Raw genomic sequence first — 229576 nt, forward strand, 5'->3', positions numbered from 1 at the left:
CGATCCCGTCGGGATGCGACTGCGCCTTCTCCTTCGCGGACGCCAGCGAATCCCACGGGAAGTCGGGCAGGGTCTTGGCTACAGCGATGCGCGGCACTGATCTTCCTCGAACTGCTCGTCTTTATTCTTCGCCCATGGGGGGCAGGGCCTTGATGAACGGCGCGTCGTAGTCGACCTTGCCGAGCTTCGCGGCGCCGCCCGGAGAACCGAGATCGTCGAAGAAGTCGACGTTGGCGCTCACATAACCGGTCCACTGGTCCGGCACGTCGTCCTCGTAGAAGATGGCCTCGACGGGACACACAGGCTCACACGCACCGCAGTCCACGCACTCGTCCGGATGGATGTAGAGCATGCGACCACCCTCGTAGATGCAGTCGACCGGGCACTCCTCGATACATGCCTTGTCCATCACATCGACGCACGGTTCGGCAATCGTGTAGGTCACTGCTGCTCGCCCTGCCTTTCTGAGCCGGCGCCGAGGCGCCTTCGACGGCCCGGTCCATCGGGACCCGGCCCCGACAACATCCGGAGTGTCCAGTATGAATCGCGCCCGCCGCGAAGCTTCGGTAAGGGTCACCTCAGCTAGGTGCGGCGGGAGGGACTCCCGTCACACCAGCGGCAGCACCGTCGCAGGCTCGCGCAGTGCATAGCTGGTGGTCCGTTCCCGCGCCGGTCGGCCGATGCCCTCGGCGATGGCCCGCAGTTCCGCGACCGTCTTCTCCGAGCCGTGCTGCGAGCCCGCCATCCGCGAGATCGTCTCCTCCATCAGCGTGCCACCGAGATCGTTCGCACCGCCCTGCAGCATCGCCTGCGTGCCGGCGGTGCCGAGCTTGACCCAGCTGGTCTGGATGTTGCGGATACGCCCGTGCAGCATGATCCGCGCCAGCGCGTGCGCGGCCCGGTTGTCGCGCTGAGTCGGCCCCGGGCGCGACGCGCCGGCCAGGTACAGCGGCGCGCTCTGGTGCACGAACGGCAGCAGCACGAACTCGGTGAACCCACCCGTCCGGTCCTGAATGCCGCGAATCACGTTGAGGTGCCCCACCCAGTGCTTGGGACTGTCGACGTGGCCGTACATCATCGTCGAACTCGAACGCAGGCCCACCTCGTGTGCGGTGGTGACGACGTCGATCCACGCCGACGTCGGCAGCTTGCCCTTCGTCAGCACCCAGCGGACCTCGTCGTCGAGAATCTCCGCGGCCGTCCCGGGGATGGTGTCGAGTCCCGCCTCACGCAGTTCGGTGAGCCAGTCCCGGATGCTCTGACCGCCGCGGGAGGCGCCGTTGACGATCTCCATGGGGCTGAACGCGTGCACGTGCATCGACGGCACCCGGCGCTTGACCGCGCGAACCAGGTCGGCGTACCCGGTGACCGGCAGTTCGGGGTCGATGCCGCCCTGCATGCACACCTCGGTGGCACCCGCGACGTGCGCCTCCCACGCCCGGTCGGCCACTTCCTCCGCGGACAGCGTGAACGCGTCGGCGTCGTTCTTGCGCTGCGCGAACGCGCAGAACCGGCAGCCGGTGTAGCAGATGTTGGTGAAATTGATGTTCCGGTTCACGACATACGTGACGTCGTCGCCGACGGCGTCCCTGCGCAGGGCGTCCGCGAGGGCGACAACCGCCTCGAGACCGTCCCCTTCCGCGGTCGCGAGCGCGAGGTACGCGTCGTCGGACAGACGCGCCGGATCCTGTTCGGCGCTGCGCAGCGCGGCGAGCACGTCGGTGTCCACGCGGGTGGGCGCCGCCCGCCCCAGCTCGAGCACCTGCTCGCGCACCGTCTCCCAGTCACCGAACGCGCTGCCGAGATCGGAGCGCGTCTCGGTGTTGCGGCCGTCGGTGTCGATCTCGGTGTTGAGGTCCACGCGGCCCGACGACACCCACTCCTCGTCCGGTTCCTGCCACGGCAGGCCCGCCGGCTTCACGTCCCGGGCCAACCCGGTGACCGGGTCGGCCAGTGCCCGGACATGCGCCCCGATCCGGGGGTCGATCCACGGATGCCCGGCCAGCACGTACTGCGGCTGCGCGGCCGTCCGCTCGACGAGCGAGTATCCGGCCTCCGCGGTGATCGCGGCGAGCGTGTCCAGGTTCGGCCACGGCCGTTCCGGATTCACGTGATCCGGCGTCAGCGGCGACACGCCACCCCAGTCGTCGACGCCCGCCCCGATCAGCGAGAGACACTCCGCCTCGGACACCAGGTTGGGCGGCGACTGGATCCGCATACCCGGACCCAGCAGCAGGCGCGTGACCGCGATGGTCGCGAGGAACTCCTCGAGGTTCGCGTCGGGCGCGTCACGCATCGCGGTGTCCGGCTTGGCCAGGAAGTTCTGCACGATCACTTCCTGGACGTGCCCGAAGGCCTTGTGCACCTTGCGGATCGCCATGATGGAATCGGCGCGCTCGGCGACAGTCTCGCCGATCCCGACCAGGATGCCGGTCGTGAACGGCACCGACAGCCGGCCCGCGTCGGTGAGCGTGCGCAGCCGCACCTCGGGATCCTTGTCAGGGCTGCCGTAGTGGCACTCCCCCTTGTCGGTGAACAGGCGCTTCGACGTCGTCTCGAGCATCATCCCCATCGACGGGGCGACGGGCTTGAGGCGCGAGATCTCCTCCCAGCTCATGACACCCGGGTTCAGATGCGGCAGCAGGCCGGTCTCCTCGAGCACCCGGATCGACATCGCCCGCACGTAGTCCAGAGTGGAGTCGTAGCCCCGCTCGTCGAGCCACTGCTTCGCCTCGGGCCAACGCTCCTCCGGCCGGTCACCGAGCGTGAACAGCGCCTCCTTGCAACCCAATTCGGCACCCTGTCGGGCGATGTCGAGAATCTCGTCCGGCTCCAGGTACATCCCCTGGCCCTCGGCGCGCAGCTTGCCGGGCACCGTCACGAAGGTGCAGTAGTGGCACTTGTCGCGGCACAGACGCGTGATGGGAACGAAAACCTTGCGCGAGTACGACACCGTCTTCGGCCGGCCCTCGGCGAGCAGACCCGCGTCGCGCACCTTCGCAGCCGACGCACACAGGTCCTCGAGGTCGGCGCCGCGCGCGTGCAGCAGCGTCGTGGCCTCGTCGACGTTCAACGTCGCGCCGTCCCGCGCTCGGCGCAGAACTCGCCGCATCGCACTCGCGGACGGAACTTCGGAGGGAACCGACGGCGTCGGCAGGACCTTGGACCGATCGGTGTCATCGCTCGAGTGACTCACCCGACGATCATGCGCCACGGACCGGCGTCCCTGCCACCGCGGGTCTCACCCGATCCGGCTATCCGCGCGGGTAGTCCTCGTCGTCGGGGACATTTCGCCGCTGCTCCGCCGCATCTGCCTCGTTCACCTCGAGCGGTGTCGCGGCCTCGTCCCGCTCCTCCCGCTCGTCGTCGCTCCGGGCCGGCGTCATCTGTTCCACCAGATCGGCCTCGGGCACATCGGCCGCATCGGACCCCCGGATCTCGCCGGCATCCTTACCGCTGTCGGTTCGCTCCATCACGCGACCACCTCCGTATAGGCAGACTCTCCAGTCACCTCCACCATAGGACGCCGGGCGCCGACTCGGGCAGGATGAGATCGTGAGCCTCCCCCCGGACCCGACGCGTTCCGTGCGAACGGTGACGATGGCCGACCCGCGGTGGCGGCCGAGCACCAAGGCGCCCGGACTGTGGGCCACGACGGCCGCGCTGGTGTGGCTCCCGGTCTTCGTCGCGCAGGTCGTGTGGGCGCTCGTGGACGGACGCGCGACGACGTGGCCACACGTGACGGTGTTCGCGGTGACGCTCGTCGTCGCGCTCGCCGACATCCTGATCGTGCCGCAGTGGCGGTACCGCGTGCACCGCTGGGAGATCAGCGCCGACGCGGTGTACACCCGGACGGGATGGTTCAACCAGGAGCGCCGCATCGCACCGATCACCCGGATCCAGACAGTCGACACCGAACGCGGACCGCTCGATCGACTGTTCGGCCTCGCGACAGTCACCGTGACGACGGCGTCGTCGGCGGGCGCCGTGAAGATCACCGCACTGGATCTCGACGTCGCGGACCGCACCGTCGAGCAACTCACCGCCATCGCCGCCCGTAACGCCGGGGACGCGACGTGAGTGTGCCCGTCGAGAAGGCCGGGGACGCCGCCCTCGCTGCCGAGGAGGAGCAGCCGTGGCTGCGTCTCGACAGGCGGATGCTGCTGGTCCACCCCGTCAACGAGGTCGTCAAGCTCCTCCCGGTGATCGCGGTGTCGTGGATTGTCGGCAGTTCCAGCGGCAATCACTACTGGGGACTGATCGCGGTCGCCGCGCTCGTCGCATACGGCGTGCTGCGCTGGTTCACCACGACGTACCGGATCGGTCCGGTGCACGTCCAGCTGCGTCGGGGCGTGTTCCAGAAGAAGGTGCTGTCGGTCCCCCGCAACCGGATCAGGTCCGTCGACGTCGAGGCGCGGGTGCTGCACCGACTGCTCGGGCTGGCCGTGCTGCGGATCGGCACCGGACGACAGACCGGACGCGGCGAGGAGAGGTTCGAGCTCGACGCGCTCGACGCCGCGCTCGTCCCGGGCCTGCGCGAGGCGCTGTTGTCGGGCCACCGGCCGAATCAGCTGACGGCGGACGTCGAGGCCCAGCCGAACGTCGATCCGGTCGGCATCGAGATCGGGCACTGGTCGCCGGCATGGGTGCGGTACGCGCCGTTCTCCGTCACCGGGCTGATCGCGATCGGCGCACTCGTCGGCATCGTGTTCCAGTACGGCCTCGCCGAACGGATCGCGCGCTCCCCGGCACTGGAGGAAGGCTTCGAATCGGCCGAACAGGCGGGCACGCTGGTCCTCGCGGTACTCGGCCTGATCGCGCTGGTGGTCCTGTTCGTCGTCGCCAGCGCCCTCGCCTGCGTGCGCTACCTCGTCGTCTACGGCCGGATGACCGTGAACGACAGCGGCCGCACGCTTCACGTCAGTCACGGTCTACTGCGCACCCGACAGACCACGCTGGACCGGCAGCGGCTGCGGGGCACCACGCTCAAGGAACCGCTACTGCTGCGACTGGCGGGCGGCGCGTCCCTCGACGCGATCATGACAGGTGTGTCCGCCGAGCACAGGGAGTCGTCGCTGCTGCTGCCGCAGGGCCCCCGGTCCGAGGCCACACGCGTGATGGCCACCGTGCTCGGGGACGGCCGCCAGGCAGCGACACCGCTCGTCGAGCACGGCCCTGCCGCACGGCGACGCCGCTACACGCGCGCACTGTGGCCGATGGTCCTCGCGGCGGGTGTCGCAGCGGGCCTGACCCTCGCGGGCAGGCACGTGCCGTGGCCCGTGTGGACGGGCGTCGTTCTACTGGCCGTCGCCGGCGCCGGTCTGGCGTGGGACCGCTACCGCGGCCTCGGGCACGCCGTCCTGCCCGGATGGCTGATCACCCGCAGCGGCTCACTCGACCGCCGCCGCGACAGCCTCGAATCCGCCGGCATCATCGGCTGGACCGTGCGTCAGACGTTCTTCCAGCGACGCGCCGGGGTCGCCACAGTGATCGCCGCGACGCCCGCGGGCACCGGTCGGTACGTGGTGCACGATCTCCCTGCCGACCGGGCATGGGCCCTCGTCGACGCCGTCACCCCCGGCGCCGGGGACATCTGGCTGCGCACTCAGCCCTGAGCGCGCGCCACCAGCGACGCGAGACGGACCTGGAACAGGTACAGGCCCGCCGGGAGCAGCGCAGCGACGAACAGCAGCAGCGTGCGCCAGTCCTCGAACACCAGCACGTCGCCGCCCGGACCACCGATCACACAGAGACCGAAACCGAACAGCCAACCGAACAACGGCAGCGCGGCCGGCAGCGCCCGATCGGTGAACTTGCGGGCCCCGAGCACGAGCAGCAGGTTCACCACCGCCGCGATCAGCGCGGTGACGGGGAACGGCGTCGTTCCGATGTAGGCCGGCAGGAACAACACCGACAGCACCGCACAGAGGAAGCCGTCGAAGGTGAGCAGGGCGAGTGTCGTGCGCGCCTCGGTGGGCGAGGCGGGCGGTTCGACGGCGATGCTCGGGGCGGTCATGACTTCGATGTTCCGTCATCGGCACCGTCGGTACGACGGCGGGGTCCGGTCACGGCACCGGTGGATACCCCATCGCCGTCAGCAGGTCGCTCATCTGATGCGCGAACGCGTGCAGCGAGCCTATGTAGAGGTCGTGGAAGTACGGCGCCATGGGCCGCAGACTTTCCACGAACGCCGTGATCGCATTCTGGAGTTCCCAGTTGTACATCTGCCGCGACCTCCCGTTCGTCAGGGGCGGGTGCCGACGCACGGACCCCCACGAACGTGGCGTGGATCACAGCATACGGGGGTCCGTCAGGAGATCCCGGCGAACAGATCCTTCTCACGTCCGTCCGGTCCGACCGGACCCGCGGCGCCCCGGACCAGCGCATAGTGCTCGACGGTGAGGATCGGCTGGACGACGTCGTTCGACAGCGCGAACTCGGTGCCCGACGGCGCGATGGTCACCTGCGTCGCGTGTGCCCGGAACGCGGCACGCTTGGCGTCGAGCACGGGCGCGACGTCCACCGCCGCGGTGACGGTCGCGTCGGACACGGTCGGAAGCTCACCCGGCTCGGGCATCCGCCATCCGGCAGGCACCTCGGCGATCGCGGCGACGCCCGCCTCGAGCGCGGACCGCTCGGTGACGGTCCAGTACAACTTCGCGACGTCCCAGGGCGCGCCGGCGTCGGGGAACGCGTCGGTGCCGGCCGCCTCGACGGCGTCCGTCGTGAACCGGTGCACCTGAACATGATCGGGGTGGCCGTAGCCACCGACCGGGTCGTACGTGACCACCACGTGCGGACGTAGTTCCCGGATCGCCGCGACGAGCGCGCCGACGGCCTCGTCCGGATCGGCGTTGACGAACGCGCGAGGGTTCCGCGCCGAGGGGGTCCCCGCCATGCCCGAATCCCGCCAGCGGCCGGCGCCACCGAGGAACCGCGGACCCGACGCGCCCAACGCCTGCAGCGCCCGGGTGAGCTCCAGGATCCGGAAGCCGCCCAGCTGATCGGCTTCGCCCGCGACGAGCCCGGCCCACCGCTCGCCGATGACCTCGCCTTCCTCGCCGAGGGTGCAGGTCAGCACCGTCACCTCGGCGCCGTCCGCCGTGCACCGGGCGATGGTGCCGCCCGTGGTGAGGGTTTCGTCGTCGGGGTGCGCATGCACGAACAGGATGCGTCGGCCGTTCATCTCACTCACTCACTTCGTCGTGCGGGTCCACACTCCGGCGTCACCGAAGATGCCGACCGGGACCGGCCCGGTCAGCGACACGCCGTCGACGCCCGGCCCGGCCACGACGATCGCGTTGTCCTGGAGGACCGGCAGCACCGCCGCCAGTTCCCACAGCTTGGGCTCCGCGTCCGCGATCACGTGGGCGGGATCGTCCAGACCGCGCAGCGCCGCGTCGATCGCAGGCTGCAGGCTCGGATCACACAGACCGGACAGATTGCTGGGCGACCGCGGGGACGGAGCCGACGTGGCCCCCGGTGTCGCGGTCGGAGCCGGGGTCGTAGTAGCCGACTCCTCGTCGGGGCCGGTGTCCGACGACGCGCTGAGCGGCAGGCAACCGAATCGGGATGCCAACGACGTCGCCGGATCCGATCCGGCACGCTCCCAGCCGACGACCGCGTCGACGGAGCCCGACGTGAGCGCCTCGCCGTACAGGTCTTCGGCCTTCATCGGACGCACCGACGCCGCGATACCCGCGCCGCGCCACTGGTCGGCCACGGTGTTGGCGACCGCGATCGCGATGTCGTCGTTCTCCGGTGCGCCGAGAACCAGGGTCAACTGCTCGTTGTCGCGCACCATCCGACCGATGGTCACCACCTCGGGATCGTCACCCTCGGTGAGATTCGGAACCGATTGGAAGCCGACGCTCGCGAGCAGTCCGGTCGCCTGTTCCCGGCTCGGGACCGGGGGCGCCGTCGGCGCGTACCCCGGATCGGACGGTGCCAGCACCTGCGCCCGCGCCGGCGTGGCCGACGATTCGCTGCCCGCCCCCACCGTCGCCAGCAGATTCGGATCGAGGAGCCCGAGCAAACCCTTCCGGACGCCCGCCTCGGCCAGCTCGGGAACCCGGCCGTTGAGGGTCACGGACAGCACGCGGGGCTGCAACTCTGTTCCGGTTCGCACGCCCGGAATCACCGACAGCTGTCCGAGGGTGGCGGCGCCGCCGTGCACCCGGGCCACCTGGGCGTCACCGGATCGGATCGAATCGGCCAGCTGGGCCGGCGAGCCGCCGCGGCGCATCAGGATCTGGTCCGCCTTGGCGGGCGTGCCCCAGAATCGGTCGTTGCGCTCGAGCACGATCTCGTCGCGACCGCGATCCACCGACTTGATGTGGAACTGCGCGCCCGAGACCGGGATGTTGTCGCCGAGCCCGCGGGCGAAGCCGCCCGGCGTGTCCTTGACGAGGTGCGAGGGAAGGAGATCCGTGAACAGTTCGCGCCACGCGGGGTATGCGGCAGCGAGTGTGACGGTGACGGTCTTGCCGCCCCCGGACGACTCGACATCGGCAACGAGTCCGTAGCCGGCCGGATCCACGACACCCGGCTGGGTGATCATCTGCTGCCACAGGTAGCGGAAGTCCTCCGCGGCAATCGGAGCGCCGTCCGACCACTGGGCCTCGTTGCGCAACTGGTACTTGATCGTGGTGGGCGCCTCCACCGGGAGGGCGGTCGCGGACACCAGCACGGAGGCGTCCGGCACCCACTGGGTCGCGCCGGGCCGCGCCGGATCCGAGACCGGACGGAACGGGCTGGGCAATACCAGGGCGCTGACCGCGGAATTCACGGGCGACTGGTCCGCCAGAAGATGCGGGTTGAATCCGATGCCCACGTCGTCGATCGCAACGGCGACAGTGTTCTTGGTGGGAACCGCGGTCGTCGGCTTGGGGCTGTCGGTGCTCTCGACCGGCGGCGGCGGGTTCGCGGTGCAGGCCGTGAGGGCCAGCAGCGAGGCCGCGGCGGCGGCCCCGAATACCTGTCGGCTCGACATCGATCGACCGAGTGCACGGAAAGATCCGCGCCGTACGTGCGCCACTACCGGTCCTCCCCTCCGCGAGCGGCTCCCCCGCCCGTGCGCGTTGCGCGAGTGTTCAGACTCGCACAACGCGCACGGAACGCGTCACGCACTTACAGTGCGGCCTTGTCACGCGACTTCGCACGCGAGCGCTCGCGCGCGCGGTCGGTCTGCGACAGGTGCAGCTTGCGCACGCGGATCGCCTCAGGAGTGACCTCGACGCACTCGTCGACGGCACAGAACTCCATCGCGGCCTCGAGCGTGAGCTCGATCGGCTTGGCGAGCGTCTCGGTGACGTCGGCGTTCGCCGAGCGCATGTTGGTGAGCTTCTTCTCCTTGGTGACATTGATGTCGAGGTCCTCGGCGCGCGGGTTGATACCCACGACCATGCCCTCGTACGTGTCGGCACCCGGGTCGACGAAGAACGTGCCACGATCCGACAGCTGGATCATCGCGAACGGAGTCACCGATCCGGTCCGGTCGGAGACGAGCGAGCCGGTGTGGCGGGCGCGGATCTCGCCGGCCCACGGCCCGTAGCCGTGCGAGACGGCGTTGGCGATGCCGGTGCCGCGGGTCTCGGTGAGGAAGTCGGTACGGAAACCGATCAGGCCACGCGACGGAACGATGAACTCCATACGGACCCAGCCGGTGCCGTGGTTCGTCATCTGGACCATCTTGCCCTTGCGGTTGGCCAGCAGCTGCGTGATCGCGCCGAGGTGCTCCTCGGGGGTGTCGATCGTCAGCTCTTCGAACGGCTCGTGCAGCTTGCCGTCGACGTGCTTGGTGACCACCTGCGGCTTGCCGACCGTGAGCTCGAAGCCCTCACGGCGCATCTGCTCGACGAGGATCGCCAAGGCCAGCTCACCACGACCCTGCACCTCCCACGCGTCGGGACGGCCGATGTCGAGCACGCGCAGCGACACGTTGCCGACCAGCTCGGAATCGAGGCGGGCCTTGACCATGCGGGAGGTCAGCTTGTGGCCCTTCACGCGACCCACGAGCGGGGACGTGTTGGTGCCGATGACGACGGAGATCGCGGGCTCGTCGACGGTGATCGTCGGCATGGCGACCGGGTTCTCGATGTCGGCGAGGGTGTCACCGATCATGATCTCGGGGATACCGGCGACGGCGACGATGTCACCGGCGACGGCGAACTCGCCGGGCTCGCGGCTGACGCCGACCGTCTTGAGCAGTTCGGTGATCTTGATGTTCTTGACACCGTCGGAGTGCATCCACGCGACGGTCTGGCCCTTGCGGAGCTCGCCGTTGTGAATACGAACCAGCGCGAGGCGGCCGAGGAAGTCGGACGCGTCGAGGTTGGTGACGTGCGCCTGCAGCGGTGCAGCCGAATCACCCTTCGGGGCCGGCACGTGCTCCATGAGGACGTCGAACAGGACGTCGAGGTTCTCGGTGTCGGGAGCGTGGCCGTCCTCCGGCTGGTTCATCGACGCCTTGCCCTCGCGGCCCGACGCGTACAGGACGGGCAGGTCGAGGAGCGCCTCGGCGGCCGCGGCGGCCTCGTCGTCCAGATCGGAGGCCAGGTCGAGGAGCAGGTCCTGCGACTCGGTGACGACCTCGTCGATGCGGGCGTCGGGGCGGTCCGTCTTGTTCACGACGATGATGACCGGAAGCGACGCGGACAGCGCCTTGCGCAGCACGAAGCGGGTCTGCGGCAGCGGGCCCTCGGAGGCGTCGACGAGCAGGACGACACCGTCGACCATCGACAGGCCGCGTTCGACCTCGCCACCGAAATCGGCGTGGCCGGGGGTGTCGATGACGTTGATGACGGTGACCGTGCCGTCGGCGTTGTGGCGATGAACAGCGGTGTTCTTCGCGAGGATGGTGATGCCCTTCTCGCGTTCGAGGTCACCGGAGTCCATGACGCGGTCGACCAGCTCGGCGCGCTCGGCGAAGGCGCCGGACTGGCGCAGCATGGCGTCGACGAGGGTGGTCTTGCCATGGTCGACGTGCGCGACGATGGCGACGTTACGGAAATTGGTGGTGCTCACGCGGGGCGTTCTCCTGGCTGCTGACGGGGCCACACGAATTTGGGGTCGCACGGCTTCTGGCTGCCGCTACGCGCATGCGTGAATCCCATTCGCGATCCCCCGAACAGCGGAACGCACTGAACGTCGTACGAAGTACTACGACACGTGCACCGAAGGAGGGACTGCGGCCAGCGAATACCCTACCCGCTCGCCATGGCGCAGTCCGCATCGCCCACCCCGATCAACGCCTGTGACCAGGCAATAGTGATATGCACCACTACCTGGCCGCCTGCATGAAAGCCGCATGAGGTTACGCTAACTCCGTGGGGTGGCGATCCGGGCGCCGCACGCGGGAGGAAGGCCGGGCACACGCATGGGCAAGGGGAAGGTGAAGGCCAGCAAGGTCTCTGGCCTCAAGCCCAAGAAGAAGTGCTGCCGAAAGAAGACCCGGTGCCTCAAGTGCCCGGTCGTGATCATGCGCATGAAGAAGCTCGAGAACGAGGGCGCGAGCAAGAAGGAACTGAAGAAGGGCCTCAAGAAGGCGCGCGCCGCCTGAGGGGCCGAGTCACTCGCCGAGCAGAACCGACAGCTCCGGCAACCAGCCGCGATCGTTGCCGACGAGCGCGATCTCGCGTAGCTCCCCCGCATCGACCCAGCGCAGCGCCGCGTGATCGAGCGCCTGCGGCGTCCCGCTGATCAGTTCGGCACGATAGGCGCGCAGCACCAGACCGTCGTGCAACGGAACGTCTGCGCCGATCCGCTCCCCCGCGACCACCTCGACGCCCAGCTCCTCACGGAGCTCGCGCCGCACCGCGTCGGCCGGTGATTCACCGGGCTCGACCTTGCCCCCGGGCAACTCCCACAGCCCGGCGAGCTCCACCGGCCTGGTCCGCTGCGCGAGGAGCAGCCGCCCGTCGCGAATCACCGCGGCCGCGACCACCTCGCGTGCGCCGCTCATTGCGGTCCCCCTGCCACGGCACCATCATGAGGTATGGCCGAGTTGCTGTCCGACACAGAGATCGACTCCGCGCTCGCGACGCTTTCCACCTGGCGGCGTGACGGGGACGCGCTGGTCCGCACCGTCGAATCCGCCACCTTTCCTGCCGCGATCACGTTGGTGGATCGCGTCGCGGAGGCCGCGGAATCGATGAACCACCATCCCGACATGGACATCCGCTGGCGGAAGGTGACGTTCACCCTGGCCACGCACTCCGCCGGCGGACTCACGTCGCTGGATCTGGAGCTGGCTCATCGGATCGACGAGCTGGCAGGCCCTGCGTGACGCGGTGCCGACGACCGGCGTAGGCGACCCACACGAAAACGATCAGGGCGCCGACGACGTTGACCGTCCCGGCCCACGCCAGGCCGCCCGGACGGGAGATGGCCTCGTCCTCGATCTGCTCGAGGACCCACGGCACACCGATGACCGTGACCACGAGCCACCCCGCCGCGACGATCCGTGTTCCGAGCAGACTCCGGTACGGGCCGTGCACCAGCCACACCAGCATCGGGAGCACCCACACCCAGTGGTGGACCCACGAGATCGGGGACACCAGTAGTCCGAAGAGTTGGACGAGCACCAGCGTGCCCAGCCGGTCGTCCCGCGCGAGTGCGCGCCACGCGACGAACGCGAGAGCGGCTGCGACGACGACAGCCGCGATCCACACCGCACCGGATTCGACGTCGTGGCCGGCGAGGCGGCTCAGTGCCCCGCGCAGCGACTGATTCCACGCCGACCCGACCGGTCCGATCCGGTCGGCGTCCCCGAACTTGGACGAGAAGTAGTCACGTGCCTGCTCGCCGATCACGAGGTAGCTGACGGCGACCGTGCCGAAGAAGGCGACAGCGGAGAACACCGCGGCGCGCCAGCGTCGTTGCGCGACGAAGTACAGGCCGGTCACCGCCGGGGTCAGCTTGATGCCCGCGAGGACGCCGACGATGCCGCCGGACACCCACCATCGGGTGCTGCGGACGGCGAGCATCGCCCCCAGCACCAGGAAGACGTTGACCTGCCCGTAGTCCAGCGTCGTCCGCACCGGTTCGGTCCAGACCCCGATCGCCGTCCACGCCGCGGCGACGTACTGCCAGTGGCGGTCGCGGGCGGCGTCGCCGAGCAGCAACTCCAGGCTGATCCGAATGACCCAGAACAGCGCCAGAACGGTGCCCAGTTGCCAGCAGAACCCCACGAGCCCGAAGGGCACGTAGTGCAGCGGCAGGAAGACGAGCGCCGCGAACGGCGGGTAGGTGAACGGGAGCGGGAACTCGGGCGTCTCCTCGGAGTACGTGAAGCCGTACAGGTCGCCGCGCAGCAGCGCCGCCGAGCCGTCGACGTAGACGTGCAGGTCGACGAAGTTCGCGCCGTTGGACGTCAGGTAGGTCCACAGCAGTCGGGCGAGAACCGACAGGGCGAGGAGCAACGGCGCCCACCGGAGAAGTCCGCGCTCGGCGGCAAACGCGCGCGGCCACCGGGCGGCGCGGGAAAGCTGGGACACTGGCTGGCGCTCTCCATCGTGAACTGGCAGGACGCACCCAGTGTGGCGCGGCAGCGGGAAGGACCAGGTGTGGCGTCAGCCTAACCCGCCACCCTGATGGGCCGAAAATACCTTGCTCATCCGTAACAGTTGCATCAAGGTTCACATTTTCCGCATTCGTCACAGATATTGTCACCAGGCGATGGCAGTTGCGTCACAGCTTGCATAGACTCCGCTGGGTCGCGGATCACGAATGCGACGTGCAGAACAGTCTGTACACATCGGGGGGTCGATCCATAGAGTGACCCGCGACGCACGACCCGCGACCACGAAGGACGTGGGTGCCCACGCGGCAGACCGACGCTGCACCGCATGCGTCTGAACGACAAGGATGGGGAAACGTGATTCGTAACCGAGGAATGCGACGAGCAATTACTGCCTGCGCAGTCGCGGCCGCCGCTGCGCTCGCTGTTCCGGCCAACGCGGCCGCACAGCCGACGCCTCCCGGGCTCCCCGAGGGCGTCTCCATCGACGCGTTGACGTCGCTCGCTCCGGCCATCCTGGGCGCCGCAGCGGCCCCCGCGGACATGCAGGACATCGACGCCAAGAACGACCTGCTGGCGCAGGCCCGCATCCTGCTCGAGGGCGCGAACCTGCCGCCCGAACTGAAGTCGACGCTCGAGCGCGTGATCACGTTCCTCGACGGCAGTGGCGGCGGCGGCCCGGAGATCCCCCAGGACGGACCGGTCATCGCGCAGTTCCTGTACCCGACCGTGGGCAAGGGCTGCATCGCTCCGTCGAGCGACTCGGTCGGCACCGCGCTCGCGGTTCCCGGTCCGGCTCACCTCCCCCCGCCGGGACCGGCCGCCGGCCAGGCAGGTTTCGTGTTCACCGCGCTCGGCACCGAGAAGGCCGCCCAGAACCAGGGCATGACGGTGTCGTGGATCAACGTCGACAACGGTCGCCGTGAGACGCAGAACCTCACCACCGAGGCGCGCATCAACCCGGACGGCCCCGCAACACTGTCGGTGATCGCGAACACCGGCCCGGGTCGCGTACTGGCGGTCATCTCGGGCGACCTCACCACCGAGCCCGAGGGCTCCGCACCGATCACGTGCAGCTTCCTGCCGACGGTCGGAATGTTCACCGTCGCGTAGTTCGCCCGTTCCACAGTGAAGGCCCCACCGATCCGGTGGGGCCTTCACTGTTCACGGACCAGGTTCGCGTGGTAGACCGAGGAATGGCCGACACGACGCAGTCGATTCGTTCGCGAAGCTCCCGGCGGTCGATCCTGTCGATCCGCTCGGAGGGTTCGATCCTCTCGATCGGCAGCGTGGGCTCGATCCTGTCGATCGGATCCGTCGGTTCGATCGGCTCGATCGGCTCGATCGGTTCCGCAGGCTCGTTGATGTCCTCGCTGTCGTTCGCGAGTGTCGGTTCCGCGCTGTCCGGACTGTCTCGCTGGTCGCTGCTGACCTGGCGCGGCATCGGGGATTCCCCCGACGAGCGTCCGATGCTGGTCGTCGTGCCGGACGAACCGGATCTGGCCGAGTCGCCGACGCGGCACGTCCAGTCCTAGCTCGGCTCCGGCCGGGGCCACTGCCTGCCCTCGATGGCCTCGACGCCTCGGTTGAAGCGGACGAGCAGGCTTTGGAGCAACTCGACCTCGTCCGGGGTCCACTCTTCGAGTACCCGGCCGACGCCGCTGCGGTTGAGGTCCCGGTCGGCGCGCATCTGCGCCATGCCCTTCTCCGTGGGCCGGACCTTGCGCGCAACCCCACCACCGGGATCGGCGACGCGTTCGACCAGTCCATTGCGTTCGAGCGCACCCACCTGCCGGTTGATCGTCGAAATGTCGAGTAGGAATGCCTCCGCGAGTTCCTTGAGACTCATCAGTCGGTCGAGTTCGAGGCGCGCAAGGATCAGATACGCGGACCTGTCGAGCGTCTGCCTGCCGCGCTGCCACGCCAGGGCGTGGTATCGGGACAGTAGCGTCAGTTCGTACTCGATGCCCGCCTGTACTCGGTCTTGGTCGGACAAGCCGCACCCCTTCCACTTTCCCACTGCCCGCAATGTCCGCATTGTGTGCCATGCACACGATGTGTACCGTACACATTTCTTCCAATTTGATCTTTGAGCAGTTTTTCCTAGGAGTTTCCTTGTCAACACCCGTCGCGTCCTCGACGGTGGAGACGACCAGATCCACATCCGGCAACGCCATCGTCGCAGTCCTCGGATTCTGCGGCATCGTCGTCTCGCTGATGCAGACCCTCGTCGTCCCGATCATTCCCCAACTGCCACACCTAATTTCGGCATCCCCGGCCGACGCGTCATGGGCTGTCACCGCCACCCTCCTCGCGGCCGCAGTGGTCACCCCCATCAGCGGTCGCCTCGGCGACATGTTCGGCAAGAAGAAGATCCTGATCGCCAGCCTCGGCCTCGTCGTGGCCGGATCCGTGGTGTGTGCGTTCGCGAACTCACTGATTCCACTCATCGTCGGCCGCGCCCTGCAGGGCGCTTCGGTGGGCGTCATCCCACTGGGCATCAGCATTCTGCGCGACGAATTGCCCCCCAAGAAGGTGGCCGGCGCGATGGCGATCGTCAGCGCCACTCTCGGCGTCGGCGGCGCGATCGGACTGCCGATCGCGGCGGCTGTCGCTCAGGTGGCCGACTGGCACGTGCTGTTCTGGATGTCCGCCGGACTGGGCCTGGCCTGCGCCGCACTCGCTGCCGTCATGATCCCCGAATCGACCGTCCGAAACCCCGGCCGGTTCGACTTCGTCGGCGCGGTCGGACTCAGCGCGGCACTGATCCTGTTCCTGCTCCCGATCACCAAGGGCGGCACCTGGGGTTGGGGCGATCCGCTCACGCTCGGCCTGCTCGCCGCGTCTCTCGCGGTGTTCCTGATGTGGGGATTCCTCCAACTGCGAACGGCGCGGCCGCTCGTGGATCTGCGGGTGTCCGCCCGCCCGCACGTCCTGTTCACCAACCTGGCGTCGATCGCCATCGGTTTCGCGATGTACGGCAACTCGCTCACACTGCCTCAGTTGCTCATGGCACCCGAGTCGACCGGATACGGACTCGGCCTCTCGATGATCACGGCCGGTATCGCACTGGCACCCGGCGGCCTGGTGATGATGGCGCTCTCGCCCGTCTCCGCCAAGATCTCGGCCCTGCGCGGCCCGCGGTTCACCCTCATGGTGGGTTCGGTCGTGGTCGGTCTGGGCTACACCTTCGTGTTGTTCCTGTCGTCGTCGGTGTGGATGATCGTCGTCGGCGGCATGATCATCGGAGCGGGTGTCGGCCTGTCGTATTCGTCGATGCCGGCCCTGATCATCGGCGCGGTCCCCGTGTCGGAGACGGCAGCAGCGAACGGCCTCAACTCGCTGATGCGCTCGGTCGGAACGTCGAGTGCGGCGGCCGTCGTCAGCGTCGTCCTCGCGAGCATGACGGTCACCCTGGGTGCCGTCGCAATTCCGTCGTTCGACGCGTTCCGCGCGACGTTCGTCATCGCGATCGTCGCCGCCCTGGTGTCGCTGGTGTTCGCCTTCCTCATCCCGAAGGCTCGGCCGGCGCCCGCGGGCCGGCACGCCTGACGGCGCCTCGGACGCAGAAGGCCCGCACCGACGATTCGGTGCGGGCCTTCGCGGTTCTGCCGCCGTTACTGCTGGCCGCCGCCCGAGGAGCCGTCCGAGGAACCCAGGTACAGGTTGGCCGCGAGGGCATAGAACAAGTTGATGAGGAATTCCACGAGAGCCTCCGAGTCGTAGCTGTTTTCGGACCGCTTAGGGTAGCCGAACGGTCCGATGCCCGGACCATTACGGGGCATATCGGAACATCCGTCCAACTTGTTTCACCTCGGCGCCGCGGTAGCGTTGAGGGCACATCGTGAAGCCACTCCAGACAGGAGCCACGACCATGAGCAGAGAGAAATGGTGGGTGGTCGCGGGCATGAACAGCGACTGGTCGCTCGAACAACGCGCCAACGGGGATCACGTGGTCGTCAATGCGTCCACCACCGAGGAACACGTCCTCAACGGCTACCAGTGGATGCACGTCAAGCACGCCGATGCCGCGACCGGCACACCCGAGCACGCCCTCACGGTGCTTGGGGAGGGTCCTCCGCCATTCGGTCGGTGGACCGAACTGCACGGCGCCTGACGCCCGCCGATTCCGACAAATAACTGAAACACGTTCCAGTCGTGCGTTAGGTTGCAGGTGAGTCCGCGGGCGACGCGGGCGACCGCAATCGACCGCGAGGAGCACAGCCATGGGGTGGACCCGGGAGGAGCTCGAAGGAGCCTTCGAGAACTACCAGAAGACCGTCGTGCAGGCGACACAGACCGGCGACTGGAACCTCTTCGCCGACCAGTTCACCGAGGACGCGACATACGACGAGCACGCGTTCGGCCGCTTCGACGGGCGCGAAGAGATCCGCCGATGGGTCACCCGCACCATGACGGCGTTCCCCGGCAAACGCATGCCCGAGTTCCCCGTCTCGTGGTACGTCATCGACGAGGACCGCGGCTGGGTCGTCTGCGAGGTTCAGAACCCGATGGAGGACCCCGGCGACGGCACCGAGCACGGCGCCGCGAACATCACGATCCTCCATTACGCAGGCGACAACCTGTGGTCGCACGAGGAGGACGCCTACAACCCGATGAACTTCCTCTCGATGGCGAAGAAGTGGTGCAAGCACGCCGAGGCGGCCGGGAATCTGCCCGAGGACGCACGCGTGTGGCTCGAGAAGATGTCCAGACTGCCCGGCTGATCGCCCCCCGAACGACGAATCGGGCGCCCTCCGTGCGGAGGGCGCCCGATTCGTGTGCACGAGGCGTAGGTCAGTAGCTCGTCCAGAGCACCGCGATGAGCGCGTTCACGATCGCCAGAATGCCGACGATGTGCGCGAAGTTCGGGTTGCCCTCGCCGCGCTTCTGGCGCGCGCGGCCGATCTCGGCAACGGCCACGATGACGAGGGCGATCACCATCTTGACGCCGATCTTCGCCATGTCGTAGTCCTTGCCGAGCGACTCGACAGCCTCGCCGAGGCCGACGATGACCAGACCCGACAGAAGCTGGATGCGCGCGCCCCAGACCATCACCTCGCTGACGCGGGGCGCCTTCAGGACCGAGAGGTAACCACCGACGATCGCGGCCATGCCCAGCAGGTGCACGGCGACGAGGATGTTGTAGACGACAGACATGCCATTACCTTAGCTTTACAGATCCGGTGGCTTCACAATTCCGCGCGTGAAATCAATCCTTGGATGGATTCCGGACGCCGCGGCCTCTTCCGACTATGACAGGAAGAATGGCCTCTGCGCCGCCCATTGGCCATACTGCGGCTTGAGGATCGAGTTGAGGTCGATGCCGACGCCCTCGATCTGCCGCTTGTCGATCTCGAACTGGTGCAGGTGCGCGGCCGGATGCACGTAGCCCGCCGGGGTACCCCAGTTGTGCTGCCAGAACAGCGCTCCCACTCCGGACCGCAGACACCGGTCGATCGTCGGCGAGTTCGCGTACACCCCGACGTTCTCCCGTCCGACCACCGCGTCCCAGCCGCGCAGGTAGGGCGCGATCTGGTTGTCGAACTCCCACGCCGACGGGTTGTCGTCGATGGACGCGTAGATCGGGCAGTTCTCGGGGCCGCCGGCGGCCCGGTGCAGTTCGAGTCCGCGCTGCGCGTGGCGAATGCCGGCGTCGTATCCCCCACGCCAGTCCGACGTCTGCCCCTTGCCGAGCTGGTAACACGAGACGATCTGCAGGCCGAAAGCCGCCATCGCCGCGGCCTCGCCGAACTGCATGGGCTTGCCGAGCATCCACTCGGCCCCCGGCCTCCGGTCCGACACGTAGCGGATCGCGCCCACGTGTCCTGCCGCGCGGATCCCCAGCGGGGAGGGCACACCGGCCGAGTAGTCGATCAGGGTCGCGGGTCCCGCGTTTGCGACCGACGGACCGGCCACCGCCGCGAACCCTGCCGCCGCCGTGCCCGCCGCCGCGAACTTGAACAGCTGTCGTCTCGAAACCTGCACTGCAAAACCTCGCATCGCCGGAGATTCCGGCATCGCCGGGATGTGGTGCCGCAACGGATTCACCGCTGGCACTGTTTGATTCGAGAGCTATTCCACCACAGTCACTCTGGTTCCGTCAGTCACATCGGTGACTTCGGCACCATCAGCTCGATTCGAGACCGGCGAAGAATCCGGCGTTGACGGTGACATCCTCGACGACGCGAGTCCGGGTCTGTACACCCAGCGCATGCTCCTTGAGCAGATCACACAGCCGATCTCCGTCGATCAGATCGACGGGCGGCGCTCCGTCACGTCGCGACTCCGCCCGCGCCTCGCTCGTGAACGTGCCCGTCGTGATCAGCAAGCCCTTCTCACCTCGGCCGGCCATCGCGCCACGCAGGTCCCGGACCGCGCCGGCCCCGACGCTGCCACTGACCCGCTTGCACTGGAAAGCGACAGGAAAGCTCAGCAGCGAGATCTGGCACATTCCGATGCCGTCAACCCCGCCGTCCGCAGTCCGTCCGGTGATCGTCGCCGTCGAGAATCCCGCTTCGCGGAGCAGTCTTTGCGTCAGGCGCTCGAACGCCGTGGACGACATGCCGAGCACCGACTCGAGCAACGTCGACTTCCACGCGGACACCTCGGCATCGCTGTATGCCGCGTCCGTCGCGGATTCCGCCTCGGCATCACTGAGCGGAAGAACCTGCGCATCAGGTGTATTGGCCTTGCGACTGAGCCGCTGACGGCGCTTGTCGGCGGTGAAGGACAGCAGTAGCGGCCGCAATTCCGGTTCGGTGACGGCCCGCCCCTGCTTGGTGACGGTCCAGACCGCGCGCCGACTGTTGGCGAGCAACCCCATCCCCTTGAGATAGGTTCGCGCCCAAGCCAATCGATACTCGACCTCGGTGCCGGGCCCGTCCCCGTGCAGGACGCCCTGCAGTTCGGGGGACCAGCCCTGGCGCTCCACCACGGCACCGTCGAGTTCGTTGTTCGACGCCGATCCGCCCAGCGCGATGAGCGCCCGGAGAGTGGGCCACAGCAGTTCGGTGTAGGGCGGCAGCTGGGCGATCAGCTCCTGCTGACCGGCGACGTCGTCACGCCGTGGCTCCTGCTCCTGCACAACCGCTCCCATCCGCGCCGTCCATCGGTGGCCGCTCGACACCGGATCGGCCAGCCGACCTGGATGTTATCCGGTGTCGCGTCCTGCCCCGAATCCGGTGGTTCCGCCGGAGCGGCGGGACCACCGGTGCGCGGTCAGGCGCGGGCCGCCGCGTCGCGGCCGGCCACGCGGCCGAACGCGAGGGCGTCGCCGATGTGGAATCCACCGTCCTTACACCAGCTGTAGGTCGAGCTCACCTCGCCGGCGGCGTACAGGCCTTCGATTACGTCTCCGCGCGTGTCGAGGACGCGGGCCCGCCCGTCACGACGAGGACCACCGTTGCTCCACCCCAGGAGCGGCGCAACCTCGAGGACATAGAACGGCGCCCGCGCCACCGAACCGAGAGTGCCGGGATCCCGGCCGAACTGGTCGTCGTGGCCGGCCGAGCACGCGGCGTTGTACTGCTCGACGGTCCGCTCGAGCGTCGCCGCGTCGACTCCGATGATCCCCGCGAGTTCGGCGATCGAGTCGGCGCGCGCAATCCAGCCCTTCGCGACCTCCTCGCTGTTGTCGAGACTCCACCGGGATCCCTTCATCAGCAGGTTCCACCCCACCGGCAGCACATCCGGTGTCGGACTCAGAGGGCCCGCGGTGCGCATCTGCTCGTCGAAGATCAGGTGGAACGGGCGCAGCGGAAACAGCTCGTAGGCTCCTCCGCGATTGATGTGGCCGTGCTTGGGTTCGGCGGCCTCGTCGACGAATCGCCGCCCGTCACCGGACACCCAGAGATAGTTGTTCGCGTTCCACAGCGCGAGATAGTGACCGAACTCGTCATCACCGCGGACACCGGTGATGGTCATCATGTTGTCCATGTGCCACAGGTCGGCACCCACCGCCTGGGCCATGCGGTGGCCGTCGCCGGTCGACGCGGGCGAGCCCCACAGGACGTGGTCCTCGACACGCAGATAGTCACGCACCATCTGAGAATCGGCCGCGAATCCGCCGGTGGCGAGAACAACGCCGCCCCGCGCGCCGATCCGGCGGCGTCCACCGGCGCCCTCGACCACGACACCCACAACCGCTGCGTCCTCGACGATCAGCTCGACGGCGGGCGTATCGAACCGCGTCTCGATCCCGCGCTCGGCCAGTGCCCGACAAAGGAAGCCGTGGAGCAGCCCGTTGCCCATTCGGCCCTCGACCGTGTCCATCCCGGCGTAACAGTCACTTCCCTCGAGCTCCAGATACTCCGGCGCCGTGTGGTAGTCGCCGCTCATCGCGACGTCGGCCCCCAATTCCTTGAGCCACGGCGAGATCTCGGCGGTCTCGGTGGCCCAGGCCTCGACGACGTCGTCTGCCACCGGATACGCGCCGTTGAGTGACCGCAGGAAGGTACGGGCTCGCTCCGGATCGCGATTGACCCACCAGCCACTGCCGGACACTCGCGTGTTGCCGCCCGCCGTGGCCTCGTCGCACTTCTCGACTACCAGCACCGCCGTGTCGGCCTGGTGCGCCGCGAGCGCGGCCGCCGAACCGGCGGCCCCCGCGCCCACCACCACCACGTCGAATTCCTCGTCGAAGCCCGCAACGCTCACGTTCGCCCCTCTCAGGTTATGTGATCCACATCGCCATTCGCAATCAATGTGATCCACGACATCTTTCAGCGAGGGAGGGGTCGGTCGCGCCAGTCTTCCCACCCAGCGGAACAGCCCTCCGCGTCAGCTGTCGACGAGGACCTGCAGCGCGGCGCCGTAACGTTCGACAATGTCGCCGATGGGCGCGGCGCGCAGCCACGGACTCTCCATCACGTACAGCGCCGCCATCAGCCCGGACAGCTGCGCCGCGAGCAGGTGAGCGCGCAATTCCACGTCTTCGCCCAGCAGTCGGGGCGCCAGGGGCGCGACGATCATCTGGTCGATCGCCTCTTGGAGGTGCTCACGCACGGCCGGGCGGTCCGACGCACGAATCAGGGCGGCATAGACGGCGGTGGGCTTGTCCGCCTGCCGGCGACGAGTCCGGCGGACGACGAAATCCACCAACGCCCCGCCCAGTCCGTCCAGCGGGCCCTCGACCACCTCGACGAACGCGTCGGACATGGTCATCGTCCGGACGAACAGCTTTTCCTTCGACCCGAAGTAACGGATGACGAGCGCCGGGTCCACTCCGGCGCGCCGGGCGATGTCGCGCACACCGGTGGCAGCGAATCCCTGTTCGGCGAACAACTCCGTGGCGGCGGCCTGCACCGCCTCACGGTTGTGTGCGCTGCCGGCGCGGGCGTGGGGTTCGGGTGTCTCGACGGTCATCGATCGTCCTTCGCTCGGAGGTGGCCGCACCAACCTTGCCGCACAGTCTACGTCAACAGTGTTGACAACCGGCCGTCAACACTGTTGACTGACGCCCCGTCAACACTGTTGACGATGATTCGACGATTCAGGAAGGCCGTTGCGTATGCCCAACGCTCACGACCAGCGCCACCAGGAGTGGACCGAGGCCATCGCGGCCGACACCGAAGCGGTCGCCCCCGCGCTGCACCTCGACCACGGCACACCCGACGGGACCACTCCCGGTGGGACGCCGTGGCGCACCGTCGTGGAGTCGATGGTTTTTCCGCTGTTCTTCGCGGTGATGTTCGCCCTCTGCTATGTCAGCGCCTTCCACGATCCGGCGCCGCGCGACGTCGAGGTCGTCGTGGTCGGGCCGGAGACGGCCAGCACCGCGCTCGTCGAGCGCCTCGCGCCCACCGTCGGTGACAAGTTCGCGCTCGAGACCGCTACCGACGCGTCCGGAGCGCTCGATCGTCTGCAGAACCGCGAGATCGCCGGCGTCATCGAGCTGGGTCCGACCATGAACCTCCATATCGCGTCGGCCGAGGGCACGATGCGTGTGCAGGCGGTGGAGGGGCTCGCCGAGCCGCTCGCTGCGGCCCAAGGCGTCGACCTGAATGTCGTCGACCATGCTCCGCTCGCGGCCGACGACCCCACCGGAACCGGACTGTTCTATCTCGTGATGGTCAGCACGATCGTCGGGTACCTCACGATCACCGTGCTCTCACAGGTGGCACCGCGGATGCGCTTGCGGCAGCAGCTCGGCGTGCTGGGTGCGATGTCGGTGATCGGTGTGCTGGCGGCGTACCTGGTCTCGGCGCTCTTCGTCGGCTTCTACGGGGCCTCGTTCGCGACCAGCTTGGCCATGCTGGCGGTGGTGATCGCCTACACGATCGTTGTGGGGCTGGTGAGCATCCTGGTCAACCGGGTGTTCGGCAAGGCCGCGATCATGGTGGTGATGGTCCTGATGATCTTCGTGAACTTCCCGAGCGCCGGCGGCGCCTTCCCGGCCGACTTCCTGCCGGGATTCTGGTCGGCGCTGAGCCACTTCTGGATCGGCGCGGGAGCCGTCGATGCGGTGCGTTCGATCATCTACTTCGGTGGCACCGGGGTGGGCCACGGTCTGCTCGTGATCGCCGGATGGTTCGTCGTCGCGGCGGCGCTGCTGGGCCTCACCCAGATGCGCAAGCCCAAGGCCGCGGAGCCCCAGCCCCAGCACCTGGCGAGCTGACACCACCTGCCGACAGCTCGGCCCGAAAACGAGAACGCCGCCCGGAGATCCCGGGCGGCGTTCTTGCGTTCTCGTCTGTCAGCCCAGGCTGCCGTGCACCGTCTCCCCCGCGAACACCGTCGCCTTCACCTCGATGTCCGCGAGCCGTTCGGGGTCCACGGCGAGCGGATTCGCCGACAGCACAACCATGTCCGCGTGCATCCCCGGCTTCAACGACCCGATGGAATCGTCACTGAACAGCTGCCATGCAGCATTGACCGTCTGCGCGCGCAACGCCGCTTCCACCGGGATCCGCTCGTCCGGCGCGAGCACCCGTCCGCCACGAGAGCGGCGATTGACGGCATCCGCGATGTTGCGCAGTGGATTCGTCGGGGTGACCGGACCGTCGTTGTGGAACGAGATGCGGTGGCCGGCGGCGAGGGCCGAACCGGCTGCGGCCCAGTGCCCCCCGTGCTCGGAGCCGAACAGATCGTCGACCAGGACATCGCCCCAGTAGTACAGGTGGTCGACGAACAGACTGCACGTGACACCCAGCGCGGCCGCACGACGGAACTGGTCGGGACGCATCGCACCGACATGTTCGAGCCGCAGGCGGTGATCCTTGCGGGGGTTGGCGGTGAGCATCTTCTCCCACGCGTCGAGAACCATCGTGATCGCCTCGTCGCCGTGGGCGTGGCACGCGATCTGCCAGCCCCGCTCGTAGTACGGCGCGCTGACGTCGTGGATCTGCTCGGTCGTGTAGTTCGCCTCACCGTGGCTGCAGGCCATGCCGAGCGCGCGCGTCGCAGGGGTGTCCAAGTAGGTGAAGGTGAGCGCGATGTTGCCGATCCACGGCGAGCCGTCGGACCAGATCTTGATCCCGACCTGCCGCACCAGATCGTCGCCCGTGCCCGGAACGACGTCGGACGCCCGCTTCGGCCCCGACATCTCGTAGAGACGCAGTCGTGTGGTGAGCGACCCGGCTTCGACGGCCGCGGCCAGCGGTGCCCGCATCGCCGGGTCGAACGCCATCTCGCTCACCGTGGTGACGCCCACGGCGTTCATGCGGGCAGATTCGGCCGCGATCAGCTCGGGGAACCGTTCCGCGGCCGACGCCAGGACCGGACCCGCGATCGCGATGACCGCCGCCGACTCGAATGCGACTCCGTCGAGTTCGCCGGTCTCGCTGTCACGCCCGAATCGAGCACCCTCCGGATCGGGAGTGTCGCGGGTGACCCCGGCGGCCGCCGCGGCGAGCGAGTTGAAGTAGGCCGCGTGGCCCGAGTTGTGCATGATGATCAACGGCTTGTCCGGAGACAGCTCGTTCATCCACTGCAACGTCGGATCTGCAAGCCCCTTCTGCAGCAGCGGATCCCATCCGTTGAGCACCGCCCCCTCGGGGCCGGCGAGGGCGACGGCCTTGTCGATCGCGGCGAGCACACCGTCGGCGTCGGGGACCGTGACGGGCCGGATGTCGACGACGGGCTCCCCCAGCAGGACGGCCTCGTTCAACGGATGACCGTGTGCCTCGATGAATCCCGGCATGATGCAAGCATTCCCGACGTCGTGCACGACGGTCCGGGGGCCGATGAGGGACGCGACGTCGGCGTCGGAGCCCACCGCGACGATGCGACCGTCCTCGATCGCGACCGCGGCTGCCCGCGGGTTGGCGTCGTCCATCGTCAGCACATCACCGAACAAGACCAGGTCAGCCATCGACTCTCTCCGCTCCATTCCGGCGACCGACGGCCGGTTCTCGCACGACAGGCTACAGACCGACCGCCCGTTCCGCGCGCTGTACAGACCAGGGACGACCTCGTCGTGTCGTCGTCGGGTAGGAAGGAACCATGCGTCCGAGCGTGGTCGGGCGTGCAGGCAAGGACCCACAGGTCAAGGATGCGAAAGGGATGCACTATGGCGAAGCGGAAGTGGGCAGAGCGGAGCCCGGTCCAGCGCGCGATCATCATCGCCCTGGGCTCGGTCCAGTTGAGTCTGGCGGCCAGCGCGTGGGCAGATCTCGCGACGCGGCGCCGTGAAGAGGTCAACGGCAGCAAGGGAAAGTGGGCCGCGATCATCGCCGTGAACTTCGTCGGTCCACTGTCGTACTTCCGGTGGGGCCGCCGCAAGTCGGCGTAGCTCGTTCTGCCGTTCGGCGTCTATTGCTCGACGAGCTCGGCGTAAACGACAGTGTTGTCGCGGTAACTGCGTGCGGCGGTGTCGAATTCACCGCCGCAGGTGATCAACCTGAGGCCGGGATAGTCGATGTCTCCATACACCGCCGCGGTCGGAAACGCGGCCTTGGCGTAGCGCTCGACCCGCGCGACGCGGAACCTGGCTGTGACCCCATCGGATCGGACGGCGTCGACCCGATCACCCGGGGACAGTTCGTGGAGGCGGAGGAACACGCCGGGTTCGCCGTCCCAGTCGACGTGTCCGGCGACGATGGCAGGTCCGATTTCCCCGGGGACGGGTGAGCCGGAATACCATCCGGCGGGAAAGGCTCCCGGAGGCACCTGCAGAGCTCCGTCAGGCTCCAGTCCGAGGTCCACGAGGTCGGAGTCGACCCCGATGGCAGGGATGACTATGCGGGCCGGACGAAGTGCGGTGGACATCGCGGGGCCCGGGGCGGCGGTGGCTACGAGATCCGAGGCGGGCGTCGGGGTGAGTGTCGTGGTCGGCGGGGTGCGACTTTCGGATGCTGTTGTGGCGCAACCGGCCAGGAGCATCACGGTGGCAGCGCAGGCGCCCAGGACCACCGACAGGCCGTTGCCGAATGGTCTCCGGCAACGGCCTGTCGATACTTCATTCACAGTTGGATGCGGTCCCTACTGCTTGCGGCGGTGTCGCCCGGTGGCCGCGGCGGCGCCGGCCGTGGCCGCCAGAAGCAGTGCGGTCCCGAGGAGCACTCCGCGTCCTGCCGTGTCATCCGATGCACCCTTGTCGCCGGCCTCGACACCGCCGACGGGCACCGCGGAGATCTGAGCGCCCGCCTGACCCGCGGTGGGTGAGGTGACGGGCGCACTGATGTTCTGCGCTGTGGCCGCTGCGATTGCGGTCGGCTTGGCGATGTTGCCTCCCACCTCGCCTTCGCCCTCCCCTTGGCCTTCTGCGACCGCGCCGCCGCCGGCGTTCCCGTCGGATGCGAGCGTGCTTCCGAGTGCGGCTCCGCCGGCGAGTGCACTGCCGAGGGCCGCGCTTCCGAGCGTTCCGCCTCCGACGAGTGTGCTGCCGAGCGCGATGCCACCGACCGCCGCGCTGCCAAGTGCGGCGCTGCCCAGCGCGGGAAGTGCCAGGCTGCCGAGGTCTGTTCCGCCGATGCTGCCGGTTTCGGAGCTGCCCGCGTCGGTTCCACCGGTGCTGCCGAGTCCGAGGCTGCCCAGCGCGAGGTCCGTGAGGCTGCCCAGATCCAGATCGCCACTGCCGGCCGTGAGGTCACCGCTGCCCGAGCTGCCCGCGTCGGTTCCGCCGGTGCTGCCCGCCTCACCCGTCGAACCGAGTGCAGCCGCACTGCCGAGCACCGGCAGGGCCAGGCTGCCCAGTGGAAGTGCGAGGCTACCCAACGCCACTTCGCCGAGGCTGCCCAGATCCAGATCGCCGCTTCCGGCGCTACCCGACTCGCCACCGCTACCGGAGTCACTGCCAGTGCCGAGATCGGCCAGGCTTCCCGGGGCCACTTCGGCGCCGCTTCCGGTGCCGGTGCTGCCCAGCCCGAGGCTACCCAGCGCGAGGTCCGTGAGGCTGCCCAGATCCAGATCGCCACTGCCGGCCGTGAGGTCACCGCTGCCCGAGCTGCCCGCGTCGGTTCCGCCGGTGCTGCCCGCCTCACCCGTCGAACCGAGTGCAGCCGCACTGCCGAGCACCGGCAGGGCCAAGCTACCGAACGGAAGCGCCAAGCTACCCAACACAGCCTCACCGACGCTGCCCAGATCCAGATCACCGCTACCGACGGTCAGATCACCGAGACTGCCGGAATCCGCACTGCCCGAATCACTACCCGTGCCGAGATCAGCCAGGCTACCCAGATCCAGATCCGCACCACTGCCCGTGCCAGTGCTGCCCAAACCGAGACTGCCCAACGCCAGATCCGCGAGGCTACCCAAATCCAGATCACCACTGCCAGCGGTCAGATCACCGAGACTGCCGGAATCCGCACTGCCCGAATCACTACCGGAATCACTACCGGAATCACTACCCGTGCCGAGATCGGCCAGGCTGCCCAAGTCCAGATCCGAGGAACCCACATCGGTACCACCGGTGCTGCCCGCCTCACCCGTCGAACCGAGTGCAGCCGCACTGCCGAGCACCGGCAGGGCCAAGCTACCGAACGGAAGCGCCAAGCTACCCAACACAGCCTCACCGACGCTGCCCAGATCCAGATCACCGCTACCGACGGTCAGATCACCGAGACTGCCGGAATCCGCACTGCCCGAATCACTACCGGAATCACTACCCGTGCCGAGATCGGCCAGGCTACCCAGATCCAGATCCGCACCACTGCCCGTGCCAGTGCTGCCCAAACCGAGACTGCCCAACGCCAGGTCCGCGAGGCTACCCAAATCCAGATCACCACTGCCGACGGTCAGATCACCGAGACTGCCGGAATCCGCACTGCCCGAATCACTACCGGAATCACTACCCGTGCCGAGATCGGCCAGGCTACCCAAGTCCAGATCCGAGGAACCGGCCGACGGCAACGCCAGGCTGCCCAACAAGGTCTCCCCCAGGCTGCCCAGATCCAGATCACCACTACCCGCAGTCAGATCGGTAAGACTGCCCAAGTCCAGATCCGCGGAACCCACATCGGTACCACCGGTGCTTCCCGCCTCACCCGTCGAACCGAGTGCAGCCGCACTGCCGAGCACCGGCAACGCCAAGCTACCGAACGGAAGCGCCAAGCTACCCAACACAGCCTCACCGACGCTGCCGAGATTCAGCTCGCCACTACCCGCACCCAAATCGGTAAGACTCCCGGCGGACTCGCTACCCGAATCACTACCCGTGCCGAGATCGGCCAGGCTACCCAGATCCAGATCACCGCTCCCGGCAGTCAGATCAGCGAGGCTTCCGGTGGGGAGATCGACGCTCCCCAGCGCCAATTCGGCCAGGCTGCCGAGATCGAGGGCCGGATTCGCGCTTCCCGCTGTCAGGTCGGTGCTGCCCGAGCTACCCGTGTCGCCAACGCTGCCCGCACCCAGATCGGCGAGGCTGCCGAGGTCGAGCGCGGCGCTGCCGACGGGCAATCCGAGGCTGCCGAGGGCCAGATCAGCCAGGCTCCCCAGGTCGATACCGCCACCGGCCGCGCTACCGAGCGCCAGCTGCGCCAGGGCGCCCAGGTCGAGTTCACCGCTGCCCGTACTGCCGGGCGCGGAGCCGCCCCCTGCGCTGCCCGCGCCGAGGTCGGTCAGGCTGCCGAGGCCGACGTCGCTGCTCCCTGACGCATCGCTGCCCGTGTCGGCGCTACCCGCATCCGCCTGGCCCGCACTACCCGTCGCCAACTGAACCAGGGCGCCGAGCCCGAGTTCGACACTGCCCGAATCACTTCCGGTTTCTCCCAGACTGCCGGCGCCGGCGTCCCCGAGGCTGCCCAGGCCAAGGTCGGGGGCGGCCTCCGCCAGGCTGCCGGCATCCACGCCACCTCCACCGAAACTGCCGGCCCCGAGGTTCGCGAGGCTGCCCAGTGCCATCTGTGCAAGGTTCGCCAGGTCGAGGTTGCCGGCGCTTCCGGCATCCACGCCACCGTTGGCGCCACCCGGTCCAGCGGCGCTTCCGAGGCCGGCCTCGCCGTTGCCTCCGACGCTGCTGCCGAGCCCGGATAGCCCGCCGTTGGCACCACCGTTCGCGCTGCTGCCCAGTCCGTTCTGCGGAGCGGGCTGAGCCTGACTCACCGCCGGCGTGGCAATGGTCAAGGCCCCGACTGCAGTAGCAGCGACCATGATTCGGCTCTTCATCCGCAGCGTTCTCAGATTTCTGGCCCTATGGGTAGACATCGTTCTTCGACCTCCTCGATCGGCATGCCAGCAACGCACAACAAACGCCCAAACCGCATGAAGGCAGAAAAAAACTGGCGAAGAACGCCCCCCGAAAAATCCGTCAGACCCCCGTCTGAGCGGATAGCAAAACCCCCGGCCACATGCATACAGGCATGATCAAGATAGCATCTCGAACCGATATCGATCACCGACTGCATTCGATGAAGATCCGCGAATTCCCTTCGCGCAGCTAATCAATCAGATCTCATACCTGCCCGATCTGCGGGTTTCAATCAGGAAGGGCGGGTCACCGATCCGGAATTCACCCCGGGAATCACCCTCGAGTCGGGGGCGTTCGCATAGCCGCAGCAAGACGGCCAAATTTACCGGTAACGAAGACGCCCCGAACAGCGATTGCCTGCGCGCATGAAAGCCCGAACGCCGCCGATGAATCCTGCGGCCATTCAGCCGGCATGGGAATGCAACATGCTCCTTCGATCGCCGAACGCGGTCTAGTCGATCCGGTGGGCAGGGCCGTTCGCGGCCGCGAGCGCCTTCGCCCACCCGTAGTCGGGTTTGCCGCTCGGGGTCCGAATAACCTCGTCGGCGACCCAGAAGGTGCGCGGGATCTTGTAGCCGGCGAGCTGGCTGCGGGCGTGCTTCTCGACGGACTCGAAGTCCGGCTCGACACCATCACGCACTCGGATCACCGTCGCCACCCTGTTGCCCCACCGGTCGTCGGGGACACCGATCACGATGGCGTCGTAGATGTCGGGGTGCGCCTTGACGACGGCCTCGACCTCCTCCGCGAAGACCTTCTCGCCGCCAGTATTGATGACCATGTTCCCGCGGCCCAGCAGCGTGATCGACCCGTCGTTCTCGATGCGTGCTCGGTCACCGGTGACGACCGCGCGCTGCCCGTCGACCACGCGGAAGATCTCCGCGGACTTGACGGGATCGTTGTAGTAGCCGACGGGCACGTTGCCGAGCTTCGCCAACCATCCCTCGGCCCCCGAACCCGGGGCGAGCAATCGGTTCTCGTCATCGACTACGACGGAGTACTTGTTGGCCCCCACCTTCGGACCACCGTGTTGCCCGAACCCTTTGGTGGCGAATCCGATTCCGCCGAAACCGGTTTCGGACGATCCGACCGAGTCGGAGATCATCAGGTTCGGCATGACATCGAAGAACGCGTCCTTGACCGTAGCGGAGAACAGCGCGGCACCGGACGCGAGGACGGCCAGGCTCGACGTGTCGCGGTCCTGCTCGCGATAGGCCTCGACCAGTGGCCGGCCCATGGCGTCGCCGGTGATGACCATGACCTGCGGCCGGTACTGCGCGACGACTGCCCACACCCGGTCGGCATCGAACTTCGGCTCCATGATGACGGTGTTTCCCGAGAAGAACGCAGTGAACGTCGGCATCATCGCCGAGGTGTGGATCAACGGCGGCAGCATCACCCAGCGCATCGCCTCGCCCGCGGCCACCCCGTTGCGGGACTGTTGGAGCTCGTCGGCGATCGGCTCGCCCGTATAGAAGTCCAGCCCGCCGCCCAGCACCCGCCAGATGTCCTCGTGCCGCCAAACCACCCCCTTCGGCCGCCCCGTGGTGCCACCGGTGTAGAAGATGTAGTGGTCGTCCGGGCTGCGCGCCTCGAAGTCGCGGCCCGGGGCACCGCTCCCGACGGCGTCCGCGTAGCCGACCGCGCCCGGCACGTCCATCTCGGATCCGGTTGCGAGCGCGTCCGGTACGGAGATCAGGTGCCGGATGCGCGGCACCTCGGGTAGGACCTGCGCGACCCGGTCGGCGAACCCCTGATGGAACACCAGCCCGTCCAGGTCTGCGTTGTCGTAGAGGTACCGCAACTCGTCGGAGGTGTAGCGATAGTTGACGGTCACCGGGACCGCGCGGAGTTTGAACGCCGCGATGATGACGACCATCGTCTCGATCGAGTTGTGCATGTGGACGCCGATGTGGTCACCCAGCCCGAAACCCGCGTCCCGCAAGTGGTGCGCGAAGCGGTTTGCGCGCTCGTCCAACTCGCGATAGGTGACCTCCTCGCCGGTGACGATCATGGCTAGCCTGTCGGGCATTGCGTCCACCGAATGCTCGAAGAGATCAGCGAAGGTATAGGCCATGCGGGTGGTCCCCTGTCTGGGTCGGCAGATCAGATCACATAGAGAGGCAACGGAATTCCACGGTCTTCGAATACGAATGCAGCGCCGGTACTCACCTTGGTGATCGCCACCTCGACGCATTCGGGGGCCGGTTCGTCGGTCGCGACGACCTCGACGATCAGCCCGGAGTCGTCGTCTCCGACGACACGCACAGTGAAATACGGGTCGACACCGCGCACCAGCGCCTGCAGTGCCTCGAGATGGTCGCCGTCGATCAGCGTCGGCCAGCCACCGTCGACGTCCACGAGACCCCTGCGTCCGATGCGAAGCTGCAGGCACTGTCCGTCGAAGCGGATCTCGTTGTCGACGTACTGCTTCGGATTCAACAGCGGATGCAGCGACAGCACCGTGGCCAGCGCTTCCAGATCGTGCGGCAGCCCGAGCGCATCACGGATCCTCTGCGCGGTGACGCCGGCGATGCCGGTCAACTGCTTACGGGTGATCTCCCGGGCCTTGTCTTCGTCCACCCGTTTGCGGACCGCGATCAGGAAGCCGAGAGCGAGCAGGTGTTGCTGGAGGCACACCTCCTCGGCGATCCGCACCAGCGCGGACCGCGAGAAGTCCTGGAACCGCAGATCCGACAGCAGCGGACCCGAGTAGTCGTGATTGCCGTCACCGGTGGTGTCGATCGCGCTGAGCTCGACTGTGTACGCGGCGGTTCGGCCGATCTGCTCGGTGTGTGGCTGCATCGTCGGAGGGACGTGAGCGTCGTCGATGATCACCGTCCATGCGCAATGCGGCTGACGATCGGCGGGCCGGCGCGGAGGACGATGTATCGGACGGACCTGTGCGTGCGGGTTGGTCGCCAACGCCGTCGCGTCGAACGTGGGGTCCTCGATGTCGTGGCACATCGCGGTCACGTACTCGTCGCCCAGCGGTTCGACGTCCATCAGCGCGCCACAGTGGTCGAGCCAGAACTCGCCGTGTGTCGGGTCGTCGACCCGGTAGCGGAAATCCATGAACTGCGGCGGTGCCCCGATATCGAGTTGCAGGCCCTTGAAGATCGTCACGACATCGTCGCCCTCGTACCGCAGCGCCTTCTGCATGCGCATCGTGTACCAGGGGCTCGAGGCCTGCCACTCCTCGATCGCGACCTGGGCCATCCCGTCGCGGCCGAACTCGACGATGAGATGGGCCATGCCGGACCGGTCGATGAGCTGACCGCACAGGAGCAGTTCCGGAACCAGGGTGGCGAGATCCGCGCGCGACAGTGCGCCGAACGACCGCGACAGGTGTGCGCTGGTGCTCACCACAGCGGTACCGGGGCCTGCCCGGCCGGGAACCAGCCCGGCAACTTCTCGCCCGAGATCGAGCGCTGGATGCGCGCCTGCATCCCCTGCGACAGCGCGTTGTTCTTGATCATCTCCATGAACAGTGCCGAGACGTTGCCGAAGTCGAAGAAGTCGCGCTGCCACGACCACTGGAAGTCACCGCCGTAGCGGAACCAGCTCCCACCGATGCCGTAGACCGAATAGTTGGTGCCGTCGGGGCGCTTGGCATCGGAGATCTGCTTCCACAGCCCGATCACGTTGCCGCTGACCGCATCGATCACGAACTCCTGGTAGGGGTACTCCCACCCCTCGAGCCCCTGCATCTCCAGCCCCAGCGCGACGTCGCGGATCTCGTCCCGGCCGACCGCCATGAAGTCCTGCTTGGGGCCGTAGTTCCAGCCGTAGGTCGCGTCCTCGGTGTAGAAGTCCGCCAACGGCTTCCAGTCACCGGCGGCCTCTGCCTTCTTGTTGCCGTCCACCCAGCGCTGGACCATCTCGTCCAGCTCGGCGCGATCGAATCCGGTCATGCTGTCGTCTCCTTCGAAAGTCTTCGTTGGGGTGCTGCTTTCGGAAACTTTTCAGTCCTCGACGATCCGTAGGGCCTGCGTCGGGCAGTAGTGGACCGCGTTCTCGACGTCGGCCCGCAGCGACGCCGGCGGGCTCGGATCGACGACGGTGACCTTGCCGCGCTTGGGTACCTCGAACACGTCGGGTGCCTCCATCTCGCACGCGGCGTGTCCCTGGCAGAGGTCGAGGTCGGCTTCGACGCGCATGGTCAGGCCTCGCTCGTGTGGGCGACGGGGCAGCCCGCCGGCGCCGCTGCCGCCGATCCGACCGATGCCGCGCGACTGGTCCGCCGCCGATAGCGCACCCGGCACGGCTGCTGCAGCTGCACGACCATCTTGCTGTGGTCGTTGCGATACGAGTCGGCCGGCTGCGACATCTCGAACTCGTAGTCGCGCAGCAGAATCGAGAAGATCGCCTTGAGCTGCATCTGCGCGAACGCCGCCCCGACGCAGCGATGACGTCCCGCCCCGAACGGGATCCACGTCCACCGGTTCGCGGTGTCCTCCTGATTCGGGTCGATGTAGCGCCCCGGATCGAAGGCGTCGGGGTTCGGGAAGTCCTCCGGGATCCGGTTGGAGATCGCCGGGGTCGCCGCCACCAGGTTTCCCTCGTGGATCGGGAACCCGCCCACCTCGAAGTCGCCGCGGGCGACGCGGAGCAGGATGATCAGCGGTGGATGCAGGCGCAGGGTTTCCTTGATCACCGCCTCGAGCACCGGGATCTGACGCAGCGCATGGAAGCTGATGTCGGCACCGTCTGCGTACAGCTCGTCCAGTTCGGCGGTGACCTTGGCCATCGACTCGGGGTGACGCAGCAACTCGATCAGCGACCAGGCCGCCGTTCCGGAGGTTGTGTGGTGTCCGGCGAACATCATCGAGATGAAGATCCCGGTGATCTCGTCGGCGCTGAACCGGAGGTTTCCCTCGTCGTCCCGGATCGATACCAGGACGTCGAGCATGTCCCGGTCCTCCTTGCCCTGTGGAGGATTCGCGATCCGGCCGTTCATGATGCCCTGCACGAGGTCGACGAGCGCGACGCGCGCCTCGTCACGACGACGGAAGCTGTCGATCGGCGCGTACGGGTCGACGAAGGCGATCGCATCGGTGCCCTGCTCGAGTTCGTGGTAGAGCCTGGCGAACCGGTCGTCGAGTTGGTCGCGGAACTTCTTGCCGATCAGGCACGCCGACGACGTGTAGATGGTCAGCTCGGCGAAGAACTCGAGCAGGTCGATCTCGCCCTCGTCGCCCCAGCGCGAGACCATGTCCTCGACCTCGATGCCGATGGTCGTCGCGTGACCACGCATCTGCTCGCCCCGCAGCGCGGAGTTGTGCAGCATCTCGGAACGGCGCTCGGGGCTCGCGTCGAACACCACGCCTTCGCCGAAGATCGGCTTCATGAACGGGTACGCGGCCTGCTGGTCGAGTTCCTCGTCGGAGGAGCGGAAGAAGAACTCGTTGGCCTCGGCGCCGGTCAGCAGCACGACATCGCGGTCCACCAACCGGAACACGCCGACGTCCCCGCACTCGTCACGGACCCGTCGCATCAGCGCGATCGGGTCGGTGCGCAGTTCCTCGAGGTGGCCGTGCTCGTGGAGGCCGCCGGATACGCGGGGCGGATCAAGCAAGGTCATTTCGTCTCCTCCGTGTTCGGAACGGGAGCGAGCGGTGCCTCGGGCTGGACCTCGACGAGCACCAGGTGGACTCCGCGGGGTGCGCCCACCACCGCGATGACGGCGTTCGCCATGTCGGACGCACGGAGCATGTAGCCGTGCCGGGCGAAGCCCCACTTGGACCACGACTCGGCGACAGGCGCGAGGATCTCGGGGGTGGAGTTCATGCCCATTCCGGTGGAGGTGGGGCCGGGCCGCACGATGGACGCGCGAATTCCGGTTCCCTCGAGTTCCATTCGCATCTGACGGCCCATCGCTTCGAGGCCGGCCTTGGCGGCGTCGTAGGCACCCATCATGGGTCGCTGACGGTCGGCGCAGTCCGAGCCGATCAGTACGAAGTCGCCTCGGCGGCGCTCACGCATCCCGGGCAGGACACGGTGCGCCAGTCGCTGTGCGCCGACGAGGTGGACGTCGATCTGCCTCGCGAAGCTGGCCGTGTCCATCTGGTCGGCGGCCCCGAACTCGAGGTCGCCTGCGCCGGAGACCACGATCTCCGTGGGGCCCAGCGCCTGCTCCGCGGCCGTGACGAAGGCATCCACGGACTCGTCGTCGGTGACATCGAGATAGTGGGCGAACGCTTCTCCCCCGTTGCTGCGGATCTTCTCCGCGATCGCCTCGGTCTCCGCCACCCGGCGGGCCCCGAGCGCGACCGGATGCCCCAGTTCAGCGAGCGCGTACGCGGCGGCCTCGCCGATTCCGGAGGACGCGCCGCTGATCAGCGTCGGTCTGCGGGTGGGGTTGGGCTCGAAACGGGGCATCAGCGCACCTGCACCTTCATCGGGAGGGCCGCGAAGCCCCGCACGTTCGTGGAATGGACTCGTTCGATACCGGACTCGTCGACCTCGTACTGCTCGACGCGCTTGGCGAATTCGGCGAGGGCGATGTTCGCTTCGAGGCGCGCGAGGTGCGCGCCGAGGCAGAAGTGCACGCCGCCACCGAAGCTGACGAGCTTGTTGGTGGAGTCCCGGCCGATCCGGTACTCGTCACCGTCCTCGAACACCGACTCGTCCCGGTTGGCGGACCCCATCAGCAGCAGCATCTTCTCGCCCGCGGGGACCGTTCGGCCGTGGTATTCGAGGTCGACCGCGGTGGTGCGGGCCACGATCTGGCTGGAGGTGTCGAATCGCAGGGTCTCCTCGACCCAGTCGGCCACCCGGCCCGGGTCGTCGAGCACCTGCGCCACCTGGTCGGGGTTGCGGGCACCCCAGTACGCGGCGTTCCCGAGCAGTTTGGTCGTGGTCTCGTTGCCGGCGACCACCATCAGGAACAGGAAGCCCAGGACCTCCTGGTCCGACAGCTTGTCGCCGTCGATCTCGGCATCGAGCAGTGCGGACGTGAGGTCCTCGGTGCGCGAGCGGCGGCGCTGCTCGATCATGTCCTTGTAGTAGGTCATCAGGCTGATCGACGCCTCCACCGACGGCTGCGGTACGTCGAGGACGCCGTCCTCGCGGTGCACCACGAGGTCCGCGAGCCGACGCAGTTCGGCGCGGTCGGCCTCCGGAACGCCGATCAATTCGGAGATCACGTCCATCGGCAGCTTGCCCGCCACCTCGGAGATCCAGTCGAACTCGCCGGCATCCAACGCGGGCTCGAGGTAACGCTGGGTGAGTTCGAGAATCCGTCCGTCGAGTTCGGCGACACGGCGCGGAGTGAAGCCGCGAGAGACCAACTGGCGCAGGCGCGCGTGCCGCGGATCGTCCATCGCGAGGAACGACATCACCAGGTGCGCGTGCGGCCCGTATGCAGCGGGATCGAGCGAGACACCGTTAGCGCTCGACAGCCGGTTGTGATCACGGAATGCCCGCAGGACGTCGGAGTGACGCGAGAGCGCCCAGAACCCGATGTCCGGATTGTGGTACAGCGGAGACTCATTACGCAGCCACGCATACGTCGGATACGGGTCGTCGTGGAAGTCGTAGTCGTACGGATTGAAGACCGCCGGGTCGATCGGCGTTTCGGCGCGGGTCGCGCCCACTGGATCCAGCATGTGTTCACTCCAGAATCATTGTGGCGGAACGCTCCAACTGACCGGCCAGGTCTTGGTAGGAGCCGTAGCCGATGCCGGCCCGGAGCAGCGCTCCGGCGTACAGGAGGTCGAGGGTCTCGAGAACTTCAGGATCGGCGGGCTGCCCCAGCGCCTCTTCGAGTCGCCCACGGATCTCGATACCGATCCGTACCCGCAGATGCTCGACATCGGGGTCGCTCCCGAGGAGGGCGTTCGTGACGGCACTCGACAGGCCCGGCTCGTCGGCGAGCAGGAGAGCGATGCCGCGGAGGACGGCGACGACGCGACCGGTCCGGTCGAGTCCGTCGGACTCGGGTCGTGGCGACTGCGACAGCCTGCGCCAGAAGACCTCGGCGACGAGGTGTTCCTTGGACGAGAAGTACGTGTAGGCGGTGGCCGGTCCGACACCGGCCTTCGAGGCGACCGCGCGGACGGTGAGGCCCGCGAAGTCTCCCTCGCGAAGCACCTGCACCGCAGACTCGCACAGTCGATCGACGGTATCGGCCTGCTTCGGCGTCAAGCGCCGACGCGTGGACTCGAAACTCATACTAGACACATGTCCGGACATTACATCAGATTTGTGTCCAGCGGGACCCATTCGACACCCCCTTCCGATTTAGCGAATCGAAAATCATTACGCCAGAACAGCATTGTCAGCGGCCGCTGTCCGTACTATATTCCAGACACCTGTCCAGCAGAAAGGTTCTGCGCAATGACGCTTCGACCTATCGACAGTTCTTCCCTCCTCGTCGACGGGAAGCTCGTTCCGGGCGCCGGCGGCGTGTTCGAGGTGATCGATCCCGCCACCGAGCAGGTCATCGGCCACGCGGCGGAGGGCACGGCGTCCGACATGGATGCGGCGATCGCCGCGGCCCGACGTGCATTCGACAACACCTCCTGGTCGCGCGACCACAGCTTCCGCGCGCACTGCCTGCGGCAACTGCGCGACGCCCTGCAGTCACACATCGAGGAACTGCGGGAGATCACGATCGCCGAGGTGGGCGCGCCCGCGATGCTCACGGCCGGCCCGCAACTCGAGGGGCCGATTGCCGACCTCGGCTACTTCGCCGACCTCGCCGAGTCGTACGCGTGGGAGACCGACCTGGGCGTCGCCGCACCGATGGGCATCAAGACCCGCCGCCGGGTCCTCCGGGAAGCCGTCGGCGTGGTCGGTGCGATCACGCCGTGGAACTTCCCCCACCAGATCAACTTCGCGAAGATCGGCCCCGCACTCGCCGCGGGCAGCACCGTCGTCCTCAAGCCGGCGCCGGACACCCCGTGGTGCGCGGCGCTGGTCGGCAAGGTCATCGCCGAGGAGACCGACATTCCGGCCGGCGTGATCAACATCGTCACCTCGACCGACCACCGACTCGGCGCTCAGCTCGCCCGCGATCCACGCGTCGACCTGATCTCGTTCACCGGATCCACCGCGACGGGGAAGGCCGTCATGGCCACCGCGTCGGAGTCACTCAAGAAGGTCTTCCTGGAACTGGGAGGCAAATCGGCCTTCATCGTCCTCGACGACGCCGATCTCGCCGCGGGGTGCGCGATCGCGGCCTTCACGGTGTGCACGCACGCCGGTCAGGGCTGCGCGATCACCACGCGCCTACTGGTGCCGCGCGAGCGCTACGACGAAGCGGTCGAGGCCACCGCCCGCACGATGGCCGGGATCCGCCCCGGGGATCCGAACCGGCGCGGAACCGTCTGCGGCCCCCTGATCTCCGCGCGGCAACGCGAGCGGGTCGAGGACTACCTGAAGCTCGCAGTCGAAGAGGGCGGAACGATCGTCGTGGGCGGCGGTCGTCCCGCCGAGCACGAGCGCGGATTCTTCGTCGAGCCCACTCTGATCTCCGGGCTCGACAACACTGCTCGCGTGGCGCAAGAGGAGATCTTCGGTCCGGTGCTGGTGATCCTCCCCCACGACGGCGACGACGACGCGATCCGCATCGCGAACGATTCGCCGTACGGCCTCTCCGGATCGGTATGGGGCAGTGACCCGGACCGCGTCCGGCACGTCGTGGAGGGCGTCCGCACCGGAACTCTCGCCGTCAACGGCGGCGTCTGGTACTCGGCCGATGCCCCGTTCGGCGGCTACAAGCAGTCCGGAATCGGACGCGAGATGGGCGTCGCCGGCTTCGAGGAATACCTGGAGACCAAGCTCGTCGCGGAACCCGCGACCGACTAGCCGAATTCGACGACAGGAGACAAGCAGATGGGACGTTTCGACGGACGCACCGCCATCGTCACGGGCGCCGCGCAGGGCATCGGTGAGGGGTATGCCCGGGCACTCGCCACCGAGGGCGCCGACGTGGTGGTGGCCGACCTCAACCGTGAACTCGGCGAGACCGTCGCCAAGCAGATCACTTCCGACGGCGGATCCGCCGTATTCAAGGAAGTCGATGTGGCCGAGCCGGACTCGGCGCTGGATCTGGCGGCATTCACGATCGAGAAGTTCGGCCGCATCGACCACCTCGTGAACAACGCGGCGATCTACGGCGGGATGAAGCTCGACTCGCTGCTGACGGTGCCGTGGGACTACTACAAGAAGTTCATGAGCGTGAACATGGACGGCGCGCTCAACGTGTGCCGGGCCGTGGTGCCGCACATGCGCGCGGGCGGCGGGTCGATCGTCAACCAGTCGTCCACCGCCGCATGGGTTTACTCCAACTTCTACGGTCTCGCCAAGGTCGGCATCAACGGTCTCACCCAGCAACTCGCGTTCGAGCTCGGCTGGTCCAACATCCGGATCAACGCGATAGCTCCCGGGCCGATCGACACCGAGGCCACCCGGACGGTGACACCCGGCAACATAGTCGCGGACATGGTCAAGCGGATTCCGCTACAGCGCATGGGTACTCCCGACGACTTGGTGGGCATGTGCCTGTTCCTGCTGTCCGACGAGGCCGGCTGGATCACGGGGCAGATCTTCAACGTCGACGGCGGTCAGGTGATCCGGTCGTGAGCGAACCCATCCGCGCGGGCGGCTACATCGGTCTCGGCAACATGGGCGCACCCATGGCCACGCGACTGCTGGAACGCCCGGGCACGCTGGTGGTCTGCGACGCGCGCGCCGAGGCTGTCGAGCCGTTCGCGAAGGCGGGTGCCACGGCGCTGTCGACACCGGCCGAAGTCGCGGACCGCACCTCGGTGATCTCGGTGACCGTGCTCGACGACGACCAGGTCCGCGACGTCGTTGCCGGTCCGGACGGCATCCTGTCGAGCGCCCGGCCCGGCACCGTGATCGCGGTCCACTCGACGATCAGCGACGTGACGGCAACCGAATTGGCCGCAACCTGCCGGGCCAAGGGTGTCGACCTGGTCGACGCGCCCGTCAGCGGCGGTGCGCCCGGAGCCCAGCAGGGCCGTCTGGCCGTCATGGTCGGCGGCAGCGACGACGCGTTCGAAGCCGTCCGAGAGCCCTTCGGGTACTTCGCCGAACTCGTGATCCACGCGGGCCCGGTGGGCGCCGGGACGCGGATGAAGCTGGCACGCAACCTGCTTCACTTCGTGTCGTTCACTGCGGCCTGCGAGGCACAGCGACTGGCCGAGGCCGCGGGACTCGACATTCGCAAGCTCGGCAAAGTGGTCCGGCACACCGATGCGATCACCGGAGGCGCCGGCGCGATCATGCTGCGCGAGACCACCGAGCCCGTCGCAGAGGAGGATCCGTGGTTCTCGATCCTCTCCCACGTCCGCAATCTCGGCGAGAAGGATCTCACGCTCGCACTCGATCTCGGCGGCAGGTTCGACGTCGACCTCCCGCTCGCAACCCGGGCACTCACCGGCCTCGGCCCCGGACTCGGTGTCGGCACGGGAACTCTCGCCGACCAGTCCACCCACCGGAAGGAAAACGTATGACGCACGAGAACGGCGACGCCGCCGCATCGGAGCGGCGCCAGCGGGGTGTCGCGATGATGAACCAGGTGTACGGCTGGGAGATGCCGTCGGACGTGCCCGGCGACTTCTTCGCCGTCACCGCCGACCATCTGTTCGCCGACATCTGGACCCGGCCCGGACTCAGCGTCCGTGACCGACGTCTGCTGCTCCTCGGTGCCATCGCCGCGCAGGGTCAGAGCGATGTCGCGAAGATCCAGATCAACGCCGCCCTGCACAACGAGGAGTTGACCGAACAACAGGTGGAGGAGGCTGCGATCTTCCTCTGCCACTACGTCGGCTGGCCGCTCGGCACCGGACTGAACAACGCTTTGATCTCCGTCAAGGCCGATCGGCGCAAGGCGGCGCGGGCCGCGGAGAAGCAACCGTCCGAGTAGTCCGGCGATTCGGGCACGCTACGCGTCCGCTACGCGAATACTGATTTATAGAACACGTTCTACCTGTTGCACGTCGAAAGGATCCACGTCCATGTCCGAGGCCACTCCCGTTCGCCCCCTGTCAGCCGAAGACATCGACACCTGGGATTACGAGGCCGACGTCGTCATTGCCGGTTACGGCATCGCGGGCGTGAGTGCCGCGGTCGAGGCGGCCCGCGCGGGTGCCGAGGTCCTCGTCCTCGAGCGTGCGGGCGGCTGGGGCGGCGCGGCATCCCTGGCCGGCGGGTTCATCTACATGGGCGGCGGCACGCCGCTGCAGAAGGCGCTCGGGTTCGACGACACCCCCGAGAACATGAAGACGTTCATGATGGCCGCGCTCGGGCCCGGCGCCGACGAAGCCAAGATCACCGAGTACTGCGAGGGCAGCGTCGACCACTACAACTGGCTGGTCGAGTGTGGTGTGCCGTTCAAGGAGAGCTTCTACGGTCAGCCCGGCTGGGAGACGCCGTTCGACGACGGCCTCATGTACTCGGGCGGCGAGAACGCGGCGCCCTTCAACGCGATCGCCACCCCCGCCCCGCGCGGCCACGTACCGCAGATGGCGGACAAGAAGGTGGGTGAGAAGGGCGGCGGCTACATGCTCATGAAGCCGCTGGTCGAGACCGCCGAGCAGCTGGGCGTGCAGGCCCAGTACGACATGCGCGTACAGACTCTCGTCACCGACGCCACCGGCCGTGTGGTCGGCGTGCAGGCCAAGCAGTACGGCAAGGACGTCGTCATCCGGGCCCGTAGGGGCGTCGTGCTGGCCACCGGCAGTTTCGCCTACAACAAGGACATGGTCGAGGCCTTCGCGCCGCGGCTCATCGGACGTCCGGGCGCGGCGATCGAGGAGCACGACGGCCGGTCGATCCGGATGGCGCAGGCGCTCGGTGCCGACCTGGCGCACATGGACGCCACGGAGGTCGCGTTCTTCGGGGATCCGCAGATGATGGTCCGCGGCATCCTGGTCAACGGTCGCGGCCAGCGCTACGTCAACGAGGACACCTACCCGGGCCGCATCGGCCAGCTCACGTTGCTGCAGAACGACAACCAGTCGTACCTGATCATCGACGAGGACGCGTACGAGGAGGCCAAGACCACCCCGAGTTCGACGCCGTTCTTCCGCTTCCAGCCCAAGTGGGTGGCCGAAACAGTCGAGGAACTCGAGTCCGAGATGGGGCTGCCGGAGGGGACGCTGCAAGCCACCGTCGAGGTCTACAACAAGCACGCAGCGAACGGACAGGATCCGGTCCTCGGCAAGAAGCCGGAGTGGGTCAAGCCCATCGGGTCGCCGATCGCCGCACTGGATCTGCGTAACTTCACCGCAGGCTTCACGCTCGGCGGCCTGCGCACCAACACCGCGTCGGAGGTCCTGCACGTGTCCGGCGACCCCATCCCCGGACTGTTCGCAGCGGGCCGCTGCACCGCCGGCGTGTGTGCGTGGGGCTACGCGTCGGGCACGTCTCTCGGTGACGGCAGCTTCTACGGCCGTCGAGCGGGCATCAGCGCCGCGAAAGGCTGACCGGAACCGACGCTGCGGACATGCCGGACGAACCGGTCCAGCGTGTCCGCGGCTGCTGACCCACAGCCCCCTCGAGGGGCATACTCGGAGGAGACCGTCGCCCCGCGCGGGGTGAAGTCCAACCGTCCGGGGATGAGTACATGACCGACGTCGAGACCGCCGACGGGAATGATCTCGTCGTCGATGCACTCCAAAACAACGGAATCACAACGATCTACGGCGTCGTCGGGATTCCGATCACCGATCTCGCGCGAACTGCGCAACGCCGGGGCATTCGCTATCTCGGGTTCCGCAACGAGCAGGCCGCCGGTCACGCGGCCGCCGCCGCCGGGTTTCTCACCGGACGGCCCGGGGTCTGCCTCACGGTTTCCGCGCCGGGCTACCTCAACGGACTGGTGGCGCTCGCGAACGCGACCACCGACTGCTTTCCGATGATCCAGATCAGTGGATCCAGCGAACGGTCGATCATCGATCTCCGGCAGGGCGACTACGAGGAACTCGACCAGCTCGCCGCCGCGCGCCCCTTCGCGAAAGCCGCATACCGCATCGACTCCCCCGATCTCATCGACGTCGGCGTCGCACGTGCTGTCCGCGCGGCCGTTTCGGGACGGCCCGGGGGCGTGTACCTGGATCTACCGGCACGAGTGCTCACCGGCGAGGGGCCGCGTGAGCGGCGCCCTGCGATCGTCGATCCCGCACCACGCCAGATCCCCGCGCCCGACGCGGTTCAGCGGGCGGCAGATCTGTTGACGCGGGCCGAGCGTCCGCTGATCGTGCTCGGCAAGGGTGCCGCCTACGCCCGCGCCGACAACGAGATCCGCGCGTTGGTCGAGACGACCGGCGCCCCCTTCCTCCCGATGTCGATGGCGAAGGGGCTGTTGCCCGACGACCACCCGCAGTCCGCCGCGGCAGCACGCTCACTCGTCCTCGGCAGCGCCGACGTCGTCGTGCTGATCGGAGCACGGCTCAATTGGATGCTCCGACACGGCTGCCCGCCACAATGGTCCGCCGATGCACAATTCGTCCAACTCGACATCTGCCCCACGGAGTTCGACAGCAACCGGCCGATCGCCGCCCCGGTGACCGGGGACATCACGTCCTCGGTATCGGCGCTGCGCGCGGCTCTCGAGTCGCGCGCGGTCACGCCGTCGCGAGAGTGGCTGTCCGAGATCGTGTCGAAGAAGCAGTCGAACGCCGCGAAGATGGAGTCGCGACTGCACGCCGACGTGCACCCGATGAACTTCGCGACCGCGCTTCGTGGTGTTTGTGACGCTCTCGCCGCGCACCCCGACACGATCATCGTGAGCGAGGGCGCCAACACACTGGACAACGCGCGCAACATCATTCCGATCCTCCGCCCGCGTCACCGGCTCGACACCGGAACGTGGGGCGTGATGGGCGTCGGGCTCGGTTACGCGATCGCGGCGGCCGTCGAGACCGGCCAACCGGTCGTTGCGATCGAGGGCGACAGCGCCTTCGGTTTCAGTGGCATGGAGATCGAGACGATCTGCAGATATCGGCTACCGATCGTCGTGGTCGTGTTCAACAACGGCGGAATCTACCGCGGCGACGAGGTCGACGCGAACTCGGCAGACCCTGCACCGACGGTGCTGCTGCACTCGAGCAGGTACGACACCCTGATCGAGGCGTTCGGTGGAGTCGGCTATCACGCCGAGACACCGGACGGGGTCGAGGCGGCGCTGCGCTCGGCGCTCTCGTCGGCCGAGCCGGCGCTGATCAATTGCGTCATCGATCCGGCCGTCGGAACCGAGAGCGGACATCTGCAGAAGCTCAATCGTCCTGCACACGAGGAGGAAACATGACCGCGCACGATCCCGGAGGACATCTCGATCCCACCAAACCGCAAGCGCTCGACGGCATCACGGTCGTCGACTTCACGCACGTCCTCGCGGGTCCGACGTGCACACGCATGCTCGCCGACGCGGGTGCACGGGTGATCAAGATCGAGCGGCCCGGGACCGGCGACGACACCCGGCAGATGGGGCCGTTCGCGGACGACGGCAGTTCCGAGTACTACCGTCTCGCGAACATCGGGAAGGAGAGCATCGCGCTCAACCTCAAGGACGCCGACGACTTGGCGCTGGTGCGGAACATGATCGCGCACGCGGACGTGGTGGTGGAGAACTTCCGGCCCGGAGTGATGGCGCATCTCGGGCTGGCGCTGGAAGACCTCGTCGCGCAGCATCCACGACTGGTCGCGTGTTCGGTGTCCGGGTTCGGCCAGTACGGTCCGATGCATCAGGAGTCGGCCTACGACACCGTGATTCAGGCGCTGTCGGGAATCATGGATGCCACCGGTTGGCCGGACGGACCGGCGACCCGGGTGGGAACGTCCATCTCGGATATCACTGCCGGGATCATGGGCTACTGCGGCATCGTCACCGCGCTCGTCGCCCGCGAGCGCACCGGACGCGGCACGACGGTGGACATCGCGATGCTCGACAGCACGTTCTCGCTCATGGAGCACGGCCTGATGGATGCCCTCGGCCCGCGGGTTCGCCCGACGCGCCTGGGCAACCGGCATCCGTTCATGTATCCGTTCGACACGTTCAACTGCAGCGACCGCCCCATCGCCATTGCCGTCGGCAACGATCACCTCTTCGAACTCATGTGTGGGGCAATGGGGCTCACCGATCTTCCGTCGGACAGCCGGTTCGCCACGAACGTCGATCGCTGCGCCAATCATGCCGACCTCAAGACCGCGATGGAGAACGTGCTGGGTACCGACACCGGGGAGGCGTGGCGCGGACGCTTGATCGAGGCCGGTGTGCCGGTCGGTATCGTGCTCAACGTCGACGACACCCGCAAACTCGACCAGATCGCAGTACGCGGAATGATCAAGAACGTCGGAGGTTTCGACGTGCCGGGCACACCGCTCAAATTCGGCACGTGGGATTCGCTCGGATCCACCATCCCTTCACCGGAACTCGACGACTGCGGCGACGCTATCCGCCGCGAGTTCGCAAACCGTCCCGATGCGTAATTGTCAACCGCGGGGTATCACGGTGACCGTGGCTTCCTGGCGGGCGTCCGGTGCACGCAACGTCAGGATGCGGGTGTCCGGGTTCCAGTCCGCGACACGCGCACCGTCGACGGTCGCGCCGTTCGGGAAGGTCCTTGCGGGGATGTAGATCTCGGTGGGCGCCGTGATCGACAGGTTCGGTACGTAGGAGAACTCGAGGCGGCCGGCGGTCGCAGCCCAGGACGTGAATTCGCCCGCGATTGCCCGCGGATACGGCTTGTCAAGCGTCGCAACGAGGTTGCGCTCCGCGCCGTCCTCAGCGTAGGGGCCCCACGGGCCCGGATCGCGCGACCAGTAAGAGACACCCGCACCCATCTCGCGGGCGGTGTCGTAGATCCGCTCGACGTAATCCAGGGCCCCGGGCAGCGTGGTGTCGAGTCCGAACTCCCCCAGAATGATCGGCGTGTTCCCCAGGTCTGCCGCAGTGCGCAGGACGTTGCCGCGCCAGGCGTCGATCGTCGCATCCACCTGAGTCCGGGAACTGCCGGTGTATCCGCCACCCAGGTCCATCGGCAGCGGATAGATGTGCGGGCAGTATGCGATCCGCTGCTCGCCGTCGCGGGCGTCGTCGATCGGGCGCAGTCCGCTGGGCGTACCCCAGTTGGTGCCCATCGCCTGGGGCGCGACGCACACCCACGTGTCCTGGTCGACGGTACGGATCGCGTCGGACGTCTTCTGGTACAGAGCCGTCAGGGGCCCCGCCTCGAACCCGGGGCCCTGCAGTGTGCCGCCGTACGGTTCGTTCATCAGATCGTAGGCCACCACCGCGGAATTGTCGGCGAATCGTTCGGCAACCGCGCGCCACGCGTTCGCGTAGTGGTCGGTGAGTTCGGGGTGTGCCCCGGTGGTGTTCCAGAAGTTGTCGAAGGCCCGCATCACGCCTGGCTCGAGGTAGTACATCTCCCACATGTCGTTGTCGCCCACGGGAAGACCGTCGAGATAGGTCGCCCATGCCGGCGCGCCGTTACCGTTCTGCCCGCTCGGTGTGATCGCGCCCGAGTACAGGTCCTGATGCATGTCGAGCATGACGCTGTAGCCGCGGTCTGCATACCAGCCGACACGTTCCGCGACCCGGTCCAAGTACTCCTGGCTGTAAACGCCCGGCGCCGGTTCCACCGACCGCCACGAAATGAGGAACCGCACGAAGTTGGTGCCCATGTCGGTGTGCTCACGGTCGAGGTCGGCCTCGGTGAACGTCGGCATTCCGTCCGGCGTGCTCTTGGCGCTCGACGCGGTGTTGAACCCGTTGAGGATCAGCGATCGTCCAGCGTCGTCGGTGAGATACGCAGTGGCCGGCGCCGGGTCCGCGCGCAGCGCCGCACCGATTCCGCCGGCGAGAACCAGTGCCCCGACGGCCGCCAACGACAGCACCCACACACGCCCCACCGCTTCACCATTCACTTTCGTACGCAAACCTGGACGATCGTCCTATTTCCTGGGCTAATGTTGCGCCATGTCTGTCCAGTCCGGGGCGTTTTCGGCAAGGCCATCGATTCAGCGGATCGGCGCGGGTCCGTGGCCCGCGACCGCAACCCTCGTCCTCGCGTCGATCGTCTTCGGCGTCTGGTCGATCACCGGCCGTATCCTGACGTTCAACCCGGAGTTACTGATTCCCAGCGCGATCGGCCTGCCGTTCGGTATCCCCCCGTTGCGCCTGTACCCGCTCGGTGACACGACGTGGTCGTTCTGGTTGGTGGATGTCGTGGCCGCACTCGTGATGGTCGCGGTGGCGTGGGCCCAGTTGATCGGCGGCCGGCGGCGGCCATTCCTCGTGGGCCTGCTCGCGGCGGTCCTCGGCGTCGTGGTCGGCAACCTGATTCGAGTCGTGTTCCTCAGCTTCGAGACCCATCAGGGCCTGGGCACGTATGCGCTCGCGGTGCTGCTGGGCACAATCGTGTCAGCGCTATGGGGTGCGGTTGTCGGCCTGCCGGTCGGGCTGGCGCATCTGCTCGACCGGCGTCTGCGGCGGCCCGCAGAGCCGGCTCCGCCGGCTCCGCCGGCCCGCCCCGCACGACGTCCAGCGAGGGCCGGAGCGCGCTGATCAGTTCAGCGGCCGTCCAGGACGTCGAGCAGTGCCCGAAGCACCTCGATCTCGTCCCGCAACTTGTCGATGCCGCTGTCGGTGATCCGGATCCACGATCGGGTACGCCGCCCCGTGTACTCCCGGTGCACCTCGATGCACCCCGCGCCGATCAGGACGTCGAGGTGGCGCCCGAGGTTGCCGTCGGTGAGACCCAGACCGTCTCGTATGAAGACGAAACTGACCTCCTCGGCGTCACCGAGCATCGACAGGATGGCGAGTCGCGTCTTCTGGTGAACGATTTCGTCGAGTCCGACGACACGACGTTGAGCGCTATCCAACCCGCGCCAACTCCTCCGACTCGGCGAGATAGCCGAGAACTCCGATCGCCGACACGATTGCCCCGAACGACGCCGTCACTACGCCCGTGACTACGGGATCTTCGATCATGTTGACGGACAACACCAAACGGATCGGCTCCGGAGCGACGACCAGCCCGAGCACCGATCCCGCCGCTGCCGTCACCCACAGGCGTTGGCGACGCTCCCGCCAGCCGAACACCCCGAATCCCGCAGCGAGCAGTGGCAGAGCGCCGACGACGGACGCGGCGACGAGGATCCACGGGATCGCGACGACCGACACAACGGCCGCGGCCGTGTGTACCCGATCCGCCTGCCCCGCAAACCGATCCGGTCAGCGCGCCGGGACATCACTACCGCCAGCAGCACGAAGGCGATCGGAATCGCAAGCCCGGACACGAGCACCGGCGGACTGCTACCGCCGAACATCTGCCCCAGCCCGATCACCGACGCCGCGGCACCCAGGATCAGCAGATTCGTCGAATCGACTCGGCGGCGCAGAGTTCCGGCGCGGGTGGCATCCGCCGTCGCGAGAACCGACGGGATCGGGCAGTAGTCCGCTCCTTGTCCGGTCATGGCATCACTCTGCAGTGCAGAGTGATGGTTGTCAATGATCGCGTCAGGCCACCCGAGCATGAGAGCCTCACGTGCATGGGGAGAAATATCAGTTGGCCGATACTCGATCGCGGCACACGCTTGTGGTGGCGCACCGTCGGCAGGCGGATCGATCTCGATGCCGAGCACGCGTGGCTGGCCGCGCCGGTCTCGGCTCGCGGCGCCGTCGGCGATCGTTGGCTTCCCGCCGAGGCGGAACGCATCGGCGGCGGGCTCATCCGCGACGGAGAATCTGAGAACGGTGGATCCGAGAACGGTGGATCCGAGAACGGTGGATCCGAGAACGGACTGTTGCCGAGCCTGGATGCCCTGGCCGGCCCGGGCTTCGATCCGACAGCCGTGCATCCAGCCATCCGCGGCTTCTACGAGCACACGTCGTCGTGGCGGATGGATGCCTGGACCAAGTGGTCGCGCGGTTTCGCCGGACCGGGCGCGCTGATCGAGTCGATGTACGGCAAACGGCTACAACAACTTGCGCTGCCGGTCGACTCGCTGGCGGTAGCCCACGGGGTGGACAGTGAGATCGTTGCGATCGTCGGCCCCGACGGCACACACGCCGGATCCGCCTGGCTTCGCACCCTCCGACGAACCGGCGACTTCATGTTCAGCGGCTACTACCGCGTCGGCAGGTTGCCCGGACACGAACAACCCAGCGTGCACGTCAGCTTCCCGCTCGAGCAGGGCAACGTGCAGGTGTACCTCCGCCCGACCAACGGGCCGGACGGTTCCATGACACTGTCGTCGCCGCCGGGCGATTTCGGCGACGACGGCGCATACGTGACCGTGATCGACGGAGGACGCACCTACGCCGCCCGCGTGCCGGTCCATGAGGAGTTCCACCTCTATGTCGACGACGAGGGGGTTGCCCGCACCGATCATGTCCTGAAGATGTGGGGTGCCACGGCCGTTCGATTGCACTACCGACTGGTGCCCGCCGATGCCGACCGACCCCGGACGCCGCGGACGCTCATCGCCGATTGACGACGAGCGTTCGCGTGCTGGTGCCGGGGAAGAGAGCCCCGGTGCCGCAGCCGACAGATCCGGCCATCGAATCAGATCAGATTGTGCGCGCGAGAGCCCTTTTCAAGCCGAGATGCATGTCCTCACGCGTGCGATCCGACACCGGCACCCCGGGAAATCCGTTGGATCCGTGGAAGGTTCCCGGACGGTGATGCAACTCGACGGGGACACCCGCTCGCATCAGACGCAGGGCGTACTCGATGGCCTCGTCGCGCAGCGGATCCAGTTCGTTGGCCGAGATCCACGCCGGCGGGAGTCCCGAGACGTCGACAGCGCGCGCTGCGGCCGCGTACGGGGGTGTCTCCGCCGATCGATCCCCGAGGTAGAAATCCCATCCGAGGACTGCCTGCCCGTGCGTCCACAGCGGCGTATCGACGAATTCGCGGACCGAATGCGTCTCCAAGCGGTCGTCGAGCATCGGGTTGTCCAGCAGCTGGTACGCGAGCCGCGGGCCGTCCTCGTCGCGCACCCGGAGCGCGAGGGCCGCCGCGAGTCCGGCGCCGGCGCTGATACCTCCGACGGCCAGCCGCGCGGGATCCACGCCCAGTTCGTCGCCGTGCGCCGCTACCCACGTCAGCGCGGCGAAGCAGTCGTCGAGTCCGGCCGGGTAGGGGTGCTCGGGCGCCAGCCGATACTCGACGCTGACGACGACGCAACCGACGACGTCCGCGATCTCGACGCAGGCGCGCTCGGACGCCTCGATCTCGCCGAAGACGTAGCCACCCCCGTGGAACCACACCAGCGCACCTGCCCCCGACTGCGCCGCGCCGGGGGTATAGATGCGGACGGGCACATTCGGTGCGCCCGCGGGACCCGCAACGAGCCGGTCGACAACGGCCATGTCGCGCGGCCGCACGACCGCCGCAGCGAGCTCGCGCGCGCGAATCCGCTGCCGCTCGCGGAAGGCGACCGGTTCGGCGATGTCCACCTGAGGGAGCGCCGGGATCAGCGTACGAAGCTCGGGGTGGATGCGATCGATCAACGCAGGCTCCTGGTGTCTCGGAACGGCACATACTGAGCGATGACGCTGCAGTTCGACATGATCCAGGGTAAGAACGGACATCGCGACGCGGAACCGGTGCGCCCACCGAGCGGGACGGCCGGGCGGCAGCGCTGGCGTGCGGAACCCACCCGGCTCACGGGGACTATCGAAGAACGAAGTGCTCCTCGATCGGCGTCCGGTGCTGCTGCCACACGTCGACCAGTCGCCACGGGCTGGCGACGATCACCCGTCCGCTGCCGTTGCGGTAGTAGGTGTGTGCGTTCGGGGTGTGCCGCCACACGGTGTCCTCCATCGCCCGGTCGATGTCGGCGATGTACGCGTCGTAGGCCTCCCGGGTCGGTTCGAGCGTGCGGGCGCCGCGTTCGGCGAGCAGGTGCAGGCACTCGACGATGTAGTGCACGGCCACCTCGATGCCGAAGTTGTTGCCGGCGCCGTGGCTCGGATTGGTGTTGGGCGCCGACGTGATGAACAGGTTCGGGAAGCCCGGGACGGTGCCACCGCGGTACGCCCTCGGGTTGCCGGACCACTCGTCGACCAGGGTGCGGCCGTCGCGTCCGCGAATGTCCATGGTGGACAGAAAGTCCAGATGGAACCCGGTGGCGTACACGATGACGTCCACCTCGACCAGATCGCCGTCCGGGGTGACGATGCCCTCCGGGACGATACGGGCGGGCTCCGCGACCAGGACGTCGACGTGCTCGCGCGCGAGCGCCGGGTAGTAGCCGCCGGGATCTCGGATGATGCGCTTACCGAACGGCGCGAAGTCCGGTGTTACCTTCGCGGCCAGTTCGGATCCGGCACCGAACGTCCGGTCGATGTAGGCGAGGCAGTCCTGCAGCAGCATGTCGTTGGCACGCGAGATCGACAGGTGCGTCGACGCCCACTCGGGGTCCACGATCACCACCGGGTAGGCGCTGTCCGCCGATCCCCAGAACGCCTTGAGACGCAGCCAGTTCGCGTAAAACGGCACGTGCCGCGAGAGCCACCGGTGGTACTCGGGAACGTCGTCACTGTCCCGCTTGCGTGGCGCCACCCAATGCGGCTGACGCTGGAACAGCGTCAGGTGCGCGACGTCGCCGGCTATCGAGTCGACGATCTGCGCCGAGGTGCATCCGGCGCCGATCACCGCGACCCGCTTGCCGGTGAGGTCGAGCGCCGGGTCCCACTCACCCGAGTGGACGCTGATCCCGGCGAAGGACTCTCGGCCCTCGACCCGGGGAAACTGCGGGCGGTTGAGGTAGCCCAGCGCGGTGATCACGGCCGCGGCATGCGTCACCGATCTAGTGCCGTCCGTAGACCGCGTGTGGACATTCCAGCGGTATGCCTTTTCGTCCCAGACGAGCGACTCGACCTCGGTGCCGAACCGGGTGTGCTCCCGGATCCCGTGTCTGTCGGCGACGTCACGCAGGTAGTCCTCGTACTCACCACCCTTGGGGTAGTAACTGGTCCAATCGGGGTTCAGCTCGGAGGAAAGCGAGTAGTACGACGACGGGGTGTCGACACCGACGCCCGGATAGTTCTGGATGAGCCAGGTGCCGCCGAGATCGTCGTTACGCTCGAGGAGCTCGTACGAAATCCCCTCGCGCGCAGCCGTGAGCGCGGCTGCGATGCCCGCAAGACCACCTCCGACGATGGCCAGATCGAGGGTGGCCGGGAGCGGCGTCGTACGGGGAAGGACGGGCTGCGCGGGGTGGAAGCCACCCTGCTCGGCCAGCATCGGCAGGAACTCGTCACCGAGCACTACGCCCAGCGCCAGCGGAACGAGTCGCGCGAACAGGTCCGAATCGTCCGGCGCGAGGCCTGCGACCTGCTCGTCCGCGGCGAGCGCCGCGGCGAGTTCGCCGACGATCGCGTCGACGGTGTCGGAATCGGCGACGCCCGCCATTTCGGGCGCGTCCGGGACGTGTGAGATCGCGTCGGCGTAGCGGTCGAGGACGCCGGTGTCCCCGGTGACCTGCGCGAGGACGGCCAGCAGGACGCCCGGATCGGCTCGTCGAAGATGGTTGACCAGCAGGTCGGGGTCCACCCGAGACCGATCGTCGCCATCGATCAGCGGGACAGCGGTACTGGAAGTCATAGGAATCTCCTTGCAGGCCCGGCATTCCGAGGCCGGGAGTCGGGAAAGTGCCGATGAAGCTCGCGCATCCGGTGCACGGCGATGTGTTCCGGGACAGTAGGCGACCAAACCGAGCCTGTCCATACCGATATCCCATTTAGCAGACTCTCAGTCTAGTTGTTTGCTCAAACGTCTACCGGAGACTGCTTCCGTGAGCTACCGTCCGACTCGTCCCCGCTGCACCGGACGCGCGACGCACACCTTTGCGCGCCACCCCGACGAAAGGCGTTGCCGGCCATGGATCCACTACGTTTCGACGGGCAAGTCGCCCTCATCACCGGGGTGTCCACATTCGGACTGGGCCTGACGTACGCCCGCCTGCTGGCCAGCCGCGGATGTTCGGTGGTGGTCAACGACCTCGGCCGAGACTGGGCAGGCGGAGCCACTGTTCCCGGAACCGACGAGGCTGTCCACCTGATCGAGGCCGACGGCGGCACCGCGGTCGGGGTGACCGGCGATGTGCTCACCGAGGCCGAGCGCATCGTGCAGAACGCGATCGACGCCTTCGGCCGCCTCGACGTCGTCATCAACAACGCCGGCGCCGGCGGCGACTTCGATACCCTCGTCGACGTGCACTTGCGCGGCGCCAACCGGATCACCGAGGCCGCGTGGCCGCATCTCTCCGCCACCGGGAGCGGCCGGATCCTCAACATCTCGTCGAACGGGAGTTTCGGCGCCCCAGCGATGCCGGGCTACGCCGCCGCCAAGGGTGCGATCCTCTCGCTCACCCGGACGCAGGCGATCCTCGGCAAGCGAATCGGCGTGCGTTCCAACGCGATCCTTCCAGCCGCGTGGACCCGCTCCACCGCCGGAATCGAACAGCCCGGATTCGGCGAATTCATGCAGGTGCACTTCCCGCCCGAGGCGGTCGCGGCGTTCGCCGCGTACCTCCTGCACGCCGACACCACCCTCACCGGCGAGGTGTTCACGGTGGGCGGCGGACTGGTCTCCCGCGTCGTGCAGGCCGAAACGCCGGGCGCACTGACCGACGACCACTCGCCCGAGACCTGGTCGGGCCTGATCGACCAGGTGATGGCACCCGGCGACATGACCGTGTCCAAATCGCTGTGGGCCCAGCTCGATTCGTTCGTATCCCGAATGAGCCCGCAGACCCGCGCGGACTGGGACGCCATCCGGGTCGCGCCCGACGTCGACGGCAAGGTCACGGCCTGAATCCCGAGAGGACACCGAACATGCTCGAACTCGACCCCGATGTCGCCGCCTACCTCGGCACCCGCGCGGACTGGGTCCCCATGCACGTGGCGGGAGTGCACGCCGCCCGCGCAGCCTTCGAGGCGGTTCCGCAACGCCCCGGACCGGATATGCACCACGTACAGGACCGCGTCGTCGACGGCCCGCACGGCCCGGTGCGCCTGCGGATCTACCGCCCCGTCGACGCGCGCGATCTCCCCGCGATCGTCTACTTCCACGGCGGCGGCCTGGTGATCGGCAGCATCGACACGTTCGACCGACTCGCCCGCCTCCTGGCCGAGGCGTCCGGTGCGGTGGTGGTGAGCGTCGACTATCGTCTCGCCCCCGAACATCCATACCCGGTGGCGACCGACGAGGCGTACTTCGCGACGCAGTGGGTGGACGCCAATTCCGCCGACCTCGGCATCGATCGCGAGCGGATCGCCGTCGCCGGGGACAGCGCCGGCGCGACCCTCGCGGCCGGCGTGACGCTGCAGACCCGCGACCAGGGCGGTGTGCCACTGGTGTTCCAGTTGCACATCTACGCGGGTATCGACCGCGACGACACCAAGCCGTCGGTGCTCGAGTTCGCGGACGGCCCGATCATCACGGCCGGCGACTTCGCGTGGACGAAGAACCTGTATCTCGGCGACGACCCGAGCCGGGACCACCCGTACGGCGTGCCGAGCCTGGCGGACGATCTGTCGGGGTTGCCGGCGGCGATCGTCGTCACGGCATCGCACGATCCGAGTCGGGACGGCGCCGAGGACTACGCGCATCGCCTGCGCGATGCCGGTGTCCAGACTGCAGTGCTGCGGTATCCCGGTGTGGCGCACGGCTTCCTGATGCACGCCGATCTGCACGCACGAGCGCGTATCGCGCTGGCCGAGATCGGAGGTCTCATGCGGGCCAAGTTCACGTACTGCTGAGGATTACTCCGACCGCAGTGCGGCGCACCAGACGTCGGTGATCGTGTCGATCGCGCCCGCGCGGTCGGCACGCCACCCGCGCACCATCCACGTGTTCAGGAACAGCTCGAGCCCGCTGATCAGCAGCAGCGCGCGCCGCTCGGCCTCCGCCGCGTCGAAACGCCCCCACAGTTCGTCGTTCGCGGTGAGCGCGTCGACGAAGCGATGGTGGTAGTCGAGATAGAACTCGTCGTAGCGAACCAGGCCCGCGGCCTGAACACGCAGCTTGTCGCGGCTGGCCTCCCACATCTCGACCACGCTCGTCACCCAGGCTCGGATCGTGGCACGCGACCAATCCGGGAGCCGACCGAAGTTCACGTACGTGACCTCGGCCCGATCCCACATCGTCACGACGACGGCCTGGACGATTGCATCCTTACTCGGAAAGTACGAGTACACGGTGGCCCTGCTCGCACCGGCCGCCTTGGCGATGTCGTCGATCGTCGTCTCGCGGAAGCCCCGCTCCCCGATCAGACGCGCCGCGGCGTCCATCAGGTGCTCCCGGCTCCTCTGCTTCTGCAACGCGCGCAGTGACAGCTTCTCGCCGGGTTCGGTTTCCATACTCGCAGTCTAGTATCCGCGCACGTTTGTCTGTGACCGCCCTTACACTCGCGTCATGACGGTGGATGTGACCCGCGCCCAGGTGCTCTCGTACCGCTGGCACGCCCAGCAACTCGATCGCGCCGCAGGCGCCGCGTCCGGCCCCACCGACTGCGATGTCCTCGATCTCGGCGTCCAGAACACCGGCCCCGACGGCGCAGCCTGGGCGCTTCGCCTCCGCGGCACGCCAGCCGACACGGGAGGCGATCTCGCACTCGCCTGGACCGTGCGCGGGGCGCCGCACAGCTACCGACGTGCCGATCTGCCGGCGATCGCGACCGCCACCGCCCCGCTGTCCGACGCGGATGCGGCCAAGCGAATCTACGATGCCAACCGGCCGCTGAAGGCCGCCGGGATTCCGACGCTGGACGCACTGCGGGCGGTGGCCACCGAGATGCGCGACATCGTCCGCGAACCCACCGTCAAGGGCGCGATGTCGGGGGCGCTCACCGCCCGCATGAGCGATCCCTATCTCCGGTTCTGCCGTCCCTGCAATGCGACGCACATGTACGAGATGCCGTTCCGGCTCGCGGCACTGCAGGCCGGGCTGGAACTGCGACCGAACACGTCACCGCCGGTGCTCGAGCGAATCCCGGGGTGGCGCGGCAAGCCCTACATGCGATCCGGCACCGACGCCGAGCGACGATTCGACGTGATTCGCGGCTATCTGAGGTTCTTCGGACCGTCCGATCCGAAAGCCGTCGCCGCGTACCTCGACGCACCGGTCAAAGACGTCAAGGCGCACTGGCCGACGGACGCAACCGAGGTCTCGGTCGACGGCACACCCGGGTGGATCCTGGCCGACGATCTGGACGCGCTGCTCGGCCCACCCACCGACGGCTCGGTCCGCCTCCTCGGCCCGTTCGATCCGTATCTGCAACTCAAGGATCGCGGACTGTTGGTCGCCGACGAGTCGCACCTCAAGGCGCAGTGGCCCACACTGGGCCGACCGGGCGCGGTCGCGGTCGGCGGCGAGATCGTCGGTCTGTGGCGGCCGCGGACGTCGGGGAAGAAGCTCAGCGTCGAGCTGACACCATGGACGCGTCTACCGAAACCGGTGCGGGCGGGCATCGATGCTCAGGCGAACCTGCTCGCCGACTTCCGCGGCGGGACGCTTGCCGGAGTGGTCGAGGCGTCCTGACGGACGCGTCACCGCCGCGCGACCCGCGCCGGTCCCGTTCTCATGACACCGGATTCGATGACGATGCCGGGATGCACTCCCGGCAGCATCCAGTCTCCCAGGGTGGGGCCCGTGGCGCCCACCCTCACACGTGCCACGCGGAACCTCCCCCGCAGCCATGCTCGGGCATTTCCGAGGCTCCCGTCGGGCAGGGGCTGTGCGAAGCCGAGCGCGCCCACGATCGGTAGCCGCGGGCCGAACGGGTGTGCTGTGGTCTCCACACGCCACCCGTCACCGGCCGCCGCGCCGGTCCCCGTCACGTCCCCCTCGAAGTCCGCGAGCACCTTCGGCAGGGACCAGTGCTCGCGCCCGCCGTGCACCGACGGAGCCGAATCGACCGCGATGAACGGGACCGCCATCGCGGGCAGCGCGCCGACGAGCCGGGACGGTGCCCGGAGAACGGGGCTGGCGAGGATTTCCCGGTACGGACCGACGGGTGAATCCAGGTAGTCGACCATCATCGCGAGTGTCACCGGGATAGTCCTCCCGCCCGGCCCGAATGCCGACGCTGCGGGTGCGGCGCGATGCCACCACAACGTTGCGCGGACCGTCGCCGGCCACGGCGGCGGCGGACTCGTCGGCCAGTCGTCCCGGACATGCTCGCTCTCACGCACGCTCCACACGGGCGTCCCCTTCTGTCGTGTCGGCCGGCGCGGCCGTCGATCGGCCCGTCGGAATGAGCGGCAGACGCAACGCTCCCGGCGCGTCGGCAGGAACGGTCGGACACGCCGGAGCGACCGCCCCCACCGCCGCATACGGGGACCCGAGCACGGGCCGAGGGTCCGCCTCTCCCCTGTTGGGCCACAACGCCATCGCACGCTCGGCCTGCGCAGTGATCGTCAGCGACGGATTGACCCCGAGGTTGGCGCTGACGACCGAACCGTCCACGACGTGAAGCCCGTCGTGCCCGTACGCCCGCAGGTACGGATCGACCACCCCGGTTGCAGGGCTGTCACCGATGGTGCAGCCGCCGAGGAAATGTGCGGTCATCGGGATGTTCACCAAATCGAGAACCGAACCACCGGCGTCGCCCCCGATACGCTCGGCGACCTTGCGAATCACTTTGTGTCCGATCGGTATCCATTCGGGTGGCGGCGTTCCCGGTCCCGGTCGGCTGGTCAGTCGACGGCGGCCGAACAGCGTCTTCCGGCTGGTGAGCTCGAGTGAGTTGTCGTCGGTCTGCATCACCAGCGCGATGACCGTGCGCTCGGACCAGTGCCGCACCGACAGCGTTCGCAGGAAGGCGCCCGGGTTCCGCAGCGCGACGCCGACCGCCTTCAGCGGGCGCGGGACGCGGCCGCCACCGTCGGTGAGGAGCGCCTGAAGCAGACCGATAGCGTTGCTGCCCTTGCCGTACCGGACCGGCTCGACATGGGTGTGGTCGTCCGGATGGAACGACGACGTGATCGCGACGCCGCGGGTGAAGTCGACCGACCGATCCCGCGCGGCCGCCGCCAGTACGGCTTCGGAGTTGGTCCGCACCACGGTGCCCAGCCGCGACGACAGGCGTGGCAACGCACCCGCCTCCCGCATCGACAGCAGGAGGCGTCCGGTCCCGTATGTCCCCGCCGCGACCACCACCTGGTCCGCGGTGAATATGGTTCGGCGCTTGCGTATCCGATCGGTGTTGCGTGCCGTGATCGTGTAGCCGCCGTTCGTCCGAGGCCGCACCTCTTCGACCGTCGTCATCGGATGGATCACCGCCCCGGCGTGTTCGGCGAGGTGTAGATAGTTCTTGACCAGGGTGTTCTTGGCGCCGACGCGGCATCCGGTCATACAGCTGCCACACTCGGTGCAGCCGGTGCGTTCGGGGCCGACCCCCCCGAAGTACGGATCCGGCACCCGCGCGCCCGGTTCGCCGAAGAACACCCCCACAGGCGTCGATGTGAACGTCTCGCCCACCCCCAGGTCGTCGGCCACCGCCCGCATGACGTCGTCGGCCGGCGTGACCGTCGGGTTCGTCCGCACGCCGAGCATCCGCTTCGCCTGTTCGTAGTACGGACCGAGTTCGGTCTCCCAGTCGGTGATGTGCCCCCACTGCGGGTCCCGGTAGAACGGGGAGGGCGGCTGGTAGAGCGTGTTGGCGTAGTTGAGTGATCCACCGCCCACGCCGGCGCCGGCCATCACCAGGACGTCCGGAAGCAGGTGCATGCGCTGGACGCCGTAACAACCGATCCACGGCGCCCACAGGTACTTTCGCAGCCGCCACGACGTCTTCGGCAGTTCGTCGTCCGCGAAGCGCCGACCCGCCTCGAGGACGCCGACTCGATAGCCCTTCTCCGTCAGACGCAACGCGGCGACACTGCCCCCGAAGCCCGATCCGATGACCACGACGTCGTAGTGCGTCATGCGCGAGCCTCCGCACCAGCGGTGTCTCGGCTGCCTTCGCCTGCCGCCGTGAGCCGATAGTTCTCCGGATCGAACCGCTTCGTCCGTCTGCGGAACCGCCACGTGAAGGTCGGCCACATCACCGAGTTGCGCCCGCTGCTGTCGAGGTACCAACTGTCGCACCCGCCGGCGTTCCAGACCGTGCGGGCGAGTTGCGGATCCAGTCCGTCGTTGTAGCGCTGTTGCGCGTCTTCGGTGACCTCGACGGTCGCCGCCCGCTCGGCTCGCATCACCCGCAAGGCGTCCGCGATGTACGCGGCCTGCGATTCGAGCATGTACACGATCGAACTGTGGCCGAGGTTGGTGTTCGGGCCGTACATGAGGAACAGATTCGGGAACCCGTGCACGGTGGTGCCGAGATGTGCCGACGGGCTTCCCGTCCAGTGCTCGGCCAGGGTGCGACCGTCCGCGCCGCGGATGTGTCGCGCGACCGGCGGCTCGGTCGGAGTGAACCCGGTGGCGAAAATGATTGCGTCGACCGGATACTCGTTGCCGGCGTCGTCGACCACGCCGGTCTCGGTGACCGCTGTGAGCCCCGACGCGACCACCGAGACGTCGGGTCGCGTCAGCGTCCGCAACCAGTCGTTGGAGAGCAGGATCCGCTTGCACGTGATGGTGAACGTCGGTGTCAGCGCGGCCCGCAACCCGTCGTCGGGCACCTGCGCGCGCAGGTAGGCCTCCGCCCGCCGCTGGAACAGCCGCAGCAACCAGAGTTGATGCGCCATACCGACGACGTAGCCCTCCTTCTGCGCGTACACCACACCCCGCACCAACTTCTGGGTGACCGGAAGCGTGCGGAACAGTGTGCGTTCGAACCGTGAGACGAGCCGATCGTGCTTCGGAAGCACCCACGACGCCGTTCGCTGGAACAGCGTCAGGTGCTCGACCTGATCGACGATCTCCGGAACGAACTGGATGGCCGACGCTCCAGTGCCGATCACCGCGACTCGTTTACCGGTCAGGTCGAACCCGTGGTCCCACGTCGCGGAGTGGAACGCGGCGCCGGTGAACGAATCCACCCCCGACACCTCCGGAAGCTTCGGCGCCGACAGCGCACCCGTGGCGGCGATCAGTACGGTCGCGGTGAGGCTTCCCAGTCCCGTGCGCACGCGCCATTGCCGGACTCCCGCGTCCCACTGCGCCTCGATCAGGTCGCATCCCGTCACTGTCCGGCTCGTCACGCCGGTCTCGTCCGCAACGCGACGCAGGTAGGAGTGGATCTCGCTCTGCTTGCCGTAGGCGTATCGCCAGTTCGGATCCGGAGCGAACGAGTAGGAATACAGGGCGCTGGGCACGTCGCAGGCACACCCGGGATAGGTGTTGTCCCGCCAGGTTCCGCCGACGTCGTCGGCGCGTTCGATGACCAGCAGATCCGCGGCCGGGTCCTCCCGCAGGAGCGTGGCCGCCAAGCCGATACCGCCGAAGCCCGCGCCCACGACCAGCGTGTGGACGTGAGGAGGTAGTGAAGTCGGTCCGGATTTCACTCGGTCACCATCGCCTTCCAGACGGGCAGCAGGCGGTCGCGCAGCTGCCGATCGGCTTCGGGAGTGCGGAACAGGGCGGAGACCGCCAGTCCCCGGGCGATCTCGATACTCAGGTCGACGGCATCGGCGCTCATGCGATCGCCTACGACCTCGGCGAAGCCCAGACGCAGGGCGTCACCCACCTTGCGTTCGAGCGGAATCATCGCGGCGTGCAGCGCCGGATCGGTGCGGGCGGCGACCCACAACTCGAGCGCTGCGTCGAAGAGGGGCCCGGTGAACGCATCGCAGAGTGTCTCGAGACCACGCTCGGGGTCGGGACGCGCGCGGAGAAGCTCGGCCATGCGCTTGTCCACCAGGTGGCCCACCGCTGCCACGACGAGCGACTCCTTCGTGGGGAACTGGTGCAGTTGCGCACCGCGCGATACCCCCGCCCGCTTGCTCACGGCCTGGCTGCTGGTACCGGCGTAGCCGACCTCGACCAACAGGTCGACGGTCGCGTCGAGGAGCTTTCCGCGCGTCGCCGCACTGCGCTCGGCCTGCGTACGCGAACTGGATGCTGTGCTCTGAGTCACATGTCGACCGTAGCGGGGAACTTACAAACAGTCCAGACTGTCGGCAAATTTCCTTCGAAACGACACCGGCCGCCCCGCGCAATGCGGAGCGGGCCGGTCGAGACGAGTCGGATCAGGCCAGCGAGGCGTGCCAGACGAGGGCCGCGGCCAGCGCGCCGATGCCGTTGAGGGACCAGTGCAGCGCGATGGGCGCCAGCAGGCTGCCACTGCGGCGACGCAGCCACGTGAAGACGAATCCGGCGGCCGCGGTGGCCGCAACTGCACCCGCGATGCCGAGGATCTGGCCCATCAGCCCGCCGCCGAGGATCCCGGTCAGGCCGCGATTGCCCGTCGTGAGCCCCAGCGACGACGCGATGTGCCACAGACCGAACAGCAACGATCCGGCCGCGAAGACACCGCGGGCTCCCGAGACCCGCGACAGCGTGCCCTGCAGGACGCCGCGGAACGCGAGCTCCTCGGGGATCACGGTCTGCAGCGGGATGACGATCATCGACGCGATGAGGGCACCGGAGATGGTGGCGTAGCGATCGGCCATGAAGAACTGTCGCGTGATGGGCAGCGCTATACCGATCGCGACCACCGCGAGCACGAGACCGACGGACGCCAGGGCGTACAGCGTCCCCTTCTTCCAGTGCCGCGGCGACAGACCCAACTCCGACCAGCCCAGACCGCGGCGACGAGTGAGTCCGACGAGAACTACTGCTGCGATCGGGACGGTCGCGATGCTCGCCCACACCGTGGTGAAATGCGCGACGAGATTGGTCGAGATCAGCACTGCGATGACGACGGCCACGTCGAGCCAGGCGTGCGCGGCACGTATGCGGTGAATGCCTGTCGACGAGCCGGCACCGGCGTTCGCGGTTGCGGTATTCATACGGTGAGGAGCCCCCGTCCGTCCGATCTACCCGATACCGGGAGACAGCAGTTCGTTATCTTCTTGTTATCCAATTGAGGGTACGCCTGTCGGCATCCGACGCCCGGTGAGCTTTCGCACACCCTGCGGCCACCCTCGATGCTACGGACTCCCCTACGCCCCGATTCGGACGGAGATTCCGCCGCCGTTAGCCTGAATGCGAACTCAACAGCCCGTGTTCAGGAGAAACGATGCCGGAATTCCTCTACGAGGACCTGCTGCCGATCGGTGAAGACCCCACCGAGTACCGGCTGCTCACCACCGAGGGGGTGTCCACCGTCGAGGGACCGGACGGCCGCACCTTCCTGAAGGTCGAGCCCGAGGCCATGCGGTTGCTCACCGAGACCGCACTGCACGACATCTCGCACTACCTGCGGACCGATCATCTGAAGCAGGTCGCGAGCATCCTCGACGACCCCGAGGCGTCGGGCAACGACAAGTTCGTCGCGCTCGATCTGCTGAAGAACGCGAACATCTCGGCGGCCGGCGTGCTGCCGATGTGCCAGGACACCGGCACCGCGATCGTCATGGGTAAGCGCGGCCAGCAAGTACTCACCCCCGGCGACGATGAAGTGTCGATCGCGCGCGGCGTGTACGACGCGTACACCAAGCTGAACCTGCGCTACTCGCAGAACGCTCCCATCACCATGTGGGACGAGAAGAACACGGGCAACAACCTGCCCGCGCAGATCGAGCTGTACGCGGACACCGCCAAGGGCCACGAGAACTCCTACAAGTTCCTCTTCATGGCCAAGGGCGGCGGATCGGCCAACAAGTCGTACCTGTACCAGGAGACCAAGGCCATCCTGAACCCGGACTCGATGATGCAGTTCCTCGAGGCCAAGATCCGCTCGCTCGGCACCGCGGCCTGCCCGCCCTACCACCTGGCGATCGTCGTCGGCGGCACGTCCGCCGAGTTCGCGCTCAAGACGGCCAAGTACGCGTCCGCGCACTACCTGGACGAGCTGCCCACCGAGGGTGCCATCACCGGCCGCGGCTTCCGTGACCACGAGCTCGAGAAGCAGGTCTTCGAGCTCACCCAGAAGATCGGCATCGGCGCGCAGTTCGGCGGCAAGTACTTCTGCCACGACGTCCGCGTCATCCGCCTGCCCCGCCACGGCGCCTCGCTGCCCGTCGCGATCGCCGTCTCCTGCTCGGCAGACCGCCAGGCGAAGGCGAAGATCACCCCCGAGGGCGTCTTCCTCGAGCAGCTCGAGTTCAACCCCGGCCAGTTCCTGCCCGAGGTCACCGACACCCAGCTCGACACCGACACCGACGGCGTCTCGGGCACCGGCAACGGCGCCGCGGTCAAGATCGACCTCACCAGGCCGATGCCGGAGATCCTGGCCGAGCTGTCCAAGCACCCGGTCAAGACGCGCCTGTCGCTGACCGGCCCGCTGGTCGTCGCGCGCGACATCGCGCACGCGAAGATCAAGGAACGCCTGGACGCCGGCGAGGAGATGCCGCAGTACCTCAAGGACCACCCGGTGTACTACGCCGGTCCGGCCAAGACCCCCGACGGCATGGCGTCCGGCTCGTTCGGCCCCACCACCGCCGGCCGCATGGACAGCTACGTCGAGCAGTTCCAGGCGGCGGGCGGCTCGATGATCATGCTGGCCAAGGGCAACCGGTCCAAGCAGGTCACCGACGCATGCGATACGCACGGCGGCTTCTACCTCGGTTCCATCGGCGGCCCCGCGGCCCGCCTGGCGCTGGACTGCATCAAGAACGTCGAAATCGTCGAGTACGAAGAGCTCGGCATGGAGGCGGTCTGGAAGATCGACGTCGTGGACTTCCCGGCGTTCATCGTCGTCGACGACAAGGGCAACGACTTCTTCGCCCACACCGGCGAGGTCACCCTGACGATCGGCAAGCGCCCCGGCCTGTGAGCTGACGGCCCGGACACTCCGGCCCCGAGGGCCCGGTGGAGCATTCGCTCCGCCGGGCCTTCACCGTTTCCATGTGCCCGCGACGACTCAACCAGCGGCGGTCCGGTGCTACCGGTGCTACCGGTGCTGCCGGTGCTGCGCGCGAATTGACGCCCCGCGCGCACGATTGCGCGCGCGGGAGACGAATCTGCGCGCGGCACCGCGCCGGGTTACAGCACGAACGGGATCAGCCGCCGGGTCCTGTGCATGTACTGCCGATACGGCTCGCCCAGACCCTCGACGAGGACGCGCTCCTCGTGGGGGATCCGCACGACGTATGCCGCCGCGAGACCCAGAACAGTCAGCGGTGCAAGCCAATTCGTGTAGGCGATGGTGAAGCCGAGCACACAGATCAGCGCTCCCGTGTACGACGGATGCCGCACCAACCGGTACAGGCCCGTGTCCACGACGCCCTGTCCCTCCACGGTCTGGACCTGGAACGTGAACGCCTCCCCCAGTTCGTGGACGGCCCGAAGGCGCAGCGCCTGCCCCGCCGCCGCCACGGCCAGTCCCACCCAGAAGAACCACCACGCACCGGACGTGATCACCGCGCCCGACGCGAGCACGGCGACCACCGCACCGCCGACGTACGCCGCCAGCAAACCGAGACCCACCAGCAGTCCTGTCCACCCGTCCCGATGCGAACCCTCGCCCGGGTGCGTTCGCCCGATCCGGAACTCGGCGAGCAGGACGGCGAGGAACGCGACGGCCAGGATCGCCGCCGCGACCGGGTCGGTCGCGAACAGCGGAAGAGCCTCACCGTTGGCAGCCACCCTTCGAGTGTGCCGCGATCACCCGGAGCGCACGACGGGAACGGGTGGCGCGCTCCCGAATCGGCGCACCATACCGGACAGTTGCGCAACGGACCCGGCGTGCGGTTATTCTGCACGAGCACAATGCCGGAAATCCGGACATTTGCCCAATGCTGCGCCCACGATCACCCCGGAGAATTGAACGGTTGTTCGACGATCAGTGTCGACGGCGTCACCCACCGCGTCACTGAGAACCGAAAGGCTCGACCGAAGATGACTCTGCCCGCCGTCGACCTCGACGACTACCGATCCAGGGTGGACGACATCGCGGAGACGATTGCTCGCACCGCCCCGTCGACGGCGCAGTCGGTCACGAGTTTGCTGCTGGACGACGGGATGATCCGCGAGGTTCTGTCGGGAAATCCGCGAGGGGCCGACCATGCCGCCACCGAACTGGGGGCGCAGGTCGTGGGATTCGTGCCGAGCGCACGCAGTTCCGCGGCGGATCTCCGCGCGCTGGTGCGGGTCGCATTGCTCCACCAGATCGACGTGCTGTGGTGGGGGCACCTGCCGGCGTTCGAGTCGTCCGCGGACGTCCTGTCCTCGCCCGCCCTCGTCGACCTCGACCCCCTGCGGGCGGCCGGCAAACTGCGATTCCGGTACCGCACCCAACCCACGTCGTTCGCCGGACGGGTCACTCGTGCCGTAGAACGTCGGGTGCGCCCGAATGCGGGACCTCCGAGCGCCGGACTGCGGTATGCGCGGGCAGCACCGGAATCGATCGCACTGCTGAACCAGATCGCCGACGAGTTCGGACAGCGCTGCGCCGCCGCGCATCCGGAGGCAGCGCGAGCGGGCATCTGGCTCAACAGCGCCGTCCGGAGCAAGGACCACCAGGCCCACCTCGCGAGCCTCGGCTACGCCGCCCTCGAACCCAGCACCCACTGCAGCGGACTTGCAGTCGACATCGCCTTCGCGTGGCTACGCAAGACCGGCGGGGACCGGATCCTCGAGGAGATCCTGGTCGCTCGACGCGACGCCGGAGAGGTCAACGTCATCGACGAGGGCCACGCCTGGCACGTGTGCCCCAGTCCCGCGAGCATGACGGGGCTGCAGCAGGCCTACAACCAACGGATCGGATTCTGAAACCATGTGCGGCATAGCTCTTGTCATCGGCGACCACGGCCGCAGCGACGAGCTCGACACGATGGTCACCGGAATCTCCACCCGCGGTGAGGTGACCGAGACCTTCGACGCCCCCGGCGTTTTCGCGGCCACCCGGCGGCTGCGAATCGTCGACCGCGAGAATGCCGTCCAGCCGTGGCGCTCGGACGACGGCCGGTGGGTCCTCTGCTACAACGGCGAGGTCTACAACCACGCCAAGCTGCGCGACGAACTGCGCACGCTCGGACACGAGTTCCGTTCGGAGTCGGACACCGAGGTGGTCCTCCACGCGTTCCTCGAGTGGAAGGACGCGGCGGCCGATCGGCTGCGCGGCGAGTTCGCCTTCGCGATCGTCGACCTCGAGTCGCTCGACACCTACGTCGCACGTGATCCCCTCGGTGTGCGTCCGCTGCACTATTCGTTCGTCGACGGCACCCTGTACGTCGCGTCGGAGGTCAAGGCCCTCGTCCCGATCGGTGCCGACATCCGGACCGTGACCCCCGGCCACCACGGCTGGGCCCGGCGCGGCCACGACATCGTTCAGCTGTCCTACTTCGATCCGTTCGCGGAACTGCACCGCCTCGGGCCGATCACCGACGGGGCGGACGCGGTCGCGCAGGTTCGCGCGATGCTGACCGAGTCGATCCGGATCCGCATCGACACCGATCTGCCTGTCGGCGTTGTGCTCTCGGGAGGTCTCGACAGTTCACTGGTCCTCACCCAGGTGGCGGCGCAGCACCCCGACGTCGTCGCGTTCACGATCGGCACCGACGACAGCCCGGATCTCGCATACGCCCGGCGGCTGACCCGCGAACTCGGCGTCCAGCACGAGGTCGTCGACGTCGACCCGCGCCGGATCGGGATGGCGGAGATTCGTGAGGCCGTCCGGGTCGGCGAACTCGACGAGTACGGCGACATCATCAACGCCGTCGTGTCGATCCCGCTGTTCCAGCGCGTCCACGAACTGGGCCTGAAAGTGATTCTCACCGGGGACGGTTCGGACGAACTGTTCGGCGGGTACGCGATGTATCACGACATCGGCACCGCGCAGGCCGAGCAACTGTTCACCCACAAGCTCCTCAACCTGGGACGGACCGAACTGCAGCGCGTGGATCGCAGTGCGATGGCGTTCGGCGTCGAGACCCGAGTTCCGTTCCTGGATCGCGAGCTGGTGCAGCTGGCTATGCGGATTCCGTTGAGCCTGAAGACGTCCGGCGATCAGGAGAAGTGGATCGTCAGGGCTGCCGCCGAGGGGCTTCTCCCCGAGTACATCCGGACTCGACCGAAGGCTGGGCTGTCGTACTCGTCGGGTCTGCACGATCGGGCCCGCCTGTTCAAGCCGTGGTTCCCGCGGATCCACCGCTCGTTCGGATACCACCTGCACGCGCCGATCCGACGCGACTTCGACTCGGTCCTGCGGCGCGCGGACCACGATCTCGATCGCGCCCTCGCCGACGGTCGGCACGAACTCGACCACACAGTGTGGGAGAAGAGCAAGGACATGCTGGGCGCCCTTCGGTGGAACGCCCAACCCGCAGTCCGTCGGATGATGGCGCGCAAGCCGCGCGAGATCGCCAGCTGATCGACCCTGTCCCCGAGATCAGGACGGCACGACACCGGCCTCGACCGCCGCAGCCCGATACGCCTGGGCAAGCGAATCAACGGTGTCGTGCGCGTTGAGGCCGCTGGGGTTGGGCACCACCCACAGTGGCGTTTCCGCGAATTCCTCGGGCTGACGCCCCGTCACTGCCGTCCGCATCCCGAACGCCTTCCGGTATGCGGTGATCCCGGCGACCGCGATCACATTCGGCCGTACTCGCGCGACCGTCTCGCGCAGGTCGGTGCCGCCCGACCGCAGTTCGTCCGCCGTGAGTTCGTCGGCGCGTGCCGTCGCCCGCCGGACGAGATTCGTGATCCCGACGCCACGGGAGACGAGCAGGTCACGGTCGGCGGTGGACATTCCCGCGGAGGGGTCGATCCGCCGGTCGACGATGCCGGCTCGCAGCAACGCCGGGTAGAAGCGGTTGCCGGGCCGCGCGAAGTGCGCCCCGGTGGCCGCAGTCCACAGGCCCGGGTTGATCCCCACGAACAGCAGGCGGCACTCCGGGCCGATCAGGTCCGGCACCTCCGCATTGCGAAAGGCCTCGAGTTCGGCACGACTGAATCCCATGGGCTACAGCGAACCGCACCGATCGGGCGCGACCAAACCGTCACGCGTTCTCGTACGCCTCGCGGATGACGTCGATGTCCAGTTTGCGCATCGCGAGCATCGCCTGCGTGGCGCGCTGCGCACCGGCCGGATCCGGTCCTCCGATGTACGAGCCGAGCGCCTCCGGGACGATCTGCCACGACACACCCCAGCGATCCTTCAGCCAGCCGCACTGGCTTTCCTGTCCACCGTCGGCCGTGAGCTGCGACCAGTACTCGTCGACCTCGGCCTGGTCGGCGCAACTCACCTGGAACGAGACGGCCTCGGTGAACGGGAACTCGGGCCCGCCGTTGAGGGCGGTGAACTTCTGCCCGTTCAGTTCGAATTCGACCGTCAGCGCCAGGCCCTCCGGGCGGTGCATGCCGGGCCCGTAGCGGGAGATGTTCAGGATCTTGGAGTCCTTGAAGAGCGCGACATAGAAATTCGCGGCTTCCTCGCCCTCGGTGTCGAACCACAGGCACGGGGTGATCTTCTGCATGGCGGGGCCCTTCCGATCGTCGTGTTCCTCTTCGGGACAGACCGTGGCGGCGACCGAAAATCATCGGCCACCGGTCGCGAGCGTACGGCGCCGCTACGTCAACCGGCCGGGCGTCGACCGCTCCGGCGGTAGATTGGGATGCGAACGAACCCGCGCATCATCGATCGCCGAGGTGGTTCCACCATGTATCAGGTTCCCGACATGACGGGCCGGTACGTCGTCGTCACCGGCGCCGACAGCGGCACCGGCAAGGAGGCCACCCGGCGGCTGGCGGCGGCAGGCGCACACGTCGTGATGGCCGTCCGAACTCCGGGCAAGGGCGAGGCCGCGTGCGCCGAGATCATGCACGAGAACCCGGACGCCCGACTGGAGATCCGGCGGATCGACCTCGCCGACCTCGGATCCGTGCGGGAGTTCGCGGCCGGATTCCTCGACGACGGCAGACCGATCGATCTGCTGGTCAACAATGCCGGCGTGATGTCGCCTCCGAGCAGGTTCGAGACCGTGGACGGATTCGAGTTGCAGTTCGGCAGCAACTTTCTGGGCCCGTTCGCCCTCACCAACCTGCTGCTGCCGCTGCTGTTGGACGCGCCCGTGCCACGGGTGGCGACGATGACCAGCGGCACAGCCCACTACGGGCGGATCAACTTTCGCGATCTGCAGTCCCGCCACCGATACAGTCCGGCGCTCAGCTACGCGCAGTCCAAACTCGCCGACATGCTCATGGCACAGCACCTTGCCCGCGAGGCCGACGAGCGCGGCTGGAACCTGGTCAGTACCTACGCACATCCCGGCTACACCCGCACCAACCTGCAGACCGCCGGCGCGAGTCTGGGGCGCGACCGACCTCGGCACGGCATGTTCTCCGGCAGCGACCGCACGATGTTGCCGTCGCAGGACGTGCGCGACGGCGTCGAACCGATCCTGTTCGCGGCCACCGGTCCGGGCGCCGTGCAGGGTGGGTACTACGGCCCGGGTGGCCGGATGGCGCTGGTCGGTCCGACGCGACGCTATGACCCGCCGCGAAGCTCGCGCGGAGTGGACCTTGCGCCCTCGCTGTGGGCGGTCGCCGAAAAGCTGACCGACACAACACTTCCCTCTTGAACGCCAGGAGGACCGATGACCAGTGAGACTTCCGCCGCAACCGTGACCGCGCCGGGCGACCGCGGCCTGCACATCGAACGCGCCGTTGCCGCACCCCTCGACCGTGTGTGGGCGGCCTACACGGAACCGGACCTCCTCGCGCAGTGGTGGGGACGAGGAAACCCCCTCGACGTCGAGAAGTGGGAACTCGAACGGGGCGGGCACTGGCGCTTCGTCGAGCACCACGAAGGTGGCACCGCCGGCTTCGAAGGGCGGTTCCGGGAAGTGACACCGATGGAGCGCATCGTCTGGTCGTTCGAGTGGGACGGCATGCCCACCCACACCTCCGTCGAGACGATCGAGTTCGTCGACCTCGGCGACGGACGGACGAAACTGGTGATGGACTCGATCTTCATGACTGCGGAGGACCGCGACGGCATGCTCGAGTCGGGTATGGAAGCGGGCATGAATGCCAGCTTCGCGGCCCTCGACGCACTGCTCACACGGACGGCCTGACCGCTCGCGTCGATACTGGACGATCGTCCACATCGGTTTCGGCAAAATGCCTCTCACCTGATACTCGTGGGCTATATTTCGGTCGCATAACGCCTCGAGCGCCGGTCTCGCCCTGGAAAGGTCCACGATGAACCTCAATCTCATCTCGTTGTTCCCGTCACTGATCGGAACGATCGGGAACCTCGTGAACTTCGGCAGCACAATCGAGTTCAGCTGAGCACGACGGTCTCGTCACGCAAGAGCGCCCCGGGATGCACCTTCCCGGGGCGCTCTTCGAATTTCAGGACCACTATGTGCCCTTGACGTTGAGAATCTGCCGCAACCGATGCCGGACCTCCACGAGATCGCGGGCATCGTCCATCACGACGTCGATGTCCTTGTAGGCATCCGGGATCTCGTCGACCCACTCGGCACCGTGCCGGTACTCGATCCCCTTCATGCGCTCGGCGAGGTCGTCGACCGTGAAGCGCTTGCGGGCCTGTGTACGGGAGAACCTTCGGCCGGCACCGTGCGGGGCGGAACACAACCCACGCGGATCGCCCTTGCCCCGCACCACATACGACGTGGTGCCCATCGACCCCGGAATGACGGCGTCGACGCCGGCGTGCGCATCCACCGCGCCCTTTCGTGTGAGCCACACCTTCTCGCCGTAGTGCTCCTCCTGCTCGGTGTAATTGTGGTGGCAGTTGATTCGCTCGGCCTCGGCCACCGGGGCGCCGATCCACTCGCCGCACACCGCGCTGAAGCGGTCCATCATCTCCGCCCGGTTCAGTAGCGCGAAGCGCTGCGCCCAGCGCAGTTCGCGGATGTAGTCCGAGAACTCGGGCGTGCCCTCCGCCAGGTAGGCGAGATCCCGGTTCGACAGATCGATATGCCATGTCCGACAAAGATTCTGGGCAATCGCGATGTGCTTCTGCGCGATCTTGTTGCCCACACCGCGGCTACCGGAGTGCAGGAACAACCACACCCGGTCCTGCTCGTCGAGGCACAGTTCGATGAAGTGGTTGCCGCCGCCGAGTGAACCCAACTGCTCACGCCACTTCGGGGAATGTGACAGGTCGACGCGGTCCCGAGCGGCCCGCTCCTCGAGTTCGGCGATCTTGGGCTCCGCGAACCACTGCCCGAGCGACGCCGTGAGGTTGTAGTTGCCCGGGGAGAGCGGGATCGCGTCCTCGATCCGCAACCGCAACAGGTGCAGTGTCCGCCCCCGCTGCTCCGCCTGTTCGATGTCCGCGAACGTGAACTGTGTTCGGGCGGCGATCATTCCGCAACCGATGTCGACGCCGACGGCGGCGGGGATCACCGCACCGCGGGTGGGGATCACCGTTCCCACCGCCGAACCCTTGCCGCTGTGCGCGTCGGGCATCAACGCCACGTGGGGAAACACGAACGGCATGGACGCCGTTTCGCGTGCCTGCGCGAGGGTTCCGTCGTCGAGGTGGCTGGCGAAGTTCACCAGGTTGTGGCCGTGCTCGGTGGGTGTCACTGTCCTGCTCCGGTCATGGGCGACCGCACGGGGATCGCCCATGACGTCGCCGAGATGATTGATACTCCCACCGTAGAGCGATTCCGGGATCGGGCAAGCGAATTACCGTCCGGCAGCGTTCAATGGATCGCGATGGACAGACCGCACTCGAGGACGGTGACGAGCATGACCGAACACGACGACTGGGCACGCTACAGCGGCGCCGCGGCACTGCGCCGCTTCGCTCCGGACGTGGCGTCGACGACCGATCGCCTCGTCGCGCTCGTCCCGACGGTCGGCGACGACTCCCTCGTCGCACGTACCCGGGATCTTTGTGCGCGGACGCTGTCGCTGCCGTCTCTGCCGTCCCCCGCCCCGAGCGGCGGTGCCACGATCGGCGTGCCTCTCGAGTTCGCCGAGCAGTTCACCGTCGACGTGTCGATGATCGACGACACCGCGCGCGGGGCTCTGTCGACGGCGCTCGGGCGTGAGACCGGTCGATTCGTCCAGTCGCTCTACGTTGCCGACTGGGTGCCGCGCATGCGCTCGGGTCTCGACGCGTTGTTCACGGCAAGCGAGCCGGGGTGGATCGTTCCGGACGAGTGGGACACCACCGGCGAGCCGTGGCCGCTGATCCAGCGCACGCTCGTCGAGGTCGCGCGGGTGCGCGAACTCGATCCGGTGACGACCGAGGTGGTGCGCCTGTACCAGGCGCGGCAACACAACTGCCGCCTGTGCAAGTCGCTGCGCAACCGCACCGCGATGCTGGCCGGCGGTGACGAGGCGATCTACGACGCGGTCGACGACTACGCCGCGAGCGACCTGTCACCCAGACACAAGGCGGCGCTCGCGCTGACCGACGCCCTCGTCTGGCAGCCGGGACACCTCGACCCAGTGGTCGTGGCGGACGTGCGCGCCCACTTCTCTCCCGCCGAGGCCGTCGAGATGGTGATCGACATGATGCGCAACGCCTGCAACAAGATCGCGGTATCGACGGGAACGGACGGGGCGAACGTCACCGACGGGATCGAGGTGTACGACGTGAACCCGGACGGTTCAGTGGATTTCGGCCTGGCCCTCCCCCACTGATCCGACTCGCGGTCAGGTGTACAGCCTGTCGACGAACGCCTTGATGTTGCCGCGAACCCGCTCGGTCTTCTCCTCCGGGCTGAGGTTCTCGCGGTACCGGCTGCCGAGCGCGGGCTTCTTCTTGCCGCGGGCGTAGAGCGAGCAGGCCAGGTCGATGCACATGTAGATGCCCACCGAGTTCCCGGCGCGGCCCGACTCGCCGACCTTGTTCGCGGTCATGAGCGCGACGCCACCGCGGGTGTGCGTGGTGAGGCAGATCGCGCACATCTGCGACTTGCCCGACCCGTTCGGCTCGAACCGCATAGCGATGCCGACCGGGCCGTCCTCCCGCGGGAGCACGACGTAGCCGCGGCCGGGGAACGCGAGATCGGTCCAGCCGAGGAAGTCGAGATCGTCCCAGGGCCGATCGTCGAGATCGCGCGGTGCGGGCAGGCGCTTCGCATCGCCTTTCGAGCAGTTGACGAACGACGCTCGGAGGTCGCGTTCGGTGATCGGGTCCATGGGGGCCGGTCCTTCGATCGTTCGGGCGGCTAATCACTGTCACGATACGACCGATCCCCGGGGACGGACAAGCGGTTTTCCGTCGACGCCGCGACGGCTCAGGCCGCGTGCAGCAGCCCCTGCCGCGACAGAATCGGCCGCACCCCCTCGGCGAACCAGTAGGCCTCCTCGATGTGCGGCTGACCGGACAGGACGAAATGCTCGACGCCCACCGCCGCGTATTCCCGGATCAGCGACGCCACCTCCTCGTGGCTGCCGACGAGTGCGGTGCCCGCGCCACCGCGGACGAGACCGAAGCCTGCCCACAGCCCCGGATACACCTCGAGATTGCGCAGGTCCGCGCTGAGCCCGAGCTGACGCCGCTGCCCCTCCGACTCGCTCTGCGCCAGGCGGGTGCGGGCCAGCTCGATCTGAGCGGGGCTGATCCGCGCGGCGAGCTTGTCGGCCTCGGCCCACGCCTCCTCGGACGTGTCCCGGGCGATCACGTGGGCGCGGATCCCGAAGCTCAGTGTCCGGCCGTGGGCCGCGGCGCGGCGGCGGACGTCGTCGATCAGCGCGCCCACCTTCGCCGGTGGCTCGGTCCAGGTGAGGTAGGTATCGACGTGCTTCGCCGCGACGTCGAGTGCCGGTTCGCTGGCGCCGCCGAAGAAGATCCCGGGTGCCGGGGACGGCGTCGGGTACGCTGCCGCGCCCTCGACTGTGTAGTACTTGCCGGCGAAGTCGTACGGTGCCGCACCCCACGCGCCGCGCACGATGTCGAGGAACTCCCCCGTCCGTTCGTACCGCTCCTCCTTGGTGTGGAAGTCGCCGAACCGTCGCTGCTCCTCGGCGTCGCCGCCGGTGACGATGTTGAGCAGCAGACGCCCGCCCGACAGCTCCTGGAACGCGGCGGCCTGCTGCGCCGCGAGGGTCGGGGTGATCAGTCCCGGCCGGAACGCGACGAGGAACTCGAGTGTACGGGTCTCCCGGATGAGCGCGGCTGTGGTGATCCAGGCGTCGGGGCACCAGGTTCCGGTCGGGGTGAGCACCGCCTCGTAGCCGAGCTGTTCCGCCGTCTTCGCCACGAGTGTGAGGTAGTCGAGCGACGCCGGGCGGAACTCCGATGCCCGTCCCGACGCCTCCCGCGGTTCGAGCGCGCCGATCACCTCGCGTCCGTCGCCGGACGTGGGCAGGTACCAGTGGAAGTGCAGGGTCATGCTGAAATCCCTTCGAGAACACCGAGATGAGCGAGAACGTGCTTGCGCAGCGCGACGACGTCCTCGTCGGCCCGCGAGCGTGGGCGCGACGCGGTGACCGCGACGTCGTGGGCGATCCGGCCGCCGTCGAGGACGAGGACACGGTCGGCGAGCAGCACCGCCTCCTCGACGTCGTGGGTGACGAGGAGGACTGCGAATCCGTGCCGCTTCCAGAGCCGGATCAGCAACTCGTACGCCGTGATTCGGGTGAGTGCGTCGAGCGCCCCGAACGGCTCGTCGAGCAGCAACAGGTCCGGCTCGCGCACCAGCGCTCGGGCGAGCGACACGCGTTGCGCCTCCCCACCCGACAGGGTCAGCGGCCAGGCGTCGACGCGGTGCGCGAGGTTCACCTCGGCCAGGGCATCGATCGCGCGCCGCTTGCCGTTCTCGCCCGGTAGCCCCAGGGAGACGTTGCGGTGCACCCGCTTCCACGGAAGCAGCCGCGGTTCCTGGAACGCGACGGCGACGGAGCCGTCGACGTCGATGTGGCCCTCGTGACCGTGATCGAGTCCGGCGATGGTCCGCAGCAGAGTCGACTTGCCGGATCCACTGCGGCCCACCAGCGCGACGATCTCGCCGCGGCGCAGCGTGAGATCGATGCCGTCGAGCACCACGTCGGCCCCGAAGGCGCGCCGCACCTCGCGGGCGGTGACGACAGCCTCGCTCACGCGCCCTGATACGTCGTGCGCCATGTCAGCAGCCTTCCTTCCAGGGCCCGCACCACCCCGTCGGTCGCGAGACCGAGGAACGCGTACACAAGCAGGCCGAAGATGACGATGTCGATGCGGAAATAGATGCGGGCGTTGTTGATCAAATAGCCGAGGCCGGCATCGGCGTTGATCTGTTCGGCGACGATCAGGGCGAGCCACGCGACGCCGAGGGACATCCGCAGTCCCGTCAACGCCTGCGGCAGCGCGCCGGGCAGGATCACGTGGACGGCAAGCTGGAACTTACCGAGCCCCAACGTCTCCGCCGCCTCGACCAGCTTGCCGTCGATGCTCCGGATGCCGGCGAACAGGTTGAGATACAGCGGGAACATCACGCCGAGCGCGACGAGGAACACCTTGGGCTGTTCCCCGATGCCGAACCAGATGATGAACAGCGGGATCAGGCCGAGGAACGGCACGGTCCGGAGCATCTGGATCGGCGGATCGATCGCGAGTTCCACGATCCGGGAGAACCCGGCCAGCACCCCGAGGAGCACCGCGAGCGCGACGCCGAGCACTACGCCCAGCAGCACTCGCTGCACCGACACGGCCAAGGCGTCCTGCAGGCTACCGTCGGACCACAGTTCCCTCGCGGCCGAGATGACCTGCGCGGGCGAGGCCAGTGTCTTGTCCGACACCAGGCCGGCGCTGCTCACCACCTGCCACAGCACCAGCAGGACCAGCGGAGAGATCAGCCGCAGCAACGGTTTCCAGGAGCGTCTCGGTCTCGCGCTCGCAGATGGGGCGACATCCTCCCGAACGTCGGACGGCGCGACGTCCTTGGTCAATACTAGGGTCATTTCGCACCCGCCTGGATCTGCGGGTTGAACCGTGCGTCGAACCAGTCGGCGGCCACCGGGGCCTGCTTCAGCAGCCCGGCTGCGGCGAACAGGTCGATCAGCTTCTGCTGCTTCGCGATGCGCTGATCGTCGATCGGTACATAGCGCCCCTTCGAGGTGTCGAAAGAGGCCGCGGCGACGTCCTCGGGCAGCTTGGTCAACTTCGCGAAGATCGGCACCCACGCCTCGGGATGCGCGTCCGCCCACACCTGCGCGCGGGACAATCGCTCGAAGAAGTCGGCCAACGCCGCCGTCTTCGCCGGATCGGCCAGTGCGTCGGACGCCGCCGAGAAGTAGGACTGCCCGGTGGTCACCTCGCTGCCGTCGGCGATCACCTTGGCGCCCGCGGTGTTCTTGCCGATGGTCGAGTAGGGGTTCCACACCGCCCAACCGTCGACCTGACCTGCGGTGAATGCGCTCAACGCGTCGGCGGGGCCGAGGAACTGGAACTGGAAGTCCGACACGGGCAGCTTCGCCTGTTCGAGCAGACCCAGCACCAGACCGTGCGAGCTCGAGCCCTGCGTCACCGCGATCTTCTTGCCCTTCAGGTCGGCGATCGACGTGGCGGTCGAGTTCGCGGGCACCAGCAGGAAGTCGTTGGCGCCGGTGCGCGCCTGCACGGCGACGATCCGGCCCGAATTGCCGTTCGCCTGTGCGAAGACCGGCGGCACATCGCCGGTGCCGCCGGCGTCGATCTTGTCGGCGCCCAGCGCCTCCAGCAGCGGCGGGCCGGCCTCGAACGTCGACCATTCGATCTTGTAGTCGAGGCCGTCGAGTGCGCCGGCGGCCTCGAGCAGCGACTGGGTGCTCTTGACCTGGTCGCCGATGCGCAGGGTGACGTCGGCCTGCGGGTTGCCCGCGGAGTCGGTTGCCTCCGACGCGCTGGAACTGCTGCAGGCTCCGATCGTCAGAGCGGAAACGGCCGTCAGAGCGGCGAGGACGAAACGTGTTCGCGTCGAACGACGCATGGAAACCTCCGGTACGTACGTGAGGAGTGCTCGAGAAACCCGGCGCGGGTCGAGTCGACCGGCGGGTGAGAGTGAAAGAGGGATCCGCTCAGATGGCGCGGACCTGCGACGTCAACAGGAACGCGGACAGGGGGCACACACGCAGCAGGCCGGCAAGGCGTGCCGGCGGGCCAGGGTGTCGACGCTGCCGAAGATCATGCGACGAATACTGGGTGCCACCCGGGGCGCGGTCAACGGGACCGACCGAGTTCCCGAGTCGACGCAGGCCCCCGTGCTGGGAGTTCAAGAGTTCGGATCACTCGAGTTCGATCACGACACGAATGCCGCCCGGAATGTGTCGTATTCGGCACAGAGTGGCACCTGAGCTGCCTATACTCCCGCCATGCTGATCATGGGGATCATCCTGTTCGGATTGCTCGTCGGCGCCGTCGCCCAGTTGATCGTGGGCAAGTCGAAGGCCGGAATCGACTGGGGACTGGCCTGTGCCGCCGGCGTCGGGGGATCGTTCGTCGGCGGACTGGTCATCAGTCTGATCGCCGGTGACGGTCTCGCACTGCGTCCGAGCGGCATCATCGGATCGCTCGCCGGGGCGATCATCGTGACGGCCGCCTGGTCGTGGTGGAAGGCACGAGACGCCGCGCCGGTCAACTGAGCTCGAGCCTCATTCCCGCCAGAGACGTCGATCGGGCGGTTACTGCGGAGGCTACTCGGCCGATGTCGCAGCAACCGCCCGACCAGCACTCACTGAGCGACACTCCGAATCTCACCGCTTCCCGCCCGTACGCCGATCCGTTTTGGTAGACATAGCGATTCGTGCCCAAATCGGTCATCGCTCGACGACCCCCACCCGAGTCGATGCGTGACGCCGACCCCCGCTCTGTCGAAGGAACAACCGTGCCCGCTCCCCTCGCCCTGGAATCATGTCGGCCGCTGCCGTTGATCCGCCGCATGCACTCGACGCTCCTTGCAGGTGCGATCGGTGTAGCTGTCGTGGCGTCATTGACCGCTTGCGGGAGCAGCGACTCCGCCGGGGACACCCTGACATTGCCGAGCGCTTCATCATCGACGACGACCCCCGCGGCAACCTCGACGACGCGCGCCGCCGCCCCGGTCGCGGTGCTGACCTCCGACGCGGCCACCACTGCCCTCGCCACGCTCGAGGCGCTGCCGGTGAAGGGCCGGGCGCCCAAGACCGGGTACGACCGGGCCCTGTTCGGTCAGGCCTGGTCCGACGATGTGACCGTTGCGGGTGGCCGCAACGGTTGCGACACCCGCAATGACATCCTCCGCCGCGACCTGACCGACATCACCGTCAAACCCGGATCGAACAACTGCACGGTTCTGACGGGCACCCTCGACGACACGTACACGGGCAGGACCATCGAATTCACCCGCGGCGAGGGAACCTCGAACGCGGTACAGATCGACCACGTCGTCGCGCTGTCGGACGCCTGGCAGAAGGGCGCGCAGCAACTCGACGAGTCGGCTCGCCGCAACCTGGCAAACGATCCGCGCAACCTCCAGGCCGTCGACGGCCCCACCAACGGGCAGAAGAGCGACGGGGACGCCGCGACGTGGCTGCCGCCCAACAAGGTCTACCGGTGCACCTATGTGTCCCGGCAGGTCGAGGTGAAGGCCGCCTACGGACTGTGGGTGACCCAGGCAGAGAAGGACGCAATTGTCAGAGTGCTCGGCGACTGCGGGGGCGTTCCCGCCCGCGTGAGCGCAGCGCCTGCACCCGCATCGGCGGCGCCGACGACCGTCGCGCCGCCGGCCACCGCGGCGATCCGACAACCGGTACCCGCACCCGCACCCGCACCCGCCCCGGCACCGCTGGTTGCGCCTGTCGCGCCGCAAGGCGTCGGCGTGCACTACGCCAACTGTGCTGCCGCCCGAGCCGCGGGTGCCGCCCCGATCTACGCCGGACAGCCCGGCTACAGCAGCAAACTCGACCGCGACAACGACGGAGTCGCCTGCGAGTAGCGCAGGCACGCGGTGCGGGCGAATAGAACCGAACGGTCATGTGTATGCGAGAATGGCCGCCGCTCGGGGGCTGACGTGACACGCACGTCGGCCTGCCGATCGGATTGAAGGAACACAATGAATCGCCGGCTCGGCCGTCCTGCCCGTCTGTTGCTCGGGACCTCGGCGGTGGTCGTGGCGCTCGCGCTGTCCGGTTGCTCGACACCGGAGGCGGAGGCGGAGGGACCGTCCGGCACCGCGGTCGAGACCGTCGCGGTGGGCGACTACCTGAACTCGCCGACTGCGCTGGCGGTCCGCCCCGACAGCACGGAACTGTGGGTCACCAACGCGGGCAACGACTCCATCACCGTGATCGACACGGCTGTCGCGGGCTCGGCCCGTGTGATGCAGGACAGCTACGGCGAGCACTTCACAGCGCAGCCGTCGGGAATCGCCTTCACCGACGACGGCGAGTTCTTCGCGGTCTCGAACAACTCGAACAACGAGGTGCGCGGGATCGACTTCAAGCTCAACCCCGAGCGCAACGCCCACTTCAAGGGCAACAACTTCATGGGCCCGACGCTGTTCTCCACCAACACCTTCGCACTCGCCGGCCAGAGCAAGCCGTACATGGCCGACTGGCCGCAGCCCGGCATCAGCCACGATCCGCCGGACGACACCCCGCAGAACCAGTGCCCGTCCGAATACTGGTCGGATGCGACGTCGCAATGTGCGTGGCCGCGCCAGGGCAGCCACCTCGACATGTTGCACGGCAACCCACTCGGCACCGGCATCCTGCACGACGACGTCAATGCGTTCTTCATCCTCGACGGCTGCGGAACGCACGACGCCGCCAACGTCTGCCAGGGGCCGGGCCATGTCGCGCGCGTCGACTTCAATCGGGATCACCAAGAGGGCAACGGCTTCCACGGTGACGGCACCACCAAACGTTTCATCGACCTGCCGTACCAGCGGGTGGACGCCGTGCCGAGTGGCATGTTCGAGCACGACGGCTGGGTGTACTACTCCGACACCGGCGCCGGTGTCGTCCGACGATTCCAGCCCCACAGCGGTACCACCGAGGTGATGGTCGAGAACTGGAACGACTCACCCGCGAGCCACGGTGAGCGCGGGCCCGGCGTCATCCATTGGAGCCACATCGAGAACGGTCCCGGCGACGGCGACGACCCCGCCACCGTCGACGAGTGGGTGGAGCGGCGCGGTAACCACGCGGCCATCGCCGCGGCCGGGGACAAGTGGATCCGCCCGATGGAGACGCTGTCCGAGTATTCCTACGTGTGGAACGCGATCCGCGAGGACGCCAGCCCGGCGGGTGCCGTCGAGCGTCCGGCCGGCCTGGCCGCGGGCATTGATTCATGGTTCGTCGCCGACAACGCGTCCGGTCGCATCGTCGAGTTCGCCTGGAGCGGAAAGCAGTTGCGGGTGTTCGAGACCGGCAAGAGCGGACTCACCGGTCTCGCCATCGGGCCGGACGGCACGTCCCTCTACTTCTCCGACGCCGCCACCAACGGGGTGTACCGACTTGCGGTGAGCTGACGTCCGTCCGACGTTCGTGACTATCACGCGCCACCGGGGCCATCCTCCGACACGTCTGACAACGGCCCGGTGGGATGATGGCGCGTATGCCGATGCCCTCACCGCTGCCTGTCAAGGACGGGGTCGGACCGACGCGACTGCGCGTGCCGACGTCCGGCCCGTGGGCGACGATCGCCGAGTACGTCGTCGCGAGATTCGACCACATGGAGGCCGACGACCTGCACCGAAGGTTCGACGCCGGTGAAATCGTGGGTATCGACGGCCGCCCGATCGGCCGCGGCACGGCGCTGGGCGAACACGTGTTCATCTGGTACTACCGCGACCTGCCGGTGGAGGTTCCGGTGCCGTTCCAGGAGGAGATCCTGCACGTCGACGACGACCTCGTGGTGATCGACAAGCCGCACTTCCTCCCGACCACCCCGGGCGGGCGCTACCTGCGCGAGTCGGCCCTCGTACGGTTGCGGACCCGCCTCGACAACGCGGACCTGACGCCGATCCATCGGCTCGACCGGGCGACCGCCGGCCTGGTGTTGTTCTCCGCCCGCCCCGAGACGCGTGGCGCGTACCAGTCGCTGTTCGAGAAGCGGCGGATCGTGAAGGTCTACGAGGCGGTGTCGGCGCTCCCGGCCGGCTGGGATGCGGACGCACCGGCGATCGGCGGGCACACCGTTCCCGTCCTGTATCGCAACCACATCGAGGCCCGTAGAGGCGAGCTACGGGTGGTCGTCGACGACGCCCGCGAGCCCAACTCCGAGACGCTGATCGAGGTGTCTGGCACCGGCATGAGCGCCTCGGGGCGTGCCGTGCTGCACACGATCCTGCGTCCGCACACCGGGCGCATGCACCAACTGCGAGTGCACCTGTCGGCACTCGGCGTCGGAATCCTCGGCGACAGTTGGTACCCCGATCTGCTGCCCGAGGCGCCGGACGATCATTCCCTTCCGCTCCAATTGCTCGCGCGGGAACTGGAATTCACCGATCCGCTGTCGGGTGTGCCGCGGCGGTTCGTCACCCAGCGGACGCTGGGCGAGGCGCCCGTGACGCCAGGCTGCCGCCAGGCAGGGCCAACCCCAGCTCGCAGCAGCCATACATGACGAGCTGGACAGAACTGGTTTTCCCGCTGACGGTACTGACGCTGCTGTTGACGGCCGCTTCCTCGTGCCTGGCGCGGCCGTCGAAGCTCTCGGCCGCTACGACACTTGTCGCGGCCGTGCTGTGGCTCCTCGTGAACAACCCGGTCGAGGGCCCCGTCTTGTTCGTCGTCACCCCGAGTCACGGGCTGACCGTCGCGGATCTGCTCTCAGCGGCTGCCCTGCCAGCGGTCGTTCGGGCTTGCCGTCGTGCCAGGTCCTGAGGACGTCGATACCGACGGAGCCGCAGGGCCGCGGAAAAGCATGATCGCAACCACATCGAGGCCCGCCGTGCCGAGCTACGGGGCGTCGACCACGGCTCCGGTGAGCCCGACTACGCGACGCTGAACGAGTTCGCGGGAACCGGAATTCACCGATCCGCTGTCGGGCGTGCCGCGGCGCTTCGTCAGGCGGCGGGCGTCGAGCGAGGCACCCATCTCGGATCGCTGAGCGGCCGCCGACCGCCGAGCCGGTGTCATGCTGGCTCTCGCATCACGCCGAAGTGGCGCACCTTCCCCGAAAGGCCCGGAATCTCCTGCACAGGCGACCAGGTGGCCATCTCGTCCGCGCTGTCGGAATAGAGGTACTTTCCTTCGGTGTAGGCGTCGAAATAGATCCGCCAGACCCCGTTCGGCAACTGGACAATCGCCGGGCCCTCCACCAGGGTGCCCCAGTTTCCGGGTGGGACGAAGGTGTAGGGACCGGTCGCCGACGGGGCGACCGCATGCTCGATGACCTTCGTCGTCTCGTTCTTCGTGAACGCATGGTAGGTCGATCCGACCCTGACCACGGTGGTGTCGATGTGGTCGGCCCCGATGCCGGCGAGCGGAACGGGCAGGCTCCACTGCCGGAGCGACGGATCCATCGCCGTCAACAGATACGGCACGAATCCCCCACCGGTCGACATCGACAGGATGACGTTGACGCGGTCGCCGTCCACGAACCATTCGGGCGCCCACGCCTTGGTGACGAACGGCGACAGCGAGGGCCCGTCAGCCGAGCCTGCTGACCCGGAGGAGCCGACCGACCCGACAAACCCGTCGGAACCGAGCGAACTCGCCGAACCCCTGCCGTCCCCTGTCCCCGGCATCAAGGCACAGCAGAACGGGACCGGAAGGTCCCCCATGTGTGTCCAGTTGACGCGGTCGCTGCTGCGCGCGAACCCGATACTCGCCCCGCCGCCGTTCGTGTACGTGATGTAGTACAACCCGTCCGTGTTCCGGAAGATGCTCGGGTCACGCACAAGCCCCGACGGGGGCCGATACGCCGACGGTTGAATCAGTTGAAACTGAGTGCCGTCCCCCGACTCGAACACGTCCATGTCGCTGTCGCTGGTGGTGCTGAACGCCACCATCGTGTATCGCCAACCCGGCGGCGGTGTGGCCCCACCGGTCCCCGATGCCGCGACCAACAGGCCTGCGACACAGAGCATCACTGCGGACAGGGCCGAAAAGCTTCGCTTGACGAGCGTCACCTCTGCAGCATTCATGACGGCAGGCGCACGACGCGCAGCTTCGGCCACAGGCCTTAGCAGATCGTTACCGGACGGACGCCGATCGAGGCGCCCGTGAGCGAAGGTCCGCGACGAGTTGTGTCACGGTCTCGGCCGCACAGATGCGGTTGTCGCCGACGCCGCCCGACGCGCCCCGTTTCGCCCAGCCGACGACGTACAGCCCCTGGAGCGGATCGCCGGTCTCGTGGGAGATCACCTGTCCGCGACGGTTCGGCACGACGCCGCGGGGGCCCCGCGGAACGCCGTCGATCGGTTTGGCGGTGAACCCGGTGGCGCAGATCGCGGAGTTGGCGTGGAAGGTCCGACCAGCGGTCGTGGTGACCGCGACGGCGCCGCGCTCGGACTTCGCGGCGTCGGCCACCTCCTGCCCGAACGACAGGACGATTCGCAGGGGACCTGCGCCGGCCGGAAGGGCGGGCACGCCGCCGACATCGGTGGAAGGCAGACGCGACAACGCGCGCAGCAGCGGGCTGTCCGCGTCGGCGCGCGGCACGCTGCCGGCGCGGTCGATCAGCACCTCGGTGTCGGCGAGGTCGAGGAGCTCGTAGAACGCCGACGGAGTGAACGCGGCGGCCTCCGGGGCCGACCGCGACAGGATCACCAGTTCGCGGAGCTGCTCACCCACGGGCGCGCGGTCGCGGACCCGCGCGGCCCACCGGACGACGTCGAAGGCGACGTTGCCCGCGCCGATCACGACGCATCCGGGTCCGGCAGGCGCGGACGGCGGGAGTGTGCCGCAGTTCTCTGCGACCAGGATGTCGATGGCCTGACGGATCTCGTCACCGGCACCGGTGGCGGCGATCTGGCGCGGCTGCGAGGCTCCGCTGGCAAGAATCACGGTGTCGAATCTCGCCCTGAGCTCGTCAATCGAGATATCCACGCCGACTTCGGTTTCGGGAACGATCGTGACGCGGTCGTCGCCGAAGGGCACGTCGAACAGTCGGATCATCTCGCGCACACCGACGTGATCGGGGGACACACCCCGACGCAACAGGCCCCCGATCGTGTCGTGCTGCTCGTAGACGGTGACACGGATCGACGACGATCGCTGCAGGAGTTCGCGAACGGTGTACATCGCGGCGGCACCCGACCCCACGATGGCAACCTCGAGTCGGTCGCCCGGGCCGGCCAGTGGCAGCTCGAAGGCCACGCGCGGGCGGGTGCGCGGCGCGGCGGGGACCTGCGCGAAGTACTCCCTGTTGCGGGCGGCATACGGGAGTTCGGTCAAGGTCAGCGAGTGCTCGGGTTTGATGGCCGATGCCGGGCATGCCTCGACGCAGGCGGTGCAGTCGATGCACGAGTCGGGGTCGATGTAGAGCGTCTCGGTGGACGCGTAGCCGTCCTCGCCGGGGGCGGGATGGATGCAGTTCTGTGGGCAGACCCGCACACAGGACGCGTCCTTGCAGCAATGTCCCAGGATGACGTGGGCCACGACAACTCCTAGTCAGAGAAGGTTTCCTAGTCAGAGAAGGTTCGACTTGCGGTAGATCCATCGGGCGCCGGAGTTCAGCAGCCCTTCTCTGCTCAGGAACTCGACAAACGGCTCCGCGGCCCTGCGGAACATCATCCGATGGTGTTCGTTCCCATCGATGTTCGCCTTCACGACATTCCAGTCGAGGCCGAGATCTTCGTACACCCGGCGATTGATCAAGCTCCGCGCGATCAGATGCATTCCTGCCGCGATGATGATGGTGCTGACGAATCGCCGGAAGCGGGAGCGTCCGACCAATCGATCGCGGATCTTCCGACGCGCGAACGCCATGTGCCGGGACTCTTCGACGACGTGAATGTAGGCGGACCGGCGGATGGGTGCCGCGACGTCGTCGCTGTTCATCCAGTCACGCTGCATGACGTCGAAGATCTCCTCGCCGGCGAGCACGATTCCGTACGCGACCTCGTCCCAGGCGATATGGCGGAAGAGCCAACCGAAGAAGTCCAGCATCCGGTCGCGCGGATAGAAGCGGGATCCGATGCTCTCGATGGCGTTGGCGAACATCAACGAGTGCAGGTTCTCGTCCGCGCATTCGTTGAAGAGGAACTTGATGTCCGAGCGTCCAGGATCTGCGCTGTGGCTCGCTCTCAGCAGAGCCACCTGCAAGCCCACCTCGAGCCAGATGCCGATACCCAGGAACTGCGCGACCTCGCTCCTGGTGAGCCGGACGCGTTCCTCCTCGGACATGCCCTCCCACAGCGGGGTTCCGAAGAGCGGTGACCACTCCGGGGTCATGCCGTGACGGCTGCCGTCGCCGGGTTCGGGCTGGTAGACCAGCGGACTCCTCGAGTCGAACGACAGTCGCTTGGCAGATTCCAAAAGGGTCTCGAAGATTGCGTCGCTTTCGGAAGCTGCCATTGTGTCCTACTCCTCCGATCTCCGTGCCGATGTGGACACAGTGGTCCCCGGCCTTCCACTCGTAAGAGCACGGAACCACACGTTCGGCGTGCTGTCGCGGCGAAGGTGCGCCTCGAACGCCGACGGGTCTTCACTGTCGATACCCGCCGGCCGAGCGTAACCCGAATCACACCGGACGTGAGCATGCGTGGCCGATGTGGACGCAATGTTCCGATTCCCTGCGGGCTCTGGCGCGTTCCGAGGCGTTGATCAAACCTCTGACCAGTGGATCTATACGTTGAAGCGGCGGGCTTCTTCGGGGCCTGCGGCGCGTCTCCTACGACTCCACGAGGAACGCGAGCTTGCGGATCTCGTCGTCCGCGTCGACGGTCTTGTCCCTGGCTGCGATCCGCTCGATCATCTGCTGCAGCGCCACATGGATCGTCTGCCGCAGGAACCGACTCAGGTCGGGCGCATCGAGGACGTCGGCGCGGTTGATCCGAATCTGCGCGGTCATCCGGCGCTGCGCCACCGATACGCGCGGCGCGTACAGTCCGGACGGGCCCTCGATCGAGGAGATGGCCCCGCCGACGTGCAGGAAGATGTCGAGTTCGTACGACAGGTCGACGTTACGCAACTCGCGCTTGATCACGGTCGCCGCCGTTACGGCAGCCGGATTCGGCCCGCCGTAGACGGTACGGAAGACAATCGCACTCAATCCCAGAACCCGCCCTTCGTGTACTCGGTGATGTCCGTGTAACTCATTCCGACCAGGTCGGCGTTCTCGCATTCGCGTTTGAACGCGTCGTCGCAGACGAGCTCATAGCCGAGGTCGAGGCACAGGAACGCCGAGGCGGACGGAACCTTCGCCTCGTCGACGACGAACGTGTCGACCGACGAGAGGACCGGCACGTCCCGAAAGTGTTTGTGGTACGCAGGTTCTCCGCTCGGATACACCTTGTCGATCTCGCATTCGGAGGCGTCCAGGTCGATCACCGATGCCCACTCCGACCACCTCAGGTAGGAGTACTGCTTCACCGTCGGCCGTCCGCCCGACTGCACGACCTGAACGGGAACGGGATGCACGCCGATCCCGAAGTCCCGGCAGATCCTCACAAATCTGTCCGACGCGAGCCAGTTGAGGGCCCAGTAGTCGAAATCGATCACCCGGTTCGTCGTCGTCAGCACATAGTCCGAGGGAGGCTCCCCCGTCGGCGGCTCGGGGTCGAACTGGTCCCATACCCAAGGGCGATCGAGCTGACCCTTCAGCACCAGCGGGCATCCGCGGGCGCCGGCGACGTAGTCGACGATCCAGAGCGTCACAAATCCTCCACGCGCTCGCGCCATGTTGATCAGCACCGAAGATAGTGCCATAGCGCCGCTCCTCCGGACCGCCGAAGTTGTCGGCGCCTCCCGGTACATTCGAACACATGAGCGAACAGGGGGTCGTGGTGGACACGGTGACTACCGCCGATGTCGAACGCTGGATCAGGTCCCTCGCCGCGGCGACCGGTCCCGACCACCAATCCGGCCGCATCGATCTGCTCCGCGTCCTCGAACGCCTCACCTGCGCTGCGGCGGGACTCCAAGCCCAGATCACCTCCGATTTTGCCGCCGATCACCGCCGTACGTCCACCGATGCGGGAGCGCCACGCGAACGCCGAGATCGGGGCATCGCCTCGCAGATCGCCCTCGCCCGGCGCGAGTCCCCGCACCGCGGCGGCATCCACCTCGGCCTGGCCACCACACTCACCTCCGAGCTCCCCCACACCCTCGCCGCGCTCCGTGCAGGATCGATCACCGAATGGCGCGCAACCCAGATCGCCCGTGAAACCGCCTGCCTCTCAACCGAAGATCGAGCCGACATCGACAGGAAGCTCGCCGCCGACCCCGAACAACTCGAGAAGATGAGCGACAAGGACACCGTCGCCACCGCACGGCAGATGGCGTACGAGGCGGACAAGGAGGTGTGGGTGCGACGGAAAGCCAGGGCGCACACAGAGCGACGCGTCTCGATCCGGCCGGCCCCGGACACCATGGCCTACGTGACAGCCCTGCTTCCCATGGCGGAGGGCGTCGCCTGCCACGCCGCCCTGACGGCGGCCAGTGCCTCCGCGACGGCCGCCGGCGACCAGCGGACCCGCGGGCAGATCATGGCCGACACCCTCGTCACCCGCGTCATCACCCCGCACACCGACAACGCCGCCGAACCGCCTGTCCCGGTACGGGTTCACCTGACGGTATCCGATCGCACGCTGTTCGCTGGTGGCCACGAGGCGGCACACGTCCGCGGCTACGGACCGATTCCCGCAGGCATGGCACGGGAACTCGTCCACGCCGCCGCGAGAGCCGGTATCGCCGAGCTTCGCCGCGTCTACGCGCGGCCGGACACCGGGGCCGTGGTCGCGATGGACTGCAACACCCGACTGTTCCCCGCTTCCCTGGCCGAGCTGATCCGGCTCCGCGACCCCGTCTGCCGCACCCCCTGGTGCGATGCGCCCGTGCGACACATCGACCACATCCAGCCCGCCGCCGACGGCGGCCCGACCACGTTCGAGAACGGCCAAGGGCTCTGCGAGGCGTGTAACTACGCCAAACAGGCGCCCGGGTGGAAGACCGAGCCACTCCACTCCCCCAACGGCAGGCATCACGTCCGGATCACCACCCCGACAGGGCACATCCACCACAACCTCGCCCCGCCTGCGCCGAGGCCGGCGGTCGCGTGACGGCCAGCGCCTAGCCTTGCCTCATGGCCCACTCGAACGCCGAACACCTGCATCCCGAATCCCTCGACGAATGGCACGGGTGGCTGCGTGACAATCACGACGAATCAGGCGGAGTCTGGCTTGTGTTCTGGCGCAGGGAGTCCGGGAACAGCCCGCTCGACTACGACCAGGTGGTGCGGGAGGCGCTCTGCTGGGGATGGGTCGACGGTCACACCCGAACCATCGACGAGCACCGGCGGGGCATGTGGTTCACCCGACGCGGCCGTAACAGCGCGTGGGCCGCGTCCAACAAGGCACGCGTGACCGACCTGCTCGCCGAGGGACGAATCCAGCCGGCCGGACAGGCCGTCATCGACGACGCCAAACAGCGTGGCCTGTGGACCCTGCTCGACGACGCCGAGGCACTCGTCGAGTCACCGGAACTCGCCGCAGCCCTCGACGCCGATCCACAGGCCCGTACCCACTGGGACGCTTGGCCGCCGAGTGTCCGCAAGTTTGCGCTCAGCCAGATCGCATTCGCCAAGCAACCCGCGACCAAGACCAAGCGAATCGCCGGCATCGTAGAGAAGGCCGCCCGCAACGAACGGCCGTGACCACACACTTTCGATTGTGACCATGCACGAAAACGGGAGCGTGGTCACAGCAACAGTGATCGGTGCCACCGCGGTCGATCCTCCGCTGCCGCGACGCCCGGCAGCCGAGGCGCGCACAGTCAGCGGCGAGACCGACTGCACGGTAAACGGACTCGCATTCGCGCCGTCCGTCAGTCCTGTTGCCCTCACTCGACACCGCCACGGCGTCCCGCATCTACCCCCCCCGGACTTCCCTGGCTGCGACACTTCAACGGCATCCACCTGGTCGACGTCGAGGCCGGACTGCATCTGCTGATGTCTTCCGGAGCCCCGCGTCGACGACGTAGCAGCGACCGTCGCCGCTGTGGGTCATGCCAGTGAACCGATTGAGGTAATCGGCCTGAAGTCACGTGCTGGCGTGACTCACAACGGGCGATTGCCCAGAAACCGCCAGGCGACCGATCGATACGCGTCCTACGAAAGCAGGAGATCGCCTCCTCCGAAAGTCGGAAACATGCCCTAGAGCAGCATTTTCTTCCCGACCGCCGCGCGCCCTGTGCTACATCTACCTACCGAGCCCGGAATCCAACGAGTTAATAAAGACCGACCAGTCGTATTGATAACTGTCGGTTGATTGTCTACTGTCGAGACGGTCGCTCGACTGTTCATCGACATGAGCAGAGGATGGCACCTGTGACCTTGGGGGGCCACAGGGGGGTTTGCGTCGGCTACTACGACAGTGCAGACGCTTGCAATGACTTGAAGACATCCAGGCGGGACTTCGCACATGCCCGCCCCGACGTCGAACCGTGTCCACGACTCCCAACGAGGTGAGTGAAGTATGTCCAAGAACGCATTCCGCATCGGCTCGGCCGCTGCGATCATCAGCGCCGCCGCACTCGTCGCGCCCGCGCTCGCCGGCGCAGCGCCCACCGGATCGCTCGGCTCGAGCGAGGCGTCAACCGGATCCACCGGATCGCTCGGCTCGAGCGAGGCTCCGGAAGAAGTTGCCTGCGAGCAGCTTTCGACCGAGAACACCCCCAACGGCTGGGGCATCCCGTTCGACGACGAGAAGCGACAGGTCGCCTACTACACCGCCGAGAACGTGCTCGACTCCGACGGCGCTCTGAAGCTCGAGGTCGAGAGCCCCGCCAACAGGTCAGTCAGCTACCACGAGGCCGGCGGCATCAAACTGTCCGATGCCATCAAGAAGGAGATCGGCTTCTCGGAGTTGGCCGCGAATCCGACCGCCGCCTTCCAGTTGCGGCTGACCGGCACGACCGAGAACCAGTCGTTCCAGAACGGCTTCACCACCCTGGTCTGGGTGCCGGACGGGGACGCGGTCGATACCTCCGAGGGCGGCGCTCATGCCAACCTGCAGAACGGAAAGTGGTGGAGCACGAAGAACATCGCGGGAGCGCAGGACCGCGCACTCGTGCCGCTCGCCGACATTGCGGCGGCCAACCCGAATGCGGTTGTCGACCACTACGGCGTGAGCATCGGACGCGGCCTCCCAGCCACCACGACGCTGGTCGACGCCGTGAAGTTCAACGGCTGCACCACCAACTTCGCCAAGAGCGATCCCGAGCCTCAGGCCGAGGAGTCGACGGGCTCGCTCGGGTCGCTCGGGTCGCTCGGGTCGCTCGACCTCTTCGGCTCGCTCAGCACCGGTTCGCTGAACACCGGTTCGCTCGGCTCCTGATCTGAAGCAGGCAGGACGTTAGGACCCTGGCCGATGATCGGCGGGATTCCCACGGTCGTCGCAGCATCCTCACGATGAGACTGCTGCGGCGACCGAGTCGTTCCACGAACTGGCGCCACGGCCCGAGCTCGATTGGACCGCTGACTACCCCGGCTCCTTCATCACACCGAAATGGCGACGAACCATTCGGGCGCCCACGCCTTGGTGACGAAGGGCGACAGCGACGGACCGTCGGACGACCCCGCCGACCCCGAGGAGCCCAAGAAGTCCGAGGAGCCCTGCAGACTCGCTGAACCCGTGCCGTCTCCCGTCCCCGGCATCAAGGCGCAGCAGAACGGGACGGGAAGGTCCCCCATGTGCGTCCAGTTGATGCGGTCACTGCTGCGCGCGAAGCCGATGCTCGTCCCGCCGCCCGTCGTGTACGTGATGTAGTACAAACCGTCGATGTTCCGGAAGATGCTCGGGTCACGCACAAGCCCCGACGGGCGTCGATACGCCGACGCTTGGATCAGTTGGAATTCGGTGCCATCCCGCGACTCGAACACGTCCATCTCGCTGTCGCTGGTGTTGCTGAACGCCACCATCGTGTAACGCCAACCCGGCGGCGGTGCGGCCCCACTGCTCCCAGATGCCGCGACCAACAAGCCTGCGACACAGAGCATCACCACAGACAGGGCGGAACAGCTTCGCTTGACGAGCGTCGCCTGTGCAGCATTCATGACCGCAGCCACGCCCCGCGCAGCTTCGGCCACAGGCCTTAGCAGATCGTTACCGTTGACGAGGCCTGCCACTCACGAGCGATGCGGCGAAAGGGTCCCATAGGTGTGAGGTGGCGCCGAAACGGGTATTCAGCCTCCAACAGCCCTTCTCGCCCACCTGGAGTTGCCATGATCGTCATCATCGGCCTGATCATCCTCATCGCCGCCGTCGTCGTCGGTGTTGCGGGCGTCCTCACCAACGGGGGAAGCGAGCACGCGTTGACCGATGACTTCTCGGTATTCGGCTACCACGTGACCGGATCCACCGGCGCCCTGCTGCTCTACGGAATCGTCATCGGGGCGGTCGGCGTCCTTGGACTCAGCCTCGTACTAGCGGGTGCCCGACGCACTTCCCGACGAGGGCGGGCCGCGCGCAACGAACTGGATCAATCGCGTCGAAACGAGGCCGCACTCACCCAACAGCGCGACCAACTCGCCGCTTCCGGGACGGCGCCGAGCACTACCCACCACACCGCGAGCGACACCGGCGGCAGCGTCGAATCCACCGATGAGCGCAGCTGGAAGCACCCGTTCGGAGGCCATCAGGACCCGCCCTCCGCTCGACCAGCGCACTGAACGCACAGACTTCCGCCGTCCGGCCAGTCCTCGCAGCTCCACCCGATACGACAGAACCCGCGGCCGCTTCGGACAGATTGTCCTGAAGCTCCGCGGGTTCTGCGAGTTCCACGCTGCTGGCGGGAGCCCGAGGGCTAGACGTTGAAGCGGAACTCCACGACATCGCCGTCCTGCATGACGTATTCCTTGCCCTCCATGCGCACCTTGCCGGCGGCCTTGGCGGCGTTCATGGAACCGGCGGCGACGAGGTCGTCGAAGGAGACGATCTCGGCCTTGATGAAGCCGCGCTCGAAGTCGGTGTGGATGACACCGGCGGCCTGCGGGGCGGTGTCGCCCTTGTGGATCGTCCAGGCGCGCGCTTCCTTGGGGCCGGCGGTCAGGTAGGTCTGCAGGCCGAGGGTGTGGAAGCCGGTGCGCGCGAGGGCGTGCAGACCGGGCTCGGACTGGCCGATGGAGTCGAGCATCTCCTGGCGGTCTTCCTCGTCCAGCTCGAGCAGCTCCTGCTCGACCTTGGCGTCGAGGAACACGGCGTCGGCGGGCGCGACGGAGGCCCGCAGCTCGGCGACCTTCGCGTCGTCGGTGAGGACGGCCTCGTCGGCGTTGAAGACGTAGAGGAACGGTTTGGTGGTGAGCAGGCTCAGCTCACGCAGCAGCGAGAAGTCGAGCTTGTCCTTGACGCTGAACAGCGTCTTGCCCTCGTCGAGGAACGCCTGAGCCTTGAGCGCCTCGTCGTGCTGCGCCTTGAGTTCCTTGTTCTTGCGCGCTTCCTTGTCCAGACGCGGGAGCGCCTTCTCCAAGGTCTGCATGTCGGCAATGACGAGCTCGGTCTCGATCACCTCGATGTCCGACGCCGGGTCGACGCGGCCGTCGACATGCACTACGTCATCGTCGGCGAAGACGCGGACGACCTGGCAGATGGCGTCGGCCTCACGGATGTTGGCCAGGAACTTGTTGCCCAGGCCCGCTCCCTCGGAGGCGCCCTTGACGATGCCGGCGATGTCGACGAACGACACGGTGGCAGGCAAGATGCGCTCGGAACCGAAGATCTCGGCCAGCTTCTTCAGCCGCTCGTCCGGCAGCTCGACCAGGCCGACGTTGGGCTCGATGGTGGCGAACGGGTAGTTCGCGGCCAGCACGTCGTTGTTGGTCAGCGCATTGAAAAGGGTCGACTTGCCGACGTTGGGGAGGCCGACGATTCCGAGGGTAAGGCTCACGGTATAGGGATTCTACGGCGTCCCGGCGGTGCCGCGGTGGTCGGCCGTGTTCCGACCGACCACCCGGCGGGTCGCTAGTTGTACGAGTAGCCGGAGCTGACGTCGTTGGCGGCAGCCGCGACCAGGATGATCATGAAGATCACATACAGCACGACGAGCCCGGCGGCGATCCCCAGCGCGATCTTGCCGAGCGTCTTGACCCGCTCCGAAGCGTACTGCGCGCCCTGGTAGTCGCCCATCGACCACTTCGGGAAGATCGAGTGCAGGTGGTTGAACGCGGCGAACGCCAGCGGCCAGAAGAAGATGATCGAGGCGACGGCCCACCCGGCGTTCGACGGCGGGGGCGGCGGGGGGCCGCCGTACTGAGACGGCGCCTGCTGCGCGGGGTACTGCGGCGCCGACGGGTACTGCGGGTAGGCGGGCGCGCCGTACGGCTGCTCGGCCGGGCCGGCGTTGTAGGTCGGTTCGGACATCGGGTCTCCCCCTGGGTTCTGACGACGGTCTGTCGGCACAGACCGTAGCCCAAACCGACGCGTCGGTTATGCCCCAGCTTTTCGGGCCACGGTGACGGCCCAACCGGCGCCGTCGTGCCACGGCCGCAGGTCCCACGTCGCGAAGCGATGCTCGCGCACCAGGCCGACGGCGGCGAGGTCGATGTCGAACTCGTCGACGGCGTACTCGTAGTCGGTGGCGAACCCGGTGACGAAGAGGCCGCCCGGCACCAGGTGTTCGGCGATGCGCCCCAGCACCTGACGTTCGGTGCCGCGGGCGACGAAGATCAGCACGTTGCCCGCGGCGACCACGGCGTCGAACCGCTCCCCCGGTAGATCGAGCGTCGACAGATCGGCCTCGTGCACCGTGAGGTCCGGGTTCTTGCGGGCCTCCGCGACGAGGACCGGATCGAGGTCGACGGCGGTCACTTGATGCCCGCGCCGAGCGAGCTCGCCACCGAGCCGCCCTGTGCCGCAACCGGCATCGAGCACACGGGCACGGCGCGGCAGCATGGCATCGACCGTCCTCGCCTCGCCGTGCAGGTCTGTTCCCTCCGCCTCGAGCTGATCGAACCGCGCGATGTACGCGCGGGAGTCGGATGCGGATCGTTCACGCTGCCAGCGGGTGTCGGCCATGCCGCCCAGCCTATTCCGTGTGATGCCGGCCCGATGACCGACCTCGACGGCGACTGGCGCGCCCGCGGGCTCACGATGTGCCCCGACGTCGAGGCGGGACGCTGGATCACCGAGAGTGTCCGCAACTTCGAGCACGACGTCGGCTCGCTGGTGCCCCCGGTGTTCGCGGCCTACGCACGCGTCTTCCATCCGGCCGAACTGGTCACCGGACCGGGGCCGACGGACCGTCGAATCGTCCGGTGGCGGGACGTCGCCGCCGCGAACGGCGCCGTCGCGCACCCGGCGATGGAGTGGGGTTCGATCGTCGGTTCGTGGGATGCGTCCGGGCAGCCCGAGTTGTGGGACAGCGCACCGGAGGTCGGGCTTCTGCCGGCCTCGGAGGCACGCGCGCTGGCGATGGTGCTGGCCGACTTCACTGCGACGCCCGACGCCTGTCGGCTCGCCCTGTGCGAGATCCTCAACGTGCTGGACGTCCCCCCGGGGATCGAGCGCCTCCACTTGCCGGCCCGGCCGATGGTCCTGTTCTGCGGGCCGCTGTCCGCGGCCGACGCCCGCTTCTCGTCGTTCGGTCACGGCCCGAGCCTGTGGTGGCCGGACGACCGCTCGTGGTGCGTGGCCACCGATGTGGACCTGATGACCACCTATGTGGGTGGCGGCGCCGGATGCGTCCGGGCGATCGTCGAGTGCCCCGACCTCGAGGCGCTCCCGGTCCCGGATACGCAAAAGGTGACGTGGGACAGCGATTCGGTGAATCCACTGCCCACGCCACCCTGAGCGTGAGAGAACTCGACTACCTGCGCGTCTTCTCCGACGACTCCACCGGCATCGGATCGACCAGCACCGGATCGCCCTGGACGATCTCGGCCAGTTCGGCGTCGATGTCCTCGCCGGACGCCTCGGCCCGACGCTGCTCGTCGGCGCTGAAGGTCCGGAGCGCAACCTCCTTGATGAAGAAGATCGCGGCCAGGCTCAGCAGCGAGACGATGCCCGAGATCAGGAAGATCCGCGCGGTCGCGTCGCCGTAGGCGCCGCGAACGATGTCCGCAATGGGACCGGGCAGTTCGTTGAGGTTGGACAGCCCGGCACCCGAACCGCCGGCCTGACTCATGTCGATGCCGACCGCCGACAGGCCCTTGACCGTGAGATCCGCGACGTGGCTGGACAGGACCGCGCCGAGGACGGAGACGCCGGCCGCGCCACCGAGCGAGCGGAAGAACGACACGACCGAACTCGCCGAACCCAGATCCTCGGGGCTCACGGTGTTCTGGACCGCCAGCACCAGGTTCTGCATCGTCAGACCCATGCCGACGCCGAGGATGAACAGGAACACCCCGAGCACACCCATGTTGGTCGCGTGATCCATCGTCGAAAGCAGGAAGAATCCCACCGTCATCATGATCGCGCCGCCGAGGATGAAGCCCTTCCAGCGACCGAACTTGGTGATCAGCGCGCCGGAAACCGCAGATGCCACCATCGAACCGATGACCATCGGCAGCGTCAGCAAGCCCGCGACCGTCGGCGAGTAGCCCCGCGCGATCTGGAAATACTGACCCAGGAACACCGCGCCACCGAAGAGGGCGATGCCGACCGCGACACTCGCGAGCGTCGCCAGCGCCGTCGTGCGGTCCTTGAACAGGCGCAGCGGGATGATCGGATCCTTGGCCTTGGTCTCCGTGAAGATGGCGAGCGCCAACAGCACCAGACCCAGCGCGACGAGACCGAAGGAGACGCCCGAAGCCCAGTCGAAGTTCTTGCCCGCCAGTGTGACCCAGATCAGCAGCGTGCTCACACCGGAGGCGATGAGCACCGCACCGAGGTAGTCGACCCGGATGTCCTTGCGCACGACCGGCAGATTGAGGGTGCGCTGAATGACGAACAACGCGATGACAGCGAGCGGGACGCCGACGAAGAACGTCCAGCGCCAGCCGAGCCAGCTCGTGTCGACGATGAGGCCGCCGATCAGCGGACCGGCGACGGTCGCGATCGACATGACACCGGCCATCGGGCCCTGGTAGCGACCGCGTTCACGCGGGCTGAACATCGTCGCGATGACGATGACGACGAGCGCCTGCAGGCCGCCGAGGCCGAGGCCCTGGACCGCGCGTGATGCGATGAGCATGCCAACCGACTGCGACAGTCCGGCGAGCACCGAGCCGACCGTGAAGATCACCAGCGCCAACTGGACCAGCAGTTTCTTGCTGACCAGGTCGGAGAACTTGCCCCAGATCGGGGTGGTCGCGGTCGAGGCCAACAGCGTCGCGGTGACGACCCACGTGTATTGGTCCTGTGTGCCGTGCAGATCGGTGATGATCGTCGGCAGCGCGTTGGAGACGATGGTCGACGACAGGAACGCGACGAACATGCCGAGGAGCAGACCCACCAGCGCCTGAATGCGCTGCGGATGGGTCATCGGCGCGTCCGCCGCCTGATCAGGCTTCCCGGTGTCCCGGGTAACGGATGTACTCATGCAGAAACCTCACGAACTCTTCGAGTGATCTCGAAAACGATTACTTGGTAAGTGAATTGACGGCTCGGCGTCAATGCGCCGAAGCTGCGCCCCGGAACGACGACTTCAGGTGCGTCAGCCCGTCCACGAGTTGGTGCACCTCCTCGTCCGTCCAGTCGGAGATCGAGGCGAGCAACCATTCGCGCTGACGCGACCGGTACGCCTCCAGGACCGCATTTCCCGTGTCGGTCAACGCGGGCAACGTGGCCCGACGATCGGCCGGATCGGGCACCCGCGCCAGGTAACCGAGTTCCTCGGCATGTGCGATGTGCCTACTCAACGTCGACGGGGTGATTCGCATCCTGTCGGCGAGCGCGTTGCAGCGACTGCCCTCGCTCGCTCCGACGAGCGACAGCAGGGCACCCAGAGGTTCGGTGAGGAGATCACCGTTGTGCTCCCGCGCGAGATTCGCGTTGAGCTCACGCCCACGACGAATGATGTCACGCAGGAGTCCGATCAGGATCTCCGCCGTGTTCGCCTCGGCCATCACACCTCCCCAATTAGTTGCGGTATGCAACCATACGCCTAATTGGTTGCATACCGCAACTAATATTGCGGGGTGGCGGTCAGTCCGTGCTCTCCCCCAGCCTGTGCAGCAACGTCGTGAGCTGCCGGACGTCGGCCGGATCCCACCTCGACAGCCGCTCGTGCCACTGGGCGATGACCGCTTGCCGCTGCGATGTCAGCTGCTCGCGACCCGATTCCGTGAGAACGACCAGGCGGGCGCGCGCGTCCTGCGGATCGGGCCGGCGCTCCACCAACTCCAGGCGCACCAGCGCGTCGATCTGCCGGGTCAGCGTCGACTTCTCGAGGCCGAGTTCACATACCAGCGCCGACATCGGCACCGCATCCGTGCGCGTGAGGATTGCCAGTAGCGGATAACAGGCAGGATCGAGCTTCGGGTGGATCTGGCGGGCCCGTTCACGCGATGAGATCCGTCCGCGCCGCCACATGTCGACCAGTTCGGCCTCCAGGTCGGTGATCGGATCCGACTCCATGCGCGCACGCACCCTTCTGTTCGAACAGCGCCGGGCAAACACCGACGCGCGATGCCCGTCAGGGTACGGCCCGGCGTTCCCGCCTACCATCGCCGCATGGTCCGTTGGTCGATTGTCGTGTCGGTGTGGGTGCTCGGTCTCGTCGCCGCGGCGGCGGCCGCGACAGCCTCGTGGGGGTGGCTCGTCGCCGCGGTTCCGATCCTCGCGCTGGCCGTCGTCGGCACGTGGGATCTGTTGCAGCGACGGCACAATATCCTCCGCAACTACCCGATTCTCGGGCACGCGCGTTTCCTCCTCGAAGGCATCCGTCCGGAGATTCAGCAGTACTTCATCGAATCCCCCACCGATGGAACGCCGTTCGACCGAGAGACGCGAGACCTGGTGTACGAGCGGGCTAAAGGCACGCTGGACGAGGAACCGTTCGGCACCGAACGCGACGTACACGCGATCGGCTACGAGTTCATGACGCACTCGCTGCGCACCCGCACCGCCCCCGCAGAGACGCCGTCGGTGCGACTGGGCGGACCGAACTGCGGCCGCCCCTACGACATCGCGCTGCTCAACGTCTCCGCGATGAGCTTCGGGTCGCTGTCGGGCAATGCGATCGAGGCGCTCAATGCCGGCGCCGCGCGGGGCGGCTTCGCGCACGACACCGGTGAGGGCAGCATCAGCCGCCACCACCGCAAGCACGGCGGTGACCTCATCTGGGAGATCGCGTCCGGCTACTTCGGCTGCCGCACGCCGGACGGCCGATTCGACCCCGATCAATTCGCCGCGAAGTCGGCCGACGACCAGGTCAAGGCAATCTCGATCAAGCTGTCACAGGGCGCCAAGCCCGGCCTCGGCGGCGTCCTTCCGGGTACCAAAGTGACGGCCGAGATCTCGGAGGCCCGCGGTGTGCCGATCGGGCAGACCGTGATCTCACCCCCGGCGCACACCGCGTTCGGCACCCCGTACGAGCTGGTCGACTTCGTGGCGCAATTACGCGTGCTGTCGGGCGGCAAGCCGGTCGGCTTCAAGCTGTGCGTCGGCTCACGCGTCGAATTCCTCGCGATCTGCAAAGCGATGCTCGAACGCGGCATCACCCCCGACTTCGTCATCGTCGACGGCTCCGAGGGCGGCACCGGGGCCGGACCCGTCGAGTTCGAAGACCACATGGGCATGCCGCTCACCGAGGGCCTCATGACGGTCCACAACGCGCTCGTCGGCACGGGCCTACGCGACCGCGTCAAGATCGGGGCGTCCGGCAAGGTCGCGAGCGGAGCCGACGTCGTCAAGCGCATCATTCAGGGCGCCGACTTCACTCTCGCCGCCCGCGCGATGATGTTCGCGATCGGCTGCATCCAGGCCCAGCAGTGCCACACCAACCGCTGCCCGGTCGGCGTCGCCACGCAGGACCCGCGTCGCGCGCGGGCGCTCGACGTGCCCGACAAGTCCGAGCGCGTGTACCGCTTCCAGAAGGCCACCGTGGCCAGCGCGAAGCAGATGGTCGCGTCGATGGGCCTCGACGGCTTCGACGACCTGCACCCGTCGATGCTGCACCGCCGCGTCGACGGCGTCACCACACGCACCTACGCCGAGCTGTACGACTGGCTCGAGCCCAAGGAACTGCTCGATCACGCGCGCGGGTCGTGGCGGCGCGACTGGGCTGCCGCCGACGCCGCCAGGTTCTGACCGTTCAGCCGCTACGGGCAGGCGGGCCGAACCATCTGCAGGATCCGATCGGCCTGGTCATCGGTCGGGACGGTCCCGCCGTTGGCCGCGGTCTCCTTGACCTTCGCAGTCACCTCGTCGTCGCTCGCACCCGAGTCGATGGCCGTGCACGTCTCCTTGACGACCGACTCGATCGACTCGTCGTCGCGGTCACTCGACAGGTTGGGATACGCGGTCCGGAACGTGGCGACGAACCCGGTGAGCTTGGCGTTGTCCCACGCGCCGCCGATCCCCGAGACCGCGCTCGACGCCGTCGCCTGGATACTCGACACCATTCCCGACGCGGTGGACTGGATGCTCGAACGCATCGCCTCCCCCGGTCCGGGCTCCGTGGTCGAGGTGACCGCCGAGCTGATCTTCTCCTTCGTCTCCTCCGAGGTGCCGTTGTCGTTGCTGCACGCCCCGAGCGTGAGTACGACGGCGGTTGCTGTGACGATCCCTACGGTGAATCTCCCCTTGATTCTCGTCATGAGCCGGATCCTACGGACGCCACGAACACCCAAGTCGGCTTTAACCGGGTCGTAACCGGATCGATTACTCGAGCCGTTCCGCAGAGAAATGCGTAGATTCGACGACGACCGACGCCAGCCCCCTCGGAAGGACCCTCGCCCAGTGAGCCCGAAGAAGACCGCCCTGCCCACCGACCGACCGCGGCTGCGTGACCGCGGCGAGGTCATCGGCGCCGGCGGATTGTGGTTGGCGAAGTGGTCGCTGTGTCTCGCCGCGATCGCGATCGGCGCGTTGGTCGTCGGCTGGATTCTCCAGAAGCTGTGGGTGATCGCGCTCCCGGTGCTCCTGGCCATCGTCGTGTGCACCGTGCTCTGGCCTCCGACCCGGGCACTCACCAAACGCGGTATGCCCCCGGCCGGCGCCGCATCCATCACGCTCCTCGTCTTCTTCGCCGTCGTCGGCGGGATCATCGCGCTCGTCGTGCCGTCCGTCGTCGACCAGGCCCCGGAACTGGCGAACAAGGCGACCCAGGGCATCCAGCAGGTTCAGGACTGGCTCAAGGGTCCGCCGGTCAATCTGCAAGACGACCAGATCGACACCGCGGTCCATGCACTCACCTCGAAGCTCCAGGAGAGTGGCACCGCGATCGCCTCGGGCGTCTTCAGCGGCGTCACCACCGCCGGATCGATGATCGTCACCCTCGGCCTGGTCCTGGTCCTGGCGTTCTTCTTCATCAAGGACGGACCGCGGTTCGTGCCCTGGCTGCACGGCGTCAGCGGAGGCCGCGCCGGACGGCACCTCGAAGAGGTTCTCAGCCGGATGTGGGACACCCTCGGCGGCTTCATCCGCACACAGGCACTCGTCAGCCTCATCGACGCGGTCTTCATCGGTGCGGGTCTGTTGATCCTCGGCGTGCCCCTCGCCCCGGTGCTCGCGATCCTGACATTCATCGGCGGCTTCGTGCCGATCGTCGGTGCGTTCGTCGCCGGTGCCCTCGCCGTGCTGGTCGCGCTGGTCGCCAACGGCCTGACGACCGCCCTCATCGTGCTCGCGATCATCATCGCAGTGCAGCAGATCGAAGGAAACGTCCTGCAGCCGGTGCTGCAGAGCAAAAGCATGAATCTGCACGCAGTGCTGGTGCTGCTCGCAGTGACCGCGGGCAGTTCGCTGTTCGGCATCGTAGGCGCGTTCCTCGCCGTCCCCGTCGCCGCCGTCGGCGCCGTGGTGATCCGCTACCTCGGGGAGCAGATCGACGAACGACTCGGAGAGGACGCGCTGCTCGACGCCGCCGACGCAACGGCGACCGGAACGGTGACCCCTCGCGTCGGCGAACCTGTGACCGACGAGCCCAGCCCGCTCGCCGAAATCGACCCCGACAGTCGCAGCAGCACGAATCCGCCGGAGGCCGCTCAGCCTTAGCCCGCGACCATCTCCAGCGACGACCCCGTCCGGCCGCGCACCACGTGCAGCCGGCTCGGGATCCGCTGACGCATCTCGTCCACGTGACTGACGATGCCCACGACGCGGCCACCCTCACGCAACTCGTCGAGCACCCCCATGACGAGATCGAGGGTGTCGGCGTCGAGGGTGCCGAAGCCCTCGTCGATGAACATCGTGTCGAGCACCACACCACCGGACTCGGCGGCCACGACGTCCGCGAGGCCCAGTGCGAGCGCCAGCGACGCGAGGAACGATTCGCCGCCCGACAGGGTCTTCGCCGACCGGACGACGCCGGTGTAGTCGTCGCGGATGTCGAGTCCGAGGCCGCCACGGCGGCCGTGGGAGCCCGCCTCGTCGGAGTGCACGAACTCGTAGCGGCCGGCCGACATACGGCGCAGCCGGACGGATGCCGACAGCGCGACCTCCTCGAGCCGGGACGCCAGGACGTACGAGCGCAGCGACATCTTGCGCGCGTTCTGCCCGCGGCCGGCGACGACATCTGCCAGCCCGGCGAGTTCCTCGTGCGCGGCGAGCACCGGCCCGAGGGCGGCCATCGTTTCCTCGAGGTGCGCGACGAGACGTTCGAGGTTGCCGCGACGCGTGTCCGCTTCGGCGGCTGCGGTCGCGGCGTGCTCCACCGCGGTGGCGGCCTCGCGAGCGAGAGACTCGGGACCCGACGGATCCACGGGCTCGAGAGACGCGATCGCCTCGACCTCCGGGTCGGACAGCACCGTCCGGACTCCGACGAGCCGGTCGCGGGCGGTCGACAGCACACTCTCGAGCTGAGCCACGCGCGCTTTCGGGCGCACCGCGGCGAGGGCGTCGGTGAGCGAGTCGAATCCCGCCTCCACCGCCGTGGCCTGCGCGCGGGCCGCCGATTCACGGGCCGCGGCCTCGAGCGTCGCGGCCCGGTCCCGGGCGTCGAGCAGTTCCGAGGCGCGCACCGCGAGCAAATCGAACCGATCTCGGCGGACCTGGATGCTGTGATCGTCTCCCGCTGCCGACCGTAGCCGCTCCCGCAGCAGTGCGGCCCGCTCGTCTGCCGCAGCGATCCGGGTATCGACCGCCGCGCGTTCGGCATCGACGTCCCGAGACTGCGCGTCCAACTGCGCACCGCGAGAGCGTAGTTCGTCGACAGCAGCGGCGGCACGCGCCAGGCGGCCGGCCCGCGCGCGCGCCTGTTCGACCGCCTCAGATGCTCCCGCGTGCGCCTGATGCAGCACGTCCCGGTCGCCGTCGCCGCCGCGCTGGATCAGAACGTCGACGGACCGTTCGAGCTGTGACAGCTGCCCGGACTCGGCTTCGAGAGCGGCCGCCGCACGCTGCTCCGCGGCGCGCGCGGCGTCCTCGTCGTTCTTGGTGACCGTCGCCTCGCCCGGACGTGCCGGTTCCGGGTGATCCACCGATCCGCACACCGCACATTTCTCGCCGTCGACGAGGCCTGCGGCGAGTTCGGCGGCCATGCCGGCGATCCGCCGCTCCCGCAGATCGAGAAGACTGTCTCTCGCATCCTGGTGCCGGGTGCGCGCAGCCGAGACCGATTGGGCACGCTCGCCGAGTGCTCTTCTCGCCGACAGCAGCTCGTCGGCCGCGGCGGCAGCGTCAGCAGCCCGGGCACGCGCCTCCTCCAACGACGGCAGCGCTTCACCGGCCTTCTCCGCCACCCGCAGCGCATCCTCCGCGGCAGCGAGTTCGTCGGGCCATCGTGTTCTCGCCATCGTCAACTGCTCGGCGCTGCGGGCCAGCTCGCCGCCCCGGCGACGGAATTGCTCCAGGTCGCGATCGAGCTGTTCCATCACACGGGTCTCGTCGAGCAGGGCATCCAACCGGACGACCTCTGCCGTCCAGTCCCGTGCCTGCGCTCGAATCGCCTCCCGGTCCGAATCGGTCTGCGGCCACGACAGTTTCGCGACCACACCGGCTCCGTCCGGGGACGCGCCGAGCCGCTCGGCCAGCACGCGCGCCACGGACACCGCCGCGGCGGCCTCGGCCGCCGCGGAATCCGCCTCCGCGGCAGCGGTCGCCGCGGGGACGGCGCGGGTCGCGCGATCCGCCTCCATCGCGAGAATCTCGCGCTCGGCCGCACCGGCCTCGAGCTCGGCCGACTCGGCCTGCGCCCGCCCGCGCCGAACCTGCAGGTCGCGCACGCGGCGCGCCTCGGTCGCCGCGGCACGGGCCTTCTCTTCAGCCCTGCGCGCGCCCGCGAGTTGCGCGGACGCGAGGTCGAGGGTCTCCACGGACTGCGCGAGCAGACGCCGTGACCAGTCCAGCGGGTCGGCCTCGGCGCCCACCTCGATGCCCGACGCCGTCGACACCCGCGCCGACAGCAGATCCACCTGTTTGCGCTGGTCCTCGACCCGCGCCGCGCTGAGCCTCTTGCGGTCGACGAACCACTCCTCGACAGTCTTGAAACGCGTGGTGTCGAACAGCTTCTCGAGCAGCTTGCCGCGTTCCTCGTTGTCGGCACGGAGGAACTTCGCGAACTCACCCTGTGGGAGCAGCACCACTTGGAAGAACTGGTCGGCCGTCATGCCCAGCAGACGCTCGACTTCGCGGGCGATGTCCGGGATGCGCGACAGGTTCTCGCCCGCGCCGTCGAGCCACGCGAGCGTCGCCTTGGCGTTCTCGGTGATCGTTCCCGAGCCGCGCTTCTTGGCGCGCTGATACTCGGGGCTGCGGGTGATGCGCAGACGTCGACCCCCGACTGTCGCCTCGAGCGCCACCGTCGGGACGGCCCCGGCAGGCGCGTGATCCGACAGCAGGCGCTTGCCGTCCTTGCGGGCGCCCGGCACGGTGCCGTAGAGCGCGAAGGCGACGGCGTCCAGGATGGTCGTCTTACCCGCGCCGGTCTGCCCGTGCAACAGGAAGAGCCCGTCTGCGCCGAGCTCGTCGAAGTCGACCGTGACGGTGTCGGCGAAGGGACCGAACGCCGTCACCTCGAGGTTGTGGAGCCTCACGCAGATACCTCCGCCGCATCGGCCAGATCGCCGATGCGCGTAACCGACTCGGCCGCGGACGCGCTGCGCAGCGCCTCCTCGATCAGCCGCACCTCCCCCGACGTCACGTCGCCGCGCACATCGGTCAGGAAGCCCTCGGCAACCTGGAGGTCGGAGCGTCCACGCACCCGGTCGCGATACCGTAGCTCCGGATTACCTTCGGGGCGTTGCCATTCCATGTGAATGGCGTACGGGAAGCGAGACTGCAACGCCCGCATGGCGTCGACCGGGCGGAGCGCGTCGGTGAGCACCGCCGAGACGTAATGGTCCTCCGCTGACGCGAACGCGGCGTCGTGCAGCAACTCGTCGAGTGTCCCGGTGAGCTGGCTGAGGCCGCGGACCATCGGCAGGTCGATCCGCTCCGCCGACGCGAGGCCGGCAGCGTCGACGTCCACCAGCCACACCGCCTTGCGATGCGATCGCTCACCGAAGGAGTACGGCAGCGGCGAACCGCTGTAGCGGACGTTCTCCGCAAGCGTCTGCGGCGAATGAAGATGCCCGAGAGCGACGTAGTCGATGCCGTCGAATGCCGACACCGACACCGTCTCGACACCGCCGACCGAGATCGATCGCTCCGAACCGGTGGCCTCGCCGCCCACGACGAAGGCGTGTGCCAGCAGGACCGAGCGCAGGCCGGGGGCGGAGGCGCGACGCTGGTCGAGGTCCGCCAGGATCCGCGTCATCGCGACGTCGAGGATCTCGGCGTGCGACCGCGCCTGCGGCACACCCAACTCGGCCCGTGTGATCTCGGGCTCCAGGTAGGGGATGCCGTAGAACGCGACCGGGCCGTGCTCGTCGTCGAGCAGTACCGGAACGTCCAGCGTCGACACCCGGGTCATCAGGTGCAGCCCACCGGCCGCCGCGAACGCCGCCCCGGCGCCGAGGCGCACCGGCGAATCGTGATTGCCCGACGTCGCGACGATCACCGCACCCGCCGCCCGGATGGCCTCGAACCCCCGGTTGCAGACCGCGACCGCGTCGGCGCTCGGAATGGACCGGTCGTATACATCCCCCGGAACGACGACGACGTCGACACCGCGCTCGGTCACCGTGGCGGCAATCGCGTCGAGCACCCGCGCCTGGTCTGCCAGCAGGTCGACACCGTGGAAGGTGCGCCCGATGTGCCAGTCGGAGGTGTGGAGGATCCTCATGCGGCCACACGGTAGAGCACCCGTCCGACAGCGTGCATCACGTGTGTCGACGATTTCCGGGCCGTGGACGGCGGCGCCAACGAAGCACATGGCAGGTGAACGACTACTGTCGAAGTGTGTCCGCAACCCAACGCGCTCGATCCGGGGTGCCCCTCGACCAACGATCCGCTCTGCCCACCCTTCCGGGGATACCCGCGTGGGGCGCGGTCGCCGTGGCTGCCGGATCGACTTTCCTCGGGTTCGCCTTCGATGCAATCTCGGGCAGCGAACTGACATCAGCGTTCTCCGCCATGTACTTCCTCGGGTGCGTCCTCGCGGTGCTCGCGGTCCGCAAGCGTGGCCTGTTCACGGCCGTCGTGCAGCCTCCGCTGCTGCTCTTCGTCGCGGTTCCGCTGGGCTCACAGCTCCTCACCGACGGCGCGGGCACCGGAATCAAGGACATGGCGATCAACGTCGCCTACCCGTTGGTCAACCGCTTTCCTCTGATGCTCGCGGCCACCGTGGTGGTGGGACTGATCGCCGCGGCGCGGGTCTTCCTCGTGCAGTCGCGCACCGCTGCGCCGACACGCACACGCGACCGGCGCGCCGAGGCTCGCCCGGCCCGCTCCGGCCGCAAGCGCACCGACGTCCGCGTTCCCGAACGTGGCAGGGACGAGCGCACCACCGTCTTCGAACCGGTCGGCGACGACCGTCGCGCACCGCTGCGAACCCCGCGGCCCTCACGCGCGGCCCAGGAACCGGCCACCGCGCATGTCCCCACCGCATCGCACGGCGGCACATACTCGGGGCGCGCGTACGACGACGCCGTTCATCGTCGGGACGTCGGCCGCCGCGAACCGGTGCGCCACGACCCGCAGTACCGGGAGGCCCCGCACCGCGAGCCCGTCCAGAGGGATCCGGTGCCGGTACGCCCGCGTCGAGCGGCCGAGGTGCCCGCGCATCCGATTCCCCAGGTACGTTATCGCGATCGCCAGGATCAGCCCCCGTTCGAGGGCTGATCCCGCAGTTCTACGCGCGTGCCGCGCGCAGATCTACGCGCGTGCCGCGCGCAGTTCGCGGGGCAGTGCGAAAACCAGCGTCTCGTTCGCCGTGGTCACCGACTGCACGTCCGCGAACCCCTGCTCGGCGAGCAGATCGATCACGCCGCGGACCAGAATCTCCGGCACCGACGCACCCGAGGTGATGCCGACGGTACGAACGCCGTCGAGCCACGCGAGGTCCACCTCGCGGGCGAAGTCGACCAGGTACGACGCGCGAGCGCCCGCGTTCAGCGCGACCTCGACCAGGCGCACCGAGTTCGACGAGTTCCTCGACCCCACGACGATCACCAGATCGCATTCGGGGGCCATCGCCTTGACCGCGACCTGACGGTTCTGCGTGGCGTAGCAGATGTCGTCGCTCGGCGGATCCTGCAGCTTCGGGAACTTCTCCCGCAGTCGCTTGACGGTCTCCATCGTCTCGTCGACGGACAGCGTCGTCTGCGACAGCCAGATCACCTTGTCCTCGTCGCGAACCTCGATCGCGTCCACCGAGTCCGGGCCGTCGACCAACTGCACGTGGTCGGGTGCCTCGCCGGCGGTGCCCTCGACCTCCTCGTGCCCCTCGTGACCGATCAACAGAATGTCGTAGTCGTCACGCGCGAACCGCTTGGCCTCCTGGTGCACCTTCGTCACCAGCGGGCACGTCGCGTCGATCGTGTGCAGGCTCCGCTCGGCGGCAGCGACGTGGACGGCCGGGGACACGCCGTGCGCGGAGAACACGAGCACCGATCCCTCGGGGACCTCGTCGGTCTCGTCGACGAAGACGACGCCGCGCTCGGCGAGCGTGTCGACCACGTGCCGGTTGTGCACGATCTCTTTGCGCACGTAAATCGGCGCGCCGTGCTTCTCGAGCGCCTTCTCGACGGTCTCCACGGCGCGGTCGACACCCGCGCAGTAGCCGCGAGGCTCCGCGAGGAGGACCCGCTTGCCGCTTCCGGTCGCATCCGCGCCGGCCGATCGTGCGATACCCAGATTGAGAGGAACTGCCGATGACATGGCCCCAGCCTACGGTGCACCCGGCGACGAACCGTCGAGCACGGGATCGTACGCCTACCATCGGTGCCGTCGGCTACCAAATACTGCGCTCGTGAGGCAGGCTGTGACCATGATTCGTCCCCCGTTCATGGCGCGCGTCGCCGCCGGTGTGGCCATCACGGCCTACGAAGAGGCACTCAAGCTGCCGTCGACGGCCATGACGCTGCCGATGACCGCGGTCAGTCAGGTTCTGCAGACCACGATGCGGGTGCAGCAGTCGATGACCTCGCTCGCCATCAAGGGTGACCGGGCCTTCTGCCTCCTCGACCGCACCGAGGAGGAACCGGAGTGGGCCGTGTTCGACGAGGACGGCGCCGACTTCGACACCAACGGCGAGGTTGACGTCGACGACTCCGAGGATGCCGACGATCGCCGCTCGGCTCCGGGCCGTTTCGCCCTGTACTCGATGACTCCCGGCGACGACGAGACGCCGGTCGCCGCGGAGAAGCCCGAGACGGACGTTCCGGCCACCGCGAATGTCGCCGCCCCCGAGATCGCCGAGGAACTCGACTACGCAGCCCTGACGCTTGCGCAGCTGCGGTCACGCCTGCGGTCGCTGTCGGTCGAGGACCTCACGGCGCTGCTCGAGTACGAGGAGCAGACGGCGGCCCGGGCACCGTTCCAGACGATGCTCGCCAACCGCATCACCTCTGCCAAAGCCAAGTGACCTCCGCTCGTCCGGAGTCCGGGGGCCCGGCGGCAAGTTCGGCCGAACAGCCGTGGCCGGTACGGACCGTCTCCACCAAGGTCGCGCAGTGGATCGATCGTCTCGGCAGCGTGTGGGTCGAGGGCCAGATCACCCAGATCAATGCCCGGCCGGGAACCCGGACCGCCTTTCTGGTGCTCCGTGATCCGTCGGTCGACATGTCGCTGTCGGTGACGTGCTCACCGCAACTCCTGCGGGACGCCCCGGTGCCGCTCACCGAGGGCAGCCGTGTCGTCATGTTCGGCAAGCTGTCGTTCTACACCGGCCGTGGTTCCGTCTCACTGCGCGTGACCGAGATCCGCGCGGTAGGGATCGGCGAACTGCTGGCACGGATCGAGCGTCTGCGCGCACTACTGGCCGCGGAGGGCCTGTTCGATCCGCGACTCAAGCGGCCTCTGCCGTTCCTGCCCGGCACCATCGGCCTGATCACGGGTCGGGCCAGCGCCGCCGAGCGGGACGTGCTCAGCGTCGCGCAGCGCCGGTGGCCGGCGGTCCGGTTCGAGGTTCGCAACACCGCGGTGCAGGGTCCGACGGCCGTGCCGCAGATCATCGAGGCGCTCGAGGAACTCGACGGGGATCCGCGCGTCGACGTCATCATCCTCGCCCGCGGCGGCGGCAGCGTCGAGGATCTGCTGCCCTTCTCGGACGAGACTCTGTGCCGCGCGATCGTCGCGTGCACGACGCCCGTGGTCAGCGCGATCGGACACGAACCCGACAGCCCGCTCAGCGATCACGTTGCCGACCTGCGGGCGGCCACGCCGACCGATGCCGCCAAGCGCGTCGTGCCGGACGCTGTCGCCGAGCAGGCACTGGTCTCCGAGCTGCGTGAGCGCAGCGCCGCGGCCCTGCGGAACTGGGTCGCGCGCGAGTCGCATCTCGTCGCGCAGCTACGCAGCCGCCCGGTGCTCGCCGACCCCCTGTCCGGGATCGACCGTCGCGCCGAGGAGATCGAACGCCTCCGCGACGCCGCCCGCCGAGACGTGACGCGCGCGATCGACGCCGAGTCCACCACCGTCGAGCACCTGCGGGCACGGCTCGCCACACTCGGCCCCGCCGCGACCCTCGCCCGCGGCTACGCCGTGGTGCAGCGGGTACACGGCGATACCGAACCCGAGGTGCTGCGGTCGGTGGACGACGCGCCCCCCGGCACACAGATCCGAGTCAGATTGGCCGACGGCGCCGTCCGCGCCGCCGTGATGGGAAGAGAGTCATGAGCAACGCAGATGTCGCCGAACTCGGATACGAGGCGGCCCGGGACGAGCTCGTCGTCGTCGTGAAGACCCTCGAGCTGGGTGGCCTGGACCTGGACGAATCGCTGGCACTCTGGGAGCGCGGCGAGGCCCTCGCCAAGCGCTGCGAGGAGCACCTGGCCGGGGCACGCAAGCGGGTCGAGAACGCGCTCGCCCACGCCGACGAGGTCGACACCGACGACGAGTGACCGTCGGCGCCGCCGACTACCGCTACCGCTGCAGCGGCGCGACGTCGATCGCCGACGCCAGCTTCTCGAAGTCGTGCTTGGGAGCCGGTCCGGTGATGAGCACCCGGGCGTCACCGAAGTCGGAGATCCAGATGGCCTCGGAATCGCCGTCGTCGAACACGTCCCACTGGCGGCCACCGACCTGCTCGGTACCGCTCTGGATCCGTCCGTCGCCCGCGACGAACGGGACGAGGGTCTCCACCGTCGCGTCGCTCTGTGTGAGCTGGATGTAGCGACCGACCTCGGTGATGAAACCGATGTTGCTGGAGTCGCCGCCGCCGTCACCCGAGACGATGCTCCGGCTTCCGGAGTTGGGCTGCCAGCCCTCGGGGATCACGGGCTTGCGGATCGGGAATCCGAGCTCACGCGAGTCGTACTTGAAGGCCGCGTCCGCGTCGAAGCTGGGGACCGGCCCGGGCTTGGGCCCGCCCGGGCTGAACTCGCACTTGCTCGCGATACCCGCGATCAGCAGACACGCCAGGACCAGCGGGATCAGTGACCACAGCATGTCGTGGCCGTTCTGCAGAATGCGGGGCTTCTTGTCGGGCACGTTGTCCAGTATTCCTGTTCCGCCGTGAGGGTGGCCCAGCAGCCCACTCTTCATGGGCGTTCTGAGAGAATCATCCTCGAGATTCGGTTACCGAATCAACGGCCCGACCGCACCGCGGTCGACCGCCCCTCAATGTCGGCCGCCATTGTGCGCCGACCGTGACACAGCAGGAGGCACTGCCCATGACGGCCAGCACTTCATCGAGTCGCCGCGAGGCCCCGGACCGCAACCTCGCTCTCGAGCTGGTACGCGTCACAGAAGCCGCCGCCATGGCCGCAGGCCGTTGGGTCGGGCGAGGCGACAAGGAAGGCGGCGACGGTGCCGCCGTCGACGCCATGCGCCACATGGTGAGCTCCGTCTCGATGCAGGGCATCGTCGTCATCGGTGAGGGCGAGAAGGACGAAGCCCCGATGCTGTACAACGGCGAAGAGGTCGGCAACGGCGACGGCCCGCTGTGCGACGTCGCGGTCGACCCGATCGACGGCACGACGCTGATGGCCAAGGGCGCACCGGGCTCGATCGCGGTCCTCGCGGTCGCCGAGCGCGGCGCGATGTTCGACCCGTCCGCGGTCTTCTACATGGACAAGATCGCCGTCGGCCCCGAGGCCGCCGACGTCATCGACCTGGCTGCCGGTGTCGCGGAGAACATTCGCCGCGTCGCGAAGGCCAAGAACCGCGCGGTCTCCGACACGACCGTCACCATCCTCGACCGGCCGCGGCACGCCGGCATCATCCGCGAGATCCGCGAGACCGGTGCACGCATCCGCCTGATCTCCGACGGCGACGTCGCCGGCGCGATCGCGACGGCTCGCCCCGATTCCGGCGTGGACATCCTGCTGGGCACTGGCGGCACCCCCGAGGGCATCATCGCCGCGGCCGCACTGCGCTGCATGGGTGGCGCGCTGCAGGGCCGCCTGGCCCCGACCGACGACGCCGAGCGCCAGAAGGCGCTCGACGCGGGCCACGACCTGGACCGCGTCCTGCGGACCGAGGAACTGGTCACGGGCGAGAACATCTTCTTCTGTGCGACGGGCGTCACCGACGGCGACCTGCTCAAGGGCGTCCGCTACTACGGTGGCGGCGCGACGACGCAGTCGATCGTCATGCGCAGCAAGTCCGGCACCGTCCGCATGATCGAGGCTTACCACAGCCTCGAGAAGCTGCACGAGTTCTCGTCGATCAACTTCGACGGCGTCGACGGCGCGCAGCCGCCGCTGCCCTGATCGTCCTGACCTAGTTCCCAGCCGAAGGGTTCCTTCGTGCGTCCAAGCGCACGAAGGAACCCTTCGGCTGTTGGAGCGGTGGCAAGCTGGGTCCATGACCGACAGCAGCGAGCCGCAGTTCCGAATCGAGCACGACACGATGGGCGAGGTCCGCGTCCCGGTCGACGCGCTGTGGCGGGCCCAGACACAGCGAGCGGTGGAGAACTTCCCGATCTCCGGTCGTGGCCTCGAACGCGCCCAGATCCGCGCGATGGGCCGCCTCAAGGCCGCCTGTGCACAGGTCAACAAGGACCTCGGATTGCTGGCGCCGGAGAAGGCCGACGCGATTGTCTCGGCCGCGACCGAGATCGCCGACGGCCGCCACGACGACCAGTTCCCGATCGACGTGTTCCAGACCGGTTCCGGCACCAGTTCGAACATGAACGCCAACGAGGTCATCGCGAGCCTCGCCGCGCAGGCCGGCGTCACCGTGCATCCCAACGACGACGTCAACATGTCGCAGTCGTCGAACGACACCTTCCCGACGGCCACGCACGTCGCCGCCACCGAGGCGGCCGTCAAGGATCTGGTTCCCGCGCTCGACCATCTGCGGCTGGCGCTATTCGACAAGGCCGCGCAATGGAAGACGGTGGTCAAGTCCGGGCGCACGCACCTCATGGACGCCGTCCCGGTGACGCTCGGTCAGGAGTTCGGCGGGTACGCCCACCAGATCGAGGCCGGCATCGAACGAGTGCTGGCGACACTCCCCCGACTCGGTGAACTCCCGATCGGTGGCACCGCGGTGGGGACCGGCCTCAATGCGCCGGACGGCTTCGGCCCGCGCGTAGTCGCAGAGTTGGTCCGCACCACCGGACTCGACGCGCTCTCCCCTGCCCGCAACAGCTTCGAGGCCCAGGCTGCCCGGGATGGGCTGGTGGAGGCGTCCGGCGCGCTGCGTACCGTCGCCGTCTCGCTCACGAAGATCGCCAACGACATCCGCTGGATGGGTTCCGGTCCACTGACCGGACTCGGCGAGATCCGACTCCCGGACCTGCAACCGGGCAGTTCGATCATGCCGGGCAAGGTCAACCCTGTTCTGCCGGAGGCGGTCACACAGGTTGCTGCGCAGGTGGTGGGCAACGACGCGACCGTCGCGTGGGGCGGCGCCGCCGGCGCATTCGAGTTGAACGTCTACATTCCGGTCATGGCCCGCAATCTGCTCGAGTCGTTCCGCTTGCTGACCAACGTCTCCCGACTGTTCGCCGACCGCTGCATCACCGGCCTCGAGGCGAACGAGGAGCACCTGCGCACGCTGGCAGAGTCGTCGCCGTCGATCGTCACCCCCCTCAATTCGGCCATCGGGTACGAGGAGGCGGCCGCCGTCGCGAAGCAGGCGTTGAAGGAGAAGAAGACGATTCGCCAGACGGTGATCGATCGCGGTCTGATCGGCGACGGTCTCAGCGAGGCCGAACTCGACCGCCGCCTGGACGTTCTCGCGATGACGAACGTCGAGGACGACGACTGAGGATCCATCCGACGAGAAAGGCCGGACATGCGCCCGTTCCATCGCCGCGTCCTCGCAGTCCCGCTCGCCGCGGTTGCCCTCGTCGCGGGATGCAGCCAGGCCACCGACACCACGGCGTCCACGCCGGCGGGACAGACCCCGCAGAACCCGGCCCGGGTCGCCGGCGTGCCCCTGCCGGAGGCGTCGGTGGCCGACGCGGTCGCGCAACTCGACGGTCTGGCGGAGAAGCTGATGGACTCCTCCGGGATTCCGGGCATGGCCGTCGCCGTCGTCCACGGCGGTCAGACGTTGTACGCCAAGGGGTTTGGGGTGCGCGCGGCCGGGTCGTCGGAGAAGGTGGATGCAGACACGGTCTTCCAGCTGGCGTCGATGTCCAAACCGATCGGCGCAACGGTCGTCGCACGTCAGGTCGCGAGTGGTGTCGTCGACTGGGACACGCCCGTGGCCTCGAAGCTGCCGGGGTTCGCGCTCGCCGACCCGTACGTGAGTCAGCACGTGACGATCGGCGACCTCTACGCGCACCGCTCGGGCCTGCCCGATCACGCGGGTGACGAACTCGAGGACCTGGGCTACGACCGGCGACAGATCCTCGAACGTTTGCGCCTCCTGCCGCTCGCGCCGTTCCGAGATTCATACGCCTACACCAATTTCGGGGTCACCGCCGCAGCCGAGGCGGTCGCCGCCGCGTCGGGCACCGACTGGGCCGGCCTGTCGGATCGGCTGCTCTACCAACCGCTGGGTATGTCCGACACCAGTTCTCGCTTCGCGGACTACGCGGCGCGCGAGAACAAGGCGGTGGGGCACGTGAAGATCGACGGGAACTACGTCGCACAGTACGTGCGCGAGCCGGACGCCCAGTCTCCCGCAGGCGGCGTCAGTTCGTCGGTGAACGACGTCGCCGCGTGGCTGACGATGCTGCTGGCGGACGGCCAGGTCGACGGGCAGCCCCTCGTCCCCGCGGAGGCGCTGCAACCCGCGATCTCCCCACAGTCCGTGTCGTCACCACCGACGAGCCCCGACACACGGGCCGGCTTCTACGGCTACGGCTTCAACGTGGGCACCAGCCCGGCCGGACGCGTCACGCTCAGCCATTCGGGGGCCTTCGCGCTCGGCGCGGCCACCAGTTTCCTCGCGATCCCGTCGGCCGACACCGCGATCGTCGTGCTCACCAACGCGGCCCCGGTGGGCGTCGCGGAGACACTGAGTTCGGGGTTCTCCGACCTGGTGCAGTTCGGAGAGATCCGCGAGGAGTGGACCGGCCTCTACGAACAGGCGTTCGCGAAGGCGGACCAACCCCAGGGCGCCCTCGTCGGACAGTCCCCGCCGACCGATCCGGCACCGGCCCGACCGCTGCCGGACTACGTGGGCAGCTACGCCAACGACTACTTCGGTGCGGCGCAGGTCTCCGAACGGGACGGCAGGCTGGTCCTCACGATGGGGCCGAAGGGTCTCGCGTTCCCACTCACGCACTGGGACGGCGATGTGTTCACCTTCACCCCCGACGGCGAGAACGCGCCCGCCGGGACCATCTCGTCGGCCACCTTCGCCGGCGACACCCTCACCCTCGAGTTCTTCGACTCCGACGGACTCGGCACCTTCACCAGGAGCGCACCGTGAGCACAGATTCGAACACTGCTATTCGCGTCGTCGAGGACTTCTTCGCGGCCCTCACCGACAGAGACGTCGACCGTGCCGTCGGATACCTCACTCCCGACATGGTGTGGCAGAACACGACGTTGCCCACACTGCGCGGGCGGTCCGCGGTCCGTCGCGCGCTGTCCTTCGCGAACCGTCCGGCGCTGCGATTCGAAGCGGAGATGCGGAACATCGCCGGCGACAGTGAGACTGTGCTGACCGAGCGCATCGACACGCTGTTCGTGGGTCCGCTGCGGTCGACGTTCTGGGTGTGCGGAACCTTCGAACTGCGCGACGGACGGATTGCCGTCTGGCGCGACCGCTTCAGCTGGGGCAACGTGGCCGTGGGCACCGTCACGGCTACCGCACGCTCACTCCTGCGGCGACAGCCGCCGGAGTAGGCTGCCCACGCGTGCGGTACCGGCGACACGTGCCGCGTTCACCCCACACAGAAAGTCGACGGCGATGACCGAACAGCACCAGAACACCTCCCACGCCTTCCAGGCCGGTCTCGCCGTCCGCACCGAGGTGATGGGCGCCGACTTCGTCGAGCGGGCGTTCGAACGCACCCGCGGCACCGACTCCGAGGACATCCAGGAGTTCATCACCGAGCACGTCTGGGGATCGGTGTGGACCCGGCCCGGACTGGACCGTCGCAGCCGCAGCCTCGTCAATCTCGGCATGCTCATCGCGCTGCGCGCCGAGAACGAACTGCGCGGACACGTGCGCGGCGCACTGCGCAACGGCCTCACCCGCACCGAGATCGTCGAGACGGTGATCCACGCGAGCGCCTACTGCGGCGCCCCCGCCGGTCTCGCCGCGATGCGCGTCGTCCAGGAGGTTCTCGAAGCGGAACTGGGGCCGCTCAGCGAGGGCTGAGCGGACGTCCCGCCTTGGCCGCAATATCCAGCGCCGCAAGGTAACCGAATACCAGCGCCGGACCGATCGTCGCTCCCGGCCCTGCATACGTGTGCCCCATGACCGGTGCGCTGGTGTTGCCGGCCGCGTACAGCCCCTCGATCACCGAGCCGTCCTCGCGCAACGCCCGACCGTCGATGTCGGTGACGATGCCGCCTTTGGTGCCGAGATCGCCGGGCACCATCTGCGCGGCGTAGAACGGCGGCTTGGCCACCTCCCCCAGGCTCGGGTTGGGTTTGTTGGTGATGTCGCCGTAGTAGTGGTCGTACTTGCTCTCGCCGCGATGGAAGTCGTCGTCGGTTCCGCTGCGCGCAAAGCTGTTGAACCGCTGCACCGTCGCCTCGAGTGTCGAGGCGGGCACCCCGATCTTGTCGGCGAGGGCGTCGATACTCGACGCTTTGACGATCGCGCCGCTCTCGAGCCACTTCCGGGGCAGTGGGCTGCGCGCAGTGACGCCTGCGAACAGGTAGCGGTTGCGGTAGGTCTGGTCGAAGATCAGCCAGGAGGGAAGGTTCTCACCGGGCCCCTCGCCCTGACCGAATTCGCCGCCGTACATGCGGTGCGTCGCCTCCACGTACGGCAGTGACTCGTTCATGAATCGCTCACCGCGGTCGTTGACCATGATGCTGCGCGGAAGGGACCGCTCGGCGAGCGCGAACCACGGCCCCTTGGGCAGCGGAATGGACGGCGCCCACCACGCGTCGTCCATGAAATCGATTGCGGCACCGACCTTGAGTCCGGCATTGATACCGTCGCCGGTGTTGGTGGGCGCGCCGATGGTCCAGTCTGCTCCGATCGGTGCGCGCTGGTACTTCTTGCGCATCTCGTCGTTGGCGTCGAACCCACCGCAGGCCAGAACCACGCCGTACCTGGCACGGAGAGTCCGCCTGTCGCCGTCCGATTCGACGACCGCCCCCGTCACCCGGCCGTTCTCGACGACGAGGTCGACCAGGCCGGTGTCCAGGCGCATCGGAACTCCCGCCGCGCGCACGCCGAGCATCAGTTCGGCCATGAGGGCTGCCCCCATGCCGATCAGCTTCTGCCCCCGCGCCTTCGCGACGAAGGTGCGCATCCCGACCCGGACCATCCGAACGGGGCCGCGCCAGTGCCGCAATCCCGTACTGAGCCAGCGATAGTCGGACTGCTTGACCACGACGTTGAGCGGGGCCTTGCTGTACTGCGGATGCAGGGTGTCGAGGTCGTCCCCGAGCGCCCTGGCGTCGAACGGTTTGGGCTCGCACGAGCGTCCGGTGGACAGGCCGCCGGGCGCCTCCGGGTAGTAGTCGGAGTAGTTCTTCACCCATTCCAGCTTCAGCGGCGAGTTGTCGATGAGGAACTGCAGAGCCTCGGGTCCACGGTCGAGGTACGTGTCGATCCGGGCGGGGTCGACGCCGGGACCGATGATGCTGTGCAGGTAGCGCCGCGCCGCTTCGATGTCGTCGGCGGGCGCGTCACGGACGAGGACCGAGTTGCCGGGAATCCATACGCCGCCACCGGACCGCGAGGTGGACCCGCCCCAATACCGGGACTTCTCGACGACGACGACCGTGAGCCCCTTCTGCGCGGCCGTGATCGCCGCAGCCATGCCCGCACCGCCCGCCCCCACCACGACCACGTCGAACTGCTCGTCCTGCTCCGCATTCTGTGCCATGTCAACCCCTCGGTACGCGTCGGCAACCGTCGAACCCAAATCTAGAACACGTTTCAGTATTGAACAACGATTTGAGGGTGAAACCGCCCGCACGCTGGATGGACCGCGGAGTTCGACTCCGATTGCAGGGGTGAAATGATGGATGAAATGTCCACCACGACCCATTTGGGGTTTCCCGATGACCGCAACGACCGCTAACGTCTGAACCGCTGCTTCTCCTCTGTCGAAGCAGTCGTAGCACTCGCTCACCCCCCGACGTGAGCGAGCGCTGCACCGCCGGGCGGTGGGTGCGGTCACGCCGGCCGCAGCCACCGCCCGGCACGCCTCCCCTCGGAAGCCGGCCGGTGGCCGCGCGCCTGCCCGCCCACCTCCGGCGGTGCCGACTCAGGCGGTGCCGACTCAGCCGGTGGGACCGAACTCCTCGAGCATCTCCGTCACCAAGGCCGCGATCGGCGAGCGTTCACTGCGGGTGAGCGTGACGTGCGCGAACAGCGGATGGCCCTTCAGCTTCTCGATGACGGCCGCGACACCGTCGTGCCGACCGACCCGCAGGTTGTCACGCTGTGCGACATCGTGGGTGAGCACGACCCGGGATCCCGTGCCGAGTCGCGACAGGACGGTGAGCAGCACATTGCGCTCGAGAGACTGCGCCTCGTCCACGATCACGAACGAATCGTGTAGCGACCGTCCGCGAATGTGCGTGAGCGGCAGCACTTCCAGCATTCCGCGGCTCAGCACCTCCTCCATCACCTCGGGGCTCGCGAGCCCGTCCAGCGTGTCGAAGACCGCCTGCGCCCACGGGCCCATCTTCTCGCTCTCACTGCCCGGAAGGTAGCCCAGCTCCTGGCCTCCCACCGCGTACAGCGGGCGAAACACCACGATCTTGCGGTGGCTGCGCCGTTCGAGGACGGCTTCGAGCCCCGCCATGAGAGCGAGCGCCGACTTTCCGGTTCCTGCCTTGCCACCGAGCGAGACGATCCCGATGCTCTCGTCGAGCAGCAGATCCAGCGCCACGCGCTGCTCTGCGGACCGGCCGTGCAGGCCGAAGGCCTCGCGCTCACCGCGCACCAACTGCACCCGCTTGTCCGGGGTCACCCGACCGAGCGCGCTCGATCTCCCGCCGAGTAGACGAATACCCGTGTGACACGGTAGCTCTCGCGCCTCATCGAGATCGACGACACCCTCCGCGAACATCTGGTCGATGTCACCGGAGTCGACATCGAGTTCCGTCATACCGGTCCACCCGGACGGGACGACGTCGTGCGCGCGGAATTCGTCGGCGGGCAGGCCCACCGCGCCGGCCTTCACGCGGAGTGGAATGTCCTTGCTGACCAGGACCACGTCCTTGCCCTCGGCCGCAAGGTTGAGCGCGCATGCCAGGATTCTGGAATCGTTGCTGTCCGTTCGGAATCCGACCGGGAGCACTGACGGATCGGTGTGGTTGAGTTCCACCTGGAGCGTGCCGTTCTCGGTACCGATCGGCACCGGGCGATCGAGTCGACCGAACTCGAGCCGGAGATCGTCGAGCATCCGCAGTGCTTCGCGGGCGAACCAACCCAGCTCGTGATGGTGACGCTTGTCCTCGAGCTCGCTGATCACGATCAGTGGCAGAACCACTTCGTGTTCTGCGAATCTACTGGCGGCCCACGGATCCGAGAGCAGGACCGAGGTGTCGAGGACGTAAGTGCGGACGGAGCTGATTGCGGTCACGTGAGGCTCCTCGTTCGGCTGCGTGGCACCCGCGCAAACCTGTTCGCTGGACCGGTCCGGGCCCGAGTGTCAGATGACACGAGGGCCGGGTGCCGGCCCCCTCGCACTGAATAGTTCAGCCACGATCAGGACCTCCCGTACAGTCAGCTACCCCTGCTGACTGTTAAGCGCGACGGTACGCCTGTAGACCGATCCGCCAGTGCACGCGTCCGGCGTGTCGAGTGAACGGAGCGTTACGCATCGCCCCGCTCACAGGTTGTCGCCGCCGTCGTCCGCGCGCTGCCACTGACGACATCCCTGGTCACGGTATCGATATTCTCCGCGGCAAATCTCGATCGCGAGTGGCGGGCTGACGCGTGCACCGGGCGCAGCGCCTACTCGTCGGCACCGATCGATCGTCCACACTGGAACAGTGATTCCCCCCAACGCCGACGACACCATCGCACTCGAACGCCCCGGCCCCGGTCAGCGCCGATGACATCCTTCCGTCCCGTCACACCCGACGCGCTGGTCGAACTGGTAGTCGACCGTGCCACCGCAGAACCCGGAGTCCGAGTGGTTGCGATATCCGGCGCAGATGCGGCGGATCCGGTGGGGTTCGCGGATCGGGTGAGCGCACGCCTGCGTCTCTCCGGTCGTCCCGCTGCGGTGGTGTCGCTACACGAGTACGTTCGGCCCGCCTCGCTCCGCTTCGAGCACGGCCACCGCGACGGATACAGCTACCGCACAGGCTGGTTCGACTTTCCGGCACTGCATCGCGAAGTCGTCGTGGCGCTGCGCGAGCGGCAGAAGTGGCTACCCCGGCTGTGGGACGAATCCACCGATCGCTCGGCACGGGCATCGATCCTCGACGCCGGCCCCAGACAGGTGCTGCTGCTCGCCGGACCGATGCTGCACGGACGCGAGCTCGGCACGGATGTCGTCGTGCAGCTGATGCTCTCCGCCAATGCCCTCCGGCGCCGCACTTCGTCCGACGACCTGTGGACGATCGATCCGCTGCTCGCGCACGATGCCGCGAACGACGCCGCAGCGGACATCGTGGTGCGCTACGACCATCCCGACCGCCCGGCGGTATCGGACGGACGGTGAACACGACGACGGCCCGTACCCCATGGGGTACGGGCCGTCGTGGACCGAGAATCAGGCCTTGGGCAGCAGACCCCAGCCCTCGAGACCCTCGTACAGCGGGAAGTCCTGCGCCAGCGTCGAGACCCGGGCACGCAGGGCCGGGACATCGGCGCCCGCACCAGCAGCGAGCGCCGTCGCGATGATGTCGGCGACCTCGGTGAACTCGGCGTCGCCGAAGCCGCGGGTGGCCAGCGCCGGAGTACCGATACGCAGACCCGACGGGTTCATCGGCGGACGCGGATCGAACGGCACCGCGTTGCGGTTGACGGTGATACCGATCTCGTGGAGCAGATCCTCACCCTGCTGGCCGTCGAGCTGCGAATGGCGCAGATCCACCAGAACCAGGTGGACGTCGGTGCCACCGGTGAGGACCGAGATGCCGTTGCCGGCGACGTCGGCGCCGCCGAGGCGCTCGGCGAGGATCTTCGAGCCGGCCAGGGTGCGCTCCTGGCGGGCCTTGAACTCGTCGGTGCCGGCGATCTTCATCGCCACAGCCTTCGCGGCGATCGCGTGCATCAGCGGGCCGCCCTGCTGACCCGGGAACACCGCGGAGTTGAGCTTCTTCGCCCACTCCTTCTTCGCCAGGATCATGCCCGAACGCGGGCCACCGAGGGTCTTGTGGACCGTGGTCGAGACGACATCGGCGTGCGGCACCGGCGACGGGTGCAGACCCGCAGCGACCAGACCGGCGAAGTGCGCCATGTCGACCCAGAGCTTGGCGCCGATCTCGTCGGCGATCGAACGGAACGCAGCGAAGTCGAGGTGACGCGGATACGCGGACCAGCCGGCGATCAGGACCTGCGGCTTCTCCCGCAGCGCCGTCTCGCGGACCTGGTCCATGTCGACGACGTGGGTGTCCTCACGGACACCGTAGGAAGCGACCTCGTACAGCTTGCCCGAGAAGTTGAGCTTCATGCCGTGGGTGAGGTGACCGCCGTGGGCCAGATCCATGCCCATGAGCTTCTCGCCCGGGTTCATCAGCGCCATCAACACCGCGGCGTTGGCCTGCGCGCCGGCGTGCGGCTGCACGTTCGCGAACTCGGCCCCGAAGACCTCCTTGGCGCGGCTGCGCGCCAGGTCCTCCACGACGTCGACGAACTCGCAGCCGCCGTAGTAGCGGCGACCCGGGTAGCCCTCGGCGTACTTGTTGGTCAGGACGCTGCCCTGGGCCTCGAGGACGGCGCGGGGAACGAAGTTCTCCGACGCGATCATCTCGAGGGTGTCACGCTGACGCGACAACTCACCCGCCATCGCGGTGGCGACCTCGGGGTCCAGTTCGGCGAGGGACGCGGTGTTCACGTCGGTGGCAGGCACAGCAGTCATCAGCGAATCTCCAGGCTGGATTGCGGAAGTATCCCCCTCAGTCTAAGGACGAGGCGGTTCAGTCCCCAAAGCGGCTCCGTCGGCGGCCACCAGGTCGTCGCGCAGCGCGCCCGGGGTGAGTGGTTCGTCGAGCAGTCGACGGAACCGATCGGACCGTTCCGGTCCGATCGGCGCACGGTCCAGCCAGGCCCCGAGCAGCCGGTAACCCTCGACGTAGGTGCTGATGTAGGCCCGCCACAGCGGCGACGACAAGAAGCGCAGGCTCTGCTTCGCCCGCTCCGGACTCGTCAGGCTCCACCGCTGCAGGTACGCCTCGACGTCCTCGACGCTCGCGTGTCGGTCGTGCAGCAGCAGGGCCGCGTCCTGGCGCACCGACAGCAGGCCGCTCGACGCCGCCGACAACTCCTCTGCGCGGTCGCCGTCGAACCGCAACCCCAGGTCGGCGTAGATCTCCTGCGCCCACCGTCCCCAGCCTTGACCGGCAGCTCCGCTCACACCCGCGCCCACGACGGATTCCAGGGCCAGGTCTGCGAGCCCCTCGGCCATGAGGCACTGCGGGGTATTGACGACGAACAGCGTCTGCTCGAGCTGTCCGGCTCCGACGAGGCCGGCCTCCTTGCGGCAGTGCTCGGTGTGGTGGCCCGGATACGACTCGTGCGCGATCAGCCGCGGGAGGTTCGACATGTGCTGGTCGAGGTCGGAGTTGATCGCGACGGTGGACCGGTAGCCGCCGAGGTAGTAGTTGAACCCGGACCACGGCTTGTCGCCGACCACCTCGTAGTCGACGCGCTCTGTGTCGGGCAACGCGTACGCGGCCCGCACCCGGTCGCGCAGTGCACTGTTGAATGCCTCGACGCACTCGCCGAGGCGATCCGGTGGGATGCGGTCCGCGGCACGGTGCGCCTCCATCCGCTCCGAGAGGGTGCCCGGCCCGGGCAGCACGGCGTCCATGCGTCGGTGGGCCTCGCGGTAGGTGTCCTCGTCAGCGGGCTCGATCCGCACGTCGAAGTAGGCGGCGACCTCGTCGACGAAACCGATGTCGTCGCCCGCGAACTTGCGGGCCGAACACTCCAGCGCGGTCAGGTGGGCGTCGAGGAAGCGGATTCGCTCCGCCGACAGGCCTGCCGAGGTCAGGTCCGCCCTCAGTGCGCGAGCGTCGCCGGCCAGTCGGCGCGGGTCCGGGCGCGGCTCGTTCTCCACCTGACGGCGCAACGCCGGATCGCCCGTGTAGGCATCGACGAAACCTTCCTCCAAGCGGTCGAAACGCAGACCCAGCAGGAGGTATTCACGCACCAATGTGTCGGGCTCCATGACGGCCGACACTAGTCGTTTTCGGTTCGAAGTGGACCCGACGTATCGGTGGACTGTGGCTGCGAGCACAATTTGCGTCATGCACCTGCCTCCCCCCAGCACGCGCATACACCGACCGCAGTCGGAGCCGCTCTCACGAGAGGTGCGCCGATGGCTCGGGTGAGCGAAACCAGCCCCTACGTCGAGTTCGACCGCAAGCAGTGGCGCAAGCTCCGCAAGGCGACACCGCTCGTGCTCACAGAGGAAGAACTCGTCGGGCTGCGCGGCCTCGGTGAACAGATCGATCTCGACGAGGTTGCCGAGGTCTACCTGCCACTCGCACGCCTGATCCACCTGCAGGTCGCGGCCCGCCAGCGACTGTTCGCGGCCACCGCAACGTTCCTCGGGGACAAGCACCCCGACCGTCAGGTGCCGTTCGTCATCGGCGTTGCGGGCAGCGTCGCGGTCGGCAAGTCGACAACGGCCCGCGTGCTGCAGGCCCTGCTCGCCCGGTGGGAGCACCATCCGCGCGTCGACCTGGTCACCACCGACGGCTTCCTCTACCCCACCGCGGAACTGACCCGGCGGGGCATGATGCACCGCAAGGGCTTTCCGGAGAGCTATGACCGCCGCAAGCTGCTGCGGTTCGTCACAGAGGTCAAGTCCGGCGCAGAAGAAGTTGCGGCGCCGGTTTATTCACACACCTCGTACGACGTGATCCCGGGCCAGTACCACCTCATCCGGCAGCCGGACATCCTCATCATCGAGGGCCTCAACGTGCTGCAGACCGGACCCCGCCTCATGGTGTCGGATCTGTTCGACTTCTCGATTTACGTCGATGCACGGATCGAGGACATCGAGGCGTGGTACATCAAACGCTTTCTGGCACTGCGCAAGACTTCGTTCGCCGATCCCAACGCGCACTTCCACCACTATTCCGCGCTGTCCGACGAGCATGCGACCCTCGCGGCCGAGGACATCTGGAACTCGATCAACCGCCCCAATCTCGTCGAGAACATCCTGCCGACCCGGCCGCGCGCGACGCTGGTGCTCCGCAAGGACGCCGATCACACCATCAACAGGCTGCGACTACGCAAACTCTGATCCCGGACCGGGTGTCCTTCACGCTCCCCTGGTGACGCGAAGGACACCCCGCGGTCAGAGCCCCTCGTAGGCCCTCGCGACGTACGCATCCGTCCGCGGGGCACCCAGCAGCTGCGGCGTCATCTTGTTCATCACATAGGCGAACGTCATCCGGCGGTCCAGGTCGTTGACGACGATCGATCCTCCGTAGCCGGTCCACCAGCACACCCGTCCGGTCGGGATCGACGGGTGGACCTTCGGCGCGGGCAGCGCGAAGCCCAGGCCGAAACGCAATGCCACGCCGAGGACCTGGTCGATGCCGTCGGCCTGCACGTCGAAGATGCGGTCGATCGTCTCGGGTCGCAACAAGCGCTCGCCCGAGAGCGTCCGTCCGCCGTGCGAGAGCACCGACTGCGCGACGGCGACCGATCGGGCGTTACCGTGCCCGTTCGCGCCACCGATCTCGGCGCCGCGCCACTGCCTGCTCGACGTCTCCGGGATCGGGATCACCGGATTCGTCATCGTCTTGACGAAGATGCCGTCGGGCGGGAGCGCCGCGTAGTCGAATCCGGTGGGCGGCGGCGGGATCAGGGGCGCGATGCGTGCGTCGACGTCGGAGGGGGTCCCGATGTAGTAGTCGGCGCCGCAGGTATCGGCGATCTCGGTTGCGAAGAACTCCCCGAGGCTGCGGCCCGTCACACGCCGGACGATCCCGCCGACCAGGTGCCCGTAGTTGGTGGCGTGGTAGCCCGATCCGCTCCCCGGCTCCCACCACGGTGCCTGCGCGGCAAGGAAGTCCTCCGCGCGGACGGCGTCACAGATGTCGGCGACGGTGAGCCGCCGTTCCCAGCCACTCACGCCGGACGTGTGCCCGAGGACGTGACGCACCAGGACACCCTCCTTGCCGTTCGCGGCGAACTCCGGCCAGTACCGCGCCACCGGGGCCTCGAGGTCGAGCTCGTCGCGGTCGACCAGGAGGAGTGCTGAGAGCACCGTCATGGTCTTCGTCAGCGAGTAGGTATTGACGACCGTGTCCTTGACCCAGCGCGCACCGGTGTCGACGTCGGCGACGCCGCCCCACAGGTCGACGACGATCTCCCCGTCCCGCACGACACACACCGATGCACCCGCATCGGATCCGTCGTCGAGGTTGCGCTGCAACAGGTCCCGCAGACCATCGAACCGGGGTGCCGCGAATCCCTCGACGGCCGTCACCGCGCGGCCACCGGGGTGTGCTGCGCCCGCTTCTCCCCCGCTGCGATTTCCTTCTTCAGATCGCGCACGTACCGCGCGAAGTCGACCTGAATGGTGTGCCGCGGAGTCTGGTAGTACTGCGCGAGGCTGGCGGCGTCGTCGACCGCGATGATGCCGTTCATCTCCTCCGCCGTCGGCGGCGTGTATGCGCCGGTGAGCACGCCCGCGACGAGCTTGCTCTGCTGCTCGGCCAGGTTGACGATCGTCGGCGATGCCTGCGCCAGGCCCATGAAGAACAGGTTGTCGACACCGGGCTGCATGATCCTCTTGAACAGCGGGAAACGGTGCTGGGCATCGGGTTGCAGCGACGGATCGTCGAAGAACGGGAAGCTCATGTTGTAGCCCGTCGCGCACACGATGACGTCAGCGGGGATCCGGCGTCCGTCGACCAACCGGACGTGGTCGCCGTCGAGCGACTCGATGGCTGGCACGCACGTCAGATCGCCCGAGCCGGCCTTGGCGAGGAAGTCGATGCTCACCGAAGGATGTGCCCCGAGCGGTTCGTGATCCGGTTCCGGCAGGCCGTAGTCCTGCATCCGCCCCAACGACTTCTTGATCTTGCGCCGAGCGATGGACAGGCCCAGCTTCTTCGGCATCCACGGCGGCATCATCATCTTGTCGGCCGGCTTGCCCTCGCGGTACTTGGTGAGCACCCAGACCCCGCGCCGCGCAGAAACCCACACGTGCTTGCCGATCGACCGGTGCGACAGTTCCGACGCGATGTCCAGGGCCGAGTTGCCCATGCCGACCACGACGATGTTCTTGCCACGCATGTCGATTGGATCGAAGGCACTGAGGTAGTCGTGGCTGTGGATGATCTGTCCGTCGAACGTGCCGGGATACTCGGGCATCCGCGGATCCCAGTGGTGACCGTTGGCGACGACAAGAGCGTCGTACGTGCGGGTTTCACCGGTATCGAGCGTGACGTCCCATCGCCCGTCCGCAGTCCGCTCGGCCTTCTCGACCATCGTCCCGAACGTGATGGTCTCGCGCAGGCCGAACTTCTCGATGTAGTCCCGGAAGTACCCGTGCATGAGCGAGTGGTGCGGGAAATGGGGCCAATCGTCGGGCACCGGGAAGTCCTCGAACTGCAACCGGGTCGACGACGTGTCGATGTGCAGGCTCTCGTAGCACGACGACATCCCCGTCGGATTCTTGTAGTACCAGTTGCCGCCGACGTCGTCGGAGGCCTCGAAGCAGTCGTATGGGATGCCGTGGTCCTTGAGGCGCTTGGCCGTCGTGAAACCTGAACATCCGGCACCGATGATGCACACCTTGGGTAGTTGTGCCATGGAAGCCTCTCTCCCGCACTCGAATCGCCTACGACCACTGAACCGAACATGTGATGTGCGTCATAGAACCCGATTCGCTGACATACTGTCAAGCGAAATCGGCGAGAAGCCACCCGGCATCCGCCGGGATGATGGGGGTGTGAGCATGAGCGAGATCGACATCGAACCCGGACGGAGGCCGACCCAGCGTGACGAGCAGAAGCGGCTGACGCGACTTCGGCTACTCGACTGCGCCCGTGAACTGTTCGCGGCCAACGGGTATGCCGCTGTGAAGGTCGACGACATCACCTCCGCCGCCGGGTGCAGTCGCGCCACCTTCTACCTGCACTTCACGGGAAAGACGGACGTCCTGCGCAGGATCGGGTCCGAGTCGATGGAACCGCGCGCCGCATCGGTCTACGCCGACCTGGACGAGGTCCTCGAGTGCGGGTCACGCGAGGAATTCGTGCGCTGGGTCGAGCGGGCCGTCGACTGGTTCGAGCGGAACCGGGCGATCCTTCCGGCGTGGGACGAGGCGCTGGTCCTCGAACCGGACTTCCGGGAACCTGCCCGCGACGCCATCTCCGCCTTACCGGACGCGATGCCGTCCTACCTGACCCGGTGGGGCACCGCCCGCGAGCAGGAAGCCCGACTCCGGATCGAACTGCTCGTCACCCAGCTCGAACGGTTCTTCACCCGCTGGGCGGTGCAGGGCACCATCGAGATTCCCCGCGAGCAGGCGGCGGAAGTCCTCACCGACATCTGGTTTCCGGCCTTGTCGCCACCGGCGTGAGTATCAGGTACCGAACCGACGATGCCGCGCCGCGTAGTCGCGCAACGCCCGCAGGAAGTCGACGCGCCGAAACTCGGGCCAGTACGCCTCGGTGAACCAAATCTCCGAATACGCGCTCTGCCACAGCAGGAAGCCCGACAGCCGCTGCTCGCCGGACGTGCGGATCACGAGGTCGGGATCGGGCTGCCCCGACGTGTAGAGGTGGCCGTCGATGCCCTCGACGCTCATTGCCTTGACGAGGTCGTCTCCGGACAGGCCGGCGGCCAACTTCTCGCGCAGCAGAGACTGGACGGCGTCGGCGATCTCCTGCCGACCGCCGTATCCGACCGCGACGTTGACATGGGTGCCCGTGCGCCCGCGCGTGCCCTCGGCGGCGTCGCGCAGTCGCCTCGCCTGATCCTCCGGCAGCAGGTCGAGCGTGCCGACGATCTTGACGCTCCAGTTCTTTCCCGGACCCGAGATCTCCTCGACCACCTCGGTGATGATCTCGAGCAGGGTGTCGAGTTCCTCGGGTTCGCGGCGCAGGTTCTCGGTCGACAGCAGATAGATCGTCGCCATCTCGATGCCGGCCGCGTCGCACCAGCGGAGGAGTTCGGCGATCTTGTGCGCACCCATCCGATGCCCGTGACTGACGTCGGTGAAGCCGTTCTCCCGCGCCCAGCGACGATTGCCGTCGCACATCACCGCCACATGGCGCGGATGCTGTAAACCGTCGAGGCGGCGCAGGAGCCGTCGCTCGTAGATGCTGTACAGCAGGCCGCGCAACTTCACCTGGACATCACCACGGAAAGCAAGACTACGCCGCGGACCCGGGCGGGCAGCGGCGAGCACCCGAGTGTCGCGCACGCCTCACCAGCGAACGCTTCCTAGGTTACGGAACCGTAGGTTACCGTTGCGTAGGTTACTGGCGAGAACTGTCCCACCAGGCGGAAAAAACAGACAGGGGCACGGCATGACGGCACTCGGACTCGACGACCTTCCGGTCAAGCCTCGGATGCGCGGATGGATCCACGCATGGTCGCTCGTGGTCGCGATCCTCGCGAGCGCGGTGCTGGTCTCGCTCGCATTCTCGGTCGAGTCGCCCCGGGCAGGCGTCGCCACACTCATCTACTGCATCACTGTCTGCGGACTGTTCGCAGTGAGCACGACGTATCACCGCATCCACTGGCACACCGTCCGGGCGCGCATCTGGATGAAGCGCGCCGATCACTCAATGATCTTTCTGTTCATCGCCGGTAGCTACACGCCGTTCGGCCTGTTGGCACTGCCACCGCACACCGGCAAGGTCCTCCTCATCGTCGTATGGTGCGGCGCCCTCGCAGGTGTCGCGTTGAAGATGCTGTGGCCCACCGCCCCCCGCTGGGTCGGCGTCCCCCTCTACCTTCTGCTCGGCTGGGCCATCGTCCCCGTCGCAGGCGAACTGGTCCACGAGGCCGGCGTCGCACCGATGGTGCTGCTCGCCGTCGGCGGAGTCCTCTACAGCGTCGGCGCCGTCCTCTATGCCACCAAGTGGCCCAACCCGTGGCCACGCACCTTCGGGCACCACGAGTTCTTCCATGCCGCAACCGCCGTCGCGGCGGTGTGCCACTTCGTCGCCGTCTGCCTGGTGGTGTTCGGGTAGCCGATATCGCGCGATCCCGGTCGCCGAGTTTGCGTGGAACGTCCGCAAAAGCACCCGCGATCACCGTTGACCTGCTTACCCTGGGCCGATCTGACCAGGGAGGCAACGTTGTGACGACGACCGAACGAGTAGTTGGCGGCATCACCCGACTGGCACCGCAAGATGCCGACTTCGTCTTCAACGAGGGCGAGAACCACATTGCGAACTCGACGGGCATCTACCTGTTCGACTGCACCGCCGAGGCCGCGCCGCTGACACAGGACGAGGCCGTCTCCTGGATGCGCGAGCGTCTCGGGTACAGCGGCGTGTTCACCCGCCGGCTACGCCACATCCCGCTGGCTCTCGACTATCCGTTCTGGGTGCCGGACCCCACCCTCGATCTGTCGTACCACGTTGTCGTCGAACCCGTGGAGGCCCCGGGCTGGGACGCCCTGCGGCACCACATCGCCCGGTTCTCGGGCAAATCCCTCGACCTCACCCGCCCACCGTGGCAGCTGCACTTCCTCACCGGAGTCACCGGCATCGACGGACTGCCCGCGCGGATGACGGTCGCAGTTTTGCGATGCCACCACAGTTCCGGGGACGGGCTCGCCGCACGCGACTTGGCGTTGCGAATCTTCGGTCGCGCGGAGACTCATCCGCCCCTTCCGGCGACATCCGAGCACTGGTCCACGACCGCGGAATTCGTCAAGGCCGTCGGCCGACTCCCCCAGCACTGGCGCAACTTTCGTCAGGGGCTCACCACGACAGGCGAGGCGGCGCGCCGGGTCACCGAACAGGTCGAAGCCGGCGCGATCGCCCCGGCACCCCCGCGGCGGCCGGCGACCCGCTTCAACACTGCGATCACTCCGGACCTCACCTTCGATGTGGTGAGCTTCCCGCCCGAGGGCATTCGGGCCGTCCAGGCAGCAGTCGAGAGCTCGACGTTCAACGACGTTCTCCTGGCCACCATCTCCGGCGCCATCGCCAAATATCTGGCGGAGAAGGACGAGACACCGCCCGGATCGCTCGCCGCACTGGTACCCATGTCGCTGCGCGGCACCCGCCCGGGTGTGGCGGACCATCCGGACGGAAACCGCGCGAACCATCTCGCACTGCTGGCGGTGGACCTCCACACCGATATCGACGACCCTATTCTGAGACTCCGCGCCATCAACGCCTCCGTCCGCGCCGAGAAGGGGCGGCACCGGGACCCCGACGTCCAGGTGGCGGCGTCGCGAATCGACACATCACCGGCCTGGCTGCTGAAACTGGTCACTCGCCTGATGGGCCTGCGCAAACAGCCCGAAGGAACCGTCGAAACCGTGAACACAATGGTCAGCAACATCCCGTGGACTGGTGACGACATGGTTTTTCGGGGTGCGCCTCTGGTGAAGAGTTTCGGCCTTCTCGGAATCATCGACAAGGTCGGCCTCAGACATCTGATCGTGTCGCACCACGGTGACGAGATCGAAATATCGTTCTGCACCGACACCGCGATGATGCCGGACACCGACCATTACAAGTCTCTCCTCCTCGAGTCATTCCGCTCGCTCGTGGAGGGGGCAGCGAAAGTGGGCACCGAGGGGACTTCCTCCGATTCCCGAAAACTTTCCCGAATCCGACCCGTCACCCCTTGACCCGTTGTTACCGTTCCGATTGATCACGGGCAGAGCAAGGAGCCTGTGACACAAAAGAACCGGTGTGCGGTCCAGGCTTGTGTGCAGGATTCGATGCCGGACACATGACGTCTTCAGGAGGAAGAATGGGTTCACTCGAAGGACTTATGGGCGCAATCTTGGGGAATGGCGGTCTCAATTCCCTCGCCGCCGACGGCCTACTCCCCGCGTTGCTCGGCTCGACTCAGACCAGCATCCAGGATGCCCTCGGCTCGCTGGGTGAGCTCGTCTCCATCGGCTTCGGCTCGATCGACAGCTTCTCGGCTCCTCCGGCCAAGGGCTAAGGGCTACCAACCCGCGATTTCGAGCTGCAGTGTGCGGTATCCAATTGCTGCAGCCCGCTTCGATGCAGTTTTGACAATCGCTCGAAACCGTCAGACCTAAGGAGAATCATGGCATCCGTCTACGAAGCAATCGGAGTTGTGACCGGGAGCGTGAGCGCTCAGGTCATGAAGGGGCTCATGTCCCTGTTCACCCTCAGCGGCTACCCCGAAGGGCTGCCCAAGCAGTAACGACACGGGTGCGTCGAGCACCTGAATCGGGGCCCGCGCAGACGCGCGGGCCCCGATTGCGTCTGCGGGACAAAAAGAATCCGCACCATCGGTGCCGGCCGAGCCGCGACCCCGCCCTGGTGCACTGACCAGCCGATCGATCAGCTTCCGATCTCCGCCGGCGGAGTACCGATCGGCGCGACACGTCGTCAGAGTCCTCCACGCCACCGAGCGCCCGTCGATCGCGCTCTGACACATATGTCGACGCGCATTCCATTCCGCCACTGCGCTCGCCCGCATCGGCCGCCTGCCTTCGTTGCACGAAAACGTCGAGCCCCGGCAACACGATCGGGCACAAAGCCTCTTGCGTCGACCAACCCAAGGGCCCAAAGGACGCTCAGTTTTACGATATCCGAACAAACGTCCATTCAATTTTATCTCGATTTTCGAAGTTGATCTTGATAGCATTTCCGCCTGTCAAGGCGCGATCACCCGCGTCCACTGACGGGCGCCCAATTCCAGTGTCGTGTTCGGTTTTTGGGGGCCGGTTCATGCAACACCACATCAGGAGGCGCACACATGTCATCGATCCTCGACTCGTACTTCACGCTGATCACCGGCTTCATCCTGGACCTCGGCGGAGTTGCCGCGGCCCCCTTCGGTTCCGTCGCGGGCGCGCTGACTGCCGGCTTCCAGGGCGTCCAGGCCATCCTCGGCGCCACCGGCTCACTGGGCTGATCAGCCCGCAGGGCACCCCGCACCGTTGCCGCGACAACGATCCGGCACTTGCCGGTGCGTACCTCCACATCACTCACCGAAAACCGAAGGAGCATCATGGGATCCATCGAAGCGCTCAACAACCTGTTCATCGGCAGCCTGTCCAACAACTTCCAGAACGTTCTCAACGTTCTGAGCGCTCTGAGCGGCGGCTACGTGGGCAGCTTCCCGACGGAGAACTGACCGCACACACGCGACACACGGCGCCGCGCCTTCTGGTGCGGCGCCGTGTGGCGTCTATGCGTTTCCGGGGCAACCTCTTACACTTCAGGCTCGGCGCACGGCGGAGATCGACGTACGCTCCCGACCTGAATCGCTGGCCCCGAAGGACATCGAGAATGACGAGTCGCGGCAGTTCCCCACGCAGCAGCACACCCACGCACCCGAAGCGAGCCGCGTGCGCACTCGTCTTCACGGCCGCACTGGCCGCGGTCTCGGTTGCCAGTGCGCCCATTGTTTTCGCCGCAGTGCCCGCCGGCGAACTGGTCGCGCAGGGCGCGCAGGCCTCGATCGTCAACGCCACCAACGCGACCGACCGCCTCGTGCTTTTGACCGTCGATTCCCCTGCGATGGGGCGCGAAGTGCCGGTGAACGTCATGATCCCGGCGGACCGTTCCGAATCCCGGGGCGTCTTCTATCTGCTCGACGGGAATTCAGGTCAGGACGCCAGTACCAACTGGCTCGATCCGCGCAGAGGGAACGCGGAGGAGTTCTTCGTGGACAAGAACGTCTACGCCGTGATGCCCGTCGGGGGAACCGGCAGCCTCTACTCGGACTGGGACAGCGACCACCCCAAGTTCGGCCAGACCAAGTGGGAGACCTTCCTGACCGAGGAGTTGCCCCCGCTGATCGATGCACAGTTCGACACCAACGGACGCAACGTCATCGGGGGGATCTCGTCCGGCGCCCAGGGCGCCCTGATGCTCGCGTCGAGGACGCCCGGCCTCTACACCGGCGTCGTCGGCTACAGCGGCTGCTACCTCACCGAAGGGCCCGTCGGGAAGGCGCTCACGGACCTCGTGGTTCTCAACGGTATGGCCAACTCCGAGATGATGTGGGGCCCGCAGGGCAACGACAACTGGCGCGCACACGATCTGTTCCGCAACGCATCCCAACTGGTCGGCAAGAAGATCTACTTGTCCTCCGGCAACGGACTTCCCGGCCCCCACGAATCCCTGGACCACCAGGGAATCGCACAGACCGTGGTGGTGGGCGGGCTTCTCGAGGCAGGCTCGAACCTGTGCACCGACCAACTGACACAGGCACTTCGGGACGCCGGTGCCGACGTGACGCGGAGCGCACAACCAGTGGGCGTCCATGCCTGGCCGTACTGGCGTGACGAACTGGTCCGCTCGTGGCCGACGGTCGACTCCGCTCTCCGCTAGTCGGCGACCGAACATTTGGTATCGATAGGACGAACCGACCGGTCGTTGGTACAGTCAGCGGGCACGCGCAATTGCGCGCGCAGAACTCGGCACACATATTCCTGTCGGGATCTCGACAGGAATACGTGGCCGCAACCTGTCGGGAGTAGAAATGGGTTCCTTAGCGAACATCTTCGATTCCGTCCAGTCGATCGAGCTGGCGGGAAGCACGGTCAAGGCCATCCTCGACTGGGTGGGTGGCATCGTCACGAGCAGTGGGGCCTGATCCAGCCCGCGCTCCATCGATCAACTGTGTGTGATCCCGACGCGATCACAACCCGATTCGCATCACTCGACTGGCAGCGCCTCGCCCGAGACCTGCAACGATACGGAGGTTGGACATGACTTCGCTCGCAGACCTGATCAAGATTCCCGTGATGAGCCTCGACGCCCTGGGCGTCGGTTTGCTCAATTCGTTCCGCAACTTGATCGATTACGCAGGCCTCGCACTCAGCTGAGGCCAGCGACGCAGCACCGCCTGCGTCCACCGAATCCCGAGGGCCCGTGCGTTCACGCACGGGCCCTCGGCGCATTCATCACCAGACAACTCGGCCAATTCAGACAATCGGTCGTTTGTCCAAAAGGAGCGCAATTGTTTGCGCATTCCGCCACAAAGAGACCAACCGATTGTTACCGTCTCAACTGTCACAAGCCGGTCCGGCTTGACGACGATCGTGCACCCGCTCACGCGGAGGCGCATTGACCGCACTGACACAAGGAGACTCACATGGGATCGCTCGAAGGCCTGTTCGCCAATTCCTCGGCCGCGCTGGATCAGCTGCTCGGCACCATCACCGGGTCGGTCGAGGGCATCCTCGGCATCTTCGGCAGCTGACGCCCGATCGCGTCTGCCGAGTCCTGAACTCGGCGACCAGGCTCTCCTAGGGAGCACCCCACATCTCGCAGGCCGAAGGCACGGCCCTGCACCAATTTCGGAGGTTCAACATGGGTTCCATCGGCACCGCTATCCAGATTCCGCTCGGCAGCGCCGACACCGTCCTCGCCGGCCTGATCAACTCGGTCACCGGTGTCATCGCCGGCTTCGGCACGCTCGTCGGCGAGGCTCTCGGCAGCCTCAACGGCATCAGCGGATAGGCACAACAGCTTTCAACGACGGCCCGCGCGGATCACCGCGCGGGCCCTCGTTCGTCATCGCTCCTGGAGCAGATCCTGCAGTCCGCCGGCCTCTGTGACCGGTCTCTCACACACGAATCCCCGGCACACATAGGCCGTGGGAGCCCCGTCGATCTGTGGCCGATCCGCCAGCAACGGCGCCGAATCGACACGCCCCGCAACGACGACGGCACCACCGGGCGCGAGGCGTCGCGCCTGCCTCGACAGCTCGGACGGCGCGTCCTCCGACACCGCGATCTGGATGGGACCGCGCACCCACGCCTCCGCGACGGCGAGCCAGTGCCCCGCCGATCTCGGTGCCCGCTGCAGAACGACGGCCGCGCGGGACAGCGAATCGGCTGCCGCCGTCGCGTATCTCGACGAGTCGGCGGCGTCGGACAGCGCTGCAGCGGTCATCAGTGCCTCGGTGACGCTCGACGCCCCGGACGGCGTCGCTCCGTCGAGCGGATCACGCGGACGGGTCACCAGAACCTCGGCATCGTCCGCGGTGTCGAACCAACTCCCCGGCTGGTCGGGATCGGCGAAGTGGTCGATCGCGGTGTCCAGCAGTGACATCGCGGAATCGAGCCAATCCGGATCGCCGGACACCTGGTGCAGAGCCAGCAGGCCCGTGGCCAGGGCCGCGTAGTCCTCGAGGATGCCCGCGGGCTCGCCCACCACCCCGCCGAGCGATGCCCGGCGCAATCGTCCGTCCACGAGGTGTATCGAGAGCACCATCCGCGCGCATTCCTCGGCGGCTTCGACCCAGTCACCGCGGCCGAGCGCACCACCCGCCTCGGCGAGGGCCGTGATCGCCAACCCGTTCCAGGCCGTGACGACCTTGTCGTCCCGTCCGGGTTGTGGCCGGCGGTCCCGCGCGGCAAGTAGGCGTGATCGGACGTCGGCCAGTCGGTCGATGTCCGTCGGATCCGCGAGCAGTTGCAGCACCGACGTGCCGTGTTCGAAGGTGCCCGCGTCCGTCACCGCGAGCGTCTCCGCAGCCCACGCCCCGTCGGTGTCGCCGAGGACGTCGACGATCTGCTGCGGCGTCCAGGCGTAGGTGAGGCCCTCTTCGCCATCGGTGTCGGCGTCGAGCGCCGAGGCGAACGAACCCGCCGGAGTCCGCAGGTCACGCAGAAGGAAGTCGACAGTCTCCTCGACAACGCGGTGCGCGAGCGCGGAACCGGTCCGCCGCGCGAGATGGGCGTAGAACCGCAGCAGCAGGGCGTTGTCGTAGAGCATCTTCTCGAAGTGCGGCACCACCCACTCGGCGTCCACCGAGTAGCGCGAGAAGCCGCCACCGAGCTGGTCGTAGAGGCCACCGCGGGCCATCGCGTCCGCGGTGCGCTCGATCGCCCGGAGCGTCGGTTCGGCCGACGTCCGCTCGTACGACCGCAGCAGGCCCTCGAGCAGCATCGACGGCGGGAACTTGGGGGCGCCGCCGAATCCACCGCGGTCGCGGTCCTCGTCGCGCAGCACGCTTGCGACCGCGCCCGACAGCAATGGGACGCCGATCTGCGTCCCACCGGCAGGCAGCGCACCGCTGCTGCGGCGCAACTCCGCCACCACCGAGGCGGCGGCATCGTCGACGTCGCCGCGACGGTTGCGCCACGTGTCGGTGACGGCGTGGAGCAGCTCGGTGAACGACGGCATCCCGCCGCGTGGCTGTTTCGGGTAATAGGTGCCGCAGTAGAACGGGGCGCCGTCGGACGTGAGGAAACACGTCATCGGCCAGCCGCCCTGGCCCGTCATCGCCACCGTCGCGTTCATGTAGACGGCGTCGAGGTCGGGACGTTCCTCGCGGTCGACCTTGATGCACACGAAGTGCTCGTTCATCACGGCCGCCGTCGCGTCGTCCTCGAACGACTCGTGCGCCATGACGTGACACCAGTGGCAGGCCGCGTAGCCGATCGACAAGAGGATCGGCACATTGCGTTCCCGCGCCCACGACAGCGCGTCGGGGCCCCACTGGTGCCAGTGCACCGGGTTGTCGGCGTGCTGACGCAGATAGGGACTGGTCGCATCGCCGAGCGTGTTGCGGTCGCGAGCCCCCGGCGCTGTCACGAGTGTCCTAGCTCGCAGGCTTAGCGGGCGGGTCCTGCTCTGTCTTGTGCTCCGGCTCTGTCACCTCGGTGATCGAGGCGCCTCGCTCGGTGCCCTCGTCCGCCGCCTGATCGGCCTCGGGGTGTTCTGGCTCGAACGTGTCCGGCAGCTTCCGCAGCTGCTTGTTCATCGAACGGATCAGCAGGACGGTGCCGACCAGCAACGCCACGACGAGCACCAGTCCGAGCGGCGATGCCTTGCCGAATTCGGGTCCCTGCGGGCTACTCGGCGTACTGGTCCCCTGTGCCAGGAGCTCCCACGCCAACGTCGTCATCACTACTGCTCATCCTCCACAATGCCCGCGAAAAGGTCGTTCTCCGGGATCGCCGTGTGCACCCGGGTCTTGGCCAACTCGAACTCCTCGGTCGGCCAGATCTTCTGCTGAATGTCGAGCGGCACCGCGAAGAAGGACCCGTTGGGATCGATCTGGGTCGCGTGGGCCCGCAACGCATCGTCGCGCTGCGGGAAATAGTCGCCGCACTCGATCTGCGTGGTCACGCGCGCCATCAGGTCGCCCTGCTCGGTCTTCCACTTCTTCAACCACTCGGCCATGGGGAAATCCTCCCCGCGACGCTCGTACTCCTCCTGGAACTGGACCAGGCGCTTACGGATGAACCCGTGCGAGTAGTAGACCTTCTGCACCTCCCACGGCTCACCGGCGTCGGGGAACTGTTCCGGGTCTCCTGCCGCGTCGTACGCGGCCATCGACACCTCGTGGCACTTGATGTGGTCCGGGTGCGGGTAGCCACCGTTCTCGTCGTACGTGGTCATCACGTGCGGACGGAACTCGCGGATCACCTTCACCAGCGCCTCGGTGGGTACCTCGAGGGGTTCGAGCGCGAAGCATCCCTCCGGCAGCGGGGGCTTCGGATCGCCCTCGGGAAGGCCGGAGTCGACGAACCCGAGCCACGTCTGCTGCACCCCGAGGATGCGGGCGGCCTCGGCCATCTCCTCCTGACGCACCTCGGTCATCCGGTCGCGGATACCGGGGACATCCATCGCGGGGTTGAGAATGTCACCACGCTCGCCACCCGTCAGGGTCACCACGAGCACCTCGTTGCCCTCGGCGGCGTAACGGGCCATCGTGGCCGCGCCCTTGCTCGACTCGTCGTCGGGATGGGCATGAACGGCCATGAGTCGGAATCCGCTCACGTGTGTCTTCACCTCAGCTTCGCGTGTCACTGTCGTGGCGTGTCACCTGCAGTGTCCGACAGCCACCACTCGCGGGGCGCCGTCGTCCTTCCCCTATAGTTCCACCTGACACATACGACCGTCTGTCGTACCCCCGCTACCCGCGGCAAACGACGACTCCGACGGCCCCGCAACAGGCCCCTGACCGACGGCGCGAGAGCAGAGTGATGAGCAGTACCCCCTCCCCGGACCGCTACGGAACCGAGCGCCGGAAGTCCGGCCCGCGCCCGTGGGGCAAGTGGCTACTGACCGGTCTCGTCATTCTCGCCGGCATCGGAATCGCCTACATCGGTTACACCAAGTTCTCGGTCAAGGATGTCGAGGGCAAACAGGTGGCGTTCGACATCGTCGACGACCGGACGATGAAGATCCAGTTCACCGTCACGCGCGAGAACCCTTCCGAGCCTGCGGTCTGCATCATCCGAACCCGCTCCAAGGACGGCTCGGAGACCGGTCGCCGCGAGGTGTACGTCGCACCGTCGGATTCGCAGACCGTCGAGATCACCGCGCCCGTCTACGCTTCGCAACAGCCCGCGATGGGCGATTTGTACGGCTGCAGTTCCACCGTTCCGGACTACCTTCGCGCGGGTTGATCGGGGTACCGATCGGTCTTCGTTCCGATCGGTCGAAAACCCTCATCGTGCTAAAATGAGTCGATACACGGTTCCATGGGAGCCGTGTATTGCTGCATTGACGGCAGGACGAGTCTGCTCACGCGGTGGGCGTACCCCGGGGGATCTTCGCCACGGACTAGAGCCGGCCTGCCCGTTGATCGTTGCTGTTCGCAGCGATCTGCCGAGGGAGTCCATCCGGACTTCGAATACAAGGGAGTGATCGAGAATGACCGAGACCCAGGTGACCTGGCTTACTCAGGAGTCTCACGACAGGCTCAAGAATGAGCTCGACCAGCTCATCGCCAATCGTCCGGTCATTGCCGCCGAGATCAACGAGCGTCGCGAGGAGGGTGACCTCAAGGAGAACGGCGGTTACCACGCCGCGCGCGAGGAGCAGGGCCAGCAGGAGGCGCGCATCCGCCAGCTGCAGGAACTGCTGAACAACGCGAAGGTCGGCGAGGCGCCCACGCAGTCCGGCGTCGCCCTCCCCGGCTCCGTCGTCAAGGTCTACTACGAGGGCGACGAGTCCGACACCGAGACCTTCCTCATCGCGACCCGTGAAGAGGGCTCCCGCGACAACAAGCTCGAGGTCTACTCGCCCAACTCCCCGCTGGGCGCAGCGCTGCTCGAGGCCAAGGTCGGCGAGACCCGCGAATACACCCTGCCCAACGGCAGCCGCATGAAGGTCACCCTCCTGAGCGCGGAGCCGTACCACGCCTGATCGCGCCTCCATGACGTGAAGAAAACCCCGGTTCGGGCCTCCGCCCGAACCGGGGTTTTCTCATCTCTCCGCGAGACTCACATCACCCGGCGCGCCTTCATGCCGTCGAAGATGGGGCCGACCTTGACCACGTCGCCGAACGTGGGCGCATGGACCATCATGCCGTTGCCCATGTAGATGCCGACGTGTCCGGGACCGCCGGCCTTCCAGTTGCCGAACACCAGATCGCCGGGCTGCGCTGCGGCCATCGGGATCTCGGTGCCCACCGCCCACTGAGTCTCCGACGTTCGCGGCAGCGACACCTTGCCCCCGGAGGCGGCGAACATGGCGTACGACGTCAGACCCGAGCAGTCGAAGCCGCCCATCGTGGGACCGGTGATGTTGCCGCCGCCCCACACATAGGGCAGGCCCAGGTACCGCATCGCGAGTTGGACGATGGCGCCGCCGATGCCACTGGTAGGCAGGCTGATGTCGAGATTGAAGTTCGCGAACGGCGAGAGCAGTTGCTCGAACTGCGCCTCCGACGCACGGATCTTCTGAATGTACGGCCCGCTCTGGTCCGCCGCATCGTCCGCACCCGACGGCACTCCGCCGGCCTTGCGGACCGCGCGGGTGCCCGCGTTGAACGCGGCCAGCGCGAGGTCGAGGGTGTCGCCTTGGACCAGTCCCTCGGTCTTCCACGCCTCGACCTGGGCGTAGTTGTCGCACAGCATGTGTCCGGCGGCCATCACGGAGTCGGCCACCCCGAGGATGTCGGCGTTGCCGTCGCCGTCGGCGTCCTTGCCGTATTTGGCCCACTCGCTCGGCATGAACTTCGCGGGGCCTCGGCCGCCTGAGAGGGACACCGGCGCCGTGGGTCCGTACCGGAAATCGTTCTCTACCGAGAACAGCGCCGCGAGCGTGGGCGCCTTGACGCCGCCGCAGATTTCACCGGCCTGGCGCAGCCACGGGGCGAACACCGCGATGGAACCGACCTGCCCCAGAACGTTGCCGGGCGGAAGGATCGCCGGCAGTGTCGGCAGCGTCAGGCCACCGATCCCGGGCAGCGTGACCGTGGGAGCCGCGTCGGCGATGGCAACCGGAGCCGACACGACCGGCGCAGGTGCCGCCGGGGCAGCGACCACGGGCGGGGCAGGTTCGGGCGCAGGAGGTTCCACAGCCGGAGCCGAAGCGGTCACGGGCGGCTTCGGAGCTTCGAGTGCGGGGATGACACGAACGAGATCCGACGCCGCCTGCTGCCGCATCTCAGGCGGGAGCAGTGCGACGATGCTGTTGACCGGCTCGACCAACTGCGGCGCGGACTGCACTACGGCGGGTACTTGCGGCGCTTGGGGAGCCGGATCGGGTGTTGCCTTCGCGACCGCCGGGAAGGCGACACCTGTTACTGCTGCGACAGCCACGATGGCGGCTGCGGGCTCCCATGTCATACACCGCTCCTGGGGTCGTGCATCGCTTCCGAGGACTCACGGTAACGGGCAAACCGACTGTCGCGGGCGGGATTCGGGAAACCCTCCGCGTTTCGCGCACTTGTCGTCGACGGGTGTCGATCAGAAGCGACGACAAGTGCGCGAATCGCGAGTTCAGAGGCGTGTCAGCCGAGCGCCTGCTCGACGTCGGCCAGGAGGTCGACGGCATCCTCGATACCGACCGACAGCCGGACCAGATCCTCCGGCACCTCGAGCGCGGAACCGGCGGTGGACGCGTGCGTCATCGCGCCGGGATGCTCGATGAGCGACTCGACACCGCCGAGCGACTCGGCGAGCGTGAAGATCTGCGTGCGCGAGCAGAAGTCGAGCGCCGCCTGCTTGCCGCCCTTCAAACGCACCGAGATCATTCCGCCGAACCGGCGCATCTGCTTGGACGCCACCGCGTGGCCGGGATGCGACTCGAGACCCGGGTAGATGACGTGGGAGATCGCCGAGTGACCGGTGAGCAGGTCGACGATCTTCTCGGCGTTGTCGCTGTGCCGCTCCATCCGCAGCGCGAGCGTCTTGATGCCGCGCATCGTGAGGAAGGCGTCGAACGGGCCGGGGACCGCACCGGCGCCGTTCTGCAGGAACGCGAACTTGGTGTCGAGTTCCTCGTCGTTCGTCACCAGCGCGCCGCCGACGACATCGGAGTGCCCACCGATGTACTTCGTGGTGGAGTGCAACGCGATGTCGGCACCCAACTGCAACGGCTGCTGCAGGTACGGCGATGCGAACGTGTTGTCCACCACCAGCTTCGCGCCCGCGGCCTGCGCCACCTCGGAGATCGCAGCGATGTCGCCGATGTTGAGCAGCGGGTTGGTGGGTGTCTCGACCCACACCAACTTCGTGTTCGGACGGATCGCAGCACGGACGGCGTCGACGTCGGACACCGCGGCCGGCGTGTACTCGATTCCCCACTGCGTGAAGACCTTGTCGATGAGCCGGAACGTTCCGCCGTAGGCGTCGTTCGGGATGACGAGGTGGTCACCGGGGCGCAGCAGCGACCGCAGGACGCAGTCCGTCGCCGCCATGCCCGAGCCGAAAGCCCGACCGAACGTGCCCGATTCGAGCGCTGCGAGGTTGGCCTCGAGCGGACGACGAGTCGGGTTGCCGGTGCGCGCGTACTCGAAGCCGCCACGCATTCCGCCGACACCGTCCTGCGCGAACGTGGAGCTGGCGTAGATCGGCACGTTGACGGCGCCCGTCTGCGGGTCCGGCTCGTATCCGGCGTGGATGGCCCTGGTGGAGAAACCGCTGGAGAATCCCTGCTCACTCATAGCGACCAGCCTAGCGACTCGAAGATCAGGCTCCCGCGCTGAGGAACCCGAGCAGGTCGTGCCGGGTGATGACACCGACGGGCTTACCGTCGTCGACCACCATGAGCGCGTCGGTGTCACCGAGTGCCTTGGTGGCCGCCGACACCGGCTCCTGCGCACCGATCATCGGGAACGGCTTGCTCATGTGCTTCTCGACGGGATCGGCCAGCGCGGCGCGTCCCTCGAAGACCGCGCTGAGCAGATCCCGCTCGGACACGCTGCCCGCGACCTCGCCGGCCATGACCGGCGGTTCCGCACCGACGACGGGCATCTGGGAGACGCCGTACTCGCGCAGGATCTCGATCGCGTCGCGCAGCGTCTCGGACGGATGGGTGTGCACCAGGTCCGGCAGTTCGCCGGACTTGCCGCGCAGCACATCGCCCACGGTCCGCTCGCTGGTGTCGCCGTCGAGCGGGGTGCGCAGGAAGCCGTACGACGCCATCCACTCGTCGTTGAAGATCTTCGACAGGTAGCCGCGGCCACCGTCGGGCAGCAGCACGACGACGACGGCGTCCGGATCGCGCTCGGCGACCCGCAGCGCCGCGACGACGGCCATGCCGCACGAACCGCCGACCAGCAGGCCCTCCTCGCGGGCGAGACGACGGGTCATCTCGAACGAGTCGGCGTCGGAGACCGCGATGATCTCGTCCGGCACGGTCGGGTCGTACGCGGAGGGCCAGAAGTCCTCACCGACGCCCTCCACGAGGTACGGCCGGCCGGTGCCTCCCGAGTAGACCGAGCCCTCGGGGTCGGCGCCGATGACCTTGACCTTGCCGCCCGAGATCTCCTTGAGATAGCGGCCGGTTCCTGTGATGGTGCCGCCCGTGCCGACACCGGCGACGAAGTGCGTCACCTTGCCCTCGGTGTCACGCCAGATCTCGGGACCGGTGGTCTCGTAGTGGCTGTCCGGGCCGCCCGGGTTCGCGTACTGGTTGGGCTTCCAGGCGCCTGAGATCTCCTTCACCAGACGGTCGGAGACGTTGTAGTAGCTGTCGGGGTGTTCGGGCGCGACCGCGGTGGGGCACACCACGACCTCGGCGCCGTACGCCCGCAGGACGTTGCGCTTGTCCTCGCTGACCTTGTCGGGGCAGACGAACACGCACTTGTAGCCGCGCTTCTGTGCGACCAGGGCCAGGCCGACGCCGGTGTTGCCGGATGTCGGCTCGACGATGGTGCCGCCCGGCTTCAGCTCGCCCGACGCCTCGGCGGCGTCGATCATCTTGACCGCGATGCGGTCCTTCGAGCTACCCCCCGGGTTGAGGTATTCGACCTTCGCCGCGACGAGGCCCGAATTCGCGCCGACGACCGAGGACAGCTTGACCAGAGGTGTGTTGCCGATGAGATCGACGACGTGATCCGCGATGCGCATGCCCCCATGCTTCCAGATCCGATTCGGACAGGTGTCGCGAAGGGGCATCACCAGCGTCGACGGTTCCCCGGACCGGCCCACCCGGGCCACGCACGGCGACTAGATTCGGGGGTCCTACGCACTCTCGGAGGATGAGTCCGATGGACCGGTGGCGGACGGCCGCGAAGGCAGGGACGGCGGCCCTGCTGGCGGGCTCGGGTGCGGGCACCGCCTCCTGGGCCGCCTACACGTATCTGGTGTGGCAGGCCGGCGTCGCGCGCGGTCAGATCGTCCGGACCGGGCGGTGGCCCCCGGAGGCCGACGGCGTCTACACGGCCGGGTGCGCGCAATCCGAACGATGGCGCCGCGGCGTCGACGTCGACCTGCACCTGATGCTCTTCGGCGACTCGACGGCAGCCGGGATGGGCTGCACCGTCGCCGACGAGGTTCCCGGGGTGCTGCTGGCGCGCAGCCTTGCCGAACGCACCGGTGGTCGGATCCGACTGAGCACCAAGGCGATCCCGGGGGCCACATCACGCGGGCTCACCGGCCAGGTCGACGCGACGCTCGTCGCGGGCCCCGCGCCCGATGCGGCCGTGATCATGGTCGGCGCCAACGACGTCACCTCCGGGATGTCGCTGCACGGATCAGCCCGTCGGCTCGGCAGTGCAGTGGCGCGACTCCGGGACGCAGGCTCCGTCGTGGTGGTCGGCACGTGCCCCGATCTGGGCGTCATCACCGCGATCCCGCAACCCCTGCGCGCGATCGCGCACGGCTGGGGAGTCCAGTTGGCCCGGTTGCAGACGGCAGCCGCACGGACCGCCGGTGGCCACCCTGTTCCCCTCGGCCGGATCCTCGCGTCGTGCTTCCTCGAGGACCCCGCGACAATGCTGTCCGACGACCGATACCACCCGTCCGCGGCGGGCTATCGTCTCGTCGCCGATCGCCTCGGTCCGGCCCTGATGCGGGCTCTCGCTGAGTGGGACGGACATTCGTCACCGGGGCGCCCCGAACCCGTTCCAGAAATCGCCCCGTCGTACCAGGTGGCGGGCACAACATCCCTGGAAAACATGCTTCGAGTCCACCTGCACGTGCCCTTCGGGAGACGGCGAGGTGGTGATACAGCCCCGGCAACGTAAGTTCAAGGGCGAAGAGACCACCGTACGAAGGAGTTTCCATGCCCGAGGCAGTCATTGTCTCCGTTGCCCGCTCGCCCATCGGCCGCGCCGTGAAGGGCTCGCTGGCCAGCATGCGCCCGGACGATCTGGCAGCTCAGATGGTTGCCGCGGCGATCGCCAAGGTCCCCGAGCTCGATCCCGCCGAGATCGACGACCTGATGCTGGGCTGCGGTCTGCCCGGCGGCAAGGCCGGTTTCAACATGGGTCGCATCGTCGCCATCAAGCTCGGCTACGACACCCTCCCCGGCACCACCATCACCCGGTACTGCTCGTCGTCGCTGCAGACCACCCGTATGGCGCTGCACGCGATCAAGGCCGGCGAGGGTGACGTGTTCATCTCCGCCGGTGTCGAGTCGGTGTCCAGCTTCGCGGCCGGAAACTCGGATTCGCTGCCCGACACGAAGAACCCGTTCTTCGCCGAGGCCATGGAGCGTTCCGCTGTCGCCGCGCAGGGTGGCGTCCAGTGGAGCGACCCGCGCGAGAACGGCATCGTCCCGGACGCGTACATCTCCATGGGCCAGACCGCCGAGAACGTCGCTCAGCTGACCGGCATCACCCGCGAGGACCAGGACCACTGGGGCGTCCGCTCGCAGAACCGCGCGGAGGAGGCCATCAAGGCCGGCTTCTTCGAGCGCGAGATCACCCCCGTCACCCTGGCCGACGGCACCGTCGTCAGCACCGACGACGGCCCGCGCGCCGGCGTCACCTACGAGGCAGTCAGCCAGCTCAAGCCGGTCTTCCGCCCGGACGGCACCATCAATGCCGGCAACTGCTGCCCGCTGAACGACGGTGCTGCTGCTCTGGTCATCATGAGCGACACGAAGGCCAAGGAGCTGGGCCTGACCCCGCTGGCCCGCGTCGTCTCGACCGCTGTCACCGGCCTGTCCCCCGAGATCATGGGCCTGGGCCCGATCGAGGCCACCAAGAAGGCTCTCGCGCTCGCCGGCAAGTCGATCAGCGACATCGACCTGTTCGAGATCAACGAGGCCTTCGCGGTGCAGGTGCTGGGCTCGGCCCGCGCCCTGAACATCGACGAGGACAAGCTGAACGTCTCCGGTGGCTCCATCGCCATCGGCCACCCGTTCGGTATGACCGGCGCCCGCATCACCGCGACGCTGCTCAACAACCTGCAGACGCAGGACAAGCAGTTCGGCGTCGAGACCATGTGTGTCGGCGGCGGCCAGGGCATGGCAATGGTGCTCGAGCGCCTGAGCTAGTCCTTCGCTGAAACCGCGAACGGGCGGTTACTGCGCACGGCCCTCGGCCGTTGCCGCAGTAACCGCCCGTTCTGCGCTTCCAGGGTGTCCGCGGTGTCCGTGGGGTACGCAAACGGGCGGCCGCCGCTTTCGCGACGACCGCCCGTTCGTGTGGCGTGGTGAGACTAGTCGTTGTTGAAGTAGCTCAGCAGGCGCAGGATCTCGACGTACAGCCACACCAGGGTGACGGTGAGACCCAGAGCAACGCCCCACGCGGCCTTCTCCGGTGCCTGCGCGCGGATCAGCTGGTCGGCGGCGTCGAAGTCCAACAGGAAGCTGAACGCGGCGAGCGCGATGCAGACCAGGCTGAAGATGATCGCGACCGTGCCGCCGTCGCGCAGGCCGAAGCCGCCGTCGGTGAAGAAGCTGGCGATCAGATTGCCGACCATCAGCACCAGGACGCCGATGAGGCCGCCGATGATCATGCGGGTCAGGCGCGGGGTGACGCGGATGGCGCCGGTCTTGTAGACGACCAGCATGCCGAAGAACACGCCGAACGTGCCGAGGACGGCCTGGCCGATCAGGGCCGAGCCCCCGACGCCACCGAACTCGACGTTGGTGAACATGAACGACAGCGCGCCGAGGAACACACCCTCACACGCCGCGTACGCGAGCACGATCGCCGGGTTGTCCATCTTGCGACCGAACGAGGCCACCATCACCAGCACGAAGCCGATGAGGCCGCCGCCGATGACGAACGGGGCCGCGAGGTCGTTGTTCCCGTCGACGAGGAAGTAGGAGATGATCGCGGCCACGGAGAGCACACCGAGCGTGATCGCGGTCTTGGTGACGACGTCGTCGATCGTCATCGCGCGCTGAGTGGTCTGCTGGTACTGCTCGGGGGCGCCGTACTGCTGGCCGTACTCCTGCGCGACCTGCGCGCCGCCGGCCTGCGCGGATCCGAACGTGGCGTAGCCCGTGCCCTCCTGCTTGGGCAGGTTCTTGAACACCGGGTTGCTGGTGGTGCGCACCGTGAACATCCCTTCTCGTGGTCGTGTCTCGAGCCCGTCGGGCCCGAGTCGGCCGGGGTCGACCGGCGTCGTTGTCCGTAGAACGCACCGCAGGGGCAGGAAAGTTCCCACACCACGAAGATGACTTGGACAATTCGGACTCTACCGGGCGCCCGCAAGCGCCTGCCATTCGAGCGCCTGCCCAACGGTATCGCTGTCGGCCGCAATCCAGCGCGAAATGACGATCCGGAACACAATGAAGTCATGGGCATCGAAGAAGGACCAGACGACACATTGGACGTCAGCGAGAGCCTCGATTCCGACGAGGTCCGCAACGCAGACGGCGACGACGTGGTGGATCCGCCGGACCACTGGAGCGAGGCCAATCGATTCGGGACCACCCTCCGTGAGGCCGAAGAGGGTGAGAGCCTCGACCAGCGCCTGGCCGAGGAGGAACCGGATGTGCCGCCGTCGGGCGAGCAACGCGAGAACAGCGAGGACGACGACGAACTCCAGGGCGCCGAGATCATCGACGGCGTGATCGTGGAGGACGTCGGCCTGCACCGCGGCCAGGTCGACGGCGACGCGGCCGGCGGCGGGCCGATCGAGTAGCGGCTACGCCGAGCGCACCGACCGTGTGACGCTGAATTTCGGATTGCGTCCGACCACCTCGGTGCGCCCCACCGTGCGGGCCAGCACACTCTTGTATTCGAGGTGCGAGTTGAACACTGTCCACATCTCGCCGCCGGGACGCAGGACGCGCCCGGCCTCGGCGAACATCTTGTCGGCCACGCCGGTGTGAACCGCGGCGCCCACATGGAAGGGCGGATTGCAGACGATCAGGTCGACGCTCGCGTCCGGAATAGATGCCATCGCGTCGTCGCGCAGTCCCCGAATCCGATCGCCGACGCCTGCAGCACGGGCGGTTGCCTCCGCGGAGGCAACCGCCGCCGCCGACTGGTCGGTGGCGACAACCTCGATTCCGGGACGCGCTGATGCGAGGGCGACGGCCAGGATGCCGGTGCCGCATCCGAGGTCGACCGCGGATCGCGCCTCGGGCAGCGCGCGGGGCAGGAACTCGAGCAGGTACCGGGTGCCGATGTCGAGGCGGGTGCCGGCGAAGACGGCACCGTGCGCGAAGACATCGACGCCCAGCTCGTCGAGGTGGTCCGAAACCGGGAAGCGCGCAGCCGTCGAGATCTCTCGTGGTGTGTCGGCAATCAGCACCCGCGACTTCTGACGGCCGCGGCTGGCGCGCACGTCGACGAAGGACCGCCCCAGGACCTCGTTCATCGTCGGGGTGATGTGCTTGTCGCGTCCACCGGCGAACACGACCACGCCGGGATCGGCGAACCGGGCGATCGCGTCGGCGATCTCGTCGAGTTCGTCGAGGCTGCGCGGTAGCTGCAGTAGGACGACGCGGGCGCCGGTCAGCAGTTCCTTCCCCAGCCCACACGACCGGTAGCTGGCCGCCAGCTCGAACGTCGCCGCGTTGTTCGCGAGCGCGCGCTCGCCGGTGAGCGGGTCCTGGTAGACCCGGATCCCGGTCACGCCGAACCGAACGGCAGTGCCCAGGGTGAGCGCCCCGTAGTGGTCGCCGATCACGACGATCGAATCGCCCGGAGTCGAGCCCAGGGCGTCCGCCGCCTCGTCGAGGATCAGCCGGTCCGCCGCGTCGACGGCGAACAGGTTGGGAGCCTCGATGTCGGGGAATCGACGCATGAGGGTGAACAGGTTTTCGGCGGAGAGCATGACCACAAGTGTCCTCGACCCTCCGCGACCGGACGCGTTCGGCCTCAGTGTCCACTCCTGGTCCGCTTCTTGCCGAGTTGTGCGGGATTCCGCGTATGCCGGACGAAAGTGGGCATCGCCGACATCGGGTGGAGTGAGGAGTCGGTCGGGCGGACACTGGATTCCGGGTGACACAACTCCGGATCGAAGGGACCACCATGAACCGACTGGTCGACAAGAAGATCGTGATCACCGGCGCCGCGAGCGGGATCGGGCGGGCCGCGGCGGGCTTGATGGCAGCGGAGGGGGCCCGGGTATTGATCGCCGACCTCGACGCGGACGCCGCTGGTGAGGCGGCCGAGCAGATCGGCCTCGAGGGCGGTCGGGCGGTGGGTATCGCGGTCGACGTGATGGACGAGAAATCGATGGCCGCGATGATCGACCGCGCGGTCGCAGAGTTCGGTGGCCTCGATGTGCTGTGCAACCACGTGGGCGGAAGCAATCCGCGCACCGACCTGGACCTGCTGCGCATGGATCTGGCCGAGTGGGACCGCGCGATGGCACTCAATGCGCGCAGCACGGTCGTCGCGTCACGTCTGGCGCTGCCGCACATGATCGAGGCCGGCGGCGGATCGATCATCAACACGGTGTCGGTCGCCGGACTCACCGGCGATGTCCTCCAGTGCGCCTACGGGGCGTCCAAGGCTGCGGTGATCCGCCTGACCCAGTACATCGCCACCCAGTACGGCCGACGCAACGTCCGCTGCAACGCGATAGCACCGGGCGCGATCATGACGCCCGCCCTGCGCGACAACCTGCCGTCGGACGTGATTGCCGACATCCGCGATCACAACGCCCTGGACCTGATCGGCGATCCCGACGACATCGGCTGGGCGATGGTGTATCTCGCGTCCGACGAGTCCCGCTACATGAGTGGGCAGACGCTCGTGCTCGACGGCGGTCTCACCGCTCAGAGTCCGATCGCAGCGAGCCGACGCGTCCTGCTCGACGACTGAGGCTCACACGGGACTGGGCCTCAGACGGTGACGCGTTCACCGAGGAATGCGTCGATGTGCTGCCACGTGGTGTCCTTCGCGCCGGGACCGGCGAGCAGGCCGAGATGGCTGCCGGGCGCCGTCTCGAACCGCACCGACGGCGATCCGGTCAGGACGTCGACTATCGCGCCGACCGAGTCGGCGGTAGCGATGACGTCGCCGGTGCCACCGACCGCGAGCACCGGCACGGCGAGTTCGGCGAGCTTGATAGTGTTGACACCCAGCGTGATCCGGCCCTCGAACATCCCGTTACCGAGAACCAACTCCTCCGCCATCTGATAGAAGAGTCGACCCGGATAGCCGGGCATCTCGGCCATGAACCGGTCGATGGCCTCCATCCGGGCGAGGGTTTCGGTGTCGTGCAGGTTGTTCGCGACGAACCACGGCTTGAGCAGTTCGCGCTGCGGTGCGGTGGCGCGGTACGCGATCTGGACCAGCGGCGCGGGCAACCCGCCCATGAGCCGCGTCAGTTCGGTGACCGGGCGGTGGCCCGTGACGTTCCCGACCGCCCGCGCGACAGCCATCGTCGGGATCTTGGAGTAGTCGATCGGGGTACCGAGCGCCGTGACCGACGCAATCGGCAGGTCGGGGTGCGCCGACGCCGTGAGGAGCGAGATCGTCCCGCCGAGGCTCCAGCCGACGACGTCGACCGGGACACCGCCGTGCAGGTCACTGACCCGCCGCAGCGCGCCCGGGACGATGTCGTCGATCCACTCCTCGAATCCGAGGTTCCGGTCGGCGTAGCCGATGGTCCCGTAGTCGACGACGTACGGCGTGCGACCAGCCTCGGCCAGGTGCGCGACGAGGGACTGCCCGGGGCGCAGGTCGTAGCAGTGCATCGGCACCGCGAGCGGCGGCACCAGCAGCACCGGGGCACCTGCGGACCCCGGCCCGTAGCGGTGCAGATCCCGGTGCTGCTCACGATGGATCAGCACGGACGGCGTCCGCTCCACAGGCGCGACACCACCACCGAACGTCAGCCCCCACGCGTTGCGCAACGACGTGTTCAGCCGCGATCCCCAGTTCGATTCCCGCACGACTCTCCCCTGCCCTGTCGACCTTCGTTGCGAGCATCTTACCGGCGAGTCAGTTAGGGCCGCTGCTGCGCCAGCAACTCCTCGAAGGGCACCACGTCGGCGAAGTGGTCCACAGGACGAACCCGCTCACGTAACGCCATCGCCGCGGCCAGTTCGTCGCCGGCGCGGGCGATCCGCCGCGCGAGCGCCTGGTCGCCGGATCCCGCCCAGTCCTCGGAGGCCGCGTAGACCGCCGTCGGGACGACGCCCGCACGCAGGTAGGCGAACATCGGGCGGATGGCGTGGTCGAGCGCGAGCGAGTGCCGCGCGGTGCCACCGGTCGCGCCGAGCAGGGTCGGCATGCCGTCGAGCATCCCCTGCTCGAGAACGTCGAAGAACGACTTGTACAGGCCGCTGTACGACGCGTTGAAGATCGGGGTCACCGCGACGATGCCGTCGGACGACGCGACCCGCTCGACGACGGATCGCAGTGCGCCACCGGGGAATCCGGTGAGCATGTTGTCGACGAGCGCGTGCGCGTGATCGCGGAGCTCGACCACTTCGACATCCGCCCCGATGCCGCGCTCGCCGAGCGCGGCGACCGTAGCGGCGGTGAGCCGGTCGGCGAGCAACCGGCTCGACGACGGCTGCGTCAGCCCCGCGGAGACCACCGTCAGGGTTCTGGTCTGTGCGTCGGTCACGACAGCACCCCCGCTTCCCTGCCCGCTAGCAGGCTCGCGTGCGTGGGGGCGTCGGGCACGTGCGCGGGCCGCATCGCATCCATCTCGCGCCGCAGCACGGGTACGACTTCCTCGCCGAGGAGGTCCAACTGCTCGAGAACCGTCTTCAGCGGCAGCCCGGCATGGTCCATCAGGAACAGCTGACGCTGGTAGTCGCCGAAGCTCTCCCGGAACGTGAGGGTCTTGTCGATGACCTCCTGCGGGCTACCGACGGTGAGCGGAGTCTGGTCGGTGAACTCCTCGAGCGACGGTCCGTGGCCGTAGACCGGGGCGTTGTCGAAGTAGGGCCGGAACTCGCGGACCGCGTCCTGCGAGTTCTTGCGCATGAACACCTGACCACCGAGTCCGACGATCGCCTGGTCGGCCGACCCGTGACCGTAGTGCTCGTAGCGGCGGCGGTAGAGGTCGATGAGCTGAACGAAGTGCTCCTTGGGCCAGAAGATGTTGTTGGCGAAGAAGCCGTCGCCGTAATACGCAGCCTGCTCGGCGATCTCGGGACTGCGGATCGACCCGTGCCACACGAACGGCGCGACGCCGTCGAGCGGACGCGGCGTCGACGTGAAGCCCTGCAACGGCGTCCGGAACCGGCCTTGCCAGTTCACGACGTCCTCACGCCACAGTTTGTGCAGGAGCGCGTAGTTCTCGATCGCGAGCGGAATGCCCTCACGGATGTCCTTGCCGAACCACGGGTACACGGGTCCGGTGTTGCCGCGTCCGAGCATGAGGTCGACACGCCCGTCGGCCAGGTGCTGGAGCATCGCATAGTCCTCGGCGATCTTCACCGGATCGTTGGTGGTGATGAGCGTCGTGGACGTCGAGAGCATGATCCGCTCGGTGCGGGCCGCGATGTAGCCGAGCAGGGTCGTCGGCGACGACGGCACGAACGGCGGATTGTGATGCTCGCCGGTGGCGAAGACGTCGAGGCCGACCTCTTCCGCCTTCTCCGCGATCGCGACCATCGCCTTGATGCGCTCGGCCTCGGTCGGTACGCGACCGGTGGTGGGATCCGCGGTCACGTCGCCGACGGTGAAGATTCCGAACTGCATGCCTGCCTCCAAACTATTTTAAAGTTCAACCATATGCCACGAACCGCGCCGCCACGCGGATTATTCCGCCCGCATCCTTGACGTTCCCGCCGAACCGTCATTGACTGCAGTCGAGGGTCACCGTCACCACCACTTCAGGGGGTCGCATGCGGGTCACGCACGAGGTCACCAACCAGGTTCCGCCGTTGATCGACTACGACGCGGCCGACTATCCGCCGCTCCTCGAGGCCCTGCAGCGCGAGGGCGCACATCACGCGCTCGACGAAGTGCATCGCGTCGGACGACTCGCGGGCGGCTCCGAGGCTCAGGCACTGGGCGACCTGGCGGAGGCTCATCCCCCGGTCCTGCGCACCCACGATCGCTACGGGAACCGGGTCGACGAGGTCGACTACGACCCCGCGTACCACCAGTTGATGGACACCGCGGTGGAACTGGGCCTGCACGGCGCCCCCTGGGCGGATCCCCGACCGCAGGCGCACCTTATCCGCGCCGCCAAGAACGCCGTGTGGGGGCAGGTCGATGCCGGTCACGGGTGCCCGATCTCGATGACGTACGCCGTCGTCCCCGCGCTGCGCCACAACCCCGAACTGGCCATGCAGTACGAACCGCTGCTCACCGCCAAGGTGTACGACCCCGAACTGCGCGCCCCCCTCACCAAGCCAGGCCTCATCGCCGGCATGTCCATGACCGAGAAGCAGGGCGGCTCCGACGTCCGCGCCGGCACCACCCGCGCGGTCCCCCAACCCGACGGCTCCTACCTGCTCACTGGCCACAAGTGGTTCACGTCCGCGCCGATGTCGGACGTCTTCCTTGTGTTGGCGCAGGCGCCGGACGGTCTGACGTGCTTCCTGCTCCCCAGGATCCTGCCCGACGGGTCCCGCAACGCTATGTACCTACAGCGACTCAAGGACAAGCTCGGCAACCACTCCAACGCGAGCAGCGAGGTGGAGTACGACGAGGCCGTCGCTTGGCGCGTGGGCGACGAGGGTCGCGGCGTGCGCACCATCATCGAGATGGTCAACATGACGCGCCTCGACTGCACGATCGGCACCTCGACGGGCATGCGCGTCGGCATCGCGCAGGCCGCGCACCACGCGGCGCACCGCAGCGCCTTCGGCGCACACCTGATCGACCAACCACTGATGCGGAACGTGCTCGCGGACCTCGCTGTCGAATCGGAGGCGTCCACCACCGTCGCGATGTGGCTCGCGGCACTCACCGACCGCGCCGACAACGGCGACCCGCAGGCGTCGATTCTGCGCCGCGTCGCCCTCGCCGTGAGCAAGTACTACGTGTGCAAGCGCGGCCCCGCACACGCGGCGGAGGCCCTGGAGTGTCTGGGCGGCAACGGCTACGTCGAAGAGTCCCGGATGCCGCGGCTGTACCGGGAGGCGCCACTGCTGTCGGTGTGGGAGGGGTCGGGCAACGTCGCTGCCCTCGACGTCCTGCGCGCAATGGCCCGTCAGCCCGAATCCGTCGAGGCGTTCTTCGACGAACTCGACGACAGCGCCGGCGGCGACCACCGTCTCGACTCCTCGGTGGAGAAACTCAAGGCATCGTTCGCGGACGTCGCGACGTTGGAACACCGCGCCCGCAGTGTCGTCGGCGAGATGGCCCTCGCGCTGCAGGGCGCGCTGCTCGTCCGGCACGGACATCCGTCTGTCGCGGACGCCTTCTGCGCGAGTCGACTGTCCGGCGAGTGGGGCACCGTGTTCGGCACCCTGCCGACCGGCCTCGATCTGACCTCGATCATCGACCGGGCGACCCCGAAGGTCGGTTCCTGAAGAACTCGCACCACCACGTTCGCCACGTCATAGTGGAGGTATGAGCGACGAACTCGATGCGCAGCCCGAAGTGACTCCGGATCACGATCTCCGCCGCTACGAGATCAGGGTCGGTGACGCGACCGCCGGATTCACCCAGTTCATCGACAGCGGCGACCAGCGGATCTTCTTTCACACCGAGATAGAGGAACGCTACGCCGGGCGCGGCCTGGCCGGAACTCTGATCCGTGCGGCGCTCGACGACACAGTCGCGCACGGTAAGCGGATCGTGCCGATCTGCCCGTTCGTCGCCGGATTCCTCGACAAGCACGACGACTTCAAGGGGTTCGTCGATGCCGTCACACCGGCCGCCCAGCAAGTGGTCATCGAATCCCAACGCTGATCGCGGCCCACCGAACTCCCTCGAACACGAACAGGCCCCACTCCGCACAAGGGAGTGGGGCCTGTCGTCCTGACATCGCCCTATTCAGGCGAGATCGGGATCAGATCGCGTTGATGTTCGTGGCCTGGGGGCCCTTGGCGCCCTGGCCCAGATCGTAGGAAACGCGCTGGTTCTCTTCCAGGCTGCGGAAGCCGCCGCCCTGGATCTCCGAGTAGTGCGCGAACACGTCAGCGCTGCCATCCTCGGGAGCGATGAAGCCGAAGCCCTTTTCAGCGTTGAACCACTTGACGGTGCCGTTTGCCATTCCATACTCCTCTTGCTTGCCGATCACGAACCGCCGATCTTTGAGCGATCCGGGCCGATACTGCTGAAAGCGTTATCCGAAGAGGAGATCGATCCCCGCAACTAAGCGAATTGTGCGCGCAGACGCGCGGGCACAAGTCACTTTGACCGCACTCAGTGAATCACACTCGAGACGGGAAGTCGACGCGTTTGGGATCACTTTGTTGGACAAAGAATCCTCCGGACCCTCCTCGCGCGCCGCTGACGCAGCCCGCGGACGCGGTGACGTGGCGAACCCGGCGGTCGGTCCGACGGGGGGTGTGACCAAGTCGACGGATCTCACGCAGCCAGAAATGAGCCGCGAGAGTCGTCTGGGAGTTCGCACCCGCGTCATACGACGGACCATCGACGGTGGCAACGAGCCCTTCCGCGAGCGCAGCGATCCTGAGATTGTTCTCCTGCGAGTGCCGCATCAATTGCTGCGCGGCGAGGTCGCTGTCGCATCGATAGAGGATGCCGACTATCTCCAGCGCACGGGCACGGACCGCAGCGGACCCACCGCCCGACATCCCCCGACGTGCCCCCGCTGGCGTCGGACGGTCGGCGTCCGACGACGGGATGAAGTTGTGGTGCATGGAAGTTCCTTCGTGGTCATCGCGAGTTCATCTCGGCGACAACACGTATCGGCGCGCAATGACGCCTGTGACTGAGATCGTTCGGTCGAAGATCGACTCGACTCGCGAGCACTCGACCGGTGAGTTCGTGAGGAGATCAGGGGTTCGTCGCTTCGGCCGCTCAGGATCGATATCCGAGCTGACACACCGACTCAATGGCGCACCTGACATTCCCACTGTACCCGATCTACCTCCCGAAAGCCCCTCCACCACCTGGGGAACGCCCGGTTCACGAAGCCTCGTCGCCGCACCCCGCAGCCGCGCAGACGTCCCGACACAACCTCCCCCTTCCGCCCACAGCTGAGCGAATCCATCTCCCCTGCAGAAGGTTCGGACGCACGGGCAGCGGGCGCGACGGGGCGACAAAAAGCCGACGACGAACGGTCCGACGGATCTATCGCGACCTGAGCGATGCGGCTCTTTCGGTCCGCTACGCGACGCACCTTCTCCACTCGCCCCGCGATCGATACGATGAGGGTGGAGAGCGGTGCTGGGCAGCATTCACGCGAACGGCAGCATCGCAGCGGCCTCAGGCCAACACAATCGCCCTTGCGGCCGCGGGCCGAAAGGATCGACCGATGGCACAGGAGCACGCCCACCCGCACCGCCCTGGTGCCGGACGACGCACCCTCGCAAGGACTCTCGTCGCCGGAGCACTCATGGCCATGCCGCTCGGAGTCCCAGCCGCGGCGGCGGCATCCGAACCCGCGCAGACATCGGGCGGCCCGCCCGCCGTGACGGCGGCCTCGGCAGGTCTCGACCACGCGGCCGCCTGCCGACGCTGGCAGAATCCCAACGCCTACGGGCATTGGCACTGCCGGTGACGTCGGCGAATATGTGAAACTGCCCCGGCATGCAAACGGGACAGCTGGAGTGAAGAGTCGACCGATCGGTCAAAATTGCACGTGGCCGAAGGTCCCGCCCACCGAAACTCCGGTGGACGGGATCCCCGATGCCATGTGCCGTCGGACGGCGGGACGGAGGTGCCCCCAGTGGGACTCGAACCCACACTCGGCGGATTTTAAGTCCGCTGCCTCTGCCAATTGGGCTATGGGGGCCCACCACCGGCCCGACTCCGGTGGCCACGACAGTGGAAACCAAGGAACAGTGTAAGCGGCACAAACAGTGAGCTAATTCACGACCCACCCAGTAGGACTGACATTGCAATTCCGTCCAGAATGTCGTGCTCGCTGACGATCAGCTCGTCGATGCCCGCGCGCCGCGAGAGTTCGTCGGCGAGGACGGTGGTGACGATGGCGCCTCCGCCGATAACGTCCACCCGCCCCGGGTGCATGGGCCCGAGAGCTGCGCGCTCGTCGTGTGTCATGGACACCAGGCGGTTCGCGACGTCGTGCACCTGTCCGAGGCTCAGCCGTGACAAGTGGACGCGCTCGGGGTCGTACTCCGGCAGATCCTGCGCGACGGCCGACAGCGTCGTCATGGTGCCGGCGACTCCGACCCACGTGCGGGCCTGCTCGACGGGCACCCGCGCGAAGGCCTGGGCCAGACGCTCGGACGCAAACGCGCGGGCATCGTCGACCTGCTCGGCGGTGGGCGGGTCGTCGTGCAGGCACCGCTCGGTGACCCGCACACACCCGACATCGGTGGAGTACGCGGCATGGACACCCGTGTCGTCGCCGAGCACCACCTCGGTGGATCCGCCACCGAGATCGACCACCACGAACGGGCCGTCGGACGCGTCGAGCTCGCCGACGGCACCCGAGAACGACAGTCGCGCTTCCTCGTCGCCGGTGATGACCTCCGCCTCGGCACCGGGGATCACGGCGCCGAGGATCTCACGGGTCATCGCGAAGAAGTCCTCACGGTTCGATGCGTCGCGGGTGGCCGATGTCGCGACCATACGGACTGCGGTGGCACCGGTGTCACGGATGATCTCGGCGTACTCGCTCAACGCGATCCGCGTGCGCTCGATCGCCTCCGGCGCGAAGGCCCCCGTCGCGTCGACGCCCTGGCCGAGGCGCACGATCCGCATCAGTCGGGTGACGTCGGTGAGCCGGCCGTTCTCGTCGGCATCGGCGACGAGCAGACGGATCGAGTTGGTGCCGCAGTCGATCGCGGCAACCCTGGTCATTCGCCGTCTCCGGCGTCGGCCGGCCCCTGGTACTCGGGCCAGTCGGCGGGAATCGCGGTGCCTCGCAACTTACCTCGCGCGGCGAGAGAGACGGACTCGTCACCGAACGGGTTGACGCCCGGGCCCTTGGCAAGCGAGTGCGCCATGAGCACGTGCAGGCACTTCACCCGGTCCGGCATTCCGCCACCGGTGAAATCGGTTCCCAGGGAATCGATCTCGTTACGCTCCGCGAGATAGGACTCGTGAGCGGCGCGGTACGCGGCGGCGAGTTCCGGATCGGTGCCCAGACGCTCGGTCATCTCGCGCATCACGCCGGCCGACTCCTGACGGCTCGCCTCGGCCGTCAGTCGCGGGTCGGTCAAGTAGTAGAGGGTGGGAAACGGCGTGCCGTCGGGCAGCCGAGGGGCGGTCTTCACGACGCCGGGCTGACCGTCCGGGCAGCGGTACGCGATGGCGAGCACGCCCCGCGGAACACGACCCAGCTGGGCTTCCACGGCGTCGAGGTCTTCCTGGGGGACGGACGATTCGCTCACCCGGTGGGTACTCCTGGTTCTTCTGATGCGGGGGCCGGCACCACGGGGGCGACCGGCGGTGTCTCTGTTTCGACCTCGATGACGGGCACCGGCTCGGTGAGTCGCTGCCACAGATCGCTGTGCCAGGCGCCGGTCGAGGGCGGCGGCGGTGGTGCGTCCTTCTTCGGCGGCTTCCAGTCGCCGGGCAACTGCACCTTGTACGGCGTCTCGCCGGGGCGGACCAGGCCGAGCCGCTCGCGGCCCTGCGCCGCGATCCACGCCGGATCCTCGATCTGCTCCTTCTGGCGGCGCAGTTCGTCGAGTTGCTGCTCGAGCGCCACCTGCTCGGAGGCAAGGCGATCGGCCTCGGAGCGCTGCGTGAGGTACGTGCGCAGCGGCATCGCCAACGTGAGCGCGAGCGCGCAGATCACGACGCCGAGGATGACCGCCCGTCCGGTCGACAGCCCGAAGAATGTGCGCTCGGGCCGGGCCGGTGCCGACCGACGTCCCGCACCCGCTCGTGACGAGCGGGTGCGGGACGCGGCGGCGGGTTGCGTATCGGCGCCACCGGTTGTGCCACCGTCGGCGTCGAGAGGACTCGACGCCGACGGGTCGACATGTCCGGTGGAGGCGGTAGGCGTGCCGGCACGGTTGCGGCGGGGCCTGCGATAGCCCTGCCCGGCCCCGGCACCGTGGCGCTCGGGACGCCCACCCGGAGAGGGGCGACCCGACCGCGACCTACCGCGCTGACTCATCTGCTTGCTTAAGCCTCGAACGCGAAGCGCGGGAACGCCAGCTCGCCGGCGTAGCGCGCAGCGTCGCCGAGGCTCTCCTCGATGCGCAGCAACTGGTTGTACTTCGCGACGCGCTCGCTGCGGGCGGGGGCGCCGGTCTTGATCTGACCGCTGCCCACGGCGACCGCGAGGTCGGCGATGGTGGTGTCCTCGGTCTCGCCGGACCGGTGGCTCATCATCGTCTTGTAGCCGCTGCGGTGGGCCAGGTCGACGGCGTCGAGCGTCTCGGTCAGGGTGCCGATCTGGTTGACCTTCACCAGCAGTGCGTTGGCCGCACCCTTGGCGATGCCCTCCTCGAGGCGCTCCGGGTTGGTGACGAACAGGTCGTCGCCGACGAGCTGGACCTTGTTGCCGATCTGGTCGGTCAGGGAAACCCAGCCATCCCAGTCGTCCTCGTCCAGCGGATCCTCGATGGAGACCAGCGGGTAGGCGTCGATCAGCTCGGCGTAGAACGCGGCCATTTCGGCGGCGGTGCGGTTCTTGCCCTCGAACTTGTAGCCGGTGCCGTCGGTGTAGAACTCGGTGGCCGCGACGTCGAGCGCGAGCGCGACGTCCGTGCCGAGCTTGAGACCGGTCTTGGCGACCGCGATGGCGATCAGGTCGAGCGCTTCCTTGGTGCCCGCGACGTCGGGAGCGAAGCCGCCCTCGTCACCGAGACCGGTGGACAGGCCCTTCTCCTTGAGCACGGACTTGAGCGAGTGGTACACCTCGGCACCCCAGCGCAGCGATTCCTTGAAGCTCGGGGCGCCGATCGGCGCGACCATGAACTCCTGGACATCGACACCGGTGTCGGCGTGAGCGCCGCCGTTGAGGATGTTCATCATCGGGACGGGCAGCACGTGGGCGTTGGGGCCGCCGACGTAGCGGAACAGCTCCAGTCCGGAGGACTCGGCACCGGCGCGGGCCACGGCGAGCGACGCGCCGAGCAGTGCGTTCGCACCGAGGCGGGACTTGTCGCGGGTGCCGTCGGCGTCCAGCAGGGCCTGGTCGACGGTGCGCTGCTCGGTGGCGTCCAGGCCGATGATGGCCGGCGCGATCTCACCGAGAACGGCCTCGACAGCCTTCTGGACACCCTTGCCCAGGTAGCGGTCGCCGCCGTCGCGCAGCTCGACGGCCTCGTGCTCACCGGTGGAGGCACCGGAGGGAACGGCGGCGCGCGCGAAGCTGCCGTCCTCGAGCAGCACCTCGACCTCAACCGTGGGGTTGCCACGGGAATCGAGGATCTCGCGAGCTCCGACCTGCTCAATGATGGCCACGAATGGTTCTCCTTCGGCGGCTTCGTACGGCTGCTGCGGACCGCGAACGAGCCGGTCCGGGCAGTCAGCGTCTGGGTTGTCTACGGGCAGGCGACCACGCTCAGCCGCCGGATGAATAGTGCCAGGTCTGAGCCTAACGGGAGTAACCGACTCCCGTCGCGAAGCACGCCCGTCGCGCAGGTCACCTCCGCACGCCCACCGAGTACGCCGCCGCCCGGTCGCGAACGTCACGCAGATACTCGCCGGACAGGTTGTAGGCCATGAGCGCCGCGGTCCACCCCTCGGCGGTGGTGAGGTCGCCACCACGCGCGCACAGGTATCGCGCGGCGGTGAGGGCCGCGTCGTCGATGCTGTCCGGATCGACGACGCCGTCGCCGTTGGCGTCCACGCCCCAGCGCTGCCACGTCTCGGGGATGAACTGGAGCGGGCCCATCGCCCGGTCGTGGGTGGCATCGCCGTCCATCGCGCCGCCGTCGGTGTCGGGAATCTCGGCGACCCCGGGCGACCCGTCGAGCGGAATCCCGCGGATCGACGGGCTCACCTTCCCGTCGTCGCCGACGCTCGATCCGCCATGCGTGCCGTGCTTGCTCTCGACGGCCGCGATCCCGGCGAGGGTCGTCCACCCGATTCCGCACTCGGGCCGGGTTGCCGTCATCACCGCGGCCGCGTAGCCATACGCCTCGAGCGCGGTGGGCGAGATGGCCAGCGTCTCGGACAGCGGCGTGGCCCAGCCGTCCAGCCGTCCAGCCGTCCGGCCGGGCGCGTTGATGTCGATCGGCGGCGTCGGCGCGCCCGGGCCGGGCGGGATGCCCTCGGGGATCTCGATGCGCGGCTTGCCCTGGTCCAGCTGGTCCAACCCGACCGCAAGCGTCACCACCGCGACACCGACGAGGACGGACGACGTCACGACCAAGAAAGTGCGCAGCGGTCGCCGACGCTTCGGGGGCGGGGACGCCTCGTAGGACCGATCTGCGCCCGATCTCGTCGCGGCTGCACGCGTCGCGGCTTCTCTCGTCACGCCGTCCATCATCCAGACCGCACGGTTGTGACGTTGACCGGATTGGGACCAAATGCCCATTTCAGACAAAAAGCACCAGGTCAGGGCCGGTTTCCGGGCAAACTTAGGGAATGCTACTTTCTGCGTGACTGTTCGAGGTTCGGCTTGCCTTCCTCTCCAGCGCCGACCCGACTCGCATCAGGAGCAGACAGTGTCAGTCCTCGCCGCCGGCGCCGACGCGCCGTCCATCGCGACGCAACTGTTCGGCAGCGGCCTGATCGGCGTTCGCGAGGGACTCGAGACCGGCATCGTCGTGATGATCCTGGTCGCGTTCCTGGTCAAGTCCGAACGCCGCGACGCCCTCAAATGGGTGTGGACCGGCGTCGCTGCGGCCATTGCCATGGTGATCGCGATCTTCGCCGGTATCCACTTCGGCACCTCCACCGTCACCGGCCTTGCCGCCGAGTTGATCAGTGGTCTGGCCTCCCTCGTCGCGGCCGCGATCGTCACCGCGATGGTCCTGTGGATGCGGACGGCGGCCGCATCGATCTCGGGGCATCTGCGCGCCGGACTGGATCGGGCCCTGGCTGTCGGACCTGTGGCAGTCGCAGCGATGGCCTTCTTCGCCGTCGGCCGCGAGGGCGTCGAGACCGCTCTGCTCCTGGTCGGCTATGCCGAAAATGCCGCCGGCAGCACGTGGCCGCTCGTCGGCTTGCTGCTCGGCATCGCCGTCGCAGCCGTCCTCACCGTGCTGCTGTACGTCGGGGCCGTCCGGATCGATTTCGCTCGCTTCTTCCGCTACACCGGCGCCTTCCTCGTCGTCGTCGCGGCAGGCATCCTCGCCTACGGCGTGCGGGCACTGCAGATCGCGGGCTGGCTGCCCGGCGGGTCGACGCTCGCCTTCGACATCTCGTCCGTCTTCGACACCTCCACCTGGTACGGCACCGTTCTGCAGGGCATCTTCAACTTCCGCCCGGACCCGACCCTGCTGCAAGCAGTCGCCTGGGTCGCCTACCTCGTCATCGTCATGCCGCTCTTCCTCCGCCCGGTCAAGGCGAAGACCGCGGCACCGCAGCCCGATCCGGCAGACAGCGACGATCCCGAACTCGAGACTTCCCGATGACCGTCCCCCGAAAGGCTCCGCCCGTGCGTCGTACCACCTCCGCGCTCGCCCTCCTCGCGATCGCTCCCCTCGCCCTCGCGGCGTGCACGTCCAAGTCGGCCGCGGACGACGAGGCGATCACGGTGACCGCTACCGACACCACGTGCGACATCTCGGGCAGCTCTGCGGAGACCGGAAACACGACCTTCTCCATCACCAACAACGGGTCCAAGGTCACCGAGTTCTACGTATTCGGCACCGGCGACCGGGTGATGGGTGAGGTCGAGAACGTCGGGCCCGGCCTGACCCGCCAGCTCATCGTCAACCTCGCCGAGGCCGGGACCTACCACACCGCCTGCAAGCCGGGCATGGTCGGCGACGGCCTCCGCGCCGAGTTCGTCGTCACCGGCGACTCGGTCGCCGCAACCGATCAGGACGGCCGGCTCACCGAGGCCGCGGCCAACTACAAGCGCTACGTCGACAGCCAGCTCATCGCACTGCAGGAGACCACAGCCGCGTTCGTGGCATCCGTCAAGGCCGGCGACGTCGCCGGGGCCAAGGCCCAATACCCGCTCACGCGCACCTACTACGAGCGCATCGAGCCCATTGCCGAGAGCTTCCCGGACGATCTCGATCCGCGCATCGACCTGCGCGAGGTCGACGTCGAGCCGGGCTGGAACTGGACCGGCTTCCACCGCCTCGAGAAGGACCTGTGGGTCCAGGGCCTGCAGCCCGACACCAACGCGATCGCCGACCAGCTCGTCGCCGACATCCAGGAACTCGCCGACGGCGTCGCGGCACCGGACTTCGTCATCGACCCGATCCAGGTGGCCGGCGGCGCGCAGACGCTGCTCGACGAGATCGCGCGCACCAAGATCACCGGCGAGGAGGACATCTTCTCGCACACCGATCTCTACGACTTCCAGGCCAACGCGGACGGCTCGCAGGCCGCGATCGCGTCGCTGCGTCCGATCCTCGACGACCGCAACCCCGACCTCGCGGCGCGGATCGATGCACGTTTCGCCGACCTCGACGCAGCACTGTCGCAGTACCGCCAGGGCGACGGATTCGTCTCCTACGACACCGTCACCGAACCGCAGCGTCAGGCGCTGTCGCAGAAGATCGACGCGCTGTCCGCCGAAGTGAGCCAGGTGCAGGGTGTCATTGCAGGATAAGGGCGGGCAGGATAAGGCCGGACAGGATAAGGACGGGCAGGACGGCAGGCCGCAGGGCGGGGACTCCACCCCGGCACCACGTCCGGGCCTGTCCCGGCGGCGCCTGTTCGGCGCCGTCGGAGCGGGCGCGGTGCTCGCGGGCGCGGGTGTCGCGGTCGGTCGACTGACCGCACCCGAGGCGGCCGAAACATCCTCGTCGACAGTGACCTTCCACGGCAGCCATCAGGCCGGAATCGTCACGCCCGCACAGGATCGCATGCACTTCGTGGCGTTCGACGTCATCACGGACTCGCGCGACGAACTCGTGGCGATGCTGAAGAAGTGGACCGAGATGGCCGCGCGGATGACCGCCGGCGAGGAGGCCGCAGCCGACGGGGCGATCGGCGCCGGCGAGTACAACCCGCCCACCGACACCGGCGAGGCACTGGACCTGCACGCGTCCAAGCTCACCCTCACGATCGGATTCGGGCCGTCGTTGTTCGAGGCGAACGGCAAGGACCGATTCGGCCTCGCAGACAAGCGACCTGCCGCGCTGGCCGACCTGCCCAAGTTCACCGGGGACGCCCTCGAACCGGCCCGCTCCGGCGGCGACATCGCGATCCAGGCATGCTCCGACGACCCCCAGGTTGCGGTCCACGCGGTTCGCAACCTCGCCCGCGTCGGCTTCGGCGTGGTGGCGGTGCGCTGGTCCCAGCTCGGGTTCGGCCGCACGTCGTCGACGTCGACAAGTCAGACAACTCCACGAAACCTGTTCGGATTCAAGGACGGAACACGCAACATCAAGGCCGAGGATCCGTCAGCGGTGTCGGAGTTCGTGTGGGTGGACCCGCAGGACGACCAGTCGTGGATGGCCGGCGGCTCGTACCTGGTCACGCGACGCATCCGCATGCTGATCGAACCGTGGGACCGGACGACTCTCCACGAGCAGGAGCGGGTGTTCGGGCGCAGCAAGGGCAGCGGCGCCCCGCTCGGACAGAAGACCGAGTTCGACGACCTGCAACTCGAGGCCAAGGGCGCTGGCGGCAAGCCCGTCATCGACAAGAACGCCCACGTGCGCCTGGCGTCGGCCGAAGAGTTGGGCGGCATCCAGATCCTGCGCCGCGGCTACAACTTCACCGACGGCACAGACGGTTTCGGCCACCTCGACGCGGGGCTGTTCTTCATCGCCTACTGCCGCGACCCGCAGAAGCAGTTCGTGCCGATGCAGCAGAGCCTGGCTCGCAACGATGCGCTGGGCGAGTACATCAAGCACGTCGGTTCCGCCGTCTTCGCGGTGCCTCCAGGTGTCCGCGAGGGCGATTACTGGGGGTCGACGCTGTTCGAGACGTGACCCGGTTCGAGGCTGATACAGTGCCGTCCATGGACATCGAGGTCGACAGAATCTAGCCACCGGACTGCCGGTGGCGTTGCCGATCCGGCGCGGACCGCGCCTCGGCTGACGACCCATGCCCTCTTCCTGGGGCTCATTTCCCGGCACGCCCGCCTCGCGCCGATCACGTTTCTCGCGTGCACAGCGATGTCGCCCTTGCCGGGCCACACCCCCGGAGACTTCTCGTGATCGGTCGTTCCCTCAGCCCTGCTGATCAGCAACCTTTCACGAAAGGGACGGCAACGCATGAGTGCCTCCGCAATCACCTCGAGAGACCTCACCTTCGAATGGCCCGACGGCACCGTCGCGCTCGACCGCGTGAGCGGCACCTTCACCACCGGCCGCACCGGTCTCGTCGGCCGGAACGGAGCCGGCAAATCCACACTGCTCCGACTGATCGCCGGGCTGCTGCGGCCCACATCAGGACGGATCGACACGGCCGGCGAGGTGGGCTATCTGCCTCAGACGCTGACGGCGCGCAAGGACTCGACCGTCGCCATGCTCCTCGGCATCGACCCGATCGTCGCAGCGCTCCGCGCGATCGAGTCCGGCGACGTGGATCCGCGTCACTTCGACACCGTCGGCGACGACTGGGACATCGAGGCGCGCGCCGACGAGGCACTACACGAAATCGGCTTCACCGCAGCAGATCTCGATCGCCGAGTCGACACCGTCTCGGGTGGCGAGGCCATGCTCATCGCCATCACCGGACTGCGGATCCGCCGCACCCCGATCACACTGCTGGACGAGCCGACGAACAATCTCGACCGGCCGACGCGCGCGCGTCTCGCGGAGATGGTGGACAACTGGACGGGCACGCTCGTCGTCGTCAGCCACGATCTGGAACTGCTCGAGCACATGGATGCCACCGCCGAATTGCACGACAGCCGGATCGAGGTGTTCGGCGGCCGGTACAGCGCCTGGAAGGAGTATCGCGAGCAGGAGCAGGCCGCGGCGGTGCAGGCTGCGCGATCGGCCGAGCAGGCACTCAAGGTCGAGAGGCGTCAACGGATCGAAGCCGACACGAAACTGGCCCGGCGGGAACGCACCGCGAAGAAGACCCAGAAGGACGGCGGGATCCCCAAGATCCTGGCGGGGAATCGAGCCGGCAAGGCACAGGCTTCCGCCGGATCGATGCGTTCGACGCTCGACTCCAAGGTCGAGGCAGCGCAAGCCGCCGTCGACGCTGCGGACCTGCGCGTACGCGAGGACGAACACATCCGGCTCGTCCTCCCCGACCCGGACGTCCCGCGGGGGCGGCGCCTGGCCGAATTCCAGGACGGCGACCGCTCGATCGTCGTCCAGGGCCCGGAGCGTGTCGCGCTCGTCGGCCCCAACGGCGCGGGCAAGTCGACGCTGCTCGAACACCTCGTCCACGGCACGGCCGGGGACCCCGGTCGCGTACACGCGGTGTCGTCGACGGACCGCGTCGGCTACCTCCCGCAGCGACTCGACAACCTCGACGACGGCCTGAGCGCGCTCGAGAACGTGCAGGAGGTCGCACCGGGCACGGCCGCGGGGACGATCCGCAATCAACTCGCCCGCCTACTGATCCGTGGCAGCGCCGCCGATCGGCCCGCCGCGACGCTGTCCGGCGGCGAACGCTTCCGAGTGTCACTCGCCAAGCTGCTACTGGCAGATCCGCCAGCGCAACTACTGGTCCTCGACGAGCCGACGAACAACCTCGATGTCACCAGCGTCGAACAACTGGCCGAGGCTCTCGACTCTTACCGCGGCGCGATGGTGATCGTCAGCCACGACTACGAGTTCCTGCGCAAGGTCGGCATCGACGTGACGCTGGAACTCGACGGGGAGGGTCGAATCGCGAAGCACAGCAACGGCTCCCCCAGCTGATTGGCGGTCAGCGGCTCCAGTAGGCCCGCCAGTCGTCCGCCCCGAGTCCGCCCCACGCGACACCGCTCGCGTGCGCGGCGGACTCGGCGGCGCGAATCCGGTCGACGAAACGCAGTGTCGCCTTGCGTAGTTCGTCCTCGGCACTGCCGGGTCCACCGAGACGAATGACACGCAGTTCGTCGGGAACCAATTCCTCCGGCAACCCGGACTTGCGGGCCCGCGAGATCACCTTCTCCGCGAGTGCCAGCGCGGGCTGCTGGAGCGCGATGCCGTCGATGCAGGATTCGCGCGCCTTCTCGGCCGCCTTCCGCTCCTCCCAGGCTCGCTCCTGGTCGGCGATGTCCACCGGCCCGGTGAGACCGTCGGCCAGGTGCGGGCTGCGGTGGGCCAGCTTGGCCACGAGCGTGGCGGCCACATCGTCGACCGTGAACTCCCCTGCCGCCTCCGCGATCCGCGAATGAAACAGCACCTGCAACAACAGGTCCCCGAGTTCTTCACGAATCGACACCGGGTCACCGGTCTGGATCGCGTCGAGCAGTTCGTAGGTCTCCTCGAGCAGGTAGGGCCGCAGCGAGTCGTGAGTCTGCGTCACCTCCCAGCCGCCGAAACCCCACAGCTTGTCCATGACCACGGCGGCCTCGATCACGGCGTCACCGGCACGCCACTGGTCGTCGCGTTCGCTGCCTGCACTCATGCGGGTCAGACCCCGGCCTGGTCAGCGGTGGGAGTGCTCACGTCGACCGATCCCGCCGCCTTGCCGTCCATCGCGAGGAGGAAGTCCGCGATGTACTGCAACAGTTCCACGTCACGCACCCGCTCGGCGCCGACCCCGCCTGCCCCGGCCCGCGGCAGCGGCATCTGCACCATTCCGGTGGTCGCCCGATACTGCGCGCTCGCGTACATCCGCTTGAGCCGCAACTGCTTCGAGTCCGGGAGCTGCATCGGCGAGATCTTGAGCTGGGTGCCGGTGACGGCCACCTCCTCGATCCCGTACTCGCGGCACAGCAGGCGGAGCTTGGCGACCGATATCAACCGGCCGACCTCCTCCGGGAGCGGGCCGTACCGGTCGACGAGTTCCTCGACGACCGCGGCGATCGCGTCGGCGTCGGCCGCCGCAGCGAGCTTGCGATAGCCCTCGAGCCGCAACCGGTCGCTGGTGACGTAGTCGGGCGGGATGTGCGCGTCGACCGGTAGATCGATTCGCACCTCCTTGGTCTCGGGCTCGGTCGTCACGGGACGGCCGTCGGCGACGGCACGGTACGCCTCGACGGCCTCGCCGACGAGCCGCACGTACAGGTCGAAGCCGACGCCCGCGACGTGACCGGACTGCTCGGCGCCCAACACGTTTCCGGCACCGCGGATCTCGAGGTCCTTCATCGCGACGGCCATGCCGGCGCCCAGATCCGAGTTCTGCGAGATGGTGGCGAGACGGTCGTATGCGGTCTCGGTGAGCGGCTTCTCCGGCGGGTACAGGAAGTATGCGTACCCGCGCTCGCGGCTGCGGCCGACGCGACCACGCAACTGGTGCAGCTGCGACAGGCCGAGCGAGTCGGCGCGTTCGACGATGAGCGTATTGGCGTTCGAGATGTCGAGTCCCGTCTCGATGATCGTGGTGCAGACCAGGACGTCGAACTCACGCTCCCAGAAGCCCTGCACCGTCTTCTCCAGGGTGTCCTCGTTCATCTGGCCGTGCGCGACGACGACCCGAGCCTCCGGGACGAGTTCCCGGATCCGCTTGGCGGCCTTGTCGATCGAGCTGACCCGGTTGTGGACGTAGAAGACCTGACCGTCGCGTAGCAGCTCACGCCGGATTGCGGCTGCCACCTGCTTGTCTGCGTACCCGCCCACGTACGTGAGGATCGGATGCCGTTCCTCGGGCGGGGTGAGGATCGTCGACATCTCACGGATGCCGGCCATGCTCATCTCGAGCGTGCGGGGGATCGGTGTGGCCGACATGGTGAGCACATCGACGTGCGTGCGCAGCGCCTTGATGTGTTCCTTATGCTCGACGCCGAAGCGCTGTTCCTCGTCGACGACGACCAGGCCGAGATCCTTCCAGCGGACACCGGTCTGCAGGAGACGGTGGGTGCCGACGACGATGTCGATCTCGCCTTCCGCCAACTGCGCGATGACTTCCTTGGACTCGGCCGCATCGGTGAAGCGGGACAGCCCGCGAACCTTCACCGGGAAGTTCGCCATCCGTTCGGCGAACGTCTGCAGATGCTGCTGCGCGAGCAGCGTCGTCGGCACCAGCACCGCGACCTGCTTGCCGTCCTGCACGGCCTTGAAAGCGGCACGGACCGCGACCTCGGTCTTGCCGTAGCCGACGTCGCCGATGACGACGCGGTCCATCGGGACCGCCTTCTCCATGTCGGCCTTGACCTCGTCGATGACGGTCAACTGATCGTGGGTCTCGGTGAACGCGAACGCGTCCTCCATCTCCTTCTGCCACGGAGTGTCCGGACCGAAGGCGTGCCCGGGTGCCGCCTGGCGGGCCGCATACAGCTGCACCAACTCGCCCGCGATCTCCCGAACCGCCTTGCGGGCCTTGCGTTTCGTGTTCTGCCAATCGGAACCGCCGAGCTTCGACAGGGCCGGCATCTCGCCGCCCACGTAGCGCGAGAGCTGATCGAGCGATTCCATCGGCACGAACAACCGGTCCCCCGGATGCCCGCGCTTGCTCGCCGCGTACTCGATGACGAGGTACTCACGCCGGGCTCCGCCGATGGTCCGCTCGACCATCTCCACGAAACGGCCGATGCCGTGCTGGTCGTGCACCACCATGTCGCCGGCAGTGAGGGCCAGCGGATCGACCTGGTTGCGCCGCTTGGCCGGCAGCTTCTTGCCGTCACCTGCGGCGGCGACCCGATTGCCGGTGAGGTCGGACTCGGTGACGATCACCAGTCCCGGTACCCCGGCCGCGTCGTCGCCCGGGAGCACGAGGCCCTCGTGTAGCGATCCGCGCAGGACCTGCACGAGCCCGCGGGCCGGCTCGGCGCCCGGCGCGAGTTCGCCAGCCGGGACGTCGGCCTCCTTCAGCCGCTCGAGGACGCGGTGCGCGGTGCCCGAACCGGCGACGACGACCACCGCACGTCCCCCGGTCGTCACGTGCGCCCGCAGGTTCTCGAACAGCATCGACAGCATCTCTTCGGAGCCACGCACCTCGGGGGCCGACTGCACCGGCAGGACGAGCTCGTCGTCGCTGCCCGACGCCAGCGGGCTGATGGTCCACAGCGGACGCCCCTGCGCCTCCGCACTCTCCCGCACCTGCCGCAGCGACCGGTACGCGGACGCGCCGAGATCGATGCCGCCGCCGAGGACCGACGTGTCGATGGGTGCCGCGCCGCCGATCGACGCCGCCGTCCACGACGCCTCCAGGAACTCCTGCCCGGTACGTACGAGATCGGTGGCCCGGGTGCGGATCTTCTCCGGGTCGCACAGCAGCACATGGGTCTCGCGCGGCAGCACCTCGGTCAGCAGTTGCAGCTCACCAGGCTGCAGCAGCGGCAGCAGTGCCTCCATGCCCTCCACGGAGATGCCGGCCGAGAGCTTGTCGAGCATCTCCACCAGTGCCGCGTCGGCGGGGTTCTCGGTGGCGAGTTGCGCGGCGCGGTCCCGCACCGCCGCGGTCAGCAGGAGCTCACGACACGGCGGCGCGACGACGGTCGTGAGTTCGAGTTCGGGTAGCGAGCGCTGGTCGGCAACCGAGAAGGCACGTAGTTCGGTGACCTCGTCGCCCCAGAACTCGACGCGCACCGGGTGATCGGATGTGGGCGGGAAGACGTCGAGAATGCCGCCGCGCACCGCGAACTCGCCGCGCTTACCGACCATGTCGACGCGCGTGTAAGCGAGTTCGGCGAGCCGAGAGACCAGCTCGCCGAAATCGTGTTCCGATCCGATCCGCAGGATCACCGGCTCGATCTCCCCGAGACCGGGCGCCATCGGCTGCACGAGCGAGCGCACGGTCGTGACGATCACTTGCAGCGGCGGCCCGTAGACGGCCTCGTCGGGCCGCGCGAGGCGCCGCAGCACCTGCAGTCGGCGCCCGACGGTGTCGGCGCTCGGCGACAGTCGCTCGTGGGGCAACGTCTCCCACGACGGGAACTGGGCGACACCGTCGCCGATGATCTCGCTGAGCTCTGCGGTGAGGTCGTCCGCTTCACGTCCGGTCGCGGTGACCAGCAACAGCTGAGTTCTGCCCGCGAGGGCCGCGGCCACGAACGGGCGCGCCGCCACCGGGGCGACGATGTCGACACCGGTCCGCCCGATGCTGTCGAGGACCCGGCCGATCGCGCCGTCCGCCAGAGCCGTCGATGCGAGACCGGCGAGCGGAGTGGCTGCGGCACCGGGGGCCGAGGAAGTATCTGAAGGGGACACGGAAGACAACGACGGCGCTCCTGATGTCGTGAAATGCAGACCGTACGATTCTAGGCGCGCCGACCGACAACAGGCCCCGGCGCGGTCACTGACCGAGCTGCGGATCCGCCTCGAGATTGGTCAGGCCGTTCCAACACAGGTTCACCAGGTGGGCCGCGACCACCTCCTTCTGCGGAGTGCGTTCGTCGAGCCACCACGTCGCGGTGGTCGCGACCATCCCGACCAGCGCCTGCGCGTACAGCGGAGCGAGTTCGGGGTCGAGGCCGCGGCGGGCGAAGTCGCCGGCGAGGATGTACCCCACCTGCCGGACGGCCTCGTTGAGCAGACTCGAATAGGTGCCCTCGTCGGCAGCGACGGGCGAGTCACGCACCAGGATCCGGAAGCCATCGGTGCGTTCTTCGACGTAGGTGAGCAGCGCCAACGCGACCCGTTCGACCCGGATGCGGGACCGATTCTGGGCGAGCGACGACGTGATCATCTCGAGCAGTTTCGACATCTCGCGATCGACGACGACGGCGTACAGCCCCTCCTTGCCGCCGAAATGTTCGTAGACGACGGGCTTGGAGACCTGGGCGCGCGCCGCGATCTCCTCGATGGAGGCGGCCTCGTAGCCGCGTTCGGCGAACAGCGCGCGACCGATTTCGATCAACTGCTCCCGGCGCTGTGTGCCGGTCATTCGTGTCCGGGGCGCGCGCTCGGCGGCCTGGGATTCGCGTGCTGGTCGCGACACTCGCGGTAACCGTCCTTTCCGACACGCCGTATCGAACACGTTCGGCGCTGGTAGAGGCCAGCCTATAGACCGGTCGTTCAGAATTTTCTGCGGCAGTTCGACGCACAGCGCGTCGGCATGCGAGGATCGTTCCCGCGCAGGCGGGCCACGGTCCGGCGCGCGGTAATCCGCCGTAGTGTAATGGCAGCACCTCTGATTTTGGTTCAGATAGTTCAGGTTCGAGTCCTGGCGGCGGAGCCCTTTCGGATGCATTCGTTCACAGCCGCTCCGCACCTCCGGACGCTGTGATTCTCCACACAACTTACGAACCGGTCAGTTCGGAGTTGTTACTTGCCCGTTAATCTCCGGCCCGTTGGGGTGCAACTCCGGGGTTCGCCCGACGCACCCTCCGCGGAACGGAATAATCTCGGCCACGTTGCCGTCATCGGCGCGACGCGCGATATTCTTTTCCGGAACGTGCGCGACCGTCGGGCCGCGCGAGCGGCAAAGCGTAGATCGACCTCGAGGGAGCTTCATGCCACCGCAGACCGCCGTCATCGTCCTCGCTGCCGGTGCCGGGACGCGAATGCGGTCGAAGACCCCCAAGGTGCTGCACGCACTGGCCGGGCGTTCGATGCTCTCGCACTCACTGCATGCCGCATCCGGAATCGAACCCACCGAACTCGTCACCGTGATCGGACACGATCGCGACGCCGTCGGCGCCGCCGTGGACGAGGTCGCGAAGGATCTCGGGCGCGCGGTCGCCACCGCCGTCCAGCACGAACAGAACGGAACCGGGCACGCCGTCGGCTGTGGTCTGACCGGACTTCCGGACGATTTCGACGGAACCGTGCTCGTCACCGCCGCCGACGTCCCGCTCCTCGACAGCGAGACCCTGCACGCGCTGATCGCGACGCATACCGCCGAGCCCGCGGCCGCGGTGACCGTCCTCACTTCCACGGCAGCGGATCCCACCGGGTACGGCCGGATCCTGCGGACCACCGACGGCGAGGTCGCCGCGATCGTCGAGCAGGCCGACGCCACCGAGTCGCAGCGCGCGATCTGTGAGGTCAACTCCGGCGTGTACGCGTTCGACGCCGCCACCTTGCGCGGCGCCCTGTCCTCACTGAGTGCCGACAACGCCCAGGGCGAGCTGTATCTCACCGATGTGATCGCGATCGCCCGGACCGCCGGGAAAATCGTTCGTGCACAGCACATCGACGACGACCTACTCGTCGCGGGCGCCAACGACCGCGTCCAACTCGCCACCCTCGCAGGTGAACTCAACCGGCGCATCCTCGAGCGTCACATGCGCGCCGGCGTCACCGTCGAGGACCCGTCGAGCACGTGGATCGACGTCGACGTGACGATGGACCGCGACGTCACCCTGCGCCCCGGCGTCCAGCTGCGCGGGTCGACGCACATCGGCGAGGACGCCGTGATCGGACCCGACACCACGCTCACCGACGTCGCCGTCGGCACGGGTGCGTCGGTGATCCGGACGCACGGCGAGTCCGCCGAGATCGGTCCGGACGCCACCGTCGGCCCCTACACGTACTTGCGCCCGGGCACCGTGCTGGGCGAGTCCGGCAAGCTCGGAGCCTTCGTCGAGACCAAGAACGCCGACATCGGGGCACACTCGAAGGTGCCGCACCTGACGTATGTCGGCGACGCGACCGTCGGCGAACACAGCAACATCGGAGCATCCAGCGTTTTCGTCAACTACGACGGAGTGAACAAAAGCCGCACGATCGTCGGTTCGCATGTGCGTACCGGATCCGACACGATGTTCGTCGCCCCGGTCCGCGTGGGCGACGGCGCTTACACGGGCGCGGGCACCGTCCTGCGCAACGATGTGCCACCCGGGGCGCTCGCCGTCTCTGGTGGTAAACAACGAAACATCGAGGGTTGGGTGCAACGCAACAGGCCCGATACTCCCGCTGCCGAGGCAGCGGCTCGAGCAGTCCTGCAAGATACCGATCCGCAAGAACCAAAGGATGGCGAAGACCAGTGAGCGCGATATCCAGCGACGTGCAGAAGAACTTGATGCTCTTCTCGGGCCGCGCACACCCCGAGTTGGCCGAGCAGGTGGCCAAGGAATTGGACATCGAGATCACGCCGCAGACGGCTCGTGACTTCGCGAACGGCGAGATCTTCGTGCGCTTCGAGGAGTCCGTCCGCGGATCCGACGCGTTCGTGCTCCAGAGCCATCCGGCTCCGCTGAACCAGTGGATCATGGAGCAGCTGATCATGATCGACGCTCTCAAGCGTGGATCCGCGAAGCGCATCACGGCAGTCCTGCCCTTCTACCCGTACGCCCGTCAGGACAAGAAGCACCGCGGCCGTGAGCCCATTTCCGCCCGCCTGATCGCCGATCTGCTCAAGACGGCCGGCGCCGACCGCATCATCACGGTCGACCTGCACACCGATCAGATCCAGGGCTTCTTCGACGGCCCGGTCGACCACATGCACGCCCTCGGACAGCTCGCGCAGTACGTCCGCGACAACTACGGGACCGAGAACATCTGCGTCGTCTCGCCCGACGCCGGTCGCGTGAAGGTGGCCGAGAAGTGGGCCGATGCGCTCGACGGCGCACCGCTCGCGTTCGTCCACAAGACTCGCGACCCGCTGGTCCCGAACCAGGTCAAGTCCAACCGCGTCGTCGGTGACGTGAGTGGCCGCACCTGCGTGCTGATCGACGACATGATCGACACCGGCGGCACGATTGCCGGTGCGGTCGAGGTGCTCAAGAACGCCGGCGCCGGCGACGTCATCATCGCGACCACGCACGGCGTGTTCTCCGATCCGGCCGCCGAGCGGCTCGCGAACTGCGGCGCCAAGGAGGTCATCGCGACCAACACGCTGCCGATCCCGGACGAGAAGCGCTTCCCGACGTTGACGGTGCTGTCGATCGCACCGCTGCTGGCGCGGACCATCCAGGAGGTCTTCGAGAACGGTTCGGTGACCTCGCTGTTCAACGGCATCGCGTAGACGCCTCGTCGACGCCCGTGCCCGGTTCGCTCCTCGCGGACCGGGCACGGGCGTAGTCTTTCTCAGTGTGTTCTCCGGATTCCCGACGACCGCACTGGACTTCTACGAGGACCTCGAGGCCGACAACAGCAAGGCCTGGTGGACGTCGCACAAGTCCGTCTACGACACGGACGTCCGCGTCCCCATGGTCGACCTGCTGTCTGCACTCGAACCCGAATTCGGGCCGGGCAAGGTCTTTCGGCCCTATCGCGACGTCCGATTCGCGAAAGACAAGTCCCCGTACAAGACCCATCAGGGCGGGTTCGTCGAGTCGTGTCCCGGCGTCGGCTTCTACGTCCAGATCGACGCGTCTGGGCTCTTCGTCGCCGGCGGGTACTACTCGCACACCCCCGAGCAACTGGCGCGCTATCGCGAGGCGGTCGACGACGACCGTCGGGGACGCGCACTCGAGCGGGTCGTGAGGAAGGCAGAGAAGGCCGGATTCGAGATCGGTGGCGACCGGTTGGCCACGCGCCCGCGCGGGGTCTCCGCGGAGCACCCGCGAATCGAACTGATGCGGCACCGCTCCCTCACCGCAGGCCTGAGCTACGGCTGCCCGGACTGGCTCGGCACCCCGGAGTCGGTCGACGAGATCCGCTCCGCGTGGCGTTCGATGCGACCGCTCGTCGCATGGTTCACGGACGTGTTCGGCGCTCACGACTGACGTGTCGGGCGTCGCACACCGGAGCGGAGAACGCGTGTGGCACAAGACTTTGCCCTCGATTGCGCAGCCTGAACATGAGTTTGGTCACGCGCAGCGGGAAAACTGGACCTCGGTGTAGCCGAGCGCGAACGGGTGCCCTACTCTGGCTCGTCGTGATCGACGCGCAGACCCTGGTTAACCCCGCCGCCCCTGTTGTTCCGAATCCGCAGGCGGTTCGCCGCTGGACTCCCGGGTCGTGCGTGTGGTGCGGCAGCAACGACTCGATCGAGGAGTTCCGCAACGAACCCCGATGCGGCGTCTGCCGCGAACACGAGACCGTGATCGACGAGGCCCGCAAGTTCATGGGCATGTACGGCCTGCGCCCGATCGGCGGCACGCTGCAGTCCGACGACGACGAAGAGCGCGAGTGGCGCGTGGGCGCCCGTGACGCCCGCGCGGCTCTCAACGGGATCCGCCTGCCCGAGCCTCCGGACCCGGCCCTCGTCCGCAAGTCGATGCGCCCCAAGGCTGCTCGCATCGTGAAGGCGTTCGAGGAGGAGTCCGCCCCGGCCCGCAAGGCGTCCACCGCCCGTCCGCGCACCACGTCGTCGACCGCGCCGGCGCCCACCGCTGCGGTTGCCCCCGCGAAGAAGCTCGACGTCGCTGCGCTCGAGGGGCGCGTCACCGGGCTGCTCGACCAGCTCACCAAGGTCGATTCGCAGATCACGCTGGCCGAGGCCGCTCAGGGTCTCGCGGCCCGCGCCCGCCTCAACGACCTCAACGGACAGAAGGCGACCATCCTGCGCACGCTCGCCGCGCTGGAGAAGGCCCGCCGCAGCGCCGGGGAGTAGCGAGACTCATCGTGTTGATCCGCGACGCCGTCGAGAGCGACCTGCCCGGGATTCTCGAGATCCACAACGACGCGATCGCCAACTCGACGGCGATCTGGGACGAAACGCTCGCCGATCTCGACGAGCGTCGCCGTTGGCTCGACAGCCGTCGAGCCGACGGGTTCCCGGTACTCGTCGCCGACATCGACGGCGAGGTCGCGGGATACGCGTCGTACGGGGTGTGGCGGGCCAAGAGCGGCTACCGGCACACCGTCGAGAACTCCGTCTACGTCCACAACGACTTCCACCGCCGAGGCATCGCGACGGCGCTCATGACGGCGTTGATCGAGCGGGCCCGCGCCGGCGGAATCCATGTGATCGTCGCGAGCGTCGAATCGACCAACACGACATCGATCGCCCTGCACCAACGGTTCGGTTTCCGGATCGTCGCGCAGATGCCCGAGGTGGGCCGAAAGTTCGACCGCTGGCTCGACATGACGTACCTGCAACTGAACCTCTAGTCAGCTGCGCCTCGCGCACACGAGTGCGAACCGCTGATCATCGTCGGTCCACGTCTGGATGCCCTCGAAGCCCGCGGCGACCAGTTCCCCGCTGATACCGCTCAACCTGAACTTGGCCGAGATCTCGGTTCGCATCTGTTCGCCGGCCTCGAACGTCACCGTCAGCCCGAGATCGGCCACCCGTACGGTCATGTCCGCCGTGGCCTCGAGACGCATCTCGATCCACTCGTCGACGGGATCCCACACGGCGACGTGACGGAAGCCGTCGAGGTCGAAATCGGCCCCCAATTGTTTGTTCAACACCGACAGCACGTTGAGGTCGAACTGGGCGGTGACGCCCGCGGCATCCGCGTACGCGGGAACGAGCACCCGCGGGTCGGTCACCAGCGCGACGCCCAGCAGCAGGTGTTCGCCGGGCTCGAGAACGTTCGCGATCTCCGTGAGGAAGGCCCGTCGTTCGCCGGGAGCCAGGTTGCCGAGCGTGCCGCCCAGGAACGCGATCATCCGACTGCCGCCGCCGGGCAGGTGCTGCAGCGACTCGGTGAAATCCCCGACCACCCCGTGCACGTCGATCTCGGGGAACTCCGACGCGATCCGCCGCGCCGCGTCCCGGAGCGCGCTCTCCGACACATCCTGCGGCACATACTTCTCCAACGTCCCCCGCGCGCCGAGTTCGTGCAGCAGCAGGCGTGACTTCTCCGACGAACCGGACCCGAGTTCGACGAGAATCTGAGGCATCGCGACGGCGGCGATCTCGCGGGCGTGCTCTTCCAACAGCGCACGTTCGGTCCGCGTCGGGTAATACTCCGGAAGCCGCGTGATCCGCTCGAACAGTTCGCTGCCGCGCGCGTCGTAGAACCACTTCGGTGGCAGCCACTTGGGCGTCGCGGTGAGTCCGCGTTCGGCGTCGGCCCGCAGTGCTGCGTTCAACTGTTCGGGGGTGATGTGGACTTCCAGGGTCGGTGCTCTCATACCTCTCCCATCTCCGTGGTCGGTTTCGAGTGACGCTCACAGCGGCGTGGTGATCAGATGTCCCGGGCGGGCGGTGACGATGTGCCCGTCGGGTATCTCCTTCCAGTCGTGGTTCCGGTCGAACGGTTCGGAACTGAGTACGGCCCGGTCGTCGTCCACCAGTGCCGACAACGAGTGGTCCCACGTGGTCGCCCACAACTGGTGGCCATCGCCGAGCAGCATGTTCAACCGTGACCCCGGGGCCGCCTCCGCGACGGCGGCCGTCACCTGCATCAGGGCCACCTCCGGACCGTTGTCGCGGAGTGCGTGCCGAACCAGCAACCACAGAAACGCCGAGTCGGTGGGCGCCTCGAGACCGAGCAGGTCGACCGTCGGCAGGCCCGCTGCCAGACCCGTGACCGAGTCGGGCCAGTTCTCGATCCGCCCGTTGAGACTGAACGCCCAGTGGCCCGACACGAACGGCGCACACGCGCTGCGCTCGACGGGCATCCCGACGGTCGCAGATCGGACGGCCGCGATCACCGAATGCGAGCGGATCTTCGAGAGCATCTCGGGCAGAGCAGGATCCGACCAGATCGGCATCGCACATCGATAGCGCGAGAGGGTGGAACCCCACCAGGCGGCGCCGTAACCGTCGGCGTTGACGGTGCCGCCACCACGCATGTCCCGCGGCGACCACGACTGCCGGAGCAGCGAGAACTCCCCCGCCGTGATCACCTCCCGCACCGACCGTGCGGGGCCGATGTAACCCAGGTGCCTGCACATCACAGGTCCCGGGCACAGCGGAAACCCGCAAAGATCTGCCGACGAATCGGGTGGTCCCAGTTCCGGAACGTGCCACGACAGGCCACCGGGTCGGTGCCGAACGATCCGCCGCGCAGCACTCTGTAGTCGCCGCCGAAAAATGCCTCCGAGTACTCGCGATAGGGGAACGCCGCGAACCCCGGGTATCCGGTGAACCGCGACGACGTCCACTCCCACACGTCCCCGATCAGTTGGTAGACCCCGAGCGGGGATCGACCGGCCGGGTACGAGCCCACCGGGGCCGGCGCAAGATGTCGCTGCCCCAGGTTCGCCCTCGTGTGATCGGGTTCCTCGTCTCCCCAGGGGAATCGGCGGGATCGGCCGCTCGCGGGATGCCAGCGCGCCGCCTTCTCCCACTCCGATTCGGTGGGCAACCTCTTGCCTGCCCACCTCGCGTACGCGTCGGCTTCGAACCAGCACACGTGCATCACGGGTTCGTCCGGCGGAACGGGTTCGAGCACCCCGAACCGGTGACGCCACCACCGACCGCCACCGTCCCCGGTCCAGAACTGGGGCGCCTCGAGCCCGGATTCGCGACGGTGCACCCAGCCGCGATCACTCCACAGCTCGCGCCGCCGATAACCGCCGTCGTCGATGAACGCCGCGTAGTCCCCGTTGCTCACCGGGACTGTGTCGATCGCGAACTCCGCGACGTGAACCCGATGTGCGGGCCGTTCGTTGTCGAGCGCCCACGGATCATCCGACGTCCCCATCGTGAATCCGCCTGCCGGTATGACGGTCTCGCGCTCGGACACCGGGGCCGCGGGCCTCGGGACGTCCGGCGCGGTGAGGACCGACTGCCCCTTGCGTAGCTGGTGAGTGGCCAGCATCGTCTCGTCGTGCTGCTGCTCGTGCTGGGCGATCATCGCGAACGCGAACCCGTCGTGTTCGAGGGGCCGCCCACGGAATCGACTCGTATCCAGCACATCCCACATCTTGTCGCGCACCTGCCCGACGTATCGCCGGGCCTCCGCGGGCCCCAGGAGCGGCAGCGTCGGACGGGTGGACCGGGCGTGTTTGAAGGCGTCGTACAGGTCGTCGATGTCGCGACGGACAGGCTCGCGGCCACCGACATCGCGGATCAGCCACAGTTCTTCCTGGCTACCGATGTGCGCGAGATCCCAGACCAACGGGCTCATCAGCGGCGAATGCTGCGCGACCAGATCCGAGTCGTCGACACAGTCCGTCAGGGCGTGGCTGCGGTGCCGCGCGCGCAGCAACGCGGATTCCAACTGCTCGCGCAGACCGCTCACGACATCTCCCCGATCGGATTGCCGCCGCGGCGGCACCGGACCGATGCTCCGCCCAACGCTGCCGCCAACTCTCGATCCGGTGCGACCTCGGCGGCCAGTTCCAGCAGCTCCACTGCCGCGCACCGTAGCTCGCTGTCGGCGAGCCCGTTCCGGGCCGCATCCGACCACCGGCCTCGAGTGCCCGCAGCAATCGCCGACGCCGTATCCACCGTCTTTCCCGAGGACAGGAGTGCCTCGAGAGCCGCGACCGGCTGCCGCCACCCGTCGCCCGGCTGCGTGTCGAAGTACCGCACCTCGAGGTGCCCCACCGCCCGCACCGAGGGGAAGACCGTCGTCAGGTGGTAGTCCAGGTCCGCAGGCGTCGGACGTCGGCCGATGTCCTCGTCGAGCGCGCCGTCGATCCAGTCGGCGAACGTCGCCCCGGGCGGCGCCGTCCAGGACGGCCCGTCCCGCTGCACGCACAGCAATGGGACGTCGAGCACCCATCGCGCGTAGTCGCCGACCGGGTCGGCCGAGACCGTCGCCGATTCCGGCGGCCCGACCGTGCGGGACCGATCGAGTTCGAGCCACGTCCGCATCCGTTGCGACGCCCAGTCTCCCGACGGAATGCCGCGCAGCCGCGGCGAGCACGCGAATGCCGCGATCATGGCGGGCCCGACGGCGTGCAGCAGGTTCCAGCGCCGGGCGACGTCCGCGGCGTCGGCGCCGGCGTCGACGCTCACCTGGACGGCGGCGGTGTTGCACATCATCAGCCTGCCGAACGGGCCGATCTGGTCGAAGTGTTCCTCCATCGCCCGATAGCGCGGCAGTTGCAGCAGCCGCCGGGCGGTGCGGCGGGAGTCGGCCGCCTGCGCGTGCGTGGTGATCGAACGGGTCGCGAGGAGTGCCCGGAGCGTGCGCTCGTCGGAGGCGAGGGCGTCGCACAGCAGGGCTGCACTGTCGTGGGGAGAGCTGGAGAGCTCGATCTGACCGCCAGGTTCGACGGTGACGAGGCTGCCGGCCGGGAGGGGGCGGGCGGGCGAATCGGGATCGAGAGAATGCGGGGCGTGAGGCCCGAGAGCTGCGCCGATGGAGGCGAGGTCGGGGCGGCCGGAGAAGGATCCGCCGTAGTCGGTGAGCCATTCGAGTTCGGCACCGATGAGCCTCGGTGGCCCCAGCTTGAAGCAGACTCCACCGACGTACGACTCGGCCGCGGGACGCGAGGTGAAACCGGTGGACTCGACTGCGACAACCATGCCATCCTCCCCTCGGGAGCGGTCGAGCGTCCTTCTCGACAGTAGAGGTCGCTCCCAGTCGTGGCTACCGATCGGGAGGAATAACCGATGCTCGACCTCGACCGTCTCCGACGCGACACACCTGGTTGCCTGGAAAGGGTATTTCTCGACAGCGCCGGGTCCTCATTGCCGCCGCAACCGGTGCTGTCGACGGTGATCGGGCACCTCCGTCGCGAAGCCGAGGTCGGCGGGTATGTCGCCGCGGCGGAACGGGCCGAGGACCTGGCCGCCGTGCGTCGATCCCTGGGCCGGCTGATCGGCACCGAACCGGTGAACATCGCGCTGATGGACAGCGCCACCCGCGCATGGTGCGACTTCTTCACCTCGATTCCGCTGCAACCCGGCGACCGAATTCTGCTGTCGCAGGTGGAGTACGCGAGCAACGCGATCACCGCGCTGCATCGGGCCCAGGCGACCGGCGCAATCGTGGAGACGGTGCCCAGCGACGCCACCGGACGGATCGACCTCGACGCCCTCTCACGGATGCTCGACGAGCGTGTCCGACTGGTGTCACTCGTCCACGTCCCCACCAACGGCGGCCTGATCAATCCGGTGCGCGAGGTTGTCGACCTCGCACACCGCCACGGGGCTATGGTCCTGCTCGACGCGTGCCAGTCGATCGGTCAGATCCCGATCGACGTCGGAGAACTGGGCGTGGACGCACTGTCGGCGACCGGACGCAAGTGGCTGCGCGGCCCCCGCGGCACGGGCTTTCTCTACCTCCGGGACGCCCTCGCCCGCGACCTGAAGCCGATGGCGATGGATCTCCATGGGGCACAGTGGTTGTCACCCACAGAGTACCTCCCGGCCGCCGACGCGACCCGGTTCGAACTGTGGGAGTGCGACGTCGCCGCCAGACTCGGGCTGGGCGTGGCCGTCGAGTACCTACTCGGCATCGGAATCGACTATGCGGCAACCGCTGTCGCGGAGCTGGCCGATTCGATGCGCGCCGGGCTCGCGGAGATTCCCGGCGTCGTCGTTCACGACCAGGGAGTCGACCGGTGCGGGATCGTCACCTTCACCGTGGACGGCATCGAACCGTCCGGCGTCCGAGAACGTCTGGCAGACAATCGGATCACGGTCACCGTCAGCGGCCGGTCCTCTACCCTGCTGGACATGAGCGCCCGCGGACTCGGGTCCGTGGTCCGCGCTTCCCCGCACTACTTCGTCTCCGACAGCGACATCGACCATTTCCTGTCCACCGTCGCCGCTCTCGCGTGAGCCCTCGATCGGCACGCAAGTAACAATTCGGACAACTATTTCGCAATGCTTACTTCCACCCCTCATCGACATTGGTAATCATTTGACTTGCATTTACCAATACTGGGGAGGAATTGAATTATGCGACGTACCAAGGCTGCGGTTCTGGGAGCGGGGATCCTGGCAACCGGGCTTCTGCTGGCGGGCTGCAACGACGCGGACGGCACGCCGGCGTCCGAGACGACGACCAGCAGTTCGACGACCACCACACCGACGACCACCAGCGCGCCGCCGGCCACGCCCGCTGCGGATTCCGCCGGGGGCGCAGCCGTCCAGTCCGGCGGAACCGGAGGGAACGGCGGCGGGGCTTCCGGTGGCGGAGCGCCCGCACCTGCACCCGCGCCAGGCCCGGCACCCGCGCCCGCGCCCGCACCCGGCGCGGACGGCGTACAGAACGCGCCGCAGCAGGAAGACCCGAACGCCGAGAAGCCTGCCGAGAAGGCGCCCGACGAAAAGAAGGAAGAAGGGACCCCGGAGGGCGGCACGCCCCCGGCCGGCGAAGGCGGCACGACCGAGGGCGGCGACAAGACGCCTGGAGGCGAGGGCAGCGGAACCGGCGAGGACCCGGAGAAGGAAGAGACACCGCAGAACTGACTCGTCGATCGCGGCGTGCCCCCTCAGAAAGGGGGTACGCCGCCCCGTCTGTCAAACGCACCGGACCTCTTCGACACGAGCTTCCCGCTGGGCGGGATCTGTGTGCCACCAGACCATTCACCCGAGTAAATGATCTGTGTCACACCTTTGATTTCGTGTTTCAGTGAGAGGACGACCCTATGGCCGACGCCACCCCAATTCGACCGATTCCCGCAGATCAGATCACTGAATGGGCCTACGAGGCCGACGTCGTCGTCGCCGGATTCGGTGTCGCCGGCGCCTCCGCCGCAGTCGGCGCCGCCCAGGCCGGTGCCGATGTCCTGGTGCTCGAGCGCACCGGAGGCTGGGGCGGCGCCGCCGCCATGGCCGGCGGCTTCATCTACATGGGCGGCGGCACCCCGGTGCAGAAGGCGTGCGGCTTCGAGGACACCGTCGACAACATGAAGGCCTTCATGAAGGCCGCGCTCGGGCCGGGCGTCGACGAGGCCAAGATCGACATCTACTGCGAGGGCAGCGTCGACCACTACCACTGGCTGGTCGACGAGTGCGGTGTCCCGTTCAAGATGAGCTTCTGGGGCGAGCCCGGCTGGGAGCCGCCGGGCGACGACGGCCTGCAGTACACCGGCGGCGAGAACGCGGCGCCGTTCAACGCGACCATCCCGCCCGCGCCGCGCGGCCACGTCCCGCAGATGCAGGACAAGCACGTCAGCTCGGAGAAGGGCGGCGGCTTCATGCTGATGAAGCCGCTCACCGACAAGGCCGCCGAACTTGGTGTCCGCTCGGCATACGACATGCGCGTGCAGGCCCTGATCGTCGACGCCGACGGCCGCGTGGTCGGCGTCCAGGCCAAGCAGTACGGCAAGGACGTGGCCGTCCGCGCCCGCAAGGGCGTGGTCCTCGCGACCGGCAGCTTCGCCTACAACAACCAGATGCTCGAGTCGTACGCGCCGAAGATGGTCAACCGGCCGGCCGCCTCGATCGAGGAGCACGACGGCCGCGCCATCCGCATGGCCCAGGCACTCGGCGCCGACCTCGCCCACATGGACGCCGCCGAGGTCGCGTTCTTCTGCGATCCGCAGCTGTTCATCCGCGGCATCCTCGTCAACGGCCGCGGCCAGCGCTACATCAACGAGGACACCTACCCGGGCCGCGTCGGCCAGGCCACGCTGTACGAGAACCACAACCAGTCGTTCCTCGTCATCGACGAAGAGTCCTACGAGGAGGGCATGACGAAGCCGACGTCGAGCCCGCAGCTGCGCCACCAGCCCAAGTGGGTCGCCGAGACCGTCGAGGAGCTCGAGGCCGAGATGGGCCTGCCCGCCGGCACCCTGCAGGCCACCGTCGACGTCTACAACCAGCACGCCGAGAACGGTGAGGATCCGCTGTTCGGCAAGAAGGCCGAATGGGTGAAGCCGATCGGCTCCCCCATCGCAGCGATCGACCTGCGCGGCATGACCGGCGGCTTCACCCTCGGCGGCCTGCGCACCAACACCGACTCCGAGGTACTGCACGTCTCCGGCGAGCCCATCCCCGGCCTGTTCGCCGCGGGACGCTGCACCTCCGGTGTCTGCGCCGGCGGCTACGCCTCCGGCACCTCACTCGGCGACGGCAGCTTCTTCGGCCGCCGCGCCGGCATCACCGCGGCAAAGGCCTGACGCTCACGCTCACTCGAATCGGCCCGGTCGACGCCTCCGCGTCGGCCGGGCCGATTCACGTTGCACGCCGAGGTTCCGGTAGACTGCTTCGAGTTGTCTCGGCGAGGGCGATTCGCGATGTGTTTGACGCGCTGAATCACCGTGATCGACGCGGCCACGGTTCTGCTCGAGCACTCTGCTCCGCGCGGCCGTCCGTGTTCGTCCCCCTCCCCCGGGACGATCGACCGCCAGCGAAATCTCACGTGAGTTGTAGGAGCCGTTCCACATGTCTGACGACAATCGCCTCGTAGCCTCCACCCGTTCCGAGTTCGGCAAGGGCGCCGCCCGCCGTGCTCGCCGCGACGGCCAGGTCCCCGCCGTTCTGTACGGCCACGGCACCGACCCGCAGCACCTGAACCTCCCGGCTCGCGACTTCGCGTCGATCCTGCGTGCGCACGGCACCAACGTCGTCATCAACCTCGACATCGACGGCAAGGATCAGCTGGCGCTGACCAAGTCGATCGTCGTCCACCCGATCCGTCGCCACATCGAGCACGCCGACCTTCTGATCGTCAAGAAGGGCGAGAAGGTTTCGGTCGAGGTTCGGATCGTCGTCACCGGCAACGCCGCTCCGGGCGCACTGGTCACCGAAGAGACCAACACGATCAAGCTCGAGGTCGATGCACTGGACATCCCCGAGTCCGTCGAGGTCTCGGTCGAGGGCGCCGAGGTCGGCACCCAGTTCCTGGCCGGCGCGGTTGCGCTGCCCAAGGGTGCCACCCTGGCCGACGACGCCGAGCTGCTGCTCGTGAACGTCGTTGCCGCTCAGGCTGCCGAGCCGGCCGCCGGCGAGGAGACCGAGGCAGCTGCCGGGGCCGAGGCCTGATCAGCTCCGCGCTGAACTGAACGTCGTGCGGCGCGCCGATCCCTTGTGGGTTCGGCGCGCCGTTCTCGTATGAGCACAGCCGTATGAGCACAGCCGTTTCGAAAGGACACCCGAGCAGTGAGTGACGAGACCGGCACCGCAGTGGTGGTCGGCCTGGGCAACCCGGGTCCGCAGTACGAGAAGACTCGCCACAACATCGGTTTCATGGTGGCCGACGTGCTTGCCGGGCGCGTGGGCGGAAAGTTCAGCGCCCACAAGCGCAGCGGCGCCGAGATCGTCCAGACCCGGCTCGTGGGCCGCCAGGTGATCCTCGCCAAGCCGCGCTCCTACATGAACCTGTCGGGTGGTGCGGTGTCCGGGCTGGCCCGCTTCTTCTCGGTGAAGCCGGAGAGCATCGTCGTCATCCACGACGAGCTCGACCTGGACTTCGGCACCATCCGTCTCAAGCAGGGCGGCGGCGAGGGCGGTCACAACGGCCTGCGCTCGATCTCGCAGTCGCTCGGCACCAAGGACTACCTGCGTACCCGCGTCGGCATCGGCCGCCCCCCGGGCCGTCAGGATCCCGCCGACTACGTGCTCAAGCCGTTCTCGTCCGTCGAACGCAAGGAACTCGATCTCGTGTGCGAGGAGGCCGCCGACGCCGTCGAGCTCGTGCTGCAGCTCGGACTCGAGGCGGCGCAGAACCGCCTGCACTGATCGGCCGGGCGACGGCTGCAGCCGACAGAACCCGTGCGATTCCGCGGCGTTCACAGCAGTCCGATCGAACTCGACCGCCGGAGCTTGCCCGACGACGTCTTGGGCAGCGAACCCGGTCCCAGAACAGCGACGGTGCGCGGCCGCACCCCGACCTCGGCGACAACGGCGTGTGCGACCTCGCGTTCGATCCGCTTGACCTCTTCGGCGTCGTCGATGGCGTTGGTCTCCACGGCAACTGCGAAGCTCTCGCGCTTGTCACCGGCGTCGAGACGGATCGCGGCGGCATTGCCGGGCCGCACACCGGCGACCGATCCGGCAGCACGCTCGATGTCGGTGGGATAGATGTTGCGGCCGCCCATGATGATGACGTCCTTGACGCGCCCACACACGACGACGAGACCGTCCTCGGTGAAGTAGCCGATGTCGCCGGTGTTGATCCAGCCGTCCGCGTCCTGCGTCGGGACGGGGCCGTCGACGGTGAGATACCCGGGGGTGACGGATTTTCCGCGCAGCTCGATCACCCCGACCGCGCGGCGCGGTAACTCCAACCCGTCGCGGGCGACGACGCGTCCCTCGAGGCCCGGGACGAGCGGTCCGAGCGTCGCCATGGCGCGCGCATTGCTCCGGGTGGAGCGGACCGCAAGGCCGCCGGCCTCGAGTAGATCCGGATCGACGTGATCGAGCACGAGGCCCTGCCGGGGTTCGGGCACCGACACCGCGAGGGTCACCTCGGCCATGCCGTAGGTCGGAGCCAGTGCCAACGGGTCGAGTCCGAATCGGGCGCCGGCGTCGGCGAGCGCGATCATCGTGTCGGGGTCGACCGGTTCGGCGCCGTTGAGCAGGCACCGCATCGACGACAGGTCGTACTCCCCCACCGGGGCCTGCGCCAGCTTGCGCGCGAGCAGCGAGTACGCGAAGTTCGGTGCGGCAGTAACAGTTCCGCGATACTTGCCCATCAATTCGGCCCACAGGAGTGGCGTGCGGAGGAAGTCGAGCGGCGTGATGTGGACGGTGGTGGCGCCGATCTGCATCGGAACGGTGAGGAAGCCGATCATGCCCATGTCGTGGAACAGCGGCAGCCAACTGATCATCACGTCTTCGTCGGGATCGACCTTGACCCGGTCGATCATCGCGTACGCATTGGCGTAGAAGTTGCCGTGCGTGAGCTGGACGGCCTTGGGTGAGCCGGTGGACCCGGAGGTCAACTGCTGCAGCGCAATATCGGATTCGGCGGTCTCGACGGGGTCGATCGGTTCACCGGCGCGCATCGCCTCGATCGTCACGACCTTGATGCCCCGTTCCGCGAGGAGCGGGGCGGCCGCCTCGAACGGTGCGCCGACGATGACCGCGTCCGCCGAGATCATGCGGATGATCGCCTCGGTGTCCTGCGCCCACACCTGCAGATCGGTCCGCTGGGTCGGCTGGTGCAGCATCGTGACCGACGCGCCCCGCATCCACGTCGCCTGACAGGCGGGCGCGATGTCGACGGGCATCCCGGCGAGGACACCGATCGCGTCGCCGGGACCGATCCCGGCATCCGCGAGCGTGCCGGCCATACGACGCGCGATCGCGTGGACGTCGCCCCAGGATTGGCGGAGCGGTGTGTCCGGTTCACCCGTGATCAGGGCCTGCGAACTGGTCGCCGCCGTGGCATACATCTCGTCGGTGAACATACTCATGGAAGCTCCTGCAGGCTCCTGCCGATCCTGTGCGGACACTACGACTGCGCAGCCGATCCCGACACGTATAACCGCAAGCGGTGCCGACCTGTTACTCGGGCGAACACCCCGAGTACCCTGGTAGCGGCCCCGATTCCGATCTGAGAGGTTCACCGTTGACCAGCGCGCCCGACTCGGCCGATATCACCACCGCCGAGAAGGCGTCGATCACCGCACCCAAGAACCTCGCATCAGAGGTGGGTCGACGGCGGACGTTCGCCGTCATCTCACACCCCGACGCCGGTAAGTCGACGCTCACCGAGGCCCTCGCGCTGCACGCGAAGATGATCTCGGAGGCCGGCGCCGTCCACGGCAAGGCCGGCCGCAAGTCGACGGTCTCCGACTGGATGGAGATGGAAAAGGCCCGCGGCATCTCGGTGTCGTCGACGGCGCTCCAGTTCAACTACCACTCCGACGAGACTCCCGACGACCAGATCAACGTCGTCAACCTCGTCGACACCCCCGGTCACTCCGACTTCTCGGAGGACACCTACCGCGTCCTCACCGCCGTCGACGCCGCCGTCATGCTCATCGACGCCGCCAAGGGCCTCGAGCCGCAGACCCTCAAGCTGTTCCAGGTGTGCCGCCACCGCGGCATCCCGGTCATCACCGTGATCAACAAGTGGGACCGTCCGGGCCGCACGCCGCTGGAACTGCTCGACGAGATCAACGATCGCATCGGTCTGATCCCCACACCGCTGTATTGGCCGGTCGGCATCGCGGGCGATTTCCGCGGACTGCTGCGCCGCGGCCTGGGAGACGCCGCCGGGGAGCCCGTCGAATACATCCGCTTCACCCGCACCGCCGGCGGCGCCAAGATCGCACCCGAGGAGATCCTGGACGCCGAGGCCGCCCTCGAACGTGACGGCGACGAGTGGGTTACCGCGGCCGAGGAGAGCGAACTGCTCTCGGCGAGTGGTCAGGACCACGACCAGGAGATGTTCCTGGCCGGTCAGACGTCGCCGGTGATCTTCGCGTCCGCGATGCTCAACTTCGGTGTCCGCCAGATCCTCGACACTCTCGTCGCGCTCGCGCCTGCGCCCGGGAGCCGACCGGACGTCAACGACAAGCCGCGCGAGGTCACCGACCCGTTCAGCGCGGTCGTGTTCAAGGTGCAGGCCGGCATGGACACCGCGCACCGCGACCGTCTGGCGTTCATGCGCGTCGTGTCGGGCGTGTTCGAGCGCGGCATGGTCGTCACGCATGCGCAGACCGGCAAGCCGTTCGCGACCAAGTACGCGCTGACGGTGTTCGGCCGCGACCGCACCACCGTCGAGAACGCGTACCCGGGCGACATCGTCGGCCTGGTCAACGCCAACGCGCTCGCGCCGGGCCACACCCTCTTCAGCGACAAGAAGGTGGAGTTCCCGCCGATCCCGTCGTTCGCCCCGGAGCACTTCTCGGTGCTGCGCGCCGAGAGCGCCAGCAAGTACAAGCAGTTCCGCCGAGCCGTCGACCAGCTCGAGTCCGAGGGCGTCGTGCAGATCCTGCGCAACGACATCCGCGGCGACGCCTCCCCGGTCATGGCGGCCGTCGGTCCCATGCAGTTCGAGGTGGTCGCGGCCCGCATGAAGGCCGAGTTCAACGTCGAGGCCCGCATGGAGCCGCTGGGCTACGCACTGTGCCGCCGCACCGACGCCGAGTCGGCTGTCGAGCTGGGCCGTCAGCGCGGCGTCGAGGTCTTCACCCGCACCGACGGCGTCCTGCTGGCCCTGTTCAGCGACAAGTGGCGCCTGCAGTACATCCAGAAGGAGATGCCGGAGCTGACGCTCGAACCGCTGGTCGCCGCAGGCGATCAGTGAGCCTGCTGCAGACCCTGTTCGACGCCGAACTTCACATCGGCGGCGCCACGATCCTGTGGCGCGAAATCATCGGCAACGCGTTCGGCATCGCGTCGGCGATCGGCGGGATGAAGCGGGTCGTGTGGGCGTGGCCGGTGGGCATCATCGGCAACGCCCTGCTGTTCACGGTGTTCATGGGCGCGCTGTTCCACACCCCGCAGGACCTCAACCTGTACGGACAGGCCGGACGGCAACTCCTGTTCATCGCAGTCAGTGTCTACGGCTGGACGCGCTGGCTGCAGTCGCGGCACGACTCCGGCAAGGCCGTGCTCCCACATTGGGCGTCGAAACGAGCGCGGATCGGAATGATCGCGACGATGGCTATCGGCACCGTCGTGTTCGCGAAGGTCTTCGAGATGCTCGGCTCGTGGGGCCCCTGGCCCGACGCGTGGATCTTCACCGGCTCGATCCTCGCCACCTACGGCATGGCCCGCGGTTGGACCGAGTTCTGGCTGATCTGGATCGGCGTGGACGCCGTCGGCGTGCCGCTGCTCTTCAGCGGCGGCTACTACCCGTCCGCGCTGCTGTACCTGGTCTACGCGGGCTTCGTGCTGTGGGGCTTCGCGGTGTGGCTGCGGATCCAGAAGCAGTCCGCAACCCAGGCGTCGGCGCTCGCCTCGGAATGATCCACCGACCGGTCCGGTTGGACCCGGTATGGCAGAAGTGACGCACGACACGGACAGCACTCCCTCGTACGGCAGGTTCGGCGTCTGGCGCCACGCCTTCGGGCTGCAACCCGAGGTGGGCGCCGAGATCGAACGGCTCGGCTACGGCGCGATCTGGGCGGGCGGATCGCCGCCCGCCGACCTGCAGGTGGTCGAAGACCTGATCGCCGGCACCGAGAAGATCACCGTCGCGACCGGCATCGTCAACATCTTCTCCGCACCGGCCGACGAGATCGCGAAGTCGTACCACCGGATCGAGTCGCGGCATCCGGGACGCTTCGTCCTCGGCATCGGCGTCGGCCACCCCGAGGTGCCCGGCATGGGCGCCGAGAAGCCGTACGACGCTCTCGTCCGCTACCTCGACGTCCTCGACGGCGCGGGAGTCCCGAAGAACCGGCGGGTCCTCGCCGCGCTCGGCCCCAAGGTCCTGAGGCTCGCCGCCGACCGGTCCGCGGGCGCCCACCCGTACCTGACGCCGGCGGAACACACCCGGCAGGCGCGGGAGATCCTCGGCCCGGACGCGCTGCTCGCTCCCGAACAGAAGGTGGTGCTGAGCACCGACGCGGACGCTGCTCGCACGATCGGCCGCGAGGCGGTGGAGAACCCGTATCTGCACCTGCGCAACTACCGCCGCAACCTCGAGCGGCTCGGCTTCCCGACGGCAGAACTCGACAACGGTGGCAGTGATCGCGTCATCGATGCACTCGTCGCACACGGGGACGCGGCCACCATCGCCCCGCGACTGACCGCACACCTCGATGCCGGGGCCGACCACGTCGCGATCCAGGTGCTGCCGATGGCCGACGACCCCCTGTCCGCGCTGCGGGAGCTGGCGGCGGAGTTGAAGATCGGCGAGTAGGCGCCGCACCCTACGACGCGGCGTGCAGCAGCGGCAGCGCTTCGACGAGGGGTGGGTGGGGCGCCCTCGACGTCCCTCACCAACCCCTAAGAATTCGCTAACGGGGATCAAGTTCTGCGCCCATAGCTTGGCAAGTGTCGGCGCCACCGGGGCGCCGACACCGAGCCAGGAGTCCGCACATGAACAAGTTCTTCGTCACCCGCCGTCGCGTTGCCGTCGCCGCCGCGAGCATCGCAGCGGCCGGAGCCATTGCAGTGCCCGGCGTCGCGTGGGCACAGAACGCCATCCCGGGTGGTTCCCCGGTGGCCGTCGCTGCACCGGACGCGGTCGCAGTCCCGGCCACGACTGTCGTTCCCGCCGCCTCGGGCACTCCCGACGGAGACGCCTGCGGTCTGGCGATGACGCCGCTGACGGACGAGGAGCTGCAGACTGCGCTCCGCGACGGCAACGTCATCGCCGAGGAACTGGACGCCACCGCGGCGACCGGCGAGTTGTCGACCGTCTCGTTCTCGGTGGCCGCCGCCACCACTGCGGCCACCGTCACCGACGCCGTGCCCGCGGACGGCGAGGCCGCGGTCTCCGATTCCGTCGCTGCGGCCACGATCACGGTGCAGGCCTGCTGAGCACCCTGGGCACACGGGCACTATGGATGCGGTGACCGATAGCGCCCGCATCCTGCTCGTCGACGACGACCCCAAGGTCCTGGCCTCCCTCACGCGGGGGCTCCGGCTGTCCGGTTTCGAACTCGAGACCGCCGACGACGGGGCCTCCGCGCTGCGTGCAGTCGCGGCAGCGCGGCCGGATGCGATCGTGCTCGACGTGAACATGCCCGTCCTCGACGGGGTGAGTGTGGTCACCGCACTGCGGGCGATGGGCAACGACGTGCCGATCTGCGTGCTGAGCGCGCGCAGCACGGTCGGTGACAGGATCGCGGGACTCGAGGCGGGCGCCGACGACTACCTCACCAAGCCGTTCGAACTCGGCGAACTGGTCGCACGGCTGCGGGCGCTGCTGCGCAGGGCCCCGCGCAGCCCTGCCCCGTCGGGCACCGTGACGGTCGGCGCGCTCGAGGTTGACCTGCCGGGACACCGCGTCCACGTGGGCGGTGACCGAGTCGACCTCACCAAACGGGAGTTCGATCTGCTGAGCGTCCTCGCCGAGAACACGGGCATCGTGCTCAGCCGGGTGCGGCTCCTGGAACTGGTGTGGGGCTACGACTTCGACGCAGACACCAACGTCGTCGACGTCTTCGTGACGTACCTGCGCAGAAAACTGGAGGCCGGCGGAATGCCACGAGTACTGCACACCGTGCGGGGAGTCGGATTCGTGCTGCGGGAGAGGCCGTGACTGCACGCCGACGCTCGCTGTCCCTGCGCGCCCGCGTCGCCGTCGTGTCCGCGCTGGCGGCGACCATCGTCATCGCCGCGATCGGCGTGGCCTTCGCACTGTTTTTGCGCATCAACGGTTCCGAGCAGCTCGACCGCACGCTCGACTCCGTGTCGTTGAGCATGCCCACCCAGATCACCACCCAGTACAGCCTGTCGCCGATGGACCTGCCGTCAGTTCCCGCCCAGATTCTCACCGACAGCACGGTCGCAACGGAAGCGGTGCGCACCGAGACCCCCGACGGCATCGCGGTGCGCGCCCGCGACGTACCGATCACGGGCGTGGCCGACACGTTCGTGGGGATCTCGGTGCCCGAGGACGCCCTCGCCCGCGCGATCCGGGAACAGCAGTGGCAGGTCGCCGGTGTTGCGCTCGTCGCGATCGCCGCCGCCGCCGGCCTCGGCTGGCTCCTCGCCGCCCGAGCCGTACGCCCGCTCCAGCGGCTCGCGGCCGCCACGCACACGGTCGGTGACGAACTGCCCGTGGCGCTTCCCGACGTCCGCGGTGCACTCGAGGCGGAGGAACTCGGCGACGCGATCCGGCACATGCTCGATCGGATAGGCAAGGCCCAGAGCCGAACCCGCGAGGCACTCGGCGCGGCACGCGATTTCGCCGCCGTCTCGGCCCACGAACTGCGCACACCGCTCACGTCGATGCGTACCGACCTCGAGGTGCTCGCGACGATGCCCCTCACCGAACCTCAACGCACCGAGATCCTGCGCGAACTGCGTGCAACCGAACGGCAGATCGAGTCGACGCTCACCGACCTCGAGAGCCTCGCGGTGGGTGAACTGTCCGACGTCGCCGATCACGAGGACATCGATCTCGTGGAACTCGCCGATCGCTTCGTCCAGGAGTGGTCCCGACGCCGGCCCGACGTGTCCATCAGGCTGACGGCAGCGGTGTCGCTGCCGATGCGTGGGCTTCCGTCCGGACTGCGACTGGTCTTCGAGAATGCGGTCACCAATGCCGTTCGACACGGCCGCGCCGACTACATCGAGATCGCCGTCACCGGGGGCTCCCACGGGGCCACGATCACAGTCGACGACAACGGCATCGGCGTTCCCGAGCACGAGCGGACGACCGTGTTCGATCGGTTCACACGGGGCTCGTCGGCACACCCCGACGGCTCGGGTCTGGGGCTCGCGCTCATCGCGCAGCAGGCATCCCTGCACGGAGGCACCGCCGAACTGACCGACAGTCCGCTCGGCGGTGCCCGACTCCGACTCCGGTTGCCCGGAGCCGGCTGAGACCGGCTACTCCGCCAGTTCGGCGGTGATCTCGGTGAAGAGTGCCTCGATCGCCTCGGCGTCGATGTCGTCGAGCGACGGCGGGTTCCAGGACGGGTTGCGGTCCTTGTCGACCAGCACCGCCCGCACACCCTCGATGAAGTCCGCGTTGCGGGTCACCTCGGCGCCGAGAACCAGTTCGAGGTCCAGACACTGTTCGAGCGTCAGGTCCGCGCCCCGGCGCACCAACTCCGCCGTGATCCAGAGGCTGCTGGGGGCCAGCGTGGTGAGCGCCTCGCGGGTCTTCTTCGACCACTCGTCGTCCCCGGTCAGCTTCGCGACCATGTCGGTGACGCTGCCCGACCCGAAGACACGGTCGACCTCGCCGAGCTGATCCGCCAACTCCGATGCCGGTGCGTCGATCGTGTAGCGAGCGAGCACGCCGTCGACATCGGTGCCGTTCATGGACCGGATTTCACCGGCGAGCGCCTCGAGCTTGTCGCTGGGCACGAAATGTGTGGCCAGGCCGGCGACAACGGCGTCGGCGGCGGAGGCGGAGGCCCCGGTCAGGCCCAGGTACATCCCCGTTGCACCGGTCAGGCGCGGCAGGAAGTAGCTGGCACCGATGTCGGGGAAGAACCCGATCGCGGTCTCGGGCATCGCGAGCGCGGCCTTCTCGGTCACGACGCGCACCGACCCGTGTACCGAGATACCGAGGCCGCCGCCCATCGCGTGGCCGTCGATCAGCGCGATGTACGGCTTGGGGTAGCTCGCTATGAGCGCGTTGAGCTTGTACTCGTTCGCGAAGAACGCGTGGACCGCGTTGTGGTCGCGGTCGAGGGCTGACTGGCGGACCGACTTGATGTCACCACCAGCGCAGAAGGCCCGATCCGACGAGCTGGTCACCAGCACCGCGGTGATCGCGTCGTCGTCGCGCCACTGCTCCAACGCGGCGTACATGTCGCGAATCATGCTGTTGTCCAAGGCATTGAGTGCCCTCGGTCGATCGAGCACGATCTCTGCGACGTTTCCGTGCACATGGGTCTGGATGAACGAGGCCATCGCGACTCCTTTTCCTGTCGAACTGTTCACGGCCACAACGCGTCCGTGTGCCACCCGGCACCCTCCGCGGGAAGGATGCGCCGGTAGCGGACACGCAGGTGCCGTCGGCCCGGATCTGCGTGCCAGAACTCGACTGTCGCCGGAACCAGACACCAAGCCTGCCAGGTTGCCGAAACGAACGCTCGGTCGCCCTCCAACTCGGACATCGCGGCCCGGACGGCGGAGTCGTACTCCGCGCCGTCGGTGAGGATCTCGCTCTGCCGACTGGCCGCGGCGACCGCACGCGCGGTGACCGACCGATCCCGGAAGTCCCGGGCGCTCACACCGGCGTCGCCTCGTTCGACCGCGCCGCGGACCCGGACCTGCCGACCCTGCTCGCGCCAGTAGAACGTCAGGGCCGCGTCCGGACAGGCGTCGAGTTGGTGCGCCTTGGGCGATCGGAGATCGGACGAGAACCACCACCCGTTGTCGGTGACATCCTTGAGCAGCAGGGTGCGCGCGTCGGGCGCGCCGGCCTCGTCGACCGTCGACAGCGTGGCGACGTGGGGTTCGACGACGTCCGCCGCGAGTGCCTCGTCGAGCCACCTCAGGAACAGCCCGACCGGGTCGTCCGGCAGGAGGGAATCGCCCGGCATCGGTAGGCCACTGCTCGGCGGCGACGCCTGCGCGCCGGGGATCGACCGGATCCAGCTGCGAGCGTCGGTGAACTCGGCGCGGGGTGGAACGGTCATCGACCGACCCTATCGAGCGGCGCTGCCCTTCGCCGGACCCGACAGCATCCAGCGATGCCCGAACGGGTCGATGAGCGTCGCATTGCGCCTGCCGTAGTTCTCCGAGATCCAGCGTTCGACGGTTCCACCGGCGTCGTGGGCGCGCTCGAGCACCGCATCCGTATCGTCGACCGGAAGCATCAGGCTCACCGACGTCGCGCCCGATTCGGGTGCCGTGAGGCCCATCTCCGGGAACTCCTCGGCCAGATAGATCATCCCGGTTCGCAGGCGCAGTTCGGCGTGCCCGATCCGTCCGTCGTCCATCACGATCGGTTCGCCGACCAGTTCCGCTCCGAAGGCCTTGCGATACCACTCGAGCGCCTCGCGCGCCCCGCGGACCGTCAGGTACGGCAGGGCGCCCGAGTCGGGAAACTCGGTCACGGGGCGACCCCGGGCACGCCGTACTGGGGCGACCCGATCAGCGCCCACCTGTTGGAGGTGAGGCGGAAGCTGGGCATGTCGGCGAGCGAATACACCGACTCGTAGGTGCGCTCGTAGGTGGTGTGCGCGATCTTCCACCGTCCGGCGGCGTCCTTCGCGTAGCGGTCCTGGTAGAACGCTGCTCCGCGCATCATCATCTGATCGCCCGGCACCACGACCGTGTCGGACAGGTACCAGATGCCCGTCGCGGTGTCGCCGTGCACATCGATCTCGGGGTGGCCACAGTGGTGCTCGGTGATCACGTGCGGCCCGAGCGTGTCCTGCAAGAAGGACACGAAGGCGTCCCTCGAGTCGAAACGCAGATGCTCCGCGTAGGTGGCTGTCGCCTCCGGCAGCAGGGTGTCGGCGAACTCCGGCCACGACTTCGTGTCGAGGGCGCGCGCGTACCGGTACTTGAGCCGACTGATCTCGGCTATCGCCTCCAGATCCACGACGCCCGCCCTCCACCGAAGCCCGTACGGTACAAGTGCAGGCTATCCGCCGCCGCGACGCTCTGGGGCCGGTAGCGGCATTATCGTTGCACGCGAAGACGAACCGGGCGACCCGCGGACACGACGCCCGATCTCAGCCGAGTTCGGCCGCGAGTTCCATCCACTGCTCCTCCGCGGCCTCCTTCTCGGCCACCACCTGCTTGAGCTCGGCGCCGAGAGCAACCAGCTTCTCCGGATCGGTTGCCGCCTCGGCGAGCTGGGCGTGCAGCTTGGCCTCACGCTGGTCGAGCTTGGCGACCGCACGCTCGAGTCGTGACAGCTCCTTGCGGGCCGCACGATCGGCGGCGCCGTCGCGGGCCACATTCGGCGCGGACGATCCCGCGGTCGACGCGACCGACTGCGCCACGTTCTCCGGATTCTGGGCCAGCACCGCGCGCCGGCGCAGGTACTCCTCGATGCCGCCGGGCAGGTTGGTCAGCTTGCCGTCCCCGAACAGCGCCCACGTGGTGTCGCAGATGCGCTCGATGAGATAGCGGTCGTGGGAGATGACGACCATGGTGCCCGCCCAGCCGTCGAGCAGATCCTCGAGCTGCTGCAGGGTGTCGATGTCGAGATCGTTGGTGGGCTCGTCGAGCAGCAGCACGTTGGGTTCGGCCATCAGCACACGAGTGAGCTGCAGGCGGCGACGCTCGCCACCGGACAGGTCGCCGACGGGCGTGCGCTGGCGCGCCGGCGCGAAGCCGAGCCGTTCGGCGAGCTGGCCTGCCGAGACCTCCTTGTCGCCGAGCGTGATCCGCTCCGCGACGTCCTTCACGGCGTCGAGCACGCGCATGTCGGTGGGAAGGTCGTCGAGTTCCTGGCGCAGCCAGCCGATCTTCACGGTCTGGCCCTGGATCCGCTTGCCCGACGCCGGTTCCAGCTCGCCTGCGAGGGTGCGCAGCAGCGTCGTCTTGCCGGAACCGTTGACGCCGACCAGACCGACGCGCTCGCCCGGAGCCAGGCGCCACGTCAGGTCGTGGACAAGTTCGCGGCCGTCGGGGGTGGTGAGCTTGGCGTCCTCGAGTTCGATGACGACCCGGCCCAGGCGGCGCTTCGCGAAGGACGCCAGCGCGATGCTGTCACGTGGGGCGGGGACGTCGGCGATGAGCGCCTCGGCCGCCTCGACACGGTACTTCGGCTTGGACGTGCGAGCCTGCGGACCGCGGCGCAACCAGGCGAGTTCCTTACGGGCCAGGTTCTGCCGCCGCTCCTCGGCCGCGTCGGCCTGACGGGAACGCTCGGCGCGCGCGAAGATCCAGTCGTTGTAGCCGCCCTCGTAGCTCTCGACCTTGCCGCCCACCACTTCCCACGTGCGGGTCGCGACGGTGTCGAGGAACCAGCGGTCGTGGGTGACGACGACCAGAGCCGAGCGCCTCGACACCAGATGCTCGGCCAGCCATTGCACACCCTCGACGTCGAGGTGGTTGGTGGGCTCGTCGAGCACCAGCAGATCGAGGTCCTGGACGAGCGCCGCAGCGAGCGCGACGCGACGCCGCTCGCCGCCGGAAAGCCCGTCGACCTTGGCGTCCAGGCCGAGGTTGTCGATGCCGATGCCCGCGAGGATGCCGCGGATGCGCGCGTCGCCCGCCCACTCGTGGTCCGCGACTCCGAGCGGACCCAGAACGACGTCGCCGACGGTCGATCCCTCGGGGAGAACACCTCGCTGGGTGACGACCGCCATTCGCATGCCACCGACGCGGCTGACCCGACCGGAGTCGGGCTCCTCGACGCCGGCGAGCACCTCGAGCATCGTCGTCTTGCCCCCACCGTTGAGGCCGACGACGCCGATGCGTTCGCCCTCTTGCACACCGAGTGAAACGGATTCGAGCAACGGCTTGACGCCGAACGACTTCGAAACCTGCTCGAGATTGATCAAATTCGCCATCAGAGGCTGCCTTCCGGCTCGGGGTCGATCACGCGCGCGCCGGGCACGGGCCCGCTCGCGACACGGACGGTGCGGCAGACTCCCGCACCTGAGAGTTCTGCCCCCACGGCGACGGCCGCATCCGCGTCCGTGCACAGGAACGCGCACGTCGGGCCCGAACCGGAGACGATGCCGGCGAGCGCGCCGGCGGTGACTCCCGCTCGCAGAGTGCGGCGCAGGTCGGGCGCCAGGGACAGGGCCGCCGCCTGCAGATCGTTGCCGAGCAGTGGCGCGAGCGCCTCGGCATCGCCCGTCGCGAGGGCGTGCATGAGGTCGTCGACGTCACCGACGCGCGGCGGATCCCCCTCCGAGCGCAGCCGGTCGAGTTCGCGGAACACCGTCGGCGTCGACAGCCCGCCCTTGGAGAGGGCGAGCACCCAGTGGAACGAATTGCGGGACAGCACGGGCAGCAGTTTCTCGCCGCGCCCGGTGCCGACAGCAGTGCCGCCGTGCAGTGAGAACGGCACGTCGCTGCCCAGTCGGGCGGCGAACTCGACGAGAGCGTCCCGGCCGAGATCGAGGTGCCACAGTTCGTTGAGGGCCACCAGTGCGGCGGCCGCGTCGGCGCTGCCGCCGGCCATGCCACCGGCGACGGGGATGCCCTTGACGATCGAAATCTCCACGTCCGGGGCCACGCCGGCCTCGGCGGCCAGCATCTCGGCGGCCTTCCAGACCAGGTTGGTGTGATCGGTCGGCACCGACTCGGCGCCCTCACCGCGGACCCGAACCGACAGGGTGTCCGACGGGATCACGGACACGTCGTCTGCCAGCGAGAGCGCCTGGAACACGGTGCTCAGTTCGTGGTAGCCGTCCTCCCGGAGGTCACCGACCGACAGGTGCAGGTTGACCTTGGACGGGGCCCGAACCGTGACGGGGCGTGGAACGACGGAAAGCACAATTTCCAACAATAGGCGGTGCGCCCGAGGTGACGAAAACGCACCTCAGGCGGCACTTCCCCCTATCGCACGGACCGGACGCCGACACCGAGTCCCACGACCGCCACCGTAACGGCCGCGACCACTCCCGAGAGCACCGTTCCCGACGCCAGATCACCCGCGAACAGCGCGCGCTCCGCGTCCACCACATAGCCGAGCGGGTTGATCGCAACGAGCGCCCGCATCCAGCCCGGGGCGTCGTCGAGCGGCAGCATCGTGCCCGACAGGATCAGCATCGGGAACATCAGCGTCTGCTGCACCACCCAGAACATCCAGTCCTGATTGCGCACCGCCAGCGCCAGCGCATACGACAGCGCTCCCAGACCCACACCGAACACGCCGAGCAAGACGATGCCGACGACGGCGCCGAGCGGATCGACGTCGAGGCCCAGCGGGAGCGCCACCAGAATGATCAGGACCGCCTGGGCGGCAAGGGGAACCATCTCCTTGGCGGCCCGCCCGATGAGCAGCGACGAGCGGTGCAGCGGCGTCACGAGCATCCGCTCGTGTGAACCCTGCTGCATCTCCATCAGCAGATTCGAGCCCGTCATCGACGTGCCGAAGATCGCGATCATCACCAGCACACCGGGGATGAACCAGTTCCACACGCCCTCCCCCATGCCGGGCACGCTCTTCAGCAGCGGGCCGAAGAGTGCAAGCAGAATCAGCGGCTGGGCGAGGCTGAACACGACGCTCACGGGGTCACGGAGGGTGGGGCGCAGTTCACGGGCCATGACGATGCCGCTGTCGCGGACGATGCCGGTCATGAGAGGTCTCCTCGGGTCTGGAAGTCGAGTGGGGCGGACGTGGTCGGGCTCACGCAGCAGCCGTCTCGCGGAGGCTGCGGCCGGTGAGTCCGAGGAAGACGTCGTCGAGGGTCGGCCGGGCGATCTCGGCGGTCGCGACGCGCAGCCCCGACATCTCGGCTCTGCGCAGCATCTCGGGCAGCGTCGCGTCACCTTCGCTCGTGCGGATTCGCGCCGACGCGCCGACGACCGTCACGTCGCGGACAGTGACGATCTCCACGGCCAGCCGGGCGGCCTCCGCTGCGGCGTCCGCATCATCGAAGCCCACCGTCAACAGGTCGCCCGCGAGGTCGGACTTGAGTGCGGACGCGGTGTCGTCGGCGATCACCGTGCCCCGGTCGATGACGATCACCCGCTCGGCCATCGCGTCGGCCTCCTCCAGGTAGTGCGTCGTGAGCACGATCGTGGTGCCCATGCGCTCACGCAGCCGCAGGATGTGCTCCCAGAGGTTGGCGCGGCTCTGCGGGTCCATGCCGGTGGTCGGCTCGTCGAGGAACAGCAGCGGCGGCCGGTGGACCAGTCCCAGCGCGATGTCGAGGCGTCGACGCTGGCCGCCCGACAGCGTGCTCACCTTGCGCGAGCCGAGTTCGTTCAGATCGAGCGCGTCGAGCAGTTCGTCCGCGCGCACGCCCGACGCCGCCCTGGCCATGCCGTAGCACTGGCCCTGAGTGACCAGTTCGTCCCGCACCCTCTGGTTGTGCCCCGCCCCGCTGCCCTGCCCGACGTACCCGATCCGGCGCCGCACCTCGTTCCGGTCGGCGGCGACGTCGAACCCGGCGACGCTCGCCCGCCCCGACGTGGGCGCCAGCAGCGTCGTCAGCATCCGCAGCGTCGTGGACTTGCCGGCACCGTTGGGCCCGAGCAGCGCCACCAGTTCCCCCTCGGCGACCTCCAGATCGACGTCCACGACCGCGTCGACCGTGTTCTTGCCCTGCTTGAAGCGTTTGGTCAACGCCTCGGTGTGGATCATCGCGTGCATCGTCGTGTCTCCCCGCTTCGTGTTCGTTCGTCAGTCACCACGAAAGCTAGAAGCAATTGCGGACACCTGACGTCCTAGTTGGATGCGATGCTTCGAGACATGAGGGAGACATCGGCACGACTGCTGCGATTGCTGTCCCTGCTCCAGACCCGGCGGGACTGGTCGGGGGTGGAGCTGGCCGAACGGCTGACCATCACGCCGCGCACCGTCCGACGCGACGTCGACAAGCTGCGCGGCCTCGGCTACCCCGTCGACGCGACGGTGGGCGTCGGAGGCGGCTACCGCCTCGGTGCGGGCGCCGAGATGCCGCCGCTGCTGCTCGACGACGACGAGGTGCTCGCCGTCGCGCTCGGCCTGCAGTCCGGAGCGTCGGGTGCCGTCGTCGGGATCGGCGAGTCGTCCGTGCGGGCGCTGACCAAGCTGCGGCAGGTGATGCCGTCGCGGCTGCGGCACCGCCTCGAGTCACTGCAGGTGGACGTCGTGCCGCGGGAGCCTGCGCCGAGCGCAGTCGACGCGTCGGTGCTGTCCGCCATCGCGTCGGTGTGCCACAACCACGAACGCCTCCGGTTCGACTACCGCACCCACGACGGCAGCGAGAGCCGCCGCGAGGTGGAGCCGCACCGACTGGTCCGTTCCGGGTTCCGCTGGTACCTCGTCGCCTGGGACCTGATGCGCGACGACTGGCGCTCGTTCCGCGTCGACCGCATGGACCCGAAGATCCCGACCGGACCACGGTTCACCCCCCGCGAGCTGCCGCCGGGCGGTGCCGCCGAGTTCGTCGCGCGCGGCGTCGATCGTGCGGTTACCCAGGTTCGGGCGCGCGTGCTGCTGCACTCTCCCATCCACGTCATCGCACCGATGGTCGACGCGGCATGGGGCGCGCTCGAGGATGCACCCGACAACCGCTGCATCGTCGCGCTCGGCGGCGACTCACTGCCGTCGATCGCGCGCTGGCTCAGCGCGTTCGACGTCGACTTCACGGTGCTCGATCCGCCGGAATTGCGCGACGAGTGCCGACGCCGCGCCGAGCATCACGCCTTGGCCGCCGAGCGCTACCGCGGTGCCTGACCGGGCACGTCCATCCAGCCGCCGCCCGTGTCGTTACGGATCCAGTCGACCTCGATCCGGCGGTCTGCGATGGCCCACCGCCCGTCGCGACGCTCGAAGCGGTCGAGGTAGCGCAGCCAGACGATCAGAAAGTTGCGGGTCGGGTTGCCCGCGTCGGCGGCGCTGGTGTGCTGGGCCACCGCATAGGTCTCGGTCTTCGCGGTGTCGCCGTCGAGCTCGATCAGCTGGTTGCCCGCGAAGTGGAAGGTGCGGTCGAACAGACCGAAGCCCGCCGGGTCGGCGAGGAACTGCATGAACTCGTCCACCCCGCCCTGATAGAACGGCGCGTAATCGTTGTGCGCGTCGGCGAAGAAGCAGTCGCGTACCAGATCCCAGTCACGGCGATCCACACCACGGAAGTAGCGGTGCAGGACATCGCCGATGTCGGCCCGGTCCGAGAGTGCGCGCAGTTCGTCGGCAGCCACCGTCGTCCCTTCGGTCACGTGAGCGGTTGCCGAACCCTACTTCCGAATCGGCGGCCGATGCCGCGAATCCGGCCGCGAAACGCCGAAACGGGGTCCCATCCTTGCGGATGGAACCCCGTGCACGTCAGATCCCGGTCAGACCGGGAGCGAAATCAGATCGCGGCGACGTCGGTGGCCTGCGGCCCCTTGTTGCCCTGACCGATCTCGAAGCTCACGCGCTGGTTCTCTTCGAGAGTGCGGAAGCCGTTGGTCTGGATGGCCGAGTAGTGGACGAAGACGTCGGCGGAGCCGTCGTCGGGCGCGATGAAGCCGAAGCCCTTTTCAGCGTTGAACCACTTCACGGTGCCTTCTGCCATGTTTCTTTCTCTCCTCTTACGAACTGCAAACTCGGGAAACTCCAGGTCAGGGGTTCCCGGGCCGGTGTCACACGGCGGCTTCGCGATTCCCAGGAGAGAATCCATCCGCCCGCAACTTCAGGATTTGCGAGCGTGGACTAACACAAACACAAAAACTACGACCGACATCAGTCAACCACAGCCGGGCCGATCGCGCCCGTCCACCCGCGAACTAATCCTCGAGAGTGTCGCATCTCTCGAGACCGCCCTTGCGGCCTAGTACCCCCCGGGGGTACCTTCGGATTGTTGCCGATACCCGCACGGGGTAGTGGTACCTAGGAGGAGATCGACATGAGCACCGCCGAATACACCGTCACCGGAATGACCTGCGGCCACTGCGTCGCGTCCGTCGAGGAAGAGGTCGGCACGATCGCGGGCGTCTCGGACGTCGCGGTCGATCTGAAGTCGGGCCGCCTCACCGTCTCCTCCACCGCCCCGCTCCCCGTCGACGCGGTCACCGCCGCGGTCGCGGAAGCGGGCTACACCGCCCAACCGATCTGAGGAATCCGATGCGTACGTCCACCACGCTCATCGCATACGCCGGGGGGCTCGCGGTCGTCTTTGCCGCGGCCCTCGGCGTGGGCGTCGTCACGGGGAGCCCGATCGACATGACGAGCACACACACCGACAGCCACGCGGCCGCCGACATCGAGCCGGCCTCGGGTGTCCCCGCGGGTCTACAGGTCTCGCAGGACGGCTACACCCTCGGTGACATCACCTCGCCCACCCGCTCCGGCGAGCCCGGCACCCTGCGTTTCCGCATCCTGGACGCCGACGGCGCTCCGGTGCGCGGGTACGACGACCTGCACGAGAAGCAACTACATCTCATCGTCGTCCGCTCGGACACCAGCCAGTTCCGGCACGTCCACCCCACGCTGGGTCCCGACGGCACGTGGTCGATCGACTGGACGTGGCCCACCGGAGGCACCTACCGGGTGTTCGCCGACTTCCAGGCGAGCGGTGCTCCCGGCCAGCTGACGCTGGGACGGAACGTCGACGTCGTCGGCGATCTGCAACCGGCGGCGCTACCGGCCGCGTCGCGCACCGCGACCGTCGACGGCTACACCGTCACCCTCGCCGGTGACCTCACGACGGCCGGCGGGCCGCTGACGCTCTCGGTCACCCGCGACGGCGCCCCGGTCACCGATCTCGATCCCTACCTCGGCGCCTACGGCCACCTGGTGGCCCTGCGCACCGGAGACCTCGCGTACCTGCACGTCCACCCCGAGGGCGAACCCGGCGACGGCGTGACCGCACCGGGCCCCGACGCGACGTTCCACGCACAGGCCCCGAGCAGCGGCACCTACCGACTGTTCCTCGATTTCCAACACCAGGGCACGGTCCGCACCGCCGAGTTCACCGTTCCGGTGGGCCCCGCGTCCGGACCCACACACGTACCCGCTCGCGACGGTCACGAAGGAGGACACTGATGACTTCCGCCGATCTCGCAACCACCCGTGACGGCACCGTCGAACTCGCGATCGGCGGCATGACGTGCGCCTCGTGCGCCGCCCGCATCGAGAAGAAACTCAACAAGATCGACGGCGTCACTGCCACCGTCAACTACGCCACCGAGAAGGCGAAGGTCACCTTCGCCGGTTCGGTCAGTACCGACGACCTCGTCACCGCAGTGGAGAACGCCGGGTACACCGCCGCCCTGCCCGCTCCCCCGGCCACCGACGAGTCCGGCGCCACCGAGGACCCCAGGGATCGCGACCTCGCGGAGCTGCGCACCAGGCTGATCGTGTCCGCCCTGCTGTCGATTCCGGTGATCGCGATGGCGATGGTTCCGGCGCTGCAGTTCGACAACTGGCAGTGGCTCTCACTCACCCTCGCCGCGCCGGTGATCGTGTGGGCGGGTCTGCCGTTCCACCGCGCCGCGTGGACCAATCTGCGGCACGGCGCCGCGACGATGGACACGCTCATCTCACTGGGCACCACCGCCGCGTTCGCGTGGTCGCTGTACGCGCTGTTCTTCGGCACCGCCGGTGCCCCCGGTATGAAGCATGCGTTCGAGTTCACGATCAACCGGATGGACGGCGCCGCCAACATCTACCTCGAGGTCGCGGCCGGCGTCATCACGTTCGTGCTCGCGGGCCGGTACTTCGAGGCCAAGTCGAAGCGGACCGCCGGCGCCGCACTGCGGGCCCTGCTCGAGCTGGGCGCCAAGGAAGTCTCGGTGCTCCGCGACGGGGTCGAATCCCGGATCCCGGCAGACCAATTGAGTATCGACGACCTGTTCATGGTCCGCCCCGGCGAGAAGATCGCCACCGACGGTGTCGTGGTCGAGGGCAGCTCCGCCGTCGACATGAGCATGCTCACCGGCGAATCGGTGCCCGTCGAGGTCTCGGTCGGCGACGACGTCGTCGGCGCCACCGTCAACGCGGGTGGACGCCTCGTGGTGCGCGCCCGCCGGGTCGGCGTCGACACCCAACTCTCGCAGATGGCCGCTCTCGTCGAGGACGCCCAGAACGGCAAGGCCGAGGTGCAGCGCCTCGCGGACCGCATCGCCGGTGTCTTCGTCCCGATCGCCATCGCGATCTCCGTTGCCGCCTTGGGCTACTGGATCGGGACCGGCAACCCGCTGCAGGTGGCCTTCACGGCCGCCGTCGCGGTGCTCATCATCGCGTGCCCGTGTGCGCTGGGCCTGGCGACGCCGACCGCGCTACTCGTCGGCACCGGCCGCGGCGCACAACTCGGCGTCCTCATCAAGGGGCCCGAGGTTCTGGAATCGACCCGTGGCGTCGACACCATCGTGCTCGACAAGACCGGCACCGTCACCACCGGCAAGATGACCCTGCTCGACGTGGTCACCGCCGACGGCGTCGATCGCGACGAGGCGCTCCGACTGGTGGGTGCACTCGAGAACGCGTCCGAGCACCCGATCGCCCAGGCCGTCGCGGCCGGCGCGGCCGGCAGCGTCGGCACCCTTCCCGGTGTCGAGGACTTCGTGAACGTCGAGGGCAAGGGTGTGCAGGGCATCGTCGACGGCCACGCCGTGGTCGCCGGACGCGAGAGTCTGCTCGCGGACTGGTCGCAGCACCTGCCGCAGGACCTGGCCGACGCCAAGCGCGCCGCGGAGCAGTTGGGCCGCACCGCGATCGCCGCCGGCTGGGACGGACAGGCCCGCGCCGTGTTCGTGGTCGCCGACGCGATCAAGGACACCAGCGCCGACGCCGTCCGACGGTTCAAGCAACTGGGGCTGACTCCGGTCCTGCTCACCGGCGACAACGAGACCGTCGCACGCACCGTCGCGGAGCAGGTCGGCATCGACACCGTCATCGCCGAGGTGCTGCCCGGCGACAAGGTCGACGCGATCAAGGAACTGCAGGCGAGCGGCAAGGTCGTCGCGATGGTCGGCGACGGCGTCAACGACGCTGCCGCGCTCGCCCAGGCCGACCTCGGACTCGCCATGGGCACCGGCACCGACGTCGCAATCGAGGCCGCCGACATCACCCTGGTGCGCGGTGACCTTCGCTCGGCCGCCGACGCGATCGAGTTGTCCCGCAGGACTCTCCGCACCATCAAGGGCAACCTGTTCTGGGCATTCGCCTACAACGCGGCGGCGATCCCGCTGGCCGCGGCGGGCCTGCTGAACCCGATGCTCGCCGGCGCGGCGATGGCCTTCTCGAGCGTGTTCGTCGTCAGCAACAGCCTGCGGCTGCGACGGTTCAGCCCGTCCAGCTAGACGCGATCGACGAGGCCCCGGCGACAGTTGTCGCCGGGGCCTCGTCGTCTCGCTGTGCCCGTTGTGGTCAGTTACGACCGGCCTTGTCGAGCAGCATGATTCCCGTCGCGGTGGGAACCACACCGCCGACGTTCTTCTGCCACGCGACGTAGATCATCACGGAGCTCACCGGAACGCTCGGAACGGTCTCGTTCCACAGCGTCTGGATCTCGGCCAGCACGCCGCGGATCTGGTCGTCACCGTCGGCCGCCTGCAGCTTGCCGAGCAGCGCATCCATCTGCGGGTTCGAGTAGCCGGAGAAGTTGGCCGTGGACGTCGCCGACAGCGTGGTCTCCAGCCCCAGGTACGGAATGGCCTCGTACAGGCCGATTCCGGCGTGCGCCATGTCGTAGTCGCGCTGGACGTACACCTGCTTGACGATGTCGCCGGCGTTGTTGGCGTTGGTGATGTTCACCGTGAAGCCGACCGCCTGCAGCAGCGACTGCACCGCCAGGCCGATGGCCTGCTCGCTCGGCTCCTGCAGCACGATGTAGTTGAGCTGGCCGTCGTAGCCGTCGGCCTTCGCCTCGTCGAGCAGCTTGCGCGCGGCATCGGGGTCGAAGGGCACACCCTCGACGTCGGTGGCCCACCGGGAAAGATCGTTGAACATTGCCTTGCCCGGCAGTCCGAGGCCGTTGTCGCCGCGCTGGCCGACCAGCTCCGGATCGATCGCCAGCGCAATTGCCCTGCGCACCCGGACGTCCGCGCCCGGCCGCCCCTCACGGTTGTTGACCAGTTCGGCACCACCGCTGTTGAGGATGCTGAAGGAGCCGGGGTAGCCGGCGTCGATGGTGTCGTAGATGGCCTGCGGGTTGCCACGCAGGAAACCGATGTCGATGCCGTTGGTGCGCATCGATTCCAGGTTCTCGCGCGAGCCGCTGAGCGCGATGAACTTGAGCTTGTCGGACTTGGGCTTGCCGTTCCAGTAGTCGGCACGCGCGGAGAGCAGCCGCTCCTCGTTGGGCGCGTAGCGATCGAGGACGAAGGGACCCGCACCGATCGGCTTGAAGGCCTCGCCCTCACCGGCGCCGGGGGCGACGATCATGCCGTGGCCCAGGGCCAGCATCGACGGGAAGGTCGGCCACTGCTTGCGCAGGCGGAACTCCACCGTCTGAGCATCGGTGGCCGTGGTGGACTCGACGGCGTCCATCCACACCGCGGCGCCGTTGCCCTTGTTGGTGTTGTAGCGGTTGATGCTGGCCACCACCGCGTTGGCGTCGAGCGGGGTGCCGTCGCTGAACGTCACTCCGGGGCGCAGCTTCAGCGTCCATACGTTCCCCGCCTGGTCCGACGTCAGCGACTGCGCCAGACGCGGCACGAACTCGCCCGTCTTCTCGTCGTACCGGAGCAAGACGTCGTACACGGCCGCCAGTTCGTCACCGCCGCTGCCGCCGCGGGCGGTGGTCTTGGCCGGATCGAGCACCGCCGCCAGCGCCTGGACGCTGAACGTGAGCTGCGGCGTCGAGCCCGTCGGTTCCGCGGCCTGATCTCCCACCAGGCCCACCGCCGGCGGGGTGCGAGTGTCGCTGGTCTCATCGTTGCTGTCCGAATTGGCACAGCCCGCGAGCGCCAGCGCACCCGCCACCAACACCGCCGTCAGGCTCTTGCCGAACCTCACCCTGCTACCCACGCACCCTCCAGCCACTTAGGTGTGACTCACGCCACACGTCCGCGGTGACGTTATCCCGCGGCGGAACGTACGGAATGCCCGGTCCCATTGAGCGGGAAAGAATGCGCAGGAAGGCCGTTGTCGGCTAAGAAAACACGCTGCCGAACAGGCTTCCGAGGCTGCCCAGAGAACCCGCTCCGCCACCCTGCTCGGGGTCGTTCTTGGCGAAATCGGTGGTGCAGCCGTTGAACTGCACTGCGTCCACCAGCGTCGACGTCGCGGCCGAGCCCGAGCCGACGCTCACACCGTAGTGCTCGACGGTCGCGTTCGGGTTGGCCGCAGCAATGGTGGCGAGAGACGTCGGCACGCGGTCCTCGGCGCCGGCGATGTTCTGGGTGCTCCACCACAGACCCTTCTGGATCTGCTCGTGCGTGGCGCCCTCGGCGACGGTCGTGCCGGGCTCGGCAACCCACACCAGCGTCGTGAAGCCGTTCTCGAACTTGCCGCCGGTGGTGCCCAGCAGACGGATCTGGAACGACGCCGACGACGTGGCGGCCTTCTCGTCGAAGCCGATGTCCTTCGAGATGACATCAGCGAGCGCGACGCCGCCCGCCTCGTGGTACCAGGCAGTGCGGTCCGACGGTCCCGTCACAGCGAGCTCGAGCGATCCGTTCTCGTCGAGGACACCCTCCTCGGAGTAGGCGGCCTCCTGCCCCTTCTCGTCGTCGAACGGGACGCCCCAACCGGCGGGCGTCGCCTCGGTCGACAGTGCGTCACACGTGACTCCGCCGGCGGGCTCGTCGGACGAGCTACCGAGGGAACCACCGAGCGATCCGGTGGAGGCGGCGTGCGACAGCGCCGGCGAGATCAGGGCCGCTGAACCGGCGATTGCGACGACCGCGGCGACGCGGCGGAGCGAACTACTCGACATGGGAAGGCCTTTCGGATACGGAAATGGGCTGTGCTCCAACAAAGTTAGAGACACACAGCCCACTTGCGCTGCCCCGGACATACCCTCCGGTACGAAAGTAGGAGAAGTTGGGTACGAAAGTAGGAGAAACCCGTCCCGCTCCGGTTACCTACAGCGGGCGCACCGTCTCCGTGCATACCGTGAACTCGCGCTCGTCGTGGACGAATCCGCCGTCCGAGCACCGCTTGGCATCGGTTGCGCCGTCGATGATCTCGACAGCACGTTCGATTCCGGGGGCGTGCGGGTCGTTGCAGTCGACACGCCGCGGTTCGTCGTCCTCACCGTCCGGGATGCTCATGCACCCGCCGATCACCCAGTCGACGTCCAGGCACAGCGCGCCGCGCTCGTCGCCCCATTTCGTCTCGTAGTACACCTGGTCGACGTCCGACGGGCACTGCGCGTTGCGCGCGGTCTTCTCGACGACCTTGTAGTTGGAATCGGCACTCCCACAGACGGCTTCGTCGACGGTCGCGTCGTCCGCGGTTCCACCCAGACGCACGCAGTCACCGATCTCGACGTCGAGATCGAGATCGACGCGGCCGCGATCGGTGTCACGGTACGGCGCCGTCGTATCGGCGAGGGCCGAACCGGCAGCGGTCGCGGTGCCCTCCACCGATGTGGCGCATCCCGCCACCGACAGTGCCGCCACCGCAACCGCTGTGATGCCGACGCGCCGCGCCGTCGACCGAATTCTCTTGTTCACAATCACATTCCTCGAACCGGGGATCCCACCTCGGCGGCCGCAGTGACCGACCGCCCGGTGCGGACCCTAGCTGACGCCGGCGAGACGCACGAACGCCGCAGCATCGAGCCTCTCACCGCGCGTGGACGGTTCGATCCCCGCCGCGACGAGGCGCCGCTCGGCCTCGGCGGGCGATCCCGCCCAGGTGGCGAGCGCGGCCCGAAGTGTCTTGCGGCGCTGCGCGAAAGCCGCGTCGATGACGGCGAACACCTTGCGCCGGTGATCGGCGTCGATCGGCCACGGTGCTTCCTCGTAACGGTCGATTCGCACCAGCCCCGACTCGACCTTCGGTACCGGCCAGAACACCGAGCGTCCGACATGGCCGACGCGCTTGACGGCGCCGAAGAAGTTGGCCTTGACGCTGGGTACGCCGTACACCTTGTTGCCCGGTGCGGCCGCCAGCCGGTCCGCCACCTCGGCCTGCACCATCACCAGCGCGGTGCGCAGGCTGGGAAACTCCGCGAACATGTGCAGCAGCACCGGGACGGCCACGTTGTAGGGCAGGTTCGCGACGAGCGCGGTCGGTTCACCGGGAACGTCCTCCGGCATCACCCGCATCGCGTCGGCACCGACCACGCTGAGCCGATCCACCAGTTCCGGCGCGCGGTCTGCGACAGTCGCGGGCAGCCGGGCGGCGAGGTTGGGATCGATCTCGACGGCGATCACCCGGTCGACGACGTCGAGCAGGGCCAGTGTCAGCGACCCGAGCCCGGGACCGACCTCGAGGACGGTGTCCTGCGGGCCGACGCCGGCGACCGCGACGATCCGGCGGACGGTATTGGCGTCGTGCACGAAGTTCTGGCCGAGTTGCTTGGTGGGGCGTACCCCGAACTCTTCGGCGAGGCTGCGGACCTCGACCGGCCCCAGGAGGGCGGCCTGTCCTCGCGGATGGACGGGGGGCGGCACGGCGTCTGACACCTGAAGAACCTAACGCACGAAGGGAACGGTCAGCGCAGGCCCAGCTTGCTGGTGCACGACGGCCATGCACCCCAACCCTGCGTCTGCTGCGTGCGTGAGGCGATGGCGATCTGCTCCTCGCGGGTCGCGAGGTCGGCGCGGGCCGCGTACTTGAGTCCGCCCTGACGCTCCCACGTGTTCTGGTCGAACTGCACGCCGCCGTAGAAGCCGTTGCCGGTGTTGATCGCCCAGTTGCCCGTCGCCTCGCACTGCGCCAGCGCGTCCCACGTGGCGCCGTTCTGCACGGGGGGCACCTCGGTGCCCGGCTTGGCGCCGACGCGGACGACCTTCGGCTGGGCGGGGCCCGTGACGGTGGACGCGACCGGCTTGCGTCCGGTCTCGACGCCGTTGACGGTGGTGACCTCGTACGTGACGTCGGCGACGCCGGCGCTGCCCGGGTTCTCGACGACCGTCCGGCTCATGTTCATCGCCGGGTCCTCGATCCGCTGCTCCGGCGGTGCGACCGGCTCGGTCACCACCCGGGTCTCGACCCGTCCACGGGTCACGGTGACCTCCATGCCGTCGGCGAGGAGGGTGTCGGCGGCCGGCACGACGGTGTCGGCCTGCTCGAGAGGCGTGCCGTGCGCTTCGAGGAAATCGGCGACGGTCGGCGCCGCGAGGCGGACGTCCGACGGGGCGGCACCGCCGTCCACCAACGTCACGGTGCGGGGATTGAGCACATCGAGATCCGAGCCCTCGAGGGGCAGACGCTGCGAGCGGGACGCCGAGACGTGCACATCACCGGCGACGCGGAACTGGTTCAGTGCCTCGTCCACCGTGAGCGCCGTGGTCCACAGCGTGCGCTCTTGACCGTCCACCGTGAGGGCGACCTCGCGGCCGCGGCGCAGCACGACGGTGTCGCCGTCATGCACGTCCGAATCCGCTGCGGGAGCGACCACATCGTGCTCACCGAGGGAGTAGCCGGCCGCCGAGAGCGCCCCGCTGACGTCCGACGACATCGTGCCGACGGAGACCAGCTCGCCGTCGACGTCGACGGTCACCGTCTTGTGCTGTGCGACGGCGACGCCGCCACCGACCGTGAGGGTCACGAGCGTCGCGGCGACCACGCCGTACATCAGCGGTGAGCGGCTCGTGTTGATCTTCGACAGCGGCGACATGCGATTCCTTTACCGGAGACCCAACTTGCTCGTACATGACGGCCACGCACCCCAGCCCTGCGCGGCCTGCACCTTCTCGGCGACCGCGATCTGCTGCTCGCGGGTCGCGCGGTCGGCCGTCGCCGCGTACTGCGTGCCGCCGTACGCGGCCCACGTGCTCTGCGAGAACTGGAGCCCGCCGTAGTAGCCGTTGCCCGTGTTGATCGCCCAGTTGCCGGTCGCCTCGCACTGTGCGATCGAGTCCCACACCGAACCGTTCGCGACCGCGGGGGCCGACGGCTTGGGCTTGGTGCCGACCCGCACGACAGTCGGTGCGGCTTCGCGGACGACCACCGACGACAGTTCCTGCCGATGTGTCTCGACACCGTTGACGGTGGTCACGGTCGCCGTCACCGTTCGCTCGCCCGGTGCACCCGGGTGCTCGACGGTGGTCTTGCCCTGCTCGAGTCCCGCATCCTCGATGCGGTTCTCGGGCGCCGAGATTGCCAGATTCTCGGTGCGGTTCTCGGTGCGGTTGCGGGTCACGACGATCTCGAGACCGTCGACGAGCGGTGTCTCGGGCGCCGGGACGACCGTGTCGGCCTGCTCGAGCGGCACATTCGTCGCAACCAGCAGGTCGCCGACCGTGGGCGCCGCAGCCCGGACGTCCGCGTGCGGGGCGCCACCGTCGGCGATCCGCACCGACTTCGCGTTCACGACGTCGAACTCCATGCCGTCGAGCGGGATCCGTTGCCCACGCGACGCGGATACGTAGGCGTCCCCGGCGAGGCTCATCTGACGCATCGCGTCGTCCACGGTGAGTGCCGTCGACCACACGGTGCGACGCTCGCCGTCGACCGTGAGCACGATCTCCCGGGCACGGCGCAGGACGACGGTGTCGCCGTCCGACAGCTTGGCGTCGACGTTCGGCGCGACGACGTCGTGCTCACCGATCGGATAACCGGCGTTGTCGAGGACGGAACCGACCTCGGAGCGCAGTGTGCTGAGCGAGATCGTCTCGCCGTCGACGTCCAGGGTGACCGTCTTGTGCTGCGCGACGACCAGGCCTCCGCCGACGAGAAGGGTCACGAAGAGCGCGGCCACCACGACGTACAGGAGCGGCGATCTGGCGGTGTTGATCCGAGCAAAAGGCGACACGACAAATCCTGGGGCAGACGACAGGTTCGATCACAGCACGGTAACGGTGGGGCTGTGATCTGGCAACCGCATGGTGTCGATCAGCACAAATGCGGTTACAAAGGTCTCAGGGAAAGCGCTGGTCGATCACGAATCGATTACGGCAGATTCCGACCAGTTGCTTGCGTCACTCCTCCCGGGGCGGCGCGGAAGGGCGGCGCAGGGGGTCGTGGAAGGGGGTCGTGGAAGGGGGTCGTGGAAGGGTGAGGACATGAGCAACGTGGAGGCCGACCCGGTCGAGATCGAGTGCGAGAACGGACCACCCGCAGGCACATCGGGGCGCCCGCTGATCGAGGTCATCACGTCGCGCGAGGTCCCTCTGGGCGGCCCGCGGGCGATGCCGGTGCGCCGCACGCTGCCACAGCGGCAGCGATCGCTGATCGGGGCGTGGTGCTTCGCCGACCACTACGGCCCCGACGACGTCGCGCTGACCGGCGGCATGGATGTGGCACCCCACCCGCACACCGGACTGCAGACCGTCAGTTGGCTGTTCACCGGCGAGATCGAGCACCGGGACAGCAAAGGCGTGCACGCGACGGTGCGGCCCGGCGAGGTCAACCTCATGACCGGCGGCCACGGCATCTGCCACTCGGAGGTCTCGACGCCGACGACGACGATCCTCCATGGCGTCCAGCTGTGGGTGGCGCTGCCCGACGAGGCTCGCGACGCGCCGCGGAACTTCGAGCACTACGTGCCGTCGATCGCGAACCTGGACGGCGGGTGTGCTCGCGTCTTTCTGGGCTCGCTGGCGGGTTCCGAATCCCCCGTCCACACGTTCACTCCCCTGCTCGGCGCGGAACTCACGCTCGACCCGCGCGCCGAGATGCGCCTCGACGTGGACCCGACTTTCGAGCACGGTGTTCTCGTCGACACCGGCGCGGTGCGCCTCGAGCACGTCGACCTCGCCCGCGCCGACCTCGGCTACGCCGGGACCGGGGCATCGACGCTGATCCTGACGAATCTCACCGACGAGCCGGCACGGGTGGTGTTGCTGGGCGGCGCACCGTTCGGCGAGGAGATCGTGATGTGGTGGAACTTCGTCGGACGCAGCCACGCCGACATCGAGGCGTACCGCGACGCGTGGCAGGCCGAGTCCGATCGCTTCGGGCGCGTCGACGGCTACACGGGCACCGTGCAACGACTGCCCGCGCCGCCGTTGCCGAACGCGAGGATCCGGCCCCGGAGGAATCCGCCGTCGGCCTGAGCACCCATTCCTTGTCTACCGGGGCGGGATTCCGCGCATCCCGACGCGGAATGGGCCGCGAGGCTCAGGATCGCGCAGGCAGTCGGTAGGTGCGCTCGGCCGTCGCGGTCGATGCCTTCGCCAGTTCGACGGGGTCCTCGCCGCGCACCTCCGCGAGCGCCCGCAGCGTGTACGGCAGGCAATACGACTGATTGGGCGCGCCGCGGAACGGGTGCGGAGTGAGGTAGGGCGCGTCGGTCTCGACGAGCAACTGGTCCGCCGGGACCATCAGAGCGGCTTCGCGCAACGCCTTCGCGTTCTTGAAGCTGACGGTGCCCGAGAAGCTCAGCACGTAGCCGGCGTCGACGCAGGCCCGCGCCATCACCGCGTCGGACGAGAAGCAGTGGAAGATCACCGTCTCGGGGGCACCCTCCGACTCGAGGACGCGCAGCAGATCGGTGTCGGCCTCGCGGTTGTGGATCATCAGCGGCTTGCCGAGACGCTTCGCGAGGTCGATGTGCCAGCGGAAGCCGTCCTCCTGCTCCTCCGGCGTGGCGCAGCCGTCGAGCTTGCCGGGCCAGTACAGGTCCAGGCCGGTCTCGCCCACCGCGACGACGCGGGGGTCGGACGCCAGACGCTCGACCTCCGCCCTGGTGGCGTCGTCGAGGGCGTTGGCCCGCGTCGGATGGATCGCGACCGCCGCGAAGACCCGGTCGTCCCAGTGCGCGGCGTCCACCGCGAACTGCGCGGCCGCCAGATCGTCGGCCACCGTGACCACACGCTCGACGCCGACCGACGCCGCGCGATCGACGATCGCACGCACGCTCGCCGCGTCGGTGGCACCGCACGCATCGAGGTGGGTATGGGCGTCGACGAGCGGAAACAGCGGCTCGGGCAGGTCCGGGGCGGGACGATCTTTGCTCACGTCGATAGAGTAGGCGCACCATGACTGTGCCTTCCTCGCCCGACCAGATGCCGGCCCCGACGGCCCGGCCCCCGTTCTATCTGACGACCGCGATCGCGTACCCGAACGGCGTCCCGCACATCGGGCACGCCTACGAGTACATCTCGTCGGATGCGATCGCGCGCTTCAAGCGACTCGACGGCTTCGACGTGTTCTTCATGACCGGCACCGACGAGCACGGCCTGAAGATGCAGCAGACTGCGGCCAAGGAAGGCATCGACGTCCGCGACCTCGCGACGCGCAACTCGGACGTGTTCCAGGCGATGGACAAGGTCCTGAACATCTCGTACGACCGGTTCATCCGGACCACGGACGCCGATCATCTCGAAGCCAGCAAGGCGATCTGGGAGCGGATGGTCGCGTCCGGCGACATCTACCTCGACACCTACTCGGGCTGGTACTCGGTCCGCGACGAGGCATTCCACGCCGAGGACGAGACGACGGTCCTCGAGGACGGCACCCGCATCGCCACCGAGACCGGCACGCCGGTCGAGTGGACCGAGGAGTCCAACTACACGTTCCGGCTGTCGAAGTATCAGGACCGCCTGCTCGCGCTGTACGAGGAGAACCCGGACTTCATCGCGCCGTCCACGCGCCGCAACGAGATCCTGAGCTTCGTCAAGAGTGGACTCAAGGATCTCTCGATCTCGCGCACGACGTTCGACTGGGGCGTTCCGGTTCCCGGCGATCCCGCGCACGTCATGTACGTGTGGGTGGACGCGCTCACCAACTACCTCACCGGTGTCGGATTCCCGAACACCGATTCGGACGAGTTCAAGCGGTACTGGCCGGCGAACCTGCACATCATCGGCAAGGACATCACGCGGTTCCACACCGTGTACTGGCCGGCCTTCCTGATGTCCGCGGGAGTGGAACTGCCCAAGCGCGTCTTCGTGCACGGCTTCCTCTACAACAAGGGCGAGAAGATGTCGAAGTCGGTCGGCAACGTCGTCGACCCGCTCGAGATGGTGGAGCAGTACGGCCTCGACGCCGTCCGCTTCTTCCTGCTCCGCGAGATCTCGTACGGCCAGGACGGCAGCTACAGCCACGACGCGATCGTCACCCGCATGAACACCGACCTGGCGAACGAGCTGGGCAACCTGGCGCAGCGGTCGCTGTCGATGGTCGCGAAGAACTGCGACGCCCAGGTTCCGACTCCGGGCGAACTCACCGACGACGACCGGGCCCTGCTGGCGCAGGCCGACGCACTGCTCGAGAAGGTGCGTGCCGAGTACGACGTGCAGGCGCTGCACCTCGCACTCGAGTCGCTCTGGCACGTCCTCGGCGAGACCAACCGGTACTTCTCGCAGCAGGAGCCGTGGGTACTGCGCAAGACCGACCCGGCGCGCATGGCGACGGTCCTGTACGTCACCCTCGAGGTCGTGCGCATCGTCGGCGTCCTCGTCCAGCCGGTGATGCCGGACTCGGCCGAGAAGATCCTCGACCTGCTCGGCCAGACCCCGGAGGCCCGCACCTTCGCGGACCTCGAGACGCGCATCGTCGCAGGTACGCCGCTGCCGAAGCCGGTCGGCGTGTTCCCGCGGTACGTCGAGGAGACCACCGAGGAGTAGCCGCTCGCCGACAGCCGGTGGCCGCTCGACGAAAGTTGTCGGCCCCCTGATGCACACTGTCGGCCATGGGGAGCAATAGAACATACATTCGAGAAAACTTGGCAGGCTCGACGTCCGAGGACTTCGACGAGGTCGAGGACGGGTCGATTGCAGACCCGTTCGACTACGACATGTTCGACGATTTCGAGCGGTTCGAGTGCCCACCACCACGGGAGCGTTCCATCACCGGCCTACTGATCGCCCTCACGGACGCCTACGAGCGTGGGTGGCAGCCGGCCGACGTCATGCATGTGACGCGGCGCGCTCTCGGGGCGGACTCGACGGCGGTCACCGCCGCCACTCTGCTGTATCACTACCGGGTGACCGGCGCCGCGGAGCGGGCGCCGCTCACCTGGGTCACCCAGTTCGACCAGATCGTGGAGCGGGAGTCCGCTGCCGCGCAGTTCGCGACGTCCCTCCCGGATGCCTGCGACAGTGCCGCGTTCGGGGCCGCGCTGGACGCATCCGGGTGGCATCTCGGCGAGAACGAGTCCACCGCAATGACGCTGCTGTGGCTCGAACTGCCCCGGGTCACCGAGCTGTGCGCACCGCCGTCGACGTGGCCGCGGATCCGGCTCGAGTCCGCTCCGACGGACACCGACGAGACCGCAGACCCCAAGGTACTCAACAAGATTCGCGGCCTGCTGGCCAAGGCGGAGGCAACCGAGTTCGTCGAGGAGGCCGAGACCTTCACGGCCAAGGCGCAGGAACTCATGACGCGGTACGCGATCAGCGCCGCCCTGCTGCATGCGGCCGATCGAAGTTCCCCCACTGTCCGCAGTAGGCGCATTCACCTCGACAATCCGTACGTCAAGGAGAAGGTGCACCTGCTCACCGCGATCGGCGACGCCAACCGAGTGCGCACGGTGTGGTTCGACCGGTTCGGCATTGCGACAGTCGTCGGCAGTCCTGTCGACCTCGACCAGGTGGACCTGCTGTTCACATCGCTGCTGATCCAGGCCACCCGAGCGATGCAGGAATCCTCACCGAGCGCGAAGCGGGGGGCACGCACCACCTCGTTCCGTAAGGCGTTCCTGTTCGGTTTCGCGGTCCGCATCGGGCAGCGCCTGAAGGAGGCCGGCAACCGCGCCACCACGCAGGTAGCGGCAGAGTCGGATGTGCCGGTGGAGGAACTGCTGCCCGTCCTCGCGGCGCGGTCCGCAGCCGTCGACGCCGAGTTCGATCGACTGTTCCCCCAGACCAAGGCGTCACGGAGCAGGTCGGTGGACGCAAACGGGTGGTACGCGGGACAGTCCGCGGCGGACGACGCCTCCCTGGACCCGAGCAGTCGGGCCCTCCGGCGATGACGCTTCGCGGACCCCGGATCGGCTGCCACGCCGACCGGGGTCACCGCGATCCGATGTCGTCGGCGGCCGAACCGCATGGAAGGCTGAACAAATGCGATCGGAGCGACTCGGAGATGGCGGCACGGCCGCCGATGTGCTCCGCGCACTGGCTCGGCGGGCTCGCTCGAGGCAACTCGCACCACCGGCCGGCCTGATCGGCAACTGGTTCGACGCCGCCGCCGTCCTGGCACCGAGCGTGCGCGCCGAACCGCACGACGCGCGCGGTGCGTTCGCAGTTCCGACCGGCGGTGCGACCGTCTCCCCCGACGGCACCGGCCCGATCATCGGCGGCGGGTGGATCGGCTACCGCGGCTACCCGGACCGGTCGGGCAGCCTGCCCGAGGCGGCCGGTGGCTGGACCGACCATGTGCTGCGACTGGACACCTCGGGGTGCTGGTGGTTCGAGAGCCTCCTCGACGAGCCGTGCCCCGCCGACCTCGCCCACGCGGTGCGCCGACCCGACACCACCCCGCAGTCCTGGCACATCGACTGGACCACGCCGGACCGGCACGCGCACCGGCGAGGTGTCGAGGACTGCCTCGACGCCATCGCACGCGGCGACGTCTACCAGGCGTGCGTGTGTGCCCGCTTCCACGGCACCAGTTCGGGCAGCCCCGTCGACTTCTTCACCGACGCCGTCGACCGGACCCGGCCCGGCCGTGCGGCATTCGTGCAGGGAGCGTGGGGGGCGGTCGCATCGCTCTCGCCCGAACTGTTCCTGTCCCGCCGCGGCGGCGCCGTGACGTCGAGCCCCATCAAGGGAACCCTCCCGCTCTCCGAAGACCCTGAGCGCCTGCGCAACTCGGTCAAGGATGTCGCGGAGAACGTGATGATCGTCGACCTCGTCCGCAACGACCTGGGCCGCGTGGCCGACGCGGGTTCGGTCAAGGTGACCGACCTGTTGCGGGTCAAGCCCGCCCCGGGTGTGTGGCACCTGGTGTCGACCGTGACCGCCGAGGTGTCGGACCGGGTGAGCGCCGCGGACCTGCTCGATGCCGCCTTCCCACCCGCGTCCGTGACCGGGTGCCCAAAGCACTCCGCCCGGCAACTGCTCCGCTCCTGGGAACCGGAGGCGCGCGGCGTCTACTGCGGTGCCGTCGGAATGCACAGCCCCCTTGCCGGACTCGAACTGAACGTCGCGATCCGGACCGTCGAGTTCGATGCGTCGGGCCGGGTCGGTCTCGGCGTCGGCGGCGGAATCACCATCGACTCCGACCCCGACGCCGAATGGCAGGAGTGCCTGGACAAGGCGTCGAGCATCGTCACGCTCACGGCGTCTCGCACGCCCCGCGACCCGACTCCGGCATCTCGAAATGCGCCGGCCGGTCCTGTGTCAGTTCTGAGGTAGACGCGCAGATCCGCTCGGTGATCGGGTCCTCGTCGAGCCGCCACGTTCGCAGCACGCCGTCGCCGCCACCGGCGATCACCGTGTCGGTGCGCGGCAGGAACGCAACCTGCCACCGGCCGGTCCCGATCGTCGTGAGCGCACCGCCCACCTCCTCGGATTCGCCCACGCCGTCGATGTTCCACAGGCGCACCGAACCATCGTCGCTGCCGCTGACCACGTGACTGCCGTCGCGGCCGAACGCGACGCTGTACACCGTGCCGGTGTGCCCGCGCAGCGGCACCGGACGCGGCGTGAACCCACCGTCGGCGTCCCGGTCCCACAGCAGCAGGGTGTGGTCGTCGCTGGCGGTCACGAGCGTGTCGCCGTCAGGGCCGAACGAAACCGCGTTGACCCCTCCGTCGTGGCCACCCTCGCGAATCGGGAGCGGCGCCGCAGCCGACCGAGTCGAGACGTCCCACGCGTAGATGTCGCCGTCCGCACTCGCCGCCACGAGGACGTCACCGGCGGAACCGAACGCGACACTCCGCACCAGATTCCGGGGCCCGGTGAGCCGGTCACCCAGCCGAACGGGATGTCCGGGATCCTGCACGTCCCACAGTGCGACGCTGAAATCGTCGTCGCCGATCGCGAGGGTCCGGCCGTCCGGGCTGAACGCCATCTCCCACGTGAAACGTGTGGCCGTCACGATCGGCGGCCCCAGCGGCAGCGGACGCGCCGGATCCGAGACGTCCCACAGTTGGACGTGTCCGCCCGACGTCTGAGTGGTCGCCAGGACCTGGCCGTCCGGCGAGAGTTCGGCGACGTTGGCGCCGCCCAGCGGCCGCGGCAGGTCGATCGTCCCGACCCGGTCCATTCCGCCGCCCGCCGACACCGCCCACAGCCGCACCTGCGAGTCGTACCCTGCCGTCACCACCCGCGATCCGTCCCGGTTCATCGACGGCAGTGTCATCGACGAGTCCGACACCGGCACCGTGCCGGTCGGCAGCGTCCAGATGCGCACGATCGAGTCCTGACCGCCCGTGACGATCGTCGTGCCGTCCGGCGAGATGGCGAGCGCGGGAACGCCACCGCCGTTGCCGCTGAGTGCCGGCCGGAGTTCGTGCACGGCGCGCGTCACGGGATCGACCGACCACAGTTTCGCGGTGCCGTCCCACGACGCGCTCGCCAACGTCGCGCCGTCCGCGAACGCGACGGTCCAGATTCCACCCGTGTGCGCCTGCACGGGGGCGCCGACCTGACGGATGTTGCCGGGATCGGTGGCGTCGAAGAACCGGATCATGCCGTCGTCGCTGCTCGCGGCGAGGGTCGTGCCGTCGGGGCTGAACGACACCGAGTGCGCGACGTCGTCGAATCCGGTCAGGTCCCGTCCCAGCTGAACCGGGCGCGCCGGATCCGCGATGTCCCACACACGCACGGTGCGATCGTCGCTCGACGTCGCCAGCACCGTCCCGCCGCGGAACGACACCGTGCGCACCGCGCCGGAATGCGCGCGCACCGTCGACGCCGGGAACTCCCCGGAGTCGGGTCGCGTGGTGTCGAACAGCGTGACGGTGCCGTCGTCGTGCGGCACCGCCAGCGACCGGCCGTCGGGGCTGAACCGCACGTTGTGGATCGGGCCGGGCGCATTCCGCAGACCCGACATCAGCGCTCGCGGTGCGGATAGGTCGCTGACATCCCAGATCCACATGGTGCCGTCGCCGCCGCCCGCCGCGAGCAGTCGCCCGTCCGGACTGAACGACACCGACGCCATGTACTGGTCGGGTCCGGTCAGTTCGTCACCGATCTGGACGGGCTCGGACCGGTCACTCAGATCCCACAGCCGCACCGACCTGTCGTCGCTGGCGGTGGCCAGCGTCCTACCGTCGACCGACAGCGCGACGCCGTAGACGGGGCCGGTGTGACCGGTCAGGCTCCGCGAGATCGGCGTGTTCTCGGTGGCGACCAGTCGGGTGAACGCGTCGTCGCTGCCGGGCCGCATCCGCCACGCGGCGAGCGACAGCTGAGCCGACGTCGTCGGATCGCTCTCACGCAAGGCGTCGGCGAGCGCCACCACCTGCTGGAACTGGGCAGCGCTGCGTTCGTCCTCGGCCCGCGACTTGGCGGCCAACGCCATCGCACCCATCGCGACCGCAACGACGGTCGACAGCGCCAGCGCCGTCATGATGGTGCGCTTGCGCCACATCTGGCGCCGCACCTGCCGCACCGACGCTTCGAGGAAGTCCGCAGCCGCCGGGGTCAGGGATGCCGCGACTGCCTCGACGCCGGCCCTGCCCGCGTCGGATCCGTGATCGGCCTGCCTTTCGGCGTGCTCGGTCAGCAGGTCGAGCCTGCCCCGGTGATAGAGCAGGCTGTGGTTGCGCTCGGCGTCGTCCCAGTGCACCGCGTCGGTCTCGATCTGCTGACGCAGCGCGGAATAGGAGCGGTCCTCCTGGATCCATGTCTTCAGCCGCGGCCAGGTGTCGATGACCGCGTCGTGGATCAGCTCGACGGATTCACCGTCGGCGACGAGCACCCGGGCATTGACGAAGTGGTCGACGACGCGCCTGCCCTCACCGGTGTCGGCGCCCTCGAGGGCGACCAGTTGCGGAAGCGTCCTGCGGATCTTCACGTCGGTGCCGGTGCTGGTGACGTAGACGAGGTGCACGAGCATGGCGCGAGCCAGTACGCGGCCACGTTCGTCGAGTTCCTCCCACGCGCGCTCCGCGGCTGCGGCGATGGATCCGCGTACGCCCCCGGTGGCCCGGTAGTTCGCGATCGTGAGCTGGCCGCCGCGCCGCCGTTCCCACATGGTGTCGAGTAGGTGCGAGACCAACGGCAGCACGGTGTCGCTGCCCTCTCCGGCGGTGAGCACCCCGAGATCGTTGAGGATCAGGTCGACCAGCCCCGGCTCGAGCTTGAGGCCGATCATGCGGGCGGGTTTGGTGATCACCTCGACCACGTCCTCCCGCATGAGCGGTGACACGGTCTTGCTGCGCTGTTCGAGCGCCCGGGCGAGCACGGGGTGGGTGAGCGCCTGCGGATAGAAGTCCGACCGCATGGTCGCGACCACCGAGACGGCCTCGGGCATCGTGCCGTCGACCGGTGTGGTCGCGACCGACTCGAGCACGGCCAGGAACGCCGTTCGCTCACCGGCATCGGAGCACTGGGAGAACAGTTCCTCGATCTGGTCCACCACGATCAGGAGGTGATGGGCGCCGAGCCGTTCCGCGGCCCGGGCCAGGTCGTCGTGGAGTTGTCCCGCAGTCGGGGCCGCGTGGGACAACTCGGCGTGGGACAACTCCGAGTGGGACAACTCCGCGTGGGACAACTCCGGGAGCACGGCTCGCAGCGATGCGAGCGGATGAGCGCCCGGCACCAGGACGACCGAGACGAATCCGCTGCGGTCGGCGCCGCGGTCGAGGGTGCGCAACTGCGGGATCAGACCGGCCTGCACGAGCGACGACTTGCCGACGCCCGAGGCCCCGGTGACGATCACGATGCCCTTGCCCTGCGCGGCTTCGACCGCCGCGACCAGTCCGTCGACGCTGTGACTGCGGCCGAAGAAGAGTCGCTCGTCCTTCTCCCGGTACGGGGCCAGCCCGCGGTAGGGGCGCATCCCGGCCGGCAGTAGCGGCGGCGCCGCCTCGCCGGCTCCCGAGACCGTCGGCCTCGTGGCCGGGACCGAGCTGGCGTTCTGCCACCACGTCTGCCACTGCCGCATCGAGAACAGGCCGTCGGTCGGGGGCGGACCCTCGTGGAGCGCGCGAGCCATCCGGATGAGGACGGCCAGAACCGGACGAACCGACTCGAACGTGGCCGGCATCCGCTTGCCCGAGCGCCAGTCGCTGATCCGCTGCACCGACGCCGGCTTCTCGCCGCCGACCGATCGGCCGAGGGTGGCGGCCTCGGTGACAACCTTCTTGAGTGGGGGCCCGCCGGCGGTGGCGAACAGCAGGCGCATCTGGTCGGCGAAGAAGAGCCGCGCCTGCGCGCCCGAGCGGTCCGCGTCGCGTTGAACCTCGTTGTCCGCCGTCATCCCGATGGTCGCCCTTTCCCTGGTCACCGACCCCCGAAAATCCGTCGGGTCGGTTCGTTTCCCCGTTCCGCAGGCCCTGCGGATTCCGCTGCGGAATAATTCCTCACCACCTGCGAACAGGGATGATAGCCCGTATTGCGAACCATCCAGTTCGTCCATTCCGTCGAATGGGGCAAAGTTGACGTCGACACACAAGGGCCCTGCGCCAGCGGCGCTGTAACCGGTTGGGGTTGGAGAAATCCACTGAGGGGTAGTCCCTGCCGGATACAGCGTCCACGGAGGAGGAACTCGGAATGATCGCGAAGGCGGCCAGGCTGACGGCGAGAACATCGCCGACCGTCGGGGCAGTTCTGGTCATCGCCGCGACCGTGGGCCTGATGGTGCTGTTGGGTGCGGCCCCCGCCGATGCGGCCGCTGCCACGGTGGGTGGCGCTCCGGTTTCGACCGGAGCGTCCACCCCCTGGTAGTCGCTCGACGGGGGTCGGCGGGGAATGCGTCCTGGAGACTCGGGCGCCGGTGGCCGGCGCGCGGTCAGTCCCGGCGGGCGGCCAGCACGGTCTCGTACAGTTCCCGCTTGGAGACGCCCTCGGTCGCGACCTGAGCACACGCGTCCTTCAATCGCATGCCGTCGGCAACGAGTCGCTCGACCTCGCCGACGAGGTCTTCCGGATCCGCAGCCACGAGTTGAGCGCCCTCGAGAACCACGGTGATCTCGCCTCGCGCGTGCTCGACAGCCCACTCGGCCAGTTCGGCCAGCGTTCCGCGGCGAACCTCTTCGTAGGTCTTGGTCAGTTCCCGGCACACCGCTGCGCGGCGGGTCCCGCCGAGCACCTCCACCGCATCCGCCAGACACGCCGCCAGACGGTGCGGAGCCTCGAAGAAGACGCACGCCCGCTGTTCGGTTCGCAGGGTCTCGAACCACGTCCGGCGCTGCCCCTGCTTGCGCGGCGGGAATCCGTCGAAACAGAACCGCTCGACCGGCAGTCCGGACAGTGCAAGCGCCGTCGTGACGGCCGACGGCCCGGGGAGGCACGTGACGGGCAGGTCCTTCTCGACACAGGCCGCGACCAATCGGTATCCGGGGTCGCTCACGGACGGCATCCCGGCGTCGGTCACGAGCAGCACGGTCCGCCCCTCCTCGATGTCCGCGACGAGCGCCGGCAGCCGCGACACCTCCACCTGGTCGTAGAAGCTGACGACGCGACCGGTGATCGTCACGCCCAACGCTGTGGCGAGTGATTTGGTGCGGCGGGTGTCCTCGGCGGCCACGACGTCGGCCGATCCGAGGGCGGTCCGTAGGCGTTCGGAGGCGTCACCGATGTCCCCCATCGGAGTTGCGGCGAGGACAAGGCGACCAGTCATGGGTGACAGCCTACGATCGTCACGTGACCCAGCTGACGGACGAGCACCCCGCGCCCCCGTCCGACGGATCCCGGATCGTCAGTCCCGCTCCCGTCGCGCCGCCCCCGGATTTCGGTCCGACGGACCGCAAGCGCGGCTGGATCGTGACGCTGGTGATCACCGCGCTGGCGGCGATCACGCGGTTCACGATGCTGAACTACCCCACCGATGCCGGCACGCCCGTCTTCGACGAGAAGCACTACGTCCCACAGGGATGGCAGGTCCTCACCGGCGGCGGGATCGAGGACAACCCCGGATACGGGCTCGTGGTGCATCCGCCGATCGGCAAACAGCTCATCGCGGTGGGCGAGGCGCTGTTCGGCTACAACGCGTGGGGATGGCGCTTCGCGTCCGCGCTCGCCGGGACCGTACTGGTGCTGCTGGTGGTGCGGATCGTCCGTCGGATGTCCCGGTCCACGCTCGTCGGCGCACTCGCCGGCGTTCTCCTGATCGTCGACGGCGTCACGTTCGTCTCGTCGCGGCTCGGGATGCTCGACATCTTCCTCGCCCTGTTCACCGTCGCGGCGCTGGGCTGCCTGGTCGTCGACCGAGATCAGGTGCGGGAGCGGATGGCCCGGGTCCGGGCGGAGGGGCGCATCGACGTCACCGCCTTCGGACCGCGACTCGGCTTCCGGTGGTGGCGCTTCGGCGCCGGACTGATGCTCGGACTGGCGTGCGGCACCAAGTGGTCCGGCATGTACTTCATCGCCTTCTTCGGCCTGCTGTGCGTCGCGTTCGACGTCGCCGCCCGCCGCGCCTACGGGGTGCGTCGGCCGTGGGTCGGTACCGCGATCCGCGACATCGTCCCGTCGCTGTTCGCGCTCGTCGTGGTGCCACTGATCGTCTACCTCGGCTCGTACGCCGCGTGGTTCGCGAGCGAGACCGGCGTCGACCGGCATGCCGTGGGCAATCAGATCGGCTCGGGTGGGCCGTTCGCGTTCGTGCCCGACGCGTTGCGCTCGCTCTGGTACTACAGCGCGAAGGTTCTCGAGTTCCATTCGGGACTCACCAATTCGGCCGGCAATCACCATCCTTGGGAATCGAAGCCGTGGACGTGGCCGATGGGTCTGCGGCCGATGCTGTACTACTTCGCCGAGGGCGAGCACGTGTCCGGCTGCGGCGGACCGTCCTGCGTGAAGGCCGTGATGCTCATCGGCACGCCTGCGATGTGGTGGCTGGCGATCCCGGTGCTGGGCTGGGCGCTGTGGCGCACGTTCGTGAGCCGCGACTGGCGGTACGCGACCGTGCTCACCGGATATGCCGCCGCGCTGCTGCCGTGGTTCGTGACGCTGGACCGCCAGATGTACTACTTCTATGCGGTGGCGCTCGCCCCGTTCTTCGTGATGGCGATCGCGCTCATCCTCGGTGAGATTCTCGGCAAGGCCAAGGATTCGGCCGAGCGACGCGGCACCGGTCTGCTCGCGGTGTGCCTGTACGTGGGCCTGGTGGTCGCGAATTTCGTGTGGCTGTGGCCGATCCTGACCGCCGTGCCGATCACCCCGGATATGTGGCAGCAGCAGCTGTGGCTGCCGAGTTGGCGCTGACGGGCACGTCCATTCGGCCGAAAAGCCTCTCGCGGCGGGACCCGAGTACGTAGTGTGCACCGAATGTCGCGGGTTCGAGCATCTCTCGCAGGGCTGTCGTCGATCGTGGCAGCGGTCCTCGCCGCAGCCCTCGTCTCGCTGATACCCGCGGTGGCGCAGGCGGATTCCGGGTCGGACACTTCGCCGCGCTACTCGGATGCCACGTCCGTCGGCGTGCACAACGCCTTCGAGAAGCACCGATACCCGTACCTCGCGGATGCGCTCGACGCCGGAGTCGGCCTCGTCGAGATCGATGTCTGGACCAATGCGGTGGGCCCGGATTGGCGCGTGTCCCACTCGAATCCGGTGGGCAACGACAACAACTGCGCAGGCGCGACAACGGCGTCGCAGCTGCGGTCGGGACCACGAGACCAATTCCTCGGCGGGTGTCTCGCCGACCTACGCGCGTGGCACGACGCCAACCCGGGCCACGCGCCCGTCATGGTCAAGGTCGAGTTGAAGGACGGCTTCACCGCACCGTTCGGCCGGGGGCCCCGCGAGTTCGACGCCCTCGTCCGCAGCCATCTCGGCGACGCCGTGTTCGGTCCCGCCGACCTCGTGGAGCACGCCGGTGCGGCGTCCGCCCCGACGCCCGACGCCGCGGTCCGAGCCGCCGGTTGGCCCACGCTGGATGCCCTGCGCGGCCGCTTCCTCGTCGAACTCATCCCGGGAACCGTGCAGGAAATCAATCCGCTGGACCACTGGTGGACCGACCGCGCCTACGCCACCCATCTGCGGGACCTGTCGCGCATCGGGGCGCTGGGCCTCGCAACGGCGTTCCCCGCGGTGCACAGGGCGCAGCCCGGCGACCCCCGAGTGGCGCGGTACGACGAGGATCTGCGGCCGTGGTTCGTCGTGTTCGACGGTGATGCCGCGGCGTTCACGTCCGGCGGAATCGACCTGCAGTGGTATCGGGACAACGGGTACCTCGTGGTGATGACGGACGCGCACAGCGTCGCGCCCGCCCTCGACCCGGTGGCGCCCTCGGAGGAAGCGGCGCGCGAGCGGGTGCGTGACCTCGCGGCGCGATCGGCAACGATCGTGTCCACCGATTGGACCCCGCTCCCCGGAGTGCTGTCGATGGTCGTCGAGCGCCCCTGAGCCCGGCCCCCGGGCCCGCATGTTCAGGTCCAGCGCCTCCGCGCCCGCACCGACAGCTTGCGGTCCTTGCGCTCGGCCAGGATCAGCGGATCGCGCGACAGGTCCCGGTACAACGAAATGCACAGGCCGATCATGACGACCACGAACGGTGCCGCGGCGATGATGGTCATGGTCTGCAGCCCGTTCAGCGCGTCCGCTCCCCCGGTCCAGAGAATGAGCGCGGCGACGCCACCCGTGAGCAGGCCCCAGAAGACGACGACCCACCGCGCGGGCGCGAGGGCACCGCGTTGCGAAAGGGTGCCCATCACCATCGAGGCGGCATCGGCCCCGGATACGAAGAAGATCGCGACGAGCAGCATGACCAGGACGGTCGAGAGCCCGAACAACGGTAGGTGCTCGAGCATCCCGAACAGCTGACTCTCGGTGGTGTCCCGGCCGGCGAGGTCGATCCCTTCGCGTTGCTCGTCGATGGCGGCACCGCCGAACACCGAGAACCACACCAGGCTCACCAGACTCGGGATGAGGATGACCCCGACCACGAACTCGCGGATGGTGCGGCCGCGACTGATCCGGGCGAGGAACATCCCGACGAACGGGGTCCACGAGATCCACCACGCCCAGTAGAAGATGGTCCACGACGAGAGCCACTCACCGGTGGCGGGGTTGCTCGACGCCGCGGTGCGCGCGGACATCGCGGCGAGATCGGCAGCGTAGTTGCCGATCGTGGTCGGCAAGAGATTGAGGATCAGCACCGTGGGGCCGAGCACGAACACGAACACGGCGAGCGCCAGGGCCAGCACCATGTTGATGTTCGACAACCACTGGATGCCCTTCGCTACACCGGACACGGCCGACGCCACGAAGGCGAGAGTGAGCACCGCGACCACCGCCACGAGCAGGAAGGTGCCGACCTCGCCCATCCAGCCGATCACCTCGAGTCCGGAGCCGATCTGCAGCGCGCCGAGACCGAGCGATGCCGCGGTGCCGAACATGGTCGCGAATATCGCGAGGACATCGATGACCCGGCCGATCGGGCCCTCACTGCGGCGGCCGAGGAGCGGGAAGAAGGCCGCGCTGATCAGTTGCGGTCGGCCCCGGCGGTACGTGCCGTACGCGA

Annotated in this window: 218 protein-coding genes, 2 tRNA genes and 1 pseudogene (2 of these 221 cut by a window edge); 101 read left to right on the forward strand and 120 right to left on the reverse strand. The window is 68.0% G+C overall.

What is annotated here, in order from left to right; translation table 11 throughout:
* From dapC to C8K36_RS07850, 4 genes are all read right to left on the reverse strand, one after another.
* Positions 1-97, reverse strand: the 5' end (the start) of a protein-coding gene (gene dapC / locus C8K36_RS07835) for a succinyldiaminopimelate transaminase (protein WP_107983920.1). It extends 1004 nt beyond the left edge of the window; 97 of the gene's 1101 nt are visible here — the first part of the coding sequence; the start codon lies at positions 95-97; its stop codon lies beyond the left edge, outside the window.
* Positions 98-121: 24 nt separating this feature from the next.
* A complete protein-coding gene (gene fdxA / locus C8K36_RS07840) occupies positions 122-445 on the reverse strand; it encodes a ferredoxin (RefSeq protein WP_107983921.1) in 324 nt (107 codons plus the stop codon).
* Between the two features lie 162 nt (positions 446-607).
* The gene (locus C8K36_RS07845; RefSeq protein ID WP_107983922.1) at positions 608-3214 is read right to left on the reverse strand and encodes a bifunctional FO biosynthesis protein CofGH; all 2607 of its coding nucleotides are present in this window, start codon (positions 3212-3214) and stop codon (positions 608-610) included.
* A gap of 40 nt (positions 3215-3254) precedes the next feature.
* A complete protein-coding gene (locus C8K36_RS07850; protein WP_258195357.1) occupies positions 3255-3473 on the reverse strand; it encodes a hypothetical protein in 219 nt (72 codons plus the stop codon).
* Positions 3474-3600: 127 nt separating this feature from the next.
* Here C8K36_RS07850 and C8K36_RS07855 point away from each other — a divergent pair, with 127 nt between their 5' ends.
* Both C8K36_RS07855 and C8K36_RS07860 read left to right on the forward strand, forming a co-directional pair.
* On the forward strand, positions 3601-4080 hold the full coding sequence (locus C8K36_RS07855) for a PH domain-containing protein (RefSeq protein ID WP_107984305.1): 480 nt from the start codon (positions 3601-3603) through the stop codon (positions 4078-4080).
* The gene (locus C8K36_RS07860; RefSeq protein WP_107983923.1) at positions 4077-5615 is read left to right on the forward strand and encodes a PH domain-containing protein; all 1539 of its coding nucleotides are present in this window, start codon (positions 4077-4079) and stop codon (positions 5613-5615) included. Before C8K36_RS07855 ends, C8K36_RS07860 begins: the two co-directional genes overlap by 4 nt.
* On the opposite strand, the gene C8K36_RS07865 is transcribed toward C8K36_RS07860, so the two are convergent.
* The 5 genes from C8K36_RS07865 to typA all read right to left on the reverse strand — a co-directional run bounded on the left by C8K36_RS07865 (position 5606) and on the right by typA (position 11025).
* Positions 5606-6016 (reverse strand): hypothetical protein, encoded by a 411-nt coding sequence (locus tag C8K36_RS07865; RefSeq protein WP_107983924.1) that lies wholly within the window; start codon positions 6014-6016, stop codon positions 5606-5608. The two genes, C8K36_RS07860 and C8K36_RS07865, sit on opposite strands and share 10 nt — an antisense overlap.
* 49 nt (positions 6017-6065) lie before the next feature.
* A complete protein-coding gene (locus C8K36_RS24715; protein ID WP_181319466.1) occupies positions 6066-6224 on the reverse strand; it encodes a hypothetical protein in 159 nt (52 codons plus the stop codon).
* 86 nt (positions 6225-6310) lie between these two features.
* A complete protein-coding gene (gene mshB, locus C8K36_RS07870) occupies positions 6311-7186 on the reverse strand; it encodes an N-acetyl-1-D-myo-inositol-2-amino-2-deoxy-alpha-D-glucopyranoside deacetylase (RefSeq protein WP_107984306.1) in 876 nt (291 codons plus the stop codon).
* Positions 7187-7195: 9 nt separating this feature from the next.
* Positions 7196-8992: an ABC transporter family substrate-binding protein gene (locus tag C8K36_RS07875; RefSeq protein ID WP_107983925.1), complete on the reverse strand. Its 1797-nt coding sequence runs from the start codon at positions 8990-8992 to the stop codon at positions 7196-7198.
* Between the two features lie 137 nt (positions 8993-9129).
* Positions 9130-11025, reverse strand: a complete 1896-nt coding sequence (gene typA, locus C8K36_RS07880; protein WP_107983926.1) for a translational GTPase TypA — start codon at positions 11023-11025, stop codon at positions 9130-9132.
* A gap of 352 nt (positions 11026-11377) precedes the next feature.
* Between typA and C8K36_RS07885 the strand changes: the two genes are divergently transcribed.
* Positions 11378-11560 (forward strand): hypothetical protein, encoded by a 183-nt coding sequence (locus tag C8K36_RS07885; protein ID WP_107983927.1) that lies wholly within the window; start codon positions 11378-11380, stop codon positions 11558-11560.
* Positions 11561-11569: 9 nt separating this feature from the next.
* Here the strand turns inward: C8K36_RS07885 and C8K36_RS07890 are convergent, their stop codons facing one another.
* Entirely contained in the window at positions 11570-11962 is a 393-nt protein-coding gene (locus C8K36_RS07890; protein WP_107983928.1) for a (deoxy)nucleoside triphosphate pyrophosphohydrolase, read from the reverse strand.
* Positions 11963-11995: 33 nt separating this feature from the next.
* On the opposite strand from C8K36_RS07890, the gene C8K36_RS07895 reads away from it, so the two are divergent.
* Positions 11996-12286: a 4a-hydroxytetrahydrobiopterin dehydratase gene (locus C8K36_RS07895; RefSeq protein WP_107983929.1), complete on the forward strand. Its 291-nt coding sequence runs from the start codon at positions 11996-11998 to the stop codon at positions 12284-12286.
* On the opposite strand, the gene C8K36_RS07900 is transcribed toward C8K36_RS07895, so the two are convergent.
* A complete protein-coding gene (locus C8K36_RS07900; RefSeq protein WP_107983930.1) occupies positions 12228-13496 on the reverse strand; it encodes a mannosyltransferase in 1269 nt (422 codons plus the stop codon). The genes C8K36_RS07895 and C8K36_RS07900 overlap by 59 nt on opposite strands.
* Before the next feature lie 398 nt (positions 13497-13894).
* Here C8K36_RS07900 and C8K36_RS07905 point away from each other — a divergent pair, with 398 nt between their 5' ends.
* Both C8K36_RS07905 and C8K36_RS07910 read left to right on the forward strand, forming a co-directional pair.
* Positions 13895-14632: a hypothetical protein gene (locus tag C8K36_RS07905; RefSeq protein WP_107983931.1), complete on the forward strand. Its 738-nt coding sequence runs from the start codon at positions 13895-13897 to the stop codon at positions 14630-14632.
* A gap of 83 nt (positions 14633-14715) precedes the next feature.
* Entirely contained in the window at positions 14716-15054 is a 339-nt protein-coding gene (locus tag C8K36_RS07910; RefSeq protein ID WP_107983932.1) for a hypothetical protein, read from the forward strand.
* Here C8K36_RS07910 and C8K36_RS07915 read toward each other — a convergent pair.
* Complete coding sequence (locus C8K36_RS07915; protein ID WP_107984307.1) at positions 15051-15515, reverse strand: MarR family transcriptional regulator; 465 nt, start codon at positions 15513-15515, stop codon at positions 15051-15053. The genes C8K36_RS07910 and C8K36_RS07915 overlap by 4 nt on opposite strands.
* 119 nt (positions 15516-15634) lie before the next feature.
* On the opposite strand from C8K36_RS07915, the gene C8K36_RS07920 reads away from it, so the two are divergent.
* A complete protein-coding gene (locus C8K36_RS07920; RefSeq protein WP_107983933.1) occupies positions 15635-17071 on the forward strand; it encodes an MFS transporter in 1437 nt (478 codons plus the stop codon).
* Between the two features lie 65 nt (positions 17072-17136).
* Here C8K36_RS07920 and C8K36_RS24720 read toward each other — a convergent pair whose 3' ends face one another.
* Positions 17137-17304, reverse strand: coding sequence for a hypothetical protein (locus C8K36_RS24720; protein WP_181319468.1), 168 nt, complete (start codon positions 17302-17304; stop codon positions 17137-17139).
* Positions 17305-17393: 89 nt separating this feature from the next.
* Between C8K36_RS24720 and C8K36_RS07925 the strand changes: the two genes are divergently transcribed.
* Positions 17394-17636: a maltose regulon activator MalT gene (locus C8K36_RS07925; protein ID WP_107983934.1), complete on the forward strand. Its 243-nt coding sequence runs from the start codon at positions 17394-17396 to the stop codon at positions 17634-17636.
* A 109-nt stretch (positions 17637-17745) separates the two neighbouring features.
* Positions 17746-18246: a nuclear transport factor 2 family protein gene (locus C8K36_RS07930; protein ID WP_107983935.1), complete on the forward strand. Its 501-nt coding sequence runs from the start codon at positions 17746-17748 to the stop codon at positions 18244-18246.
* A 70-nt stretch (positions 18247-18316) separates the two neighbouring features.
* Here C8K36_RS07930 and C8K36_RS07935 read toward each other — a convergent pair whose 3' ends face one another.
* From C8K36_RS07935 to C8K36_RS07955, 5 genes are all read right to left on the reverse strand, one after another.
* Positions 18317-18679: a hypothetical protein gene (locus C8K36_RS07935; protein WP_107983936.1), complete on the reverse strand. Its 363-nt coding sequence runs from the start codon at positions 18677-18679 to the stop codon at positions 18317-18319.
* Between the two features lie 93 nt (positions 18680-18772).
* Complete coding sequence (locus C8K36_RS07940; protein WP_107984308.1) at positions 18773-19522, reverse strand: DUF1906 domain-containing protein; 750 nt, start codon at positions 19520-19522, stop codon at positions 18773-18775.
* Positions 19523-19649: 127 nt separating this feature from the next.
* Complete coding sequence (locus C8K36_RS07945) at positions 19650-20618, reverse strand: restriction endonuclease (RefSeq protein ID WP_258195316.1); 969 nt, start codon at positions 20616-20618, stop codon at positions 19650-19652.
* 122 nt (positions 20619-20740) lie between these two features.
* Positions 20741-22177 carry an FAD-dependent oxidoreductase gene (locus tag C8K36_RS07950; protein WP_107983937.1) on the reverse strand — a complete coding sequence of 479 codons (1437 nt, stop codon included), beginning with the start codon at positions 22175-22177 and terminating at the stop codon, positions 20741-20743.
* A gap of 123 nt (positions 22178-22300) precedes the next feature.
* Positions 22301-22885 carry a TetR/AcrR family transcriptional regulator gene (locus tag C8K36_RS07955; protein WP_107983938.1) on the reverse strand — a complete coding sequence of 195 codons (585 nt, stop codon included), beginning with the start codon at positions 22883-22885 and terminating at the stop codon, positions 22301-22303.
* Between the two features lie 145 nt (positions 22886-23030).
* On the opposite strand from C8K36_RS07955, the gene C8K36_RS07960 reads away from it, so the two are divergent.
* Positions 23031-24137, forward strand: coding sequence for an ABC transporter permease (locus C8K36_RS07960; protein ID WP_107983939.1), 1107 nt, complete (start codon positions 23031-23033; stop codon positions 24135-24137).
* Between the two features lie 78 nt (positions 24138-24215).
* Here C8K36_RS07960 and C8K36_RS07965 read toward each other — a convergent pair whose 3' ends face one another.
* Complete coding sequence (locus C8K36_RS07965) at positions 24216-25832, reverse strand: amidohydrolase (RefSeq protein ID WP_107983940.1); 1617 nt, start codon at positions 25830-25832, stop codon at positions 24216-24218.
* Positions 25833-26030: 198 nt separating this feature from the next.
* Between C8K36_RS07965 and C8K36_RS07970 the strand changes: the two genes are divergently transcribed.
* Complete coding sequence (locus tag C8K36_RS07970; protein ID WP_107983941.1) at positions 26031-26252, forward strand: PLDc N-terminal domain-containing protein; 222 nt, start codon at positions 26031-26033, stop codon at positions 26250-26252.
* Between the two features lie 20 nt (positions 26253-26272).
* Here C8K36_RS07970 and C8K36_RS07975 read toward each other — a convergent pair whose 3' ends face one another.
* The 10 genes from C8K36_RS07975 to C8K36_RS08020 form a co-directional block, all read right to left on the reverse strand.
* Complete coding sequence (locus tag C8K36_RS07975; RefSeq protein WP_258195318.1) at positions 26273-26926, reverse strand: class F sortase; 654 nt, start codon at positions 26924-26926, stop codon at positions 26273-26275.
* A 15-nt stretch (positions 26927-26941) separates the two neighbouring features.
* Complete coding sequence (locus C8K36_RS24725) at positions 26942-30022, reverse strand: hypothetical protein (protein ID WP_181319469.1); 3081 nt, start codon at positions 30020-30022, stop codon at positions 26942-26944.
* A 575-nt stretch (positions 30023-30597) separates the two neighbouring features.
* On the reverse strand, positions 30598-32223 hold the full coding sequence (locus tag C8K36_RS07985; protein WP_107983942.1) for an acyl-CoA synthetase: 1626 nt from the start codon (positions 32221-32223) through the stop codon (positions 30598-30600).
* Between the two features lie 29 nt (positions 32224-32252).
* On the reverse strand, positions 32253-33512 hold the full coding sequence (locus tag C8K36_RS07990; RefSeq protein ID WP_420910863.1) for a hypothetical protein: 1260 nt from the start codon (positions 33510-33512) through the stop codon (positions 32253-32255).
* A complete protein-coding gene (locus C8K36_RS07995; protein ID WP_107983944.1) occupies positions 33509-34060 on the reverse strand; it encodes a nuclear transport factor 2 family protein in 552 nt (183 codons plus the stop codon). Before C8K36_RS07995 ends, C8K36_RS07990 begins: the two co-directional genes overlap by 4 nt.
* Before the next feature lie 51 nt (positions 34061-34111).
* Positions 34112-34306: a ferredoxin gene (locus C8K36_RS08000; RefSeq protein ID WP_107983945.1), complete on the reverse strand. Its 195-nt coding sequence runs from the start codon at positions 34304-34306 to the stop codon at positions 34112-34114.
* Between the two features lie 2 nt (positions 34307-34308).
* Positions 34309-35730: a cytochrome P450 gene (locus C8K36_RS08005; RefSeq protein ID WP_107983946.1), complete on the reverse strand. Its 1422-nt coding sequence runs from the start codon at positions 35728-35730 to the stop codon at positions 34309-34311.
* A complete protein-coding gene (locus C8K36_RS08010; RefSeq protein WP_107983947.1) occupies positions 35727-36527 on the reverse strand; it encodes an SDR family oxidoreductase in 801 nt (266 codons plus the stop codon). The genes C8K36_RS08005 and C8K36_RS08010 overlap by 4 nt, the downstream gene beginning before the upstream one ends.
* Positions 36527-37756 carry a cytochrome P450 gene (locus C8K36_RS08015; RefSeq protein WP_107983948.1) on the reverse strand — a complete coding sequence of 410 codons (1230 nt, stop codon included), beginning with the start codon at positions 37754-37756 and terminating at the stop codon, positions 36527-36529. The genes C8K36_RS08010 and C8K36_RS08015 overlap by 1 nt, the downstream gene beginning before the upstream one ends.
* 4 nt (positions 37757-37760) lie before the next feature.
* The gene (locus C8K36_RS08020) at positions 37761-38321 is read right to left on the reverse strand and encodes a TetR/AcrR family transcriptional regulator (RefSeq protein WP_107983949.1); all 561 of its coding nucleotides are present in this window, start codon (positions 38319-38321) and stop codon (positions 37761-37763) included.
* 165 nt (positions 38322-38486) lie between these two features.
* On the opposite strand from C8K36_RS08020, the gene C8K36_RS08025 reads away from it, so the two are divergent.
* From C8K36_RS08025 to C8K36_RS08055, 7 genes are all read left to right on the forward strand, one after another.
* Positions 38487-39959, forward strand: a complete 1473-nt coding sequence (locus C8K36_RS08025) for an aldehyde dehydrogenase (RefSeq protein ID WP_107983950.1) — start codon at positions 38487-38489, stop codon at positions 39957-39959.
* A 27-nt stretch (positions 39960-39986) separates the two neighbouring features.
* Positions 39987-40736, forward strand: coding sequence for an SDR family oxidoreductase (locus C8K36_RS08030; RefSeq protein WP_107983951.1), 750 nt, complete (start codon positions 39987-39989; stop codon positions 40734-40736).
* Positions 40733-41632, forward strand: a complete 900-nt coding sequence (locus tag C8K36_RS08035; protein WP_107983952.1) for an NAD(P)-dependent oxidoreductase — start codon at positions 40733-40735, stop codon at positions 41630-41632. Before C8K36_RS08030 ends, C8K36_RS08035 begins: the two co-directional genes overlap by 4 nt.
* On the forward strand, positions 41629-42045 hold the full coding sequence (locus tag C8K36_RS08040) for a carboxymuconolactone decarboxylase family protein (RefSeq protein WP_107983953.1): 417 nt from the start codon (positions 41629-41631) through the stop codon (positions 42043-42045). Before C8K36_RS08035 ends, C8K36_RS08040 begins: the two co-directional genes overlap by 4 nt.
* Positions 42046-42136: 91 nt before the next feature.
* A complete protein-coding gene (locus C8K36_RS08045) occupies positions 42137-43606 on the forward strand; it encodes an FAD-dependent oxidoreductase (protein WP_107983954.1) in 1470 nt (489 codons plus the stop codon).
* Positions 43607-43746: 140 nt separating this feature from the next.
* Positions 43747-45429: an oxalyl-CoA decarboxylase gene (gene oxc / locus C8K36_RS08050; RefSeq protein ID WP_107983955.1), complete on the forward strand. Its 1683-nt coding sequence runs from the start codon at positions 43747-43749 to the stop codon at positions 45427-45429.
* Positions 45426-46610 (forward strand): CaiB/BaiF CoA transferase family protein, encoded by a 1185-nt coding sequence (locus tag C8K36_RS08055; protein WP_107983956.1) that lies wholly within the window; start codon positions 45426-45428, stop codon positions 46608-46610. The genes oxc and C8K36_RS08055 overlap by 4 nt, the downstream gene beginning before the upstream one ends.
* A 3-nt stretch (positions 46611-46613) precedes the next feature.
* Here C8K36_RS08055 and C8K36_RS08060 read toward each other — a convergent pair whose 3' ends face one another.
* Entirely contained in the window at positions 46614-48035 is a 1422-nt protein-coding gene (locus tag C8K36_RS08060; protein WP_107983957.1) for a cellulase family glycosylhydrolase, read from the reverse strand.
* Between the two features lie 67 nt (positions 48036-48102).
* Between C8K36_RS08060 and C8K36_RS08065 the strand changes: the two genes are divergently transcribed.
* Positions 48103-48690 carry a hypothetical protein gene (locus C8K36_RS08065; RefSeq protein ID WP_107983958.1) on the forward strand — a complete coding sequence of 196 codons (588 nt, stop codon included), beginning with the start codon at positions 48103-48105 and terminating at the stop codon, positions 48688-48690.
* Between the two features lie 5 nt (positions 48691-48695).
* On the opposite strand, the gene C8K36_RS08070 is transcribed toward C8K36_RS08065, so the two are convergent.
* Complete coding sequence (locus tag C8K36_RS08070; RefSeq protein ID WP_219909995.1) at positions 48696-49010, reverse strand: transcriptional regulator; 315 nt, start codon at positions 49008-49010, stop codon at positions 48696-48698.
* Positions 49003-49311 (reverse strand): hypothetical protein, encoded by a 309-nt coding sequence (locus C8K36_RS08075; RefSeq protein WP_107983959.1) that lies wholly within the window; start codon positions 49309-49311, stop codon positions 49003-49005. The genes C8K36_RS08070 and C8K36_RS08075 overlap by 8 nt, the downstream gene beginning before the upstream one ends.
* 368 nt (positions 49312-49679) lie before the next feature.
* Between C8K36_RS08075 and C8K36_RS08085 the strand changes: the two genes are divergently transcribed.
* Positions 49680-50624: a hypothetical protein gene (locus tag C8K36_RS08085; protein ID WP_107983961.1), complete on the forward strand. Its 945-nt coding sequence runs from the start codon at positions 49680-49682 to the stop codon at positions 50622-50624.
* Between the two features lie 76 nt (positions 50625-50700).
* Here the strand turns inward: C8K36_RS08085 and C8K36_RS08090 are convergent, their stop codons facing one another.
* Both C8K36_RS08090 and C8K36_RS08095 read right to left on the reverse strand, forming a co-directional pair.
* Positions 50701-51645 (reverse strand): alpha/beta hydrolase, encoded by a 945-nt coding sequence (locus tag C8K36_RS08090; RefSeq protein WP_258195320.1) that lies wholly within the window; start codon positions 51643-51645, stop codon positions 50701-50703.
* A 163-nt stretch (positions 51646-51808) separates the two neighbouring features.
* Complete coding sequence (locus C8K36_RS08095) at positions 51809-53743, reverse strand: flavin-containing monooxygenase (protein WP_107983962.1); 1935 nt, start codon at positions 53741-53743, stop codon at positions 51809-51811.
* 276 nt (positions 53744-54019) lie between these two features.
* On the opposite strand from C8K36_RS08095, the gene C8K36_RS08100 reads away from it, so the two are divergent.
* Positions 54020-54955 carry an SDR family NAD(P)-dependent oxidoreductase gene (locus tag C8K36_RS08100; RefSeq protein ID WP_107983963.1) on the forward strand — a complete coding sequence of 312 codons (936 nt, stop codon included), beginning with the start codon at positions 54020-54022 and terminating at the stop codon, positions 54953-54955.
* A gap of 20 nt (positions 54956-54975) precedes the next feature.
* Positions 54976-55902 (forward strand): alpha/beta hydrolase, encoded by a 927-nt coding sequence (locus C8K36_RS08105; protein WP_107983964.1) that lies wholly within the window; start codon positions 54976-54978, stop codon positions 55900-55902.
* Positions 55903-55905: 3 nt separating this feature from the next.
* Here the strand turns inward: C8K36_RS08105 and C8K36_RS08110 are convergent, their stop codons facing one another.
* Positions 55906-56502: a TetR/AcrR family transcriptional regulator gene (locus C8K36_RS08110; protein WP_107983965.1), complete on the reverse strand. Its 597-nt coding sequence runs from the start codon at positions 56500-56502 to the stop codon at positions 55906-55908.
* A 55-nt stretch (positions 56503-56557) separates the two neighbouring features.
* On the opposite strand from C8K36_RS08110, the gene C8K36_RS08115 reads away from it, so the two are divergent.
* Entirely contained in the window at positions 56558-57682 is a 1125-nt protein-coding gene (locus tag C8K36_RS08115) for a winged helix DNA-binding domain-containing protein (protein ID WP_107983966.1), read from the forward strand.
* 8 nt (positions 57683-57690) lie between these two features.
* Here C8K36_RS08115 and C8K36_RS08120 read toward each other — a convergent pair whose 3' ends face one another.
* The 5 genes from C8K36_RS08120 to C8K36_RS08140 all read right to left on the reverse strand — a co-directional run bounded on the left by C8K36_RS08120 (position 57691) and on the right by C8K36_RS08140 (position 63039).
* Entirely contained in the window at positions 57691-58344 is a 654-nt protein-coding gene (locus tag C8K36_RS08120; RefSeq protein ID WP_107983967.1) for a hypothetical protein, read from the reverse strand.
* Positions 58328-60070, reverse strand: coding sequence for a GMC family oxidoreductase (locus C8K36_RS08125; protein WP_107983968.1), 1743 nt, complete (start codon positions 60068-60070; stop codon positions 58328-58330). Before C8K36_RS08125 ends, C8K36_RS08120 begins: the two co-directional genes overlap by 17 nt.
* A complete protein-coding gene (locus tag C8K36_RS08130; RefSeq protein ID WP_107983969.1) occupies positions 60067-61593 on the reverse strand; it encodes a flavin-containing monooxygenase in 1527 nt (508 codons plus the stop codon). Before C8K36_RS08130 ends, C8K36_RS08125 begins: the two co-directional genes overlap by 4 nt.
* Positions 61590-62165, reverse strand: coding sequence for a TetR/AcrR family transcriptional regulator (locus C8K36_RS08135; RefSeq protein ID WP_107983970.1), 576 nt, complete (start codon positions 62163-62165; stop codon positions 61590-61592). The genes C8K36_RS08130 and C8K36_RS08135 overlap by 4 nt, the downstream gene beginning before the upstream one ends.
* Positions 62166-62277: 112 nt before the next feature.
* Positions 62278-63039, reverse strand: a complete 762-nt coding sequence (locus tag C8K36_RS08140) for a CPBP family intramembrane glutamic endopeptidase (RefSeq protein WP_107983971.1) — start codon at positions 63037-63039, stop codon at positions 62278-62280.
* A 230-nt stretch (positions 63040-63269) separates the two neighbouring features.
* On the opposite strand from C8K36_RS08140, the gene C8K36_RS08145 reads away from it, so the two are divergent.
* Positions 63270-64967 (forward strand): fumarate hydratase, encoded by a 1698-nt coding sequence (locus C8K36_RS08145; protein ID WP_107983972.1) that lies wholly within the window; start codon positions 63270-63272, stop codon positions 64965-64967.
* A gap of 209 nt (positions 64968-65176) precedes the next feature.
* Here C8K36_RS08145 and C8K36_RS25365 read toward each other — a convergent pair whose 3' ends face one another.
* Positions 65177-65779, reverse strand: coding sequence for a methyltransferase family protein (locus C8K36_RS25365; protein ID WP_107983973.1), 603 nt, complete (start codon positions 65777-65779; stop codon positions 65177-65179).
* A gap of 252 nt (positions 65780-66031) precedes the next feature.
* On the opposite strand from C8K36_RS25365, the gene C8K36_RS08155 reads away from it, so the two are divergent.
* Both C8K36_RS08155 and asnB read left to right on the forward strand, forming a co-directional pair.
* Positions 66032-66904, forward strand: coding sequence for a DUF5715 family protein (locus C8K36_RS08155; protein ID WP_146176468.1), 873 nt, complete (start codon positions 66032-66034; stop codon positions 66902-66904).
* Positions 66905-66908: 4 nt separating this feature from the next.
* A complete protein-coding gene (asnB, locus tag C8K36_RS08160) occupies positions 66909-68504 on the forward strand; it encodes an asparagine synthase (glutamine-hydrolyzing) (protein WP_107983975.1) in 1596 nt (531 codons plus the stop codon).
* Positions 68505-68522: 18 nt separating this feature from the next.
* On the opposite strand, the gene C8K36_RS08165 is transcribed toward asnB, so the two are convergent.
* Both C8K36_RS08165 and C8K36_RS08170 read right to left on the reverse strand, forming a co-directional pair.
* A complete protein-coding gene (locus C8K36_RS08165; RefSeq protein WP_107983976.1) occupies positions 68523-69092 on the reverse strand; it encodes a mismatch-specific DNA-glycosylase in 570 nt (189 codons plus the stop codon).
* Between the two features lie 40 nt (positions 69093-69132).
* Entirely contained in the window at positions 69133-69609 is a 477-nt protein-coding gene (locus C8K36_RS08170; protein WP_107983977.1) for a VOC family protein, read from the reverse strand.
* A 183-nt stretch (positions 69610-69792) separates the two neighbouring features.
* Between C8K36_RS08170 and C8K36_RS08175 the strand changes: the two genes are divergently transcribed.
* Together C8K36_RS08175 and C8K36_RS08180 are read left to right on the forward strand one after the other, a co-directional pair.
* Positions 69793-70713 (forward strand): SDR family oxidoreductase, encoded by a 921-nt coding sequence (locus C8K36_RS08175; protein ID WP_107984313.1) that lies wholly within the window; start codon positions 69793-69795, stop codon positions 70711-70713.
* A gap of 15 nt (positions 70714-70728) precedes the next feature.
* The gene (locus C8K36_RS08180; RefSeq protein ID WP_107983978.1) at positions 70729-71208 is read left to right on the forward strand and encodes an SRPBCC family protein; all 480 of its coding nucleotides are present in this window, start codon (positions 70729-70731) and stop codon (positions 71206-71208) included.
* Positions 71209-71497: 289 nt separating this feature from the next.
* Here the strand turns inward: C8K36_RS08180 and C8K36_RS08185 are convergent, their stop codons facing one another.
* A complete protein-coding gene (locus C8K36_RS08185) occupies positions 71498-72736 on the reverse strand; it encodes an RtcB family protein (RefSeq protein ID WP_107983979.1) in 1239 nt (412 codons plus the stop codon).
* A gap of 123 nt (positions 72737-72859) precedes the next feature.
* Here C8K36_RS08185 and C8K36_RS08190 point away from each other — a divergent pair, with 123 nt between their 5' ends.
* A complete protein-coding gene (locus tag C8K36_RS08190; RefSeq protein ID WP_107983980.1) occupies positions 72860-73762 on the forward strand; it encodes a carboxymuconolactone decarboxylase family protein in 903 nt (300 codons plus the stop codon).
* Positions 73763-73774: 12 nt separating this feature from the next.
* Here C8K36_RS08190 and C8K36_RS08195 read toward each other — a convergent pair whose 3' ends face one another.
* The 5 genes from C8K36_RS08195 to C8K36_RS08215 all read right to left on the reverse strand — a co-directional run bounded on the left by C8K36_RS08195 (position 73775) and on the right by C8K36_RS08215 (position 78012).
* The gene (locus C8K36_RS08195; RefSeq protein WP_107983981.1) at positions 73775-74263 is read right to left on the reverse strand and encodes an FBP domain-containing protein; all 489 of its coding nucleotides are present in this window, start codon (positions 74261-74263) and stop codon (positions 73775-73777) included.
* 98 nt (positions 74264-74361) lie between these two features.
* Entirely contained in the window at positions 74362-75459 is a 1098-nt protein-coding gene (locus tag C8K36_RS08200) for an LLM class flavin-dependent oxidoreductase (RefSeq protein WP_107983982.1), read from the reverse strand.
* Positions 75456-76190 carry an ABC transporter ATP-binding protein gene (locus C8K36_RS08205; RefSeq protein WP_107983983.1) on the reverse strand — a complete coding sequence of 245 codons (735 nt, stop codon included), beginning with the start codon at positions 76188-76190 and terminating at the stop codon, positions 75456-75458. The genes C8K36_RS08200 and C8K36_RS08205 overlap by 4 nt, the downstream gene beginning before the upstream one ends.
* Positions 76163-77005 carry an ABC transporter permease gene (locus C8K36_RS08210; protein WP_258195322.1) on the reverse strand — a complete coding sequence of 281 codons (843 nt, stop codon included), beginning with the start codon at positions 77003-77005 and terminating at the stop codon, positions 76163-76165. The genes C8K36_RS08205 and C8K36_RS08210 overlap by 28 nt, the downstream gene beginning before the upstream one ends.
* Positions 77002-78012 carry an ABC transporter substrate-binding protein gene (locus C8K36_RS08215; RefSeq protein WP_107983985.1) on the reverse strand — a complete coding sequence of 337 codons (1011 nt, stop codon included), beginning with the start codon at positions 78010-78012 and terminating at the stop codon, positions 77002-77004. Before C8K36_RS08215 ends, C8K36_RS08210 begins: the two co-directional genes overlap by 4 nt.
* Before the next feature lie 382 nt (positions 78013-78394).
* Between C8K36_RS08215 and C8K36_RS08225 the strand changes: the two genes are divergently transcribed.
* The 5 genes from C8K36_RS08225 (at position 78395) to C8K36_RS08245 (ending at position 82885) form a co-directional block, all read left to right on the forward strand.
* Positions 78395-78664, forward strand: a complete 270-nt coding sequence (locus C8K36_RS08225) for a GlsB/YeaQ/YmgE family stress response membrane protein (protein WP_107983987.1) — start codon at positions 78395-78397, stop codon at positions 78662-78664.
* 296 nt (positions 78665-78960) lie between these two features.
* Complete coding sequence (locus C8K36_RS08230) at positions 78961-79995, forward strand: GmrSD restriction endonuclease domain-containing protein (RefSeq protein WP_107983988.1); 1035 nt, start codon at positions 78961-78963, stop codon at positions 79993-79995.
* A 117-nt stretch (positions 79996-80112) separates the two neighbouring features.
* Positions 80113-81531 carry a YncE family protein gene (locus C8K36_RS08235; RefSeq protein WP_107983989.1) on the forward strand — a complete coding sequence of 473 codons (1419 nt, stop codon included), beginning with the start codon at positions 80113-80115 and terminating at the stop codon, positions 81529-81531.
* A gap of 77 nt (positions 81532-81608) precedes the next feature.
* A complete protein-coding gene (locus C8K36_RS08240) occupies positions 81609-82625 on the forward strand; it encodes a pseudouridine synthase (protein ID WP_258195324.1) in 1017 nt (338 codons plus the stop codon).
* Positions 82622-82885 carry a hypothetical protein gene (locus C8K36_RS08245; RefSeq protein ID WP_258195325.1) on the forward strand — a complete coding sequence of 88 codons (264 nt, stop codon included), beginning with the start codon at positions 82622-82624 and terminating at the stop codon, positions 82883-82885. Before C8K36_RS08240 ends, C8K36_RS08245 begins: the two co-directional genes overlap by 4 nt.
* 75 nt (positions 82886-82960) lie before the next feature.
* On the opposite strand, the gene C8K36_RS08250 is transcribed toward C8K36_RS08245, so the two are convergent.
* From C8K36_RS08250 to C8K36_RS08275, 6 genes are all read right to left on the reverse strand, one after another.
* Complete coding sequence (locus C8K36_RS08250; RefSeq protein WP_107983991.1) at positions 82961-83140, reverse strand: hypothetical protein; 180 nt, start codon at positions 83138-83140, stop codon at positions 82961-82963.
* Positions 83137-84150 carry an arabinofuranosidase gene (locus tag C8K36_RS08255; RefSeq protein ID WP_107983992.1) on the reverse strand — a complete coding sequence of 338 codons (1014 nt, stop codon included), beginning with the start codon at positions 84148-84150 and terminating at the stop codon, positions 83137-83139. Before C8K36_RS08255 ends, C8K36_RS08250 begins: the two co-directional genes overlap by 4 nt.
* A 49-nt stretch (positions 84151-84199) precedes the next feature.
* Positions 84200-85606, reverse strand: a complete 1407-nt coding sequence (locus tag C8K36_RS08260; RefSeq protein WP_107983993.1) for an FAD-dependent oxidoreductase — start codon at positions 85604-85606, stop codon at positions 84200-84202.
* Between the two features lie 30 nt (positions 85607-85636).
* The gene (locus C8K36_RS08265) at positions 85637-86524 is read right to left on the reverse strand and encodes an AurF N-oxygenase family protein (protein ID WP_107983994.1); all 888 of its coding nucleotides are present in this window, start codon (positions 86522-86524) and stop codon (positions 85637-85639) included.
* A 316-nt stretch (positions 86525-86840) separates the two neighbouring features.
* On the reverse strand, positions 86841-87221 hold the full coding sequence (locus tag C8K36_RS08270; RefSeq protein WP_107983995.1) for a hypothetical protein: 381 nt from the start codon (positions 87219-87221) through the stop codon (positions 86841-86843).
* Positions 87218-87877 (reverse strand): imm11 family protein, encoded by a 660-nt coding sequence (locus tag C8K36_RS08275; RefSeq protein WP_146176469.1) that lies wholly within the window; start codon positions 87875-87877, stop codon positions 87218-87220. Before C8K36_RS08275 ends, C8K36_RS08270 begins: the two co-directional genes overlap by 4 nt.
* Before the next feature lie 56 nt (positions 87878-87933).
* On the opposite strand from C8K36_RS08275, the gene C8K36_RS08280 reads away from it, so the two are divergent.
* From C8K36_RS08280 to C8K36_RS08290, 3 genes are all read left to right on the forward strand, one after another.
* A complete protein-coding gene (locus C8K36_RS08280) occupies positions 87934-89229 on the forward strand; it encodes an HNH endonuclease (protein WP_107983997.1) in 1296 nt (431 codons plus the stop codon).
* A 23-nt stretch (positions 89230-89252) separates the two neighbouring features.
* A complete protein-coding gene (locus C8K36_RS08285) occupies positions 89253-89822 on the forward strand; it encodes a YdeI/OmpD-associated family protein (protein WP_107983998.1) in 570 nt (189 codons plus the stop codon).
* Positions 89823-90642: 820 nt separating this feature from the next.
* Positions 90643-91503, forward strand: coding sequence for a hypothetical protein (locus C8K36_RS08290; RefSeq protein ID WP_107983999.1), 861 nt, complete (start codon positions 90643-90645; stop codon positions 91501-91503).
* Between the two features lie 176 nt (positions 91504-91679).
* Here C8K36_RS08290 and C8K36_RS08295 read toward each other — a convergent pair.
* Positions 91680-92222 (reverse strand): annotated as a pseudogene (locus C8K36_RS08295) (arabinofuranosidase); the annotation flags it as partial.
* Positions 92223-92390: 168 nt separating this feature from the next.
* Between C8K36_RS08295 and C8K36_RS08300 the strand changes: the two are divergent.
* The gene (locus C8K36_RS08300; RefSeq protein ID WP_107984000.1) at positions 92391-92837 is read left to right on the forward strand and encodes a hypothetical protein; all 447 of its coding nucleotides are present in this window, start codon (positions 92391-92393) and stop codon (positions 92835-92837) included.
* A gap of 134 nt (positions 92838-92971) precedes the next feature.
* Here the strand turns inward: C8K36_RS08300 and ychF are convergent, their stop codons facing one another.
* From ychF to C8K36_RS08315, 3 genes are all read right to left on the reverse strand, one after another.
* The gene (ychF, locus tag C8K36_RS08305) at positions 92972-94051 is read right to left on the reverse strand and encodes a redox-regulated ATPase YchF (RefSeq protein WP_107984001.1); all 1080 of its coding nucleotides are present in this window, start codon (positions 94049-94051) and stop codon (positions 92972-92974) included.
* 74 nt (positions 94052-94125) lie between these two features.
* On the reverse strand, positions 94126-94524 hold the full coding sequence (locus C8K36_RS08310) for a CD225/dispanin family protein (RefSeq protein WP_107984002.1): 399 nt from the start codon (positions 94522-94524) through the stop codon (positions 94126-94128).
* A 66-nt stretch (positions 94525-94590) separates the two neighbouring features.
* On the reverse strand, positions 94591-95178 hold the full coding sequence (locus C8K36_RS08315) for a class I SAM-dependent methyltransferase (protein ID WP_181319470.1): 588 nt from the start codon (positions 95176-95178) through the stop codon (positions 94591-94593).
* Between the two features lie 33 nt (positions 95179-95211).
* Here C8K36_RS08315 and C8K36_RS25110 point away from each other — a divergent pair, with 33 nt between their 5' ends.
* Entirely contained in the window at positions 95212-95952 is a 741-nt protein-coding gene (locus C8K36_RS25110) for a hypothetical protein (protein WP_258195327.1), read from the forward strand.
* 16 nt (positions 95953-95968) lie between these two features.
* Here C8K36_RS25110 and C8K36_RS08325 read toward each other — a convergent pair whose 3' ends face one another.
* The 3 genes from C8K36_RS08325 to C8K36_RS08335 all read right to left on the reverse strand — a co-directional run bounded on the left by C8K36_RS08325 (position 95969) and on the right by C8K36_RS08335 (position 98682).
* Entirely contained in the window at positions 95969-97645 is a 1677-nt protein-coding gene (locus C8K36_RS08325) for an MDR family MFS transporter (RefSeq protein WP_107984003.1), read from the reverse strand.
* Positions 97646-97715: 70 nt separating this feature from the next.
* On the reverse strand, positions 97716-98171 hold the full coding sequence (locus C8K36_RS08330; RefSeq protein WP_107984004.1) for a MarR family winged helix-turn-helix transcriptional regulator: 456 nt from the start codon (positions 98169-98171) through the stop codon (positions 97716-97718).
* A 79-nt stretch (positions 98172-98250) separates the two neighbouring features.
* Positions 98251-98682, reverse strand: coding sequence for a MarR family winged helix-turn-helix transcriptional regulator (locus C8K36_RS08335; RefSeq protein WP_107984005.1), 432 nt, complete (start codon positions 98680-98682; stop codon positions 98251-98253).
* A gap of 96 nt (positions 98683-98778) precedes the next feature.
* Between C8K36_RS08335 and C8K36_RS08340 the strand changes: the two genes are divergently transcribed.
* A complete protein-coding gene (locus C8K36_RS08340; RefSeq protein ID WP_107984317.1) occupies positions 98779-100356 on the forward strand; it encodes an FMN-binding glutamate synthase family protein in 1578 nt (525 codons plus the stop codon).
* A gap of 11 nt (positions 100357-100367) precedes the next feature.
* Here C8K36_RS08340 and C8K36_RS08345 read toward each other — a convergent pair whose 3' ends face one another.
* A complete protein-coding gene (locus tag C8K36_RS08345; protein WP_107984006.1) occupies positions 100368-100865 on the reverse strand; it encodes a hypothetical protein in 498 nt (165 codons plus the stop codon).
* A 142-nt stretch (positions 100866-101007) separates the two neighbouring features.
* Between C8K36_RS08345 and C8K36_RS08350 the strand changes: the two genes are divergently transcribed.
* The gene (locus C8K36_RS08350; protein ID WP_107984007.1) at positions 101008-102264 is read left to right on the forward strand and encodes an AI-2E family transporter; all 1257 of its coding nucleotides are present in this window, start codon (positions 101008-101010) and stop codon (positions 102262-102264) included.
* Here C8K36_RS08350 and C8K36_RS08355 read toward each other — a convergent pair.
* Both C8K36_RS08355 and C8K36_RS08360 read right to left on the reverse strand, forming a co-directional pair.
* The gene (locus C8K36_RS08355) at positions 102261-105242 is read right to left on the reverse strand and encodes an AAA family ATPase (protein ID WP_107984008.1); all 2982 of its coding nucleotides are present in this window, start codon (positions 105240-105242) and stop codon (positions 102261-102263) included. The two genes, C8K36_RS08350 and C8K36_RS08355, sit on opposite strands and share 4 nt — an antisense overlap.
* Positions 105239-106432, reverse strand: coding sequence for a metallophosphoesterase family protein (locus tag C8K36_RS08360; protein ID WP_107984009.1), 1194 nt, complete (start codon positions 106430-106432; stop codon positions 105239-105241). Before C8K36_RS08360 ends, C8K36_RS08355 begins: the two co-directional genes overlap by 4 nt.
* Positions 106433-106548: 116 nt before the next feature.
* Between C8K36_RS08360 and C8K36_RS08365 the strand changes: the two genes are divergently transcribed.
* Positions 106549-107430 (forward strand): DUF6542 domain-containing protein, encoded by an 882-nt coding sequence (locus C8K36_RS08365; RefSeq protein WP_181319471.1) that lies wholly within the window; start codon positions 106549-106551, stop codon positions 107428-107430.
* A gap of 33 nt (positions 107431-107463) precedes the next feature.
* On the opposite strand, the gene C8K36_RS08370 is transcribed toward C8K36_RS08365, so the two are convergent.
* The gene (locus C8K36_RS08370; RefSeq protein WP_107984011.1) at positions 107464-108468 is read right to left on the reverse strand and encodes a 4-hydroxy-3-methylbut-2-enyl diphosphate reductase; all 1005 of its coding nucleotides are present in this window, start codon (positions 108466-108468) and stop codon (positions 107464-107466) included.
* Positions 108469-108577: 109 nt separating this feature from the next.
* Between C8K36_RS08370 and C8K36_RS08375 the strand changes: the two genes are divergently transcribed.
* The 3 genes from C8K36_RS08375 to C8K36_RS08385 are packed head-to-tail and all read left to right on the forward strand — an operon-like array spanning position 108578 to position 110651.
* Positions 108578-109174, forward strand: a complete 597-nt coding sequence (locus C8K36_RS08375; RefSeq protein WP_107984318.1) for a lipid droplet-associated protein — start codon at positions 108578-108580, stop codon at positions 109172-109174.
* The gene (gene xseA, locus C8K36_RS08380) at positions 109171-110427 is read left to right on the forward strand and encodes an exodeoxyribonuclease VII large subunit (RefSeq protein WP_107984012.1); all 1257 of its coding nucleotides are present in this window, start codon (positions 109171-109173) and stop codon (positions 110425-110427) included. The genes C8K36_RS08375 and xseA overlap by 4 nt, the downstream gene beginning before the upstream one ends.
* The gene (locus C8K36_RS08385) at positions 110424-110651 is read left to right on the forward strand and encodes an exodeoxyribonuclease VII small subunit (protein ID WP_107984013.1); all 228 of its coding nucleotides are present in this window, start codon (positions 110424-110426) and stop codon (positions 110649-110651) included. Before xseA ends, C8K36_RS08385 begins: the two co-directional genes overlap by 4 nt.
* Positions 110652-110673: 22 nt before the next feature.
* Here C8K36_RS08385 and C8K36_RS08390 read toward each other — a convergent pair whose 3' ends face one another.
* Complete coding sequence (locus C8K36_RS08390) at positions 110674-111240, reverse strand: DUF4245 domain-containing protein (RefSeq protein WP_107984319.1); 567 nt, start codon at positions 111238-111240, stop codon at positions 110674-110676.
* 182 nt (positions 111241-111422) lie between these two features.
* Between C8K36_RS08390 and glpX the strand changes: the two genes are divergently transcribed.
* The 5 genes from glpX to C8K36_RS08415 all read left to right on the forward strand — a co-directional run bounded on the left by glpX (position 111423) and on the right by C8K36_RS08415 (position 116481).
* Positions 111423-112463, forward strand: a complete 1041-nt coding sequence (glpX, locus tag C8K36_RS08395) for a class II fructose-bisphosphatase (protein WP_107984014.1) — start codon at positions 111423-111425, stop codon at positions 112461-112463.
* Between the two features lie 94 nt (positions 112464-112557).
* On the forward strand, positions 112558-113967 hold the full coding sequence (locus C8K36_RS08400; RefSeq protein ID WP_107984015.1) for a class II fumarate hydratase: 1410 nt from the start codon (positions 112558-112560) through the stop codon (positions 113965-113967).
* Positions 113968-113994: 27 nt separating this feature from the next.
* Positions 113995-115584: a serine hydrolase gene (locus C8K36_RS08405; RefSeq protein WP_107984016.1), complete on the forward strand. Its 1590-nt coding sequence runs from the start codon at positions 113995-113997 to the stop codon at positions 115582-115584.
* Positions 115581-116003, forward strand: coding sequence for a limonene-1,2-epoxide hydrolase family protein (locus tag C8K36_RS08410; protein WP_107984017.1), 423 nt, complete (start codon positions 115581-115583; stop codon positions 116001-116003). Before C8K36_RS08405 ends, C8K36_RS08410 begins: the two co-directional genes overlap by 4 nt.
* A gap of 64 nt (positions 116004-116067) precedes the next feature.
* Positions 116068-116481 (forward strand): carboxymuconolactone decarboxylase family protein, encoded by a 414-nt coding sequence (locus tag C8K36_RS08415; protein WP_107984018.1) that lies wholly within the window; start codon positions 116068-116070, stop codon positions 116479-116481.
* Here C8K36_RS08415 and kstD read toward each other — a convergent pair.
* On the reverse strand, positions 116468-118171 hold the full coding sequence (gene kstD / locus C8K36_RS08420) for a 3-oxosteroid 1-dehydrogenase (RefSeq protein ID WP_107984019.1): 1704 nt from the start codon (positions 118169-118171) through the stop codon (positions 116468-116470). The two genes, C8K36_RS08415 and kstD, sit on opposite strands and share 14 nt — an antisense overlap.
* Positions 118172-118570: 399 nt before the next feature.
* Complete coding sequence (locus C8K36_RS08425) at positions 118571-119881, reverse strand: PhoH family protein (protein WP_107984020.1); 1311 nt, start codon at positions 119879-119881, stop codon at positions 118571-118573.
* 474 nt (positions 119882-120355) lie between these two features.
* Here C8K36_RS08425 and C8K36_RS08430 point away from each other — a divergent pair, with 474 nt between their 5' ends.
* Entirely contained in the window at positions 120356-120970 is a 615-nt protein-coding gene (locus tag C8K36_RS08430; protein WP_107984021.1) for a hypothetical protein, read from the forward strand.
* A gap of 51 nt (positions 120971-121021) precedes the next feature.
* Here the strand turns inward: C8K36_RS08430 and glyA are convergent, their stop codons facing one another.
* On the reverse strand, positions 121022-122332 hold the full coding sequence (gene glyA, locus C8K36_RS08435; protein WP_107984022.1) for a serine hydroxymethyltransferase: 1311 nt from the start codon (positions 122330-122332) through the stop codon (positions 121022-121024).
* 42 nt (positions 122333-122374) lie between these two features.
* Positions 122375-123643, reverse strand: a complete 1269-nt coding sequence (locus C8K36_RS08440; protein WP_107984320.1) for a DUF885 domain-containing protein — start codon at positions 123641-123643, stop codon at positions 122375-122377.
* 150 nt (positions 123644-123793) lie between these two features.
* Here C8K36_RS08440 and coaA point away from each other — a divergent pair, with 150 nt between their 5' ends.
* Positions 123794-124726, forward strand: a complete 933-nt coding sequence (gene coaA, locus C8K36_RS08445) for a type I pantothenate kinase (RefSeq protein ID WP_107984023.1) — start codon at positions 123794-123796, stop codon at positions 124724-124726.
* A 54-nt stretch (positions 124727-124780) separates the two neighbouring features.
* Here coaA and C8K36_RS08450 read toward each other — a convergent pair whose 3' ends face one another.
* Both C8K36_RS08450 and C8K36_RS08455 read right to left on the reverse strand, forming a co-directional pair.
* Entirely contained in the window at positions 124781-125920 is a 1140-nt protein-coding gene (locus C8K36_RS08450) for a serine hydrolase domain-containing protein (protein WP_107984024.1), read from the reverse strand.
* A complete protein-coding gene (locus C8K36_RS08455; protein WP_107984025.1) occupies positions 125917-127251 on the reverse strand; it encodes a flavin-containing monooxygenase in 1335 nt (444 codons plus the stop codon). Before C8K36_RS08455 ends, C8K36_RS08450 begins: the two co-directional genes overlap by 4 nt.
* Positions 127252-127396: 145 nt before the next feature.
* Here C8K36_RS08455 and C8K36_RS08460 point away from each other — a divergent pair, with 145 nt between their 5' ends.
* On the forward strand, positions 127397-128023 hold the full coding sequence (locus C8K36_RS08460; RefSeq protein WP_107984026.1) for a TetR/AcrR family transcriptional regulator: 627 nt from the start codon (positions 127397-127399) through the stop codon (positions 128021-128023).
* Positions 128024-128026: 3 nt separating this feature from the next.
* Here C8K36_RS08460 and C8K36_RS08465 read toward each other — a convergent pair whose 3' ends face one another.
* Positions 128027-128794, reverse strand: a complete 768-nt coding sequence (locus C8K36_RS08465) for an isoprenyl transferase (RefSeq protein WP_107984027.1) — start codon at positions 128792-128794, stop codon at positions 128027-128029.
* 181 nt (positions 128795-128975) lie between these two features.
* Here C8K36_RS08465 and trhA point away from each other — a divergent pair, with 181 nt between their 5' ends.
* From trhA to C8K36_RS24735, 7 genes are all read left to right on the forward strand, one after another.
* A complete protein-coding gene (trhA, locus tag C8K36_RS08470) occupies positions 128976-129644 on the forward strand; it encodes a PAQR family membrane homeostasis protein TrhA (protein WP_107984028.1) in 669 nt (222 codons plus the stop codon).
* A 110-nt stretch (positions 129645-129754) separates the two neighbouring features.
* The gene (locus C8K36_RS08475; protein ID WP_107984029.1) at positions 129755-131263 is read left to right on the forward strand and encodes a wax ester/triacylglycerol synthase domain-containing protein; all 1509 of its coding nucleotides are present in this window, start codon (positions 129755-129757) and stop codon (positions 131261-131263) included.
* Positions 131264-131388: 125 nt separating this feature from the next.
* On the forward strand, positions 131389-131586 hold the full coding sequence (locus C8K36_RS24525) for a hypothetical protein (RefSeq protein WP_146176470.1): 198 nt from the start codon (positions 131389-131391) through the stop codon (positions 131584-131586).
* Between the two features lie 786 nt (positions 131587-132372).
* Positions 132373-132531, forward strand: a complete 159-nt coding sequence (locus C8K36_RS24730; protein WP_181319472.1) for a hypothetical protein — start codon at positions 132373-132375, stop codon at positions 132529-132531.
* Positions 132532-132627: 96 nt separating this feature from the next.
* Entirely contained in the window at positions 132628-132753 is a 126-nt protein-coding gene (locus C8K36_RS25115; RefSeq protein WP_258195328.1) for a hypothetical protein, read from the forward strand.
* Positions 132754-132908: 155 nt separating this feature from the next.
* Positions 132909-133955 (forward strand): alpha/beta hydrolase, encoded by a 1047-nt coding sequence (locus C8K36_RS08480; protein WP_107984030.1) that lies wholly within the window; start codon positions 132909-132911, stop codon positions 133953-133955.
* A 984-nt stretch (positions 133956-134939) separates the two neighbouring features.
* A complete protein-coding gene (locus C8K36_RS24735) occupies positions 134940-135089 on the forward strand; it encodes a hypothetical protein (protein ID WP_181319473.1) in 150 nt (49 codons plus the stop codon).
* Positions 135090-135143: 54 nt separating this feature from the next.
* Here the strand turns inward: C8K36_RS24735 and C8K36_RS08485 are convergent, their stop codons facing one another.
* From C8K36_RS08485 to mca, 3 genes are read right to left on the reverse strand one after another with little or no spacing between them, the layout of a single operon-like run.
* Entirely contained in the window at positions 135144-137171 is a 2028-nt protein-coding gene (locus tag C8K36_RS08485; protein ID WP_107984031.1) for a thioredoxin domain-containing protein, read from the reverse strand.
* Positions 137172-137178: 7 nt separating this feature from the next.
* Positions 137179-137484 carry a hypothetical protein gene (locus C8K36_RS08490; protein WP_107984321.1) on the reverse strand — a complete coding sequence of 102 codons (306 nt, stop codon included), beginning with the start codon at positions 137482-137484 and terminating at the stop codon, positions 137179-137181.
* Between the two features lie 2 nt (positions 137485-137486).
* The gene (gene mca / locus C8K36_RS08495; RefSeq protein WP_107984322.1) at positions 137487-138362 is read right to left on the reverse strand and encodes a mycothiol conjugate amidase Mca; all 876 of its coding nucleotides are present in this window, start codon (positions 138360-138362) and stop codon (positions 137487-137489) included.
* A 206-nt stretch (positions 138363-138568) separates the two neighbouring features.
* On the opposite strand from mca, the gene C8K36_RS08500 reads away from it, so the two are divergent.
* A complete protein-coding gene (locus C8K36_RS08500; RefSeq protein ID WP_107984032.1) occupies positions 138569-138994 on the forward strand; it encodes a DUF4307 domain-containing protein in 426 nt (141 codons plus the stop codon).
* A 247-nt stretch (positions 138995-139241) separates the two neighbouring features.
* Positions 139242-139736 (forward strand): transcription elongation factor GreA, encoded by a 495-nt coding sequence (greA, locus tag C8K36_RS08505; protein ID WP_107984033.1) that lies wholly within the window; start codon positions 139242-139244, stop codon positions 139734-139736.
* A 77-nt stretch (positions 139737-139813) separates the two neighbouring features.
* Here the strand turns inward: greA and C8K36_RS08510 are convergent, their stop codons facing one another.
* The 3 genes from C8K36_RS08510 to C8K36_RS08520 all read right to left on the reverse strand — a co-directional run bounded on the left by C8K36_RS08510 (position 139814) and on the right by C8K36_RS08520 (position 143890).
* On the reverse strand, positions 139814-141163 hold the full coding sequence (locus tag C8K36_RS08510; protein WP_107984034.1) for an NlpC/P60 family protein: 1350 nt from the start codon (positions 141161-141163) through the stop codon (positions 139814-139816).
* Positions 141164-141327: 164 nt separating this feature from the next.
* Positions 141328-142482, reverse strand: a complete 1155-nt coding sequence (locus tag C8K36_RS08515) for a cystathionine gamma-synthase (protein ID WP_107984035.1) — start codon at positions 142480-142482, stop codon at positions 141328-141330.
* Positions 142483-142507: 25 nt separating this feature from the next.
* The gene (locus C8K36_RS08520) at positions 142508-143890 is read right to left on the reverse strand and encodes a cystathionine beta-synthase (RefSeq protein ID WP_107984036.1); all 1383 of its coding nucleotides are present in this window, start codon (positions 143888-143890) and stop codon (positions 142508-142510) included.
* Positions 143891-144030: 140 nt separating this feature from the next.
* On the opposite strand from C8K36_RS08520, the gene C8K36_RS08525 reads away from it, so the two are divergent.
* On the forward strand, positions 144031-145008 hold the full coding sequence (locus C8K36_RS08525) for an SGNH/GDSL hydrolase family protein (protein WP_107984037.1): 978 nt from the start codon (positions 144031-144033) through the stop codon (positions 145006-145008).
* Positions 145009-145046: 38 nt separating this feature from the next.
* Positions 145047-146264, forward strand: coding sequence for an acetyl-CoA C-acetyltransferase (locus tag C8K36_RS08530; RefSeq protein WP_107984038.1), 1218 nt, complete (start codon positions 145047-145049; stop codon positions 146262-146264).
* A 164-nt stretch (positions 146265-146428) separates the two neighbouring features.
* Here C8K36_RS08530 and C8K36_RS08535 read toward each other — a convergent pair whose 3' ends face one another.
* Positions 146429-147274 (reverse strand): Bax inhibitor-1/YccA family membrane protein, encoded by an 846-nt coding sequence (locus tag C8K36_RS08535; RefSeq protein WP_181319474.1) that lies wholly within the window; start codon positions 147272-147274, stop codon positions 146429-146431.
* A gap of 243 nt (positions 147275-147517) precedes the next feature.
* Here C8K36_RS08535 and C8K36_RS08540 point away from each other — a divergent pair, with 243 nt between their 5' ends.
* Entirely contained in the window at positions 147518-147865 is a 348-nt protein-coding gene (locus C8K36_RS08540; RefSeq protein WP_107984040.1) for a hypothetical protein, read from the forward strand.
* A gap of 3 nt (positions 147866-147868) precedes the next feature.
* On the opposite strand, the gene C8K36_RS08545 is transcribed toward C8K36_RS08540, so the two are convergent.
* Complete coding sequence (locus C8K36_RS08545; protein WP_107984323.1) at positions 147869-149005, reverse strand: class I SAM-dependent methyltransferase; 1137 nt, start codon at positions 149003-149005, stop codon at positions 147869-147871.
* Between the two features lie 197 nt (positions 149006-149202).
* On the opposite strand from C8K36_RS08545, the gene C8K36_RS08550 reads away from it, so the two are divergent.
* A complete protein-coding gene (locus C8K36_RS08550) occupies positions 149203-150000 on the forward strand; it encodes an SDR family NAD(P)-dependent oxidoreductase (RefSeq protein ID WP_107984041.1) in 798 nt (265 codons plus the stop codon).
* A 20-nt stretch (positions 150001-150020) separates the two neighbouring features.
* Here the strand turns inward: C8K36_RS08550 and C8K36_RS08555 are convergent, their stop codons facing one another.
* The 3 genes from C8K36_RS08555 to C8K36_RS08565 are packed head-to-tail and all read right to left on the reverse strand — an operon-like array spanning position 150021 to position 152841.
* Positions 150021-151076 carry an alpha/beta fold hydrolase gene (locus tag C8K36_RS08555; protein ID WP_107984042.1) on the reverse strand — a complete coding sequence of 352 codons (1056 nt, stop codon included), beginning with the start codon at positions 151074-151076 and terminating at the stop codon, positions 150021-150023.
* Between the two features lie 53 nt (positions 151077-151129).
* Positions 151130-151756: an FMN reductase gene (locus C8K36_RS08560; protein WP_107984043.1), complete on the reverse strand. Its 627-nt coding sequence runs from the start codon at positions 151754-151756 to the stop codon at positions 151130-151132.
* The gene (locus C8K36_RS08565; protein WP_107984044.1) at positions 151753-152841 is read right to left on the reverse strand and encodes an LLM class flavin-dependent oxidoreductase; all 1089 of its coding nucleotides are present in this window, start codon (positions 152839-152841) and stop codon (positions 151753-151755) included. Before C8K36_RS08565 ends, C8K36_RS08560 begins: the two co-directional genes overlap by 4 nt.
* A gap of 146 nt (positions 152842-152987) precedes the next feature.
* Here C8K36_RS08565 and C8K36_RS08570 point away from each other — a divergent pair, with 146 nt between their 5' ends.
* Both C8K36_RS08570 and C8K36_RS08575 read left to right on the forward strand, forming a co-directional pair.
* Positions 152988-154625 (forward strand): acyl-CoA dehydrogenase family protein, encoded by a 1638-nt coding sequence (locus tag C8K36_RS08570; protein WP_107984045.1) that lies wholly within the window; start codon positions 152988-152990, stop codon positions 154623-154625.
* A gap of 40 nt (positions 154626-154665) precedes the next feature.
* Positions 154666-155007, forward strand: coding sequence for a GNAT family N-acetyltransferase (locus C8K36_RS08575; RefSeq protein WP_107984046.1), 342 nt, complete (start codon positions 154666-154668; stop codon positions 155005-155007).
* Between the two features lie 100 nt (positions 155008-155107).
* Here C8K36_RS08575 and C8K36_RS08580 read toward each other — a convergent pair whose 3' ends face one another.
* On the reverse strand, positions 155108-155311 hold the full coding sequence (locus tag C8K36_RS08580) for a cold-shock protein (RefSeq protein ID WP_107984324.1): 204 nt from the start codon (positions 155309-155311) through the stop codon (positions 155108-155110).
* A 1230-nt stretch (positions 155312-156541) separates the two neighbouring features.
* Here C8K36_RS08580 and C8K36_RS24530 point away from each other — a divergent pair.
* The gene (locus tag C8K36_RS24530; RefSeq protein WP_146176471.1) at positions 156542-156787 is read left to right on the forward strand and encodes a hypothetical protein; all 246 of its coding nucleotides are present in this window, start codon (positions 156542-156544) and stop codon (positions 156785-156787) included.
* 160 nt (positions 156788-156947) lie between these two features.
* On the opposite strand, the gene C8K36_RS08590 is transcribed toward C8K36_RS24530, so the two are convergent.
* From C8K36_RS08590 to C8K36_RS08615, 6 genes are all read right to left on the reverse strand, one after another.
* Positions 156948-157021: transfer RNA gene (locus C8K36_RS08590), tRNA-Leu, on the reverse strand.
* A 77-nt stretch (positions 157022-157098) separates the two neighbouring features.
* Complete coding sequence (locus C8K36_RS08595) at positions 157099-158055, reverse strand: Ppx/GppA phosphatase family protein (RefSeq protein ID WP_107984048.1); 957 nt, start codon at positions 158053-158055, stop codon at positions 157099-157101.
* Positions 158052-158588, reverse strand: a complete 537-nt coding sequence (locus tag C8K36_RS08600; RefSeq protein WP_107984049.1) for a DUF501 domain-containing protein — start codon at positions 158586-158588, stop codon at positions 158052-158054. Before C8K36_RS08600 ends, C8K36_RS08595 begins: the two co-directional genes overlap by 4 nt.
* Positions 158585-159322 (reverse strand): FtsB family cell division protein, encoded by a 738-nt coding sequence (locus C8K36_RS24740; protein WP_181319475.1) that lies wholly within the window; start codon positions 159320-159322, stop codon positions 158585-158587. Before C8K36_RS24740 ends, C8K36_RS08600 begins: the two co-directional genes overlap by 4 nt.
* 8 nt (positions 159323-159330) lie before the next feature.
* Positions 159331-160617 (reverse strand): phosphopyruvate hydratase, encoded by a 1287-nt coding sequence (eno, locus tag C8K36_RS08610; protein ID WP_107984051.1) that lies wholly within the window; start codon positions 160615-160617, stop codon positions 159331-159333.
* Between the two features lie 181 nt (positions 160618-160798).
* A complete protein-coding gene (locus C8K36_RS08615) occupies positions 160799-161647 on the reverse strand; it encodes a lytic transglycosylase domain-containing protein (protein WP_258195331.1) in 849 nt (282 codons plus the stop codon).
* A 178-nt stretch (positions 161648-161825) separates the two neighbouring features.
* On the opposite strand from C8K36_RS08615, the gene efeU reads away from it, so the two are divergent.
* The 4 genes from efeU (at position 161826) to C8K36_RS08635 (ending at position 167114) form a co-directional block, all read left to right on the forward strand.
* Complete coding sequence (efeU, locus tag C8K36_RS08620) at positions 161826-162737, forward strand: iron uptake transporter permease EfeU (RefSeq protein WP_107984052.1); 912 nt, start codon at positions 161826-161828, stop codon at positions 162735-162737.
* Positions 162734-163891: an iron uptake system protein EfeO gene (efeO, locus tag C8K36_RS08625; protein ID WP_107984053.1), complete on the forward strand. Its 1158-nt coding sequence runs from the start codon at positions 162734-162736 to the stop codon at positions 163889-163891. The genes efeU and efeO overlap by 4 nt, the downstream gene beginning before the upstream one ends.
* Before the next feature lie 88 nt (positions 163892-163979).
* Positions 163980-165221 carry an iron uptake transporter deferrochelatase/peroxidase subunit gene (efeB, locus tag C8K36_RS08630; RefSeq protein WP_107984326.1) on the forward strand — a complete coding sequence of 414 codons (1242 nt, stop codon included), beginning with the start codon at positions 163980-163982 and terminating at the stop codon, positions 165219-165221.
* A gap of 285 nt (positions 165222-165506) precedes the next feature.
* On the forward strand, positions 165507-167114 hold the full coding sequence (locus C8K36_RS08635; protein ID WP_107984054.1) for an ABC-F family ATP-binding cassette domain-containing protein: 1608 nt from the start codon (positions 165507-165509) through the stop codon (positions 167112-167114).
* 7 nt (positions 167115-167121) lie between these two features.
* Here the strand turns inward: C8K36_RS08635 and C8K36_RS08640 are convergent, their stop codons facing one another.
* From C8K36_RS08640 to C8K36_RS08650, 3 genes are all read right to left on the reverse strand, one after another.
* Entirely contained in the window at positions 167122-167808 is a 687-nt protein-coding gene (locus tag C8K36_RS08640) for a MazG family protein (RefSeq protein ID WP_107984055.1), read from the reverse strand.
* 5 nt (positions 167809-167813) lie between these two features.
* Positions 167814-171491 (reverse strand): transcription-repair coupling factor, encoded by a 3678-nt coding sequence (mfd, locus tag C8K36_RS08645; RefSeq protein WP_107984056.1) that lies wholly within the window; start codon positions 171489-171491, stop codon positions 167814-167816.
* Positions 171492-171576: 85 nt separating this feature from the next.
* Complete coding sequence (locus C8K36_RS08650; RefSeq protein ID WP_107984057.1) at positions 171577-172167, reverse strand: TetR/AcrR family transcriptional regulator; 591 nt, start codon at positions 172165-172167, stop codon at positions 171577-171579.
* A gap of 220 nt (positions 172168-172387) precedes the next feature.
* On the opposite strand from C8K36_RS08650, the gene C8K36_RS08655 reads away from it, so the two are divergent.
* The 6 genes from C8K36_RS08655 to C8K36_RS08680 all read left to right on the forward strand — a co-directional run bounded on the left by C8K36_RS08655 (position 172388) and on the right by C8K36_RS08680 (position 177224).
* Positions 172388-172458, forward strand: a tRNA-Gln gene (locus C8K36_RS08655).
* A gap of 277 nt (positions 172459-172735) precedes the next feature.
* The gene (gene glmU, locus C8K36_RS08660) at positions 172736-174214 is read left to right on the forward strand and encodes a bifunctional UDP-N-acetylglucosamine diphosphorylase/glucosamine-1-phosphate N-acetyltransferase GlmU (RefSeq protein WP_107984058.1); all 1479 of its coding nucleotides are present in this window, start codon (positions 172736-172738) and stop codon (positions 174212-174214) included.
* Positions 174211-175191, forward strand: coding sequence for a ribose-phosphate diphosphokinase (locus tag C8K36_RS08665; RefSeq protein WP_107984059.1), 981 nt, complete (start codon positions 174211-174213; stop codon positions 175189-175191). The genes glmU and C8K36_RS08665 overlap by 4 nt, the downstream gene beginning before the upstream one ends.
* Positions 175192-175258: 67 nt before the next feature.
* Positions 175259-175894, forward strand: a complete 636-nt coding sequence (locus tag C8K36_RS08670) for a DUF2461 domain-containing protein (RefSeq protein ID WP_107984060.1) — start codon at positions 175259-175261, stop codon at positions 175892-175894.
* Between the two features lie 152 nt (positions 175895-176046).
* Positions 176047-176724: a hypothetical protein gene (locus tag C8K36_RS08675; RefSeq protein ID WP_258195332.1), complete on the forward strand. Its 678-nt coding sequence runs from the start codon at positions 176047-176049 to the stop codon at positions 176722-176724.
* 11 nt (positions 176725-176735) lie between these two features.
* Positions 176736-177224, forward strand: a complete 489-nt coding sequence (locus C8K36_RS08680) for a GNAT family N-acetyltransferase (protein ID WP_107984061.1) — start codon at positions 176736-176738, stop codon at positions 177222-177224.
* Here C8K36_RS08680 and egtD read toward each other — a convergent pair whose 3' ends face one another.
* Genes egtD through egtA form a run of 4 tightly spaced genes read right to left on the reverse strand, consistent with a single transcriptional unit; the run spans position 177225 to position 181488 of the window.
* Complete coding sequence (gene egtD, locus C8K36_RS08685) at positions 177225-178196, reverse strand: L-histidine N(alpha)-methyltransferase (protein ID WP_107984062.1); 972 nt, start codon at positions 178194-178196, stop codon at positions 177225-177227.
* A 36-nt stretch (positions 178197-178232) separates the two neighbouring features.
* The gene (gene egtC / locus C8K36_RS08690) at positions 178233-178961 is read right to left on the reverse strand and encodes an ergothioneine biosynthesis protein EgtC (RefSeq protein ID WP_107984328.1); all 729 of its coding nucleotides are present in this window, start codon (positions 178959-178961) and stop codon (positions 178233-178235) included.
* Positions 178961-180253, reverse strand: a complete 1293-nt coding sequence (gene egtB, locus C8K36_RS08695) for an ergothioneine biosynthesis protein EgtB (RefSeq protein WP_258195333.1) — start codon at positions 180251-180253, stop codon at positions 178961-178963. Before egtB ends, egtC begins: the two co-directional genes overlap by 1 nt.
* Positions 180250-181488, reverse strand: coding sequence for an ergothioneine biosynthesis glutamate--cysteine ligase EgtA (gene egtA, locus C8K36_RS08700; RefSeq protein WP_107984064.1), 1239 nt, complete (start codon positions 181486-181488; stop codon positions 180250-180252). Before egtA ends, egtB begins: the two co-directional genes overlap by 4 nt.
* 87 nt (positions 181489-181575) lie before the next feature.
* Here egtA and C8K36_RS08705 point away from each other — a divergent pair, with 87 nt between their 5' ends.
* The 5 genes from C8K36_RS08705 to pth all read left to right on the forward strand — a co-directional run bounded on the left by C8K36_RS08705 (position 181576) and on the right by pth (position 186597).
* The gene (locus tag C8K36_RS08705) at positions 181576-182748 is read left to right on the forward strand and encodes an aminotransferase class V-fold PLP-dependent enzyme (protein ID WP_107984065.1); all 1173 of its coding nucleotides are present in this window, start codon (positions 181576-181578) and stop codon (positions 182746-182748) included.
* 120 nt (positions 182749-182868) lie between these two features.
* On the forward strand, positions 182869-183381 hold the full coding sequence (locus C8K36_RS24745; RefSeq protein ID WP_181319476.1) for a hypothetical protein: 513 nt from the start codon (positions 182869-182871) through the stop codon (positions 183379-183381).
* Positions 183382-183560: 179 nt separating this feature from the next.
* Positions 183561-185036, forward strand: coding sequence for an FAD-dependent oxidoreductase (locus tag C8K36_RS08715; protein ID WP_107984066.1), 1476 nt, complete (start codon positions 183561-183563; stop codon positions 185034-185036).
* Positions 185037-185301: 265 nt separating this feature from the next.
* Positions 185302-185901 carry a 50S ribosomal protein L25/general stress protein Ctc gene (locus C8K36_RS08720; protein ID WP_107984067.1) on the forward strand — a complete coding sequence of 200 codons (600 nt, stop codon included), beginning with the start codon at positions 185302-185304 and terminating at the stop codon, positions 185899-185901.
* A 117-nt stretch (positions 185902-186018) separates the two neighbouring features.
* Positions 186019-186597 (forward strand): aminoacyl-tRNA hydrolase, encoded by a 579-nt coding sequence (gene pth, locus C8K36_RS08725; protein WP_107984068.1) that lies wholly within the window; start codon positions 186019-186021, stop codon positions 186595-186597.
* A gap of 50 nt (positions 186598-186647) precedes the next feature.
* Here pth and C8K36_RS08730 read toward each other — a convergent pair whose 3' ends face one another.
* Positions 186648-188276: a fatty acyl-AMP ligase gene (locus C8K36_RS08730; protein WP_107984069.1), complete on the reverse strand. Its 1629-nt coding sequence runs from the start codon at positions 188274-188276 to the stop codon at positions 186648-186650.
* 155 nt (positions 188277-188431) lie between these two features.
* On the opposite strand from C8K36_RS08730, the gene C8K36_RS08735 reads away from it, so the two are divergent.
* The 6 genes from C8K36_RS08735 (at position 188432) to C8K36_RS08760 (ending at position 194316) form a co-directional block, all read left to right on the forward strand.
* Entirely contained in the window at positions 188432-190117 is a 1686-nt protein-coding gene (locus tag C8K36_RS08735) for a peptide chain release factor 3 (RefSeq protein ID WP_107984070.1), read from the forward strand.
* Positions 190114-190782, forward strand: a complete 669-nt coding sequence (pnuC, locus tag C8K36_RS08740) for a nicotinamide riboside transporter PnuC (protein ID WP_107984071.1) — start codon at positions 190114-190116, stop codon at positions 190780-190782. The genes C8K36_RS08735 and pnuC overlap by 4 nt, the downstream gene beginning before the upstream one ends.
* A gap of 28 nt (positions 190783-190810) precedes the next feature.
* On the forward strand, positions 190811-191680 hold the full coding sequence (locus tag C8K36_RS08745) for an LLM class F420-dependent oxidoreductase (RefSeq protein ID WP_107984072.1): 870 nt from the start codon (positions 190811-190813) through the stop codon (positions 191678-191680).
* A 179-nt stretch (positions 191681-191859) separates the two neighbouring features.
* Positions 191860-192303 carry a hypothetical protein gene (locus tag C8K36_RS08750; RefSeq protein WP_107984073.1) on the forward strand — a complete coding sequence of 148 codons (444 nt, stop codon included), beginning with the start codon at positions 191860-191862 and terminating at the stop codon, positions 192301-192303.
* 22 nt (positions 192304-192325) lie between these two features.
* Complete coding sequence (locus C8K36_RS08755) at positions 192326-193027, forward strand: response regulator transcription factor (protein WP_107984074.1); 702 nt, start codon at positions 192326-192328, stop codon at positions 193025-193027.
* Positions 193024-194316 carry a sensor histidine kinase gene (locus C8K36_RS08760; protein ID WP_107984075.1) on the forward strand — a complete coding sequence of 431 codons (1293 nt, stop codon included), beginning with the start codon at positions 193024-193026 and terminating at the stop codon, positions 194314-194316. The genes C8K36_RS08755 and C8K36_RS08760 overlap by 4 nt, the downstream gene beginning before the upstream one ends.
* Before the next feature lie 6 nt (positions 194317-194322).
* Here the strand turns inward: C8K36_RS08760 and C8K36_RS08765 are convergent, their stop codons facing one another.
* The 8 genes from C8K36_RS08765 to C8K36_RS08800 form a co-directional block, all read right to left on the reverse strand.
* Positions 194323-195357 carry an enoyl-CoA hydratase/isomerase family protein gene (locus C8K36_RS08765; protein WP_107984076.1) on the reverse strand — a complete coding sequence of 345 codons (1035 nt, stop codon included), beginning with the start codon at positions 195355-195357 and terminating at the stop codon, positions 194323-194325.
* 26 nt (positions 195358-195383) lie between these two features.
* Positions 195384-196088, reverse strand: a complete 705-nt coding sequence (locus tag C8K36_RS08770; protein WP_107984077.1) for a pyridoxine/pyridoxamine 5'-phosphate oxidase — start codon at positions 196086-196088, stop codon at positions 195384-195386.
* Positions 196089-196097: 9 nt separating this feature from the next.
* Entirely contained in the window at positions 196098-196508 is a 411-nt protein-coding gene (locus C8K36_RS08775; protein WP_107984078.1) for a VOC family protein, read from the reverse strand.
* On the reverse strand, positions 196505-196999 hold the full coding sequence (locus C8K36_RS08780; protein WP_107984079.1) for a nuclear transport factor 2 family protein: 495 nt from the start codon (positions 196997-196999) through the stop codon (positions 196505-196507). The genes C8K36_RS08775 and C8K36_RS08780 overlap by 4 nt, the downstream gene beginning before the upstream one ends.
* 133 nt (positions 197000-197132) lie before the next feature.
* Positions 197133-198923: an ABC-F family ATP-binding cassette domain-containing protein gene (locus C8K36_RS08785; RefSeq protein ID WP_107984080.1), complete on the reverse strand. Its 1791-nt coding sequence runs from the start codon at positions 198921-198923 to the stop codon at positions 197133-197135.
* Complete coding sequence (locus C8K36_RS08790; RefSeq protein ID WP_107984081.1) at positions 198923-199858, reverse strand: 4-(cytidine 5'-diphospho)-2-C-methyl-D-erythritol kinase; 936 nt, start codon at positions 199856-199858, stop codon at positions 198923-198925. The genes C8K36_RS08785 and C8K36_RS08790 overlap by 1 nt, the downstream gene beginning before the upstream one ends.
* 62 nt (positions 199859-199920) lie before the next feature.
* Positions 199921-200664, reverse strand: a complete 744-nt coding sequence (locus C8K36_RS08795) for an ABC transporter permease (protein ID WP_107984082.1) — start codon at positions 200662-200664, stop codon at positions 199921-199923.
* 49 nt (positions 200665-200713) lie between these two features.
* Positions 200714-201673: an ATP-binding cassette domain-containing protein gene (locus tag C8K36_RS08800; protein WP_107984329.1), complete on the reverse strand. Its 960-nt coding sequence runs from the start codon at positions 201671-201673 to the stop codon at positions 200714-200716.
* 108 nt (positions 201674-201781) lie between these two features.
* Here C8K36_RS08800 and C8K36_RS08805 point away from each other — a divergent pair, with 108 nt between their 5' ends.
* Complete coding sequence (locus C8K36_RS08805) at positions 201782-202750, forward strand: helix-turn-helix transcriptional regulator (RefSeq protein WP_107984083.1); 969 nt, start codon at positions 201782-201784, stop codon at positions 202748-202750.
* Here the strand turns inward: C8K36_RS08805 and C8K36_RS08810 are convergent.
* On the reverse strand, positions 202735-203214 hold the full coding sequence (locus C8K36_RS08810; protein WP_258195335.1) for a nuclear transport factor 2 family protein: 480 nt from the start codon (positions 203212-203214) through the stop codon (positions 202735-202737). The two genes, C8K36_RS08805 and C8K36_RS08810, sit on opposite strands and share 16 nt — an antisense overlap.
* A gap of 152 nt (positions 203215-203366) precedes the next feature.
* Entirely contained in the window at positions 203367-203570 is a 204-nt protein-coding gene (gene cspE, locus C8K36_RS08815; RefSeq protein WP_107984085.1) for a transcription antiterminator/RNA stability regulator CspE, read from the reverse strand.
* 330 nt (positions 203571-203900) lie between these two features.
* On the opposite strand from cspE, the gene C8K36_RS08820 reads away from it, so the two are divergent.
* From C8K36_RS08820 to C8K36_RS08830, 3 genes are read left to right on the forward strand one after another with little or no spacing between them, the layout of a single operon-like run.
* Positions 203901-204110 carry a heavy-metal-associated domain-containing protein gene (locus C8K36_RS08820; protein WP_107984086.1) on the forward strand — a complete coding sequence of 70 codons (210 nt, stop codon included), beginning with the start codon at positions 203901-203903 and terminating at the stop codon, positions 204108-204110.
* Between the two features lie 8 nt (positions 204111-204118).
* Entirely contained in the window at positions 204119-205039 is a 921-nt protein-coding gene (locus C8K36_RS08825; RefSeq protein ID WP_107984087.1) for a hypothetical protein, read from the forward strand.
* On the forward strand, positions 205039-207297 hold the full coding sequence (locus C8K36_RS08830; RefSeq protein ID WP_107984088.1) for a heavy metal translocating P-type ATPase: 2259 nt from the start codon (positions 205039-205041) through the stop codon (positions 207295-207297). The genes C8K36_RS08825 and C8K36_RS08830 overlap by 1 nt, the downstream gene beginning before the upstream one ends.
* 67 nt (positions 207298-207364) lie before the next feature.
* Here the strand turns inward: C8K36_RS08830 and C8K36_RS08835 are convergent, their stop codons facing one another.
* From C8K36_RS08835 to C8K36_RS08860, 6 genes are all read right to left on the reverse strand, one after another.
* Positions 207365-208966, reverse strand: coding sequence for an ABC transporter substrate-binding protein (locus C8K36_RS08835; protein ID WP_107984089.1), 1602 nt, complete (start codon positions 208964-208966; stop codon positions 207365-207367).
* 124 nt (positions 208967-209090) lie between these two features.
* On the reverse strand, positions 209091-209876 hold the full coding sequence (locus tag C8K36_RS08840; protein WP_107984090.1) for a hypothetical protein: 786 nt from the start codon (positions 209874-209876) through the stop codon (positions 209091-209093).
* A 148-nt stretch (positions 209877-210024) separates the two neighbouring features.
* Entirely contained in the window at positions 210025-210621 is a 597-nt protein-coding gene (gene lppU / locus C8K36_RS08845; protein WP_107984330.1) for an LppU family putative lipoprotein, read from the reverse strand.
* A 63-nt stretch (positions 210622-210684) separates the two neighbouring features.
* Entirely contained in the window at positions 210685-211575 is an 891-nt protein-coding gene (rsmA, locus tag C8K36_RS08850) for a 16S rRNA (adenine(1518)-N(6)/adenine(1519)-N(6))-dimethyltransferase RsmA (RefSeq protein ID WP_107984091.1), read from the reverse strand.
* Positions 211576-211604: 29 nt separating this feature from the next.
* Positions 211605-212732 (reverse strand): resuscitation-promoting factor, encoded by a 1128-nt coding sequence (locus C8K36_RS08855; protein ID WP_107984092.1) that lies wholly within the window; start codon positions 212730-212732, stop codon positions 211605-211607.
* A 9-nt stretch (positions 212733-212741) separates the two neighbouring features.
* Positions 212742-213869, reverse strand: a complete 1128-nt coding sequence (locus C8K36_RS08860; protein ID WP_107984093.1) for a resuscitation-promoting factor — start codon at positions 213867-213869, stop codon at positions 212742-212744.
* Positions 213870-214119: 250 nt separating this feature from the next.
* Here C8K36_RS08860 and C8K36_RS08865 point away from each other — a divergent pair, with 250 nt between their 5' ends.
* A complete protein-coding gene (locus C8K36_RS08865) occupies positions 214120-215112 on the forward strand; it encodes a pirin family protein (RefSeq protein ID WP_107984094.1) in 993 nt (330 codons plus the stop codon).
* Between the two features lie 64 nt (positions 215113-215176).
* On the opposite strand, the gene C8K36_RS08870 is transcribed toward C8K36_RS08865, so the two are convergent.
* Positions 215177-216016: a TatD family hydrolase gene (locus C8K36_RS08870; protein WP_107984095.1), complete on the reverse strand. Its 840-nt coding sequence runs from the start codon at positions 216014-216016 to the stop codon at positions 215177-215179.
* 20 nt (positions 216017-216036) lie between these two features.
* Here C8K36_RS08870 and metG point away from each other — a divergent pair, with 20 nt between their 5' ends.
* The 3 genes from metG to C8K36_RS08885 all read left to right on the forward strand — a co-directional run bounded on the left by metG (position 216037) and on the right by C8K36_RS08885 (position 220359).
* Positions 216037-217626, forward strand: coding sequence for a methionine--tRNA ligase (gene metG, locus C8K36_RS08875; protein WP_107984096.1), 1590 nt, complete (start codon positions 216037-216039; stop codon positions 217624-217626).
* Positions 217627-217691: 65 nt separating this feature from the next.
* On the forward strand, positions 217692-218972 hold the full coding sequence (locus C8K36_RS08880) for a DUF2786 domain-containing protein (RefSeq protein ID WP_107984097.1): 1281 nt from the start codon (positions 217692-217694) through the stop codon (positions 218970-218972).
* Positions 218973-219063: 91 nt separating this feature from the next.
* Positions 219064-220359, forward strand: coding sequence for an aminodeoxychorismate synthase component I (locus C8K36_RS08885; RefSeq protein ID WP_107984098.1), 1296 nt, complete (start codon positions 219064-219066; stop codon positions 220357-220359).
* On the opposite strand, the gene C8K36_RS08890 is transcribed toward C8K36_RS08885, so the two are convergent.
* Complete coding sequence (locus C8K36_RS08890) at positions 220280-224299, reverse strand: AAA family ATPase (RefSeq protein WP_420910868.1); 4020 nt, start codon at positions 224297-224299, stop codon at positions 220280-220282. The two genes, C8K36_RS08885 and C8K36_RS08890, sit on opposite strands and share 80 nt — an antisense overlap.
* Before the next feature lie 368 nt (positions 224300-224667).
* On the opposite strand from C8K36_RS08890, the gene C8K36_RS24750 reads away from it, so the two are divergent.
* On the forward strand, positions 224668-224841 hold the full coding sequence (locus C8K36_RS24750) for a hypothetical protein (protein ID WP_181319478.1): 174 nt from the start codon (positions 224668-224670) through the stop codon (positions 224839-224841).
* A 64-nt stretch (positions 224842-224905) separates the two neighbouring features.
* Here the strand turns inward: C8K36_RS24750 and rsmI are convergent, their stop codons facing one another.
* Positions 224906-225736 carry a 16S rRNA (cytidine(1402)-2'-O)-methyltransferase gene (gene rsmI, locus C8K36_RS08895; RefSeq protein ID WP_107984100.1) on the reverse strand — a complete coding sequence of 277 codons (831 nt, stop codon included), beginning with the start codon at positions 225734-225736 and terminating at the stop codon, positions 224906-224908.
* Between the two features lie 23 nt (positions 225737-225759).
* Here rsmI and C8K36_RS08900 point away from each other — a divergent pair, with 23 nt between their 5' ends.
* Both C8K36_RS08900 and C8K36_RS08905 read left to right on the forward strand, forming a co-directional pair.
* Positions 225760-227319: a phospholipid carrier-dependent glycosyltransferase gene (locus C8K36_RS08900; protein ID WP_107984331.1), complete on the forward strand. Its 1560-nt coding sequence runs from the start codon at positions 225760-225762 to the stop codon at positions 227317-227319.
* 63 nt (positions 227320-227382) lie between these two features.
* Entirely contained in the window at positions 227383-228459 is a 1077-nt protein-coding gene (locus C8K36_RS08905; RefSeq protein ID WP_107984101.1) for a phosphatidylinositol-specific phospholipase C domain-containing protein, read from the forward strand.
* 23 nt (positions 228460-228482) lie between these two features.
* On the opposite strand, the gene C8K36_RS08910 is transcribed toward C8K36_RS08905, so the two are convergent.
* Positions 228483-229576, reverse strand: partial view of a BCCT family transporter gene (locus C8K36_RS08910; RefSeq protein ID WP_107984102.1) — the 3' portion only. Its footprint extends 463 nt past the window's final position; the window shows 1094 of its 1557 coding nt (coding positions 464-1557); the start codon falls outside the window, past its right edge; it ends in the stop codon at positions 228483-228485.

This window comes from Rhodococcus sp. OK519 (genome assembly GCF_003051005.1).
In the GTDB taxonomy this organism is placed as follows: domain Bacteria; phylum Actinomycetota; class Actinomycetes; order Mycobacteriales; family Mycobacteriaceae; genus Prescottella.

Bases quoted from the DNA above. Each gene is read 5' to 3' on its own strand.
- C8K36_RS08020 (WP_107983949.1), bottom strand. From the start codon at position 38,321: ATGAGTTTCGAGTCCACGCGTCGGCGCTTGACGCCGAAGCAGGCCGAT.
- C8K36_RS08730 (WP_107984069.1), bottom strand. From the start codon at position 188,276: ATGAGTATGTTCACCGACGAGATGTATGCCACGGCGGCGACCAGTTCG.
- C8K36_RS08100 (WP_107983963.1), top strand. From the start codon at position 54,020: ATGGATCCACTACGTTTCGACGGGCAAGTCGCCCTCATCACCGGGGTG.
- rsmI (WP_107984100.1), bottom strand. From the start codon at position 225,736: ATGACTGGTCGCCTTGTCCTCGCCGCAACTCCGATGGGGGACATCGGT.
- C8K36_RS08210 (WP_258195322.1), bottom strand. From the start codon at position 77,005: ATGACCCTAGTATTGACCAAGGACGTCGCGCCGTCCGACGTTCGGGAG.
- C8K36_RS08880 (WP_107984097.1), top strand. From the start codon at position 217,692: ATGGGGAGCAATAGAACATACATTCGAGAAAACTTGGCAGGCTCGACG.
- C8K36_RS24530 (WP_146176471.1), top strand. From the start codon at position 156,542: ATGGCACAGGAGCACGCCCACCCGCACCGCCCTGGTGCCGGACGACGC.
- C8K36_RS07940 (WP_107984308.1), bottom strand. From the start codon at position 19,522: ATGCGAGGTTTTGCAGTGCAGGTTTCGAGACGACAGCTGTTCAAGTTC.
- C8K36_RS08885 (WP_107984098.1), top strand. From the start codon at position 219,064: ATGCGATCGGAGCGACTCGGAGATGGCGGCACGGCCGCCGATGTGCTC.
- C8K36_RS08650 (WP_107984057.1), bottom strand. From the start codon at position 172,167: ATGACCGGCACACAGCGCCGGGAGCAGTTGATCGAAATCGGTCGCGCG.
- C8K36_RS08000 (WP_107983945.1), bottom strand. From the start codon at position 34,306: ATGCGCGTCGAAGCCGACCTCGACCTCTGCCAGGGACACGCCGCGTGC.
- C8K36_RS08185 (WP_107983979.1), bottom strand. From the start codon at position 72,736: ATGGGCGATCCCCGTGCGGTCGCCCATGACCGGAGCAGGACAGTGACA.
- C8K36_RS08140 (WP_107983971.1), bottom strand. From the start codon at position 63,039: ATGAATACCGCAACCGCGAACGCCGGTGCCGGCTCGTCGACAGGCATT.
- C8K36_RS08175 (WP_107984313.1), top strand. From the start codon at position 69,793: ATGTATCAGGTTCCCGACATGACGGGCCGGTACGTCGTCGTCACCGGC.
- C8K36_RS08595 (WP_107984048.1), bottom strand. From the start codon at position 158,055: ATGACCAGGGTTGCCGCGATCGACTGCGGCACCAACTCGATCCGTCTG.
- C8K36_RS08540 (WP_107984040.1), top strand. From the start codon at position 147,518: ATGGGCATCGAAGAAGGACCAGACGACACATTGGACGTCAGCGAGAGC.
- C8K36_RS08490 (WP_107984321.1), bottom strand. From the start codon at position 137,484: ATGACGACGTTGGCGTGGGAGCTCCTGGCACAGGGGACCAGTACGCCG.
- C8K36_RS08385 (WP_107984013.1), top strand. From the start codon at position 110,424: ATGAGCAACGCAGATGTCGCCGAACTCGGATACGAGGCGGCCCGGGAC.
- C8K36_RS07925 (WP_107983934.1), top strand. From the start codon at position 17,394: ATGAGCAGAGAGAAATGGTGGGTGGTCGCGGGCATGAACAGCGACTGG.
- cspE (WP_107984085.1), bottom strand. From the start codon at position 203,570: ATGGCAGAAGGCACCGTGAAGTGGTTCAACGCTGAAAAGGGCTTCGGC.
- C8K36_RS24740 (WP_181319475.1), bottom strand. From the start codon at position 159,322: ATGAGTCAGCGCGGTAGGTCGCGGTCGGGTCGCCCCTCTCCGGGTGGG.
- C8K36_RS08235 (WP_107983989.1), top strand. From the start codon at position 80,113: ATGAATCGCCGGCTCGGCCGTCCTGCCCGTCTGTTGCTCGGGACCTCG.
- C8K36_RS08515 (WP_107984035.1), bottom strand. From the start codon at position 142,482: ATGAGTGAGCAGGGATTCTCCAGCGGTTTCTCCACCAGGGCCATCCAC.
- C8K36_RS24750 (WP_181319478.1), top strand. From the start codon at position 224,668: ATGATCGCGAAGGCGGCCAGGCTGACGGCGAGAACATCGCCGACCGTC.
- C8K36_RS07850 (WP_258195357.1), bottom strand. From the start codon at position 3,473: ATGGAGCGAACCGACAGCGGTAAGGATGCCGGCGAGATCCGGGGGTCC.
- C8K36_RS08825 (WP_107984087.1), top strand. From the start codon at position 204,119: ATGCGTACGTCCACCACGCTCATCGCATACGCCGGGGGGCTCGCGGTC.
- C8K36_RS08705 (WP_107984065.1), top strand. From the start codon at position 181,576: ATGCTCGACCTCGACCGTCTCCGACGCGACACACCTGGTTGCCTGGAA.
- C8K36_RS08745 (WP_107984072.1), top strand. From the start codon at position 190,811: ATGGCAGAAGTGACGCACGACACGGACAGCACTCCCTCGTACGGCAGG.
- C8K36_RS08205 (WP_107983983.1), bottom strand. From the start codon at position 76,190: ATGGCGCACGACGTATCAGGGCGCGTGAGCGAGGCTGTCGTCACCGCC.
- C8K36_RS08340 (WP_107984317.1), top strand. From the start codon at position 98,779: ATGGTCCGTTGGTCGATTGTCGTGTCGGTGTGGGTGCTCGGTCTCGTC.
- C8K36_RS08325 (WP_107984003.1), bottom strand. From the start codon at position 97,645: ATGAGTACATCCGTTACCCGGGACACCGGGAAGCCTGATCAGGCGGCG.
- C8K36_RS08110 (WP_107983965.1), bottom strand. From the start codon at position 56,502: ATGGAAACCGAACCCGGCGAGAAGCTGTCACTGCGCGCGTTGCAGAAG.
- C8K36_RS08405 (WP_107984016.1), top strand. From the start codon at position 113,995: ATGCGCCCGTTCCATCGCCGCGTCCTCGCAGTCCCGCTCGCCGCGGTT.
- C8K36_RS08795 (WP_107984082.1), bottom strand. From the start codon at position 200,664: ATGACCGGCATCGTCCGCGACAGCGGCATCGTCATGGCCCGTGAACTG.
- C8K36_RS08615 (WP_258195331.1), bottom strand. From the start codon at position 161,647: ATGATGGACGGCGTGACGAGAGAAGCCGCGACGCGTGCAGCCGCGACG.
- efeO (WP_107984053.1), top strand. From the start codon at position 162,734: ATGACCGTCCCCCGAAAGGCTCCGCCCGTGCGTCGTACCACCTCCGCG.
- C8K36_RS08015 (WP_107983948.1), bottom strand. From the start codon at position 37,756: ATGCTGGATCCAGTGGGCGCGACCCGCGCCGAAACGCCGATCGACCCG.
- C8K36_RS08890 (WP_420910868.1), bottom strand. From the start codon at position 224,299: ATGCGCCTGCTGTTCGCCACCGCCGGCGGGCCCCCACTCAAGAAGGTT.
- C8K36_RS08530 (WP_107984038.1), top strand. From the start codon at position 145,047: ATGCCCGAGGCAGTCATTGTCTCCGTTGCCCGCTCGCCCATCGGCCGC.
- C8K36_RS08170 (WP_107983977.1), bottom strand. From the start codon at position 69,609: ATGCAGAAGATCACCCCGTGCCTGTGGTTCGACACCGAGGGCGAGGAA.
- C8K36_RS08085 (WP_107983961.1), top strand. From the start codon at position 49,680: ATGGGGAGAAATATCAGTTGGCCGATACTCGATCGCGGCACACGCTTG.
- C8K36_RS07865 (WP_107983924.1), bottom strand. From the start codon at position 6,016: ATGACCGCCCCGAGCATCGCCGTCGAACCGCCCGCCTCGCCCACCGAG.
- C8K36_RS07960 (WP_107983939.1), top strand. From the start codon at position 23,031: ATGCCCAACGCTCACGACCAGCGCCACCAGGAGTGGACCGAGGCCATC.
- C8K36_RS08635 (WP_107984054.1), top strand. From the start codon at position 165,507: ATGAGTGCCTCCGCAATCACCTCGAGAGACCTCACCTTCGAATGGCCC.
- C8K36_RS08315 (WP_181319470.1), bottom strand. From the start codon at position 95,178: ATGGCCGACACCCGCTGGCAGCGTGAACGATCCGCATCCGACTCCCGC.
- egtA (WP_107984064.1), bottom strand. From the start codon at position 181,488: ATGGTTGTCGCAGTCGAGTCCACCGGTTTCACCTCGCGTCCCGCGGCC.
- C8K36_RS08145 (WP_107983972.1), top strand. From the start codon at position 63,270: ATGCCGGAATTCCTCTACGAGGACCTGCTGCCGATCGGTGAAGACCCC.
- glyA (WP_107984022.1), bottom strand. From the start codon at position 122,332: ATGACTGCTGTGCCTGCCACCGACGTGAACACCGCGTCCCTCGCCGAA.
- C8K36_RS07970 (WP_107983941.1), top strand. From the start codon at position 26,031: ATGGCGAAGCGGAAGTGGGCAGAGCGGAGCCCGGTCCAGCGCGCGATC.
- C8K36_RS08230 (WP_107983988.1), top strand. From the start codon at position 78,961: ATGCACTCGACGCTCCTTGCAGGTGCGATCGGTGTAGCTGTCGTGGCG.
- C8K36_RS08785 (WP_107984080.1), bottom strand. From the start codon at position 198,923: ATGGCGAATTTGATCAATCTCGAGCAGGTTTCGAAGTCGTTCGGCGTC.
- C8K36_RS08820 (WP_107984086.1), top strand. From the start codon at position 203,901: ATGAGCACCGCCGAATACACCGTCACCGGAATGACCTGCGGCCACTGC.
- C8K36_RS08215 (WP_107983985.1), bottom strand. From the start codon at position 78,012: ATGCGTCGTTCGACGCGAACACGTTTCGTCCTCGCCGCTCTGACGGCC.
- C8K36_RS08565 (WP_107984044.1), bottom strand. From the start codon at position 152,841: ATGCAGTTCGGAATCTTCACCGTCGGCGACGTGACCGCGGATCCCACC.
- C8K36_RS08250 (WP_107983991.1), bottom strand. From the start codon at position 83,140: ATGACACCGGCTCGGCGGTCGGCGGCCGCTCAGCGATCCGAGATGGGT.
- C8K36_RS08720 (WP_107984067.1), top strand. From the start codon at position 185,302: ATGTCTGACGACAATCGCCTCGTAGCCTCCACCCGTTCCGAGTTCGGC.
- C8K36_RS08520 (WP_107984036.1), bottom strand. From the start codon at position 143,890: ATGCGCATCGCGGATCACGTCGTCGATCTCATCGGCAACACACCTCTG.
- C8K36_RS07905 (WP_107983931.1), top strand. From the start codon at position 13,895: ATGCGACGAGCAATTACTGCCTGCGCAGTCGCGGCCGCCGCTGCGCTC.
- kstD (WP_107984019.1), bottom strand. From the start codon at position 118,171: ATGGCACAGAATGCGGAGCAGGACGAGCAGTTCGACGTGGTCGTGGTG.
- C8K36_RS08025 (WP_107983950.1), top strand. From the start codon at position 38,487: ATGACGCTTCGACCTATCGACAGTTCTTCCCTCCTCGTCGACGGGAAG.
- C8K36_RS08550 (WP_107984041.1), top strand. From the start codon at position 149,203: ATGAACCGACTGGTCGACAAGAAGATCGTGATCACCGGCGCCGCGAGC.
- C8K36_RS08800 (WP_107984329.1), bottom strand. From the start codon at position 201,673: ATGATCCACACCGAGGCGTTGACCAAACGCTTCAAGCAGGGCAAGAAC.
- C8K36_RS08275 (WP_146176469.1), bottom strand. From the start codon at position 87,877: ATGGCACTATCTTCGGTGCTGATCAACATGGCGCGAGCGCGTGGAGGA.
- C8K36_RS08765 (WP_107984076.1), bottom strand. From the start codon at position 195,357: ATGGCCTCGTTCATCCAGACCCATGTGCACGGAAACGTCGCAGAGATC.
- C8K36_RS08285 (WP_107983998.1), top strand. From the start codon at position 89,253: ATGGCCCACTCGAACGCCGAACACCTGCATCCCGAATCCCTCGACGAA.
- C8K36_RS07875 (WP_107983925.1), bottom strand. From the start codon at position 8,992: ATGTCGAGCCGACAGGTATTCGGGGCCGCCGCCGCGGCCTCGCTGCTG.
- C8K36_RS24720 (WP_181319468.1), bottom strand. From the start codon at position 17,304: ATGCCCCGTAATGGTCCGGGCATCGGACCGTTCGGCTACCCTAAGCGG.
- C8K36_RS24730 (WP_181319472.1), top strand. From the start codon at position 132,373: ATGTCATCGATCCTCGACTCGTACTTCACGCTGATCACCGGCTTCATC.
- egtC (WP_107984328.1), bottom strand. From the start codon at position 178,961: ATGTGCAGGCACCTGGGTTACATCGGCCCCGCACGGTCGGTGCGGGAG.
- trhA (WP_107984028.1), top strand. From the start codon at position 128,976: ATGACGGCACTCGGACTCGACGACCTTCCGGTCAAGCCTCGGATGCGC.
- C8K36_RS08040 (WP_107983953.1), top strand. From the start codon at position 41,629: ATGACGCACGAGAACGGCGACGCCGCCGCATCGGAGCGGCGCCAGCGG.
- C8K36_RS07995 (WP_107983944.1), bottom strand. From the start codon at position 34,060: ATGACCGGATTCGATCGCGCCGAGCTGGACGAGATGGTCCAGCGCTGG.
- C8K36_RS08280 (WP_107983997.1), top strand. From the start codon at position 87,934: ATGAGCGAACAGGGGGTCGTGGTGGACACGGTGACTACCGCCGATGTC.
- C8K36_RS08375 (WP_107984318.1), top strand. From the start codon at position 108,578: ATGATTCGTCCCCCGTTCATGGCGCGCGTCGCCGCCGGTGTGGCCATC.
- asnB (WP_107983975.1), top strand. From the start codon at position 66,909: ATGTGCGGCATAGCTCTTGTCATCGGCGACCACGGCCGCAGCGACGAG.
- C8K36_RS08755 (WP_107984074.1), top strand. From the start codon at position 192,326: ATGGATGCGGTGACCGATAGCGCCCGCATCCTGCTCGTCGACGACGAC.
- C8K36_RS08545 (WP_107984323.1), bottom strand. From the start codon at position 149,005: ATGCTCTCCGCCGAAAACCTGTTCACCCTCATGCGTCGATTCCCCGAC.
- C8K36_RS08030 (WP_107983951.1), top strand. From the start codon at position 39,987: ATGGGACGTTTCGACGGACGCACCGCCATCGTCACGGGCGCCGCGCAG.
- C8K36_RS08290 (WP_107983999.1), top strand. From the start codon at position 90,643: ATGTCCAAGAACGCATTCCGCATCGGCTCGGCCGCTGCGATCATCAGC.
- C8K36_RS08105 (WP_107983964.1), top strand. From the start codon at position 54,976: ATGCTCGAACTCGACCCCGATGTCGCCGCCTACCTCGGCACCCGCGCG.
- C8K36_RS08255 (WP_107983992.1), bottom strand. From the start codon at position 84,150: ATGAATGCTGCAGAGGTGACGCTCGTCAAGCGAAGCTTTTCGGCCCTG.
- mshB (WP_107984306.1), bottom strand. From the start codon at position 7,186: ATGAACGGCCGACGCATCCTGTTCGTGCATGCGCACCCCGACGACGAA.
- C8K36_RS08525 (WP_107984037.1), top strand. From the start codon at position 144,031: ATGGACCGGTGGCGGACGGCCGCGAAGGCAGGGACGGCGGCCCTGCTG.
- C8K36_RS08245 (WP_258195325.1), top strand. From the start codon at position 82,622: ATGACGAGCTGGACAGAACTGGTTTTCCCGCTGACGGTACTGACGCTG.
- C8K36_RS08830 (WP_107984088.1), top strand. From the start codon at position 205,039: ATGACTTCCGCCGATCTCGCAACCACCCGTGACGGCACCGTCGAACTC.
- C8K36_RS07885 (WP_107983927.1), top strand. From the start codon at position 11,378: ATGGGCAAGGGGAAGGTGAAGGCCAGCAAGGTCTCTGGCCTCAAGCCC.
- C8K36_RS08045 (WP_107983954.1), top strand. From the start codon at position 42,137: ATGTCCGAGGCCACTCCCGTTCGCCCCCTGTCAGCCGAAGACATCGAC.
- C8K36_RS07945 (WP_258195316.1), bottom strand. From the start codon at position 20,618: ATGGGAGCGGTTGTGCAGGAGCAGGAGCCACGGCGTGACGACGTCGCC.
- C8K36_RS08905 (WP_107984101.1), top strand. From the start codon at position 227,383: ATGTCGCGGGTTCGAGCATCTCTCGCAGGGCTGTCGTCGATCGTGGCA.
- C8K36_RS07855 (WP_107984305.1), top strand. From the start codon at position 3,601: ATGGCCGACCCGCGGTGGCGGCCGAGCACCAAGGCGCCCGGACTGTGG.
- C8K36_RS08360 (WP_107984009.1), bottom strand. From the start codon at position 106,432: ATGAGGATCCTCCACACCTCCGACTGGCACATCGGGCGCACCTTCCAC.
- glpX (WP_107984014.1), top strand. From the start codon at position 111,423: ATGACGGCCAGCACTTCATCGAGTCGCCGCGAGGCCCCGGACCGCAAC.
- C8K36_RS08310 (WP_107984002.1), bottom strand. From the start codon at position 94,524: ATGTCCGAACCGACCTACAACGCCGGCCCGGCCGAGCAGCCGTACGGC.
- glmU (WP_107984058.1), top strand. From the start codon at position 172,736: ATGCCACCGCAGACCGCCGTCATCGTCCTCGCTGCCGGTGCCGGGACG.
- C8K36_RS08345 (WP_107984006.1), bottom strand. From the start codon at position 100,865: ATGACGAGAATCAAGGGGAGATTCACCGTAGGGATCGTCACAGCAACC.
- C8K36_RS08200 (WP_107983982.1), bottom strand. From the start codon at position 75,459: ATGACCCTGCACTTCCACTGGTACCTGCCCACGTCCGGCGACGGACGC.
- C8K36_RS08005 (WP_107983946.1), bottom strand. From the start codon at position 35,730: ATGACCTTGCTTGATCCGCCCCGCGTATCCGGCGGCCTCCACGAGCAC.
- C8K36_RS08010 (WP_107983947.1), bottom strand. From the start codon at position 36,527: ATGCCCCGTTTCGAGCCCAACCCCACCCGCAGACCGACGCTGATCAGC.
- C8K36_RS08455 (WP_107984025.1), bottom strand. From the start codon at position 127,251: ATGGCACAACTACCCAAGGTGTGCATCATCGGTGCCGGATGTTCAGGT.
- C8K36_RS08095 (WP_107983962.1), bottom strand. From the start codon at position 53,743: ATGACTTCCAGTACCGCTGTCCCGCTGATCGATGGCGACGATCGGTCT.
- C8K36_RS07955 (WP_107983938.1), bottom strand. From the start codon at position 22,885: ATGACCGTCGAGACACCCGAACCCCACGCCCGCGCCGGCAGCGCACAC.
- C8K36_RS08265 (WP_107983994.1), bottom strand. From the start codon at position 86,524: ATGGCAGCTTCCGAAAGCGACGCAATCTTCGAGACCCTTTTGGAATCT.
- greA (WP_107984033.1), top strand. From the start codon at position 139,242: ATGACCGAGACCCAGGTGACCTGGCTTACTCAGGAGTCTCACGACAGG.
- C8K36_RS08165 (WP_107983976.1), bottom strand. From the start codon at position 69,092: ATGGGATTCAGTCGTGCCGAACTCGAGGCCTTTCGCAATGCGGAGGTG.
- C8K36_RS08415 (WP_107984018.1), top strand. From the start codon at position 116,068: ATGACCGAACAGCACCAGAACACCTCCCACGCCTTCCAGGCCGGTCTC.
- C8K36_RS08240 (WP_258195324.1), top strand. From the start codon at position 81,609: ATGGCGCGTATGCCGATGCCCTCACCGCTGCCTGTCAAGGACGGGGTC.
- C8K36_RS08055 (WP_107983956.1), top strand. From the start codon at position 45,426: ATGACCGCGCACGATCCCGGAGGACATCTCGATCCCACCAAACCGCAA.
- C8K36_RS08115 (WP_107983966.1), top strand. From the start codon at position 56,558: ATGACGGTGGATGTGACCCGCGCCCAGGTGCTCTCGTACCGCTGGCAC.
- C8K36_RS08370 (WP_107984011.1), bottom strand. From the start codon at position 108,468: ATGTCATCGGCAGTTCCTCTCAATCTGGGTATCGCACGATCGGCCGGC.
- C8K36_RS08195 (WP_107983981.1), bottom strand. From the start codon at position 74,263: ATGGACCCGATCACCGAACGCGACCTCCGAGCGTCGTTCGTCAACTGC.
- C8K36_RS07910 (WP_107983932.1), top strand. From the start codon at position 14,716: ATGGCCGACACGACGCAGTCGATTCGTTCGCGAAGCTCCCGGCGGTCG.
- C8K36_RS08430 (WP_107984021.1), top strand. From the start codon at position 120,356: ATGACATCCTTCCGTCCCGTCACACCCGACGCGCTGGTCGAACTGGTA.
- C8K36_RS25110 (WP_258195327.1), top strand. From the start codon at position 95,212: ATGACCGACCTCGACGGCGACTGGCGCGCCCGCGGGCTCACGATGTGC.
- C8K36_RS08500 (WP_107984032.1), top strand. From the start codon at position 138,569: ATGAGCAGTACCCCCTCCCCGGACCGCTACGGAACCGAGCGCCGGAAG.
- C8K36_RS24525 (WP_146176470.1), top strand. From the start codon at position 131,389: ATGGGTTCACTCGAAGGACTTATGGGCGCAATCTTGGGGAATGGCGGT.
- C8K36_RS08640 (WP_107984055.1), bottom strand. From the start codon at position 167,808: ATGAGTGCAGGCAGCGAACGCGACGACCAGTGGCGTGCCGGTGACGCC.
- C8K36_RS08125 (WP_107983968.1), bottom strand. From the start codon at position 60,070: ATGACGCACTACGACGTCGTGGTCATCGGATCGGGCTTCGGGGGCAGT.
- C8K36_RS24745 (WP_181319476.1), top strand. From the start codon at position 182,869: ATGCGACGTACCAAGGCTGCGGTTCTGGGAGCGGGGATCCTGGCAACC.
- C8K36_RS08440 (WP_107984320.1), bottom strand. From the start codon at position 123,643: ATGGAGCCCGACACATTGGTGCGTGAATACCTCCTGCTGGGTCTGCGT.
- C8K36_RS08580 (WP_107984324.1), bottom strand. From the start codon at position 155,311: ATGGCAAACGGCACCGTCAAGTGGTTCAACGCTGAAAAGGGCTTCGGC.
- C8K36_RS08570 (WP_107984045.1), top strand. From the start codon at position 152,988: ATGCGGGTCACGCACGAGGTCACCAACCAGGTTCCGCCGTTGATCGAC.
- C8K36_RS07965 (WP_107983940.1), bottom strand. From the start codon at position 25,832: ATGGCTGACCTGGTCTTGTTCGGTGATGTGCTGACGATGGACGACGCC.
- C8K36_RS07935 (WP_107983936.1), bottom strand. From the start codon at position 18,679: ATGTCTGTCGTCTACAACATCCTCGTCGCCGTGCACCTGCTGGGCATG.
- C8K36_RS08065 (WP_107983958.1), top strand. From the start codon at position 48,103: ATGTCTGTCCAGTCCGGGGCGTTTTCGGCAAGGCCATCGATTCAGCGG.
- C8K36_RS24715 (WP_181319466.1), bottom strand. From the start codon at position 6,224: ATGTACAACTGGGAACTCCAGAATGCGATCACGGCGTTCGTGGAAAGT.
- C8K36_RS08335 (WP_107984005.1), bottom strand. From the start codon at position 98,682: ATGGAGTCGGATCCGATCACCGACCTGGAGGCCGAACTGGTCGACATG.
- C8K36_RS07895 (WP_107983929.1), top strand. From the start codon at position 11,996: ATGGCCGAGTTGCTGTCCGACACAGAGATCGACTCCGCGCTCGCGACG.
- C8K36_RS08480 (WP_107984030.1), top strand. From the start codon at position 132,909: ATGACGAGTCGCGGCAGTTCCCCACGCAGCAGCACACCCACGCACCCG.
- C8K36_RS08155 (WP_146176468.1), top strand. From the start codon at position 66,032: ATGACTCTGCCCGCCGTCGACCTCGACGACTACCGATCCAGGGTGGAC.
- C8K36_RS08715 (WP_107984066.1), top strand. From the start codon at position 183,561: ATGGCCGACGCCACCCCAATTCGACCGATTCCCGCAGATCAGATCACT.
- C8K36_RS07930 (WP_107983935.1), top strand. From the start codon at position 17,746: ATGGGGTGGACCCGGGAGGAGCTCGAAGGAGCCTTCGAGAACTACCAG.
- egtD (WP_107984062.1), bottom strand. From the start codon at position 178,196: ATGAGAGCACCGACCCTGGAAGTCCACATCACCCCCGAACAGTTGAAC.
- C8K36_RS08865 (WP_107984094.1), top strand. From the start codon at position 214,120: ATGAGCAACGTGGAGGCCGACCCGGTCGAGATCGAGTGCGAGAACGGA.
- C8K36_RS24735 (WP_181319473.1), top strand. From the start codon at position 134,940: ATGGGTTCCATCGGCACCGCTATCCAGATTCCGCTCGGCAGCGCCGAC.
- C8K36_RS08575 (WP_107984046.1), top strand. From the start codon at position 154,666: ATGAGCGACGAACTCGATGCGCAGCCCGAAGTGACTCCGGATCACGAT.
- C8K36_RS07890 (WP_107983928.1), bottom strand. From the start codon at position 11,962: ATGAGCGGCGCACGCGAGGTGGTCGCGGCCGCGGTGATTCGCGACGGG.
- C8K36_RS08840 (WP_107984090.1), bottom strand. From the start codon at position 209,876: ATGTCGAGTAGTTCGCTCCGCCGCGTCGCCGCGGTCGTCGCAATCGCC.
- oxc (WP_107983955.1), top strand. From the start codon at position 43,747: ATGACCGACGTCGAGACCGCCGACGGGAATGATCTCGTCGTCGATGCA.
- C8K36_RS08510 (WP_107984034.1), bottom strand. From the start codon at position 141,163: ATGACATGGGAGCCCGCAGCCGCCATCGTGGCTGTCGCAGCAGTAACA.
- C8K36_RS08190 (WP_107983980.1), top strand. From the start codon at position 72,860: ATGACCGAACACGACGACTGGGCACGCTACAGCGGCGCCGCGGCACTG.
- C8K36_RS08225 (WP_107983987.1), top strand. From the start codon at position 78,395: ATGCTGATCATGGGGATCATCCTGTTCGGATTGCTCGTCGGCGCCGTC.
- metG (WP_107984096.1), top strand. From the start codon at position 216,037: ATGACTGTGCCTTCCTCGCCCGACCAGATGCCGGCCCCGACGGCCCGG.
- C8K36_RS25115 (WP_258195328.1), top strand. From the start codon at position 132,628: ATGGGATCCATCGAAGCGCTCAACAACCTGTTCATCGGCAGCCTGTCC.
- C8K36_RS08460 (WP_107984026.1), top strand. From the start codon at position 127,397: ATGAGCGAGATCGACATCGAACCCGGACGGAGGCCGACCCAGCGTGAC.
- C8K36_RS08330 (WP_107984004.1), bottom strand. From the start codon at position 98,171: ATGGCCGAGGCGAACACGGCGGAGATCCTGATCGGACTCCTGCGTGAC.
- C8K36_RS08180 (WP_107983978.1), top strand. From the start codon at position 70,729: ATGACCAGTGAGACTTCCGCCGCAACCGTGACCGCGCCGGGCGACCGC.
- coaA (WP_107984023.1), top strand. From the start codon at position 123,794: ATGGCTCGGGTGAGCGAAACCAGCCCCTACGTCGAGTTCGACCGCAAG.
- C8K36_RS08400 (WP_107984015.1), top strand. From the start codon at position 112,558: ATGACCGACAGCAGCGAGCCGCAGTTCCGAATCGAGCACGACACGATG.
- C8K36_RS08750 (WP_107984073.1), top strand. From the start codon at position 191,860: ATGAACAAGTTCTTCGTCACCCGCCGTCGCGTTGCCGTCGCCGCCGCG.
- C8K36_RS08855 (WP_107984092.1), bottom strand. From the start codon at position 212,732: ATGTCGCCGCTGTCGAAGATCAACACGAGCCGCTCACCGCTGATGTAC.
- C8K36_RS07985 (WP_107983942.1), bottom strand. From the start codon at position 32,223: ATGGCCTATACCTTCGCTGATCTCTTCGAGCATTCGGTGGACGCAATG.
- C8K36_RS08770 (WP_107984077.1), bottom strand. From the start codon at position 196,088: ATGACCGTTCCACCCCGCGCCGAGTTCACCGACGCTCGCAGCTGGATC.
- C8K36_RS08300 (WP_107984000.1), top strand. From the start codon at position 92,391: ATGATCGTCATCATCGGCCTGATCATCCTCATCGCCGCCGTCGTCGTC.
- C8K36_RS08805 (WP_107984083.1), top strand. From the start codon at position 201,782: ATGAGGGAGACATCGGCACGACTGCTGCGATTGCTGTCCCTGCTCCAG.